At 63.6% G+C, this 226,975-nt stretch carries 216 protein-coding genes and 1 tRNA gene (2 of these 217 cut by a window edge); 131 read left to right on the top strand and 86 right to left on the bottom strand.

Going from position 1 to position 226,975, the window contains the following annotated elements:
• Positions 1-40: the beginning of a glycosyltransferase family 4 protein gene (locus tag AC1RRT_RS05755; protein ID WP_493012826.1), read on the bottom strand. 1,604 nt of this gene lie to the left of the window's left edge; the window shows 40 of its 1,644 coding nt (coding positions 1-40); the start codon lies at positions 38-40; its stop codon lies beyond the left edge, outside the window.
• A gap of 188 nt (positions 41-228) precedes the next feature.
• Between AC1RRT_RS05755 and AC1RRT_RS05750 the strand changes: the two genes are divergently transcribed.
• The gene (locus AC1RRT_RS05750) at positions 229-1,206 is read left to right on the top strand and encodes a glycosyltransferase family 2 protein (protein ID WP_493012825.1); all 978 of its coding nucleotides are present in this window, start codon (positions 229-231) and stop codon (positions 1,204-1,206) included.
• Here the strand turns inward: AC1RRT_RS05750 and AC1RRT_RS05745 are convergent, their stop codons facing one another.
• The 3 genes from AC1RRT_RS05745 to AC1RRT_RS05735 all read right to left on the bottom strand — a co-directional run bounded on the left by AC1RRT_RS05745 (position 1,207) and on the right by AC1RRT_RS05735 (position 3,800).
• A complete protein-coding gene (locus tag AC1RRT_RS05745) occupies positions 1,207-2,205 on the bottom strand; it encodes an NAD-dependent epimerase/dehydratase family protein (RefSeq protein WP_493012824.1) in 999 nt (332 codons plus the stop codon).
• 71 nt (positions 2,206-2,276) lie between these two features.
• Positions 2,277-3,020 carry an ATP-binding cassette domain-containing protein gene (locus AC1RRT_RS05740; protein ID WP_493012823.1) on the bottom strand — a complete coding sequence of 248 codons (744 nt, stop codon included), beginning with the start codon at positions 3,018-3,020 and terminating at the stop codon, positions 2,277-2,279.
• Positions 3,021-3,023: 3 nt separating this feature from the next.
• Entirely contained in the window at positions 3,024-3,800 is a 777-nt protein-coding gene (locus tag AC1RRT_RS05735) for an ABC transporter permease (protein WP_493012822.1), read from the bottom strand.
• Positions 3,801-4,142: 342 nt separating this feature from the next.
• Between AC1RRT_RS05735 and AC1RRT_RS05730 the strand changes: the two genes are divergently transcribed.
• The 4 genes from AC1RRT_RS05730 to AC1RRT_RS05715 all read left to right on the top strand — a co-directional run bounded on the left by AC1RRT_RS05730 (position 4,143) and on the right by AC1RRT_RS05715 (position 9,022).
• On the top strand, positions 4,143-5,186 hold the full coding sequence (locus tag AC1RRT_RS05730; protein ID WP_493012821.1) for an autotransporter outer membrane beta-barrel domain-containing protein: 1,044 nt from the start codon (positions 4,143-4,145) through the stop codon (positions 5,184-5,186).
• A gap of 61 nt (positions 5,187-5,247) precedes the next feature.
• Complete coding sequence (locus AC1RRT_RS05725; protein ID WP_493012820.1) at positions 5,248-6,078, top strand: alpha/beta fold hydrolase; 831 nt, start codon at positions 5,248-5,250, stop codon at positions 6,076-6,078.
• A gap of 2 nt (positions 6,079-6,080) precedes the next feature.
• Positions 6,081-8,033: a hypothetical protein gene (locus AC1RRT_RS05720; protein WP_493012819.1), complete on the top strand. Its 1,953-nt coding sequence runs from the start codon at positions 6,081-6,083 to the stop codon at positions 8,031-8,033.
• Between the two features lie 71 nt (positions 8,034-8,104).
• Positions 8,105-9,022 carry a glycosyltransferase family 2 protein gene (locus AC1RRT_RS05715; RefSeq protein WP_493012818.1) on the top strand — a complete coding sequence of 306 codons (918 nt, stop codon included), beginning with the start codon at positions 8,105-8,107 and terminating at the stop codon, positions 9,020-9,022.
• Here the strand turns inward: AC1RRT_RS05715 and AC1RRT_RS05710 are convergent.
• The 3 genes from AC1RRT_RS05710 to rhaM are packed head-to-tail and all read right to left on the bottom strand — an operon-like array spanning position 9,019 to position 11,520.
• Complete coding sequence (locus AC1RRT_RS05710) at positions 9,019-9,804, bottom strand: MraY family glycosyltransferase (protein ID WP_493012817.1); 786 nt, start codon at positions 9,802-9,804, stop codon at positions 9,019-9,021. The two genes, AC1RRT_RS05715 and AC1RRT_RS05710, sit on opposite strands and share 4 nt — an antisense overlap.
• 4 nt (positions 9,805-9,808) lie before the next feature.
• Positions 9,809-11,200, bottom strand: coding sequence for an FGGY-family carbohydrate kinase (locus tag AC1RRT_RS05705; protein WP_493012816.1), 1,392 nt, complete (start codon positions 11,198-11,200; stop codon positions 9,809-9,811).
• An 8-nt stretch (positions 11,201-11,208) separates the two neighbouring features.
• Positions 11,209-11,520: an L-rhamnose mutarotase gene (gene rhaM / locus AC1RRT_RS05700; protein WP_493012815.1), complete on the bottom strand. Its 312-nt coding sequence runs from the start codon at positions 11,518-11,520 to the stop codon at positions 11,209-11,211.
• A gap of 110 nt (positions 11,521-11,630) precedes the next feature.
• Here rhaM and AC1RRT_RS05695 point away from each other — a divergent pair, with 110 nt between their 5' ends.
• Both AC1RRT_RS05695 and AC1RRT_RS05690 read left to right on the top strand, forming a co-directional pair.
• Positions 11,631-13,277 (top strand): hypothetical protein, encoded by a 1,647-nt coding sequence (locus tag AC1RRT_RS05695; RefSeq protein ID WP_493012814.1) that lies wholly within the window; start codon positions 11,631-11,633, stop codon positions 13,275-13,277.
• 4 nt (positions 13,278-13,281) lie between these two features.
• Positions 13,282-13,803 (top strand): hypothetical protein, encoded by a 522-nt coding sequence (locus AC1RRT_RS05690; RefSeq protein ID WP_493012813.1) that lies wholly within the window; start codon positions 13,282-13,284, stop codon positions 13,801-13,803.
• Positions 13,804-13,824: 21 nt separating this feature from the next.
• On the opposite strand, the gene AC1RRT_RS05685 is transcribed toward AC1RRT_RS05690, so the two are convergent.
• From AC1RRT_RS05685 to AC1RRT_RS05665, 5 genes are read right to left on the bottom strand one after another with little or no spacing between them, the layout of a single operon-like run.
• Entirely contained in the window at positions 13,825-14,412 is a 588-nt protein-coding gene (locus tag AC1RRT_RS05685; protein ID WP_493012812.1) for a PI-PLC domain-containing protein, read from the bottom strand.
• A 4-nt stretch (positions 14,413-14,416) separates the two neighbouring features.
• Entirely contained in the window at positions 14,417-15,130 is a 714-nt protein-coding gene (locus tag AC1RRT_RS05680; RefSeq protein WP_493012811.1) for a glycosyltransferase family 2 protein, read from the bottom strand.
• On the bottom strand, positions 15,127-15,534 hold the full coding sequence (locus tag AC1RRT_RS05675) for a GtrA family protein (RefSeq protein WP_493012810.1): 408 nt from the start codon (positions 15,532-15,534) through the stop codon (positions 15,127-15,129). Before AC1RRT_RS05675 ends, AC1RRT_RS05680 begins: the two co-directional genes overlap by 4 nt.
• An 11-nt stretch (positions 15,535-15,545) precedes the next feature.
• The gene (locus AC1RRT_RS05670) at positions 15,546-17,195 is read right to left on the bottom strand and encodes an NTP transferase domain-containing protein (protein ID WP_493012809.1); all 1,650 of its coding nucleotides are present in this window, start codon (positions 17,193-17,195) and stop codon (positions 15,546-15,548) included.
• A 54-nt stretch (positions 17,196-17,249) separates the two neighbouring features.
• Positions 17,250-18,062, bottom strand: coding sequence for a glycosyltransferase family protein (locus AC1RRT_RS05665; RefSeq protein WP_493012808.1), 813 nt, complete (start codon positions 18,060-18,062; stop codon positions 17,250-17,252).
• A gap of 207 nt (positions 18,063-18,269) precedes the next feature.
• On the opposite strand from AC1RRT_RS05665, the gene rhaI reads away from it, so the two are divergent.
• From rhaI to AC1RRT_RS05510, 31 genes are all read left to right on the top strand, one after another.
• On the top strand, positions 18,270-19,565 hold the full coding sequence (gene rhaI / locus AC1RRT_RS05660; protein ID WP_493012807.1) for an L-rhamnose catabolism isomerase: 1,296 nt from the start codon (positions 18,270-18,272) through the stop codon (positions 19,563-19,565).
• Positions 19,566-19,804: 239 nt separating this feature from the next.
• Positions 19,805-20,827, top strand: a complete 1,023-nt coding sequence (gene galE, locus AC1RRT_RS05655; protein ID WP_493012806.1) for a UDP-glucose 4-epimerase GalE — start codon at positions 19,805-19,807, stop codon at positions 20,825-20,827.
• Positions 20,824-21,942, top strand: coding sequence for a glycosyltransferase family 2 protein (locus tag AC1RRT_RS05650; RefSeq protein WP_493012805.1), 1,119 nt, complete (start codon positions 20,824-20,826; stop codon positions 21,940-21,942). The genes galE and AC1RRT_RS05650 overlap by 4 nt, the downstream gene beginning before the upstream one ends.
• A gap of 1 nt (position 21,943) precedes the next feature.
• Positions 21,944-22,675 carry a class I SAM-dependent methyltransferase gene (locus AC1RRT_RS05645; RefSeq protein ID WP_493012804.1) on the top strand — a complete coding sequence of 244 codons (732 nt, stop codon included), beginning with the start codon at positions 21,944-21,946 and terminating at the stop codon, positions 22,673-22,675.
• On the top strand, positions 22,659-23,738 hold the full coding sequence (locus tag AC1RRT_RS05640; protein ID WP_493012803.1) for a glycosyltransferase family 4 protein: 1,080 nt from the start codon (positions 22,659-22,661) through the stop codon (positions 23,736-23,738). Before AC1RRT_RS05645 ends, AC1RRT_RS05640 begins: the two co-directional genes overlap by 17 nt.
• 5 nt (positions 23,739-23,743) lie before the next feature.
• Entirely contained in the window at positions 23,744-24,418 is a 675-nt protein-coding gene (locus AC1RRT_RS05635) for a cytidylyltransferase domain-containing protein (RefSeq protein ID WP_493012802.1), read from the top strand.
• Complete coding sequence (locus tag AC1RRT_RS05630; protein ID WP_493012801.1) at positions 24,415-25,437, top strand: Gfo/Idh/MocA family protein; 1,023 nt, start codon at positions 24,415-24,417, stop codon at positions 25,435-25,437. The genes AC1RRT_RS05635 and AC1RRT_RS05630 overlap by 4 nt, the downstream gene beginning before the upstream one ends.
• The gene (locus AC1RRT_RS05625; RefSeq protein WP_493012800.1) at positions 25,434-26,594 is read left to right on the top strand and encodes a DegT/DnrJ/EryC1/StrS family aminotransferase; all 1,161 of its coding nucleotides are present in this window, start codon (positions 25,434-25,436) and stop codon (positions 26,592-26,594) included. Before AC1RRT_RS05630 ends, AC1RRT_RS05625 begins: the two co-directional genes overlap by 4 nt.
• A complete protein-coding gene (locus AC1RRT_RS05620) occupies positions 26,591-27,631 on the top strand; it encodes an NAD-dependent epimerase/dehydratase family protein (protein ID WP_493012799.1) in 1,041 nt (346 codons plus the stop codon). Before AC1RRT_RS05625 ends, AC1RRT_RS05620 begins: the two co-directional genes overlap by 4 nt.
• A gap of 16 nt (positions 27,632-27,647) precedes the next feature.
• Complete coding sequence (locus AC1RRT_RS05615; RefSeq protein ID WP_493012798.1) at positions 27,648-28,394, top strand: GNAT family N-acetyltransferase; 747 nt, start codon at positions 27,648-27,650, stop codon at positions 28,392-28,394.
• 83 nt (positions 28,395-28,477) lie between these two features.
• Positions 28,478-29,401, top strand: coding sequence for an N-acetylneuraminate synthase family protein (locus AC1RRT_RS05610; RefSeq protein ID WP_493012797.1), 924 nt, complete (start codon positions 28,478-28,480; stop codon positions 29,399-29,401).
• On the top strand, positions 29,401-31,233 hold the full coding sequence (gene asnB / locus AC1RRT_RS05605) for an asparagine synthase (glutamine-hydrolyzing) (RefSeq protein WP_493012796.1): 1,833 nt from the start codon (positions 29,401-29,403) through the stop codon (positions 31,231-31,233). The genes AC1RRT_RS05610 and asnB overlap by 1 nt, the downstream gene beginning before the upstream one ends.
• Positions 31,234-31,243: 10 nt before the next feature.
• Complete coding sequence (locus AC1RRT_RS05600) at positions 31,244-32,362, top strand: N-acetyl sugar amidotransferase (protein WP_493012795.1); 1,119 nt, start codon at positions 31,244-31,246, stop codon at positions 32,360-32,362.
• A 16-nt stretch (positions 32,363-32,378) separates the two neighbouring features.
• Positions 32,379-32,762: a hypothetical protein gene (locus AC1RRT_RS05595; protein WP_493012794.1), complete on the top strand. Its 384-nt coding sequence runs from the start codon at positions 32,379-32,381 to the stop codon at positions 32,760-32,762.
• Positions 32,755-33,612 (top strand): class I SAM-dependent methyltransferase, encoded by an 858-nt coding sequence (locus AC1RRT_RS05590; RefSeq protein ID WP_493012793.1) that lies wholly within the window; start codon positions 32,755-32,757, stop codon positions 33,610-33,612. The genes AC1RRT_RS05595 and AC1RRT_RS05590 overlap by 8 nt, the downstream gene beginning before the upstream one ends.
• Positions 33,609-34,529, top strand: a complete 921-nt coding sequence (locus AC1RRT_RS05585) for a class I SAM-dependent methyltransferase (protein WP_493012792.1) — start codon at positions 33,609-33,611, stop codon at positions 34,527-34,529. The genes AC1RRT_RS05590 and AC1RRT_RS05585 overlap by 4 nt, the downstream gene beginning before the upstream one ends.
• Positions 34,526-35,206, top strand: coding sequence for a class I SAM-dependent methyltransferase (locus AC1RRT_RS05580; protein WP_493012791.1), 681 nt, complete (start codon positions 34,526-34,528; stop codon positions 35,204-35,206). Before AC1RRT_RS05585 ends, AC1RRT_RS05580 begins: the two co-directional genes overlap by 4 nt.
• A gap of 12 nt (positions 35,207-35,218) precedes the next feature.
• Entirely contained in the window at positions 35,219-37,057 is a 1,839-nt protein-coding gene (locus tag AC1RRT_RS05575; RefSeq protein WP_493012790.1) for an asparagine synthetase B family protein, read from the top strand.
• Between the two features lie 55 nt (positions 37,058-37,112).
• Entirely contained in the window at positions 37,113-38,174 is a 1,062-nt protein-coding gene (dmpG, locus tag AC1RRT_RS05570; protein WP_493012789.1) for a 4-hydroxy-2-oxovalerate aldolase, read from the top strand.
• Positions 38,175-38,181: 7 nt separating this feature from the next.
• Entirely contained in the window at positions 38,182-39,741 is a 1,560-nt protein-coding gene (locus tag AC1RRT_RS05565) for a class I adenylate-forming enzyme family protein (RefSeq protein WP_493012788.1), read from the top strand.
• A complete protein-coding gene (locus tag AC1RRT_RS05560) occupies positions 39,741-40,559 on the top strand; it encodes a hypothetical protein (protein WP_493012787.1) in 819 nt (272 codons plus the stop codon). The genes AC1RRT_RS05565 and AC1RRT_RS05560 overlap by 1 nt, the downstream gene beginning before the upstream one ends.
• Before the next feature lie 41 nt (positions 40,560-40,600).
• Positions 40,601-41,269, top strand: a complete 669-nt coding sequence (locus tag AC1RRT_RS05555; protein ID WP_493012786.1) for a cyclase family protein — start codon at positions 40,601-40,603, stop codon at positions 41,267-41,269.
• Positions 41,270-41,284: 15 nt separating this feature from the next.
• Positions 41,285-41,545: an acyl carrier protein gene (locus AC1RRT_RS05550; protein ID WP_493012785.1), complete on the top strand. Its 261-nt coding sequence runs from the start codon at positions 41,285-41,287 to the stop codon at positions 41,543-41,545.
• The gene (locus AC1RRT_RS05545) at positions 41,542-42,708 is read left to right on the top strand and encodes a class I SAM-dependent methyltransferase (RefSeq protein WP_493012784.1); all 1,167 of its coding nucleotides are present in this window, start codon (positions 41,542-41,544) and stop codon (positions 42,706-42,708) included. The genes AC1RRT_RS05550 and AC1RRT_RS05545 overlap by 4 nt, the downstream gene beginning before the upstream one ends.
• A complete protein-coding gene (locus AC1RRT_RS05540) occupies positions 42,705-44,852 on the top strand; it encodes a DUF4910 domain-containing protein (protein WP_493012783.1) in 2,148 nt (715 codons plus the stop codon). Before AC1RRT_RS05545 ends, AC1RRT_RS05540 begins: the two co-directional genes overlap by 4 nt.
• An 88-nt stretch (positions 44,853-44,940) precedes the next feature.
• Complete coding sequence (locus AC1RRT_RS05535) at positions 44,941-46,797, top strand: ABC transporter ATP-binding protein (RefSeq protein ID WP_493012782.1); 1,857 nt, start codon at positions 44,941-44,943, stop codon at positions 46,795-46,797.
• Between the two features lie 19 nt (positions 46,798-46,816).
• Entirely contained in the window at positions 46,817-47,503 is a 687-nt protein-coding gene (locus tag AC1RRT_RS05530) for a class I SAM-dependent methyltransferase (protein ID WP_493012781.1), read from the top strand.
• A 34-nt stretch (positions 47,504-47,537) separates the two neighbouring features.
• Positions 47,538-48,185, top strand: a complete 648-nt coding sequence (locus AC1RRT_RS05525; RefSeq protein ID WP_493012780.1) for a class I SAM-dependent methyltransferase — start codon at positions 47,538-47,540, stop codon at positions 48,183-48,185.
• 7 nt (positions 48,186-48,192) lie between these two features.
• Complete coding sequence (locus AC1RRT_RS05520) at positions 48,193-49,002, top strand: class I SAM-dependent methyltransferase (protein WP_493012779.1); 810 nt, start codon at positions 48,193-48,195, stop codon at positions 49,000-49,002.
• 26 nt (positions 49,003-49,028) lie between these two features.
• Positions 49,029-51,065 (top strand): glycosyltransferase, encoded by a 2,037-nt coding sequence (locus AC1RRT_RS05515; protein ID WP_493012778.1) that lies wholly within the window; start codon positions 49,029-49,031, stop codon positions 51,063-51,065.
• Complete coding sequence (locus AC1RRT_RS05510) at positions 51,065-52,240, top strand: glycosyltransferase (RefSeq protein WP_493012777.1); 1,176 nt, start codon at positions 51,065-51,067, stop codon at positions 52,238-52,240. Before AC1RRT_RS05515 ends, AC1RRT_RS05510 begins: the two co-directional genes overlap by 1 nt.
• On the opposite strand, the gene rimO is transcribed toward AC1RRT_RS05510, so the two are convergent.
• The 4 genes from rimO to AC1RRT_RS05490 form a co-directional block, all read right to left on the bottom strand.
• On the bottom strand, positions 52,237-53,580 hold the full coding sequence (gene rimO / locus AC1RRT_RS05505; RefSeq protein ID WP_493012776.1) for a 30S ribosomal protein S12 methylthiotransferase RimO: 1,344 nt from the start codon (positions 53,578-53,580) through the stop codon (positions 52,237-52,239). The two genes, AC1RRT_RS05510 and rimO, sit on opposite strands and share 4 nt — an antisense overlap.
• Positions 53,581-53,645: 65 nt before the next feature.
• Positions 53,646-54,146 carry a transcription termination/antitermination protein NusG gene (nusG, locus tag AC1RRT_RS05500; protein WP_493012775.1) on the bottom strand — a complete coding sequence of 167 codons (501 nt, stop codon included), beginning with the start codon at positions 54,144-54,146 and terminating at the stop codon, positions 53,646-53,648.
• Positions 54,143-54,802 carry a winged helix-turn-helix transcriptional regulator gene (locus AC1RRT_RS05495; protein WP_493012774.1) on the bottom strand — a complete coding sequence of 220 codons (660 nt, stop codon included), beginning with the start codon at positions 54,800-54,802 and terminating at the stop codon, positions 54,143-54,145. Before AC1RRT_RS05495 ends, nusG begins: the two co-directional genes overlap by 4 nt.
• A 55-nt stretch (positions 54,803-54,857) precedes the next feature.
• On the bottom strand, positions 54,858-56,177 hold the full coding sequence (locus AC1RRT_RS05490) for an amidase (protein ID WP_493012773.1): 1,320 nt from the start codon (positions 56,175-56,177) through the stop codon (positions 54,858-54,860).
• A gap of 91 nt (positions 56,178-56,268) precedes the next feature.
• On the opposite strand from AC1RRT_RS05490, the gene AC1RRT_RS05485 reads away from it, so the two are divergent.
• The gene (locus AC1RRT_RS05485) at positions 56,269-58,023 is read left to right on the top strand and encodes a glucan ABC transporter ATP-binding protein/ permease (protein WP_493012772.1); all 1,755 of its coding nucleotides are present in this window, start codon (positions 56,269-56,271) and stop codon (positions 58,021-58,023) included.
• A gap of 7 nt (positions 58,024-58,030) precedes the next feature.
• Here the strand turns inward: AC1RRT_RS05485 and AC1RRT_RS05480 are convergent, their stop codons facing one another.
• The 4 genes from AC1RRT_RS05480 to hutC form a co-directional block, all read right to left on the bottom strand.
• The gene (locus AC1RRT_RS05480) at positions 58,031-59,545 is read right to left on the bottom strand and encodes an HAL/PAL/TAL family ammonia-lyase (protein WP_493012771.1); all 1,515 of its coding nucleotides are present in this window, start codon (positions 59,543-59,545) and stop codon (positions 58,031-58,033) included.
• A gap of 26 nt (positions 59,546-59,571) precedes the next feature.
• Positions 59,572-59,895 (bottom strand): hypothetical protein, encoded by a 324-nt coding sequence (locus AC1RRT_RS05475; RefSeq protein ID WP_493012770.1) that lies wholly within the window; start codon positions 59,893-59,895, stop codon positions 59,572-59,574.
• Positions 59,896-60,020: 125 nt separating this feature from the next.
• Complete coding sequence (gene hutU, locus AC1RRT_RS05470) at positions 60,021-61,694, bottom strand: urocanate hydratase (protein WP_493012769.1); 1,674 nt, start codon at positions 61,692-61,694, stop codon at positions 60,021-60,023.
• A 12-nt stretch (positions 61,695-61,706) separates the two neighbouring features.
• A complete protein-coding gene (gene hutC / locus AC1RRT_RS05465) occupies positions 61,707-62,471 on the bottom strand; it encodes a histidine utilization transcriptional repressor HutC (RefSeq protein WP_493012768.1) in 765 nt (254 codons plus the stop codon).
• A gap of 142 nt (positions 62,472-62,613) precedes the next feature.
• On the opposite strand from hutC, the gene AC1RRT_RS05460 reads away from it, so the two are divergent.
• The gene (locus tag AC1RRT_RS05460; protein ID WP_493012767.1) at positions 62,614-63,501 is read left to right on the top strand and encodes a glycosyltransferase family 2 protein; all 888 of its coding nucleotides are present in this window, start codon (positions 62,614-62,616) and stop codon (positions 63,499-63,501) included.
• Between the two features lie 3 nt (positions 63,502-63,504).
• On the opposite strand, the gene AC1RRT_RS05455 is transcribed toward AC1RRT_RS05460, so the two are convergent.
• Genes AC1RRT_RS05455 through AC1RRT_RS05430 form a run of 6 tightly spaced genes read right to left on the bottom strand, consistent with a single transcriptional unit; the run spans position 63,505 to position 71,367 of the window.
• A complete protein-coding gene (locus AC1RRT_RS05455; protein ID WP_493012766.1) occupies positions 63,505-64,893 on the bottom strand; it encodes an amidase in 1,389 nt (462 codons plus the stop codon).
• Positions 64,894-64,928: 35 nt separating this feature from the next.
• A complete protein-coding gene (locus AC1RRT_RS05450; protein WP_493012765.1) occupies positions 64,929-66,218 on the bottom strand; it encodes a M20 family metallopeptidase in 1,290 nt (429 codons plus the stop codon).
• Positions 66,219-66,266: 48 nt separating this feature from the next.
• A complete protein-coding gene (locus AC1RRT_RS05445; protein WP_493012764.1) occupies positions 66,267-67,892 on the bottom strand; it encodes an ABC transporter ATP-binding protein in 1,626 nt (541 codons plus the stop codon).
• Between the two features lie 4 nt (positions 67,893-67,896).
• Complete coding sequence (locus AC1RRT_RS05440) at positions 67,897-68,739, bottom strand: ABC transporter permease (protein WP_493012763.1); 843 nt, start codon at positions 68,737-68,739, stop codon at positions 67,897-67,899.
• The gene (locus AC1RRT_RS05435) at positions 68,739-69,680 is read right to left on the bottom strand and encodes an ABC transporter permease (protein ID WP_493012762.1); all 942 of its coding nucleotides are present in this window, start codon (positions 69,678-69,680) and stop codon (positions 68,739-68,741) included. The genes AC1RRT_RS05440 and AC1RRT_RS05435 overlap by 1 nt, the downstream gene beginning before the upstream one ends.
• Positions 69,681-69,714: 34 nt before the next feature.
• On the bottom strand, positions 69,715-71,367 hold the full coding sequence (locus tag AC1RRT_RS05430) for an ABC transporter substrate-binding protein (protein WP_493012761.1): 1,653 nt from the start codon (positions 71,365-71,367) through the stop codon (positions 69,715-69,717).
• A 142-nt stretch (positions 71,368-71,509) separates the two neighbouring features.
• On the opposite strand from AC1RRT_RS05430, the gene AC1RRT_RS05425 reads away from it, so the two are divergent.
• The 3 genes from AC1RRT_RS05425 to AC1RRT_RS05415 all read left to right on the top strand — a co-directional run bounded on the left by AC1RRT_RS05425 (position 71,510) and on the right by AC1RRT_RS05415 (position 75,213).
• Complete coding sequence (locus AC1RRT_RS05425; RefSeq protein ID WP_493012760.1) at positions 71,510-72,976, top strand: M81 family metallopeptidase; 1,467 nt, start codon at positions 71,510-71,512, stop codon at positions 72,974-72,976.
• 32 nt (positions 72,977-73,008) lie between these two features.
• Positions 73,009-74,556, top strand: a complete 1,548-nt coding sequence (locus AC1RRT_RS05420; RefSeq protein ID WP_493012759.1) for a gamma-glutamyltransferase family protein — start codon at positions 73,009-73,011, stop codon at positions 74,554-74,556.
• A gap of 99 nt (positions 74,557-74,655) precedes the next feature.
• Positions 74,656-75,213 (top strand): VUT family protein, encoded by a 558-nt coding sequence (locus AC1RRT_RS05415; RefSeq protein WP_493012758.1) that lies wholly within the window; start codon positions 74,656-74,658, stop codon positions 75,211-75,213.
• 39 nt (positions 75,214-75,252) lie between these two features.
• Here AC1RRT_RS05415 and queC read toward each other — a convergent pair whose 3' ends face one another.
• The 4 genes from queC to AC1RRT_RS05395 form a co-directional block, all read right to left on the bottom strand.
• Positions 75,253-75,963, bottom strand: coding sequence for a 7-cyano-7-deazaguanine synthase QueC (queC, locus tag AC1RRT_RS05410; RefSeq protein WP_493012757.1), 711 nt, complete (start codon positions 75,961-75,963; stop codon positions 75,253-75,255).
• A 20-nt stretch (positions 75,964-75,983) separates the two neighbouring features.
• A complete protein-coding gene (locus AC1RRT_RS05405) occupies positions 75,984-78,590 on the bottom strand; it encodes a TRAP transporter permease (RefSeq protein WP_493012756.1) in 2,607 nt (868 codons plus the stop codon).
• Positions 78,591-78,707: 117 nt separating this feature from the next.
• Positions 78,708-79,682: a TAXI family TRAP transporter solute-binding subunit gene (locus AC1RRT_RS05400; protein ID WP_493012755.1), complete on the bottom strand. Its 975-nt coding sequence runs from the start codon at positions 79,680-79,682 to the stop codon at positions 78,708-78,710.
• A gap of 253 nt (positions 79,683-79,935) precedes the next feature.
• On the bottom strand, positions 79,936-80,859 hold the full coding sequence (locus tag AC1RRT_RS05395; RefSeq protein ID WP_493012754.1) for a LysR family transcriptional regulator: 924 nt from the start codon (positions 80,857-80,859) through the stop codon (positions 79,936-79,938).
• Between the two features lie 190 nt (positions 80,860-81,049).
• Between AC1RRT_RS05395 and AC1RRT_RS05390 the strand changes: the two genes are divergently transcribed.
• A complete protein-coding gene (locus AC1RRT_RS05390) occupies positions 81,050-82,309 on the top strand; it encodes a D-amino acid dehydrogenase (protein WP_493012753.1) in 1,260 nt (419 codons plus the stop codon).
• A 15-nt stretch (positions 82,310-82,324) separates the two neighbouring features.
• Here AC1RRT_RS05390 and AC1RRT_RS05385 read toward each other — a convergent pair whose 3' ends face one another.
• Genes AC1RRT_RS05385 through AC1RRT_RS05375 form a run of 3 tightly spaced genes read right to left on the bottom strand, consistent with a single transcriptional unit; the run spans position 82,325 to position 85,388 of the window.
• Positions 82,325-83,146: a beta-keto acid cleavage family enzyme gene (locus tag AC1RRT_RS05385; protein WP_493012752.1), complete on the bottom strand. Its 822-nt coding sequence runs from the start codon at positions 83,144-83,146 to the stop codon at positions 82,325-82,327.
• On the bottom strand, positions 83,146-84,480 hold the full coding sequence (locus AC1RRT_RS05380) for an aspartate aminotransferase family protein (RefSeq protein WP_493012751.1): 1,335 nt from the start codon (positions 84,478-84,480) through the stop codon (positions 83,146-83,148). Before AC1RRT_RS05380 ends, AC1RRT_RS05385 begins: the two co-directional genes overlap by 1 nt.
• Complete coding sequence (locus AC1RRT_RS05375) at positions 84,477-85,388, bottom strand: MurR/RpiR family transcriptional regulator (protein ID WP_493012750.1); 912 nt, start codon at positions 85,386-85,388, stop codon at positions 84,477-84,479. The genes AC1RRT_RS05380 and AC1RRT_RS05375 overlap by 4 nt, the downstream gene beginning before the upstream one ends.
• Positions 85,389-85,522: 134 nt before the next feature.
• On the opposite strand from AC1RRT_RS05375, the gene AC1RRT_RS05370 reads away from it, so the two are divergent.
• The 37 genes from AC1RRT_RS05370 (at position 85,523) to AC1RRT_RS05190 (ending at position 120,448) form a co-directional block, all read left to right on the top strand.
• Positions 85,523-86,431 carry a LysR family transcriptional regulator gene (locus AC1RRT_RS05370; protein WP_493012749.1) on the top strand — a complete coding sequence of 303 codons (909 nt, stop codon included), beginning with the start codon at positions 85,523-85,525 and terminating at the stop codon, positions 86,429-86,431.
• Between the two features lie 118 nt (positions 86,432-86,549).
• Positions 86,550-87,353: a putative hydro-lyase gene (locus AC1RRT_RS05365; protein WP_493012748.1), complete on the top strand. Its 804-nt coding sequence runs from the start codon at positions 86,550-86,552 to the stop codon at positions 87,351-87,353.
• A 24-nt stretch (positions 87,354-87,377) separates the two neighbouring features.
• Positions 87,378-88,451, top strand: coding sequence for a TRAP transporter substrate-binding protein (locus AC1RRT_RS05360; RefSeq protein ID WP_493012747.1), 1,074 nt, complete (start codon positions 87,378-87,380; stop codon positions 88,449-88,451).
• Positions 88,452-88,458: 7 nt separating this feature from the next.
• On the top strand, positions 88,459-89,100 hold the full coding sequence (locus tag AC1RRT_RS05355; protein WP_493012746.1) for a TRAP transporter small permease subunit: 642 nt from the start codon (positions 88,459-88,461) through the stop codon (positions 89,098-89,100).
• Complete coding sequence (locus AC1RRT_RS05350) at positions 89,097-90,464, top strand: TRAP transporter large permease (RefSeq protein WP_493012745.1); 1,368 nt, start codon at positions 89,097-89,099, stop codon at positions 90,462-90,464. The genes AC1RRT_RS05355 and AC1RRT_RS05350 overlap by 4 nt, the downstream gene beginning before the upstream one ends.
• Positions 90,465-90,475: 11 nt before the next feature.
• Positions 90,476-91,156 carry a DUF2848 domain-containing protein gene (locus AC1RRT_RS05345; RefSeq protein WP_493012744.1) on the top strand — a complete coding sequence of 227 codons (681 nt, stop codon included), beginning with the start codon at positions 90,476-90,478 and terminating at the stop codon, positions 91,154-91,156.
• A 25-nt stretch (positions 91,157-91,181) separates the two neighbouring features.
• Positions 91,182-91,910: a 5-oxoprolinase subunit PxpB gene (pxpB, locus tag AC1RRT_RS05340; protein WP_493012743.1), complete on the top strand. Its 729-nt coding sequence runs from the start codon at positions 91,182-91,184 to the stop codon at positions 91,908-91,910.
• Positions 91,907-92,971 (top strand): 5-oxoprolinase subunit C family protein, encoded by a 1,065-nt coding sequence (locus tag AC1RRT_RS05335; protein WP_493012742.1) that lies wholly within the window; start codon positions 91,907-91,909, stop codon positions 92,969-92,971. Before pxpB ends, AC1RRT_RS05335 begins: the two co-directional genes overlap by 4 nt.
• Before the next feature lie 15 nt (positions 92,972-92,986).
• The gene (locus AC1RRT_RS05330) at positions 92,987-93,760 is read left to right on the top strand and encodes a LamB/YcsF family protein (protein ID WP_493012741.1); all 774 of its coding nucleotides are present in this window, start codon (positions 92,987-92,989) and stop codon (positions 93,758-93,760) included.
• A gap of 76 nt (positions 93,761-93,836) precedes the next feature.
• The gene (locus AC1RRT_RS05325; protein ID WP_493012740.1) at positions 93,837-94,502 is read left to right on the top strand and encodes a TetR/AcrR family transcriptional regulator; all 666 of its coding nucleotides are present in this window, start codon (positions 93,837-93,839) and stop codon (positions 94,500-94,502) included.
• 120 nt (positions 94,503-94,622) lie between these two features.
• Positions 94,623-95,642 carry a Bug family tripartite tricarboxylate transporter substrate binding protein gene (locus AC1RRT_RS05320; protein ID WP_493012739.1) on the top strand — a complete coding sequence of 340 codons (1,020 nt, stop codon included), beginning with the start codon at positions 94,623-94,625 and terminating at the stop codon, positions 95,640-95,642.
• 74 nt (positions 95,643-95,716) lie between these two features.
• Positions 95,717-96,253 (top strand): tripartite tricarboxylate transporter TctB family protein, encoded by a 537-nt coding sequence (locus AC1RRT_RS05315; protein ID WP_493012738.1) that lies wholly within the window; start codon positions 95,717-95,719, stop codon positions 96,251-96,253.
• 13 nt (positions 96,254-96,266) lie between these two features.
• The gene (locus AC1RRT_RS05310) at positions 96,267-97,793 is read left to right on the top strand and encodes a tripartite tricarboxylate transporter permease (RefSeq protein ID WP_493012737.1); all 1,527 of its coding nucleotides are present in this window, start codon (positions 96,267-96,269) and stop codon (positions 97,791-97,793) included.
• Positions 97,794-97,874: 81 nt separating this feature from the next.
• Positions 97,875-98,699: a sugar phosphate isomerase/epimerase family protein gene (locus AC1RRT_RS05305; RefSeq protein WP_493012736.1), complete on the top strand. Its 825-nt coding sequence runs from the start codon at positions 97,875-97,877 to the stop codon at positions 98,697-98,699.
• Complete coding sequence (locus AC1RRT_RS05300; protein ID WP_493012735.1) at positions 98,696-100,132, top strand: enolase C-terminal domain-like protein; 1,437 nt, start codon at positions 98,696-98,698, stop codon at positions 100,130-100,132. Before AC1RRT_RS05305 ends, AC1RRT_RS05300 begins: the two co-directional genes overlap by 4 nt.
• A gap of 17 nt (positions 100,133-100,149) precedes the next feature.
• A complete protein-coding gene (locus tag AC1RRT_RS05295) occupies positions 100,150-101,304 on the top strand; it encodes a Gfo/Idh/MocA family protein (RefSeq protein ID WP_493012734.1) in 1,155 nt (384 codons plus the stop codon).
• A gap of 30 nt (positions 101,305-101,334) precedes the next feature.
• Positions 101,335-102,516: a dihydrodipicolinate synthase family protein gene (locus tag AC1RRT_RS05290; RefSeq protein ID WP_493012733.1), complete on the top strand. Its 1,182-nt coding sequence runs from the start codon at positions 101,335-101,337 to the stop codon at positions 102,514-102,516.
• Positions 102,513-103,355 (top strand): sugar phosphate isomerase/epimerase family protein, encoded by an 843-nt coding sequence (locus tag AC1RRT_RS05285; RefSeq protein WP_493012732.1) that lies wholly within the window; start codon positions 102,513-102,515, stop codon positions 103,353-103,355. The genes AC1RRT_RS05290 and AC1RRT_RS05285 overlap by 4 nt, the downstream gene beginning before the upstream one ends.
• A 101-nt stretch (positions 103,356-103,456) precedes the next feature.
• Positions 103,457-104,011, top strand: a complete 555-nt coding sequence (locus AC1RRT_RS05280) for a dTDP-4-dehydrorhamnose 3,5-epimerase family protein (RefSeq protein ID WP_493012731.1) — start codon at positions 103,457-103,459, stop codon at positions 104,009-104,011.
• Positions 104,011-104,880 carry an urease accessory protein UreD gene (locus tag AC1RRT_RS05275; RefSeq protein WP_493012730.1) on the top strand — a complete coding sequence of 290 codons (870 nt, stop codon included), beginning with the start codon at positions 104,011-104,013 and terminating at the stop codon, positions 104,878-104,880. The genes AC1RRT_RS05280 and AC1RRT_RS05275 overlap by 1 nt, the downstream gene beginning before the upstream one ends.
• A gap of 312 nt (positions 104,881-105,192) precedes the next feature.
• Positions 105,193-106,464, top strand: a complete 1,272-nt coding sequence (gene urtA, locus AC1RRT_RS05270; RefSeq protein ID WP_493015142.1) for an urea ABC transporter substrate-binding protein — start codon at positions 105,193-105,195, stop codon at positions 106,462-106,464.
• A gap of 112 nt (positions 106,465-106,576) precedes the next feature.
• A complete protein-coding gene (gene urtB / locus AC1RRT_RS05265; protein ID WP_493012729.1) occupies positions 106,577-108,505 on the top strand; it encodes an urea ABC transporter permease subunit UrtB in 1,929 nt (642 codons plus the stop codon).
• Positions 108,498-109,667, top strand: a complete 1,170-nt coding sequence (gene urtC / locus AC1RRT_RS05260) for an urea ABC transporter permease subunit UrtC (RefSeq protein ID WP_493012728.1) — start codon at positions 108,498-108,500, stop codon at positions 109,665-109,667. The genes urtB and urtC overlap by 8 nt, the downstream gene beginning before the upstream one ends.
• A gap of 59 nt (positions 109,668-109,726) precedes the next feature.
• Positions 109,727-110,497: an urea ABC transporter ATP-binding protein UrtD gene (gene urtD / locus AC1RRT_RS05255; protein ID WP_493015140.1), complete on the top strand. Its 771-nt coding sequence runs from the start codon at positions 109,727-109,729 to the stop codon at positions 110,495-110,497.
• A 3-nt stretch (positions 110,498-110,500) separates the two neighbouring features.
• Entirely contained in the window at positions 110,501-111,196 is a 696-nt protein-coding gene (gene urtE / locus AC1RRT_RS05250; protein ID WP_493012727.1) for an urea ABC transporter ATP-binding subunit UrtE, read from the top strand.
• Positions 111,197-111,230: 34 nt separating this feature from the next.
• Entirely contained in the window at positions 111,231-111,533 is a 303-nt protein-coding gene (locus tag AC1RRT_RS05245) for an urease subunit gamma (protein WP_493012726.1), read from the top strand.
• A gap of 132 nt (positions 111,534-111,665) precedes the next feature.
• A complete protein-coding gene (locus AC1RRT_RS05240; protein ID WP_493015138.1) occupies positions 111,666-111,971 on the top strand; it encodes an urease subunit beta in 306 nt (101 codons plus the stop codon).
• A gap of 12 nt (positions 111,972-111,983) precedes the next feature.
• A complete protein-coding gene (ureC, locus tag AC1RRT_RS05235) occupies positions 111,984-113,747 on the top strand; it encodes an urease subunit alpha (protein ID WP_493012725.1) in 1,764 nt (587 codons plus the stop codon).
• 131 nt (positions 113,748-113,878) lie between these two features.
• The gene (locus AC1RRT_RS05230) at positions 113,879-114,451 is read left to right on the top strand and encodes an urease accessory protein UreE (protein WP_493012724.1); all 573 of its coding nucleotides are present in this window, start codon (positions 113,879-113,881) and stop codon (positions 114,449-114,451) included.
• Positions 114,429-115,115, top strand: a complete 687-nt coding sequence (locus tag AC1RRT_RS05225; protein WP_493012723.1) for an urease accessory protein UreF — start codon at positions 114,429-114,431, stop codon at positions 115,113-115,115. Before AC1RRT_RS05230 ends, AC1RRT_RS05225 begins: the two co-directional genes overlap by 23 nt.
• Complete coding sequence (gene ureG / locus AC1RRT_RS05220; protein WP_493012722.1) at positions 115,112-115,726, top strand: urease accessory protein UreG; 615 nt, start codon at positions 115,112-115,114, stop codon at positions 115,724-115,726. Before AC1RRT_RS05225 ends, ureG begins: the two co-directional genes overlap by 4 nt.
• 69 nt (positions 115,727-115,795) lie before the next feature.
• Positions 115,796-115,933, top strand: a complete 138-nt coding sequence (locus AC1RRT_RS05215; RefSeq protein ID WP_493015136.1) for a hypothetical protein — start codon at positions 115,796-115,798, stop codon at positions 115,931-115,933.
• An 84-nt stretch (positions 115,934-116,017) separates the two neighbouring features.
• Positions 116,018-116,674, top strand: a complete 657-nt coding sequence (locus tag AC1RRT_RS05210) for a bifunctional 4-hydroxy-2-oxoglutarate aldolase/2-dehydro-3-deoxy-phosphogluconate aldolase (RefSeq protein WP_493012721.1) — start codon at positions 116,018-116,020, stop codon at positions 116,672-116,674.
• A 2-nt stretch (positions 116,675-116,676) separates the two neighbouring features.
• A complete protein-coding gene (locus AC1RRT_RS05205) occupies positions 116,677-116,931 on the top strand; it encodes a DUF1272 domain-containing protein (RefSeq protein WP_493012720.1) in 255 nt (84 codons plus the stop codon).
• Positions 116,932-116,933: 2 nt separating this feature from the next.
• The gene (gene glpK, locus AC1RRT_RS05200; protein ID WP_493012719.1) at positions 116,934-118,418 is read left to right on the top strand and encodes a glycerol kinase GlpK; all 1,485 of its coding nucleotides are present in this window, start codon (positions 116,934-116,936) and stop codon (positions 118,416-118,418) included.
• Positions 118,415-119,386 (top strand): dienelactone hydrolase family protein, encoded by a 972-nt coding sequence (locus tag AC1RRT_RS05195; RefSeq protein ID WP_493012718.1) that lies wholly within the window; start codon positions 118,415-118,417, stop codon positions 119,384-119,386. Before glpK ends, AC1RRT_RS05195 begins: the two co-directional genes overlap by 4 nt.
• A gap of 198 nt (positions 119,387-119,584) precedes the next feature.
• Positions 119,585-120,448 carry a flagellin gene (locus AC1RRT_RS05190; RefSeq protein WP_493012717.1) on the top strand — a complete coding sequence of 288 codons (864 nt, stop codon included), beginning with the start codon at positions 119,585-119,587 and terminating at the stop codon, positions 120,446-120,448.
• Positions 120,449-120,459: 11 nt separating this feature from the next.
• Here AC1RRT_RS05190 and AC1RRT_RS05185 read toward each other — a convergent pair whose 3' ends face one another.
• Positions 120,460-120,885 (bottom strand): hypothetical protein, encoded by a 426-nt coding sequence (locus tag AC1RRT_RS05185; protein ID WP_493012716.1) that lies wholly within the window; start codon positions 120,883-120,885, stop codon positions 120,460-120,462.
• A gap of 154 nt (positions 120,886-121,039) precedes the next feature.
• Between AC1RRT_RS05185 and AC1RRT_RS05180 the strand changes: the two genes are divergently transcribed.
• The 6 genes from AC1RRT_RS05180 (at position 121,040) to AC1RRT_RS05155 (ending at position 126,855) form a co-directional block, all read left to right on the top strand.
• On the top strand, positions 121,040-121,546 hold the full coding sequence (locus AC1RRT_RS05180) for a hypothetical protein (protein ID WP_493012715.1): 507 nt from the start codon (positions 121,040-121,042) through the stop codon (positions 121,544-121,546).
• 410 nt (positions 121,547-121,956) lie between these two features.
• Entirely contained in the window at positions 121,957-122,514 is a 558-nt protein-coding gene (locus AC1RRT_RS05175) for a F0F1 ATP synthase subunit delta (RefSeq protein WP_493012714.1), read from the top strand.
• Entirely contained in the window at positions 122,514-124,040 is a 1,527-nt protein-coding gene (atpA, locus tag AC1RRT_RS05170) for a F0F1 ATP synthase subunit alpha (protein WP_493012713.1), read from the top strand. Before AC1RRT_RS05175 ends, atpA begins: the two co-directional genes overlap by 1 nt.
• A 25-nt stretch (positions 124,041-124,065) precedes the next feature.
• Positions 124,066-124,959, top strand: coding sequence for a F0F1 ATP synthase subunit gamma (locus tag AC1RRT_RS05165; RefSeq protein ID WP_493012712.1), 894 nt, complete (start codon positions 124,066-124,068; stop codon positions 124,957-124,959).
• 45 nt (positions 124,960-125,004) lie between these two features.
• Positions 125,005-126,429: a F0F1 ATP synthase subunit beta gene (gene atpD / locus AC1RRT_RS05160; protein ID WP_493012711.1), complete on the top strand. Its 1,425-nt coding sequence runs from the start codon at positions 125,005-125,007 to the stop codon at positions 126,427-126,429.
• A 24-nt stretch (positions 126,430-126,453) separates the two neighbouring features.
• Positions 126,454-126,855, top strand: a complete 402-nt coding sequence (locus AC1RRT_RS05155; RefSeq protein WP_493012710.1) for a F0F1 ATP synthase subunit epsilon — start codon at positions 126,454-126,456, stop codon at positions 126,853-126,855.
• Between the two features lie 52 nt (positions 126,856-126,907).
• On the opposite strand, the gene bluB is transcribed toward AC1RRT_RS05155, so the two are convergent.
• The 3 genes from bluB to thiC all read right to left on the bottom strand — a co-directional run bounded on the left by bluB (position 126,908) and on the right by thiC (position 130,492).
• Positions 126,908-127,606 (bottom strand): 5,6-dimethylbenzimidazole synthase, encoded by a 699-nt coding sequence (bluB, locus tag AC1RRT_RS05150; RefSeq protein ID WP_493012709.1) that lies wholly within the window; start codon positions 127,604-127,606, stop codon positions 126,908-126,910.
• Positions 127,567-128,580: a TIM44-like domain-containing protein gene (locus tag AC1RRT_RS05145; protein ID WP_493012708.1), complete on the bottom strand. Its 1,014-nt coding sequence runs from the start codon at positions 128,578-128,580 to the stop codon at positions 127,567-127,569. Before AC1RRT_RS05145 ends, bluB begins: the two co-directional genes overlap by 40 nt.
• A gap of 103 nt (positions 128,581-128,683) precedes the next feature.
• The gene (gene thiC, locus AC1RRT_RS05140; protein ID WP_493012707.1) at positions 128,684-130,492 is read right to left on the bottom strand and encodes a phosphomethylpyrimidine synthase ThiC; all 1,809 of its coding nucleotides are present in this window, start codon (positions 130,490-130,492) and stop codon (positions 128,684-128,686) included.
• 385 nt (positions 130,493-130,877) lie between these two features.
• Between thiC and AC1RRT_RS05135 the strand changes: the two genes are divergently transcribed.
• The 6 genes from AC1RRT_RS05135 to AC1RRT_RS05110 all read left to right on the top strand — a co-directional run bounded on the left by AC1RRT_RS05135 (position 130,878) and on the right by AC1RRT_RS05110 (position 135,066).
• Positions 130,878-132,554 carry a sensor histidine kinase gene (locus tag AC1RRT_RS05135; RefSeq protein WP_493012706.1) on the top strand — a complete coding sequence of 559 codons (1,677 nt, stop codon included), beginning with the start codon at positions 130,878-130,880 and terminating at the stop codon, positions 132,552-132,554.
• Positions 132,555-132,632: 78 nt separating this feature from the next.
• Positions 132,633-133,076: an ArsR/SmtB family transcription factor gene (locus tag AC1RRT_RS05130; protein WP_493012705.1), complete on the top strand. Its 444-nt coding sequence runs from the start codon at positions 132,633-132,635 to the stop codon at positions 133,074-133,076.
• On the top strand, positions 132,962-133,426 hold the full coding sequence (locus AC1RRT_RS05125) for an SRPBCC family protein (protein WP_493012704.1): 465 nt from the start codon (positions 132,962-132,964) through the stop codon (positions 133,424-133,426). The genes AC1RRT_RS05130 and AC1RRT_RS05125 overlap by 115 nt, the downstream gene beginning before the upstream one ends.
• 10 nt (positions 133,427-133,436) lie before the next feature.
• Positions 133,437-133,838, top strand: coding sequence for a GFA family protein (locus AC1RRT_RS05120; RefSeq protein ID WP_493012703.1), 402 nt, complete (start codon positions 133,437-133,439; stop codon positions 133,836-133,838).
• Positions 133,839-133,852: 14 nt separating this feature from the next.
• The gene (locus AC1RRT_RS05115; protein ID WP_493012702.1) at positions 133,853-134,584 is read left to right on the top strand and encodes a DUF899 domain-containing protein; all 732 of its coding nucleotides are present in this window, start codon (positions 133,853-133,855) and stop codon (positions 134,582-134,584) included.
• A gap of 122 nt (positions 134,585-134,706) precedes the next feature.
• Positions 134,707-135,066 (top strand): YciI family protein, encoded by a 360-nt coding sequence (locus AC1RRT_RS05110; protein WP_493012701.1) that lies wholly within the window; start codon positions 134,707-134,709, stop codon positions 135,064-135,066.
• Positions 135,067-135,068: 2 nt separating this feature from the next.
• On the opposite strand, the gene radC is transcribed toward AC1RRT_RS05110, so the two are convergent.
• The 3 genes from radC to sfsA form a co-directional block, all read right to left on the bottom strand.
• Positions 135,069-135,713 (bottom strand): RadC family protein, encoded by a 645-nt coding sequence (gene radC, locus AC1RRT_RS05105; protein ID WP_493012700.1) that lies wholly within the window; start codon positions 135,711-135,713, stop codon positions 135,069-135,071.
• 66 nt (positions 135,714-135,779) lie between these two features.
• Complete coding sequence (gene map / locus AC1RRT_RS05100) at positions 135,780-136,586, bottom strand: type I methionyl aminopeptidase (RefSeq protein ID WP_493015135.1); 807 nt, start codon at positions 136,584-136,586, stop codon at positions 135,780-135,782.
• A gap of 68 nt (positions 136,587-136,654) precedes the next feature.
• Entirely contained in the window at positions 136,655-137,350 is a 696-nt protein-coding gene (gene sfsA, locus AC1RRT_RS05095) for a DNA/RNA nuclease SfsA (protein WP_493012699.1), read from the bottom strand.
• 56 nt (positions 137,351-137,406) lie between these two features.
• Between sfsA and AC1RRT_RS05090 the strand changes: the two genes are divergently transcribed.
• The 5 genes from AC1RRT_RS05090 to AC1RRT_RS05070 all read left to right on the top strand — a co-directional run bounded on the left by AC1RRT_RS05090 (position 137,407) and on the right by AC1RRT_RS05070 (position 139,749).
• Positions 137,407-138,186 (top strand): competence/damage-inducible protein A, encoded by a 780-nt coding sequence (locus AC1RRT_RS05090; protein ID WP_493012698.1) that lies wholly within the window; start codon positions 137,407-137,409, stop codon positions 138,184-138,186.
• Positions 138,186-138,566 carry a Rap1a/Tai family immunity protein gene (locus tag AC1RRT_RS05085; RefSeq protein ID WP_493012697.1) on the top strand — a complete coding sequence of 127 codons (381 nt, stop codon included), beginning with the start codon at positions 138,186-138,188 and terminating at the stop codon, positions 138,564-138,566. Before AC1RRT_RS05090 ends, AC1RRT_RS05085 begins: the two co-directional genes overlap by 1 nt.
• A 61-nt stretch (positions 138,567-138,627) precedes the next feature.
• The gene (locus AC1RRT_RS05080; protein ID WP_493012696.1) at positions 138,628-139,062 is read left to right on the top strand and encodes a hypothetical protein; all 435 of its coding nucleotides are present in this window, start codon (positions 138,628-138,630) and stop codon (positions 139,060-139,062) included.
• Positions 139,063-139,072: 10 nt separating this feature from the next.
• A complete protein-coding gene (locus AC1RRT_RS05075; protein WP_493012695.1) occupies positions 139,073-139,408 on the top strand; it encodes a hypothetical protein in 336 nt (111 codons plus the stop codon).
• Positions 139,405-139,749 (top strand): hypothetical protein, encoded by a 345-nt coding sequence (locus AC1RRT_RS05070; protein ID WP_493012694.1) that lies wholly within the window; start codon positions 139,405-139,407, stop codon positions 139,747-139,749. The genes AC1RRT_RS05075 and AC1RRT_RS05070 overlap by 4 nt, the downstream gene beginning before the upstream one ends.
• Here the strand turns inward: AC1RRT_RS05070 and AC1RRT_RS05065 are convergent, their stop codons facing one another.
• Genes AC1RRT_RS05065 through AC1RRT_RS05045 form a run of 5 tightly spaced genes read right to left on the bottom strand, consistent with a single transcriptional unit; the run spans position 139,750 to position 143,775 of the window.
• Positions 139,750-140,742 (bottom strand): ABC transporter ATP-binding protein, encoded by a 993-nt coding sequence (locus tag AC1RRT_RS05065; RefSeq protein ID WP_493012693.1) that lies wholly within the window; start codon positions 140,740-140,742, stop codon positions 139,750-139,752.
• Positions 140,739-141,731, bottom strand: coding sequence for an ABC transporter ATP-binding protein (locus AC1RRT_RS05060; RefSeq protein WP_493012692.1), 993 nt, complete (start codon positions 141,729-141,731; stop codon positions 140,739-140,741). The genes AC1RRT_RS05065 and AC1RRT_RS05060 overlap by 4 nt, the downstream gene beginning before the upstream one ends.
• 1 nt (position 141,732) lies before the next feature.
• The gene (locus tag AC1RRT_RS05055) at positions 141,733-142,572 is read right to left on the bottom strand and encodes an ABC transporter permease (protein WP_493012691.1); all 840 of its coding nucleotides are present in this window, start codon (positions 142,570-142,572) and stop codon (positions 141,733-141,735) included.
• Complete coding sequence (locus AC1RRT_RS05050) at positions 142,565-143,512, bottom strand: ABC transporter permease (protein WP_493012690.1); 948 nt, start codon at positions 143,510-143,512, stop codon at positions 142,565-142,567. Before AC1RRT_RS05050 ends, AC1RRT_RS05055 begins: the two co-directional genes overlap by 8 nt.
• A gap of 53 nt (positions 143,513-143,565) precedes the next feature.
• Positions 143,566-143,775: a DUF1289 domain-containing protein gene (locus AC1RRT_RS05045; RefSeq protein WP_493012689.1), complete on the bottom strand. Its 210-nt coding sequence runs from the start codon at positions 143,773-143,775 to the stop codon at positions 143,566-143,568.
• Positions 143,776-143,894: 119 nt separating this feature from the next.
• Between AC1RRT_RS05045 and AC1RRT_RS05040 the strand changes: the two genes are divergently transcribed.
• Genes AC1RRT_RS05040 through AC1RRT_RS05025 form a run of 4 tightly spaced genes read left to right on the top strand, consistent with a single transcriptional unit; the run spans position 143,895 to position 148,474 of the window.
• A complete protein-coding gene (locus AC1RRT_RS05040) occupies positions 143,895-144,635 on the top strand; it encodes an ABC transporter ATP-binding protein (protein WP_493012688.1) in 741 nt (246 codons plus the stop codon).
• An 11-nt stretch (positions 144,636-144,646) separates the two neighbouring features.
• Entirely contained in the window at positions 144,647-145,381 is a 735-nt protein-coding gene (locus tag AC1RRT_RS05035) for an ABC transporter permease subunit (RefSeq protein ID WP_493012687.1), read from the top strand.
• Between the two features lie 3 nt (positions 145,382-145,384).
• The gene (locus tag AC1RRT_RS05030; protein WP_493012686.1) at positions 145,385-147,310 is read left to right on the top strand and encodes a GldG family protein; all 1,926 of its coding nucleotides are present in this window, start codon (positions 145,385-145,387) and stop codon (positions 147,308-147,310) included.
• 15 nt (positions 147,311-147,325) lie between these two features.
• On the top strand, positions 147,326-148,474 hold the full coding sequence (locus AC1RRT_RS05025; protein ID WP_493012685.1) for a DUF4340 domain-containing protein: 1,149 nt from the start codon (positions 147,326-147,328) through the stop codon (positions 148,472-148,474).
• Positions 148,475-148,496: 22 nt separating this feature from the next.
• On the opposite strand, the gene AC1RRT_RS05020 is transcribed toward AC1RRT_RS05025, so the two are convergent.
• The 16 genes from AC1RRT_RS05020 to AC1RRT_RS04945 form a co-directional block, all read right to left on the bottom strand.
• Complete coding sequence (locus AC1RRT_RS05020) at positions 148,497-149,294, bottom strand: NUDIX hydrolase (RefSeq protein ID WP_493012684.1); 798 nt, start codon at positions 149,292-149,294, stop codon at positions 148,497-148,499.
• Between the two features lie 23 nt (positions 149,295-149,317).
• On the bottom strand, positions 149,318-149,761 hold the full coding sequence (locus tag AC1RRT_RS05015; protein ID WP_493012683.1) for a GNAT family N-acetyltransferase: 444 nt from the start codon (positions 149,759-149,761) through the stop codon (positions 149,318-149,320).
• A 110-nt stretch (positions 149,762-149,871) separates the two neighbouring features.
• Complete coding sequence (locus AC1RRT_RS05010) at positions 149,872-150,651, bottom strand: DUF1223 domain-containing protein (RefSeq protein WP_493012682.1); 780 nt, start codon at positions 150,649-150,651, stop codon at positions 149,872-149,874.
• Positions 150,652-150,706: 55 nt separating this feature from the next.
• The gene (addA, locus tag AC1RRT_RS05005; protein ID WP_493012681.1) at positions 150,707-154,198 is read right to left on the bottom strand and encodes a double-strand break repair helicase AddA; all 3,492 of its coding nucleotides are present in this window, start codon (positions 154,196-154,198) and stop codon (positions 150,707-150,709) included.
• Positions 154,195-157,173: a double-strand break repair protein AddB gene (addB, locus tag AC1RRT_RS05000; protein ID WP_493012680.1), complete on the bottom strand. Its 2,979-nt coding sequence runs from the start codon at positions 157,171-157,173 to the stop codon at positions 154,195-154,197. The genes addA and addB overlap by 4 nt, the downstream gene beginning before the upstream one ends.
• Positions 157,170-157,880, bottom strand: a complete 711-nt coding sequence (locus AC1RRT_RS04995; protein WP_493012679.1) for a nucleotidyltransferase family protein — start codon at positions 157,878-157,880, stop codon at positions 157,170-157,172. Before AC1RRT_RS04995 ends, addB begins: the two co-directional genes overlap by 4 nt.
• The gene (locus AC1RRT_RS04990) at positions 157,880-158,872 is read right to left on the bottom strand and encodes an aminoglycoside phosphotransferase family protein (protein ID WP_493012678.1); all 993 of its coding nucleotides are present in this window, start codon (positions 158,870-158,872) and stop codon (positions 157,880-157,882) included. The genes AC1RRT_RS04995 and AC1RRT_RS04990 overlap by 1 nt, the downstream gene beginning before the upstream one ends.
• On the bottom strand, positions 158,865-159,347 hold the full coding sequence (tsaE, locus tag AC1RRT_RS04985) for a tRNA (adenosine(37)-N6)-threonylcarbamoyltransferase complex ATPase subunit type 1 TsaE (RefSeq protein ID WP_493012677.1): 483 nt from the start codon (positions 159,345-159,347) through the stop codon (positions 158,865-158,867). Before tsaE ends, AC1RRT_RS04990 begins: the two co-directional genes overlap by 8 nt.
• 10 nt (positions 159,348-159,357) lie before the next feature.
• Positions 159,358-161,448 (bottom strand): PAS domain-containing sensor histidine kinase, encoded by a 2,091-nt coding sequence (locus tag AC1RRT_RS04980; RefSeq protein WP_493012676.1) that lies wholly within the window; start codon positions 161,446-161,448, stop codon positions 159,358-159,360.
• Positions 161,449-161,578: 130 nt separating this feature from the next.
• Positions 161,579-162,973, bottom strand: coding sequence for an adenosylhomocysteinase (gene ahcY / locus AC1RRT_RS04975; RefSeq protein WP_493012675.1), 1,395 nt, complete (start codon positions 162,971-162,973; stop codon positions 161,579-161,581).
• Between the two features lie 120 nt (positions 162,974-163,093).
• Complete coding sequence (locus tag AC1RRT_RS04970; RefSeq protein WP_493012674.1) at positions 163,094-163,390, bottom strand: HPr family phosphocarrier protein; 297 nt, start codon at positions 163,388-163,390, stop codon at positions 163,094-163,096.
• Positions 163,390-163,797, bottom strand: coding sequence for a PTS sugar transporter subunit IIA (locus AC1RRT_RS04965; RefSeq protein ID WP_493012673.1), 408 nt, complete (start codon positions 163,795-163,797; stop codon positions 163,390-163,392). Before AC1RRT_RS04965 ends, AC1RRT_RS04970 begins: the two co-directional genes overlap by 1 nt.
• A gap of 56 nt (positions 163,798-163,853) precedes the next feature.
• Positions 163,854-164,753 (bottom strand): RNase adapter RapZ, encoded by a 900-nt coding sequence (rapZ, locus tag AC1RRT_RS04960; protein WP_493012672.1) that lies wholly within the window; start codon positions 164,751-164,753, stop codon positions 163,854-163,856.
• 4 nt (positions 164,754-164,757) lie between these two features.
• Positions 164,758-165,246, bottom strand: a complete 489-nt coding sequence (locus AC1RRT_RS04955; protein WP_493012671.1) for an HPr kinase/phosphorylase — start codon at positions 165,244-165,246, stop codon at positions 164,758-164,760.
• Between the two features lie 92 nt (positions 165,247-165,338).
• Positions 165,339-166,934: a sensor histidine kinase gene (locus AC1RRT_RS04950; RefSeq protein ID WP_493012670.1), complete on the bottom strand. Its 1,596-nt coding sequence runs from the start codon at positions 166,932-166,934 to the stop codon at positions 165,339-165,341.
• Between the two features lie 41 nt (positions 166,935-166,975).
• Entirely contained in the window at positions 166,976-167,683 is a 708-nt protein-coding gene (locus AC1RRT_RS04945; RefSeq protein ID WP_492982369.1) for a response regulator transcription factor, read from the bottom strand.
• Positions 167,684-167,795: 112 nt separating this feature from the next.
• Here AC1RRT_RS04945 and AC1RRT_RS04940 point away from each other — a divergent pair, with 112 nt between their 5' ends.
• Positions 167,796-168,212: a DUF2306 domain-containing protein gene (locus AC1RRT_RS04940; RefSeq protein WP_493012669.1), complete on the top strand. Its 417-nt coding sequence runs from the start codon at positions 167,796-167,798 to the stop codon at positions 168,210-168,212.
• Here the strand turns inward: AC1RRT_RS04940 and AC1RRT_RS04935 are convergent.
• The 3 genes from AC1RRT_RS04935 to AC1RRT_RS04925 form a co-directional block, all read right to left on the bottom strand.
• On the bottom strand, positions 168,192-169,010 hold the full coding sequence (locus tag AC1RRT_RS04935; protein ID WP_493012668.1) for an ABC transporter permease: 819 nt from the start codon (positions 169,008-169,010) through the stop codon (positions 168,192-168,194). The genes AC1RRT_RS04940 and AC1RRT_RS04935 overlap by 21 nt on opposite strands.
• Entirely contained in the window at positions 169,007-169,777 is a 771-nt protein-coding gene (locus AC1RRT_RS04930) for an ABC transporter ATP-binding protein (protein WP_493012667.1), read from the bottom strand. Before AC1RRT_RS04930 ends, AC1RRT_RS04935 begins: the two co-directional genes overlap by 4 nt.
• Before the next feature lie 103 nt (positions 169,778-169,880).
• Positions 169,881-171,644: an adenylate/guanylate cyclase domain-containing protein gene (locus AC1RRT_RS04925; protein WP_493012666.1), complete on the bottom strand. Its 1,764-nt coding sequence runs from the start codon at positions 171,642-171,644 to the stop codon at positions 169,881-169,883.
• A gap of 138 nt (positions 171,645-171,782) precedes the next feature.
• Here AC1RRT_RS04925 and AC1RRT_RS04920 point away from each other — a divergent pair, with 138 nt between their 5' ends.
• The 8 genes from AC1RRT_RS04920 (at position 171,783) to AC1RRT_RS04885 (ending at position 182,712) form a co-directional block, all read left to right on the top strand.
• Entirely contained in the window at positions 171,783-172,715 is a 933-nt protein-coding gene (locus AC1RRT_RS04920) for a mechanosensitive ion channel family protein (RefSeq protein ID WP_493012665.1), read from the top strand.
• 35 nt (positions 172,716-172,750) lie between these two features.
• The gene (locus tag AC1RRT_RS04915; protein ID WP_493012664.1) at positions 172,751-173,767 is read left to right on the top strand and encodes a patatin-like phospholipase family protein; all 1,017 of its coding nucleotides are present in this window, start codon (positions 172,751-172,753) and stop codon (positions 173,765-173,767) included.
• Between the two features lie 104 nt (positions 173,768-173,871).
• Positions 173,872-173,947: transfer RNA gene (locus AC1RRT_RS04910), tRNA-Phe, on the top strand.
• A 76-nt stretch (positions 173,948-174,023) separates the two neighbouring features.
• Positions 174,024-176,408 (top strand): mechanosensitive ion channel domain-containing protein, encoded by a 2,385-nt coding sequence (locus tag AC1RRT_RS04905; RefSeq protein WP_493012663.1) that lies wholly within the window; start codon positions 174,024-174,026, stop codon positions 176,406-176,408.
• A 120-nt stretch (positions 176,409-176,528) separates the two neighbouring features.
• A complete protein-coding gene (locus tag AC1RRT_RS04900) occupies positions 176,529-177,905 on the top strand; it encodes an esterase-like activity of phytase family protein (protein ID WP_493012662.1) in 1,377 nt (458 codons plus the stop codon).
• A gap of 179 nt (positions 177,906-178,084) precedes the next feature.
• The gene (locus AC1RRT_RS04895; RefSeq protein ID WP_493012661.1) at positions 178,085-179,305 is read left to right on the top strand and encodes an aminotransferase class I/II-fold pyridoxal phosphate-dependent enzyme; all 1,221 of its coding nucleotides are present in this window, start codon (positions 178,085-178,087) and stop codon (positions 179,303-179,305) included.
• A 75-nt stretch (positions 179,306-179,380) separates the two neighbouring features.
• A complete protein-coding gene (locus tag AC1RRT_RS04890; RefSeq protein ID WP_493012660.1) occupies positions 179,381-181,885 on the top strand; it encodes a DNA translocase FtsK in 2,505 nt (834 codons plus the stop codon).
• A gap of 125 nt (positions 181,886-182,010) precedes the next feature.
• Complete coding sequence (locus tag AC1RRT_RS04885) at positions 182,011-182,712, top strand: hypothetical protein (protein ID WP_493012659.1); 702 nt, start codon at positions 182,011-182,013, stop codon at positions 182,710-182,712.
• Here the strand turns inward: AC1RRT_RS04885 and AC1RRT_RS04880 are convergent.
• Positions 182,709-183,293 carry a TetR/AcrR family transcriptional regulator gene (locus AC1RRT_RS04880; protein ID WP_493012658.1) on the bottom strand — a complete coding sequence of 195 codons (585 nt, stop codon included), beginning with the start codon at positions 183,291-183,293 and terminating at the stop codon, positions 182,709-182,711. The genes AC1RRT_RS04885 and AC1RRT_RS04880 overlap by 4 nt on opposite strands.
• Before the next feature lie 91 nt (positions 183,294-183,384).
• On the opposite strand from AC1RRT_RS04880, the gene AC1RRT_RS04875 reads away from it, so the two are divergent.
• From AC1RRT_RS04875 to fghA, 4 genes are all read left to right on the top strand, one after another.
• Positions 183,385-184,578 carry an acetyl-CoA C-acyltransferase gene (locus AC1RRT_RS04875; protein WP_493012657.1) on the top strand — a complete coding sequence of 398 codons (1,194 nt, stop codon included), beginning with the start codon at positions 183,385-183,387 and terminating at the stop codon, positions 184,576-184,578.
• Between the two features lie 11 nt (positions 184,579-184,589).
• Positions 184,590-185,768 (top strand): multidrug effflux MFS transporter, encoded by a 1,179-nt coding sequence (locus tag AC1RRT_RS04870; protein WP_493012656.1) that lies wholly within the window; start codon positions 184,590-184,592, stop codon positions 185,766-185,768.
• A gap of 82 nt (positions 185,769-185,850) precedes the next feature.
• Complete coding sequence (locus AC1RRT_RS04865; RefSeq protein ID WP_493012655.1) at positions 185,851-186,963, top strand: S-(hydroxymethyl)glutathione dehydrogenase/class III alcohol dehydrogenase; 1,113 nt, start codon at positions 185,851-185,853, stop codon at positions 186,961-186,963.
• On the top strand, positions 186,963-187,805 hold the full coding sequence (fghA, locus tag AC1RRT_RS04860; RefSeq protein ID WP_493012654.1) for an S-formylglutathione hydrolase: 843 nt from the start codon (positions 186,963-186,965) through the stop codon (positions 187,803-187,805). The genes AC1RRT_RS04865 and fghA overlap by 1 nt, the downstream gene beginning before the upstream one ends.
• Here the strand turns inward: fghA and AC1RRT_RS04855 are convergent.
• The 3 genes from AC1RRT_RS04855 to AC1RRT_RS04845 all read right to left on the bottom strand — a co-directional run bounded on the left by AC1RRT_RS04855 (position 187,802) and on the right by AC1RRT_RS04845 (position 189,714).
• Positions 187,802-188,533, bottom strand: a complete 732-nt coding sequence (locus tag AC1RRT_RS04855) for an alpha/beta hydrolase (protein WP_493012653.1) — start codon at positions 188,531-188,533, stop codon at positions 187,802-187,804. The two genes, fghA and AC1RRT_RS04855, sit on opposite strands and share 4 nt — an antisense overlap.
• 269 nt (positions 188,534-188,802) lie before the next feature.
• Positions 188,803-189,354, bottom strand: a complete 552-nt coding sequence (locus AC1RRT_RS04850; RefSeq protein ID WP_493012652.1) for a chlorite dismutase family protein — start codon at positions 189,352-189,354, stop codon at positions 188,803-188,805.
• A gap of 36 nt (positions 189,355-189,390) precedes the next feature.
• Entirely contained in the window at positions 189,391-189,714 is a 324-nt protein-coding gene (locus AC1RRT_RS04845) for a heavy metal-binding domain-containing protein (RefSeq protein WP_493012651.1), read from the bottom strand.
• Between the two features lie 89 nt (positions 189,715-189,803).
• Between AC1RRT_RS04845 and AC1RRT_RS04840 the strand changes: the two genes are divergently transcribed.
• The 8 genes from AC1RRT_RS04840 (at position 189,804) to AC1RRT_RS04805 (ending at position 199,715) form a co-directional block, all read left to right on the top strand.
• A complete protein-coding gene (locus AC1RRT_RS04840; protein ID WP_493012650.1) occupies positions 189,804-190,472 on the top strand; it encodes a LolA family protein in 669 nt (222 codons plus the stop codon).
• A gap of 295 nt (positions 190,473-190,767) precedes the next feature.
• Positions 190,768-191,937: an ADP-forming succinate--CoA ligase subunit beta gene (gene sucC, locus AC1RRT_RS04835; protein WP_493012649.1), complete on the top strand. Its 1,170-nt coding sequence runs from the start codon at positions 190,768-190,770 to the stop codon at positions 191,935-191,937.
• Between the two features lies 1 nt (position 191,938).
• Positions 191,939-192,817, top strand: a complete 879-nt coding sequence (sucD, locus tag AC1RRT_RS04830; protein WP_493012648.1) for a succinate--CoA ligase subunit alpha — start codon at positions 191,939-191,941, stop codon at positions 192,815-192,817.
• Positions 192,818-192,866: 49 nt separating this feature from the next.
• Positions 192,867-195,749 carry a 2-oxoglutarate dehydrogenase E1 component gene (locus AC1RRT_RS04825; RefSeq protein ID WP_493012647.1) on the top strand — a complete coding sequence of 961 codons (2,883 nt, stop codon included), beginning with the start codon at positions 192,867-192,869 and terminating at the stop codon, positions 195,747-195,749.
• A gap of 27 nt (positions 195,750-195,776) precedes the next feature.
• The gene (gene odhB / locus AC1RRT_RS04820; RefSeq protein ID WP_493012646.1) at positions 195,777-197,000 is read left to right on the top strand and encodes a 2-oxoglutarate dehydrogenase complex dihydrolipoyllysine-residue succinyltransferase; all 1,224 of its coding nucleotides are present in this window, start codon (positions 195,777-195,779) and stop codon (positions 196,998-197,000) included.
• Between the two features lie 17 nt (positions 197,001-197,017).
• A complete protein-coding gene (locus AC1RRT_RS04815; RefSeq protein WP_493012645.1) occupies positions 197,018-197,332 on the top strand; it encodes an antibiotic biosynthesis monooxygenase in 315 nt (104 codons plus the stop codon).
• Between the two features lie 18 nt (positions 197,333-197,350).
• Positions 197,351-198,754, top strand: coding sequence for a dihydrolipoyl dehydrogenase (gene lpdA, locus AC1RRT_RS04810; protein ID WP_493012644.1), 1,404 nt, complete (start codon positions 197,351-197,353; stop codon positions 198,752-198,754).
• A 76-nt stretch (positions 198,755-198,830) separates the two neighbouring features.
• Complete coding sequence (locus AC1RRT_RS04805) at positions 198,831-199,715, top strand: DMT family transporter (protein ID WP_493012643.1); 885 nt, start codon at positions 198,831-198,833, stop codon at positions 199,713-199,715.
• Here the strand turns inward: AC1RRT_RS04805 and AC1RRT_RS04800 are convergent.
• Positions 199,712-201,106, bottom strand: a complete 1,395-nt coding sequence (locus AC1RRT_RS04800; protein ID WP_493012642.1) for a hypothetical protein — start codon at positions 201,104-201,106, stop codon at positions 199,712-199,714. The two genes, AC1RRT_RS04805 and AC1RRT_RS04800, sit on opposite strands and share 4 nt — an antisense overlap.
• A 167-nt stretch (positions 201,107-201,273) precedes the next feature.
• Here AC1RRT_RS04800 and AC1RRT_RS04795 point away from each other — a divergent pair, with 167 nt between their 5' ends.
• The 3 genes from AC1RRT_RS04795 to AC1RRT_RS04785 all read left to right on the top strand — a co-directional run bounded on the left by AC1RRT_RS04795 (position 201,274) and on the right by AC1RRT_RS04785 (position 204,158).
• On the top strand, positions 201,274-202,509 hold the full coding sequence (locus AC1RRT_RS04795) for an MFS transporter (RefSeq protein WP_493012641.1): 1,236 nt from the start codon (positions 201,274-201,276) through the stop codon (positions 202,507-202,509).
• Between the two features lie 67 nt (positions 202,510-202,576).
• Entirely contained in the window at positions 202,577-202,861 is a 285-nt protein-coding gene (locus AC1RRT_RS04790; protein ID WP_492982315.1) for a hypothetical protein, read from the top strand.
• Positions 202,862-202,880: 19 nt separating this feature from the next.
• On the top strand, positions 202,881-204,158 hold the full coding sequence (locus AC1RRT_RS04785) for a M20 family metallopeptidase (protein ID WP_493012640.1): 1,278 nt from the start codon (positions 202,881-202,883) through the stop codon (positions 204,156-204,158).
• Here the strand turns inward: AC1RRT_RS04785 and AC1RRT_RS04780 are convergent.
• The 8 genes from AC1RRT_RS04780 to fsa all read right to left on the bottom strand — a co-directional run bounded on the left by AC1RRT_RS04780 (position 204,155) and on the right by fsa (position 210,838).
• Complete coding sequence (locus AC1RRT_RS04780; protein ID WP_493012639.1) at positions 204,155-204,943, bottom strand: HvfC/BufC N-terminal domain-containing protein; 789 nt, start codon at positions 204,941-204,943, stop codon at positions 204,155-204,157. The genes AC1RRT_RS04785 and AC1RRT_RS04780 overlap by 4 nt on opposite strands.
• Positions 204,927-205,871: an MbnB/TglH/ChrH family RiPP precursor modification enzyme gene (locus AC1RRT_RS04775; RefSeq protein ID WP_493012638.1), complete on the bottom strand. Its 945-nt coding sequence runs from the start codon at positions 205,869-205,871 to the stop codon at positions 204,927-204,929. Before AC1RRT_RS04775 ends, AC1RRT_RS04780 begins: the two co-directional genes overlap by 17 nt.
• A 124-nt stretch (positions 205,872-205,995) precedes the next feature.
• On the bottom strand, positions 205,996-206,772 hold the full coding sequence (locus AC1RRT_RS04770; RefSeq protein ID WP_493012637.1) for a DUF3750 domain-containing protein: 777 nt from the start codon (positions 206,770-206,772) through the stop codon (positions 205,996-205,998).
• 91 nt (positions 206,773-206,863) lie between these two features.
• The gene (locus AC1RRT_RS04765) at positions 206,864-207,769 is read right to left on the bottom strand and encodes a polysaccharide deacetylase family protein (protein WP_493012636.1); all 906 of its coding nucleotides are present in this window, start codon (positions 207,767-207,769) and stop codon (positions 206,864-206,866) included.
• Positions 207,769-208,476: a formyltransferase family protein gene (locus tag AC1RRT_RS04760; protein ID WP_493012635.1), complete on the bottom strand. Its 708-nt coding sequence runs from the start codon at positions 208,474-208,476 to the stop codon at positions 207,769-207,771. Before AC1RRT_RS04760 ends, AC1RRT_RS04765 begins: the two co-directional genes overlap by 1 nt.
• Positions 208,477-208,495: 19 nt before the next feature.
• Positions 208,496-209,470, bottom strand: a complete 975-nt coding sequence (locus AC1RRT_RS04755) for a tyrosine recombinase XerC (protein ID WP_493012634.1) — start codon at positions 209,468-209,470, stop codon at positions 208,496-208,498.
• Positions 209,446-210,162: a DUF484 family protein gene (locus tag AC1RRT_RS04750; protein WP_493012633.1), complete on the bottom strand. Its 717-nt coding sequence runs from the start codon at positions 210,160-210,162 to the stop codon at positions 209,446-209,448. Before AC1RRT_RS04750 ends, AC1RRT_RS04755 begins: the two co-directional genes overlap by 25 nt.
• Before the next feature lie 10 nt (positions 210,163-210,172).
• Positions 210,173-210,838, bottom strand: coding sequence for a fructose-6-phosphate aldolase (fsa, locus tag AC1RRT_RS04745; RefSeq protein ID WP_493012632.1), 666 nt, complete (start codon positions 210,836-210,838; stop codon positions 210,173-210,175).
• Positions 210,839-210,946: 108 nt separating this feature from the next.
• Here fsa and AC1RRT_RS04740 point away from each other — a divergent pair, with 108 nt between their 5' ends.
• Both AC1RRT_RS04740 and AC1RRT_RS04735 read left to right on the top strand, forming a co-directional pair.
• Complete coding sequence (locus AC1RRT_RS04740; protein ID WP_493012631.1) at positions 210,947-213,124, top strand: primosomal protein N'; 2,178 nt, start codon at positions 210,947-210,949, stop codon at positions 213,122-213,124.
• Positions 213,125-213,197: 73 nt separating this feature from the next.
• Entirely contained in the window at positions 213,198-213,599 is a 402-nt protein-coding gene (locus AC1RRT_RS04735) for a hypothetical protein (protein ID WP_493012630.1), read from the top strand.
• A gap of 7 nt (positions 213,600-213,606) precedes the next feature.
• Here AC1RRT_RS04735 and AC1RRT_RS04730 read toward each other — a convergent pair whose 3' ends face one another.
• The 4 genes from AC1RRT_RS04730 to AC1RRT_RS04715 are packed head-to-tail and all read right to left on the bottom strand — an operon-like array spanning position 213,607 to position 218,321.
• Positions 213,607-214,536, bottom strand: coding sequence for a 2-hydroxyacid dehydrogenase (locus tag AC1RRT_RS04730; protein WP_493012629.1), 930 nt, complete (start codon positions 214,534-214,536; stop codon positions 213,607-213,609).
• Positions 214,537-214,567: 31 nt separating this feature from the next.
• Positions 214,568-216,187, bottom strand: coding sequence for an ABC transporter ATP-binding protein (locus AC1RRT_RS04725; protein WP_493012628.1), 1,620 nt, complete (start codon positions 216,185-216,187; stop codon positions 214,568-214,570).
• Positions 216,184-217,212 carry an ABC transporter permease gene (locus tag AC1RRT_RS04720; protein WP_493012627.1) on the bottom strand — a complete coding sequence of 343 codons (1,029 nt, stop codon included), beginning with the start codon at positions 217,210-217,212 and terminating at the stop codon, positions 216,184-216,186. The genes AC1RRT_RS04725 and AC1RRT_RS04720 overlap by 4 nt, the downstream gene beginning before the upstream one ends.
• Complete coding sequence (locus AC1RRT_RS04715) at positions 217,209-218,321, bottom strand: microcin C ABC transporter permease YejB (RefSeq protein WP_493012626.1); 1,113 nt, start codon at positions 218,319-218,321, stop codon at positions 217,209-217,211. Before AC1RRT_RS04715 ends, AC1RRT_RS04720 begins: the two co-directional genes overlap by 4 nt.
• A 360-nt stretch (positions 218,322-218,681) precedes the next feature.
• Here AC1RRT_RS04715 and AC1RRT_RS04710 point away from each other — a divergent pair, with 360 nt between their 5' ends.
• Complete coding sequence (locus AC1RRT_RS04710; protein ID WP_493012625.1) at positions 218,682-220,109, top strand: class I SAM-dependent methyltransferase; 1,428 nt, start codon at positions 218,682-218,684, stop codon at positions 220,107-220,109.
• A 36-nt stretch (positions 220,110-220,145) separates the two neighbouring features.
• On the top strand, positions 220,146-220,946 hold the full coding sequence (locus AC1RRT_RS04705) for a phytanoyl-CoA dioxygenase family protein (RefSeq protein WP_493012624.1): 801 nt from the start codon (positions 220,146-220,148) through the stop codon (positions 220,944-220,946).
• 9 nt (positions 220,947-220,955) lie between these two features.
• Here AC1RRT_RS04705 and AC1RRT_RS04700 read toward each other — a convergent pair whose 3' ends face one another.
• From AC1RRT_RS04700 to AC1RRT_RS04680, 5 genes are read right to left on the bottom strand one after another with little or no spacing between them, the layout of a single operon-like run.
• A complete protein-coding gene (locus AC1RRT_RS04700) occupies positions 220,956-222,785 on the bottom strand; it encodes an extracellular solute-binding protein (RefSeq protein ID WP_493012623.1) in 1,830 nt (609 codons plus the stop codon).
• The gene (locus AC1RRT_RS04695; RefSeq protein ID WP_493012622.1) at positions 222,782-223,387 is read right to left on the bottom strand and encodes a GNAT family N-acetyltransferase; all 606 of its coding nucleotides are present in this window, start codon (positions 223,385-223,387) and stop codon (positions 222,782-222,784) included. Before AC1RRT_RS04695 ends, AC1RRT_RS04700 begins: the two co-directional genes overlap by 4 nt.
• 15 nt (positions 223,388-223,402) lie before the next feature.
• The gene (locus tag AC1RRT_RS04690; RefSeq protein ID WP_493012621.1) at positions 223,403-225,235 is read right to left on the bottom strand and encodes an extracellular solute-binding protein; all 1,833 of its coding nucleotides are present in this window, start codon (positions 225,233-225,235) and stop codon (positions 223,403-223,405) included.
• A 19-nt stretch (positions 225,236-225,254) separates the two neighbouring features.
• Positions 225,255-226,055, bottom strand: coding sequence for a histidinol-phosphatase (gene hisN / locus AC1RRT_RS04685; protein ID WP_493012620.1), 801 nt, complete (start codon positions 226,053-226,055; stop codon positions 225,255-225,257).
• Positions 226,056-226,099: 44 nt separating this feature from the next.
• Positions 226,100-226,642 carry a c-type cytochrome gene (locus AC1RRT_RS04680; protein WP_493012619.1) on the bottom strand — a complete coding sequence of 181 codons (543 nt, stop codon included), beginning with the start codon at positions 226,640-226,642 and terminating at the stop codon, positions 226,100-226,102.
• Positions 226,643-226,844: 202 nt separating this feature from the next.
• On the opposite strand from AC1RRT_RS04680, the gene AC1RRT_RS04675 reads away from it, so the two are divergent.
• On the top strand, positions 226,845-226,975 hold the beginning of the coding sequence (locus tag AC1RRT_RS04675; RefSeq protein WP_493012617.1) for a 3-deoxy-manno-octulosonate cytidylyltransferase. It continues 640 nt past the right edge of the window; the window shows 131 of its 771 coding nt (coding positions 1-131); its start codon is at positions 226,845-226,847; its stop codon lies beyond the right edge, outside the window.

Genomic DNA, 226,975 nt, shown 5'->3' with positions numbered 1-226,975 from the left:
GTCCTGCTGCGGAGATAAGAAACCATTTGGGCGCAGTCATTTCCGGCCATTGAAAATTGACGGCGGTGTCGAACGTCGTTCACTCGACCTTCAGGATCTGCCGGCGGGCGTTATTTTCAGAGCGGCAGAATACCGGAAAATCTGATATAGACGCCAATGAATTATGGAGCGTCATCAGTGGTCAGAAACAGCATAGCAGGGTCCGCTTCCGCGCCCTGTCCGGTGACGGTGCTGATCGTCAATTTCAATGCCGGCGCGCATCTTGCCGAAGTGCTGCGTGGCCTGGCCCGGCAGACCTGGGGGCATTTCCGGGCGGTCGTGATTGACAACGCTTCGTCAGACCATTCATTTGCGACGGCCTGGGACGCCGTCCGCGACGATCCGCGCTACAGTTTTATCTGCAGCCCCGTCAATCTCGGATTCGCCGCCGCCAACAATCTTGCCGCCGCGACGGTGGAGACGCCCTGGATCGCGCTGCTGAATCCGGATGCCGTGCCGGAGGATGACTGGCTGGAGCAGATGCTGGCGGCAGCCGGGCGTCATGCCGATGCCGCGATGTTCGGGTCCACCCAGCTTGTGTATTCGGATCCCCTGATTCTGGATGGAGCAGGCGACCGCTATTTCGCGCCTGGCCTGGCCTGGCGCGGCGGGTATGGCTGGCCGCGCTCCGATCTGCCGGTTGAAGGCGAGGTTTTCTCGCCCTGCGCCGCCGCCGCCATGTATCGCACGGCGCTCTACCGCGAAGCCGGCGGCCTGGCGGAAAGCTTCTTCTGTTATGTCGAAGATGTGGACCTTGCCTTCCGCCTGCGGTTGCGGGGGCATCGCGGCATCCAGGTGCGCGACGCCGTCGTGCGGCATGTCGGCAGTGTCACCAGCGGCGGAGCGAATTCAGCCTTCGCGCGCTATCACGGGACGCGCAACATGGTGTGGTGCTTCCTGCGCAATATGCCGGGGCTGCTGTTCTGGCCGCTGCTGCCGCTTCATATCCTCGCCATGCTGGGGCTGTGGCTGCGGGCCACGCGAACCGGGATGTGGCGCGCCGTGGGGCGCGGCATCCGCGATGCCGTCCGTGACCTGCCGGCTGTGTGGCGACAGCGCAGTCTCATTCAGGCCGGCCGCACCGCCACGGTCTGGCAGGTGGCGCGCTGGCTGGTATGGAATCCTGCGGTCTATCTACGGCGGCAGCCCGGCTTGATCGGCCGCTGATCAAGCGGCGGCGAGGTGCTCGTAGCAGTCGCGGATGATGTCATCCAGCGAGCGCTCAATCTTCCAGTCGCCAACCTGGCACAGGCGGCTGATATCCGGCACGCGCGTGCCGGCAGCGGCGAAATCGCTGCCGAAGACATCGGTGTAGGGCTGGAATTCCAGACCGGCCTTGTGGCCGAGCAGGGCGATCATGCGTTCGGCAAGTTCGCGGATCGATACGGCCTGATCGTTGCCCATGTTGACCGGCTGCCCAATCAGCGCCGAGGCCTCCGGCAGCAGCAGCAAGGCATTCACCGCATCGGCGACATGCAGGAAGGCGCGGCGCTGCAGGCCATCACCATGGACGATGAGTGGCTTGCCGGCGCGAATATGCGCGGCGAAGGCGGCGATGCACAGGCCGGTTTCCGGACGCTGTCGCGCGCCGCCGATATTGAACGGCCGCACGATCCAGCCGGGAATGCCGTGTTCGGCGACCAGGCCGGCGACGAGCTGCTCAAGAGCGAACTTTCCCGTCGCATATCCCCAGCGCGATGCCAGGCCGAAACCGCAGGGATCGTCCTCATGCAGCGGCCGGTCGGTGCCGGGGCCATAAATCTCGGAACTTGAAATGGCCACCACCGGTTTGCGCAGACGCAGGCAGTGCTCGCTGACAGCCAGGCTGGCGGCAAGCATTTCCTGCACCATGCTGTGGCGCTCGGCATGGGCCTGCCGCACGCCGATGGGGCTGGCCAGGTGATAAAGCAGATCTGCATCCGCCAGCGCCGTGCCAAAAGCAGCATTGCCATCGGGCGTGCCGATCCGCGCCTGGACAAAGCGCAAGCGCGGATGTGTCGGCGGCAGGTTGACGAGCCGGCCGCTGGAGAGATCGTCGACGACAATCACGCGGTTGCCGCGCGTCAGCAGGGCATCAGCGAGATGTGAGCCGATGAAGCCGGCGCCGCCGGTGATCATGACCGTCGCGCCGGACTTCAGGGAAAATGCAGGTAGGGGGTTGGGCACGCCGACGCTTCCGGTTGAAAAATGCCGGGGAAACCTAACAACAAAGCCTGGTTCCAGCAACAAGCCGGCCCTCAGGCGGTGAGCTGATGTCCGTGCAGCTTGAGCATGTCCTGAAGGCTGCCCTGATCCACAAGGCGGCCGCCATCCAGCGCGATGGCCTGGGTGCAGATGCGCTCGACCAGGGACCGCGAGCGTTCGGCGATTACAACGATGGCGTCTTTGGGCATGCCGGTTTCGATGAAACGGCAGAGCCGGTCAATGAAGGGCGGCGACAGGTGTTCCAGCATCTCGTCGATCAGCAGGATATCGGCGGCATAGGCTGCGGCCACACTGAGTGCGACGCGAATCTGCTGGCCCTGTCCCAGCATGGTCATCTGCATATCGAGGATGTCGCCCAGATCGCCAAATGCAACGGCTTGGTCCAGCCGCTCGCGGCATTGTGCCGCCGTGAAGCCGAGCAGCAAGCCATGGCCCATCAGGGTCTGGCGCGTGGTGAAGGCGGGGTCGACCCCGATGCCGGTGCCGAGCAGGCTGACGCTGCGGCCCTGGATCGCGATGTGGCCGCTGGTGGGCGCCAGGGCGCCATCCAGCACGCGCAGCAAGGTGGTCTTGCCGGCGGCATTGCCGCCCAGCAGCGCCAATCTTGCGCCGGGTGCGATGGTCAGGCTGATGGAGTCGAGGGCGCGGATGGTCGTGCGCGCCGCTGCACCGGTGCGCGAACCGACCGTATCAAGCAGGTTCCATTTGACCGAGCGCTCTCCGGCGAAGAACAGCGGGAAGTCGACCCGGATATGCTTCAGCTCAATCGCAGACATCGTTCACAGCCAGTATGGCAGGCGTCTGGTGAAATGCCGGCCGAGCGCCCAGCAGAGCGCGCAGCCGCTGCAGGCCATCAGGCCGGCGATCAACCAGGTTTCCGGTGCAACCGGCTGGCCCAGCAACGGCTGGCGCAGGATGGCAACAAGATGCGTGAAGGGATTGAGGCGTGCCAGATACTCGAAGCGGCCGAGATTGTATTCGACCCACAGGATCGGGGTCAGGAAGAAGGCGAGGTGGCTGCCCCAGGCGACGAGCTGCGGCATGTCGCGGAAGCGGGCGCAGAACAGCGCCGAGGCGTAGCTCATCCAGAAAACATTGGCCACGGACAGCGTCAGTCCAGCGGCCAGCGCCCAGGGAGAGACATGGATGGCGCCGAAATACAGCCGGGCGGCAACCAGGGCTACGGCAAGGTTCAGGAGCAGGACCGTGCCGCTGTAAATCATCACGCGAATCACCGGCACGACCAAGGTCATGCGGGTGTGCCGCAGGGTGTTCAGGAAGGTCCAGATGTGGCTGTTGGCCTGATGGACGCTCGTGGCCAGGAAGGTCCAGGCGATCAGGCCGGCCGCCAAGAAAGGGATGTAGGCGTCGTAATCAGGTAGCTGCTGCCTGAGGACGGTGCCGAAGAACAGCCCCAGGATGGCGATCACCAGGGCAAGGCCGATCGTCGACCATAGGGGGCCCAGGCCGGTGCGCCGGATGCCGGTCCGCAGGTCGGTCAGGCCGGCATAAACGGCAAACCGCAGTAACCCGGGAAAAACGGCAGATTTTGACATCAAGAGGAGGCCCCACGGGTAGGTCTTGGCCGGTAGTAAGCATCCCGACAGGCAGGGTCAACGGTCTCCATCGACGGTAGGCTGCCCCGGTCTTGCCTGCAAAGATGCAGGCAGTGGCGTACGCGGCGTTTAAAGGCCATCCACGAATTCAGCCAAGCCGTGTATACGGAAATTGAACGAAGTGTTGCGCGGATGTCACACCTGTCGGCATCACGTCAGCAGTGCAGGAGAACCGGGCAAAACGCATTGACAAAAGTCGCCTAAACCCAGAGTAATGAACGAGATAGACCCAGGGCGCTCCTGGGGGGAAGATATTCAATATACTACATGTAGGAGCTCCGCATGCTGCGTAAAGTTGCACTCAGCCTCGTTGGTCTGGGTATGGTGGTTTCGGGTGCCGCGATGGCCTCGAGCACGCAAAGCACGCCGAATCAGGCCACGACTTCGGCGACGGCCCCGATCGCGGCCGGCCAGACCGCCGGCATCATCAGCAGCGGCATCAGCAACGCCATTGGCGGCGGCGGCTTCGCCAGCGCCAACAACGCTTCCGGCAGCGTTGCCAGCAGCTATCTGAATTCGCGCGACACCGGCCGCAATGCCGGCGCTGCTGACAAGCCCTTCGGTGTCTGGGTCCAGGGTGCTTACACCAGCATCGACAATGGCCAGACCGGCGCGTCCTTCGATGGCGAAGTGATCAACTTCGTCGGTGGCTTCGACTACAAGATGAGCGACCGCCTGGTCCTCGGCGTTGCCGCCACCTATGAAACCCTCGACCTCGACACCAACATGCGCACCACGGGTCGTGGCAGCCTCGAGAACGACGGTTTCGGCCTCGCGCCGTATGTCGGCTTCAAGCTGACCGACCAGTGGACTGCCAGCCTGACCGCCGGCTACAGCTGGCTCAGCTATGATGCCAAGCGCAGCGGCAATGCGGTTTCGGGCAGCTTCGATGCCACCCGCTGGTTCCTGAATGGCGCTCTGAATGGCGCGTACAACGCGGGTGCGATCCGCGTGATGCCGCAGATCGGCGTGCTGTACATGGAAGAAGACCAGGACGGTTACCGTGAGTCGAACGGCACGGCGGTGGCTGGCAACACCATCACCCTGGGCCGGGCCTATGCCGGTGGCCGCGTCGGTTATCCGATCGGTAACGTCATGCCCTACGTGAAGCTGATCGGTGAGTGGGACTTCGAACATCCCGATGCGCTCGCTATCGGCAATGGTACCTTCACCAATAACGAAGACTTCGGTGGCCAGGCTGGTCTCGGTCTCGACTTCAAGTCGGCCGGCCCGCTCAGCGGCAACATCGAGACGAGCTACAACTCGCTCGGCCGTTCGGACCTCGATGTCTGGTCGATCATGGGTCGCGTGCGCCTGCAGTTCTGATCGGCGCTTGCACCTAAAGTATCCGCGTACCGAGAGGGCCAAACCGCAAGGTTTGGCCCTCTTGCTTTGTCTGCTGTCGATCGTGGCGCTGCCGGCCTGCACGCCTGATCTCAATCCCTTTGTCAGCCGCAGCGCCTATGCCGACAAGATTGCCGCCGGCTGGCAGAAGCAGGTCTTTCGCACCGACCGCTTCGACCTGACCGGCTATGCCCGCGTCGGCAATCCGGCCGATCCGGCGCTGGCCGTGTTCATCGAAGGCGACGGATTGGCCTATGTCAGCCGCAGCCAGGTCTCTCCCGATCCGACGCCCGAACATCCGACCGCGCTGGAAATGGCAGTGCGTCATCCGGCGGCCAATGTCCTGTATCTGGCCCGGCCCTGCCAGTATGCGGAAGGGACGCGTCAGCGCGGCTGCGAGCCGGCCTACTGGACCAGCGCCCGATTCGCGCCGGAAGCGGTGGCTGCGATGGACCAGGCCATCGACCAGTTCGTATCGCCGCGGGGATTGCGCAGCCTGACACTCTACGGCTATTCCGGCGGCGGCACGATCGCGGCGCTGCTGGCTGTGCGCCGCAAGGACGTGACGGGACTGGTGACGGTTGCCGGCGTGCTCGACCATCAGGCCTGGACCAGCCATTTCGGGGATTCCCCCTTGCGTTATTCGCTCAATCCCGCCGATGCCGCCGGCCAGCTGCGCATGGTCCCGCAGCGGCATTTTGTCGGTCAGCGCGATACCACCGTCCCGTTGCTGGTGGCGGAGTCCTATCTGCGGCGTGCGCGCCTTGATAGCTCCGCGGTGAGCATCGTGCCGCGCGCTGACCATACCTGCTGCTGGCCCGAGCTGTGGCCCGATCTGGCACGCCAGCCGCTCGCGGGGCCGCCGGGCTCCTGATCATGACGCTGCAAAACACTCCCTTGCTGCGGACTCTGTCGGCTGTGGCCTTCGTGCCGGCGCTGCTGCTGCCTTTCGCCTCGCTGGGAATCTTTGAATCCGGCCCATGGGAGCGGGCCGAACCCGTTGTCATCGCCGCGCATTCCGCCGCCGCGCTCGGTGCTGGTGTAATGGCCTTGAGCCTGCTGTGCGGCGGTTCGGTCCCCCTTGCGCATCTACGCTCTGCCTGGCCCGCAGCAGCGCTGGCACTGTGGTCATTCAGCGTTGCCTGGGTCCGCGGCGTGCCCATGACCGGCCTCTTCGGCGTGCCGCAATCGGGCTTGAGTGTATTGTGGTATCTCGATCTGGCGATCTGGCTGGTCCTGGCTGGCCAGGCGGTCGGAACGGCATCTCATTGGCGACGCGTTACCGATCTCAGTGCAGCGATTGGCTGGATCATCGCTGTGAGCACCCTCTGGGGCAGACTGACCGACGCCCCGCCCCTGATTCACGTCACTGCCTATTATGCCTGGCCCGCACTGGCGTTGCCCGCGATGCTGCTGGCGCATCCTGGCGGCGGCTACTGGCGCGTGCGGGTATGTATCGTTTCGGGGGCGGCGCTGGCGCTTCTCATCGCGGCGGACAGCATGACCTTCGCGCTGGCTGCGGCTTTGGCGGCAGGTATGAGTGGCCTCGCCTGGTATGCCGGCGATCGTCTGCCCTGGTTGCGGTCGCGCGGCTTCGGCCTGATTGCCGTCACCATTGCGGTCCTGCTGCCATTTGGCCTTGTCGTCTCCGGACTGGCCACCGGTCTTGGTCTATCGATGCGGGCTCGTGTGCTGGTCGCGCAGGTCGTGTTGGCTCGCTTGCAGGAGCAGTGGGACATTTGGCTGTTCGGCCTGGGCTGGGGGCGCACCACCGAGGCCTTTACTATGCATCTGGATAACGCCAAGGCTTCATTATGGGATCTGAGAGGTTGGGATTTTCTAAGCCGCGACTACTTCCATAGTCATAACTTTCTTATTGAAACCGCACTGGCGTCCGGCTTGGCGGGTGTGGCCCTGATGGTGGCCATCTTCGTGCTTCCCGTTTGGTGTGCGCCTTCCGAGAAAAGACCTTATGTCGTGGCGTTTGCCGTAGCATGGCTGCTCGGTCTAGGCGTGTGGTTCGAGCTCATTTTTGCCTTACCCATGTTTGCCTTGGCGATGGCTGCGCTCGGCCACAAAAGCAATGTGCCATATGCGGAGCCTGCCAAGCACCCGCGCTACATCCTTGGCGGGCTTTCTCTCGTCGCTGCCTGTGGCCTTTGTATTGCAGCGGGTGCGCTGGTTTATCAGAGCGTGAAGGCGGATCGCCTGACGGCTTGGCTCGATGCGCCGCAAGGCCTGCCGCCGCAAATTGTGGACGTTCGCGGCGATGATCGCGTCTTGTCGATGATCGTGTCCGGAGCATTACTCGATATGCAAAAGCGAGGAGCGGTCGCTTCTCTGGCGCCAGATCTCGATATCCGCCGCCTGACCTGGATGATTGCGGCACTTGAAGCCGCGATTCCACAAACCCGCAATCCGGCCTTGACGGTGATCGGAAACAATCTGCTGACCGAGCTGGCCATCAATCCGCATTTTGCGCCCGCGCATGACGCGCTGGCGCGCCATCTCGATCTCTGGGCCTCATGGGTGGATCGCGGCCTGACACTGGCGCCGGATCGTCGCGATCTGCCGGTTGCCTATCTCTCCTGGCGTTTCACCAAAGGCGATCACGGCGAAGTCCTGATCTGGGCGCGGCGGTTGCGGCTGCGCAATCCGGACGACCCGGTCGGCCTGTATTTCGAAGGCGGGGTCTATGCGCTGGGTACGGACTCACAGCAGCGGCAGCAGGGGATTGCCTTGTTGCGGCGGGCCCTGGAGCACGGCATCGAACGCTACATCCCGCTGGACGCTGCCTTCAAGGCGGCGATCGGCGTGCCGGCCGGCTGAGCGCAAATCGACTTTTCCGTGCCGATCGGTTATTCAGCCTTATGCCGCCCATCCCTTTGCAGACAGAGACTGTGCCCCCGGGTCGTCGGGTCTCCGCCGTCACCGTGATCTATTATACGGGGCCGGTGCTCTGGCAGTGCATCGACAGCCAGTTGGCGCAGCCAGAGCTGGCCGAACTGATCCTGGTGGTGAATGGCGCCGAGAGCGAGACGCAGGCCCGCTTGCGCGATCAGGCAGCCAGAGAGACGCGCATCCGCCTGATCGAAACCGGTCGCAATATCGGCTTCGCAGCCGGTTGCAATCGCGGCGCGGCAGTGGCGACCGCCGACCGGCTGGCCTTTGTCAATCCGGACTGCGTGCTGGCGCCGGGCACCTTTGGCGCGATCCTCGACGTGTTTGCCGCGCACCCCCAGGCATGGCTGGTGGGTGGGCACCTGCAGCATCCCGATGGCCGCGAGCAACGCGGCGGCCGACGCGAAATCCTGTCACCCTGGCGTGCCTTCATCGAGTTGACGCGACTGGATCGGGTGTTTCCCAATCATCCCTATTTCGCACGTCTGCATGGCCATGAGGACGAGGCGATTCATGTCGCCGTCGAAGTGCCGACCGTCAGTGGCGCCTTCATGATGATTGCGCGCGGCCATTATGAACGGCTGGGCGGCATGGATGACAACATGTTCCTGCACTTCGATGACGCGGATATCTGTATCCGGGTCAGGCAGCAGGGCGGGCAGGTCTGGTATGCCGGCCATGTACCGATCACGCACCACCTGAGCACCAGCGATGCGTCGCGGACGTTCATCGAGTGGCACAAGACTCGCAGCACCAGCTATTACTTCGTGAAGCATTTCCAGCGGCTGTATCCACGCTGGGCGCTGTCGGGGGTTTCCGTGCTGCTGTGGATCCGTTTCGGACTGATCGCGTTGCGGCAGTTGCCGATCGATTTGCCTCAGGCCGTCCGGCGCTGGCTGCGTCGTCGTCGGGCCTAGAGTGTTCGGGTCGCAAGCGCGACCGCCGCGGCGGCCACCGCAAAATACAGCCAGGGCAGCAGATGCGGTGACACACCGGCCCGCAGCAGGCGATGGCCGCTGTGATCGGTGCCGCCGATCCACGGCTTGCGGCCCGCCCGCAGCCGGCTGACCACCACCAGCGCGGAATCGGCCAGCGGCACCGTCAGCCAGCCAATGCTGGCGATCGGACCCTGATGGGCCGAGAGCAAGACCAGGCAGGTCCCGAGCATCAGGCTGCCGCCATCGCCCATGAAGCTGCGCGCCGGCGTCAGGTTGAACACCAGGAAGCCGGCGATGACCGCCGCGACCGCCAGGCCATCGGGATTGCCGCCGAAGAGGCAGACAGCGATGGCGGTTGCCGCAGCAATGCCATCGGTGTGATCCAGCAGGTTGAAGGCATTGGCGGCGATCCAGATGGCCGGGCCGATCCACCAGGGGCCGATGAACAGAACCGCTGCGCCGGCGGGAACCAGCAGCAGCAGCGCCTTAATGGCAGGGCTGAGGCGATGGTGGTCGTCATAGATGCCAATGGCGCCAGCGGCTACTGCGATCAGCCAGTGTTCAAGGGGCAGCGCCAGCAGCAGGCCGGCGGCAAGACCTGGCCCGGCCAGCTTCGGGATCATGCCGGCCGTATGCCAGCGGTCCGGGCGAACCTGCGCGACAGCACCGGTGCGCGGTGCGATGCGGATTCCCGCATAAACGCCAGCGGCGCTGACGGCAAAGGCGATGGGCAGGGTGACGAGAAGATCGTGGGTTGGCATCGACTCAGGGGGCCTGTCTGTCGGTTTCGGCCACGCCGGCCTTCCAGGCGTCGCGGTAGGCATGAAGGCCGTTCAGTTGCCAGGGCATAACGGGTTGCGGCGCCGGCAGGTCGGCCGTCAGATCTGACTGCCCCAGCAGCCAGGCGCCGGTGGTGGTGCCATGGCTGTCGTCGGCGATCAGCAGCCGTCGCGGCGCCAGCAGCGCTGCCAGACTGCCGGCATAGGCAGGATTGCCGGCAAAGGGGCCGTCGAGCACGACATCGCCGCGGCTGCCGAGTCGGCGGATCAGGTCTTCAGTCATCAGGGCGAGGTAGAGCGACGCCAGCGCGGCCCTGTCAGCGCCGATGGCGCCGGTGGCGCCGGTGATCCGGCCGGCATGGCGGCGATAGGGGCCGCCCTGCGGTGCGAAGGATGGCCAGCAGAAAACGCTGCGGTCGATCAGACCCTGAACATCGGCGGCAGTGATTGTTTCGGCAGCGGCAGCACCGGCAATGGCCTGGTATTCACGACCGCCCATGAAGCGGGCGCAGGGCACCGGTTTGCCGAAGCAGTCGCTATTGGCCAGCATATCCCTGGCGGGATCGAGGTTGCCGGCATCCGCGCCGCCGGCAAAGACCACGACCCAGGTGCCGGTCGATATCGTGGTCACGCCCTGCGCCCCGTTCGTCGCCCGATGTCGCAGATAGGCGGCGTTGCTGTCGTGAATGCCGTTGAGCACGCGGCAATGCGCCGGCAGGCCGGTGCGCGCCGCGATTTCCGGCAGAATCGGGCCGAGACTGTCCCAGGCCGGCCGGATTGCGGGGAACAGGCGCGCCAGATCCATCGATTCGACCCAGGGTGCGAAGCGGTTCCGCGCGATGTCCCATAGATCGGTGTGGCAGCCGAGCGACGTCACCTCGTTCGAGAGTATGCCCGACAGGCGCCAGGCCCAGTATTGCGGATAGGGCAGGATCGCGGTGACCCGCTCGAACTGCTCGGGATGGGTTTTGCGCAGCCAGTGGATTTGCCGCCCGAGATTCAGCCCGGCAGGCAATGCCGGTGAGCCAGTGGCGGGGAAATCCCGCGCCATGGCTTCATATTCCTCATCCACATCGCCGGGGATATTCCATTCGTAATCCATCACCGGGAAGGCGAGTTGATCGCCGGCCAGCAGCGCGGCGGTGGCGCCATGCGTCACCGGGATGATGCGACTTATGTTCGGGTGCTGGCGTGCAAAGCCACTGATCGTCCCCAGCAGCCATGCCCAGACGTCATCGGCGGGGATATGCGGATAGGGTCCGGCCGCGGATTGCGGCGTCTCAGTCTGCTGCTGGGCCAGAATCTGGCCGTCCGCTCCAAGCAGGGATGCCTTGAGTCGGGTCTTGCCGCAGTCGAAGACGATGGAGCAGTCTGACATCGAAGCGTTCAGTCCAGCCTGAAGACTTCCTGCAGCGGCAGCGCCACGGGTGAGCCGTCCGGATTTGTCGCCATGATGTCTTTCATGTAATCCCACCAGCGCCGCATGACCGGATGGTTCGGCAGGTCGTCCAGGCTGTTGGGCTCTGCCACCTCGTGAATGGCAAAGAGCTGGCGGGTGCGCGGGTCGAGAAAAATCGAGTAGCCCGAGATGCCGGATTTGCGCAGGAGGTCGCTCAGTTCGGGCCATATTTCGTCATGCCGGCGGCGGTATTCCTGTTCGGCCCCTGCATTCAGCTGCATAACGAATGCCCGTCGCATCCTGTCCCCCCGGTTGGTCTGGTCCTTAAATCGGGCCGGCTGGCAGTGCATAGGCCCGACGGATTTGTTATATACGGCAGGCTAGGCCGTTCATACTTCCGGACCCCTCTATGCTTATAGAATACCTGATTTTTACCGGCATGTTGCTGCTGTATGCCGGTACCGGATATGCCCTGGGCGCACAGACCCTGCTGACGGCCGTCCTGCTGGGCCTGGGCAATGCCGGTATCCTCACCAATATCCTTGCCGTGTTCGCGCCGGCGCTGGTCAAGCCGGTTCTGCTCGGTCTGGCGCTGCTGGGCGCCGCGGGCCTGTACCTCGCCCGGCAGCGGATCGCGGCGGCGGCAAGGGACGCCAGCACGCTGACGGTCGAGCGCTTGTGGGACGGGCTGTTGCTGGTCGTCGTGATCTGGATGATGCGCTTCTTCGCGCCTGTCTATTACGTCTTCGAACCGCATGACATTCTGTATTTCAGCCCGGCTCTCGAGATGCTGCGGGCCGATTATTCCGGTTCGCTGCGCTTGTTCACCTATTACCCGGAGACGATGGCCAGCTTCCATCATTTCTCCAGCGGTATCCTGGCGGCGCTGGCAGCGCCGCTGAAAACCCCGACACTGGTCGATATGGCGGCAGTACGCCATTTCCTGCTGACGGTCTGCGTCTTCCTGTTCCTGCGACCGCTGGTCCGCCGCCGCTTCCTGCCTGTCCTGCTTGTCTGTCTGGCGGTCTTCACGATCTACGGCGAAGAGATCAACTACAGCATGACGATCTCGTCGTATTTCTACGTCTTGCTGCTGTTTGGCATCGTGTCGACGCTGATGCGCCGGCAGGAGACGCCGCAGGTTTTCGTGCTGCTGCTGTTCATGCTGTGCTGCGCCAAGGGGCCGATCTTTTATTCCGCGTTTCTGGCTGCGTTGTTTGCCGCGGCGGTATTCTGGCGGCAGGTCAGCAAGCCCCTGGTCATCCTGTATCTCTGCTTTGCTGTCGCGGTGGTCTTTTCATGGACGGTGCCGCCGCCGCCCTATCAGGGACAGGATCTCGGCCTGACCATCTATCGCGGCCTGCCCGGTGCGGCAGCGCAGGAAGCCATGAATGGCGTGACCGGCTGGACCCTTTCCGATCCAGTGGTGCGGCAGATCATGGCGTGGTTCGGCGAGACGTCACTGCTGACCGCCCTGCTGCTGCTCATGCTCAACACCACCAAATACTATCTCGTCAGCTTTATCGGCCTACATCAGCTCGGCCGGCGCTTCTTCTCGGCCGACAGTGCCCGTCCGGCCATGGACCAGGCCAAGATGGGCATGGTGCTCGCGGCCTATGCGGTCGTTTCCCTTGCCGGTTTTCTGTGGGTCCGTAACGGCATCACTGCGATGCACCAGGCGCATGGTCCGCTGCTGGCCGCAGCGCTGAGCGCCGCCGTGTTGTCGGTCTGGGCCGCCGAGCGCCGCTCGCTGGTTGCGCCGCTGCTGGTCTGTGCCGGCCTCCTGGTGCTGTTCATACCGCGCAGTCTCGACCTGTCACTGCCGAACTATCATGTGCGGCAGGGCCGCCAGGGCCTGCTCGAACAGGATATCTTCACATGGAAGATCGGTGATCCTTTGCCGGCACGCGCTGCCGACGGCTGGTACAGGCCGGCGCCGGGAGAGGCCATGGTGAAAAGCGAACTGCTGGCCGGATTGACCGGACAGCGCCTGCGGAAAACAGATGCCCTTTCCGTGCCGGAAGGGGTGATACGACATTGGCGGACGGGAGACTGAGATCATGAAGACCACCAACGCTCTGACCGGCGTCAGCGATCTGCTGGGCGGCGGCTCCGTGCCGCCCTCTGCCATGCGCGTCAGCATCGATACCGACGGCAAGGTCTTTCTCTGCCGCATTCCGGAACTGTCGCTGTCGGCGAGCGGCGGCACGGCAGCAGAGGCCTATGCCAAGCTGGAGGCCCAGATCGCCGAGATCGACGGGCTGCTGGGCGAGGGTCGTGACCCGGTCGCCAAGGTGGCCAAGCTGCAGCGGGTGGAGGGCCTGAACCGGCGTTTGCGCAAGACCTCGATCGTGATGCTGGCCCTGTCGTTGCTGTTTTTCGCGCTTACCATCACGGTCGTGCCGCTGCTCGACATCCGCTATGCGATGACCACGGCGGCGTCGAACACCCTGTACAGTGGCATCGGCAAGCTGGCTGAAGCCGTGACCCGCATGGATCCGGAGCGGAAGAAGAAGTTGGCCGAGGATATCAGTGCGATCCGGCAGTTCGTCAACGACGTGACGGCCGAGCCGAAGCCGTAATCGACCAGACCTGAATTCCGGTCAGCTCCAGAGCGCGGGCATCTTCGTGCAGACGGCATCGGGGGTGACGCCCTCGGCCGCCAGCATCTTGCGCATCACCGGAATTTCCACCTGGCCATCGCGCCCGTGCAGTTCGGGCGAGACGATGCAGGTCTTGATGCGGGCGTCGCGGAATTTCGCGGCGGCAGCGGCATCGAGCGGCAGGTGCGTGAAACAATCGACCCAGACCCAGTCGATTTTGCCGGCCAGGCTCATGGCGGTATCGATCGATTCATATTCCGAATAGCGGATAGCAACACGCGACTCTTTCTGCCGCACCGTGCGGATCAGGAAGGGGAAGGACTGGTCGAGGAAGAAGAAGTCCTCGATCCCGCGCTGTTTCATGCAGGCGAGCACGGCATCCTCCAGGCCTTCTTCCTTGACGTTCAGGATGATCAGGCGGTGGCGGTAATGCTCGAGCCAGTCGGTAAACGACAGGCCGTCAACGAAGGCGTCGTGGTGGATGATCAGCCTGGAGCCCTGGCTGCGAATATCGACCTCGACGCCGAACTCGGCCGGCGTTTCACGCAGCTGCTCGATAGTGTTGCGGCGATGGGAAACCAGGATCATCGCGTTACCTCTTGTTCCTGAACAGACGCCAGCTATAGGCCATGGTGCGGCGGATCAGGCGGAATTTCGAGGTCCAGTCGACATTCCAGCTCGACACGCCGGACAGGCGCACACCGAAATCGACGGGGAACCGAACCACCGACAGATTGTCGCGACGGGCAGTGTAATAGGCGAAGAGGTCGAAGGAGAAGTCGGACGGCGGCGATTTCCAACTCTGCACGAAGCTACGCGGCATCACAGTTGGTTGGGCATTGATGTCACGCAGCGGCAGGCGCAGCAGGCAGGTCTCGAACACCGCCATCGCCCAGGTGAAGAACAGGTCGCCGGCCGGCCGATGGCGCCGCAGGCCTTTCACGAAACCGCGTTCGGGCTGCTCCATGCCGCGGAACAGATTCAGGGCTGTCACGGCATCCATGGGATCGGTCTGCATGTCGGCATGGGTCCAGCCGAGGATGTCGCCATCGGCGGCCTGCAGGCCGCTCCAGATGCCGAAGCCGTAGCCCTGGTTGCGGTCGACCGGCACCATCCGCAGGCCCGCGCGACCCGCGAGTTTTTCGGTCAGCAGCGCGCGCGTGCCGTCGGTGGAGCCGTTGTCGACCAGCAGCACTTCCATGGTCGACGGCCCGCCGGCGGCCGCGATGGCATCCTCGCAGCGGGCGATCAGTGCCGGCAGGTTGCCGGCTTCGTTGTAGCAGGGGATGACCAACGACAGTTTCATGCGCGCTTTGCCGGCTTGTCGGCATCGGCAAAGACCCAGTGGCGCATACCGATGAAATTCATGGTCGCCGATACGCCGGTGGCAATGACAAAGGCAAATACGATGGCCACGGGACCACGCTCAGTGGGCAGCAGGATCGCATAGTTGATGGCGGAGTTGACGCCAAGGCTGACCAGGAAGACCGCGTAGGAGCGCAGCAGCCGGCTGCCGCCGTGGGTGATGCGGAAGGTGAAGCGCTTGTTGGCGGCATAGCTGAACAGGCCGCCGAGCAGGAAGCTGGCGATCTTGGAGGGCACGACGGCGTCGGTCAGGTTAAGCAGCAGCAGGTAGCAGACGAAATCCAGCCCCACGGTGAGCAGGCCCACCACGATGAAGCGTCCGATCTCGCCCTGCAGATTCTTCACGTCTTGCCTGCCTACCAGTTCGGAAAGCCGGCCAGCACATCGGCGCGGGCCTTGGCCGGAATCATGGGGTCGCGGGCGACATCATAGGGGTGTCCGGCCCAGCGATGGAAGCAGGCCTGCCAGTACAGGAAGGTATCGAGATCCTCGGGTGTGCCCCAGTTGAGGAAGGCATCGACATCCAGGATGCGCACCGACAGGCCGTTTTCAATGGCGGTGTTGATGCAGGCATCGACATAGAATTCACCGCCAACCCGCTGATCGAGCGCGAACATGCGGTTGGCGGCGTCGAGGAAATCGGCGGTACGGCGGAAGGTGAAGGCACCCAGCACGACCGGATCCTTGGTCGGGTCGCCCAGTGCCTGCTTGACCGATACGCGACGGCAGATATCGCCGTCGGCCTCGACCCAGCTATAGGACTTCGCGCTGAGATCGACATAGGGCAGCGCCCGGCCGGTCCAAACGATCGCATCGACGCTGGCATCCGCCATCAACGCCTGGAAGCGGTCGGCATCGAACAGTACAGCTGAATCGCAAGCCGCGATGGTCAGCGGCGTTTCCGGGGCGCTGTTGCCCAGGGCCGCGACGCAGGTGCGGGCCTGGCCATCGGTCACCGCGTCGAGGGTATGGATGCGCGCCTGTGGGAAGCGCGCCTTCAGGCTGGCCTCCAGTGCATCACGCCCCGACATATCGGCGCGCAGGACGAAGATTTCATGCTCCGCTGTCGGCATAGCCTGCGTGGCCTGCACGGCCATCGGCACACCCGAGACCGGGATCAGTGGCTTGATGGTTGTGTAGCCGCGGTCCGCGAAGCGCTGGCCTAGGCCGGCCATCGGCATCAACAGCGTGCCGGTCTGCCGGGTGTCCTGCCGCGGTTCGACCATGCGGGCGAAGGCGCGATGCCAGGAGCGATAGTCGGCGAAATCCTCGGGCGTTCCCCAGTTCAGGAAATGCGGAATCTCGAAGATACGGATGTCGCGGCCTTCTTCGAGCAGCGGCTTGTAGGCCATGCTGATGAAGTATTCGCCGAGGACGATGGCATTGCGGTCGACGAGGGTCTGACAGGCGCGCTTGAGCAGCGCGCCAGAAGCGAAGTAGTAGATGCCGCTGGATGCATATTCGTGCATCGGGTCGTCGGTGAAGGGCTTCTTTTCCTGGATGTCAGTGACATGCCCGCCATCCTCGCGAATATAGGCGTGAAACATCGAGCGGCGCAGGTGCGGGTGGAAGTCACGATAGGCGGGAATGACGCCGTCCGGGCCATCCGCGATCATGGCCAGCAAGCGTTGCCAGTCGAAGATGGACACGCAGTCACAGTAGGTGACGATGACCGGGCGGTCGTCGTCGATATGATCGGCGGCAGCCAGCACGGACTGCACCGGCCCCAGTTTGTGCGACGGAATGCCAACGATATCGGCCTGCGGCCGGCAGCGGGTCAATCGCGCGGCCATGTCATAGGCGGGATCGGCGAGATGATCGGCATTGCAGATCAGCAGCGGGGATTCGATGCCGATGAACTGGTCCAGGACATGGGCGATCATCGGCCGCCCGTCGACATCGATCAGCGGCTTGGGTACATCGTAGCCGGCCCGGCGGAACCGTTCGCCGAAGCCGGCCATCGGCACCACAAGCTGAATACGATCGATAGGAGAGGTGGCCGTCATTCCGCTCTCCGGGAGATCGAACGCAGAAGCCTGCAATCGATCCTGCCGCAAAGCCTAGGCACTGATCAGGCCCGACAGATAATCTTTCTGAAGCTTCGAGCGGAACAGGTTGAAGCCGTTCCTGGCCACAGTCTTCAGCTTGTCAGGATTGTCGAGGTAATGCTCGCAGGTCTCGATCACGGTCTTGTACGGCGCGAAGACAATGCCGTCGCGATAGGGGTCTTCCAGCTGGTGGTCGGCACCAGGCTCGGAAATGACGAACTTCTCGTTCGACAGCAGATACGAGACGCGCACGATCTCGAATATGCGCGCAGCATAATGATGGATGTTCAGCACGATCTTCGAGCGGGCGATGTAGGCATCGCGGTCGGCACCATAGACGCCGTTGAGGAACACCACCTTGCGGCCGCGCTTTTCCAGCCCATCCATGATGGCGACGCGACGCTCGCTGCGCAGGCCATACATCAGGACGTCGATATCCTGTTCGGTCTTCTCGATGCGGGTCAGTTGCGGCACATAGCCGATGCCGCAGAAATGGATGTTCTTGACGCCCATGCCGTTCAGGCGGGCGATGTTCAGCCGGCTGTAGTCCCAGACTTCGTGGTTCCGCAGCTGGGTAAGATAGGTTTCCGTCAGCCAAGGGCTTTCGTCGTAGATCTGCTCGAAGTTGAACAGCACGGCATCGGAGGGAATGATCGAGGCGGCATCGCCGGTCAGCAGATTGCAGCCCAGCACGACGGGGCGGCCGATCACATCCTCGCGCCGGCGGACGATGGGGAAGTCATGGCCCAGCGCCTGAAAACCGTAGCTCAGGGATTCTGCAACCTCATCAAGGCCATGAGCACGCGAATCTCCATCCGGTGTCACGATCCAAATGCAATGTGTGGACATGTATTCCGAGCCGTCGCTTTCGTTCTTAACGCTCGCTGCCGGGCTGCCCCGGTTACGCGTCTTCCCCTCGCGGCCGCTGCGCGCCAGTGCAGGGCGTTTAACATTCCGGCCCCCCCTATACAAGATGGCGAAAAGCAAATCTAATACTGAATTACTTACTTATTCTGCAGGTTTACCGGCCCGATGAACTACGTGCCCGCCTTCGAAACGCAGCTGGACGCCTATAACCGCAGACTGCTGCCTGATTTGCAGGATTCGTACCACGCACTTGGCGCCCAGTTGGCCAAGTCGGGTATCGATGTTGAAAAGATTCTCGTTGAATTACAGTCTCTTAAGCTGGCAATCCCGTCCTGGGGTGTCGGCGTGGGGGGCACCCGGTTTGCGCGTTTCCCGATTGCCGGCGAACCACGCAATGTTGAAGAGAAGCTGCAGGACTGCGCGGTCATCCAGCAGCTTGGCCGGTCGACGCCGCTGGTGTCGCTGCATTTCCCTTGGGACCGAACCGCGGATTTCAAAGGCCTGAAAGAGCAGGCCGATGCACTGGGACTCGGCTTCGACGCGGTCAATTCCAACACCTTCCAGGACCAGCCGGGCCAGACGCTGTCCTACAAGTTCGGCAGCCTCAGCCACAGCGATTCGGCGGTGCGGGACCTGGCGATCCAGCACAATATTGATTGCATCCGCCATGGCGAGGTTCTGGGCTCGAAGGCGCTGACGGTCTGGATCGCGGACGGTTCGAATTTCCCCGGTCAGCAGCATTTTCGCAAATCACTGGAGCGGTACCTCGACAGCATGGCGAAAGTCTACGCCGCCCTGCCGGCCGACTGGACCATCCTGCTGGAACACAAGCTCTACGAGCCGGCCTTCTATTCGACAGTTATCGGCGACTGGGGCACCAGCTTTGCCTGCGCACAGATTCTGGGCGAAAAAGCCCGCTGTCTGGTGGATCTCGGCCATCACGCGCCGACCACCAATATCGAGATGATCGTGGCGCGCCTGATCCAGTTTTCCAAGCTGGGGGGCTTCCATTTCAACGACAGCAAGTATGGCGACGACGATCTCGACAGCGGCTCGATCGATCCATTCCGCCTGTTCCTGGTATTCAACGAACTTGTCGATGCCGAAAAGGCGGGCGCCCTGAAGCCGCCGCCGGCCTACATGATGGACCAGTCCCACAACGTGACTGATCCGGTCGAGAGCCTGATCGTCAGCAGCCGCGAAATCCTGCGCGCCTATGCCCAGGCGCTGCTGGTCGACCGGACGGCGCTGCATGGCCATCAGGACGCCAATGATGCGGTGATGGCGCTGGAGACCCTGCGGCGCGGCTATCAGACCGATGTCGGGCCGCTTCTGGCCATGGCGCGGTACCGGGCCGGCGGCGCGATCGACCCGATCGGAGCCTTCCGGGAGAGCGGCTACCGGGCTGCGATGGCAGCACGCCGCCCCAAGGCGGCCGGCACCAGCGCCGGCATCGTCTAGGCCCTCCCGTCCAGCCTGCCCTGCCCGGGGTGTGAGGGCAGAAAATAGCGGAAATACGCTAATCATTGACGTTCACCCTGTGAACGTGGTACCAAATTCACGGGGACGGCAACACCGAATCGCATCCATATGCGGGCTGCACCCCAAGACTGTCGAAAGGCAGAGGACAGGGGCCCGGGCACCTGTCCTGCGGTAGCAATAGAAAACCGCACGATCCCGGATTAATCAGTCCACTGATCATGTCCAGCAGCACCCATCCCGCCATGCCGACCACCGTCGGAGGGCGCCTTCTCGTCACGGGGGGCGCCGGCTATATCGGCAGCCATGTCGTGTATGCGGCGCTGGCTGCCGGTTACGAGGTCGTGGTCCTGGACGATCTGTCCGCCGGCGTGGCGGCCAACCTGCCCGCCAATGCCCGGCTGGTGGTCGGTGATGTCGGCGATGCCAGGCTGGTCTCCGGCCTGCTGCGCGATTTCCAGCCCGATGGCGTGGTCCATCTGGCCGGGCTGGTCAGTGTTGCCGAATCGATGGAGCAGCCGGCGCGCTACTACCGCGTCAACGCGGCCGCCAGTCTCGTGCTGTTTGAAGCTTGCGCGACGCAGGGCGTCGGGCATGTCGTCTTCTCGTCTTCGGCTGCGGTCTACGGTCTGCCCGGGGTCTCACGCATTCCGGAAACGGCGGCCCTCAATCCAATCAGTCCCTATGGCCGTTCGAAACTGATGGCAGAGCAGATGCTGGCGGATATCGCGCGGGTGTCTGGCATGCACTATGCCCTGCTGCGCTATTTCAATGTTGCCGGCGCCGATGCTGCCGGACGGACAGGGCAGAGCAGCCCGCAGGTGACGCATCTGATCCGCATTGCCTGCCAGGTGGCGGTGGGCAAGCGCGATCGCATGGCGGTCTTTGGCAATGATTATGCAACGCCTGACGGCAGCTGCATCCGCGACTATCTGCATGTCAGCGATCTGGCTGCCGCACATATCGGCGTGTTCGAGCATATCCGCGGCGCCGGCCGGAACGTCTGCTACAACTGCGGCAATGGCCAGGGTTTCTCGGTGCTGGAAGTGATCGCCGCGGTCGAGGCGGTCAGCGGTCGTCGCATTCCTGTCGACATCATGGGGCGCCGCGCCGGCGATCCCGCGATCCTAGTCGCTGATCCGACCCTGATCGCCGACGAGATCGGCTGGTCGGCCTCGCATGTCGGCCTTAACGATATGATTGCCAGCGCGCTCGCCTGGGAAAGCCGGATGGTGCGGGCATGACGCCGCGCGTCACCGTCTTGATGCCGGCCTACAATGCCGAGCGCCATATTGCAGCGGCCATCGACAGTATTCTGGCGCAGAGCTTTGTCGATTTCGAGCTGCTGATCGTCGATGACGGCTCGACCGATGGCACTGAAAAGATCATCGCCGGCTATAGTGATCCGCGTATCCGTTATCTGCGCAACCCGCAGAACATGCGGCTGGCAGCCACGCTGAATCGCGGCCTGGATGAGGCGCGCGGTGAGCTGGTGGCGCGTATGGATGCCGATGACATCGCGCTGCCCGACCGGCTGGCTGTTCAGGTGGCTTATCTCGATGCGCATCCCGATGTGATTCTGGCCGGCAGCGGCATGATCCGTTTCGACGATGGAAATGGCCGTGGTGCGGTTGCCCACGCGGTGACCAAACCGCATCTGCTGCGCTGGCGGCAGCATTTCGCCAACCAGGTCAATCATCCCACCATCATGGTCCGTCGCGCCATGTTGGCCGGCATGGGCCTGCGATATGGCGTGGTGCCGGATTGGGCGCGGCCGTCGGATCGTCTGCCACCGGTGGTCAGTCATTATTCCGAAGACTATCTGCTGTTCGGCCTGCTGGCGCTGCATGCGACGGTGGTGAACCTGCCTGAGGCATTGCTGCGTTACCGTGTTCATGCGGCGAGCGTTTCCGGCAGCCAGGCCGAGGTGCAGCTCGGCATGGCGCGCCAGGTTTCCCGCATCCTGTTCGAATACGTGCTGGGCGAAGAGGTTTCGGCCGAGGCCGCGGCGCTGGTGTATTTCACACGGCCGCAGCCGGCTGCCGTGTCTGCGGTCGAGGCGGCCTGTGATCTGATCGACCGCGCGCTCGCCGCGCATGTTGTCCGCTATGGTCTCTCCGCTGCCGCTGCCGCGGACCTGCGCCGCGATGCCGACCTGCGCAAGCGGGTTCTGCGTCGTCCGAATCTTTCATTGCGCGCCATCCTGCTGCAGATGCTGGCGCATCCCATCCTGCCGCGTGATGCGGAAGAGTGGCGCCTTGCGGTGCGCGCCTGCCTGGGCGAGCGCGGCATGGACGGTCTGAAGGCGGTGCGCGCGCGCCTGCTGGCCCGCTTCGGGTCGCCGCTGAAGGTGATATGACGTGCCGCTGCCTGTCGTGAAGCCGATGCCCCTGCCGCTGCGCCTGCTGCATGCGGGACTGCTGCGTCTGAGCCCGTCAGTGCTGATTCCGCTGTATATCCATCTGGCCGATATGTTCCTGTCGCTCGCCAACCTTCTGGTGACGCGCCAGCATGGCGGCGTGCACCCCAAGCACCGGATCATGCAGTACGAGCAGTTCTTCCTGCGCCATATCGGGCCTGAGATGACAGTGCTGGATGTGGGATCTGGTCCGGGCGTGGTGGCCAAGAAGCTGGCGGCAAAGGCCCGCCATGTCACCGGGCTGGAAATCGACGCCAGGGTCTGCGCTTTTGCGCGCCAGCATCATGCTGCCGGCAACATCGATTTCGTGCAAGGCGACGCGACCAGCTATGCCCCGTCGAACAGTTACGATGCCGCCGTGCTCTCGAATGTGTTGGAGCATGTGGATGACCGTGTGGGGTTGCTGAAGGCGCTCCACCGCTACAGCCGCGTGCTGCTGGTCCGTGTGCCGGCGATCGACCGGGACTGGTGGCCGACCTATCGCCGCGAGCTAGGGTTGGAATGGCGCAGCGATGCCACTCATTACATCGAGCACAGCGAAACGGAGCTGCGGTCCGAACTGCAGGCGGCGGGCTGGTCTATTGATGTGCTGGAGCGGCGCTGGGGCGAATTCTACGTGAAATGCTCTCCGGCAACGGATGGCACGGGGGCTGCGCATGCGCCGGCTGCGTAACGCGCTGCGCCCTTTGATGTTCACGCCGGGCCTCGGTCTGTCGCGACTCATGCCGCGCTCGCGTCGTCCTCGGCCGTTCTGGGGTTTTGTGCGTGGTGCTGTCGGCGGTCCGAATGTGCGCACCCGGCGCATGATCGAGGCGTTTGGCAATCATCCTTTCGCACCGAACCTGATTTATGCGCAGTCGGGCTGGAATGCGCCTTCGCTGGCCGCTGCGGCCCGTTTCCGCAAGCAGAGCGGGATTCCGCTCGTCTTCAACCAGAACGGCTGGTTCTATCCCGGCTGGTTCCGCGGCGACTGGGAAGCGGCGAACCGCCAGCTGGTGGCGACGCAGCAGGTTGCCGATTATGTGCTGTTCCAATCGCGTTTCTGCCTCGAGGCCGGCAAGGCGCTGACCGGGTATGTACCGGCCAATTATGAAGTGCTGCACAACGCCGTGCCTATGCTGCCGCAGCATGCAGGCGGAAATGCCGGTGATGGCCGCAGCTGCTGGCTGTCGGCGGTCTTCACCCCCGATGCAGAGCACATTCTCCGCCCGGCGCTACAGGCCTTCCGCTTGCTACACCAGCGGTCTGGCCGCGTGGCGCCGCGCCTGCTGCTGGCCGGCCGCATCGATGCCGAAACGCGTGAGGCTGCGTGGTTCCAGGAATGTCGCCGCGATTTGGCCGAACTCGAGGCTGCCGGTGCCTGCGAATGGCATGGCGAATACCGCATGCAGGATTTGCCGGCGCTGCTGGCCCGGGCCGATATCGCGCTGCATCTGAAATACAAGGATCCTTGCCCGAATGCGGTGATCGAGCGCCTGCATTTCGGCCTGCCGCATGTCTATTCGAATTCCGGCGGCACGCCCGAGCTTGTCGGCGAGGCAGGCATCGCGCTGGACGTCGAAGATCGCTGGGACCGTCAGGTGCCGGTCGAGCCCGCGATGCTGGCGGATGCGATCGTCGACGCCCTGTCGCGCCGACGTCAGCTTTCGGATGCGGCGCGAGAGCGCAGCACGATGTTTTCCTGGGACCACTATGTCGCCCGGCATGCCGAGATTCTCGAGCGGCTGGCAGCGTGACGGCGATGACGGATTTTAAAATCTTCATCCAGGCGCGCATGAGTTCGCAGCGCTTTCCGGGCAAGATGCTGGCACCTTTTGTCGGCCTGCCGCTGGTGGCGAATGTCGTCAATCGCCTGGCTGCGGCCGGCCTGCGCGACAAGGTGGTCCTTCTGACCAGTATAGACGCGACCGACGATCCGCTGGCGCTTTATGGCGCAACCAAGCTCGGCCTGCCGGTTTTTCGCGGCGATCTCGACAATGTACTGCGACGCTTCCAGGATTGTGCCCGCCAGCATCCCAGCGCATGGATTATCCGCATCTCCGGGGACAGCCCGGTCATCGACGGGTCGCTCATCGCCCGCATAACAGAGTTTGCCTCCGATGATTGTGATCTGGTTTCCAATGTGGTCCGCCGTACCTTTCCGCCGGGCCAGAGCGTCGAATGCATCCGCACCGCCAGCCTGCTGGCCCTGGATGCCGAGGCGCTGGCGCCGGACGAGCAGGAGCATGTCACCGTGCACTTCTATCGGAATGCAGGACGTTACCGTCTGCGCAGCGTGATCTGCAGCGACGCGACCCAGGCGGACCGCCGCCTGGTTGTGGATACGCTGGATGATTTGCGCGCGGTGCAGGATCTGGTGCGTACGGCGCCTGACTCGCTTTCGGGTTTCGGCGCGCTGGCGGTGGTCGAGCCATGAGCGGCGCGGCTCCCCCGCTTGGCGTGGCCGTTATCGGCCTGGGCATCGGCGAGCAGCATGCGCGCGCCTATGCCGCGCTCGGCGATTGCCGGGTCCGGGTGCTGTGCGACCTTGATCAAGAAAAGGCGCGCCGGCTGGCCGGCCTCTTCGAGGGTAGTGAGGCCGTTGCCGATTTCCAGGCCATCCTGGACCGGCCCGATGTCGATATCCTGTCGATCTGCTCGTTCGACGAGGCCCATTACGACCAGGTCATGCGGGCCCTGGCTGCGGGCAAACACGTTTTCGTCGAGAAGCCGCTCTGCCGCACCGAAGCCGAGCTTGGCCAGATTCGGCGCCGGCTCAATGAGGCTGGCAATCGCCTGCATCTGGGCAGCAATCTGGTTCTGCGCGGCGCCGAGATCTATCGCTGGCTGCGGCAGGAGATTGCGGCTGGGGCATTTGGTGAGATCTACGCCTTCGATGGCGATTATCTGTATGGCCGGCTGCACAAAATCACCGAGGGCTGGCGCAAGGATTCCGACGATTACTCCGTCATGCTGGGCGGGGGCATCCACCTGATCGACCTGATGCTGTGGCTCACCGGCCAGCGCCCCCGGCAGATCGCATCCGTGGGCAACGCCATCAGTACGCGGGGCACAGGTTTTCCCAATAACGATTTTTCAGCCGCGACGATGCTGTTCGACAGCGGTATGATTGGGCGAATCACTGCGAATTTCGGATGCGTCCACCGCCATCAGCATGCCATGCGCATCTTCGGAACCCGGAAGACCTTCATTCTTGACGATGCCGGCCCGCGGTTGTGCGAGACGCGCGACCCGGCTGTGACGGCCACGCGCCTGCCCCAGGCCACACTGCCGGTCGCCAAGGGTGTTCTGATACCTGATTTCGTCGCCGGCATCCGTCGCGGTCCCCAATTGGACAGCGGCGACCTCATGGCCACACTGGATAGCATCAGTGTTGCCATTACCTGCGACAAGGCCATGAAGAACGGGACCACGGAAACGGTGACTTACGCATGACAACGACAACGCGCAAAATCCCCTTCGGCAAGCCCTGGATCACCGACGCTGAGCGGAAGGCGGTACTGGACGTGCTGGCCGGCGACGTGCTGACGCATGGTCCGCAGGCCCATGCCTTCGAGAGCGAATTCGCCGCTTTCATGGGCGACGGCGCCCATTGCCTGACTGTCAGCTCCGGCATGGCCGCGCTGCATCTGGCCTACTGGCAGCTCGGCATCGGGCCGGGCGACGAGGTCATTGTACCGGCGCAGACCCATGTCGCAACTGTGCATGCCGTCGAAGTCATGGGCGGTCGGCCGGTCTTTGCCGATTGCGACAAGGCGACGGGCAATATCGATGTCGACATGGTCGCCTCGCTGGTGACGCCGCGCACCAAGGCCATCGGCATCGTCCATTTCCTGGGAATTCCCTGCGACATGCCGGGTATCATGGCCATCGCCAACAAGCATGGCCTGAAGGTGATCGAGGATTGCGCGTTGGCCATTGGCACGAAGATCAAGGGCAAGCATGCCGGCCTGTTCGGCGATGCCGCGATCTTCTCCTTCTATCCGGTCAAGCACATCACGACTGGCGATGGTGGCATGTTCGCCTCGCGGCATGCCGATCTGACGCAGAAGGTGGCCAAGGCCCGCGCCTTCGGTGTGGATCGTAGCTTCTCCGAGCGTTCGGTCGCCGGCGTGTATGACGTGCCGACACTCGGTATCAACTACCGCCTCAGCGACATCAATTCGGCCATCGGCCGCGAGCAGCTCAAGCGGATCGACATCATCCTGCAGAAGCGCCAGGAAAACTTCGCCGCGCTGAAGGCCGGCCTGACGGGAATCGCAGATGTCAGCATCCTGGACGTGACCGGCCCGGATCAGGTCAACAGTCATTACTGCCTGACCATCGTTCTTGACGGCCGCCTGGCTGGCAAGCGGACCGAAGTGGCGACGCAGCTGAATGCCGCCGGCATCGGCACCAGCGTCTATTACCCCCATCCGATCCCCCGACTGATTTATTATCGGGAGAAATATAACGAGGACCTGGGGCGGTATCCGAATGCGGCCCGGATCAGCGATCAGTCGATCGCTTTGCCGGTCGGCCCGCATCTCGACGTTGAAGACATGGATTACATCGCAAAAGCCGTCAAAACGATTACGGAGCGGGTGGTATGAACTACGAAAAACTGCGTGGTAAGCGCGTTGCCCTGATCGGTGGCGCGGGCTTCATCGGCCATAACATTGCGCTCGAACTGCGCAAGCATGGCGCTGACCCCCATGTGATCGACTGCCTGCAGGTGAACAACCTGGGCGCTTTCACCAATGCCTCGAACGATCCGAACAAGGAGCTGTATGTCGAGCTGATCTACGAACGCCTGGCGGCGATGCGGGAAGCGAATATCCCGCTGCATATCGTGGATGCGCGCGACTATCACATCCTGTCGCGCGCCCTGACCGACATCGACGCCGATGTCATCGTGCAGCTGGCGGCCATTGCCCATGCCAACCGGTCGAACAAAGATCCCTACACCACCTTCGATCACAGCTTCCGCACGCTGGAGAACGCTCTCGATATCGCGCGCGACAAGAACCGTCACTTCATCTATTTCTCGTCCTCGATGGTTTATGGCAACTTCGAAGGCGAGGCTGTCACCGAAGAACGGCATTGCGAACCGATGGGCATCTATGGTGCCCTGAAGTACGGTGGCGAAAAGCTGGTCATCGCGCATAATCAGGTTTTCGGCACACCCTATACCATCGTGCGGCCTTCGGCCCTTTACGGTGAGCGCTGCGTCAGTCGGCGTGTTGGCCAGGCCTTCATCGAAAACGCCCTGCGCGGCCTGCCGCTCAGCATTAATGGGGATGGCACCGACGGCCTCGATTTCACCTATATCGGCGACCTGGTACAGGGCATCCTGCGCTGTATCATCACGCCTGAGGCGCGCAACGAAACCTTCAACCTGACCTTCGGCGGCGCCCGCAGCCTGAACGAGATGGCTGACATTGTGCGCGAGCATTTCCCCGGCATCGATGTGAAGTATCAGCCGCGCGATGCCCTGATGCCCGAGCGCGGCACGCTGTCGATCGAGAAGGCCAAGCGCATCCTGGGCTACAAGCCGGAAAATCCTTTGGATGTGGGTTTTGTGAAATACATCAATTGGTATAAGGAAATGGCCAAACGGCATCCGCGTTACTTCCAGACTAACCGCTGACGGACATCGCGTCGGGATGGCTGCGGCACGCGATATGGTTCGAGATGAATGGTTGTCCGCTGTTTGCGGGCGGCCGTGTTTTCGCGTGCCTGACAGCCTGGCAACCCAAGCGGAGGGCGTCCCCGACCTGCTTCTGGATGCGGCGGATGGGGAGCAGGCGTTCTTTTATCTTCGTCTCCCGACCGAGCAGATCGACATGGCCACGCAAATGGTCCGGCAGGGGTTCCGCATCGTCGATACAGCCTTGACGCTGGAATACCGGAGTGCCGCTCCTATCCCGGCGTCGGACATCCAGGTGTCCGTTGCCGCGCCAGAGCAGGCTGCGGCAGCCGTGGCGCTCGCGGGCCGTAGCTTCCGGTATTCCCGGTTCCATCTCGACCCATTATTCCCGGACGTGCTGGCCAATCGCATCAAGCAGGCCTGGATCGAGAGCTATGCCCGCGGCACGCGCGGTGCGGCGCTCTATACTGCCGGGCGCAATGGCGTGACCGAGGGCTTCCTTGCGGCTCTGGTGACGGATGGCGGCAAAACCGCCGTCATCGACCTGATCGGCGTTGATCCGCAATCCGCGCGTCATGGTATCGGCCAGGCCCTGGTGCAGCATTTCATTGCCGCGTGGAAAGATGTCACCACCTGCCTGCGGGTCGGAACGCAGGTTGTCAATATTCCCTCGCTCCGCCTGTATGAGACCTGCGGGTTCAGAATCGCGGCGGCGGCCCATGTCCTACATGCCCACGTGCATCACGGAAAGATCGCATCATGAAATTCGGCCCGCTCGACCTTGCTCGCCAGCGCATCCTGATTGCCGAGATCGGCCATAACCATGAAGGTGACCCGGGTCTGGCCATGGAGCTGGCCGAGGCAGCCATCGAGGCCGGCGCCGACATCATCAAGTTGCAATTGATGGACCCGCCCCGGGTTGCCAACATTGCGCAGACTGAGCGCATTGCTCAGCTGGGCCGGTTCCGCCTGAAGCGTGAGGATTTTGCCGCTGTTGGCGAGCGGGTCCGGTCGCGGGGGCGGGTGTTCATGGCTTCGATTTTCGACTGCGACACGCTGGTCGCATTCGAAGGATTGCTCGATGTGATCAAAATCGCATCCGGCGACCTGAACTTCGATCAGATGCTGACCACGGCGGCTAAATTCGGAAAACCGATTGTCTTGTCTACCGGTATGTCGACGCTGGCGGAAATCCGCCGTGCAACCGAGGTGGTGGCGCAGGCGCTGCCGGCATCGGTAAAGCTGGCGGACCAATTGGCACTTCTTCATTGTGTCAGTCTGTATCCCACCACTGAAGAACAGGCCAACCTTCTGGCCATACCGCATATGGCCAAGATGCTGAATCTCAGTGTTGGTTATTCAGACCATACGATGGGGCTGACCGCATCCACGGCAGCGCTGGCACTGGGCGCCCGCATCATCGAAAAGCATTTCACCCTGAACAAGCAGCATTCGGCCTTCCGGGATCATGCCCTGTCGGCCGAGCCGGCGGAACTGAAGCGGTTGGCGGAGATCGTACACGGCATGGATGCCATGCTCGGTACTGGCGAGCGGGATACCCTGCCGGATGGCGCCACGCGTGATCTGGTCCGTCGCAGCATTGTGGCCATGGCGCCGATAAAGGCCGGCACCGTGCTGCAGGCCAGCGACCTTGATTTCATCCGTCCCGCCAATGGCCTTTCACCGGATCAGGCTGGAAAGCTGATCGGCCGCCGTCTGCGCGTCGATGTCGACCGCCATCATATCTTCCAGGCAGGAGATATAGACTGATGTGTGGCATTGCCGGGTATTTCGGGCGTGAGACTCTCCCGCAGGGGCGCGTGGAGGCCTGCCTCAAGCTGATGCAGCGCCGTGGTCCGGACCACCAGGAGGCGCGGAACTGGACCACGCCGGATGGTGCCAAGGCCTATCTGCTCCACAGCCGCCTCTCCATCATTGATCTGGAAGAGCGCTCGATTCAGCCCATGCAGGTCGATGACGGCTGGATCGCTTTCAACGGCGAGATATACAATTATATCGAGCGGCGCGAAGAGCTGCTGCGTCATGGCCGCACGCTGCGCACCCAGTCCGATACGGAAGTCCTGCTGGCGGGTATCGAGGATTTCGGTTGGGATGTCCTGGACCGCTGCGAGGGCATGTGGGCCTTTGCCCATTACAGCGAAAAGACCGGCCGTCTGACGCTCAGCCGCGACCGCTTCGGCGAAAAGCCGCTCTATCTGCTGAAAGATGAAACCGGCGTCTATTTCGGCTCGGAAATCAAGTTCCTGGCGGCCCTGTCAGGCCGCAAACTCACAATCAACTACGACCATCTCTGGCGTTATCTCGTCAACGGATACAAGGCTCTCTACAAGTCTGGTGCGGGCTTCTTTGCCGGAGTGGAGGAGCTGCCGCCTGGTGTGCTGGCGACGTTCAGTGGCGATGGCAAGGAAACCCGGACGGCATACTGGAGCCGGGCCGGCCGTGAAGAGCAGGAGATGAGCTTCGAAGAGGCGGTTGCCGGCACTCGCGAACGCCTGATCCGTTCGATGGAGCTGCGGTTGCGCGCCGATGTGCCGCTGGCCTTCTGCATGAGCGGCGGCGTCGACTCCGTGGCGCTGATCAGCATCGCCAAGCGTATTTTGAATTACGATGTGCATGGCTTTACGATCGTGAACACGGATGCGCGCTACGAAGAATCCGACATGATCGATATAGCCGTGCGTGAGTTGGGCGTGCGGCATACACCAGTGCCGCTGGATCCGAGTAATTTCCTGGAGCGCCTGCGCACCCAGATCCGCTATCACGATGCGCCGATCTATACTGTCACCTATTACGCCCAATGGCTGTTGACCCAGCAGATCGGCGCGGCCGGCTATCGCATCTCGATCAGCGGCACGGCTGCGGATGAGCTGTTCAGTGGTTACTACGACCACCATAATGCCTATTTGGCCGCCGTGCATGGCGACAAGGCTTTGCATGCCCAGTCCCTGAAGAACTGGCAGGAGCATATCAAGCCCATTGTGCGCAACCCGTATCTGGGCGATCCGGAGCTGTTTGTGCGCGACCCGGCTTTCCGCGACCACATTTTCCTGGATGCCGACGAATTCGCCCGATACCTGCATAAGCCTTGGCATGAGTCGTTTGCAGAGAAGGTTTACGCTCAGACCCTGTTGCGCAGCCGCATGATGAACGAGCTGTTCCACGAGTCGGTCCCGGTCATCCTGCACGAAGACGACCTGAACGCGATGTATTACTCGATCGAGAACCGTTCGCCGTTCCTCGACCGGCCTCTGTTTGAATTCAGCACCAGCATTCCGACCAAGCACCTGATCCGTGACGGCAAGGCCAAGGCCGTGTTGCGCGAGGCCATCCGCGGCATTGCGCCCGACGCCATTGTCGACAATCGCCGCAAGGTCGGGTTCAACGCACCCATTCTCGACCTGCTAGATGTCGCTTCGGCCGATACGCGGGCGTATCTGCTCGACGACAGCCCGATCTACGATCATGTGGATCGGAAAAAGATCGCGGCGTTGCTGGAAAAAACAAACCTGCCGAACAGCGAAAGCAAATTCCTGTTCTACTTCGTGAACTGCAAGATGTTCCTGGAAGAGTTCGCGGGTTAGACGGTGTGACATGAGATACTGCCAGCGCTGCATTCTGCCCGATACGCGACCCAACCTGACGCTCAATGCCGAGGGCATCTGCAATGCGTGTGAATCGCATGCGACCAAGAAGGTCATAGACTGGGGAAGCCGAGAGAAAGCGTTCCGCGCCGTGGTCGAGAATGCCAAGGCGCGCAGCAAGGGCTATGACTGTCTGATCCCAGTCAGCGGCGGCAAGGACAGCACCTGGCAGGTGGTGAAATGCCTGGAATATGGCCTCAAGCCCCTTACTGTCACCTGGCGCCCGCCGGGTCGCACCGGGATCGGCACCCGCAATCTGGACAATCTGATCAACCTGGGCGTCGACCATATTGATTACAGCATTTCGCCGGTCGTTGAGCGGAACTTCACGCTGACGTCGTTCAAGCGCTATGGCACCACGGCCATTCCGATGCACACGGCGATCTTCGCCATTCCCGCGCGCATTGCGACGCGACTGAATATCCCGTTGATCATCTGGGGCGAGAATTCGGCCTTTGAATATGGCGGGACCGAGGCCGAACGCACCGGCTTCCGCCTGGATGCCGCCTGGCTGAAAAAGCATGGCGTCACGCATGGCACCACGGCACGAGATTGGGTGTCGCCGGAGTTGACCGAAAAGGACCTGACGCCCTATTTCGGCCCCAGCGAACAGGAATTGGAAGAGGCGGGTCTGCTGGCCGTGTTCCTCGGCTACTATTTCGAATGGGATCCGGACATGACGCGGGCGGTGGCGGCGGCCCATGGCTTTAAGGTCGACCCCCAGGGTGCCCGCACCGGTCTGTACGATTACGCCGATATCGACGACGACTTCATTTCCGTCCATCACTGGCTGAAATGGTACAAGTTCGGTTTCACACGGCTCTACGACAACCTGTCACTGGAAATCCGCAATGGCCGCATGACGCGCGCCGAGGCCGTCGATATCGTGCGTGGGCGCGGCGACGAGACCCCGCAGGGCGATATCGAGAAGCTTTGCCATTTTCTGCAGATTTCCGTGAGCACCTTCAACGCAATCTGCGAGGATTTCCGCAACCACGATATCTGGTATCGCGATGGCGGCGTCTGGAAAATCCGGGATTTCCTGATCCCCGACTGGCGCTGGGCATGAGCAACGGAGTCGCATCATGAAATTCGACCAGAAAAACCCGCCGCGCCAGTTCGAAGTCGGTTACGACAAGAAGGGCATCATCAGCGATTGCGGCAGCATTCACCTCGCGGCGGATGAGCAGGTGACCTTCGTCACCGACAGCGGCAAGGAATACGATGTCACGCGGAAATCATGGGGCTTTTACGCCACACCGTCGCTGAACGGGCGACTGGCCAGCTTTGATCTGCGGGCTGTGCTGGTGAAGAACAGGCATGAGCGGTATTTCGTTATGCTGGTCGAGCGCGGCCATGAGGCCGGCTTCCAGGAATATGTCGATGGAGAGCCGCTGCAGATCGTGAGCTGGCTGGACAGCCAGGAAGCGCTGCAGAACCTGGATAGCCGGATGCGCCGCGATGACTGATCTGCGTCCCGACCGCTGCCCGATTTCTGGAGAGACCGCGGCGGCTTTGGTGTTCCACTATGATGCGCCTCCACCGGGTGAAGTCGGTTTCAAGCGCGTTGCCGGAGAGGCGTATCGGCGCGAGGTCTGGCAGTTCGAGCGGTCGCGCCATTACGTGTCCCGCCATGCCATGACCGTAGCCACCGATTATACAGGTGACTATGCCAACGCCACCTATGGCAATGCGGCAGGCATGGAGGCGACCTTCCGCCGCATCATCGCCCTGCCGCCCGAGCGCTCGGACAATGCTCATCGCATCCGCCGCCTTCAGGATTTTGCCGCCGCTTACTTCCCGGCCGGAACCGTGCCCCGCCTGCTCGACATCGGGTCCGGTCTTGGCGTCTTCCCCTATGCGGTGAAGAAGGCCGGCTGGGCCTGCACGGCGCTGGACCCGGACGCACGCGCAGCCCAGCATATCCGCGATGTGGTCGGCGTGACGGTGCTCTGTGGCGACTTCAATACCCAGGCGGATATCGGCCACTACGATGTCGTGACCCTGAACAAGGTGCTGGAGCATGTGCCGGATCCGGTTGCGATGCTGCGGCGCGTCCATACGGTGCTGGCACCCGGCGGGGTCGTCTATATCGAGCTTCCCGATGGCGAGGTGGCCGCCCGATCTGGCGCCGCGCGGGAGGAGTTCTTCATCGAGCATTTGCATGTGTTCAGCATGACGTCGCTGTCCATGTTGTTGGACCGTGCCGGCTTCACGCCGCTGCTGCTCGAGCGTCTGCAGGAGCCGAGCACAAAATACACCCTGCGTGCCTTCTGCATTCCGACACCGGGCGCGGTGCCCAGACAGGACAGATCATGAGTGACCAAGACAATCAGCGTCAGCGCATCGAAGAGGCAATCCAGCGCTGCTACTCCACCTGGGGCACCAGTTATTACAGCGATTACTACGGCCCGGATGCACCTTATCCGCCGATTCACATCGACCTGCTGCGCCGCCTGATCCTGGAAAGCAAGCCATCGCGCGTGCTGGATGCCGGCTGTGGTCCGGCCTCCTTCCTGCGCCACATGACCGACGACAACTGCGAGCTTTACGGCTTCGATCTCACCAGTGAAATGATCGCAGAGGCCAAGCGGGTTTTTGCCGAAAAGAAGCTCGATCCGGCACGCATCTGGCAGGGCAGCGTCCTCGACAAGGCGGCCTACCATCAGGGTGGCGACAGCAAGCCCTATGATTGCGCCGTTTGCGTTGGCGTCATGCCGCATATCGCCGCGGCGGACGACCAGACCCTGTATGCGAACATGCATGCTGCCGTACGGCCGGGTGGCCGGGTTCTGATCGAGGCGCGCAACCAGCTGTTCAGTCTGTTTACCATGAACCGGCCGTCCTATCAGTTCGTGACCGAAGAGCTGGTCCGCAGCAACGATCTGCTGGCGCGCGCCGGCGACCAGCGCCCGCAGATTGAAACCGCCCTGGAAGCGCTGAAGACCCAGTTCCGCATGGACCTGCCGCCGATCCGTCGCGGCAAGGCTGACGAGCCGGGCTATGATGAGGTGTTGTCGCGCACCCATAATCCGCTGGTGGAGCGCGATCGTTTCCAGGCTGCCGGTTTCAAGGATGTGCGGGTGCTGTTCTATCACTTCCACGCCCTACCACCGATGCTGGCCTCACATGCCAAGGAGTTCTTCCTGCGCGAAAGCGTCGCTATGGAAGAGGCGGAAGACTGGCGCGGCTATTTCATGGCTTCCGCTTTCATTCTCTGCGGTACTCGCGCATGATTCGTGCCGATGGCTGGCACCGCTTCAGTATCTGGGAGCACAGTGCGATTGTGCGCGAGCATTACGCGCGCCGTTGCCGCCTGGAAAGCGAAGAGATGACGGCGCATCGGCAAGCCGTCGACCTGCTGGAGCCGCATCTGGCTGCGGGTGACACCCTGCTGGATGTCGGTTGCGGCAGTGGATACTTCTACCATTCCCTGCGCAAGCGCGGCCTACTGGTTGAGTATTACGGCATCGACGCCGCCGCGCCGTTGCTCGATATTGGCCGCGGCATCCTGCCGCAATACGGTCTGGCGCCGGAGCGGTTGATCAATATGCGAATTGAGGACCTCTCAGCCGAGGTCGATCACGTCGTCTGTATCAATGTGCTATCGAATATTGACAATTATCATAAACCGCTCGAGCGCTTGCTGCTCGCGGCCCGCAAAACGGTTGTGCTGCGGGAGTCGATCGCCGATTTCAGCCGCTATACTTACGTCAAAGATGCCACGCTCGACCCTGATGTCAGTCTGAACGTGCATGTCAACACCTATGACAAGGCTGAGCTCGCGGCGTTCATCGAAGGTTATGGCTATGCCGTTCGCTTCCATACCGACGAATACACAGGTGGCGCGCCGCAGGATGTCGTTGGCTATCCGCACTGGTGGCAGTTTGCCGAAGCCGTGCGTCGTAACTGATCCGAGACCAATATGACCCGTATCCTAGGACTGAGCCGTCGCGACCCCGATCTCGTCAACCGTATGGCTGTCGCTGCGCGCAGCGGGTTTGCCGCCGGCGTCATGCCCGACCATGTGGTTGCGGATTTCCCGGCGATGACATTGGCTGCCGTGACGGCCGTGCCCGGCCGGTGTCACTACAGTGATGAGCGCATCGCCGTGGTCTGTGACGGCGCCGTCTTCAATGCGGCCGAGACCGGCCAGGCCGGGGGCGACGCCGCCGTGATTGCCGCGCTGTATCGTCGGCATGGCTTCGAAAAGATGCTGGAGGCCATCAACGGCGATTTCGCGATTGCGCTCTATGACCGGGACGAAGATACGCTTTGGCTCGGCCGCGACCGCCTGGCCATCAAGCCGCTGTATTACGTCGATCAGCCGGGCTTGTTCGCCTTTGCCTCGCGGCCGCGCAGCCTGCTGGCCATTCCGGGCGTCGATCCGTCCGTCAATCGCCGCTTTGCTGCGGTTTTCGCAGCTTCGCATTACCGCTATATCGATAACCGTCCGACGGAATCGCCCTATCAGGCCATCGCCCAGCTGCCTGGCGGGCACTGGTTGCGTCTGCGGAATGGCAAGGCGCAGATCGGCCAGTATTGGCGGTTGCAGGATGCGCCCGACTGGACTGACAGCGAAGAGATGCTGGCCGAGCGCTACCGCGACCTGCTACGCGATGCAGTCGCCATGCGGCTCGACAAGACCCGCAATGCGGCCTTCACGCTGTCAGGTGGCATGGATTCCTCTTCGGTGATGGCCTGCGCCGCCAAGTCCCGGGGCGAAAAGCAGGTGGCCTACTCCACCGTCTATTCCGATAAGACCTATGACGAGACCGACGAAATCCGCAGCATGCTGGATAGCACGGTGTCGAAGTGGAATCCGGTCCTGGTCGATAATCCGGATGTTTTCGGCACCATCCGGCGCATGGTCGATGCCAGTGACGAACCTGTTGCCACGGCGACCTGGCTGTCGCACTTCTTGCTATGCGAACAAGTGGCCAAGGCCGGTCATGATGCCCTGTTCGGTGGCCTTGGCGGCGACGAGCTCAATGCCGGCGAATACGAATATTTCTTCTTCCATTTTGCCGATCTGAAGCAGGCAAAACGCGACGTCGAGCTGCAACGCGAGATCGATGCCTGGGCGCATCATCACGATCATCCAATCTTTAAGAAGAACACCGCGGTCGCGATGGAAACCCTCGCGCGTTGCACCGATCAGTCTGCGCCAGGGCGCTGCTTGCCTGACGAGCGGCGCATGCGGCGCTATTACGGTGCCCTGAGCAAGGATTTTTTCCCGATCGACAGCTTTGTGCCACTGATGGAGGCCCCCTTCGCCAGTTATCTGAAGTCGCGCTCCTACCAAGACCTGACCAGCGAAACGGCGCCTTGCTGCCTGCGGGCCCAGGATCGGCAGAGTGCGGCCTTCGGCTTGGAGAACTACGCACCATTCTTCGATCACCGTCTAGTGGAGTTCATGTTCCGCGTGCCGGGATCGCTGAAAATCCGCGATGGTGTCACCAAGATTTTGCTGCGCAAGGCAATGCAGGGCATCCTGCCTGAAGAAACCCGCACTCGCATTAAGAAGACCGGCTGGAATGCCCCGGCGCATGTGTGGTTTTCGGGTGCCGGCCGTGACCAGTTGATGGACCTGTTGCATTCGCAACGCTTCCGCGAGCGCGGCGTTTATAATGTTCCGGAAGTCATTCGTCTGGCCGAAGAACACCAAGCCATCATGGCGTCGGATGAGCCGCGCGAAAACCACATGATGTTCTTCTGGCAGTTGGCCAACGTCGACGCCTGGCATGATCTTCTGGCCGCCTGATTTCCTGCTGCTGCCGCACCGCATCCTTCTGAATACATAAGATAAGGTCCGTGACATGAAAGCACCGCGCATCCTCGACACCACCCTCCGTGATGGCAGCTATGTCATCAACTTCCAGTTCACCGCGCGCGATACGGCGATCATCGCCGGCAAACTCGAGGCGGCCGGTTTCGAACTGATCGAGGTCGGTCACGGCGTCGGTCTCGGCGCTTCGGAAGCCGGTCACGGTACTGCGGCGGAGACCGACGAAGCCTATCTGAAGGCGACAGCGGAGTCGGTGAAGCATGCCATGTGGGGTGCTTTCTGCATCCCCGGAATCGCCAAGCTCGAACATATCGACATGGCGGCCGAATACGGCATGAAGTTCCTCCGCGTCGGCACCAATGTCTCTGACGTGCCGGATTCTCAGCCCTTCATTGAGCGGGCCAAGAAGCATGGCATGTATGTATGCTCGAACTACATGAAGTCCTATGCGGTGGATCCGCGTGACTTCGCCCGCAGCGCGCTGCTGTCGCAACAGTATGGCGCCGATGTCGTCTATATCGTCGACTCGGCCGGCGGCATGATGACGCGGGACATGGAGGCCTATTTCAAGGCGGTCCGTGATGTCAGCAGCGTCGAGATCGGCTTCCATGGCCATGACAATCTCGGCCTCGGTGTGGCCAATGCGGTGCGGGCTTACGAGCTCGGCGCCACCATTATCGACTCATCGCTGCAGGGTATGGGGCGCAGCGCCGGCAACACCAAGACGGAATTGTTCATTGCCGTCATGGAGCGCTTGGGCGTGAAGATGGGTTTTGACCCCCTGAAGGTCATGGACATCAGCGAGAAGTATATCAAGCCGTTTCTGCAGCCAGACGGCCTGAACTCCCTCGATATTGTCTGCGGCTATGCTCAGTTCCATTCCAGCTATATGGGTGTGATCCGTGAATTCTCGAGTAAGTTCGGCGTCGATCCGCGCAAGCTAATCATTGCCCTTTGCGAGCGCGATCGCCTGAGTGCGCCGCGGGAACTGATCGAGGAACTTGCCCGCTCGCTGAGCAGCGAGACTGACGAGGCCTTCTCGGCGCGCTTCCATCTCGACCGCTATTACGGCGCCGAGCAGTCGAACCACTAAGTTTTCCATGGTTGACATCTGGGCCCAGGCGATCGTCCGCCGCTTTCGCGAGAATGGTGAACGTGTGTTCATCATCGACGCGATCGGTGGCGGCGAACTGACTTATGCCGCATTGCTTGGTCGTGCGGCTGGCGCGGTCCTGGACCTGCGTCGGCGCGGATTGAAGTCGGGCGACCGCATCGGCATCAACATGCCGAATGGCGTGGATTTCGTCATTCTGTACTTTGCCTGCCTGCTGGGCGGCTTTACGGCCGTTCCCATCAACAACGCGCTTTCAGTTAAGGATCGGGCTTTCATCCTCTCCAGTTCGCGCCTTGCGGTTCTGGTGGTGGCCGATGCGAGCGAGGCTGCCCTGCGAGGGCTGTTCGGCGTGGAGGACCTGTCTTTCCTGCCGTCGGTGCTGACCTTGGCTGCCGCGGATAAAGACAAGCTGCTGTCGCTTGCCCAGGCCAATGCGGTAGCGGTCGACAGCCTGCTGGTTGACATCGATACCAACCGGCTGTTTTCGATTCACTTCACCTCCGGCACGACGAGTCTGCCGAAGGGTGTGCCGCATCGCGTCGCCGGCCTGCTAGCGAATGCCGACGCGTTCAACCGCATGTTCGGGATCGGGCCCGATAATCGGTTTGTGCACGTCATGCCGATGCCATACATGGCCGGTTTTCTCAATACCGTTCTCGAGCCTTTCATGGCCGGCGGCAGTCTGGTTCTGGCGCCGCAGTTCACCGCGCAAAGCGTGCTGCGCTTCTGGGATCCGATCATCGCTCACAAGGTCAACACGATCTGGGTTTCGCCGACCATGCTGGTCACGCTTACCAGGATCGACCGGAATCCGCAGGCCCCGGCCTATTGCCGCGACAGCGACCTGCTGGTCCTGAGCGCTACCGCGCCACTGCCGCTGAAGACGCGGCAAGACTTCGAGGCCAAGTACGGCGTTACGGTGGTGGAAAGCTACGGGCTTTCAGAGCTGCTGCTGATCACCGCGAATCTGGGCCCTGCGGGCTCGAAAGCCAACGCTGTCGGGCGCTGGATCCCGGAGGCCGCGGTCGAGGTGCGGGATGCCGATGGACATGCCTTGCCGCTCGGGCAGGATGGGGAAATCTATGTCAGCACGCCGCATGCCACGGTGGGGTATCTGGACTATGAGAGCGGAGAACCGGGTCGGCTTGAGCAGGCCTGGTTCCCGACCGGTGATGTCGGTCATGTTGATGCAGATGGCTACCTCTTCGTGACGGGGCGCAAGAAGGACCTGATCATCCGGGGCGGTTTCAATGTCAGTCCGCGCGCCATCGAGGAGTTACTGTTGGCGCATCCGGGCGTCGAGGATATTGCCGTCGTCGGGGCGCCACATGCCTTCTATGGCGAGGAAGTGGTTGCAGTCGTGATTGTGAAGAAGGGCGTTGGCCTGCCGGCTATCGAAGCCGAACTTGGCGCTCTGTGCCGACGCGATCTGGGCCCGACCTATGTGCCGGACCGCTTTGTCGCCGTTCCGGCATTCCCGGTCAGCACGACGGGCAAGGTGCAGAAGAATTTGCTGCGTGACCAGCTTGCAGCGTTGCCGGCCTGATGATCGTCGGCGTCAGTCACATGACCCTGGCCTGTGCGGACCTGGATACAGGAATCGCGGAGGTCGAGGCCCTGGGCTACCGGCTTGAATTCACGGACCGGGCTCTGCCCAACCATCCGGCCAAGACGCCGTTCCTGGCGCAGTCCCAGTCCGAGCATGCGATCGGTTTTGCCCGCTCCACTGGTGCCCTGCCGATCGAGCTGGTCAGCTACGGCCGCCCGCCGCCGGCCCCGGAGGGGCGCTTTCTGGGCATCTTCCTGCAGGCCCCGCCGGAACCGGCAGAGCAGGTGCCGCGCTTCAGGGACCGCGAGGCGGTCGTCCGCCAGGCTGGCGCTGGCGCCGAACCGGCGGCCCGGGCAATGCCAATGCTGGGCATGACCGCTTGTTTCGACATGACGACGACCGATGCCGGCGGCCTGACGGCGGCTATACTTGAGGTGCGGGATATGGCGCGTGCCCGCCATTTCTGGCAGGCCGGCCTGGGGTATAAATGCGCCGCCGAAGGGGTGTCGGATGCAGGAAAACCGTGGGCCAAGCTGCGCTTTCCCACGCCCGTCTCTACCTGGCGCTTCGATATTCTGCTAACGGAATGCGCCGATGCTGGACTGGAGCGCCCGCCGGGGCTGGATGGACGGGGCATGACCTGCCTGTCGCATGTCTGCACGGGCATCACCGCGGATCGCCAGCGTCTGCTGGATGCTGGCGCAACCGGAGCGACCGGGGCTTTCGCCGCCCAGGTCAACGGCAAAGCCCTGATGGTGGAAATTCTGCAGGGGCCCGATGGCGAGTTCATCGAGCTCATGCAGGTGATGGTCTAGTGTCGGTCGCCACAGGCGCCGGATCGGTTTGAGAGGGATATATGGCAAGGCGGATTGTCGATCTTTCATTTCCCATTCACGAAGGGATGACTACGTTTCCGGTGTCGTGGCATCCGATCGTCGAGATTTCGCAGCTCGGTCGCCTTGGCATCGAGGGGCGGGAGTCACGCAAGATCATTCTGGGCACCCATACTGGCACGCATGTCGATGCGCCCCGGCATTTCATTCCCGGGGCGGCGACCATCGATCAGGTTCCGCTTGAGCTGTTCATGGGGCCAGCCACGCTAGTCGATTTCTCTTACGCCAAGCCGCTGCAGGAAATGCAGGTCGAAGATTTCAAGCGTCAGCTCGCCGATCACAAGCCGGAACGCCTGCTGATCCGGTATGACTGGTCCGATCAGTGGGAGAATATTCGGTACTACCGGGAGCACCCCTATATTTCGGAAGACGCCGCCACATGGCTGGTCGGGCAGGGCGTGCGCCTGCTGGGCCTGGATGCGCCGCAGGCCGACAGCCCGCAGAACGGGCGTGGCGCCGAGCGCGACTCGCCTGTGCACAAGATTCTTCTAGGAGCGGGTGTCATCAAGCTGGAATACCTCAACAACATGAGGCAGCTCCGCCAGCGTGATTTCGACCTGCATGCGCTTCCCCTCAACATCCTGGGAGCAGACGGCTCTCCGGTGCGTTGCGTTGCCATTGAGCACAGCTGAGACAAGGTACGTAAGATGACCCCCAAGGAACTGGTCCTCAAGTTTTTTGCAGAAAAAGCGAAGGGAAAGCTGCCCGCCGCTGGCGAGCAGGCGATTCTGGACTGCCGGTATCTCGATGAGGGGTTGATCGATTCTCTCGGCATCGTGATGATGATCTCGCAGTTCGAGGAAGATCTGGGTATCGCGTTTTCGCCTGAGGACATGCAGTCCTACGAATTCCAGACCATCGGCGGCGTCGTCGGTATCATCGAGCGTCTGGTGTCCGAGAAAAAATGAGCTTCGTTCCCAAAGACGTCGTCCTGTTGCCGGAATCGACCCCGGCGCATCCGGATCGCTGGGTAGCGATGAACGTTTTTGCACGAACAGCGCTGGGCCTGAGTGGAGAAGTCGTTGCGCTGTTGGGCGCACTGTCGCGTGGCGACGCTGATCCAGCACCGGAGAAGACCTTCCGGTGCTGGGATATTGAATGCTTCTCGAATGCAGACGGCCTGCTTGCCGATCCCAGCCGGTATCAGCGTGATCCAGCCAAGTGGCGTGCGCTTGATCTTGAACATGCCGCCCTGATCGCCAAGCTGAAGGTGCATTGCATCCTGATCGACGACGAAGTGGCCTACCGGGCGCGTTTCCAGCCCAAGAAGAATCTGCTCGATCGCCAGAATTTCGGCGACTTCCACCAGCAGCACGGCCAGCACCTGATGCTGGTCAAGCGCGCCAATCCGGCGGAATGGTGGATGCAGCAGAAGTTCTCCGCCGATTATCTTTCCGTCCGGCCTGACACGCTGTACGGCGCCGTGCAGTGGTGTTTCCTGAAGGACTTCTTCGCTGCCAGGATCAAGCCAGGTATGACCGTGATCGACCTTGGTTGCGGCACTGGGATCTATGCCAATGCCATGGCTGCCCATGGGGCCACCGTCATTGGCATTGATCCGAGCGAGGAATATCTCGCCGTGGCGCGTGCCAATGCGGTTGAGGGTACGCGCTTCGAGGCGATGAATATCGGTGAGGCCGGCGGGCTGGATGCCATTCCCGACGCCTCCGCTGATATGGTCTTCATGAGCGATGCGCTGCTGTTCTATTATCGCCCGTTCTATCCAGGCCAGAAAGCCGATATCCAGGTCGTCCTCCGCGATATCCGCCGCATCCTCAAGCCGGGTGGCGTTTTCGTCAGCCTGGAGCCGCATGCGGCTTTCTATCTCACACCCTGGTTGGGTGCCGCCGATCGGCCCTTTACCGTGGTCAGCGAATATCTGCACAAGTGGTATGGCATCGTGCCGCCGTTATCCTGGATGATCCGGGCTTTCAATGAGGCCGGATTGGCTGTTGCAGATATGCAGGAGATCGGCCCTGCCGACTATTTCGCCGATATCGATCCCCGTGGCTTTGGCTTCGCCACCGAATTCCCTCTCTGGCAGCTCCTTGAGCTGAAAGTGCTGACGTGACCCAGACCAAGCGCCATTACACCCGTTCCGATCTTCTTGCGGCCATCCGGGCAACCGGGATCATAGCTGGCGATACCGTATCGCTGCAGGTCAGCCTTGGGCGCCTTGGGTTCCCTGACGGTGTCGAAGAGAATTACGAAGCCATTTCCGAGTTCGTGATCGATGCGTTCCTAGAGGTTATCGGCGCGGCGGGAACGCTGATCGTCCCGACCTACACCTATTCGATTGGTCGTGGTGAGGTCTTCGATGTCGAGAAGACGCCGGCGTCGATTGGCGAATTCCCGGAAATCTTCCGTAGGCGTCCTGGCGTCATCCGTTCGCGCGATCCGATGCTGTCGGCGGCGGGCATCGGCCCTAATGCCAGGACCGTGCTGCGTGAGATTTCGCACAGCTGTTATGGCGAAGGCAGCAGCTTCCACCGTCTGCGCGATGTCGGCGCCAAGATCTGCACGCTGGGTATCAGCCTCTACTGGGCGACCTTCCGCCACCATATCGAGGAAATGGCGGAAGTGCCGTTCCGGTATCGCAAGCTTTTCCAAGGCGTCATCCGGGAAAACGGCCGTGATGCGAAGGAGAGCTGGGTCTATTTCGCCGCCCCGTATCTCGAATGCTGCGAGCCGGTTGGCCTGCCTTTGGAAATCAAGGCTCGTGAAGCGGGGTTGGTCAAGGTGGCTCCGATCGGGCGCGGTGAGATTATGACCATTGACGCGCGCGACTATTTTGATTTTGGCCGTGCGGCACTGAAGCAAGACCCCTGGCTTACCGCCAAGGGTCCTGCTTGTACGCCGGAAGAGTTGATCCGCCTGGAAGATCAGCGCGTCGGCGCGCGGAAATTCGAAGTGTCGTTGGCGCCGGGTGCCACGGCCATGCAGATGATCGAGGCCGTCTGGGAGTTGCCGCGCGACCTCGTATCCGATGGTTACGACGCAGCACTATCGGCGCTGTCGCGGCAAGTCCCCATGACCATTCATGAATATCCGACCGGCACTGAATGCTGGACATGGATCGTGCCGGAAAAATGGATGTGCCGATCCGCCAGCCTGGAAACCATGGATGGCAAGGTGCTGTTTTCGCTGGACGACCATGTGTTGCATGTCCCGTCCTACTCGCATCCGTTCAATGGTGTGGTCAGCCGCGAAGAGCTTCTGAAACATATCTACGTGCATCCGGTCATGCCGGACCTGCTTCCATATCACTATCTGACCTATCGCCGTGAATGGGGGCTGTGCTGCAGCCAAACCATGAGGGACAGCCTTACTGACGATCAGTATCGCGTGAAGATCGATTCGGTCTTCAGCTATGGCACTCTGAAGGTGGGGCATGTGACGGTTCCCGGTAAAAGCCCCAAGTCCATCGTCCTGTGCGGCCATATCGATCATCCGGCGCAAGTGAATGACGGGTTGTCGGGTGTTGCGGTCGGCCTGGAGGTCATGCGGGAACTCGCAAAGCGTGACTCGCTGCGGCACAGTTATCATATGATCATCGTACCAGAGACGATCGGATCTTTATCGTTCCTCAGCCACCACGAACATCTGATCCCGGATATGGAGGGTGGCATCTTCCTGGAGATGATCGGTCTCGACCATCCGATCACAATGCAGCACTCCTTTGACCAGGATAGTCTCTGGGACCGCTGCTGCCAGGCGGTGCTTCAGTCGCGGGATCCCAAGGGGTTCCGCACCGGCGCCTTCCTGGAGGTGGTGACCAACGACGATCGGCAGTTCAATGCCCCGGGCGTTCGAGTCCCCATGGTGTCTCTGTCCCGCGTCGAGAAGCCGTGCGGTCGCGACGGTACGTGGATGTTTGATCAGTATCACAGTAAGGATGACGCGCCCGCACTGGTGAATGTCGACCGTCTGATCGATACGCGCGATGCGGTTCTGCAGATTATCGAGGCATGGGAAAGGAACTACGTGCCTGTGCCTAAATTTCGTGGCGAGGTCTTTCTGTCGCGCTACAGCATCTATTATGATTTTGCTGTGGACCCCGAATACGGGCAGGCCTTATTCGAAGTCATGCATGCCTTCGACGGGAAGCTTTCGATCGTCGATATAACATTGAAAATTCGGCGCCCCTTCGAGACCGTCTATCATGTTACGGAGCAGTTCCGTAAGGCCGGCCTCGTGACGGTCTTGCTAGATTGATCGCATTGGTGGACGACATCATCTTTGCGCCTGTTCGAGCAGGGGTGAGTATGTATATTCCGCTGCATGCGGCGGATAGCTGATCGCCATGCTCTATTCATACAATGACTGGGCCAATCTCCGGACTCTGACCGGACGCTTCCTGATTCCGCACTGGAAGTTGACCGTGCTTCTGGTGCTGCTCAGTTTTCTCGCGGGCGCGCTGACCAGCGCCTATCCATTGCTGCTGGCGCCAGTACTGAATATCGGGCAGCCGGGCGCGATGGAGCCGGCAGCCTCGCTGGCGGACCTGAGTCTGAACAACCTGGGAAGCAGCCTGTTGGCCCTGTTGCTACAAACGCCCGGCGCCATTGAGCCGTGGCAGCTGGTGACTGCTTCCGTGGCCCTGTTTCTGCTCGTTGGCAGCCTGGCGGCGGGAATTGGTTTCCTCGCCCATATGATTTCCAGTGTGATCACTGCCCGAACCTACAGTGACCTGCAGATCGAACTGCACGAGCATCTGCTGAGCCAGGAGATCGGGTTCTTCATGCACAGCCGCACCGGCGAGTTGACCAGCCGCCTTGTCACCGACGCGGGCGAAACCATGAGCAGCATGGATCTGGCCATACGTCAGGGCCTGCAGTCCCTGCTGCAGGTGGTCATCTATGGCTGGCTGCTGCTCAAGACTTCCCCGTTTCTGGCGGCCGCGACGCTGGTGATCAGTCTGCTGCATCTGGCCGTGAACCGCTTTGTCGGCACGCGCCTGCGTAAAAGCACGGCCGAAAAGCTGGATACCCTGGGCAGCATCAGCGGCGCGCTTCAGGAAGGTTTCACCAGCATCCGCGTGATCAAGTCTTTCGGCGCCGAACGCCATGAGCATGACCGGTTCGCGGCACTGGCCAAGCTGGTGGAGCGCGTGTCAATTGAGTATTCCCGCCAGAAGCATGGCGAGACGCCGTTGCGGCAGATTGCCGATGGCGTCACGCTCGGCCTTATCCTTCTCCTGGCTTTTGGCACGCTTCAGGCTGGCGAGATGACTTTCCAGGGCTTTGTGCTGTTTATGGTCGTGGTGCGTCTCACCATAGCGCCGATCTCGGCTTTCGCCCAGTCGATGACGCGTCTGCAGGCCGGCCTTGGTTCAGCCCGACGCGTCCTTGAGCTGCTGGAGCGCACGCCAGTGCTGCGTGACGGTTCTCAATCGGTCGGCGGATTCGAACGTGATCTGCGGATCGATAATGTCGACTTTTCCTACACTCCGGGCCAGCCTGTGCTGAATGGCATCGCGCTGGAGCTGCGTAAGGGCGAACTGCTGGCCGTCGTTGGATCGAGCGGTGCCGGCAAGTCCACACTGATCGACATTATCCTGCGACTTTATGATCCCGATGCGGGCAAGGTTCTGCTCGACGGGACTGACATCCGGGAGTTTCGCCAGTCCGAATACCGGCGACTATTCGGGGTGGTGTCACAGGAGAGCCTGCTATTCAACGACACTGTCGGCAATAACATCACCTTCGGCCGCGACACCGGCAATGAGGCAGATTTACGGCGCGCTGCCGATATCGCCAATGCTACCGAATTCGTCGCGCAGATGCCGAACGGCTTTGATACCATGGTGGGCGACCGCGGCGTTCGACTTTCCGGCGGGCAGCGGCAGCGGATCGCCATCGCCCGCGCTATCTATGCCCGCCCGCCGATCCTTGTTCTCGACGAGGCGACCAGTGCTCTCGATTCGGAATCCGAGCGCTTGGTACAACAGGCAATCGATCGCGTCCTGTCGGATGCGACAGCCATTGTGATTGCGCATCGTCTTTCGACCATTCTGCATGCGGATCGCATTGTCGTGCTGGACGGCGGGAAAATCAGCGCTATCGGTCGGCATCAGGATCTTCTGCAGGAAAGCCCGATTTATCGACGCTTCTGCGAAATGCAATTCCGCACCCCCGGTGTGGAGCAGGGTAAAACATGATCGAGGCGGGGATGCTCCAATGATCAAGAGGCTGTTGCGGCGGATTCTGCTAAGGCTGTGTGTATCAGCCGAGTTCGGTGCCCGGGCTTGGTCGAACCGTGAACTGGAGAAATTTGGCGGCCTGTTCAAGGGGCGTGTTCTGAATGTCAGTGGCGGCGCCGATTTGGACAAGGGGGGGCGCAGGTACAGGGATTACTTCACGGCTGCGACTGATTACGCCGTTTCGAATTTCGGCGGTCTTTCTGGCCTGGAACAGGAGTTTCCCTTTGACCTGGAGACGTCCGACCTGCCGGGCGATCTTGCGGGCAAGTATGATGTGGTTTTCAGTCATACTGTTCTGGAGCATGTTTATGACCTGCCGACGGCAATTCGCAACATATGTTCCATCAGCAGCGACATAGTCATCACCGTCGTTCCATTCCTGCAAAGCTATCATCATGGGCAGTGGTACGATGATTATTGGCGCTTCACGCCGCGCGGTATCATCAAACTCCTCACCGACCAAGGTCTGACGTCACTTTACGTCAGCTGGAATGATGATCCTTTGGGTAATCTTTACATCTTTCATATCGCGTCAAAGCATCCGGAGCGTTGGGTTTCTATCGCGCAGCGCCAGACCCGTCGTGATCTGGGGCCGGGAGTAACGCGGGATGAACTTGTATTCGGCAGTGTTAGTCGTGAAAACGCGGCGATTAATATAAAGTAGAAGGCCTGACGGCAGATGCGGATTCGAGCTTACTATGTCTAGCTGCCATCGTTTTTATCTGGACCGGTTTCTGAACCGTTCGATACCCATGATGCGCGGACATGTACTCGACATCGGAGGCACACGTATCAATCAGAAGGGTGAGTTCCGACCGCCATTACAGGATGTTGCTTCCTGGCGCTATCTCAATATTGCGGCTGAAACGAAACCGGATTTCCTGTGCGATGCAGCCAGCATCCCCCTGCCGGATGGCGGCATCGACTGCTTCATTCTTAGTGACGTCCTAGAGCACTTGCCGCATCCGGAAGCGGTACTTTGCGAGGCGGCTCGTGTGCTTTGCGCCGGCGGGCATGGCGTGGTGACAATCCCGTTCCTTTATCCCCTGCATGCTGATCCGTATGATTTTCAACGCTGGACAGCGGCAAAGCTGTCGCGGGAGCTGGAGCAAGCGGGATTATCTGTAGTCTCGCTCGAACCCCTCGGCGGGCCATTTTCGGTCATTCACACAGTATTGCTGAATCTAACTTGGCGCAGCCCCCGTAGTCTTGCCATGCGACTACTTGGCTTTCTGCTGGCCAGAACGGTTGGATTGGCGATCCGTATGGACCGGTGTGTTCCAAAATCCTGGGAGCATATTACGACAGGCTGGGGTGCGGTCGTATCCAGGACTACGCATTCGTAGGCGCATCATGCAGGAGATTTGTGGCGACATACCGCTCTCGATCGCGCAAAGGTTGCAGTACTTATGGGGAAACCTGAAGCGCAATTTGTCAGGTAGCCGGCATGGTTTGCATGCGCAGCGCTTTTTCCCGCGTCGAGCCGCGGAAACACACCCCATGGCATCGCCCAGCAGGGCGCTGACGGAAGCCTTTTTGCGGCATGAGTTGCCGAAACTGTTGCCGCCCGGCTCCGACAAACGGATTCTGGAAATTGGATGCGGCAGCGGACGGCTTTCACGCCAGCTCGCGGACGTTGGCTATGGCGGATCCTATCTCGGCGTGGATATCGGGAATCGCTTTGATCATGCTGACGTGCCAGGTATGACGCGCCAGTTCCGGCAGATTGATGCTCATGAGTTCAACGCCGACGAGCCCTACGATCTGATCGTATCCGTCTCCGCTCTTGAACATATACCGGATGACGGCCGGTTGATTGCACGCCTTCCCGGTATGCAAAAGCCTGGCGGACTGCAGGTGCATGTCGTTCCCGGTGGCTGGGGACTGTTTCTCTATCTATGGCACGGTTACCGGCAATACACGCTACCGGCCATTGGCCAGCGTTTCGTGCCGGAACACACGGAAGTCTATGCCTTGGGCGGAATGTTCAGCTTCGTGCTGCATATGGTCACTATTACTTTTAGTGAAATGATCTTGCGGATCCCGTTCCGCCAGCGCTGTTCCGGCGTGTATGAGAAATTGCTCGATGCCGCTTTGCGGCTGGATAGATATCTACCGTTCTGCCCGGCAATGTTTGCCATCGTTCAGAAAAGCGGCCGGTGATTGGCTGAGAAAAGATTCAGGGACTTATGACCAGGATTAAACTGCACCTCACGGGTGGGGACGGCTTTGGCTGGGCGTTGGATGAAGATCTGCGCATGTTCCGTGCAGGATTGCCGGCATCGGTTGAGGAAGTGTCTCTCCGGAACGCAGACGTAGTCTACTCTCCATGGTGGGAGGGCCTCGCGTATCTGGGAACGGAAGCGCTCGCAGGCAAGAAGATTCTCTGCGGTTTTGACAATCCGCTGTTCTACTGGATCACCCGCCCCCGGTTTCGTGCCGTAAAAGATGTGGTTGGCCTCTGGGTGGCTCACAATCAGCAGGCCATGGCCCAGGCTGCCAGCATCGGGCTGGCTTGTGATTTTGTCCCGCATGCCTTGCGCAGCGAAGCATTCCGGCCGCTGTCGGATCTCGCAACTCCCAGGCAGACCTTGCGTGACCGCTGGGGCATTCCGCAGGATCGATACATCATCGGTAACTTCCAGCGCGATACCGAGGGCGCCGATCTGCGATTGCCCAAAAAGCAGAAAGCGCCGGATGTGTTCGCTGAGATCGTCCGGGAGTTGCATGGTCGCGGGCTGCCGATCCATGTGGTTCTGGCCGGGCCGCGCCGGCACTGGCTGCGCAACAAGCTCACGGAATATGCGGTGCCCTTCACCTGCATCGGCAAGGTGATTGCAGGTGATGACCTGAAGGCCAATCTCCTGCAGCGCGAAGAGTTGAACGAGCTTTATCAGGCGCTTGACCTGTACCTGCTCACCAGTCGTTGGGAGGGCGGGCCTTATGCTGTACTCGAAGCAGCAGGAACCCGGTGCAAGATCCTGAGCACACGGGTTGGCCTTGCCGAGGATGTATTGGAACCGGCATCGCTGTTTGACGGAATTCCAACGGCCGTGGCGGCTATTTCGGCGGATATTGCCAATGGCAACCTGTCGGATTCTATCGAGCCACAGTATCGCCGTGTTGCCGAGAACCACACGGAAGCGGCTATTCGGCCGCATGTTGCCCGCATTTTCGAGCGGATCGAGTCCGTGCCGGTTTTCCAGCCGTTGCCGGCTGCGAAGGCTGCCGCTATCCCTGTAAGCCAGCCGAACACGGTCCTGGCGCGCTTGAACCGCGTGATGCGGCGGATCATTCCGGCACGGCCGGCGGGTGCGGGTCGCACCGTCTCGATCTTCCGGGAATATGTCAAACCACCCTATGGTGGCGGCAACCAGTTCATGCTGGCGCTGCGTGCGGAACTGCAGTCGCGCGGCGTGCGGGTGTTGAACAACCAGGTTGGCGACAGCATCGATGGTTATATCTTTGACTCCCTTTGGTTCGACCAGAAGCTCCTGAATAAGCTGGCCCGCCTGCAGAATCCCAAGGTGGTTCATCGAATCGATGGTCCGATCTATCTGTACCGCGGCCAGGATCGCGAGCTGGATGATCGTATTTTTGAGATCAATAACGAATTCGCGACCACCACAGTCATCCAGTCTCTGTTCACGCTGCAGCAGATCTACGGCTCTGGCTACAGGCCGGTGAATCCGGTGGTGATCCGCAATGCATCGGATCCGGCTATCTTCAATCGGACGGGGAAGGCCCCATTTCAGGATGGGCAAAAGCTACGCCTGATTTCCTCCAGCTGGTCGAATAACCCCCGTAAGGGCGGCGACATATACAAATGGCTGGACGAGAATCTAGACTGGAACCGGTATGACTATTCTTTCCTGGGACGCGCGTCGGCGGGGTTCCGCAATATTCGCCAATTTGATGCTGTGCCGTCCAAAGAGCTGGCAGCACATTTGAAGCAGTGCGATGTCTACATCACGGCGAGCCAGAACGATCCATGCTCAAATGCCCTGATCGAAGCCCTGAGCTGCGGCCTGCCGGCCATCTATCTACGTTCCGGCGGGCATCCCGAACTGGTCGGTACCGGTGGCATCGGCTTCGATACGCCGGAGGAAATCCCGGCCGCACTGGAGCAGCTAGCGGCGCATTACCGCAGCTTCCAGTCCTGCATTCAGGTCCATTCAATTACAGAAATTGCCGACAACTACCTTGCCTGCCTGGATGACCGCTAATGGTGTCGACGGATGTCATCGATCGCCGCCTGTCAGTCATCATCCAGGATCTGGAACGAGGTGGCACTGAACTTCAGCTGCTGGAGCTGCTGCCCCGCCTGATGAAGCTCGGCTGGCACTTGAAGCTGTATACCCTGGTCCCTGTGAGAGGCTTGTCGGACAGCTTCCGGGCCGCCGGCGTTGAGATTGTCGAGCCTAGCCGTCTGAGCTGGGCGCCGGCGCGGATAAGGCGGTTGGCGCAGATTGTCATGACCTGCGTTACGCTCTCGGTGCGGTTTCGTTTCGAGCCGCCGGGCCTTATTGTGGGTGTTCTGCCCGCCGGAAGTATTGCGGCCGGGCTGCTCGGCTATTTCTGCCGTTTCCAGTACATGGTGCTCCGTCGCAGCCGAAACTTCTATCAGGAGAAGCGGCCCTATGTGACATGCCTGGAGCGGGCGCTTTGCCGCCGGGCGGTGGTAGCCGGAAATTCACCGGCGGTGGCGGCGGATCTGCTGGCGGAGGGCGTGCCGGCTGATTCCGTCGTCTGCATTCCGAATGGTGTCGATGCTGCGCGGTTCAGTGAAAATCGTAACGCGGCCCGCACTGCTCTCGGCCTTCGCGACAATGCCCTTGTTCTGCTGTGCCTGGCCAACTTGATTAAATACAAAGGCCACGCCGATCTTCTGGCGGCACTGGCCTCGATCAAGGATCAGATGCCGGCACACTGGACGCTGCTGCTGGCTGGCCGCGATAACGGTATCGGCGAGTCCCTGAAATACCAAGCCATCCAGTCCGGCATCTCCGACAATATCCAGTTCCTCGGCGTTCGGTCGGATGTGCCGACGCTGCTCGCCGCTGCGGATATCGGCATCCTTGCCTCTCACGAGGAAGGCTTCTCGAACAGCGTGCTGGAAGGCATGGCCGCGGGCTTGCCGATGATCGTTACGGATGTGGGAGGCAATGCCGAGGCCGTCGATCAGGGGCGGGCCGGCATTGTAGTGCCGTCGCACAACCCCCAGGCCCTGGGAAGCGCGATTGCCGAACTGACCCATGATGCGGCGCGACGCAGCGCACTGGGCGAGGCGGCGCGGATGCGTGCCATCAAGCATTACAGTCTCGAGGCATCGGCGGAGGCGCATAGCGCCCTGTTCGAGGCTGTGCTTCTGAAGCGCCCAATACCGGCAGATTTGCGTTAGATCGCGGGGTTGCCGCTCAGATCGTAGGCATTCGCCTTTTCGATCTTCACCTTGATCATGTCGCCCACCTTCAGGTTGGCGGCATTTTTTATTTTCACGATGCCATCGATTTCAGGCGCATCGGCAAAGCTGCGGCCGCTGGCGGTGGTGCGCTTGGTTTCATCGATCAGGACGTCGAGCGTGCGACCGACCAGGCGCTTCAGACGGCGGGCACTGATCTTTTGCTGCACGGTCATGAAGCGCTCCCAGCGCTCCTGCTTCACATCGTCGGCCACATGGTTGGGCAGGTCGTTGGCTCGGGCGCCTTCGACATTCTCGTATTTGAAGCAGCCGACACGATCGAGCTCGGCCTCTTCCAGCCATTGCAGCAGGAATTCGAAATCGGCTTCGGTCTCACCGGGGAAGCCGACGATGAAGGTCGAGCGGATCGCAAGGTCTGGGCAGATCTCCCGCCAGCTCTTGATCCGCTGCAGCACCTTTTCCTGGTTGCCCGGGCGGCGCATGCTTTTCAGTACGCGTGGCTCGGCATGCTGGAAAGGAATGTCGAGGTAGGGGAGAATCTTGCCCTCCGCCATCAGCGGGATGATCTCGTCCACATGCGGATAGGGATAGACGTAATGCAGGCGCACCCAGGCGCCCAGGCTGCCCATGGCATCGCAAAGCTCGGTCAAGCGGGCCTTCACCTTGCGGTCGCGCCACTGGCTCTCGGCATGCTTGATGTCGACGCCATAAGCTGATGTGTCCTGCGAGATGACCAGCAGCTCCTTCACGCCAGCCTTCACCAGGCGTTCAGCTTCATAGAGCACGTCATTCGACTGCCGGCTCGCCAGCTTGCCGCGCATGGATGGAATGATGCAGAAGCTGCAGCTGTGATTGCAGCCCTCGGAAATTTTCAGATAAGCATAGTGGCGCGGCGTCAGCCGGATGCCCTGCGGCGGTACCAGATCGACGAAGGGATCATGCAGGGGTGGCGCTGCCTCATGTACCGCGCCGACGACTGCCTCATACTGCTGCGGGCCGGTGACGGCTAGAACATCGGGGAAGATGTCGCGGATCTTGTCGGCCTCGGCGCCCATGCAGCCAGTGACGATGACACGGCCGTTTTCGCGCATGGCCTCGCCGATGGCCTCCAGCGATTCCTGCTTGGCGCTGTCGAGGAAGCCACAGGTGTTCACCAGGACCACATCGGCGGCATCATAGGAACCGGAGATGGTGTAGCCCTCGGACCGCAGCTTGGTGATGATCCGCTCGGAATCCACCAGAGCCTTGGGGCAGCCAAGGCTGACGATCCCGACCTTGGGGGCGGGGGTGGAAGGGGGAGAGGGGGCGGGCTTGGTCATTGCGGCGGCTTATAAGCCCGAAACGTATGGCTGGCTAGCCCGTCGGCTCCGGAGATGGGTGCGAGTCAGGCCGCTTCGACCTGGCGGAGCGGCATTTTAGTGCGAACTAGGCGACCCATCAGCGAAATCAACAGGATAGCCCGGTTGCCATCCACGACTTCCTCGAACAGCGCCTGGGTGTCGGCCATCGGGCCTTCCACGATGCGCAGCGACTGGCCGCGCTGGAAGGTGGGGCCGTTGAGCTGGATGTAGCCGGTTTCGTCTTCCCGGCTCCGGATCTCGTCGATCACTGGCTCAGGGATTGCTGTCGGCGCATCGCCGAACATGACGAGGCCGATCACGCCGCGGGTGCCATTCACGGCGCGCCAGCGCTGCTGCGTCAGATCGATGCCGGCGAACAGGTAGCGTGGGAACAGCGGCGCGGCGACGATGTCGGTGCGGCCGGCATGACGCCGCATCTTCTGATACTGCGGCAGATAGACGGCGAAGCCCTGATGCGCGAGATGCTGCGCCGCCAGCGGCTCCTTGCCGGGCTGGGTGTGAACGGCATACCAGGATAGGGTCATGCCGCTTTCCCCTTGCGGGCGACCGGTATCGGCGTGACATGCAGGAAAGCCGGGGCCAGCAGGCGGTCGGCCGACAGGTCGGCGGCCATATGGTCGTAGACGGCCTGGGGCGCGACATTATCGGCAATGATCACGTATTCCGCACCTGCGGCGAGGGCGGCGGACAGTCCGCCGACGACCGGGCGGCCGTGGAACAGGCTGTCATTGCGGCCCGGCGCGATCACGGCGCTGACTGTCATGCCGGTGGCCGATGCGGACAGCAGCGCGATTTCCGCCAGTTCGCCGCTGCCGGCAATCGCCACCTTGGTGACGCCGCGGCTGATCAGTGTGGCGAACAGCTCTTCATACTGGCTGCGGGCGCGACGGAAGAAGTCGAGCGAGGATTCCAGATATTCGGCCACCAGGCGGCTTTTCTCGGCAAAGCCCTTGGGGGTCAGGTAATAGGCATACCGCCGCGCCGGCGCATTCTGGATCTTGATCAGGCCCTTGGCCACGCAGCGGCGAAGCAGCGCATTGGCAAGGCCCAGGGCCACATCCATGCGGCTGGCCAGGGTGCGCTGGGTATGCTCTTCGGTGCTGTCGACGGCGGACAGCAGGGCGACCATGGTGGCGGCGTCCTGACCCGATTCGAGCTTATCGTCCGATTTTGTGTTCATCACATGAACGATAAGCTGCGGCCCTGCGCCGGTCAATCGGAATATTTCTATGATTCTACTGGGTTTTTCCCTGAATCAGAGCCTCGATGGCCGCTGCTATCCGCAACAGGCGACGATCCTGGCCGTTGCGCGCGACCAGCATCAGGCCGACCGGCAAGTCGCCGGACCGCAGCCCGGCCGGCAGGGGCAGGGAAATGGCGCAGAGGTCGAAGAAATTGGCCATGCTGGGGTTGCGCAGCAGCAGCAGGTTGGCTGTTGTGAAGGCGGCCTCGTCATTGGCCAGATCGGCGATCCTGGGCGCGGTGATGGCCGTGGTGGGCAGCACCAGCGCATCCAGGTCGGCCAGGCGGGCATCCATGGTGCGGATCAGGGCGAAGCGGCGCTGCTGGGCGAAGACATAATCCATGGCCGGGATGCTGCGCCCGCGTTCGATGCGGCCACGCACGATCGGGTCGAAATCGGCACCCTTACTCTCGAACCAGTCGCGATGGATATGGGCGGCCTCGATGGCCGCGAAGGGCCCTTTGCCCGTCGCCTCCAGCATAGACGACAGGAGTTCGGTCAGCGGCAGTTCGCTCAGCACGATCCCGGCCTTGCCCAGCATTGCCAACGCCGTGTCATAGGAGGCGCTGACGGCGGCATCCAGATTGTCCAGCAGCAGGCCGCGCGGAATCCCGAGCCGCAGGCCCGCCAGTGGTGCGGCTTCAAGCGGCCGCGGCGCTTCATTGGCCATCACGGCGTCGGCAGCAGCGCAATCGGCAACACTGCGTCCCATCGGACCGATACTGTCCAGCGAGAAGGACAGCGGGAATGCACCGTCGGTCGGCACGCGATACTGGCTCGGCTTCAGGCCGACGATGCCGCACAGTGATGCCGGGATGCGGGTCGAGCCGCCGGTGTCGGAGCCGATGGTCAGTTCGGCCATGCCATCGGCAACCGAGACGGCGCCGCCCGAACTGGAGCCGCCGGGAATGCGGCTGCGGTCGGCCGGATTGCCAGGGGTGCCATAATGCGGATTGATGCCGACCCCGGAGAAGGCGAACTCGGTCATGTTGGTCTTGCCGATGATCACTGCGCCGGCCTGGCGCAGGCGGGTGACGGCGGGCGCTTCATGTGTGGCGGGCTTGGCATCGCGCAGCAGCTTCGAGCCGGCGGTGGTCGCCTCACCGGGGATATCGAACAGGTCCTTGATTGAGACAATGCGGCCATCCAGCGGGCCGAGGCTCTGGCCCAGCTTGGCGCGTGCATCGGCTGCTGTCGCGGCTGCCCGGGCCTGCTCCGCATAGAGCCTGGTAAAGGTTCGCCCCCCTTCGCCGGCCGGGTCCGCGATACGGGCGAGACAGGCATCGAGACGGGCGGAAGCGGGGGCGGACATCGGGATTCTCCAGGGTAAAGCGGCACTATCGCGGATTTGAGACGTTCGGCAAGACCTAGCGATCCTGTTCCGGTCGGCGCATATTCCAGTCATGAGCTTCGTTCAGATCTATGCCCGCGTGCTCGGGCTGCTCAAGCCCGAGCGCAACCTCGCCATCATGCTGGCTGTGGCCAATATCGCCTTGGCCGGCGTGGGCTTCATTGAACCAATTCTGTTTGGTCGCATCATCGACGTGCTGTCCAACACTGCTGGCCTCACGCCGGACGAAAGTTGGGCGCAGACCATTCAACTGCTGATCATCTGGTGCGCCGCGGGCCTGGGTGGCATCTTTGCCGGCATCCTGGTGGCCCTGCATGCGGATCGCCTGGCTCATCGCCGCCGGCTCGCCACCATGGCGTTGTATTTCGAACATGTGCTGAGCCTGCCGGTTGCCTTCCACAGCGCGACCCATTCCGGTACGCTGCTCAAAATCATGCTGAACGGAGCCGACAACCTGTTTGGCCTGTGGCTGGCTTTCTTCCGTGAGCATCTGTCCACTTTCGTCGCCGTGCTGGCGCTGCTGCCGCTGTCGCTGTACCTGAATTGGCGGCTGGGTCTGCTGCTGATCGGGCTAATCGTGATCTTCGCGCTGGTCAGCGCCTTCGTGGTGGCCAGAACGGAGAAAGCCCAAGCCGAGGTCGAAGGCTATCATTCCGAGCTGGCAGCACGGGCCGGCGATGCACTAGGCAATGTGGTGCTGGTGCAGAGCTTCGTGCGTCTGGCGCTTGAAGCGCGCGAACTCGCCAATGTGATGGAACGCCTGCTCAAGGCCCAGTTCCCGGTACTCAATCTCTGGGCCCTGATGACGGTGTTGAGTCGCATGGCTTCCACCATAACCATCATCAGCATCTTCGTGCTGGGCAGCTGGCTGCATCTGCACGGGCAGACCAGCGTGGGCGAGATCGTCAGCTTCATGGGTTTTGCCACCATGCTGATCGGCCGCCTGGAAGCGGCCATGGGTTTTGTCAGCCGCATGTTCTTCCAGATGCACAGCTTGGGTGAGTTCTTCCAGGTCCTCGACACGGAATCCGCCGTGCGTGACAAGCCCGGCGCCCGCACCGCCGGTGCACTGACCGGCAGTGTGACATTTGAGAATGTGACGCTGTCCTATGACGACAAGCGGCCCGCCGTGGTCGATGTGAGCTTCGAGGTTGCGGCAGGCAAGACTGTGGCGCTGGTCGGCCCGACGGGATCTGGCAAGACTTCCACGATGGCGCTGCTCAGCCGCCTCTGGGATCCGCAGTCAGGCAGCATCCGCATCGACGGCACTGATATCCGTGACATCACGCTGGAAAGTCTGCGCCGTAATATTGGCGTGGTGTTCCAGGACAGTGCGGTTTTCCATCGCTCGATCGCGGACAATATCCGGGTCGGCCGGCCGGAAGCTTCCGATGCAGAGGTCGAACAGGCAGCCAGGTTGGCCGAGGCGCACGACTTCATCATGCGGCAGACCAATGGCTACAGCACCATGGTGGGTGAGCGTGGCGTGAACCTGAGTGGCGGCGAACGCCAGCGGCTGGCGATTGCGCGTGCCCTGCTGAAGAACCCACCAGTACTGATCCTGGACGAGGCGACCTCGGCGCTGGATGCCGCCACCGAGGCGCGTATCCAGAAGGCGCTGGACGCCCTGATGCAGGGGCGCACGACTTTCATCATCGCGCATCGTCTTGCCACGGTGCGACAGGCCGACCTGATCCTGGTGCTGAAGGATGGTCATGTCGTCGAACGCGGAACCTTCGACGAGCTTGCAGGGCAGGGTGGCCTGTTCGCCGATCTGGTGCGCACCCAGTTCCAGGGCGCGCACTAGGCGTACTTCACACCGCGATGCCGGCCAGCGCCGTGCGCACTGCCAAAATATCCTCGCTCATTTCGCGATCCTCGATCATCGCCGGGACGTGGGCGCGAATCGCCTCGTAGAAGGGCCGTAGCGCCGGCGCCGGCGTCAGGCCGCGCAGATCATAGGCTTGGGCCGCGAGCAGCGCCTCGATCGCCACGATGGTTTCGGCCGTGTCGACGGCGAAGGCGGCGCGTTCGGCGGCCAGTGGCGACATTGGCACATGATCCTCGGTGTTGGCGCAGGTCGGCACCGACTGCAGCGAGGCCGGTACCGAGCGCATGCGCAGCTCGGCCACCAGTGATGCAGCCGTGTATTGCGCGATCATGAAGCCGGAATTTTCGCCCTGCCGCGCCTGTGGGTGGATCAGGAAAGCAGGCAGGCCGCCGGAATTCTTCTCGTCCACCAACCGTGCCGCGCGGCGCTCGCTGATCACTGCCATCGAAGAGACCGAGGTGGCCAGCATGTCCAGAACTTCGCCGGCGCGCTGGCCGTGGAAATTGCCGGAGTTGGAGGTGACGAAACCGTCGGCCAGGCCGAAAATCGGGTTGTCGTTGGTGGCGTTGATCTCGATCTCCAGCGTCTTTGCCGTATGCTCCACAGCGTCACGCGTGGCGCCCAGCACCTGCGGAATGCAACGCAGGCTGAGCCCGTCGCGCAAGCGACTCGGCCGCGGCGGCAGCACAGCGGTGCTGCCGGCCGTGTACTGACGTAAGGCTTCCGATGTGGCGATCTGGCCGGGATGCGGTTTAGCCAGTGCAACGCGTTCATCGAAGGCATCCGATACGCCACCGAGTGCTTCCAGGCTCATTGCCGCGATGGCTTCCGCCAGTCGCACCAGCCGGCGGGCGTCATAGGCGGCGAGGACACCGATGCCGGTGGTCTGTTCAGTACCGTTGATCAGTGCGATGCCGTCGCGGCCATCCACCGCGGGCTGTGGCAGACCAAGGGTGGCAAAGGCGGCGGCACCCTTTGTCCAGGCGCCACCCTTCACCTTGGCGCGGCCGAAGCCGATCATCGGCAATACCATATGGGCGAGCGGCGCTAGATCACCGCAGGCGCCGACTGAACCGCGGCGCGGCACATGCGGAATGATGCCGCCATTCAGCATGGCGAGCAGGGCATCCAGCGAGGCCGCACTGACGCCGGTGAGGCCTGTGGCCAACACATTGGCGCGGATCAGCATCATCGCGCGCACGGTATCGTCGGGCATCGGGTCACCGACACCGGCGGCATGGCTTTTCAGCAGGTTGTGCTGTTGCGCCCGGTTGGCTTCCGGCGGCACCGGGCGGCCATCCAGCGCGCCAAAGCCGGTGGTGACACCATAGATCGGCGTGCCATCCTTGATCATCCGGCGCAGCATCGCGTGGCAGTCTACCACCTTCTGCCGGCCATGATCCGAGAGACCGGCTGCTCGATTCTGCCGAGCAACAGACGCCACATCGGCGAGAGTCAGCGATTCTCCATCCAGCAGCAGGGGTGCGGCGGCATTCATGTCGTATCCTTTTCGGCGATGGGTAATCAGCGCCAGACGCGGCGCAGGCGGTCGCTTTCGGCGGGTTGGGGCTGCGGTTCGGCGGTGGCTGGTTTGACGGTCGCATCACGGGCGGCCTTGCGTTCTTCCCATTCGCGCCGCAACTTTTCATGCCCTTCGATGCTCTGCACCGTCAGCTCGCATTCGGTGGCGATGTTCTGCAGTACGGATTTGTCGAGCTTGGCGTAGGTCTTCATTCTGTTCATCACGCAATCCTCACGGGATGGCGTCATGCCGGGCGTGTAGTAGGCTGAATCCTTTGGGCCAGGGCGCACCACCAGGCCGACAATGCCCAGCAGGGCGGCGATCAACAGGCCGCTGCCACCATAGATGACGAGGCGGCGGTCGAGGCGTTTGGGTGAGCTGAACGGGCCGATGGGGCGTCTCCGGGGTTGAGCGGAAGTTTACCCCGGATTTCGTCGGCGCGAAGTCTGAATCAGGCCTTCAGGAAAGGAAGATTCAAGCCCTGATCTTCCGCGCATTTCACGGCGATGTCGTAGCCGGCATCAGCGTGACGCATCACTCCGGTGGCGGGGTCGTTCCATAGTACCCGCTCCAGTCTACGCGCCGCCGCCTCGGTGCCGTCGGCAACGATGACCACGCCGGCATGTTGCGAGAATCCCATGCCGACGCCGCCGCCATGATGCAGCGACACCCAGGTGGCGCCCGAGGCGGTGTTCAGCAATGCATTCAACAGTGGCCAGTCGGAAACGGCATCCGAGCCGTCCTTCATCGCTTCGGTCTCGCGGTTCGGGCTGGCGACTGAGCCCGAATCCAGATGATCGCGGCCGATCACGATCGGGCCTTTCAACTCGCCGTTCCTGACCATTTCGTTGAAGGCGAGGCCGAGGCGATGGCGCTGGCCCAGGCCGACCCAGCAGATGCGGGCTGGCAGGCCTTGGAACTTGATGCGCTGCCGGGCCATGTCGAGCCAGGTATGGAGGTGCGGATCGTCGGGGATCAGCTCCTTCACCTTGGCATCGGTCTTGTAGATGTCTTCCGGATCGCCCGAGAGCGCTACCCAGCGGAAGGGGCCGACGCCGCGGCAGAACAGCGGGCGGATATAGGCCGGCACGAAGCCGGGGAAGTTGAAGGCTTCGGTGACGCCGACTTCCTTGGCCATCTGGCGGATGTTGTTGCCGTAGTCGAAGGTCGGGATGCCCAGCTTCTGGAAATCCAGCATGGCGCGCACATGATGGGCCATCGAGGCTTTCGCCGCTTTCACCACGCCCTGTGGATCGGCCTCGCGTGCCTTTTCCCACTGTTCCAGCGTCCAGCCGGCCGGCAGGTAGCCATTCAGCGGGTCATGGGCACTGGTCTGGTCGGTCACCGCATCGGGACGGATGCCGCGCTTCACCATTTCAGGCAACAGCTCGGCGGCATTGCCCAGTAGGCCGACGGAGATCGCCTTACCGGCCTTCTTCGCCTCGTCCAGCATGCCGAGCGCCTGGTCCAGCGTTTCGGCCTTTGCGTCCAGATAGCCGGTGCGCAGGCGCATCTCGATACGCGAGGGCTGACACTCGATGGCCAGCATGGAAGCGCCGGCCATGGTGGCGGCCAGCGCCTGCGCGCCACCCATGCCGCCCAGACCGGCTGTGAGAATCCAGCGGCCCTTCAGGTTGCCGCCGTAATGCTGGCGACCCATCTCGACGAAGGTTTCATACGTGCCCTGCACGATGCCCTGGCTGCCGATATAGATCCAGGAGCCGGCCGTCATCTGGCCGTACATCATCAGGCCCTTGCGGTCGAGCTCGTGGAAATGCTCCCAGGTCGCCCATTCAGGCACCAGATTGGAATTGGCGATCAGCACGCGCGGGGCATCTTCATGCGTACGGAACACGCCGACCGGCTTGCCCGATTGCACCAGCAGCGTCTCGTCGGGCTTCAGCACGGTCAGTGCTTTCTGGATCTGGTCGAAACTCTGCCAGTTGCGCGCCGCCCGGCCGATGCCGCCATAAACCACCAGCTCTTCCGGCTTCTCGGCCACATCGGGATCGAGGTTGTTGCGCAGCATCCGGTAGGCCGCTTCGATCTGCCAGTTGCTCGTGTGCATCTCACTGCCATGAGGGCTGCGGATGACGCGGGTGTTGTCGCGGCGATTATCGGACATACGAAGGCCTCGTTACAGATGTGTGCGCTTCGACGTGCCGTCGGCGCGATAGGAGAAACGGGTGGCGAAACGGTGCGCATGGCCCGGATAGTAAAGCGTGGCGGCCGAGACGATCTGCGCGCCGGCCCAGGTGCGGCGACGTAGGCGCAGGCAGGGTTCGCCGGCGGCCATCTTCAGCAGCTTGCGGATGCGCGGATCGGGCATGGCGGCCTCGACGATATGCTCAACCTCGGTTGCCGGTGCCGAGCGCATCAGGAATTCATTGGGCGTGACCGTGGTGAAGTCGGTGTCCAGATAGCCCTGCGCGGTGGCAGGATTGACGAAGCGGTCTTCCACCTGCAGGGGCACGCCGTCGGCCAGATGCACCAGCACCGAATGATAGACAGCGGCATTCGGGTTCAGGCCCAGTTCGCGGGCGATCTCGGGGCTGGCCTTTTCCGTCTTCAGTAGCTCGACGCGGGCGGCATGGCGCTGGCCGCGTTCGGCGATCTCTTCGGCGATATTGCGCAGCTCGACCAGGTTGAAGATCGGGCGTTTCTCGGCCACGAAAGTCCCGGTGCCCTGCACGCGCACCAGCAGGCCTTCATGGGTCAGCTCACGCAGGGCGCGGTTGACCGTCATGCGGCTGACTTTGAGCTGCTTGACCAGGGCGCTTTCGGAGGGGACCTGGTCGCCGGCGCGCCAGTCGCCAGCCTCAAGATGGCGGACAATGAATTCCTTGACCCGGCGGTAACGCGGGGTCGGTCCGTTCTGCGCGGCGGAGGCTGACGCGGACATGTTTTTCCTGCCCTGACTGGTCCGGCCGATAGTATAGGTTTAATTGTATATACAAGTCCATAGGGGTGTGGCCCGGCCGTCTGGCGCCTGCAGTTGAATCCTTGTAAAAAACACCCCTCCGAAGCAATGCCGCGCTCCCGTGATGTCCTCTGCAGATTCAGCGCTCTCCCCCAGCGTCACCGTGGTGACAGTCACCTGCTTCAGTGAAGGGGTGATCGGGGAATGGCTGGCCAATCTGCCGCCCGGCCGGCCGGCGATCGTCACGGACAACCTGAGTGGCGATGCAACGCGTGACATCGTGCGGGCGGCGCAGCGCGCCACCCTGATCGTCAATGATGTGAATGTCGGTTTCGGCGCAGCGACCAATCAGGGCATCGATAAGGCCGACAGCGATTTCATCCTGCTGCTCAATCCCGATGCGAAGCTGCGGCCAGATTGTCTGGACCGGTTGCTGGACGCGGCCCGTCGCTATCCTGAGGCCGGCATCCTGGCGCCGGGGCTGCGCACTCCGGCCAATGGCTGGGAGGTGTCGCATGATGTCGACATGTTTACCCGGGCGACAATGCCCTCGCGCCGCCATGACCCGGAGCCCGAGGGTGACATCTGCGCCGGCTATGTTTCGGGAGCTGCGATGCTGGTGCGGCGCCAGGCCGTCGAGCAGATCGGCGGCTTCGACACGGCGATTTTTCTCTATTACGAGGATGATGATTTCTGCATCCGCCTGCAGCGAGCAGGCTGGTCGCTGGTCCGCGTCGCCGATGCGGTCGCCGATCATGTCGGCGGGGGATCGGTCAGGCGCAGCTGGGACAAGCACTGGGTGAAATACTGGCACTTTGCCTGGTCGCGGCTTTATATCGAGAAGAAATACAACGGTACGGCGGCAATGCTGCGCATCGCATTACCCAACCTGCTGCGCTATGGCCTGAAGGCGCCGCTGTACCTGCTGACCGATTTCAGGAACAAGGGCCTGCGCGACGCCGGCCGGTTCTGCGGCTCGGCCGCGTTTCTGCTTGGCATGAAATCCAGATAAGACTCAGGGCTCCGGCCAGGGGCGCAGGGCTGGCCGCATCTGCTCGTACAGATGCGCCATACGCAGCACACCGACATCGTCGAAGCGGCGGCCAATGATCTGCAGGCCGATGGGCAGGCCGTCGCCGTCATAGCCGGCGCAAATCGAGGCTGCCGGCTGCTCGGACATGTTGAAGGGTGCGGTGAAACGGATGTGCTCGGACTTGTATTGCGGATCATTGCCCGGCGCGGCTTCCTCGGCATCGTAGGCTGTGATCGGCGAGGTCGGCGACAGCACATAGTCAAAGGCTATCGTCGCGGCCACGGTGGCCTCGCGCAGGGCGAAGACCTGGCCCAGGCCGCGCAGGGCGTCCACGGCCGTGTATCCGGCGGCCATGCCGCACCATCTGGCAATATAGGGCAGCACCTTGGCCTGGCGTTCCGGCGACATGGCGGAGAAATCGGCATAGGCACGCGACTGGAAAAAGGTGTTCAGGCCGTCGGCCATCGCCTGGGTCATGAAAGGCTTCACCGGTTCGATCGCGGCGCCGGCCGCCTCGAACAGTTTGGCTGCGCGCTCCACGGCATCTTTCACGGCTGGCTGCACCGGCGTGCCAAGGCCGGCATCCAGCAGCAGGCCGATCTTCAGTCCCCTGGCTTCGCCGTCCAGCAGCTTCGGATAGTCATGCTCGACATAGGGCAGCGACATGTAGTCGCGCGCATCTGGCAGGGTCAGGTGGTTCATCAGCATGGCGCTGTCCATCACCGTGCGGGTCATCGGTCCGGTGACGCGGCCGAGCGCCGGCGGGTTGATCGGAATGCGGCCGAGGCTGGGCTTCAAGGCGAAGATGCCGTTATAGGCCGCCGGCAGACGCACCGAACCGCCGATATCGGTGCCCAGCGCCAGCGGGCCATAGCCCGCTGCGATGGCGGCGCCGGCACCTGAAGATGAGCCCGCTGTGTTGCGCTTGAGGTTCCAGGGGTTGTGGGTCGTGCCATGCAGGCTGGAGACACCAGATGCCAGCATGCCGAAATCGGGCATGGTGGTCTTGCCCAGGATGACGCAGCCGGCCTCCTTCACACGCGCCGCCGGCGGCGCATCCACGGCGCTGGGTGTGAGGATCGCGGCCGCCGTGCCGATCGGCGTCGGCGCGCCTTTTGTGGCAATATTTTCCTTCAGCGTGATCGGCACGCCGTCCAGTGGACTCAGTTGCTCGCCCTTGCGCCAGCGCTGTTCCGATGCCTTGGCCTGCGCCAGCGCGCCATCGGCGTCAGTGATATACATGGCGTTGATCTTGGGTTCCCAGGCCTCAATGCGCTTGAGCGCTGCCTTAGTCGCCTCCAGCGGCGAGATGCGGCCAGTGCGGTATCCCATCCAGAGATCATGAGCGGTGAGCGTGTGCAGATCGGTCATGGCAGTCTGCCTTCTTTGTATATGGCGAAACAGAACTACAGCCGGTTGAGGCCGCACCAGCGCGCAGTGAATGTAGCCAGCACGCTGGCCACCTCCATCATGCTGTCGATCGACACCCACTCATCGATGCCGTGGATATTCTCGGCTTTCGGCCCATAGCAGGTCGCCGGGATGTTGCCGTAGAGATTGAAAAAGCGGGCATCGGTGGTGCCGGTGAAGGCATTGAACGCGACCTCGCTGCCGGCGACGCTGCGATGGCAGTCAGCCAGCGTGGTGACCATCGGCGTATTGATGTCGAGCACGAAGCCTTCGGCCTGGAAGCCCTCGTAGATCACCTTGTAGTCAATACTGTTGTTCTGCGGATGCTTGCGATGGGCTTCGGCGAACAGCTTTTCGACTGTCTCCCGTACCTCCGCCGGTGTGATGCCAGGATAGAAGCCAAGCCGGATATCGGCACGGCAGGCAGTCGGGACCGAGGACGCCCATTCGCCGCCTTGGATCTTGCCCAGGTTGAAGTTCACCGGATGCTCATGCGCATGGTATTCCGCATGGCGGCCGGCCGGCGCATTCCACTGATGTTCCAGCTTTTTCAGTTCGCTGAACATGTAGAGGGCGAAATCGATGGCGGCAACGCCGGTATGGGCGACCGAGGCATGCACCGGCTTGCCGGCCACTTCCAGCGCCAGCCACATCACGCCCATCTGGGCATGCATAATGCCCTGGAAGGGTTCGGGGATGAGCGCCGCATCGGCGCGATAGCCTTGCATCAGGCAGGCCAGTGCGCCATTGCCGGTGCATTCTTCTTCCACCACCGACTGCAGGATTACCTCGGCGGCGGGTTCAAGGCCGAGTTTCTTTAGCGCTTTCATGGCGATGATATAGGCGACGATGCCGGATTTCATATCGCCACCACCGCGGCCATAGAGCCTGTCGCCATCGACCCAGGGTTCGAAGGGTGGCTTGGTCCAGAGAGTCTCTGAGCCGACCGGCACAACATCGATATGACCGTTGAAGATCAGCGACTTGCCTTTTGTGCCATGGCGCGGCTTGTGGATGCCGACGATATTGTGGCGCCCGTCATAAGAGACGATGGAGGGGGAGTAGCCGGGATGGGCTTTCAATCTGGCTTCGTCGATGGCGAATTCATCGACCTGCAGGTCCATGCCCTCGAACACGCCGCGCACCAGATCCTGGGCGCTTTTCTCGTCGCCCAGGAGGGAGGGGCAGCGCACCATGTTGGCGAGCAGGTCGATCGCCTCATTGCGCAGGCTGTCGACGGCATGCTTGATGCCGGTCACATCGACCTGATCCAGAAGTGCTGACATCGCATCCTCCCCAGACCCGGTCGCTGCATCGCTGGCGACAGTAGGGTCTCAGCTTGCCTGTTTGTCTTCCAGCCAGTCGCGACCGGGCAGGGCGGCGAAAAGCTGCTGGGTATACTCATGCTGGGGCGCGGCGAAGAGCCGTGCCGTTTCGGCAAATTCGACAATCTTGCCGCGCTGCATCACCGCGATGCGGTCGCAGAGCCGGGCTGCCACGCGCAGGTCATGGGTGATGAACAGGATGCTGATGCCGAACTGGTCACGGATGTTCTCGAGCAGATCGAGGACCTGCGCCTGCACCGAAACGTCCAGCGCCGACACGGCTTCGTCAGCGACCAGGATTTCCGGCTCCATGGCGAGCGCGCGGGCAATTGCCAGGCGCTGGCGCTGGCCGCCGGAGAATTGATGTGGATAGCGCTCCAGCGCATTAGCGTCGATGCCCACCGTTTTGAGCAGGCTGCGCGCGCGTTCGAGCGCTTCCTTGCGCGAGATGCCGTAATTCAACGGGCCTTCGATGATTGACTGCCCGATGGTGCGGCGCGGATTGAGCGAGCGATACGGATCCTGGAATACAACCTGGATGCGGCGGCGATGCGGATGCAGCTGGCGCTCGTTCATATGGGCGATATCGGCGCCATCCAGAAGAATCTGTCCGCCGGTCGGATCGATCAGACGGGCGACGCAGCGCGCTGCTGTCGACTTGCCCGAGCCAGATTCACCCACGATGCCCAGCGTCTGACCTTTGTAGAGTTGCAGCTGAATGCCATCGACGGCATGGACGGTGCGCGTCCCCTTGAACATGCTGGTGGAGACGTAGGTCTTGGTCAGATTCTCCGCCTTCAGCACCGGCTCGGCGGTGATCGGAGTGGCCTGCCGGGGTTTCAGCCGGGGCACGGCGTTGATCAGCATTTTGGTGTAGTCATGCTGCGGCCGGTAGAGCACGTCTTCGGTCTTGCCGGTCTCGACCACTTCGCCATAGCGCATGACGACCACGCGGTCGGCGATATCGGCCACCACACCGAAGTCATGGGTGATGAACAGCACGCCGGTGCCGCGCTTCTGCTGAAGTTCGCGCAGCAGGCTCAGAATCTGCGCCTGGGTGGTGACATCCAGCGCTGTGGTCGGCTCATCTGCAATCAGCAATGCGGGCTCAAGCGCCAGTGCCATGGCGATCATGACGCGCTGACGCTGGCCGCCGGACAGCTGATGCGGATAGGCATTCATCAGGCGCTCTGGATCAGGCAGATGCACGTCGGCGAACAGCTGCTGCACGCGCTCTTCCCGGCTGACGCCGCGGCCGGTCCAGCTGTGGGCGGCCAGCAACTCCACCACCTGTGCGCCGACGCGGTGCACAGGGTTGAGCGCCGTCATCGGTTCCTGGAAGATCATTGACATGCGGCTGCCGCGCAGATCGCGCAAGCGCGCTTTCGAGGCCTGGCGCAGGTCTTCGCCTTCCAGCCTGATTTCGCCGCTGACGATCGGCAGACTGCCCAGCCCCATCACGGTGCTGGCGGTGACCGATTTGCCCGAGCCGCTTTCGCCGACCAGGCAGACGATCTCGCCGGGCATCACCTCGAAACTGATATTCTGGACAGCCAGGTTGCGGTCGCCACCCTTGGGCAGCGCGACAGCCAGATTCTTGACGCTGAGAACCGGTGCGGTTTTGGCTTCTGACATCGGATCAGGCCCCCAGCCGCTTTTTCATGCGCGGATCGAGCGTATCGCGCAGGCCGTCACCCATGATGTTGACAGCCAGGATGGTGCAGGCGAGGAAACCGCCGGGGAACAGGATGATCCAGGGCGCGCGCTGGAACACGGCGCGCCCCTCGGCAATGATGTTGCCCCAGGTCGGGATGTCGGTGGGCAGGCCGGCGCCCAGGAAGCTGAGGATCGATTCCGTCAGGATGGCGGAGGCGCAGATATATGTGCCCTGCACGATCAGTGGCGCGACAGTGTTGGGCAGGATGTGATTCAGCAGGATCTTGATGGTGGGGGTGCCCAGGCCGACGGCGGCCTCGACATAGGGTTCTTCGCGGATCGAGAGTACCACGCTGCGCACCAGGCGGGCGACACGCGGGATTTCCGGGATGACGATGGCGACGATCACGGTCAGCAATGAGGCGCCGCTCAGGCTGACTAGCGCGATGGCCAGCAAGATGCCCGGGATGGCCATCAGGCCATCCATGGCGCGCATCACGATGCCGTCCAGCCAGCGGATATAGCCGGCGACCAGGCCGATGGTCAGGCCAATGCTGATGGCGATGGTGGCGACGCAGGCGCTGACCAGCAGCGAGACGCGGCCGCCATGCACAACGCGGGTCCAGACGTCTCGACCCAGCATGTCGGTGCCCATCGGGAATTCATCCGATGGCGGCTTGAGCCGGAAGCGCGGCGCGATCTGCAGCGGGTCATACTGCGTCAGGAAGGGCGCAAGCAGAGCGATGAGCAGCAGCAGCAGCAGGATGCCGCCGCCGATCACGACCGAGGGATTGCGAAATGCTTGGTGCTGGAGAAAAGCGCGCATCAGTACCGGATTCTGGGGTCGAGCAGTACATAGGCGATGTCGATCGCCAGGTTGATCAGGACATAGATGCCTGAGAACAGCAGGATAATGCCCTGGATGATCGGGTAGTCGCGAGCCAGAACGGCATCCACCACCAGGCGGCCAACACCGGGGATATTGAACACAGTTTCGGTGATCACCACGCCGCCGATCAGGAGTGCGAAGCCGATGCCGATCACCGAGACGATCGGGATGGCGGCGTTGCGCAGCGCGTGCTTGACCAGCACAACGCGTTCCTTCAGGCCCTTGGCATGGGCGGTGCGGATGTAGTCCTCGCCCAGCACATCCAGCATGGCGGCGCGGGTGATGCGGGCGAACAGCGCGATATAGATGAAGCTGAGTGCAAAGGTGGGCAGCGCGATGCGGGCCAGGAAGGCCGGCAGGCCCTCGCGGATCGAGGCGAAGCCCTGGACCGGGAAGATGTCGAGCTTCATCGAGAAGACGAAGATCAGAATGTAGCCCAGCACAAAGACCGGAATCGAAAAGCCGGCGACTGATAGGGCCATGATGCCGCGGTCGATCCAGCTGCCCTGCTTCCAGGCGGCCAGGATGCCCATTGGCACGGCGACGAGAATGGCGAACAGCAGCGTGCAGAGCGCCAGTGAAATCGTGGGTTCGACGCGCTGACCGATCAGCATGGTGACCGGCTGCTTGGAGAAGACGGAATGGCCAAGGTTGCCCTGTGCCAGCTGGCCGATCCAGGTGATGAACTGCTCGGGGATCGGGCGGTCGAGGCCGAGATCGCTGCGGATCGCGGCGATCACCTCGGGTGTGGCGACATCACCGGCCAGGATAGCGGCCGGATCGCCAGGGCTGAGGCGCAGCATGAGGAAGACGAAGATGGCTACCACCCCCATGACGGGGATGGCAGCCACCAGACGCGACAGGATCAAACGCAACATGGGTAAAACTTAACCGGACGATGATGCGCTGATCTTACTTTTTCTCGACATTCCAAAGGATGTAAGCCGGGCTCGGCAGCATGCCTTCGACATTCTTGCGGATGGCCGAGGGCTGGAAATATTCGCCCAGCGGGATGTAGGTGACCATCTCATAGGCGCGCTTCTGCACCGCGATGGCCAACTCCTTCTGCTTCGCCGGATCGGTCTCCCGCGCATAAGCGTCGCGCAGCTTCTCGAGTTCGGCATCCTCGGTCCAGCCGAAGAAGCCGCCGGTCTTGCCCAGGCCGCGCACGCCGGCATTGCCGATCGGGTTCATCATGTCGGCGGTGCCCCAGGCGGTGTGGAAGATATGCCAGCCGCCCTGATCGATGCCGTCCATCTTGGCGCGGCGGCCGACGAGTGTCTGCCAGTCCATCGACTGCATGTCGATATTCAAGCCGATCGCCTTCAGGGCCGGCGTGGTCACCAGCGGGAGCTGGCTGATGCTGTTCAGGTCGGTCGGGGCCATGATGACGATCTTCTCGCCCTTGTAGCCGCTTTCCGCCAGCATCTTCTTGGCCTTGGCCAGGTCGGGCTTCTTTGTGTTGGTGGCGCCTTCCTCGCTCTTCAGCGGGGTGCTGCAACCGAACATGGCGCCGCAGACCTTGTAGTATTCCGGATCGCCGACCTGGGCGGCCAGATAGTCTTCCTGGAAGGTCGCGGCCATGATCGCCTGGCGGATCTTCACGTTATCCAGCGGCGGCTGCAGCCAGTTCATGCGCATCATGTAGTTCATGCCGAGCGGACCGAAATCCTTGACCAGGACGTCCTTGGACTTCTTCAGCTCCGGCAGAAGGTCGTAGGAGGCCTGCTCCCAGATATCGATTTCGCCCTTGGTGATGGCGTTCATCGCCGTCTGCGGATCGGTCATGGTGATCCACTCGACGCGGTCGACCTTCACCACCTTGCCGCCGCTCATGAAGGAGGGGGCTTCCGTGCGCGGTTTGTAGTCGGGGTTCTTCTCGTAAACCACCTTCACGCCAGGCTGGAACTCAGCCTTGATCATGCGATACGGGCCGGAACCGATTTCGTCGGGCACGTTCTGGGTGTGCGGCGTATCGGCCATTGCCTTCGGCATGATGAAGGGCACGTTCGAACTGGGCTTGCCCAGCGAGTCGAGCACCAGGCCATAGGGTTCCTTCAGCACCAGCTGGAAGGTCTTGTCGTTCACTGCGGTGAGGTCCTTGGTGAAGGACATCAGTTTCTGGCCCATGCCGTCAGCCTTGCCCCAGCGCTGCAGCGAGGCAACGACATCGGTGGAGGTGACTGGCGCGCCATTGTGGAATTTCAGTCCGTCACGCAGCGTGAAGGTGTAGGTCAGCTTGTCGCCGCTGACCTCGTACTTCTCGACCATCTGCGGCTTGACCTGCATCTTGTCGTCAACACCGAAGAGGGTGTCGTAGATCATGTAGCCGTGGTTGCGCGAGATGAAGGCGGTGGTGATGATCGGGTCGGTAGTACGCAGGCCCGAATGCGGAATGAAGCGCAGAACCTTCTTGTTGTCTTGCGCTGCTGCATCGTTCATCGTGATGCCGCCAAATGCAGCAGCAAAGGCCACAAATGAGGCAGCGTAGCCGAGGCGGCGCAGATTGGTCCGCAATGCGGGCGAACCAGTCAAAACGCGGGTGGAGGACGTGTTCTTCTTCATTGATACCCCCTGTCAGAAGATTTGCGACATCCGGAAAGCGTGGTCCAATGAACCGCCCTTCGTCAAGCGGATTCGATCTTGCACGAACGATCTTCCCGGTATCTGTTTCATACCGGCCTGCTGACTGAGGAGAATCTGTTCGATGAATGTGTTCATCGCCTGCCTGGGAACCGAGACCAATACCTTTTCGCCGTTGCCCACCGGGGAGGACGGATTTCGGGAATGGATGCTGTTCCACGGTGATGCAACCCGGCGGCCGGAGAACCTGTTCTCGGCGCCGTTGCATCTGTGGCGTCAGGCCGCCGAGGCCCAGCAGGCCAAGGTGACTGAAAGCCTGTCGGCCTTCGCCCAGCCGGCCGGCGTGACGGTGCGCAAGGTTTACGAGGGATTCCGCGAGGAAATCCTGCGTGATCTGCAGGCCGCCATGCCGATCGATATCGTGCTGCTCAGCATGCACGGCGCCATGGTGGCCGATGGCTATGACGATTGCGAGGGCGACCTGCTCGAGCGCGTGCGGCAGATCGTCGGGCCGAAGGCCGCCGTCGGCGCCGAGCTCGATCTGCATTGCTCGATCACCGCAAAAATGCTGGCGAACGCCGATGCGCTGATAACCTTCAAAGAGTACCCGCACACCGACAGCAAGGAGCGGGCGCAGGAACTGTATGACATCCTGCTGGCCAAGCATCAGGGCGGCGTGAAGCCGGTGATGGCGGTATTCGATACGCGCATGATCAATCTGTGGCGCACCCCGCTGGAACCAATGAAATCCTTCGTTGCCGAAATGCAGGCGCAGGAAGGCAAGGATGGGATCCTCTCGGTTTCCTTCGCGCATGGCTTTCCCATGCAGGATGTGCCCGATGCCACGGCCAAGATGATCGTGATCGCCGATGGTGACGGCGCCAAGGCTGCCGCGGTGGCCGAGCGCTTCGGCAAGAAGATATGGAGCCTGCGTGAGCAGACGGCGGCGCGGAATCTGAGCATCGATGCGGCGCTGGATCGCACCATTGCCGCCGACGCCAAGCGTCCCGTGGTGCTGGCCGATGTCACCGATAATCCCGGCGGCGGTGCACCGGGTGATGCCACCTTCATCTTGCGCCGCATGATCGAACGCGGCATCGGCAATGTTGTGAGCGGCGTCTACTGGGATCCGATGGCGGTGCGGTTCTGCCGCGACGCCGGCGAAGGTGCGGTCCTGGAGTTGCGCGTCGGCGGCAAATGCGGTCCGGTTTCGGGCGATCCGCTCGACCTGACGGTGACGGTGAAGCACGTGATCGAGGATGCGGCGCAGTCGGCGCTCGCCGGCCGCCTGTCGATGGGGCCGGCGGTCTGGGTGCAGGCCGGGAATGGCATCGACCTGGTGTTGAATTCCAATCGCACGCAGACCTTCCATCCCGATGCCTTCAGCCAGTTCGGCATCGATGTGGCGTCCAAGGCGATCATCGTGGTGAAGTCGACGCAGCATTTTCACGCCGGCTTCGCGCCGATTGCCGGCGAGATCCTGCATGTCGAGGCGGCGGGCGCCATGCGGTCGGATTTCGCCGATATTCCCTTCCAGAAAGTGCGCGGGCCCTACTGGCCGCGCGTGGCCGATCCTTTCGCCGCCGAGTAAGATTTCAAAAATAAAGTAGAGAGAGTCTCGTCATGTCATCCAACCTGAATCGTACCCTGCAGTTCCGTAAATCGGCGGCCAGCAGTCGTCGCGGCGTGGTGGTGTCGCAGAACCAGGCCGCCGCCGATGTCGGCGCGGCGGTGCTGCGCGCTGGCGGCAATGCCATTGACGCCGCCGTCGCCACCTCCTTTGCCGTCAGCGTGTTGGAGCCGTGGATGAGTGGCATCGGCGGCGGCGGTTACATGCAGGTTTATTGCGCCCGTACCAAGCAGGCGCATGTGATCGACTTCGGCATGATCAGCGCGGCTGGGCTTGATCCAGCCGATTACCCCCTGGTGGAAGGCAAGGGCGGCGACATGTTCGGCTGGCCAGCCGTCCTGGAAGACCGCAACATTATCGGCTATCCGGCTATGGCCGTGCCGGGTCAGGTCGATGGCATGCGACTGGCACTGGAAAGCTTCGGCACCCGCAGCTGGAGCGAGATGCTGGCGCCGGCGATCGAACTGGCGAAACGCGGCATGGAGACCGACTGGTTCCTCAGCCTGCAGGTGACCAATGCGGCGCGCAGCCTGGCGAAATCGCCGGCGGCGAAAGCACTGTTCCTGGCCGACGGGTTTCCGCCGGGCGCGGAGGCCGGCGGTTATCTGAAGAACGTGGCGCTGTTGGCCAGCCTGCAGCGGCTATCCCAGGCCGGCCCGCGCGACTATTACGAAGGCGAGCTGGCCAAGAAGATCGTCGCCGATCTGGCGAAGGGCGGTTCGAAGATTTCGGCCGCCGATCTCAGCGGCTATCGCGCCCGTCTGCTCGAACCGCTGCGCTATGATTACGGCGGCAAGACGCTGCTGCTGACGCCGAACCTCACGGCTGGGCCAAGCCTACGTGACGCCTTCGAGGTCGCCGGCCCGAAGCTGGATCGCAAGGGCCTCTCGGGGCAGAGCTATGTCGCCTATATCGAAGGTCTGACCGAAGCCTACGAGAAGCGCCTAATCGGCATGGGGGATACCGACAACGGCAAGAGCTGCACCAGCCATCTTTGCGTGGTGGACGGTGACGGCAATATGGTGGCGCTGACCCAGACGCTGCTCTCGGCCTTCGGCAGCTGTGTCATGCTGCCCGAAAGTGGCATCATCATGAATAACGGCATCATGTGGTTCGACACCCGCCCTGGCCGTCCGAATTCCATCGGCGCCGGCAAGCGCCCCTTGAGCAACATGCTGCCCACACTCGTGCTGGATGGCGACCGGCCCTGGCTGGCGGCTGGCGCGTCTGGCGGTCGTCGTATCATGCCGGCAGTGATGCAAATCCTATCTTTCCTGATCGACTACAAGATGCCGTTGGAAGCCGCCTTCCATCAGCCGCGCATCGATGCCAGCGTGATGGGGCAGCCTTGGTACGATCCGCAGCATGACCAGGGTGTGCAGGATGCAGTCAGAGGCCGCTTCCCCGGTGCCTTGCCCAAGCGCCGCGATCCCCTGCCGCTCAACTATGCCTGCCCCAGTGCGGTGATGTTCGGGCCGGATGGCGTCTGCAGCGGCATGGCCGAGATCGCCCAGCCCTGGGCCAGCGCTTCTGCTGTCTAAGAATTTACCAAGGAAATACAGTCACTAATCCGGCCGGACTTGCCTCCGGCCGGCCTGGGCCGTATATCCCGCCGGCATTTTCGCTACAGGAACAGGGTCATGGATCGCCAGCGTTTCGAAGGCTTTGCCTATCTCGCCGCCTTTATCGCCTGCGTGCCGGTCGCTAATTGGCTGATCGGCAATGTTGGGACTGTCTGTATCCCGAAGGGGCCCTGTCTCATTCCGGTTGCCCCGTTTGGCATTACCGCGCCCAGCGGCGTGCTGATGATCGGTCTGGCGCTGGTGCTGCGTGATCTGGTGCAGCGTCGCCTGGGCAAGGGCTGGACGCTTGGCGCCATCTTCGCCGGTGCGGCGCTGTCGGGCCTGGTGGCGCCGCCCGCGCTGGTGGCGGCCTCAATGGCCGCCTTCCTGCTATCCGAGCTGGCCGATTTCGCCGTTTACACGCCGCTGCAGAAGCGCGGCCTGATCCGTGCCGTGCTGCTGTCCAGCCTGGCCGGCCTCTGCGTCGACTCCGTCGTGTTCCTCTATCTTGCCTTCGGCAGCCTCGACTATCTGGGCGGGCAGATCATCGGTAAGGCTTGGATGGTGTTGCTTAGCCTGCCGGTCATCCGGCTCTTGCGCGATCGCGACCAGCGGCTTGGCATTGCCGCAGCCTGATTAAAAAAGGCGGCTTACGAGCCGCCTTTTTCTTTCCAGCTATTTCTTTTTGGCTTTCATCTCGGCGATGGCCTGCAGCCAGTAATCCGGATCCTCGTACTGCGTGGGATCGGGCACATCGGCCAGATGGAAGGCTTCGCGCCGCTCCACGCAGGTGCCGCACCGCCCGCAATGCTGCGCGCCGCCCTTGTAGCAGCTCCAGGTCAGGTGATAGGGCACGCCCAGCCTGGCGCCCTCGGCGACGATGCCGGCCTTGTCGGTGCCGGTGAAGGGCGCATAGAGCTCGACCTCCCACATGTCCTCCAGCGCGCAGTCCTGCATGGCGCGGAAAGCCTCGACGAAGGCTGGGCGGCAGTCGGGATAGATGAAATGGTCGCCACTATGCACGGCGATGCCCACCGCATCGGCCTGGGCGCCAGCGGCGATGCCGAAGGCGATGCTCAGCATGATGGCATTGCGGTTGGGCACCACGGTGGACTTCATGTTGTCCTGCGCGTAATGCCCGTCCGGGATCGCATTGCCGCCGCTGATCAGCGAGGACGAGGTGAGAAAGCGTCCGAGGCTGGTGATGTCCACCACATCGTGGCGTGCGCCCAGTTCCTTGGCGATGCGCGCGGCATGCTCGATCTCTCGACGATGGCGCTGGCCATAGTCGAAAGAAATAAGGCGGTCGAGCTTGCGCTCGACCGCCGTCTTGTAGGCCAGGGTGACGCTGTCGATGCCACCCGAACAGAGAACGACGGTCTTCATGGGACCATCATTTACGACGATCAGGCGGGCTGCGCTACCCCCCGCTCGATCCGGCGGCGCCGGATCTGCCACAGGATGATCAGAGCGTAGAGCACAATGGCCGGGGCCGCGACCCAGTAGGGATTGGGGCGCGGGTTCGGCTGCTTGACGCCGATCACCTCATTCCCGGTACGGACCTGTAGCTTGGCGGCTTCCGAGCTCGGCCGCACCGTGCCAACGACCAGCCGGTTGCCCTGCTGGATCACGGTGATACCCGCGGCCTGCAGCTTCTCGGCCACCGTGTTGCCGCTCGCCAGGTTCAGGCGGATGGCCTTTTCGACATCGTCGCCATCGCGGTCCTGTGCCAGCAGGCGGAAGCGCACGGCGTCACCGGGCTTGGTCTGGTCCACGATCTGGGTGAACTGGCTGGACGGCAGGTCCTGGTACGGCGGGATGATCTGGTCCATCCAGTAGTTCGGGCGCAGCAGCGTGAAGCACACCAGCAGCAGCAGAACCACTTCCACCCAGCTGCATTTGGTCAGCAGCCAGCGCTGGGTCGCGGCGACAAAGGCACCCATGGCCAGCGTGGCGCAGAGCACCACGACCAGGAACTCTACCACGCCACCAATATCGATCATCAGCAACTGGGTGTTGAAGATGAACATGAAGGGCAGTACGGCCGTGCGCGATTCATAAATCGTTGCCTGCCAGCCCACCTTCATCGGATCGGCGCCGGCGATCGCGCCGGCGGCATAGGCGGCAAGACCCACCGGCGGCGAGACGTCAGCCATCAGGCCGAAGTAGAAGACGAACATATGCACGGCGATCAGTGGAACGATCAGGTCGTTGAGCTGCGCGATCTCCACCACCACCGGCGCCATCAGCGTGGCGACGACGACATAGCTCGCCGTGGTCGGCAGGCCGGTGCCCAGCACGATGTTGATGACGGCAACCAGCATCAGCATGATCACGAAGTTGCCGGCCGACAGGAATTCGACCACCTCGACCAGCACCAGGCCGATGCCGGTCAGCGTCACGGTGCCGACGATGATGCCGGCCGCAGCCGTGGCGATGCCGACGGCGGCCATGTTGCGGCCACCGGTTTCCAGACCGCTGACGAAGTCGGTCCAGCCCTGCTTCCAGCGTGCATGCATGTCGCCTTCCTTGCGGAAATAGGCGGTCAGCGGATGCTGGGTCAGCACCACGGATGCCATGGCGACGCAGCCCCAGAAGGCCGAGAGACCGGGCGACAGCTCTTCGATCATCAGGCACCAGATCAGCACGCCGACCGGCAGCAGGTAGTGCAGCCCTGTGCGCGCCGTCTCGAAGAAATCGGGCACGGTGACTAGCGGCTTGGTCGGGTCGTCGATCGGCAGGTCGGGGTTCTTGGCGCGCAGGCGCACCAGGCCGGCATAGGCGAGAACCAGCAGCACCATGGCGATCCAGGTGGCGGCGCCGCCGAAGACGTCCGTCATCCAGCCCAGGCCATATTTGACGATGCCACAGAGGATGATGAAGCCGCAGATGGTCATCAGGCCGCGCAGGGCCGAGGCGGCGATGCTGCGCGTGCGAGTCAGCGGAATGCCTTTCATGCCAGCCTTCATCGCCTCGATATCGACGATGTAGAACAGCGCGCCATAGGTCATGATCGCCGGCAGGAAGGCGTGCTTCACCACCTGCGAATAAGGAATGCCGACATATTCGGCCATGATGAAGGCAGCGGCGCCCATCACGGGGGGCATCAGCTGGCCGTTGACGCCGGCCGCGGATTCGATGGCGGCGGCCTGGGTCGGCTTGTAGCCGACGCGCTTCATCAGCGGGATGGTGAAGGTGCCGGTGGTCACCACATTGGCGACCGAGGAGCCGGAGATCATGCCGGTCAGGCCCGACGAGACGACGCCTGCCTTGGCCGGGCCGCCGCGGAATTGGCCGAGCAGCGAGAAGGCAACCTGGATGAAGTAATTGCCGGCGCCGGCTTTCTCCAGCAGCGCGCCAAACAGTACGAAGAGGAAGATGAAGGCGGTCGAGACACCCAAAGCGACGCCGAACACGCCTTCAGTGGTGAGCCAGAACTGCGAGGCGGCGCGGCTGAGCGAGGCGCCCTTGTGTGAGATCATCTCCGGCAGCCAGGGACCGGTGAAGACGTAGATGAGCAGGATCACGCAGGTGATCGGCATCCAGATGCCGTCAGCGCGGCGCGAGGCTTCCAGCAGCACCAGCACGCCAACCACTGATACGGTTATGTCGGCGGGTGTCGGCAGGCCGGGGCGGGTCGAGAGCGCACGGTAGAAAACGACCAGGTACAGCACGGCGGCAATCGACAGGACGATGAAGATCCAGTCATAGGCCGGGATGCGATCGCGCGGCGCTTTCACGCTGGCCGGATAGGCGGCGAAGGCGAGGAACAGCGCGAAGGCAAGGTGAATGCAGCGCGCCTCGGTGTCGTTGAAGATACCGACATGGAAGATGAAGGGCAGCGGTGAGGCATACCAGAGCTGGAACAGCGACCAGGCGATGGCTGCGAATGCGATTGCCTTGGTGACGATCGGGCCGGGATGGCGGCCGCCGCGATCTGCCATCTCGACGAGAGCATCGAGATCGACATTCTGCGGGATGTTTTCACCCGCACCTTGGGATTTGCTGGTCATGGTAACTCACCGATTGTGGATTTTTATCGCCGCTCGCAGGCGGATGGCGGACGCGGAAGCGTCGCCGCAATACTGAATGGGCGGCCCTTGCGGGGCCGCCCATCTTCGCTGCTGGACTTACATCCAGCCCTTTTCCTTGTAGTACTTGACCGCGCCGTCATGCAGCGGGGCCGAGTTGCCGTCCTTGACCATCGCCTTCGGGTCGAGATTCGCGAAAGCGGGGTGCAGCTTTTTGAATTCCTCGAAGTTCTCGAAGGTGGCCTTGACCAGCTGATAGACGGTCTCGGTATCTACCTTCGACGAGGAGACCAGCGTGGCCAGCACGCCGTAGGTCTGCGTCGCCTGCGGGTTGTTGCTGTACAGGCCGGCCGGGATGGTGGCTTTGGCGTAGTAGGAGTTGGTGGCAACCAGCTTGTCGACGGCCGGACCGGTCAGCGAGACCAGCTTGGCGCCGCAACTCGTCGTCGGGTCCTGGATGTTGGCCGAGGGATGGCCGACGCCGTAGAAGAAGCCGTCGATCTTGTTGTCGCACAGCGCCGGGCCGTGCTCGTCAGCCTTCAACTCGGAGGCGAGTGCGAAGTCGCTCAACTTCCAGCCAAGCGCGCTGATGAACTCTTCCAGCGAGTTGCGGGTGCCGGAGCCGGGGTTGCCGACGTTGAAGCGCTTGCCCTTGAAGTCTTCGAACTTGGTGATGTTGGCTTCCTTGCGGGCCAGAACCGTGAAGGGCTCCGGATGCAGCGAGAAGACCGAACGCAGTTCCTTGAACTCGCCGGCGTCCTTGAACGGACCGAGGCCCTTGAGCGCCTGGTAGTGCACGTCGGACTGGGTGGTGCCGAAGTCCAGTTCGCCGCCCTTGATGGTGTTGACGTTGTAGGCCGAGCCACCGGTCGATTCAACCGAGCAGCGGATGCCATGGGCCTTGCGGTCCTTGTTCAGCAGGCGGCAGATCGCGCCACCGGCCGCGTAATACACGCCGGTCACGCCGCCGGTGCCGATGGTGACGAACTTCTGCTGCGCCATGCTGGCGCCTGGCAGGGCGGCCAGAAGGGCCGCGCCGAGCGCGCCCGCCGCAAGCTTGTTAGCAAACTGCATGATAACTTCTCCTCCGTTTTTGGCCGCCGCCGAGATTGACGATGGCCGCGAATACTGTTGATGACCGTCAAGCATGGAAACGCGCGAGACGGAATCGGACAGAGGCTGGGATTCTATAAGCCCAATGCACCCCGTTGCATGACGAGCCCCCTCCGTGCACCGCTTTGTGATAGCGGAAACCCTGTCTGTTCCGCCATGCGTATCGGTACCTCTTCCATAACTCTATGGTATGGACACCGTCCAGACCATATCGTCAAGCCCGTAAAGGTCGTTTTGCCGCGACCAGCGCGGCGGAAACGGCCTTCTCGGTCTGAGCCAGCAGCGCGCTGAATTTCCGCGCCAGCACCGAGGCCGGCTGGTGCTTGGCGCGGATCGCCTGCACCGAAAAACCGATAGTGGGCTGCAGCGGGCGGGCGACCACCAGGCTGGGGTCATGGGCAGCGGCAGTATACTGGTCGACGATCGCGGCACCGGCGCCGCGGGAAACCAAGGAAAGTGCGATCTGGTTGGTCTTGACCTCGACGATCGGCCGCAGCTCGACGTCGGAGAGCTTCACGGCCGCGCCAAAGGCAGCCCCCAGCGGATCGTCGCTGCGCAGGCCGATGAAGGGATGCTTGCGGAACCAGTCCAGCTTCACGGTCGGCGGCAGTTGGCTTTCCATTGCCTTGGGAAAAATCCCGTAGAACTGCGCATCCGCCAAGATCTGGATTTCCAGCCCGGGATGCGGCTGCACGTCGAATCCGATGCCCAGTTCCACTTCGTGGTTCAGCACCACGCGCACCAGGTCGGCATACTGGCGGGTCTCGACCTCAAAGCTGACATCGGCATGCTTCTGGCGGAAGCGCGTGATCGCCAGCGGAATCAGGTCGATGCACAGCGCGGGCGCTGCGGCGATGCGCAGATGGCCGGTCGTCGCGGCACCCAGGTTGCGCGAGAGTTTGCGCAGGTTGTCCAGGCCGCTGATGATGCGCTCGCTCTCGGCATGCAGCACCTGACCCTCGCGGGTCGGCAGCAGGCGGCCCTTCACGCGGTCGAACAGGCGATAGCCGAGCTGGTCTTCGGCGCGCAGCAGCAGGCGGGTGGCGGCCGGCTGCGAGATGTTGAGGAGTTTTGCGGCCGCCGTGATCGTGCCGGTCAGCATGATGGCGTGGAAGACTTCCAGATGACGGAGCTGCATTTTGGGGCCGGGCTTGGGCGGGAAATGGATCGCTGCACTGTAGCGTCGGGGCGGATTTTGCCAAGGGCCGGCATAACTCAATGTTATGGACGATACCTGCATCGGCAGTGGCCGGTGCCCGACCTTCACGCCTAGCCTGAAAGCCTTACGCTGCCGGCCGGTCGTTGCTGCGCGGCGACATGGAGCTATCATGAATATCGTGGTGATCGGATCTGGCGTGGTGGGAATGACGACGGCCTGGCGGCTGACGCAGGATGGCCATCGCGTCACCGTGGTCGATCGCGCACCGACGACGGCGCAGGGCGCCAGCCATGCCAATGGCGCGCAGCTGAGCTATTCCTATGTTGCGCCGCTGGCGGCGCCATCGGTATGGTTCGACCTGCCGAAATACCTGTTCAGCCGCAATTCGCCGGTGCGCTTCCGCCCCACCTTCGATCCATTCCAGTATCGCTGGCTGCTGAAATTCCTCGCTGCCTGCACGCAGGCCGAAGCGCTGGCCACCACCGACAAGCTGTTGCGTTTGGCTTATCTGAGTCGCGACGTGCTGCATGCCGCCAACGACATCCATGGCTTGGATTTCGTCTGGAGCCGCGCGGGCAAGCTGGTGTTGCAGGGCGACGCCGCGGGCCTCGATGGCGCCCGCGCCCAGGTCGAGTATCAAAGCAAACTCGGCAGCGTGCAGCAGGTGCTGGATCGCGACGGCTGCCTGAAGATTGAGCCGGCGCTGAAAACCATCGCGCATCGTATCCATGGCGGTGTCTATACCGCTGACGAGGAGGCCGGCGATCCCTACCGCCTGTGCATGGGCATCGAAAGCCTGCTGACCGGCGACAACAGCGGCGTGCAGTTCGTCTATGGCGCGCGCGTGCGCCGGCTGCTGCGGGCCGGCAACCGCCTGCTCGGCGTCGAGACTACCGGCGGCGATGTGCTGGAGGCCGATGCCTATGTGCTGGCGGCCGGCGTGGCCAGCCGTCGCCTTGGGCTGACGGCCGGCCTCGATTTGCCGATCTATCCGATCAAGGGTTACAGCCTGTCGCTGCCGATTGTGAAGGACGAGGCGACGCCGCGCGTCTCGGTCACCGATACCGCCTACAAGGTGGTCTATGCGCGCCTGGGCGAGAAGCTGAGGGTGGCCGGTATGGCCGACATCGTCGGCTTGGATGACAGCATCGATCCAGCGCGTCTCGGCCTGCTGGTCGAGCAGGCGCGCGAGACTTTCCCGGCGGCGTCCACCTGGCAGCAGATGGAACCCTGGACCGGCCTGCGCCCGGCGACGCCGAAAGGCCTGCCGATCCTGAATGGCAGCGGTGTCGACAACCTGCTGCTCAATGTCGGCCATGGCGCGCTCGGTTTCACGCTGGCCTTCGGCTCGGCTGAAGTGATTGCGGCTTCGATCAGCGGCCGGCCGTCGCCGGTGCCGCTGAACGATTTCGCCCTAAATGCCGCGTAAAAACCAGGCACCGCCCTAGCGCAGCTTTTCCAGATAGGCGCGCGCCGCTGCTGCATCGGCGATGGTGCGGCCCATCACGGCGGCGTGCTGGATGGTCTGGCGCACCAGCGCCGCATTGTCCGGCGCCGGGCTGCCATCGCTGAGCAGCGTGTTGTTCTCGAAGCCTATGCGGGCGTGGCCGTTCAAGCCCAGAGCGGTTAGCGCGCAGGCCGATTCCTTGGGGCCGAAGGCGCAGACGGCGAAATCGCCGTCGCTCGCCGTCCAGTCCTGCAGGAAAGGCAGCAGGTCGGCCGGCTCCGAACGCTGGCCGGCGGTATAGCGCCCCAGTACGAACAGCACGAAATGTCGGTCTCCCGGGATGATGCCGCGCGCCTTCAGCTCGTGGAAACGCTGCACATCCTCAGCGGCATAGAGGATATACTGCATCATCACGCCGGCCTTGTAGAGTTCAGTCAGGAAGGCGCCGCCCTCCGTTTCAGCTTCCGCATCGGGCAGGATCTCGCGGACCGCCAGGCTGCAGGCTTCCGGCATCAGGGCGCGCATCGCCGCCATCTGTTCGTGGCGGTTATAGACGCCGGCGGCTTCCGAGGTCGCCTGGATGATCAGCGCATCGCCGGCCTCGCGCCGCACCGCCTTGATGGCGGCGCGATAGAGATCGGCATCCAGCGAATGCTTGCCGCTGCCCGGCTCGCGCACATGCAGGTGGATCATGGCGGCCCCGGCATCGCGGCATTGCGCGGCGCAGAGGCCGAGTTCGTCGGCGGTCAGTGGCACGGCCGGATGATCGGCCTTCAGCTTGCGTGCTCCGTTGGGTGCAACAGCGATGATGGCAGACATCAGGCCACCGCCTTCAGCGAGACATCGACGGCCTCGCCCAGCTTGTCGACGATGGTGTTGATGTCCTCCGCGGTGCAGATGAAGGGCGGCGCGAGCAGGACATGGTCGCCATGCAGGCCGTCGATGGTGCCACCCATCGGATAGACCATCAGGCCGAGATTCATTGCTTCCTGCTTGATGCGGGCATGCAGCTTCTTGGCCGGATCGAAGGTGGCCTTGCTGGCGCGATCCTGCACCAGCTCGATGGCCTGAAACAGGCCGCGGCCGCGGATGTCTCCGACATGGCGATGGTTGCCGAAGCGGTCCTGCAGGCGGTCCATCAGATGTGCACCCATCGCTTGCACATTGTGCAGCAGGTGGTCGCGTTCGATTACCTGCTGCACCGCCATGGCGGCGGCGCAGGCCATCGGGTGGCCCAGATAGGTATGGCCGTGCTGGAAGAAGCCCGAGCCGTTTTTGAAGGCGTCGAAAATCTTCTGCGACAGCAGCGTGGCGCCGATCGGCTGGTAGCCGCCGCCCAGGCCCTTGGCGATGGTCATGATGTCGGGCGAAATGCCCTCCTGCTCGCAGGCATGCAGCGTGCCGGTGCGACCCATGCCACACATCACCTCGTCCAGGATCAGCAATACGCCATACTGGTCGCAGATCTCGCGAATGCGCTTGAAATAGCCCGGTGCGGCAGTCACGGCACCCAGCGTCGCGCCCACGACGGGCTCGGCGACGAAAGCGATCACGCTGTCCTTGCCAAGCTCCAGGATTTTGGCCTCCAGTTCGTCGGCGGCGCGCCGGCCATAGGCTTCCGGCGACTCGTCATCGTGGCGGTCGCGATACTCAAAGCAGGGTGCGATGTGATGTGCCTCGATCAGCATCGGAGCGAATTGCTGGCGTCGCCAAGCATTGCCGCCGACCGACAAAGCACCAACCGTGTTGCCGTGATAGCTCTGCCGGCGGGCGATGAAATGCTTGCGCTGTGGCTCGCCGCGTTCGACGTGATACTGGCGCGCCATCTTGAGCGCAGCCTCGATTGCCTCCGAACCGCCGGAGACGTAATAGACATGGCTGATGCCCTTGGGCGCGGTGGCGATCAGGCGGTCGGCCAGCGTCTCGGCCGGTTCGGTGGTGAAGAAGCTGGTATGGGCAAAGGCCAGCTTGTCGGCCTGCTCATGCATGGCGCGCGTGATGTCGGGATGACCGTGGCCCAGGCAGCTCACCGCCGCGCCGCCCGAGGCATCGATATAGCGCTTGCCGGTGGCATCGATGATGCGGATGCCTTCGCCGCCGACGGCGACCGGATAGGTATGAGTGATGCTGCGGTGAAGAATACGGCTCGTCATGACTTGGGCTTTCTGCGGGAGGGTTTGCGAGACCAGTAGGTGGAAAAGGCGCCGAGCTGGCTCTCGGCGTTGGCGATGGCGCTGAGCGCCTTGTCGCCGGCCCGCGCCGCCACCAGCGCGATCAGGGTTTCGGCTGCGGCGAAGGCGGGCGTGACGGCGTGGAAGAAGGAGGGTGTCTCGGTCGAGACCAGCAGGCTGCGCTGGGCCAGGCCGGCAATCGGCGAAACGCGGCTGTCGGTGATGGCGATGACGCTGCAGCCGCGTTCGCGGGCATAATGCAGGCGTTCGATGGTGGCGCTGGCATAGGGCGCGACGCTGATCGCCAGCAGAACGTCATCTGCGCCGGCATGGCGCAGCGGGTCGATCCCGGTATCGCCGGCGCCGTCCAGCAGCACGCCGTTGTCGCGGAAGAGGCCGTGCACGTACTGCGCCTGGAAGGCAACGGCGTAGCAGGACCGCAAGCCCAGGAAATACACACGGCGTGCTTTTTCCAGCAGGCCGGCGGCGGCGATCAGATTGCTGATCCCGGCTTCGTCATGGCTGTTGGCGATATGCTCCGCCATGGCCCAGCCGATCTGCGCGGCCAACGCGGCATCGCCGCCCTTCTGCTGGCGGCGCTGCAATTGACCGGCGCGGGCGCTGAAGCCGGCGCCGGCCGGCATCTGGCTGCGGCGTAGCGCTGCAGCCTGCAGGTCGCGGAAAGCGGCGTAATCTGCAAAGCCCAGCTCGCGGGCCAGCCGTGTCATGGTGACGGGTGGTACCCCGGCGCGGCGGGCCTGCTCGCGCATGGAGAGCAGCGCCACGTCGTCGGGGTTTTCCAGCACGAAGCGCGCCGCCGTCTGCAACTGCGGCGGCAGACCGGAAAAGGCGGCGGCAATGCGGTCGGCGAGCGATTGCTGCTGGATCATGGTCGGGATTGAACCGCAGCAGGCAAGGGTTTGCAACAATTGATTCAAGTTAATCAACAATGGAACACTTGTTTCATTGCGGATAGGTGATAAGCCGGGCTTATAGTCTCCCGGCTTTTCCATCGGGGCAGGCCATGGCCGATCTACGTAATCTCGAAACCTTTGTCTGGGTCGCCCATCTTGGCGGCTTCCGTTCGGCGGCCGAAAAGCTCAACACCACACAGCCAGCGGTGTCGCAGCGCATCGCGCAGCTGGAGACCGAACTGGGCGTGCGGCTCTTCGATCGCGAGCCGCGCGGCGTGGCGCTGACCGCCAAGGGCAACGAGCTGCTACCCTATGCCGAACGCATGCTGCAGCTCCACGCCGACCTGGTGCATGCGGCGCATGAGAAGAAGGCGATGCGCGGCATCGTGCGGCTCGGCGTTGCTGAAACCATCGTGCATACTTGGCTGTCGAAACTGATTGAACGCATGCATACGGTCTATCCTGCGCTGACGCTGGAGATCGAGGTCGATACATCGCCGCTGCTGCGCGAACGCCTGCTGGCGCACCAGCTCGACATCGCCTTCGTGCTGGGGCCGATCAGCGAACCTCGTATGAAAAACGTGGCTTTATCGAGCTACCCGCTGGCCTGGATCGCCAGCCCTGCGCTCGATCTTGGTGCCGACCCGGTGCCGCTCTCGGTGCTGGCGCGCTGGCCCATTATCACCTATCCGCGTAATACCCGGCCCTATATCACCATCCGCGAGATGATGACGCGTTCCGACATGCCGTCGCTTCGCATGTATGGCAATGCCTCTCTTTCAACCATTGTGCGCATGACGCTGGACGGCATCGGCATTTCGGCGATTCCGCCGCTGATCATCCGCCGCGAGCTTTCGGAAAAACGCCTACGTATCGTCAAGGCGGAACAGAATCTGCCTGATCTGAATTTTCATGCCTGCTACCCGGTCAAACCCGACAGCTATCTGGCCGAAGCGGTGACCGAGATCGCGCGCGAGATGGCGGCATCCGAGGCGAAGCGCCGGCAGAAGCGCCACTAAAATCATCGCATCGCCCGATTTTTGACCGATAAGAAATTCTTATAGGCTGCCATCGGAACTACCGATTGGACAGTCATGCGCCTGTCATGATGCGATGTGCGCGGGACAGGAGGAGTGAATGAACGCCATCGCATCAGGAACCATCTATGCCAGCGGCCGCGAGGCCCGGCAGGCGATCCGTCGCGGCGATCATCGCGGCCCCACCGCCGGCATTGCGCCGGGTTTCGTGCAGGGCAATCTGGCGATCCTGCCCAAGGCGCTCGCCGATGATTTCTTCCGCTTCTGCCAGTTCAATCCCAAGCCCTGCCCGCTGATCGGCGCCTCCGAGCCCGGCGATCCGCGCATTCCGGCACTGGGCGAAGACCTCGACATCCGCACCGACATCCCGCTCTACCGCATCTGGCGCGACGGCAAGCTGGTTGAGGAGGTGCGCGACCTGAAATCCGTGTGGCGCGATGATCTCGTCGCTTTCCTGATCGGCTGCTCGTTTTCGTTTGAGGAAGCGCTGATCGAGGATGGCATCCCGCTTCGCCATATCGCAGCCGGCACCAACGTGCCGATGTACCGGACCAACATTGAGACGACGGCAGCCGGCCCATTCCGTGGTCCGCTGGTGGTGTCGATGCGACCGCTGAAGCCGGCGGATGCGATCCGCGCCGTGCAGATCACCTCGCGTTTCCCCGCCGTGCATGGCGCGCCCGTCCATCTGGGCAAGCCCGAGCTGCTCGGCATCAAGGACATCATGGCGCCCGATTACGGCGACCCGGTCGAGGTGAAGGCCGACGAACTGCCGGTCTTCTGGGCCTGTGGCGTCACGCCCCAGTCGGTGATCGCCACCGTTAAGCCTGAATTCTGCATCACGCACGCACCTGGCCACATGCTGGTGACCGATCTGAAGAATAGTCGATTAGCCGTCCTATAAGTCTTTCCATTCCAACAGGGGGTAATGATGACGATGAAGACGCTTCTCACGGCGGTCAGTCTGATGGCTGCCACTGCCATGCCCGTTCTGGCCCAAGGCCTGCCGGCCGGCCCGAAGGTTTCGATCACCATGGCGACGCAGCCGGGTCCGGCTCTGCCGCAATACAGCAAGGTCGACGTGCCGATGCTGAAGGAAGGCGTGCCGGTCAAGAGCGGTGGCCGCATCGACATCAAATTGGCCAGCTGGCCGGAAATGAACCTGAACGGGCCTGAGATCATCCGTCTCGTGCGCGCCGGTCAGGTCGATATTGGCGCGGCGCCGCTCGCCACCGTTTCGGGCGACGTGCCCTTCCTGGATGGCGCCGATCTCGCCGGCCTCAACCCCACCATCGAGCAGGCCCGCAAAGTGGTCGATGCGCTGGTGCCGCTGGCCAATCGCGAGCTCGAGCGTTTCAACACGCGTATCGTGGCGGTCTATCCCTTCCCGGCGCAGGTGCTGTTCTGCCGCACGCCGGTGGCGGCGCTGGCCGATCTGAAGGGCAAGAAGGTCCGCACCAACGGCGGTTCGATGAACGACTTCATGAACTATATCGGCGCGCAGCCGATCGCCATCGGTTTCCCGGAAGTCTACGGCGCGCTGGAGCGCGGCGTGGCCGATTGTGCCATCACTGGCACTTCGTCGGGCAATGGCGCGAAGTGGTATGAAGTGGCCAAGCACATGTACACGCTGCCGCTCAGCTGGTCGACCTCGGCCTACATGGTGAACGTGCAGTGGTGGAACAAGCTGGACCCCGCCGTGCGTGACTTCATGACCAAGACTATGAAGGAAGTCGAGGATGCCCAGTGGAAGCTTGGCGCCGAAGCCACCGAAGACGGCATTGCCTGCAACAGCGGCAAGGCCGAAGGCTGCAAGATCGGTACCGTGGTGACCAACGCCCCGATGACCATCGTGCGCGAGAAGCCGGCCGATGTTGCGCTGCTGCGCCAGGCCGTGGGTGACGCCGTGCTGCCCGCCTGGGTCAAGCGCTGCGGCGAGCGTTGCGGCAAGGTCTACGAGCAGGTGATCGCCCCGATCACCGGCGTGCCGCTGAAGAACTGATCCGCTCATGACCGCCACTCCTCCGGCGGCTGGCGCCGCTGCGGCTTCTGCCGCAGCGGCCGCCAAACTCCGCCATGTCATTGAGGCCGTCAGCCGTTGGATGAATTACACGGCGGGCTGGGTCTTCGTGTTTTGCGCGCTGTTCGTCACCTTCGACGTGCTGGCGCGCGCCTTCCTCGGATTTTCTTCGCAGTCGACCACCGAGATGACCGGCTACATGCTGGCCTTCGGCATCGCCTGGGGTCTGCCGCATGCGCTGGCCACCCGCAACCATGTCCGCATTGACATGGTGTTGAACAAGGTGCCGCTGCGCGGCCGCCAGTATCTACATCTCTTCGCGCTCGCCCTGCTCGGCATGCTGGCGGGTTTCTTGAGCTTCGGCGCCATCGAACTGGTGCAGGAAAGCCAGGATTTCGGCGCTACCGACAACAGCCTGCTGCATACCCCGCTGGTGATCCCGCAGGGACTGTGGGCCATCGGTATCGTGGTCTTTTTCGTGCTGATCGTGGCCATGGTCATCGAGACGCTGCTGCTGATTCTCGCCGGGCGCCCCGATGCGGTCGATGCATTGCTCGGCCCCCGTACTTATACCGAAGAGGCGGCCGAGGCGCTCGAAGCTGTCGCCGTCAGCCGACAGGATACGAAATGATTGCCGTTGTCTTTCTGCTGATCCTGCTCGGCATCACCGTCGCCAGCGCGCTCACTGGCGGCGGCAACGCGCCAGTCGCCGAAATCATCCTGCTGGTCGGCGTGATGTGCACCTTCTTCGGCTCCGGCGTCTATATCGGCGCCGCGCTCGGCGCGCTCGGCCTGCTGGCCGGCTTCGCCTTCTCGGATCGGCCTTTCTGGAACTTCATCGGCCAGATGATCTGGGGGCCAAGCTCCAGCTTCGTGCTGGTCGCCGTGCCGCTGTTTCTGCTGATGGGCGAGATTCTCTTGCGCGCCGGGCTGTCCGACAAGCTCTATCGCGCGCTGAATGTCTGGCTCAACCGTCTACCCGGTGGCCTGCTGCACACCAATATCGCCGCCAGCGCCATCTTCTCGGCGATCTCCGGCTCCAGCGTGGCGACCGCCGCCACCATGGGCTCGGTGGCTCTGCCTTTCTTCAAGAACACCAAATACAGCCCGAAGATGGTGCTGGGTTCGCTGGCCGCCGGCGGCGCACTGGGCAACCTGATTCCGCCGGGCATCACCTTCATCATCTATGGTCTGATCACCGAGACCTCGGTAGGCGCGCTCTATATCGCGGCCCTGGGCCCCAGCCTGCTGGTGGTGGTGCTGTTCGTTGGGCTGATCGTGCTGCATGGCCTGCGCAATCCCATCGCCGCCGAAGGCCCGGCGATTCCGCTCAGCGAGAAGATCGCCAGCCTGAAGGACCTGATCCCGACTGCGCTGCTGATTCTGCTGGTGCTCGGCACCATCTATGCCGGCATCGCCACGCCGACCGAGGCGGCGGCGCTCGGTGTCACCGGCGCCATCGTCTTCGCGCTGGTCGGGCGCAAGCTGACCTGGAAGATGCTGCATGACTCGGCTGAGGCGACCGCGCGCACCACGGCGATGATCGGCCTGATCTTGTTCGGCGCCTATCTCCTCAACTTCATTCTCACCAGCCTGCGCGTGCCGCAGATGATGGCGGACACGGTGGCGGGCCTGCCGCTGCCGGGCTGGGCCATCGTTGCGCTGATCATCGGCTTCTATCTGGCGCTTGGCACCTTCATGGAAGGCTTTTCCATGATCCTGACCACCATCCCGATCGTTTTCCCGATCGTGAAGGCGCTGGGCTACGATCCGATCTGGTTTGGCGTCATTGTCACCATGCTGGTCGAGATCGCCATGATCAGTCCGCCCGACGGCACCGTGCTCTACGTGTTGCAGGGCATGAGGCCGGATCGCGGCCCGATCAGCGACGTCTTCTCTGGTGTCATGCCCTTCATGCTGGTCTATATCTTCGCCATCGTGCTGATGATGATTTGGCCGGGCATCGCGCTCTGGCTGCCGACTCAGTTTAATTGAGGATTACCGTTATGCTGACCTTCGACCGTTTCTGGCAGGATCGCCGCGACCGCATTGCCGTGCAGATCGACACGCTGATCGTCGCCGGCTGGGCCGGGCGCGATGCCCATGCCATCGAACATCATATCGAGGAACTGGCGGCCATTGGTGTGCCGCGCCCCAGCAGCGTGCCGCTGTTCTATCGCATCGGCACAGGCCAGCTCAGCCAGACCACGCATCTGCAGGTGCTCGGTCCGGATACGTCGGGTGAAGTGGAGCCTGTCATCGTTGCTCTGGCGGACGGCCTCTGGGTCACGCTCGGTTCCGATCATACCGACCGCAAGGCGGAGGCCGCCGGCGTGGCGCTGTCCAAGCAGCTCTGCTCGAAGGTGGTCGGCACCGGCCTGTGGCGTTACGACGACGTGGTGAAGCACTGGGACCAGCTGATCCTGCGTGCCTGGGCCACCATTGACGGCAAGCGCGTGCTCTATCAGGAAGGCGCCGTCTCGGGCCTGCGCAGCCCCGACGACCTGATGACCCGCTATCGCAACGAGACCTCGCTGCCGCCCGGCACCCTGATGTTCGGCGGCACGCTTGGCGCCATCGGCGGCATCCGGCCTTCCACGCGGTTCGAATTCGAATTGGAAGACCCGGTGCTCAAGCGCAAGCTCGGCCATGCCTATGACGTCGAGGCGCTGCCTGTTGTAGCCTGAGCAGCGAAGCCGTAAGAACTGGATCATGACCGCCTATCCCCAGATCAGGTCCTTTGGCGACACCGCCTTCAGCGTCGAATTCGGCGAAGGCATCGACCGCGGCGTCAACGCCATGGTGATGGCGCTGCATGCCGCGTTGCGTGATGCGAAGCCGGAGGGTCTGGTCGAGACCTTGCCGTCCTTCCGCGCGTTGCTGGTGCAGTACGACCCGCTGGTCACCAGCCGGGCCGATCTGGAAGCGCAGGTGCGCGGGCTGTTCAGTGGCCTGAAGCCCGAGCAGCGCGGCGGCCGGCTCTGGCGCCTGCCGGTTTGCTATGCTGTGGATTGTGCGCCGGATCTCAACGAGGTGGCAGAACGCTGCAAGGTCACGCCCGAGCAGGTGGTGAAAATCCATACGGATGGGCGGTATTTTGTCTACATGCTCGGCTTCATGCCGGGCCTGGCCTATATGGGCGGCCTCGATGCGACGCTGCATCTGCCTCGCCGCAAGGAGCCGCGCATCAAGGTGCCGCAGAGTTCGGTGGCGATCGCGGAATCGATGACCACGATCTACCCCTGGGAAAGTCCGGGCGGTTGGCATTTGATCGGTCGTACGCCGCTGCGCCCCTTCGATGCTCGTCGGGCAGAGCCGATTCTGCTCGCTCCAGGCGATGAGGTGACCTATGCGGCGGTTTCGGCGAATGACTATGACGCGATTCTGCGGCAGGTGGAGCAGGGCGCGTTCGACTATGCCGCGCTGCAGGTGAAGTCATGACGGCCGATATTGCGAATGGCGGTACGCTGGATATCGCTGCGCCAGGCCTGATGACTTCGGTGCAGGACTTCGGCTGGCGCGGGCATCAGGCGCTCGGCATGCCGGTGGCCGGCGCCACCGATCCGCTGGCCTTGCGGCTGGTCAACAGACTGGTCGGCAACGCGGAAAATACCGGCGCACTGGAGATCGGGTTCCTCGGGCCCACTTTCACGGTGAATGCCGAGGCGGTGCGGATAGCTTTCGGCGGCGCGGCGAAACTGACCCTGCAGCCGGCTGGCAATGGCGATGCGCGGGCGCTGAAGCCCTGGCGCTCGGCGCTGCTTAAGCGTGGCGACAAGCTGACCATCGGTGCGGTGGAGGAGGGCAGCGTGGCCTATCTCGCCGTCGAAGGCGGCTTCGCTATTCCAGCCTTCATGGGCAGCCAGTCCACCTATATGCGCTCCGGTCTTGGCGGCTTCGAGGGCCGCGCACTGAGGGCTGGCGACAGGCTGCCGATCGCCAAAATTGCTGAAGAAAGCGATGAGCGTGAGCTGGCTGATGTCCCTGACTACGGCGGCGGGCCCATCCGTGTAGTGCTGGGTCCTCAGGATGATCGCTTCACTGAAACCGGCATCAGAACCTTCCTCTCGGCCACCTATACCGTCACCAAGGAAGCTGATCGCATGGGTATCCGGCTGGATGGCGAAGCAATCGAGCATCTGCGTGGCGCAGATATCGCGTCCGAGGGTGTGACCGGTGGCTCGATCCAGGTGCCGGGCAACGGCAAGCCGATCATCCTGATGGTCGACCGTCAGACCATCGGCGGCTACACCAAGATCGCCACCGTGATCTCGGCTGATCTGCCGCGCGTCGGCCGCATGAAACCGGGCGACACGCTCACCTTCGCGGCTGTCAGTGTGGCTGAGGCCGAGACGGCCCGGCGCAACCAGGAGCAGGCGTTGAAGCGGCTGATCGAGGGTATCCGCACGGCGTTGCCCGATGTCTATCTCGACCTGAATGCGCTATATACACAGAACCTGATCAGCGGCGCCGTGGATGCCCCCAGCGGGCACTGGCGCTAGACCCGCGAGGCCTCCATGACGCTCAAGACCAACCTCAACAGTGATCTCGGCGAAAGCTACGGCGCCTGGACCATGGGCGACGATGCGGCGATGCTGGCCGTGGTGGGTACCGCCAATGTCGCCTGCGGTTTCCATGCCGGCGACTGGAGTGTGATGCAGGCGACCGTCGCCGAAGCCGTGAAGAACGGCGTCTCCATTGGCGCGCATCCGTCCTATCCCGACCTGCAGGGCTTCGGTCGCCGCCCGATGACCATGAGCAACAAGGAAGTCGAGGCGCTGATGGCTTATCAGATCGGCGCGCTGATGGGCGTGGCGGCCACCAAGGGCGGCAAGGTCACCCATGTGAAGCCGCATGGCGCCATCAACAACAAGGCCGCCGTCGACATGGACCTTGCCATGGCACTGGCGCGCGGCATCGCCGGCGTGTCGAAAGACCTGATCTTCCTGGCGCCGGCCGGTTCGGCCATGGCCGCCGCCGCCGCCAAGCTCAACCTGCCGGTGGCGCAGGAGGTCTTCGCCGATCGCAATTACGACGACGACGGCAATCTGGTGCCGCGTGGTCAGGCCAATGCGATGGTGCATGACAATGACGAGGCGCTGCAGAACGTGCTGCGCATGGTGCAGGAACGCGCCATCGTCTCGGTCTCAGGCAAGCGCATCCCCTGCAACGTCGATTCCATCTGCGTGCATGGCGACAGCGCCGGCGCCGTCTCGATGGCCCGCCATATCCGCGCCGGGTTGGAACGGGCTGGGGTGAAGCTGGTCACTTTGCCCCAGATGCTGGGCTGATCCTGCGCCGTCTCCGGACGGCCGCCGCTTGACGGCTCCCCCTCCCGCCCGGCAAGACTGGGTGAGGGGAGACCGCATGCCGAAGTCAAAAACCGCCCAAGTTAAAACTGCCCGGCCCGATACCAAGCGCACCCGCCAGCCGGACGTGACGCGGCGCAACATCCTGGATGCGGCGCTGGTCGAGTTCGCCGCCAAGGGCCTGGCCGGTGCCCGCGTCGACGAGATCGCCGCGCGTTCGGGTTCCAACAAACGTATGATCTATGAGTATTTCGGCAACAAGGATGGCCTGTGGCTGACCGTGCTGGAGCGCGCCTATGAGCGCATGCGCGAGGAGGAGCACGCCATCGATGTCGCCCGCATGTCGCCCACCGACGGCATGCGCTACCTGATGGAATTCAATTTCAAATTCTGCTCGCGCAATCCGGAATTCATTGCGCTGCTGAATGCGGAAAACCTGCATAAAGCCAGCTTCCTCAAGGATTCCAAGAAAATCCGTGAACTGTATACGCCGCTGCTGGTGGTGATCACCGATCTGCTGCAGCGCGGTCAGCGCGAGGGCGTGTTCCGCAAGAATGTCGATCCGGTCGAGTTGTATACCACCATCGCCGCGCTCGGGTTTTTCTACTTCTCCAATATACACACGCTGTCGACCATTTTCGGCCGCAACCTGCTCAGCGCCAAGGAGCAGAAAATCCGTCTCGATCACTCGATTGCGGTCGTGCTGGGCTATCTGCGGCCCTGATCCATCAAAGGTCGAATTTCGTAACTGACCGGTTACTTCCCCGTTGACAAGTCTGCCCGGCATCGGAAATGCTGGGCGGATAACAAGGATCGACACGATCCATAAACGGAGGAGACCGCCATGCAAGGCAAGCTTGCTATTCGTACAGCCGTGGCCGCTTTTGTTGCCGGTGCCTTGGGCTTCGTCGCCCAGCCGGCCGCCGCGCAGACCTGGAAACCGACCCGCCCGATCACCGTGATCGTGCCCTGGGCCGCCGGCGGCTCCACCGACCAGGTGATCCGTATTACCGCAGCCGAACTGGAAAAGGAGCTCGGGCAGAAGATCGTCGTGGTCAATCAGCCTGGCGCGTCGGGCTCGATCGGCACCAAGAGTGTGCTGGAAGGCCAGAAGGACGGCTACACCTGGGCTTCGGGCGCCGCCAAGGATATCGGCTCCTATGCCGTGTCGGGCCTGCTCGACACCACCGCCAAGGACTGGGACTTCTATCTCACCGTGGCGAACCAGTCGGTGATCAGCGTCAATCCGAATACCCCGTACAAGAGCGTCGCCGATCTGCTGGCCGCCATGAAGGCCAAGCCGGGTGCGGTGTCGTTCGCCACGGCCGGCGTGAATTCCTCGGGCCATTACGGCTCGGAAGCGCTGTCGCGTGCGGCTGGCGCCACCTACAAGCATGTCTCCTATGATGGCGGCAATCCGGCGGTGATCTCCACCGTGGCCGGCGAGACCGAGGTGACCAGCCAACTCGGCGTCGAGCAGATCGAAATGATCCGTGGCAAGCGCCTGCGTGCACTGGCGGTGCTGTCCGACAAGCCGCTGGTCGTCGACGGCGTGCCGCCGATCGAGCCGATCACCAAGACGTTGCCGAACTTCCGCACCGAAACCAACTATTTCGGCATCTTCGTGCCGAAGGGCGCGCCGGCCGAAGTGACCGCCACGCTGAACAAGATCTGGGAAGAGAAGATCTCGAAGTCGGAAGCGCTGAAGAAGTATGCTGCCGACAAGGGTGCGATCTTCGATCCGCGCCATGGCGAAGATGCCAAGAAGGCCTCTTTCCCGGCGATCCAGGGCGCCGCCTGGATTTTGCAGGAAGGCGGCAAGGCCAAGATCAATCCGGAAACCATCGGCATTCCGAAGCCGTAAGGCAGGGTGAACGAAACGGCCGCCTGGCGTGATCCAAGCCGGGCGGCCGATTTGCTTTTGTGGGGAGTGCGATCATGAGTGCAGGTGGAGACGAGGTGAAAGCCGCAGCCGCGCGGGCCGATGTCTGGTGGGGCGTTGGCTGGGTGGTGCTCGGCATCGCCATCACCTGGGGTGCGGTGAAGATGGACCGCCTCGAGAATCTGCACATCAATCCCTATACGATCCCGGGCCTGTTGCCCGGCATCCTCGGCATCTTCATTGCTTTCTTCGGCGTGATCCTCGCCATTCGCGCGATCCGTGCCGGCGCTTTCTCCGTGCCCCGGGTGCAGGATGCCGAAGCGCAGGCGGAAGCGCGCATAGCCTGGCGGCGCGTCGGCGTTACGGCGGCAGTCTGCGTGGCCTTTGCGCTTGGGCTGATTGGCCGCGGGCTGCCCTTCTGGGCGACGGCAGCCGCCTTCATCTTCACCTTCGTGACGATCTTCCAGTGGAAGGAACGCGGCGCGGCGAACCAGCGCCTGCGCGGCCTGCTGGCCGCAGCCGGCGTTGCCATCGGCGGTGCCGCCGTCATCACCTTTATCTTCCAGGAACTCTTCCTGGTCCGGCTGCCGTAAGCGGGGAATCAGTATGTTCGAAGGTCTCATCCTGCTCGGCTCCTCGCTCGCCAGCTTTCTCGGTCCCTGGCAACTCTTCTATGCCTTCGGCGCCACGCTGGCCGGCATCCTGATCGGCTGCATGCCGGGCCTCAGCGCCACGCTGGGTATTGCGCTGTTCACCACGCTCACCATCCGGATGCCGCCCAATGACGCCATCCTGATCCTGATCTGCGCCTATTCGGGCGCGATCTATGGCGGCAGCCGCACCGCCATCCTGCTCAACATCCCGGGCACCGCCGCCAATGCCGCCGCCTGCCTCGATGGCTACCAGCTTGCGCGCCAGGGCCAGGCCGGGCGCGCCATGGGCATCGCCACCACCGGCTCGGTGGTCGGTTCGATCTTCGGCATCATCTGCCTGGCGCTGTTCACGCCGCTGCTGGGCGAAGTGGCGCTCACCTTCGGCGCCTTCGAATTCTTCTGGCTCACCATGTTCGGCGTGATGATGTCGGGCAGCATCACCGGCGAGGATGCGCTCAAGGGCTGGATCATGGGCTTCCTCGGCCTGTTCATCGCCCTGATCGGCCAGGACGGCATCCATGCCTATGACCGCTACAGCTTCGGCATCAGTGATCTGACCGGCGGCTTCTCGCTGATCCCGTCGCTGGTCGGCGCCTTCGGCTTCGCCGAAGTGCTGACCGTGATGAAGGAGCGGCAGGCGCGTCCGGCCATCCATACGGTGGACTCGGTGCTGCCGCGCTTTGGCGACGTGATCAAATACTGGCGCACCATTCTCCGGTCGGGTGTGATCGGCGTCTATGTCGGCATCCTGCCTGGGGTGGGCGAGGATATGGCAGCCTGGAGTTCCTATGCCGCCGCCCGTCGCGCCAGCAAGGAAAAGGAAAAATACGGTAAGGGTTCCATCGAGGGACTGATTGCGGCCGAGACCGGCGACAATGCCTCGATCCCCGGCGCCATCATCCCCTCGCTGGCGCTGGCCATTCCCGGCTCGGCGCCGGCCGCCGTGCTGCTGGCCGCCATGATGATCCACGGCGTGCGGCCGGGCCCGATGCTGATGATCGAAAGTCCGCAGTTCGTCTACGACGTGGTGGCGATGAACCTGATGGCCACCGTGGCCATGCTGTTCTTCGGCCTCTTCCTGGTGCGGCCGCTGCTGCTGGTGCTGCAGATTCCGCGCACCTACATCATGGCGATCATCTTCGTGCTCTGCACCGTAGGATCCTACTCGCTGGCCGGTCGCCTGTTCGATGTCTGGACCATGCTGGGCTTCGGCATCGCCGGCTACATCCTGCGGCAGAATGGCTATTCCATGGCGCCGCTGGTGTTGGGCTTGGTGCTGGGCGACCTGATGGACAAGAGCCTGCGGCGCGGCTTGGTGCTGTCGGATGGTGACCTGACGCCCTTCTTCACCCGGCCGATCTGCATCGTGCTCTGGGTGGTCGTCGCCATCATGCTGCTGATGAGCATCCCGACCACCAGCCGGATCATCCGTGGCCAGATTCAGGCCGTGAAAACGCGCCTCGGCTTCAACGGCGCCTGAAAAACAGGATGGATCGCGAATTGACCATACTGTCCGTTTTCCGTTATAAGTAACTGAATGGTTACTTTAAGAAGAAAAGCCATGCGCGTCTCGCTCTGCAACGAAGTCCTCAGCCCGATGCCCTTTGCCGCGCAATGCGCGCTGGCGGCGGAACTCGGCTATGACGGGCTCGAGATCGCGCCCTTCACACTTAGCGACGATCCGCTGTCGCTGACGTCGGCTGAGCGCAAGGTCATCCGCCGCGCCGTCGAAGAGACTGGCCTCGTGGTCACCGGCCTGCACTGGCTGCTGGTGACGCCCAAGGGACTGTCCATCACCGATACCGATCCGGCGGTGCGCCGTCGCACCCGCGAGGTGATGCAGGGTCTGTGCGATCTCTGCGCCGATCTTGGCGGCCGCTATCTCGTGCATGGCTCGCCGGCGCAGCGTCAGTTGCCCGACCGCGACATCCATGCGGCGAAAGGCTATGCGCTGGAAGCCTTCCGCCATGCCGCGCGCGCCGCCGAGAAGGCCGGAGTCACCTATTGCCTGGAGCCGCTGTCACGCCGCGAAACCAACTTCGTCAACACGGTGGGCGAGGCGATCGGCATCGTCGAGGGCATCGCCAGCCGCGGCTTCCGCACCATGATCGACTGCAGCGCCGCCGGTCTGGCCGAGCAGGAAGGCGTGCCCGAGCTGATCGACCGCTGGATGCCGACCGGCCTGATCGCCCATGTGCAGGTGAATGACCCGAACCGGAAAGGTCCCGGCCAGGGCGAGATGACCTTCGCGCCGATCCTCGCCGCGCTGAAGCGCCATGGCTATGCCGGCGATATCGGCGTCGAGCCCTTCATCTACGAACCCGATGGCCCGGGTGTTGCCGCTCATTCCATCCGCTATCTGCGCGACCTGCTGGAGCCGGTATGACCGCCCCCGTCTTCCGCATTTCCGATATCCAGCTCTTCGAGCGTCCGGTCACGCTACGGCTGCCCTTCCGCTTCGGCGTGGTGACGCTGACGGCGGCGCCGCAGGCCTATGCGCGGCTGCGTATCACGCTGCCTGATGGCCGCAGCGGCTGGGGCGCGGCGGCTGAGCTGATGGCGCCGAAATGGTTCGACAAGGATCCGGCGCTGTCGAACGAACAGAATTTCGCCCAGTTGCGACAGAGTCTGCTGCATGCGGTCAATGCCTATGCCGCCGATCCGACGCCGCGCAGCGCCTTCGGTCATTCCGCGGCCCATCATGCGGCTCTTGTGAAAGAGGGTGCGAAAGCCGGCCTCAACGCATTGGTCGCCTCCTATGGCCCGGCGCTGCTAGACCGCGCCATCATCGACGCATTCTGCCGGCTGCGCCGCATTCCCTTCGCCGCCGCGCTGGGCCGCAACCTGTTCGGCATCCAGGGCGAAACCCTGACGCCTGATCTTACCGGCTTCGACCTCGATGGCTGGCTTGCCGGGCTTGTGTCGGTGCGCCGCATCGCCGCCCGCCATACGGTCGGCATGGTCGATCCGCTGCGCGAAAGCGACGTTGCCGCGCCGCGTCTCGACGATGGCCTGCCGGAAAGCCTGGAGGGAGCGGTCACGCAATACGGTCACCGCTGGTTCAAGCTGAAAGTGGGCGGCAATGCCGAGGCCGATCTGGCCCGCCTGCAGGGCATCGCGGCCGTGCTTGACCAGTCGACCGAGCCTTACTATGCCAGCCTCGACGGCAACGAGCAGTATGACGACGTCACCGGTATTGCCGCCTTGTGGCAATCCATGCGCGCTGACAGCCGTCTGCGCCGGCTCTGCTCCTCGATCATCTATATCGAACAGCCGATCAAGCGCGCCGCCGCGCTCGGTGCATCGGTGGCGCCGCTGGCCGCCGAGATTCCCCTGATCGTCGATGAATCGGATGCCGATTACGATGTTTTCCCGCGCGCCCGCGATCTGGGCTATCGCGGCATCTCGTCCAAGACCTGCAAGGGGGTCTATCGCGCCGTGCTGAATGCCGCCCGCGCGCAGCATTGGGGCCAGGAAAGCAATAACCACGGTTACTTCATAACCGGCGAGGATCTCACCTGTCAGGCCGGGCTGGCGCTGCAGCAGGACCTTGCGCTGGTGGCGGCGCTGGGCCTCACCCATGTCGAGCGCAACGGCCATCATTATGTGGACGGTTTCGGTTCTGCGTCGATGCCGGAGCAGAACGCATTCCTGGCCGCCCATCCCGATCTCTATCACCGCGACGAGGCCACCGGCCGCGTGCGGCTCGCCATCCGCCGCGGCGGCCTCGATCTCAACAGCCTGCTGGGCGCTGCCGGTTTCGGCGCCGCGGCCGAACCCGCTTGGGGCGATCTCGCCCCCATGACCTTGAATCCGTGAAAGAAGGACAAAAGACTATGAGCAAGGATATCCGTCTCGGCATCATCATGAACGGCGTCACCGGACGCATGGGCATGAACCAGCATCTGATCCGTTCCATCTGCGCCATTCGCAAGGATGGCGGCGTGGTGCTGAAGAATGGCCGCCGCGTGATGCCCGATCCGATCCTGGTCGGCCGCAATCTCGACAAGGTGGCGCGTCTGGCCAAGCAGCATGGCATCGAGCGTTATACCGACGATCTCGACGCCGCGCTGAAGAACAAGGACGACACCCTGTTCTTCGATGCCGCCACCACGCAGGCCCGCGCCGGGCTGCTGAAGAAGGCCATGGCGGCGGGCAAGGACGTCTATTGCGAAAAGCCGACGGCGGAAAAGCTCAGTGTCGCCCTCGACCTGGTCAAGGCGGCGAAGAAATACAAGATCAAGCACGGGGTGGTGCAGGACAAACTGTTCCTGCCCGGCCTGCAGAAGATCAAGATGCTGATCGACAGCGGCTTCTTCGGCGAGATCCTCTCCGTGCGCGGCGAGTTCGGCTACTGGGTCTTCGAGGGCGACTGGCAGCAGGCCCAGCGCCCGTCGTGGAACTACCGCTACAAGGACGGCGGCGGCATCATCCTCGACATGCTCTGCCACTGGCGCTACGTGCTTGACAACCTGTTCGGTGAGGTCGAGAGCGTGTCCTGCCTCGGCGCCACCCATATCAAGAAGCGCTGGGACGAGCAGGGCAAGCCCTACAAGGCCGATGCCGATGACGCGGCCTATGCCACCTTCCAGCTCAAGAGCGGCGTGATCGCGCAGATCAACTCCTCCTGGACCACCCGCGTGCGCCGTGACGATCTGGTCACCTTCCATGTCGACGGCACGCTAGGGTCGGCGGTCGCCGGCCTCACCAGCTGCCGCACCCAGGCTCGCGTCAACACGCCCAAGCCGGTGTGGAACCCCGATGTGCCGCAGACCATCGACTTCTTCGACACCTGGCAGGAAGTCCCCGACAACCAGGTCTACATGAACGGCTTCCGTGCTCAGTGGGAAATGTTCATCCGCCATCTGGTCGACAACGAGCCGTTCAAGTGGACCTTGCTCGAAGGCGCCAAGGGCGTGCAGCTGGCCGAAGCCGGCCTGAAGAGCTGGAAGGAACGCCGCTGGATTGATCTGCCGGAACTGAAGGCCTGATCAGAGCAGAGAGAGTAGGGAGTCCAAGCCATGGCGATCACGCTCACCCTGCCGGATGCGCCCGGTCATCTCAGCCCTTACAGGCTGAAGCAGCCCAAGGCCTTTCCTTCGGCCCAGAATCTGATTGATGGGGCGCCCTTCAGCCGCATCGCTTATGCAGCGGCCCATGTCGTTGCCGATCCGCTGGCCGAGCATGATCCCTGGCTGACGCCCGCCATCGACTGGGACAAGACCATCGCCTTCCGCCGGCATCTCTGGTCGCTCGGTTTCGGCGTGGCCGAGGCCATGGACACCGCCCAGCGTGGCATGGGGCTCGACTGGAACGACGCGCAGGAACTGGTGCGCCGCTCCCTCGATGCGGCGAAGGATGTGCCTGGCGCGGTCGTGGCGTCTGGTGCCGGCACCGACCACCTGATGCCGGGTCCCGATGTCACCATCGACACGGTCATTCGCGCCTATGAGGAACAGTGCGCAGCTATTGAGAAGCTCGGCGGCCGCATCATCCTGATGGCGTCGCGAGCGCTCACCGCAGCGGCGAAGTCGCCTGACGATTACATCAAGGTCTATGGCCGCATTCTGTCCCAGGTGAAGCAGCCCGTCGTCATGCACTGGCTGGGTGAGATGTTCGATCCTGCGCTCACCGGCTACTGGGGCAATGGCGATCACATGAAGGCGATGGACACCTGCCTGGATGTGATCAACGCCAATGCGGCCAAGGTCGACGGCATCAAGATTTCGCTCCTGGATAAGGACAAGGAGATCGTCATGCGCCGCAAGCTGCCGAAAGGCGTGCGCATGTATACTGGCGACGACTTCAACTATGCCGAACTGATCGTCGGCGATGCGCTGGGCCATTCCGACGCCCTGCTGGGCATCTTCGACGCCATCGCGCCGGCTGCGTCCGCCGCGCTGGGCGCGCTGACCCGCAACGACGAGAAGACCTTCCACGAGATCCTGGCGCCGACGGTGCCGTTGTCGCGGCATATCTTCAAGGCGCCGACGCGGTTCTATAAGACCGGCGTGGTCTTCATGGCCTATCTGAATGGCCACCAGGATCACTTCCTGATGGTCGGCGGCCAGCAGAGCACGCGCTCGGCGCTGCATCTGGCTGAACTCTTCCGTCTGGCCGATGCGGCCGGCCTGCTTGCCAATCCAGACCAGGCGGCAGCCCGCATGAAGGCGGTGATGGCGGTGCACGGGATCGACGCATGAGCCAGAAGAAACCCGGCCCGCTTTCTCTCAATACCGCAACGGTCAAGGAGCAGTGGTCGCTGCAGCAATGCATCGAGGGCTGCGCCCGTCATGGCATCACCGGCATCTCGCCCTGGCGCGACAAGCTGGCGGACTACACCACGGCCAAGGCGGCGAAACATATCCGCGATGTCGGACTCACCGTCACTGGCCTGTGCCGTGGCGGCATGTTTCCGGCTGCTGATGCCGCCGGCCGTCAGGCGGCGATCGACGACAACAAGCGCGCCATCGACGACGCGGCCACGCTGAATGCGCAATGCCTGGTGCTGGTGGTGGGCGGCATGCCGGCCGGCTCGAAGGATATCGCCGGTGCGCGCCAGCAGGTGCAGGATGGCATCGCCGCCGTGCTGGAGCATGCCAGGGCGGCGAAAGTCCCGCTCGCCATCGAACCGCTGCATCCGATGTATGCCGCCGACCGCGCCTGCGTGAACACGCTGGCCCAGGCGCTCGATCTCTGCGATGCGCTGGGCGCCGGTGCGCACGACCGGCATCTCGGCGTCGCCGTGGATGTCTATCATGTCTGGTGGGACCCGAACCTCGCAGCCCAAATCAAGCGGGCGAACAAGCGCGTGCTGGCTTTCCATGTCTGCGACTGGCTGGTGCCGACCACCGACCTGCTGCTGGATCGCGGCATGATGGGCGATGGGGTCATCGACATCCCCTCGATCCGCGCCATGGTCGAGGGCGTGGGTTACGATGGCTTCTGCGAGGTCGAGATCATGTCGACCAACAATTGGTGGAAAAAGGATGCCGATGCGGTGCTGAAAACCTGCATCGAGCGCCATGCGACCGCAGTCTGAGACGTAGTCTGACGGTCTTTGCACCTGTCCTCCCGGCCATCCCTTGATCGGCCGGGAGGGTTTCCCCATGATGGCGGCCCGTCCTTTTTGCCCGGTCCGCCATGTTCACCGCCAAACCGCTCTCCATTCCCGGCCTGCTGCTGATCCAGCCCACTACCCTGATGGACCGGCGCGGCTGGGTCAGCGCCGTCTATAACGAGGCGGCCCTGGGTGCGCTCGGCATCCACGACCGCTTCGTCGACGACCGCATCTCCTATTTCGACAAGCCGGGCAGCGTGCGTGGCCTGCGCTACCAGATCGCACCGGGCCAGCAGGCGTTGCTGCTGCGCATGCTGCGCGGCGACATGTTCGTGGCCGCGGTCGATCTGCGCCGGGATTCTCCGACCTTCGGCCGCTCGGCTCATAGCAACATCACCTATATGGGTGGTGAGCAGCTTTACATCATGCCGGGCTTCGCGGTCGGCTGGTGCAGCAAGTCGGCGGCGACCGAAGTGCTGATCAAGGCCAGCGCCGATTACAATGCCGAACTCGTGCGCGGCCTCGACTGGCGCGACCCCGCGCTAAAGATCGACTGGCCGGTCCGCGCGGCGGATGCGCTGGTCGAACCCGAGGATGTCGATCAGCCGCAGCTGGCCGAGCAGACCGACCTGCCGTAATGACAGCCCCGGCCGGCGGGCAACGGGAAAGTGCCGAGCGGCTCCAGCGTGCCGATGGCGCGCTACGCCTGCGCTTTGATTGCCAGGATCGTGATGGCGCGACCCGGCTGGCCGACCTGTACCAGCGCGATCCCTGCCGCGCCCTGCTGCCCGAACCCGATCCGGGCGATCCGCGCACCGCCGTCCTGATCACCACGGCCGGCGGCCTGACCGGCGGCGACCGGCTTGCTGTCGATGTTACGCTGGATGCGCAGGCGGTGGCGTTGTGCACGCCGCAGGCGGCCGAGAAGATCTATCGTTCGCCCGGCGATGCCGCCATGATCGACATCCGCATGACGGTGGCGGCGCAGGCCATGCTGGAATGGCTGCCGCAGGAAATGATCCTGTTCGATGGCGCACGGTTGCGCCGGCAGGTGCGGATCGACCTGCAGCAGGATGCGCGACTGCTGGCGGGCGACATCACCGTCTTCGGCCGTGTCGCGCGCGGCGAGACCTTCGACCACGGCGAGCTCTTCGACCGCTGGCAGGTCCGGCGCGATGGCCGTCTGGTCTGGACCGATGCTGCGCGCCTGACCGGCGACCTGCCAGCCCAGTTGCAGCATCCCGCCGGTTTCGACGGTGCGACCGCCCAGGCGCTGATCCTCTGTCGCGGACCGGAGCCAGCGGCGACGCGCGATCGTCTGCGTGCTCTGCTGGAGCAGCAGGACAATGGAACTCTGGCTGGGGCTACCGTCATCGACGACCTGCTGCTGCTGCGTCTCCTGGATCGCGATCCGGCGCGCCTGCGCCGGGTTTTCGCCCTGCTCTGGGCCGAGCTGCGGAGCGGGTTGGGCCTGCCCGGACGGATGCCGAGGCTCTGGCGCTTCTGATCCGGTTGACTCAAAGAGAGTCATGCAGCCTTCTTTTTGAGCAGTCGCGAATAGCCTCTCCGGAGGCATGCCTATAAAATATGCATCTTTATAAGGCAGCCGTCTCCGACCAAAGTCTGGGGATTGGTTCGCCTCGTGGTCCGGAGATTGTCATATTGCGGCGCGGAATCAGCACATTACCCGCGTCATAGGGCCATGCCGCTTGGACATGTCCGGCTTGGCACGCCCCTTGCGATTTCCCCCGCGTCTGGTCGCGCCTTGGGGGGCCGGCCCAAGCAGGAGAGGAATACAATGAGCAAGTTCATGCGGACGATGGCCGCGGCAGGCGCCATGCTGGGCGCCGTCACCGCCGGTGGCGCGGCCCAGGCCCAGGACACGATCAAGGTCGGTGTCCTGCATTCGCTGTCGGGCACGATGGCAATTTCCGAGACGACCCTGAAGGACACGGTCCTGATGATGGTCGACGATCTGAACAAGAAGGGCGGTCTGCTCGGCAAGAAGGTCGAGGCCGTGGTGGTCGATCCGGCCTCCAACTGGCCGCTGTTCGCCGAAAAGGCCCGCGAGCTGATCTCGAAGGAAAAGGTTTCGGTGGTCTTCGGCTGCTGGACCTCGGTGAGCCGCAAGTCGGTTTTGCCGGTCTTCGAGGAGCTGAACAGCATGCTGTTCTATCCCGTCCAGTATGAGGGCGAGGAAAGCTCGAAGAATGTGTTCTACACCGGCGCTGCTCCGAACCAGCAGGCCATTCCCGCTGTCGAATATCTGATGAGCAAGGAAGGTGGTGAAGTTAAGCGCTGGGTGCTCGCTGGCACGGATTATGTGTATCCGCGTACCACCAACAAGATCCTCGAAGCCTTCCTGAAGTCCAAGGGCGTCAAGCAGGAAGACATCATGATCAACTACACGCCGTTCGGTCATTCCGACTGGCAGACGATCGTGGCCGACATCAAGAAGTTCGGCTCGGCCGGCAAGAAGACCGCCGTGGTGTCGACCATCAATGGCGACGCCAACGTGCCGTTCTACAAGGAACTGGCCAACGCTGGCATCAAGGCCTCCGATATCCCGGTGGTCGCCTTCTCGGTCGGTGAGGAAGAGCTCGCCGGTATCGATACCAAGAACCTGGTCGGCCATCTCGCGGCCTGGAACTACTTCCAGAACGTCAAGGCCAATCCGACCAACGATGCGTTCGTGAAGCAGTGGAAGACCTTCATCAAGGATCCGAAGCGCGTCACCAACGATCCGATGGAAGCCACCTATATCGGCTTCAAGATGTGGGCCCAGGCTGTCGCCCAGGCCGGCACGACCCAGGTCGATGCCGTCCGTCAGGCGATGTATGGCCAGAAGGTCAAGGCGCCGTCGGGCTTCACCGCCGTGATGAACACCAACCACCACCTGTCCAAGCCGGTGATGATCGGTGAAATCCGTCCCGATGGTCAGTTCAACATCGTCTGGCAGACCAAGGGCCCGGTGAAGGCCGACGCCTGGTCGAAGTATATCCCGGAAAGCGCCAAGCTGACCGCCGACTGGACCTTCCCGTGGGTCTGCGGCAACTGCGAGAAGCCGAAATACGCGGCGCTCGCCAACTAAGTCAGGTTGCGTAATGGCATCCGGCCCCTCCCTTCACGGCGACGTGCGGGGAGGGGCTTGGAGCGCCCAAAAATCAGAAATTCACCCCGTCATCGCCACGGCCATAACAACAATGACCCGTTTCCTGCCCATTCTGCTGGTCGCGCTGATGCTGACGCTGGTCGCCTTCCGGCCGGTCAATGCGCAGGATCTGGCCACAAGTCTGACCGGTCTCACCGAGTCCGATCCCAAGCCCGCCATCGCCGCGCTCAGCGCGCTGGATGACGACAAGGCCAAGGCGGCGCTGGCCGCGCTTTCCCAGGGCAATCTCTATATCCGCCTGTCTGACAACGCAGTGGTGATCGGCGAGAAGGACGGCGACATGATCGTCGTCACCAACGCCACCACCGGCGATGTCGAGGACATGGCCAAGCCGGAAGACCTGCAGGCAATCGCGCTGCCCGACGACGCCAAGTCGCTGCTGGGCGCGGTTGCGGCCGACACGCAGGCCGGCCCCACCGATTTCGCAACGGCTGTGAACGGCCTCAAGGCCGACGGCTTCACCGACAAGGCCAAGGCGATCGCCGCACTCACCGCCATGGGCGATGCCCGCGCGGTGCCCGTCTTTCAGGCGCTGGCTGACGGCCGGCTCTTTACCCGCAAGTCAGATGGTGCGCTGGTGATCGGCAATGCCAGCGGCAACGACGTGGCGATCACCAGCGCGATCACCGGCGAAGCCTCGGGCATTGTCGCGCCGGGCGAGCTGAACGCGCTGTTCGTCAACAACAATCTGCGCAACGTGCTGCGCGAGGCGGTCGGCCGTCTCGGCCTCTCCAGTTCCGATGCCGCCGTGCGCCGCTCGGCCGCCGCGGCCTTGCTGGAAAGCCCGACGCCGGAAACGGTCGGCCTGCTGCGTGCGGCCTACGACAAGGAACAGAATAGCGGCGTGAAAGCCGTGATGGCGATGTCGCTCGCCGCCACCGATATCGCCGATCCCGACAAGTCCAAGCGCATCCTGGCGATCCAGACGCTGAGCAGCACGTCGGAGCTGCGCGTGCGCTCGCTGCTGCAGGCGCGGCTCTCCCAGGAAACCGACGCGGAGGTCAAGGCGGCCCTGACCAAGGCTTTCGACAGTCTGCAGACCAGGATCACGCTCTATTCCTATGCCGAAAACCTGATCCAGGGCATCTCGCTCGGTTCGGTGCTGTTGCTGGCCGCCGTCGGCCTGGCCATCACCTTCGGCGTCATGGGCGTCATCAACATGGCGCATGGCGAGATGATCATGCTGGGCGCTTATTCCGCCTATGTGACCCAGGAGTTTTTCCGCGCCGTGCTGCCGCCATCCTGGATCGGCGCCTACCTGCTGGTGGCGCTGCCGGTCGCCTTCCTGGTGGCCGCCGCCGTCGGCGTCGCCATTGAGCGCGGCATCATCCGCTGGCTCTACGGCCGGCCGCTGGAAACCATGCTGGCCACCTGGGGCATCAGCCTCTGCCTGCAGCAGGCGGTGCGCATGATCTTCGGCGCGCCCAACAAGGAAGTCGCCAATCCGGGCTGGATGACCGGCGCCATCGACGTGGCGGGCGGTTTGGCGATTACATGGAATCGCGTCTATATCATCATCTTCTGCTTCGCCGTGCTCGGCCTGATCGCGCTGATCCTCAAGCGCACCAGCTTCGGCCTGCATATGCGCGCCGTGACGCAGAACCGCCAGATGGCCGCCGTGATGGGCATTCCCACCGCGCGCGTCGACGCCATGACCTTCGCGCTCGGTTCCGGGATCGCCGGCATGGCCGGCGTGGCGCTCAGCCAGATCGGCAATGTCTCGCCCAATCTCGGCACCATCTACATCGTCGATAGTTTTCTCGTCGTCGTCTTCGGCGGCGTCGGCAGCCTGATGGGCACGCTCACCGGCGCGCTCACGCTCGGCATCGTCAACAAGATCCTCGAACCCGTCGCCGGTGCGGTGTTGGGCAAGGTGGTGGTGCTGGTCTGCATCATCCTGTTCATCCAGAAACGCCCGCGCGGGCTGTTCGCGGCGAAGGGGCGTTCGGCAGATGCTTAATCAGACTAACCTTGAGCAAAACCTGAAGACTCTCTCGCAGCCCCGGCCGCTGCTCGACCGGCGCGGCTGGATCGCCTTCCTCGCCATCGGCTTCGTGCTGCTGGTGATCGTGCCGCTGCTCAACCTGCTTCCCAGCCGTGGCGGCCTGGTGCATCTGCCCGACTATCTGATTCCGCTGCTCGGCAAATACGCCTGCTACGCGATCCTGGCGCTCAGCCTCGATCTGGTCTGGGGCTATGCCGGCATCCTCAGCCTCGGCCATGGCGCTTTCTTCGCGCTCGGCGGCTACGCCATGGGCATGTACCTGATGCGCCAGATCGGCACGCGCGGCGTCTACGGCCATCCCACGCTGCCCGATTTCATGGTGTTCCTGAACTGGAAGGAACTGCCCTGGTACTGGTCGGGTTTCGACAGCTTCCCGTTTGCCATGTTGATGGTGCTGCTGGCGCCGGGCATTCTCGCCCTGGTGCTGGGTTGGTTCGCCTTCCGCAGCCGCGTCACCGGCGTCTACATCTCGATTGTCACACAGGCGATGACCTTTGCGCTGCTGCTCGCCTTCTTCCGCAACGACATGGGCTTCGGCGGCAATAACGGCCTGACCGATTTCAAGGATATCCTCGGCTTCCCGATCCAGGCGGCGAGCACCCGCATCGGCCTCTATGCCGTCTCGGTCATCGTGCTGGGCTTGTGCTTCCTGCTCTGCCGCTTCGTCACCCTGTCCAAGCTCGGTCGTGTGCTGCTGGCGGTGCGCGACGCCGAAAGCCGGGTGCGCTTCCTCGGCTATTCGCCGACAGCGGCCAAGCTGTTCGCTTTCGTGCTCTCGGCGCTGCTGGCCGGCGTCGCCGGCGCGCTCTATGTGCCGCAGGTCGGCATCATCAATCCGAGCGAATTCTCGCCCGCCAACTCGATCGAGATCGCCATCTGGGTCGCGGTCGGCGGCCGCGGCACGCTCTATGGCGCAGTGCTGGGCGGCGTGGTGGTCAACCTGGTCAAGACCTGGCTGACAGGTGCGGCGCCCGAACTCTGGCTGTTTGTGCTCGGCGGGCTGTTCATCGCATCAACGCTGCTCTTCCCCAAGGGCATCGTCGGGCTGCTTGGCCAGTGGCGCGCCTGGCGCGACCAGAAACGCGCCTATGCGTTGAATGAAAAGGCGGGAGAATAACCATGCGCCGTCCCGCCATGCCTTTGCCGTCGCCGTTGATCCAGCCTGCCACTGCCGGCATGGCGCCGGATGTGGTCGACCGCCCGCGCGTCTCCGACACGCAGCTCTATCTCGATGGCGTCAGCGTCTCCTTCGACGGCTTCCGCGCCATCAACAACCTCGCCCTGATGGTTGCTCCTGGAGAGCTCCGTACAATTATCGGACCCAACGGTGCCGGCAAGACCACGATGATGGATATCATCACCGGCAAGACCAAGCCTGACTCGGGCGAGGTGATGTTCGCCGGCCGCGTCGACCTGACCAAGCTGGACGAGGTCGAGATCGCCAATCTGGGCATCGGCCGCAAGTTCCAGAAGCCCACCGTGTTCGAGAACCTCACCGTGTTCGAGAATTTCGAGCTGGCCATGAAATCGGCGCGCGGCGCCTGGAAGACGCTGCTGGGTCGCCTCAATTCCGAGGCGCTCGACCGCATTGCCTGGGCACTGCACACCGTGGGCCTGGAGGCCAAGCTGCGCGACCAGGCCGGTGCGCTCAGCCACGGCCAGAAGCAGTGGCTGGAGATCGGCATGCTGCTGGTGCAGGACACCCAGCTCATTCTGCTGGATGAGCCGGTCGCCGGCATGACCGATGCCGAAACCAAGCAGACCGCCGAACTGATCCTGACACTGAAGGGCGAGCGTACGCTGGTCGTGGTCGAACACGACATGGAATTTGTGCGTGACCTGGGCGCGCGCGTCACCGTGCTGCATGAAGGCAGCGTGCTGTCGGAAGGCAGCGTCGACCACGTGCAGAACGATCCGCGCGTCATTGAAGTCTATCTGGGGCGCTAGAGCATGCTGCAGGCCGAAGGTCTCAATCTCTATTACGGCGCCAGCCATGCGCTGCGCGATGTCGGCGTCACCGCCGAGCCGGGCAAGATCACCTGTGTGCTGGGCCGCAATGGCGTGGGCAAGACCTCTCTGATGCGGGCACTGGTCGGCCTGCAGTCGGTGCGGTCAGGCAAGATCATGTGGGAAGGCCATGATATCTCCGGGCTGAAGCCGCATGAGCGCGCCCGGCGCGGCATCGCCATGGTTCCACAGGGCCGTGAGATTTTCCCGCGCCTCACGGTCTATGAGAATCTGGAAACCGGCCTGGCGCCGCTGCCGCGCGCCGAGCGTCGGATCGAGGACGAAATCTTCGCGCTGTTCCCGGTGCTGCACGAGATGCGCAACCGGCGCGGCGGCGATCTTTCGGGGGGACAGCAGCAGCAACTGGCGATTGCGCGGGCCTTGGTCACGCGTCCCCGGTTGCTGCTGCTGGACGAACCGACCGAGGGCATCCAGCCCTCGATCATCAAGGATATCGGCCGGGTCATCCGCGAGCTGGCGGATCGCGGCACCATGGCCATTGTGCTGGTCGAGCAGTATTTCGACTTCGCCAGGGCGCTTACCGACCGCTTCATCCTGCTGCAGCGCGGCGAGGTTGTCGTGGCGGGCGATGCCGCAAGGCTGGATGCCGACGACGTCCGCCGCTATCTTACCGTCTGATCGTTTTCTGCTGTAGCTGGGGAGGGGGAGCGGCATGAATCTGACGCCCCGCGAAAAGGACAAACTGCTGGTCGCCATGGCGGCCACCGTGGCGCGCCGCCGGCTGGAACGCGGCGTGAAGCTCAATCACCCCGAAGCCGTGGCCCTGATCACCGATTTCGTGGTCGAAGGCGCCCGCGACGGTCGCAGCGTCGCCGACCTGATGCAGGCCGGCGCCACCGTCATCACCCGCGCGCAGGTGATGGATGGCATCCCGGAGATGATCCACGAGATCCAGGTCGAAGCCACCTTCCCCGACGGCACCAAGCTGGTGACCGTGCATAACCCGATCCGGTGATGGCTGCTTTTTCACACACCTCCCATTTGTCATGCTCGGGCTTGGCCCGAGCATCCACGCGTTCCTTTTTTAATGACTCGTGGATGCCACGGCCAAGCCGTGGCATGACGGGTTTGGGAAACGGAGATGCCCATGATCCCCGGTGAAATCATCACGGCTGATGGCGAGATCGAACTGAATGCCGGCCGGCCCACCGTGACCCTGGAGATCGCCAATACCGGCGACCGGCCGATCCAGGTCGGCAGCCATTACCATTTCTTCGAGACCAATCCGGCGCTGAAATTCGATCGCGACAAGGCGCGTGGCATGCGGCTCAACATCGCCGCCGGCACCGCCGTACGCTTCGAGCCGGGTCAGACCCGCAGCGTCGAACTGGTGAGCTTTGCCGGCAAGCGCGAGGTCTATGGATTCCGCGCGACCGTCATGGGCAAGCTGTAAGGGGATCAAGCAATGGCAAACCGCATTCCCCGCAAGGCCTATGCCGGCATGTACGGCCCCACCGTGGGCGACAAGGTGCGGCTGGCCGATACCGATATCATCATCGAGGTGGAGAAGGACTTCACCTCGATGCCGCCGACCGCCAAGGCCGGGCAGGGCGGATACAGCGCCAACACCCCGCTCTATGGCGAGGAAGTGAAGTTCGGCGGCGGCAAGGTGATCCGCGACGGCATGGGCCAGAGCCAGATCACCAACGCGGCCGGCGCGGTCGACACCGTGATCACCAATGCGCTGATCCTCGATCACTGGGGCATCGTGAAGGCCGATATCGGCCTCAAGAACGGCCGTATCGCCGCCATCGGCAAGGCTGGTAACCCCGATATCCAGTCTGGCATCGACATCATCATCGGCCCGGGCACCGAGGCGATTGCGGGCGAAGGCAAGATCATCACCGCCGGCGGCTTTGATGCCCATATCCATTTCATCTGCCCGCAGCAGATCGAGGAGGCGCTCTATTCCGGCGTCACCACCATGATGGGCGGCGGCACCGGGCCGGCGGCGGGCACCTCGGCCACCACCTGCACGCCGGGTCCGTTCCACATCATGCGCATGCTGCAGGCGGCCGAAGCCTTTCCCATGAATATCGGCCTGCTCGGCAAGGGCAATGCCTCGCAGCCGGATGGCCTGGTCGAGCAGATCGCTGCCGGTGTCTGTGGCCTGAAGCTGCATGAAGACTGGGGCACGACGCCGGCTGCCATCGACAACTGCCTCACCGTCGCCGAGCAGTATGACATCCAGGTGGCGATCCATACCGATACGCTGAACGAAAGTGGCTTCGTCGAGGACACGATTGCCGCCTTCAAGCATCGCACTATTCATGCCTTCCATACCGAAGGCGCGGGCGGCGGCCATGCGCCAGATATCATCAAGGTCGCCGGCCTGGCCAATGTGCTGCCCAGCTCGACCAACCCGACCATGCCCTACACGGTGAATACCGTGGACGAGCATCTCGACATGCTGATGGTCTGCCATCATCTCGATCCGCGCATCCCCGAAGACGTAGCCTTCGCCGATAGCCGCATCCGGCGCGAGACCATTGCCGCCGAAGACATCCTGCATGACTTGGGCGCGTTTTCGATGATGTCGTCCGACAGCCAGGCCATGGGCCGGGTGGGCGAGGTGATCATCCGCACCTGGCAGACCGCCGACAAGATGAAGAAGCAGCGCGGCCGTCTGCCCGAGGAGAAGGGCGACAATGACAATGTGCGCGCTAAGCGCTACATCGCCAAATACACCATCAATCCGGCGCTCAGCCACGGCGTGGCGCATGAGATCGGTTCGGTGGAAGTCGGCAAGTTCGCCGATCTGGTGATCTGGTCGCCGGCCTTCTTCGGCGTGAAGCCCGACATGATCCTGAAGGGCGGCAGCATTGCCGCCGCGCCGATGGGCGATCCCAATGCCTCGATCCCGACGCCGCAGCCGGTGCATTACCGTCCGATGTTTGCCAGCTTCGGCCGCAACATGACGCAGTCGAGCCTGCTGTTCGTCAGCGAGGCCGGCCTGCAGAACGACATCGCCACCAAATTCGGCCTGCAGCGGCCGATGGTCGCCGTCAAGGGCACGCGCACGGTGACCAAGAAGGACATGGTGCATAACGCCTACATGCCGGTGATCGAGGTCGACACGGAAACTTACGTGGTGCGCGCCGACGGCAAGCTGCTGACCTGCGAGCCGGCCAAGGAACTGGCCATGGCGCAGCGCTATTTCCTGTTCTGATGCCTATCGGACGCACCCGTTCACAAAACCCGTCATGCCACGGCTTGGCCGTGGCATCCACGAGTGACATTTTAAAACAACACGTGGATGCCACGTCTAAAGCGTGGCATGACGCATAAATGTTAAAGGCAATGTCCGTCATATCATCTAGTCGCTGGCCGGCAAACGAGCGCAAGGCCACCGTCACGCTCGCGCATCATGACCGCCATCGCCGCCGCATTCGTTTGACGGCCGATGACGGCACGGCGTTTCTGCTTGATCTGGCCGAAGCCACGGTGCTGCGACATGGCGACGGGCTGAAGCTGGAGAGTGGCGGCTATATCGAGGTGCAGGCGGCGCCCGAGCCATTGATCGAGGTGCGTGCGCCCTCGGCGCAACTGCTGGCGCGGCTGGCCTGGCATCTGGGCAACCGGCATCTGCCGGCTGAAATTCGCGCCGATTGCATCCTGATCCGCGACGATCATGTCATCGTCGACATGCTGAAAGGTCTCGGCGCGCAGGTGCAGGCGGTGAATGCACCCTTCGATCCCGAAGGCGGCGCCTACGGCCAGCATAACCACGATCCCTCGCATCCCTTCGGTCTCGGGTCGCGCTATGGCCAGCACGGGCATGGCCACGGTCATGCGCATTCGCATGCCGACGATCCCGGCCACGAGCATGACCCCAATCACGCTCATAGCCATGACCACGACCACAAGCACTGATCTTTATCGCCTGATGGCCTGGTTCTCGCCGAGCTATCCGATCGGCGCGTTCTCCTACAGCCATGGCATCGAATACGCCGTCGAAACCGGCCGCGTGAAAACCGCCGCGGATCTGTCGCAATGGATCGGCCATATCCTGCGCCATGGTGCTGGCTGGGTCGATGCAGTGCTGCTGAAGGACGCGCATGCTGCGATCCATGACATGGATCGGCTGGATGAGCTCTGCGATCTGGCCGCCGCCTGGCGCGGCACGGCCGAGATGGCGCTGGAAAGCGGCCAGCAGGGCGGCTCTTTCGTCACTGTCACCCGTGCCGCCTGGGGGCATGAAACGCTCGACGCTTTCGCCGCCCGTCGTGCCGGCAAGCCGATCCCGTTGAGCATCGCCATCGGCGTCGCATCGGCCGCGCATAATCTCGATGTCGCCAGCGTGCTGGCGGCCTATCTGCATGCCTTCGCCGCCAACCTGGTCTCGGCCGCCGTGCGCCTCATTCCCTTGGGCCAGACCGATGGCCAGCGCACGCTGCATGCCCTGATGCCGGTGGTCGATGAGATTGTGCCTTGCGCGCTAGCCTGTGCGCTGGAAGACTGTGGCACTGCGGCCCCGATGATCGACTTAACATCAATGCTGCATGAAACCCAGTATACGAGGCTGTTCCGCTCATGAGTTCATCGAACCCCCTCCGCGTCGGCATCGGTGGCCCTGTCGGGTCGGGCAAGACCGCGCTGGTCGAGCGGCTCTGCCGTCATTTGCGCGATGACTGGAACATCGCCGTCGTCACCAACGACATCTACACCAAGGAAGACGCCGAATTCCTCACCCGCGCTGGCGCGCTCGATCCGGCGCGCATCGCCGGTGTCGAGACCGGCGGCTGCCCGCATACGGCCATCCGCGAGGATGCGTCGATCAACCTGGCCGCCGTGGCCGACATGCAGCAGCGCTTCCCCGGTCTCGACGTGATCTTCGTTGAAAGCGGCGGCGACAACCTAGCGGCCACCTTCTCGCCGGAGCTGGCCGACATCACCATCTACGTGATCGACGTTTCAGCCGGCGACAAGATTCCGCGCAAGGGCGGCCCCGGCATCACGCGCTCGGACCTGCTGGTGATCAACAAGATCGACCTCGCGCCGCTGGTCGGCGCCTCGCTGGACGTGATGGATCGCGACTCGAAAAAGATGCGTGGGCAGCGCCCCTTCATCTTTGCCAATCTCAAGGCGGAAAAAGGCGTGGCCGAGATCGCTGACTTCATCCTGAAAAGCGGCGGCCTGAAGGAATAGGCGATGTCGAAGCCGGTATTCTCGGGCTTGTTCAGTGCCAGCGGGCGTCGAAACTGAAAGTCATATTTCCTGCTGATTATCCCTTTCGTTGGCCATATCCTGTGGGTTGCCCTGTTCCTCATTCCCGGCACGCGCGGCCCCAACCGTTACGGGCCCGATCCGCTAGCGCCGCTGGCGCCGCCGGAGTCGGCGCCTCTGCCAGTTTAAGGCAGTAGCTTTCCCCCGTTCGCCCCGGCTATCCTTCCAAAAAACAACGGCCAAAAAGAGTGGCCAAAAAGAGTGGGAGGAATCATGCCGGATAAGAGTGCAGAGCGCAGCGTGGCCCTGGATGCGATCCTGGGGCAGGTTCCCGTCATTCCGGTGCTGGTGATCGAGGATGTCGCCGCCGCCGTGCCGCTGGCGAAAGCGCTGGTGGCGGGCGGCGTCACCGTGCTCGAGATCACCCTGCGCTCGGCCGCGGCGCTGGATGCCATCAAGCGCATCGCCGCCGAGGTGCCCGAGGCCAGGGTCGGCGCCGGCACGGTGCTCAATCCCGCGCAGTTCGCCGCCGTGCAGCTTGCCGGCGCGCAGTTCGTCATCAGCCCTGGCGCGACCGAGGCGCTGTACTTCACGGCCAAGGATACCGGCCTGCCATTCCTGCCCGGCGTGGCCACCGCCAGCGACGTGATGCGGGCGATGGAGCATGGCTTCAATCGCGCCAAGTTCTTCCCCGCCGAAAGCAGCGGCGGCATCCCAGCACTCAAGAGCCTGCACGGGCCTTTCCCGGAGATGCGCTTCTGCCCGACCGGCGGCATCACCGAGGCCAACCTGCGCAGCTATACGTCCTTGCCCAATGTCTTCGCCGCCGGCGGCAGCTGGCTGGCACCGAAGGACAAGGTGGCGGCCAAGGACTGGGCCGCGATCACCGGCATCGCCAAAAAGGCCATCGCCACCGCAAAAGGTCTCTGATCATGCTCGAGCTGCGCCCGAACTGCGAATGCTGCAACACCGATCTCGCGCCCGACGCGGCCAATGCCGTGATCTGCACCTTCGAATGCACCTTCTGCCGTGACTGCGCCGATAACACGCTGAAGGGCATCTGCCCCAATTGCGGCGGCAACCTGGTCGCACGCCCGATCCGCCCGGCGGGCAAGCTGGCGAAATTCCCGGCCAGCACCAAACGCGTGTTCAAGGCTGAGGGCTGCGCTTCCGCCGCTGCAGAGTAATCATGACCAAATACGTTCTCGCCATCGACCAGGGCACGACCTCCAGCCGCGCCATCGTCTTCGACACCTCGGGCCTGCCGGTCGCCACCGCGCAGAAGGAACTGACCCAGCATTATCCGGCCGATGGCTGGGTCGAGCATGACGCCGAGGAGATCTGGCGCGACGTGCAGAGCGTGATGCGCGAGGCCGTCGCCAAGGCCAATCTGCGCGGCACCGACATCGCCGCCATCGGCATTACGAATCAGCGCGAAACCACGGTGATCTGGGAACGCAGCAGCGGCCGGCCGATCCACCATGCCATCGTCTGGCAGGATCGCCGTACGGCCGAGATCTGCCGCCGCAAGCGCGAGGATGGCGCCGGCAGCCTGGTGCAGAAAAAGACCGGCCTGCTGATCGACAGCTATTTCTCCGCCACCAAGATCGCCTGGCTGCTCGATCATGTGCCGGGTGCGCGGGCGCGGGCGGAGAAGGGCGAGCTCTGCTTCGGCACCATCGATTCATTCCTTCTGTTCCGCCTGACGGCCGGCCAGGTCCATGCCACCGACGCGACCAACGCCTCGCGCACCATGCTGTTCGATATCACCACGCAGGACTGGGACGACACGCTGCTGCAGCTCTTCAATGTGCCACGCGCGCTGCTGCCGGTGGTGCAGGACTGCAGCGGCGAATTCGGCATCGCGACCGCCGACACGCTCGGCCATGCCATTCCGGTCACCGGCATCGCCGGCGACCAGCAGGCCGCCACGTTTGGGCAAGCGTGTTTTCAGCCTGGCATGATCAAATCCACCTACGGCACCGGCTGCTTCGCGCTGGTCAATATCGGCGCCAAGCCCGTGCTGTCGAACAACCGCCTGCTCACCACGGTGGCCTATCGCCTCAACGGCCGGGTCACTTACGCCCTGGAAGGCTCGATCTTCGTCGCCGGCGCCGCCGTGAAATGGTTGCGCGATGGCCTGCAGATCGTCGGCAGCGCCGCCGAGACCGCGACGCTCGCCGCCGCCGCGCCGGAGCATCATGGCGTCTATCTGGTGCCGGCCTTCGTCGGCCTGGGCGCGCCCTATTGGGACCCGGATGCGCGCGCCGCCCTGCTCGGCATGACGCTCGATACCGGCCGCAGTCATGTCGCGCGTGCCACTCTGGAATCGGTCGCCTACCAGACCCGCGACCTGACGGCGGCGATGAAATCCGACGGCGCGCCGGCGCCGGCCGCCATCCGCGTCGATGGCGGCATGGTCGCCAATGACTGGCTCTGCCAGTTCCTCGCCGACATGCTGAATGTCGCGGTCGAACGCCCGCGGGTGATCGAGACCACGGCGCTGGGCGCGGCCTATCTCGCCGGGCTCGCCGTCGGCGTCTATGCCGGGCTTGATGCGGTGGCCTATGGCTGGCATTGTGAACGTCGCTTCGAGCCGCGCATGAATGCGGTCACGCGCGGCCAGCTTTACGAGGGCTGGAAAAAGGCCGTGCAGCGCGTGCTGACCAAATGAAGGCGGTTGCGCTCGGGCTGCTGCTTCTGCTGACGGCCTGCGCGCAGCACAAATCATCCAGCTTCAATGGTGAAAAGGTCACCTGGGAAAGCGTCGCCTGCACCGGCCAGCCGGTGATCTGCAACCGCATGGCGGCCACCGGCTATTTCTTCGCACAAGCCAATGCCAAAGCCGCCGTGCTGGTCACCCATGGCTCGCAGGGGCTGGATGCGCGCCTGTTCGAATATGTCGACAGCCTGCGCGCCGCCGGCTTCGCCGCGCTGGTGATCGACCATTGGACGCCACGCGACGTCACGGTGACGCATCACGACTATGTCGCCGCCTCGCTGAAGGGCGCCAACGAGTTCAACATGGCCTTCGACAGCCTAACGGCGGCGGCCTGGCTGCGGGCGCGCGGTTTCGACAAGGTTGGCAGCATCGGCGAATCCCAGGGCGGCGCCGGCGCCATCATGCTGACCCAGAGATGGGCGCATGAGCAGGTCGACCGCAATATGACGCGGCTCTACGGCCGGCCGTTCACGGCCAAGCCCTTCGATGCGGTGGTCGGCCTCTACGGCTATTGCGGCCTCCGCCATGCGGTGCGCGATGCCTATCTGCCCACGCCCTTCCTGTTCATCACCGGTGCCGGGGATGACGAGACGCCGAGCCGCTACTGCGAGCGCTATGTGCCCTGGATGAATGCGCGCGGTGGCCGGGCCAGCATCCTGGTGCTGCCCGGCGTCGGCCACAGCTTCGATGCGCCTTATACGCGCCGCCTCAACACCACCGGGCCGCATTACGCCAACTGCGACATCCTCATCGAGGCCGACCGCATGACCGAGCTGAACAGTGGCCGGACCATGCCGGGTCAGGATGTGCGGGCGCTGATGGCGACCTGCGTCGGCACCCGCTATCACAGCGGCTATGTCGGCGACCGCTTCGTCGCCGTGCCGCACTGGACCGGCTTCTTCCGCCAGCAGCTTCTGTAAGGCCCGGCGTTTACCATTGCCCTTTACCATCGTGCTTAACCATGGTGCGCCGGAAACATCACGCATCCGTGTTTTTGCGATTGCGCAACGGCGCCCCGGTCAGCTAGAAATTCAAGCAACGGCGCGAGAAACGCGGCGTTGCGGGCCGAAGGCCTGCCCTGAAAACCCGAATGATGGGCCGCAGAACGCGGTGCGATCATGGCGAATACAGTTAATACAAATGGCGGTGCGTTAACCGCCCTGTCGTCGCTGCGCAGCGGCACGATCTCGCTCAACTTCACCGCCAAGCGTGTGCAGACCGGATTCCGCGTGGCCGATGCCAGCGACGATGCCGCGATCTATGCCGCCGCCCAGGGCGTGCGCAGCAACATCAAGGCCTATGCCTCGGTGCAGTCCTCGCTGTCGGGCGGCATCGCGCTGGGCGACGTGACCATGGCGGCGATCCAGAGCATTTATAAGGTGGTGGGCGAGATCCGCGCCAAGATCGCCAACCTGGCCGACGGCTCGCTGGCGGTGGCGCAGCAGGATGTCTATCGCAGCGACATCGGCAAGCTGATCGAGCAGGTCAACAACTACATCGACCAGGCCAAATACAACGGCAAGAACATCCTGGCCGGCGATGCGCGCGCGACGCCGCTGAATTTCGTCGCCGATGTTGGCGGCTCGCTGCTGACTTATTCCACGCCGCACCAGCTCGACTGGGATGCCGACCAGTTCCTCGGGCCCAATATCCTGTTCCCCGATCCCAACGACGTGACCGAGAACGTCAACAAGTCGCCGCCCGACATCGCCACGGCGCTCATCGGCCTGCAATCCTTCGAGGACCGCCTGCTGGAAACGAGTCAGAATGTCTCGGCGCAGAAGCGCGCGATGGAGCAGCAGCGCGACTTCGTCAACAACATGGTCGATTCCATCACGGTGGCGCTCGGCGCGCTGGTGAATGCCGACATGGCCGCCGACAGCGCCGACCTGCAGTCCAAGCAGGTGGCGCAGCAGCTCACCATCCAGTCGCTCGGCCTGGCCAACCAGCAGCCCAGCGTGCTGCTCACCCTGCTGCGCTAACTCGCCCCTCTTCAGCTCGCCACGTAAATCAGCAGCACGCTGCTGCCGAAGCCGAGCAGGATGCAGGCCAGGCCATAGGCGGCGTACCAGCCGCGGCGCTGTGGCATCAGGCGCGTGGTCAGGCTGAACAGCAGCACCGCCGCCACCAGCACGCTGCCGGGCACGGCTTTCGCCGGCCGCACGACATAGGGGCCATAATGCTCCAGCAGGCCGGGCGAGAACTGCTCGCCGATACCCAGGGCAATCGTGATCAGCAAGGGAAGCAGCGCCAGCAGGCCGGCGCTGCGCGCCGCCCAGAATTTCCACGGGTCGCGCGGATCAGCGACGCGATGCCGCCGCGAGACATACAGTCCGATCAGCGCGATCACGATCAGGGTCAGCCCGCCGATCAGGCTGGGCCGGCCGATATAGACCAGGATGGGCCAGAGCTCGCTCATGTCTCTCCATCAGCGTCGCGTCCTTTCTAGATTGGGTCGGCCGCCCGGACTGCCAAGGCGGCCGGGCGTGACCATTTGTTCTTTAAATGTTCCATTTTTCATGATAAGATGGCTGCCGGTCCCATACAATCTGGAAGACGGGAAAGGCATCGGCATGAGCGATGATCCTAATGATATGATTTTAAAGGAAAAAACTGAAAAACGCCGGCAGATCGACTGGCAGGCTGCCGCTGCATTGCTGGCGCGTGGCCTCGCGGTGGAGACGGCGGCCGGACAGCTGGGCTGTCCCCCCTCGGTGCTGCGTCGGAATCTGAAGCGCTCGCCCAGCTTCCGCAGGCGTATCGAACATGCGGCCGAGGAACAGCGGCTGCTGGCCCAGTTGCGTTTCATGGCGCTGGGCGAGCATGCAGTGCTGCATCTGCAGCAGGCGGAAAAGCTGGATGCCCGCACCCTGCAATGGCTGGGCGCGCAGGTCGGACTGGAGCGTCTGGGACCCAGGCTGGAAGGCGACATCGCCGCCCGCTGGGAGGTGGCGCTGGGCCTGAAACCCAAGGCGGCGGTGGCAGTGCCTGCGCCCAAGAAGCCGGGTGAGCTGGATTACTACACGCATGCCGAACTGGACGCGATGCTGGCCGAGGTGCGCGAGGGAAGGGAGGATTGATGGCGCGGGCTGGCGGGGCTTGGTCGAAATTGGCACGAATTGGTCAGGGTTGGCGTGGATTGGCTCGAATTGGCATGGTCGCTGGCGGGCCTTGGCTGATACTGGCTGGTTTTGCGCATTTTCCGTGCGTAAAGCGCACGGCTTATGATCGTGCAGGTAACGCCCCCAGACCAGATTGCGCACTGCGACAAAAGGCTTGCGCCATGCGGCCGGTCGGGCTGTTGCGCCCCCCAGACCCGTATGCTAGTTAAACGCGGCTTTCGCGCCGGGGGGGCCGTTAAAAAGCTATAGCTTCCCCGAAAATTCCTTAAGTCGTGCAAGGTCTTAAGCGGTGCGTCGCAGGGCAGGTCGGAGTTCTCCGGTCGAGTCCCGCCCGACAGCGCCGGTCCTATTGAGAAGAAGGGTCGTTCGTGGCTGAAACTACGCTCGTCTCCGGCATTGCCGGCCGCTATGCGACTGCGCTGTTCGATCTGGCGCGCGATGCGAGCCAGCTTGATGCCGTCGCCAAGGATCTCGATGCTCTCGCCGGCATGCTGGCGGAGTCCAAGGATCTCGTCCGTCTGGTGCGCTCGCCGGCCTTCAGCCGCGAAGACCAGGCCAAGGCCATCGCCGCCGTCGCCGAAAAAGCCGGCCTGGGCGATCTGGTCCGCCGCTTCCTCGGCGTTGTCGCCGGCAACCGCCGCCTGTTCGCGCTCAGCGACATCATCGCGTCCTTCAAGACGCTGCTCAGCCATCATCGCGGCGAGACCGTTGCTGATGTCGTCTCGGCCGTGCCGCTGAACGACGCGCAGCTCGCCCAGATCAAGTCTTCGTTGTCGACGGCTTCCGCCGGCAATGTCGTGATCAACGCCAAGGTCGATCCCTCGCTGATCGGCGGCCTGATCGTCAAATTCGGCTCGCGCATGATCGATGCGTCGATCCAGACCAAACTCAACAGTCTCAAGACCGCCATGAAAGGTGTTGCGTGATGGATATCCGCGCCGCAGAGATTTCTGAAATCCTGAAGAGCCAGATCAAGAATTTCGGCGCCGAAGCCGAGGTTTCGGAAGTCGGTCAGGTTCTCTCCATCGGTGACGGCATCGCCCGCGTCCATGGCCTCGACAAGGTCCAGGCCGGCGAGATGGTCGAATTCCCCGGCGGCGTGAAGGGCATGGCCCTGAACCTGGAAACCGACAACGTCGGCGTCGTGATCTTCGGCGAAGATCGCGGCATCAAGGAAGGCGACACCGTCAAGCGGACCGGCGCCATCGTGGACGTTCCGGTCGGCATGGGTCTGCTGGGCCGCGTCGTCGACGCGCTGGGCAACCCGATCGACGGCAAGGGTCCGCTGAAAGACGTCAAGCGCGCCCGCGTCGAAGTGAAGGCCCCGGGCATCATCCCGCGCAAGTCGGTGCATGAGCCGATGCAGACCGGCCTGAAGGCGCTCGACGCCCTCGTGCCCGTCGGCCGTGGCCAGCGCGAACTGATCATCGGCGATCGCCAGACCGGCAAGACCGCCGTCGCGATCGATGCCATCCTGAACCAGAAGGCCACCAACACCGGCGATCAGAAGAAGAAGCTCTTCTGCATCTATGTCGCGGTCGGCCAGAAGCGCTCGACGGTTGCCCAGGTCGTGAAGACCCTGGAAGAAGCCGGCGCCATGGAATACTCGATCGTCGTGGCCGCCACCGCTTCCGAGCCGGCGCCGCTGCAGTTCCTGGCCCCGTATACCGGTTGCGCCATGGGCGAGTTCTTCCGCGACAACGGCATGCATGCCGTGATCGTGTATGACGACCTGTCCAAGCAGGCCGTTGCCTATCGCCAGATGTCGCTGCTGCTGCGCCGCCCGCCGGGCCGCGAAGCCTATCCGGGCGACGTGTTCTACATCCACTCGCGCCTGCTGGAACGCGCCGCGAAGATGTCGGACAAGAACGGCGCCGGTTCGCTCACCGCCCTGCCGGTCATCGAGACCCAGGCCGGCGACGTGTCGGCCTACATCCCGACCAACGTCATCTCGATCACCGACGGCCAGATCTTCCTGGAAACCGAACTCTTCTATAAGGGTATCCGTCCGGCCATCAACGTCGGCCTCTCGGTGTCCCGCGTCGGTTCGGCCGCGCAGATCAAGGCGATGAAGCAGGTTGCCGGCTCGATCAAGCTGGAACTCGCGCAGTATCGCGAAATGGCCGCTTTCGCCCAGTTCGGTTCGGATCTCGATCCGGCGACCCAGCGCCTGCTGAACCGCGGCGCGCGTCTGACCGAGCTGCTGAAGCAGGCCCAGTACCAGCCGCTGCCGGTCGAAGAGCAGGTCGTCTCGATCTATGCCGGCGTGAAGGGTTATCTCGACAAGCTGCCGGTCAGCAATGTCGGCCGCTTCGAGCAGACCCTGCTGAGCACCATCAAGTCCAAGCATGGCGACATTCTGTCTGGCATCCGTGAGAGCCAGGCGCTGACGCCGGACCTGGAAGGCAAACTCAAGGCCGTGCTCGAAGAGCTCGCCAAGACCTTCGCCTGAGCCGCTGAACCAAGGGTAGAGCTTCATGCCTAGCCTCAAGTCACTGCGCGTTCGGATCAACTCGGTCAAATCGACCCAGAAGATCACGAAGGCGATGAAGATGGTGGCAGCCAGCAAGCTGCGCCGCGCCCAGGAGGCCGCCGAAGCGGCGCGTCCTTATGCTGAGCGCATGGCGCAGATCATGGCGTCGCTGTCGGCTGCCCAGACGGGTTCCGACACCGCACCGAAGCTGATGATCGGCACCGGCAAGGATCAGGTTCATCTCCTGATCGTCGCCACCGCCGAACGCGGCCTCTGCGGTGCGTTCAATTCCTCGATCGTCAAGCTGGCTCGCCGCAAGATCGAAGAACTGACCGCCGCCGGCAAGACGGTGAAGATCCTCTGCGTCGGCAAGAAGGGCCGCGACCAGCTGCGTCGCGACCATGCGAGCAAGATCGCCGATACCGTCGATCTGGCCAAGGTCAAGAAGGTGGGTTTCTCTGAGGCCCAGGAGATCGCCGATCGCGTGCTGGCCATGTATGAGGCCGGCGAGTTCGACGTCGCTCACATCTTCTACAACAACTTCAAGTCGGTGATCAGCCAGATCCCGACCGTGCAGCAGCTCATCCCGGCCATGGTCGCCGGCGATGCGGCCAACGCGGCTGCGGCCCCGGACCTGCACGGCGCGATCTATGAATTCGAGCCGGACGAGGAAACCATTCTCGATCAGCTGCTGCCGCGGAACCTGTCGATGCAGGTCTACCGTGCGCTGCTGGAGAACGCGGCTTCCGAGCAGGGCGCCCGCATGTCCGCGATGGACAACGCGACGCGCAATGCCGGCGAGATGATCAAGAAACTCACGACCGTCTACAACCGGTCGCGTCAGGCCCAGATCACCAAAGAACTTATCGAAATCATCTCCGGCGCCGAGGCGGTCTAAGACCGCGCGCTGGACGAGACGGAAAAGAGAGAGCGGAGCAGCATCATGGCTACGAACAAGACGGGTCGCATTACCCAGGTCATCGGCGCGGTTGTCGACGTACAGTTCGACGGTTACCTGCCGGCGATCCTGAACGCCCTGCATTGCACCAACCAGGGCAACCATCTGGTGCTCGAAGTGGCGCAGCATCTGGGCGAACAGACCGTCCGCACCATCGCGATGGACTCGACCGACGGTCTGGTGCGCGGCATGGAAGTCACCGACACCGGCAGCGCCATCTCGGTGCCGGTTGGTCAGGAGACGCTGGGCCGCATCATCAACGTGATTGGCCAGCCGATTGACGAGCGCGGCCCGATCAACGCCAAGCATGCCGCGCCGATCCACGCGCCGGCCCCGGAATATGTTGATCAGTCGACCGAACAGAAGGTGCTGGTCACCGGCATCAAGGTCGTCGACCTGCTCGCGCCCTACTCGAAGGGCGGCAAGATCGGCCTGTTCGGCGGCGCCGGCGTCGGCAAGACCGTGCTGATCATGGAGCTGATCAACAACATCGCGAAGACGCATGGCGGCTACTCGGTGTTCGCCGGCGTGGGTGAGCGTACCCGCGAAGGCAACGATCTCTACCACGAAATGATGGAATCGGGCGTCATCAAGACCGATGGCCCGGGCTCCAAGGTCGCCCTCGTGTACGGCCAGATGAACGAGCCGCCGGGCGCCCGCGCCCGCGTCGCGCTGACCGGTCTGACCCTCGCGGAATACTTCCGCGACCAGGAAGGCCAGGACGTGCTGTTCTTCGTCGACAACATCTTCCGCTTCACCCAGGCGGGTTCGGAAATGTCGGCGCTGCTCGGCCGTATCCCGTCGGCGGTGGGTTACCAGCCGACGCTGGCCACCGACATGGGCATGCTGCAGGAGCGCATCACCTCGACCCATAAGGGCTCGATCACCTCGGTGCAGGCGATTTACGTGCCCGCCGACGATTTGACCGATCCGGCGCCCGCCACCTCGTTCGCGCACTTGGATGCGACCACCGTGCTGTCGCGCCAGATCGCCGAGCTCGGCATCTATCCGGCCGTCGATCCGCTCGACTCGACCTCGCGCATTCTCGATCCGCGCATCGTCGGCGAAGAGCATTACGACATCGCCCGCCGCGTGCAGTCGATCCTGCAGAGCTACAAGTCGCTGCAGGACATCATCGCCATCCTGGGCATGGACGAACTGTCGGAAGAAGACAAGCTGACGGTTGCCCGCGCCCGCAAGATCCAGCGCTTCCTGTCGCAGCCCTTCGACGTGGCCCAGGTGTTCACCGGCTCGCCGGGCGTGCAGGTGCCGCTGGCCGAGACGATCCGTGGCTTCAAGGAAATCGTCGAAGGCAAGCACGATCATCTGCCGGAGTCGGCCTTCTACATGGTCGGCACCATCGACGAGGCGATTGCCAAGGCGAAGAAGCTCGCGGCCGAAGCGGCCTAAGGCCTTCGCGTAAAGGAGTTGACCATGGCGGAGACCGTCAGGTTCGAACTGGTATCGCCCGAGAAGCTGCTTCTCAGCGTCGATGCCGAAATGGTGGTGGTGCCCGGTGAGGCCGGCGACTTCGGCGTCCTGCCGGGTCACAGCCCGCTGATCTCGACCATCCGCAACGGCATCATCGAAGTGACGGTGAACGGCCAGGTGGCGGAGCGCATCTTCGTCGCTGGCGGCTTTGCCGAAGTGGCGAATGACAAGCTGACCGTGCTGGCCGAAGAGGCCACGCCAGTGTCGAAGCTGGATCGTGCGAAGGTCGAAGCGGCGCTGAAGGATGCCCGCGAGGATTTCGAGGACGCCAAGGACGACCATGCCAAGGCCCGCGCCAACGCGCGCGTCGAGAAATACACCGCCATGCTCGAGGCGGCGGCGTAAGGCTCGGTCTTATAGAATTTGCAGGAACGGCGCGGCGTCAAACCCGCGCCGTTCAGCGTTTCAGGATGTGCTCGGCCACGTCGCGGCGATGTTCCCAGCCGGCGCGTTCCAGCTCGGGCGTGGCGGTCTCTTCCTCGGGCCAGCCGATGCAGAGATAGGCCACCAGCTTCCAGTCTTTATCGACATCGAGATCGCGCGTGAGGCTGTCCGGCTCGAAAATCGAGACCCAGCCAGCCCCCAGTCCCGCCGCGCGCGCCGCCAGCCAGAAGCCGTAGACCGCCATCACGGCCGAGTAGTCCAGCATCTCCGGCATGGTGCGGCGGCCGAGCCCGTGGCCCTGCGCCGTGGCCTCGTCGGCAAAGACCGCCAGATGCACCGGCGCCTCTTTCAAGCCCGCGAGTTTCAGCGAAGCATAGAGCTTCGCTTTCTCCCCACTGTAGTCGCTGAGCGCGTCCTTGTTGGCCCGCTCGAAATTGGCGATCACTTTGGCGCGGCGCTCGGGCTGTTCGACCAGCACGAAGCGCCAGGGTTGGCTGTTACCGACACTGGGCGCCAGCGCCGCTGTTTCCAGCAGCTTGGCGACCAGCTCCATCGGCACGGGCTGGTGCGGCTTGAAGCGGCGCACGTCGCGCCGCCAGGCCATCAGCTCGGCCAGCTTGCCCTGGAAAGCGTCATCGAAGACGGGCGGGGTCAGAATGGGCGCCCCCGGCCTTAGTGCAGGCTTGGCTGCTGGATGGCGCTGAGCAGCCACTTGCCATCCGGCGTGTTGCTGGCGCGCAGGAAGGTCCAGATCTCGGTGCTGCTGCCGCGTTCGGTGCGGCTGCCCTCGGCGACGCTGCCGTCGCTGCGCAGCGTGTAATCCAGGGCGCTCCAGCGCATCGCGACCGTTGCGTAGTCAAAGCCATCCTCGGACCAGGACTCGGCCAGGTCGCCCTGCTCGAGCATCACCGCCTCGACATGGTTGGTCAGGCCCTTGCTCGCCAGCAGCGACAGGTCGCGGCTGAAATAGCCGACCATCTCCGGTGTCGCATGACGACGCAGGGCTTCCAGATCGGCCTTCGACCAGGCGCTCTGAATGTCGCTCAGGGCCTGCTGGAAAGCCTCGAAATCCGTCTCGGTGATCTGCAGGGCGGTCCCGCCCGAAGCCGGCATGTCGGCCATGCGGGCCTGCGGCTGGGACTGCGCCGGCGGAATGTCGGTGACGCGGAAATCGGCCGGCGCGCCGCCTGCGGCCGCCATCTGTGGCTGCTGCGCCCCGCGCATGCTGCGGAAGATGCGCAGGCCGAGCCAGACCAGGCCGCCAATCAGCGCGACCTGCAGCAGCAGGCCAAGCACACCGGCAAAGCCCATGCCGGCGCCGCCGAAGCCGCCGCCGAACAGCATGCCGGCAATGCCGGCGCCGACCAGGCCGCCCATCATGCCAGCCATGAAGGGGTTGCGCTGGAAGAAGCCGGGCGGTTGCGCGGGTGCCGGTGCGGCCGGAGCAGGCGTGGCCTGCTGGGCCGGGCGGGGGGCGGCCTGCGCGGGCGGTGTGGCGCTGCGCTCGACCGGCGCGGCCGCGGGGGCGGTGGGGGTGGCGGGCGCCGACTGCGTGGTGCGGCTGCCGCGGCTGCCAGCACTGCTGCTGCTGCCGCCAGCCTTGGCGGCGGCGAGTGCGGGCGCCAGTGCGATGGCGAGGATAACGGCCAGCGTGGTCGCCGTGGCCATTTTGCGAATATGTGACATATGCCTACCCCTGTTTCACCCGCTCTGCCGACGGGTTCGATCCATGTAAGCAGCGGCAGCCGGCCGCGCAAGGTGCCGGCTGCCGTCTTGATGCGAAAAGCGGCTATTCCGCATGCCGATAGATTTCGCCACCATCCTTGCGGAAGCGCTCCGCCATCTCATTCATCCCAGCCTGCGCCACGTCATTCTGCTGCCGGGCGGCGTCGCGCACCTCCTGGCTGATCTTCATCGAGCAGAATTTCGGCCCGCACATCGAGCAGAAATGCGCCGTCTTGTGCGCTTCCTTCGGCAGGGTCTGGTCATGGAACTGCGCCGCCGTCTCCGGATCGAGGCCGAGATTGAACTGGTCCTCCCAGCGGAACTCGAAGCGGGCGCGAGACAATGCGTCGTCGCGTCTCGCGGCGCCCGGATGGCCCTTGGCCAGATCGGCCGCATGTGCCGCGATCTTGTAGGTCACCACGCCAACCTTCACGTCGTTGCGGTCGGGCAGGCCCAGATGCTCCTTCGGCGTCACATAGCAGAGCATGGCGCAACCATACCAGCCGATCATCGCCGCCCCGATGCCGCTGGTGATGTGGTCGTAGCCCGGCGCGATATCGGTGGTGAGCGGCCCCAGCGTATAGAAGGGTGCCTCGCCGCAGGTCTTGAGCTGCTTGTCCATGTTGGCCTTGATCTTGTGCATGGCGACATGGCCTGGCCCCTCGATCATCACCTGCACGCCCTTGGCCCAGGCGATCTTGGTCAGCTCGCCCAGCGTCTCCAGCTCGGCGAACTGCGCGGCGTCGTTGGCATCGGCAGTCGAGCCGGGCCGCAGGCCGTCGCCCAGCGAGAAGCTGATGTCGTAGGCCCGCATGATGTCGCAGATGTCTTCGAAATGCGTGTAGAGGAAATTCTCCTGGTGATGCGCCAGGCACCATTTCGCCATGATCGAACCGCCGCGCGAGACGATGCCGGTGACGCGGTTGGCGGTGAGCGGGATATAGCTCAGCCGCACACCGGCATGGATGGTGAAGTAATCCACGCCCTGCTCGGCCTGCTCGATCAGCGTGTCGCGATAGACCTCCCAGGTCAGGTCCTCGGCCTTGCCGTTCACCTTCTCCAGCGCCTGGTAGATCGGCACGGTGCCGATGGGAACGGGGGAGTTGCGCAGGATCCAGTCGCGGATGTTGTGGATGTTACGGCCCGTGGACAGGTCCATCACGGTATCGGCGCCCCAGCGGATCGCCCAGACCATCTTGTCGACTTCCTCGGCCACCGACGATGTGACGGCGGAGTTGCCGATATTGGCGTTGATCTTCACCAGGAAATTGCGGCCGATGATCATCGGCTCCAGTTCTGGGTGGTTGATGTTGCAGGGAATGATGGCGCGGCCGCGCGCGATTTCCGCGCGCACGAATTCCGGTGTCACGACATCCGGAATCTCGGCGCCGAAATCCTCGCCGTCGCGCGTCGCCAGTTCCTTGCGGGCTTCGTTCTCCCGGATAGCCACATATTCCATCTCCGGCGTGATGATGCCGCGCCGGGCGTATTCGTATTGCGTGACCGCCGCGTCGCCCTTGGCGCGCAAAGGCCGGGGATGCAGCGGGAAGGCCGGCACCGAACTGGCGCCGCCATTGTCTTCCGGCTTCACCAGGCGGCCGTCGTAGGCTTCCACGTCGCCACGCGCCAGGATCGACGCGCTGCGCCAGCGCGGCAAGCCCTTGTTGATGTCGATCTCGGCATCCGGGTCGGTATAGGGCCCGGAGGTGTCGTAGACCGGCAGCGGTGGCTCGTTGGCGGATGGATGCGTGGCGATCTCGCGATGCGGCACGCGGATGTCGGGGTGCAGGCTGCCCGACTGGTAGACCTTCACCGAGGCCGGCAGCGGACCTGTGGTGATCTTGAAGTTGGGGGCGTCGGCAAGCTTGTCCATGGGGATCTCCGTATCAACAGACGACAGGAGATCCGGGGTGTGGTGGATGTTCGCGGAATGCAGACGGCATGATCCAGCATGCGCCATACGACCGTTCCCTCCGCCGGCATGACCCGGATCAGGTTCACAAGCCCGCGACCACGGCGGAGCCGGGTAGCGGGGCTTCAGGGTCACGGCGTTGCAGGGTTTTGAATCCTGCCGGCCGAATCTCAGCGCCCTAGCGGCGCCCCCCTCGGTAAGGCGGATGGTGGCCTGAAGGACGTCCGGGGTCAACCCGGGGGCCGAGTCGCAACTTAGGACTGTGCACGGATCGTAATACGCGATTTACAGAGGCGATTCCGGCACGGCATGCTCATGACAGAAGTAAGCGGGGAAGGAAGCAAGCATGGGCTGGGTCCTGGATTTCCTGGAAACCGACGGGTTCCTGCCACATGGCATGTGCCTGATCTGGAAGCCCGAGGTGTTCTGGCTGCACTTCGTCGCCGACTCCGTCATCGCGCTGAGCTACTTCGCCATCCCGGCCGCGCTGTTCTATGTGGCGGTGCGGCGCAGCGACCTGGTGCCGCGCTGGCTGCTCGGCCTGTTCATGGCCTTCATCGTGCTCTGCGGCCTGACGCACCTGCTCGGCGTCTGGGTGTTGTGGAATCCCGATTACGGCGTCGAGGGCCTGGTGAAGGCGGCGACCGCCATGGTCTCCGTGGCGACGGCTGTATCGCTGATTCCGGCGGCACGCTGGGTCGGCCGTATGCCGAGCACCGGTCAATGGATCGACACCAACAAGCGCCTGAGCCGCCAGATGGCCGAGCGCCGCGCGGCGGAAGCCCAGGTACGCGCGCTCAATGCCGAACTGGAATCGCGCATCAGCACCCGCACAGCCGAATTGGAGGCGACCAATGACCGCTTGCAGCATGAGGTGGAGGAACGCAGCCTGGCCGAGCAGCGCTTCCGTCATGTGGCCGACCTGAGTGTCGACTGGATCTGGGAGACCGATGCCGAGCTGGTCTACAGTTACATGTCGGACCGGGTGGAGCAGGTAACGGGTCTGCGGGTGACAGATTATGTGGGCAGGTCGCGCGTCGAAATGTTTGGAGATATCTCGACCGATCCGTTCCTGCAGCAGCATGTCGAAGATCTGCGCAGCCATCGGCCGTTTTCCGACCTGGTGCAATGGCTGCACCGTCCACGCGGCTTGGTCTGCATCAGTGTCAGCGGCCGCCCGCGTTTTGACACTGATGGCCGCTTCATCGGTTATATCGGCGTTGGCCGCGATGTCACCCAGGAGCAGATGCAGCGCCGCCGGCTTGAGGACATGAATTTCGCCCTGGCCGAGGCGCGCGACCAGGCGTTGCGCGCCTCGAAAAGCAAATCCTCCTTCCTCGCGCATATGAGCCACGAGCTGCGCACGCCGATGAATGCCATCCTGGGCTTTGCCGAGGTGATGAAGGACCAGGTGATCGGCCCGCTGGAGGAGCGCTACCGCACCTATGCCTCCCATATCCATGACAGCGCCCTGCATTTGCTGAGCCTGATCAATGACGTGCTGGACCTCTCCAAGATCGAGGCTGGCGCTTATGAATTACAGGAGACCAGCGTCGACCTGCCCGCTGTCGGCTCACGGGCCCTGCGGCAGGTGGAAGCGGCGGCGCATGACAGCGGCGTCGTGCTGGCCATGGACATGCCGCGTGACCTGCCGGTGCTCTGGGCCGACCAGCGCGCGGTGTTCCAGATCACGCTGAACCTGCTCACCAACGCGGTGAAGTTCACCCCGCGCGAGGGCCAGGTCACGTTGTTCGCCCGCATGGAGCAGGGTGACGGCATCGCCTTCGGCGTGCGGGACACCGGTATCGGCATGAACGAGGACGAGATCGCCAAGGCACTGCAGCGCTTCGGACAGGTCGACAACGTGATGACGCGCGAGCGTCAGGGCTCCGGCCTCGGCCTGCCGCTGGTGCAGGAGCTGGCGCTGCTGCATGGCGGCGCCGTCAGCGTACAGTCTTCGCCGGGCGAGGGCACCGTGGTGACGGTGCGCTTCGGTGCCGATCGCGTAGGAAACCGCGAATAACCGTGCCGTGCCGCCTGTGTGCCCCGTCACCAAAGCACGGGGTTGACAATCTGCGGTCTTGGCTCAATACTAAACCTTATGGTTAAGTATTCGCAATCCCAGCTGGACCGCACCTTTGCAGCGCTTGCAGACCCGACGCGACGGGCTTTGCTGGCGCAGCTCGAGGCGCAGGACAGCATCACGATCAGCGACCTGGCCCGACCGTTTCCAGTGTCGCTGCCGGCGATCATGAAGCATCTCGACGTGCTGTCGGATGCCGGCCTGATCACCCGGAGCAAAAGCGGTCGCACAGTTACCTGCCGGCTCAATGCCGGTCCTATGGAGCAGGCCATGGACTGGCTGCATCGCTATCAACGGTTCTGGTCCGCGTCGCTTGATCGTCTCGCTGCCTTTGTCGAGGAACAGTCATGTCCGCCCAAGCTCTCTCTGGTGCCCCCGTCCGCCCCAGCCTCACCCTCAAGCGCCGGCTCAAGGCCGCGCCCGCCAAAGTCTACCGCGCCTGGACGGACCCCGCGCAAATAGTTGAATGGTTCGGGCCGGGAAACTGCGACTACCTGGCGTCTGATATCGATCTGCGGGTCGGCGGCCGTTTCCGCGTCGCTTTCCGCACCGATATAGACGGCAAGGCCGATGAGACCCATGAGGTGGGCGGCACCTACACGGAAATCGTGGAGAACCAGCGGCTGGTCTTCAGCTGGAACTGGTCCGCCACGCCCGAACGGGTGTCACAGGTGACGGTCACGCTGAAGCCCGATGGCGATGGCACGATCCTGACTCTGCATCACGAGCAGCTCTTCGATGAAGCTTCCAAGACCCGCCACACGCGCGGCTGGACTGCTTCGCTGGACAAGCTGGAAGCGAAATTCGCCTGAGGACATGGTCATGAAGCGTCGATATGCGGGCAGCTGCCACTGCGGTACCGTGCGGTTCCAATGCGAGCTGGACCTGTCGGCTGAAACCAGCCGGTGCAACTGCTCGGTCTGCCGCAAGGCGCGACTCTGGAAGGCGATTGCGACTGAAGATGCGGTCACGGTTCTGCAGGGCGAGGATCGCCTGACGGAATACCGTTTCGGCAGCCGGACGATCCGACATTTCTTCTGCAGCCTTTGCGGCATCAAGCCGTTCGGTCGCGGCGATATCGAGGGACTGGGGCCATTCTACGCCATCAATCTCGCATGCCTGGACGATGCTGCGGATGCCGAACTGGCAGCGGCGCCTGTCAAGTTTGAGGATGGCCGGAATAATGACTGGGGCCATGCCCCGTCCGAGACACGTCACCTGTAGCGAAGGAGAGGACCATGGAAAACCATAAAGTCGTATCCCGCGAAGACTGGCTGGCCGCGCGCAAGGCGCATCTGGCCCGCGAAAAGGAAATCACCCATGCCATGGATCGGCTGCATGAGGAGCGCCGCGCCCTGCCATGGGTGAAGGTGGACAAGAGCTATGCCTTCGAGACCACGGCAGGCCGCAAGACCCTGCCTGAGCTGTTTGGCGGCAACAGCCAGCTGATCGTCTATCATTTCATGTTCGGTCCCGACTGGGAGGCCGGCTGCCCCGGCTGCTCCTTCCTGGCCGACCATATCGATGGTGCCAACCAACATCTGAAGCATCACGACGTGTCGGTGGTGGTGGTGTCGCGCGCGCCACTGGCCAAGCTGCAGGCCTATCGCAAGCGCATGGGCTGGCAGTTCGAGTGGGTGTCCTCTAATGGCAGCGATTTCAACCACGACTACCATGTTTCCTTCACTGAGGCCGAGCTGGCCCAGGGCGACGTCTTCTACAATTTCGAGGCGATCAGCGAAGGCAATGACGAGCTGCCCGGCATCAGCGTGTTTTACAAGGACACCAAGGGTGACATCTTCCACACCTATTCATCCTACGCCCGGGGCGGCGACATCCTGATCGGCGCGCATAACTACCTCGACCTGACGCCGAAGGGCCGCAACGAATCCTCGACCATGGACTGGATGCGGCGTCATGATGAGTACGATGACGCGCCCATCAAGGCGGCTGATTGCTGCAATGACTGATGTCAAGACCACGCCCGGCAATCTCTATCCGGCATGGTATCCAGAGTCCCGCCCCGTATTGACCGCATGACTTGCCGGCACGCTGCGGGCTGAGTCCTGATTGCAAGAAAGAGGAGTAGGCGATGCGTGTGATGGTGATAGTGAAGGCGACGGCCGACAGCGAGACGGGGAAAATGCCATCGGCTGAACTGCTGGAGGCTATGGGCAAATATAACGAAGAGCTGATCAAGGCCGGTATCATGCTGTCCGGCGATGGACTGCATCCGTCCGCCAAGGGCAAGCGCATTGCCTTCAATGGCGCCGAGCGCAGCGTGATCGAGGGGCCTTTCGCGGCCACGAATGAACTGGTCGCCGGTTTCTGGCTCTGGCAGGTGAAGGATATGGAGGAAGCGGTGGCCTGGGCCAAGCGCTGCCCCAATCCGATGCCTGGTCCGAGCGATCTCGAAATCCGTCCACTCTACGAAGCGTCGGACTTCGAATAGAGCTAGCCCATCAGGCCTCTCTCGCGCAGGGACACATGACCCTTGCGGCCGATAATCAGATGGTCGTACACGGCGATGCCGAGCGCGGCGGCGGCATCGGATACCTGCCTGGTCATCTCGATATCGGCGCGCGACGGCGTCGGATCGCCACTGGGGTGGTTGTGCACCAGGATCAGTGCTGCGGCATTCAGCTCCAGGGCGCGCTTCACGACTTCACGTGGATAGACCGGCGTATGGTCGACGGTGCCGCGCTGCTGCTGCTCGTCGGCGATCACCTGGTTCTTGCGATCGAGGAAGAGGATGCGGAACTGCTCGATGCCCTCGTGCTGCAGCGCCGCACGGCAGTAATCCAGTAATGCCTGCCAGTTCGACACGGCCGGCCGCTTCATCGCTTCGGCCTTCAGCAGGCGCAGCCCGGCCTCGCGGGTGACCTTCAGCGCGGCAATCGCGGCCTCGCCGCAGCCGGGCACCTGCGCCAGCCGTTCCGGCGGTGCGGCGAGCGCGGCGGCCAGCGAGCCGAATTCCTTCACCAGCGCTTTCGCCAATGGCTTCACATCGCCGTTGCGGAAGACGCCGAACAGGATCAGCTCAAGGATTTCATAATCGGGTATGCCCGCACCGCCGCTTTCGAGGAAGCGGGCCCGCAATCTTGCGCGATGGCCGTGGAAGTGGGGTTTTTCTGTTTCGCCCGCTTCTGCCAATCGGTCCGTCTTTTAGAGATACGGCGGCTTGTGCCAGCCCTTGGGCGACTGCGTGAAAATCTCGTAGCCGGTCTCGGTGACACCGATCGAATGTTCGAACTGCGCCGAGAGCGACCGATCCTTGGTCACTGCGGTCCAGCCATCGGACAGCAGCTTCACCTGCCACTTGCCGGCGTTGATCATCGGCTCGATGGTGAAGAACATGCCAGCCTGCAGCGGCACGCCGGTGCTCGGTTCGCCGTAATGCAGGATGTTCGGCGGTTCGTGGAAGATGCGGCCCAGACCATGGCCGCAGAAGTCGCGCACCACCGAGAAGCGCTCTTTCTCGGCGAAGCGCTGGATCGCATAACCGATGTCGCCGGTGGTGGCGCCGGGCTTCACGACCTCGATGCCGCGCATCATGGCTTCATAGGTGATCTCGCAGAGCCGCTTGCCCTTCACGCCGACATCGCCGACCAGGAACATGCGGCTGGTATCGCCATGCCAGCCATCGACGATGACGGTGACGTCGATATTCAGGATGTCGCCGTCTTCCATCACCTTGTCGCCCGGAATGCCGTGGCAAACGACGTGATTGACCGAGGTGCAGATTGATTTCGGGAAGCCGCGATAGCCCAGCGGGGCGGGTACGGCACCATGCTCGGTGATGTAGTTATGGCAAAGCGTGTTGAGTTCGTCGGTGGTGATGCCGGGCACCACATGCGGGGTAATGAAATCCAGCGTCTCGGCAGCCAGGCGACCGGCCTTGCGCATGCCCTCGAAATCCGCCGCGCTGTGCAGACGGATGGCGCCTGGACGGAAATCGTCGTCCTCGTCCATGTCGTCGATGATGCGGGCCTGGTTCTGGTTCACGGCAAACGTCCGATTTCTTGTTTAAATACAGGGCGTTACGAGTCTATCGGCAGCCGGTCGGTAATCACGATCCCGGCTTCGGTAACGCGACAAGCATAACATAGCGCCTCCACCCCGGCTTTCCTAGCCTCGATGAAGGCGCCGGCATAGCCCGGATCGCAGTCGGCGGCGATGCGGAAATGGCTGCAGTCGGCGCGCTGCACGACGAACAGCATCACGGCGCGATGGCCGGCCGCCACCATCCCTGAAAGTTCGCGCAGATGCTTGGCGCCACGCTCCGTTACGCAATCGGGGAATTCGGCCAGCGGCGGCTGGCGGCTCAGATGCACGTTCTTGATCTCGAGATAGCAGTCGCGCTGGCCCGGGGCGGTGAGCAGGAAATCGACGCGGCTGTTGGCGCCGTATTTCACCTCCGGCCGATGCAGGTGATAGCCGGTCAGTTCGGCGATGCGGTCGGCGGCCAGCGCCTCGGCCGCCAGCCGGTTTGGCAGGCCGGTGTCGATGCCGACCAGCGCGCCGGTATCGGCCTCGGCGATCACCCAGCCCCAGTTCAGCTTGCCCTTGCCGGGCTTGAGCCAGACCCGGCTGCCGGGCCGGTCGAGGCCAAGCATGGCGCCGGGATTGGGGCAGTGCACGGTCTCCTCGTGGCCGTCGGCGAACCGCACATCGGCGAGGAAGCGCTTGTAACGGCGCAGCAACACGGCAGGGGTGAGGGGGGCCGGAAAGTCCATGCCCCGGCTATAGCGGCGGCTGGCCGGGCCGTCCAGCGCATGCTATGCCTCTGGCCATGTCCGATGCGCCTGTCCCTTCCTCTGCGCCCAAGATCGTCACCGCCGCCATCCTGGTGATCGGCAATGAGATCCTGTCCGGCCGTACCCGCGACGCCAACATGCACTTCCTTGCCGGCAAGCTGACCGAGATCGGCATCCGTCTGCGTGAGGCGCGCGTCATTCCCGATGTGGAAGAGACCATCGTGCAGACCGTCAACGAGTTGCGCGCGCGCCACGACTATGTCTTCACCTCGGGTGGCATCGGGCCTACGCACGACGACATCACCGCCGACAGCATCGCCAAAGCCTTCGGTGTCGGCATCGACGTGCATCCGGAGGCGCGCCGCCGCCTGGAGGCGCATTACGAGGCCGGCATGCTGAACGCCGCGCGCCTGCGCATGGCGCGTATTCCCGATACCGCGACGCTGATCGACAATCCGGTGTCGGCCGCGCCCGGTTTCCGTATCGACAATGTGATGGTGATGGCCGGCGTGCCGATGATCTTCCAGGCCATGGTCGGCAGCGTGACGCCGACACTGACCGGCGGCGACAAGCTGCTGTCACGCACCGTGCTGGCCTTCGTGCCCGAGGGTGCCGTTGCGGAAGACCTGGGCGCGCTGCAGCAGCAGTATCCCGATGTCGACATGGGGTCTTACCCGGCGTTCCGCGCCGGCCGCGCCTCGACTGCGATCGTGCTGCGTAGCACCGACAAAAACCGTCTGGATCAGGCGGCCGAAGCCATGTATGCCATCTTCCGCCGCATGGGTGGCGAGCCTTTCGAGAACGAGATCGTGTGATGCGCGTCCTGACTGCCGTGCTGTTTCTGCTGACTGCTATTCCCGCCCTGGCCCAGAGCCAGGCGCCGATGTCGCCGGCGCTTGCGCCGCCGCCGCGGTTTTTGGGCAAGGATCTGGCGGCCCTGTGCGAGGGCGCCGAGGGCAGCGCGCGGCTGGCCGGCTGCCTGCGCTACCTGCAGGGCGCCGTGGCAATGTATGAGCTCAGTGTCGGCGAAGCCAAGGACCTGAGCCTGTTCTGCGCGCCGCGCGAAGCGCCGCCGGCCCTGCTGCGCCAGCAGTATGTGGAGTGGGTCAAGGAAAACGCCGACCAGATGGGGCTGGAGGCGATCCAGACCGTGCGTCTGGCGCTCACCGATGCCTTCCCCTGCCAGGGTGATTGATTCTGGGTGATTGAAGGCTTCCTGAGGTCGCGGCGGCCCGCCAATTCTACACGGGAAGGTGATGGCCGGCCCTGATTCCGCCGCATTCGCGGGACAGCCTTCAGGCTATAATTTCCTGCCCCTTCAGAACCGGACGGGAAACGTCATGGGCAAAAAAACGCTCTCGTTTGCTGCGCTGTCTTTCATCGCTTTGCTGCTGGCCGCCTGTGGCCCGCCCGTGGCCTGGCAGAAACCCGGCGTCAGCATGCAGGAGGCCCAGGCCGACAGCCGCGAATGCAATCTCCTGGCGCGCAATCAGGCTTTCCGGGAAAGTTTCTTCAGCGGTTCTGCCTTCGGCTATCCAGGCTATGGCTATCCGTATTATCCCTACGGGCCATACGGCTACCGACGCTCCTATTACAACGACCCGTTCATGTATCGCGGACAGCGCGAGAGCGACCTGCAGGATTTCTGCCTGCGCGCCCGGGGTTACAGCCTGCAACCGATACCGCAATGAGGATGTCGTCATGATCCGTCCATCCGCCGCCTGCCTGTTTCTGCTTGCCGTTGCCGCCTGCGCCCCCAGCACCGAATGGACCCGGGCGGGGACACCGGTGGCGCAACGCAATGCCGATGAGAAAGCCTGCCTCGATATCGCCAACTACCAGGCCTTCGACGAAAGCGACAAGAGCAAGGCGATCTATCCGCCCTACAAGGACACCCAGTTCCAGGAAAGCGGTGGTGGTGGCGATGGCAATGGTGGTCGCGGCAGCAGCTTCAGTCTGCGCGGCGCGCGGGTCTACGAGCTGAGCGAATACTGCATGCAGCAGCGCGGCTACGCGCTGGCACCGATTCAGAAATGATGATCCGTGCTGCAGCTCTGATCGGTCTGGCGTTGCTCGCGGGGTGTGCGACGACGCCGACCGAATGGGTGCGCACCGATACCTCGCCGGCGCAGCGCCAGCGCGATACAGCCGATTGCCAGCAGATCGCCTCGGGTCAGGCCTTCGATGAGAGCATGTCATCGCGCCCGCTCTATCCGCCCTGGACCGGCACCGGTTTCAATCGCGGCTTCGGCATGCCCTGGGAGCGCGGCCATAACTCGCCGTCCTATTTTGACCGTGGGCCGCGTACGGCCGAGCTGGCGGATTACTGCATGCGCAGCCGTGGCTACCAGTTGCAAGTGCTCAGTCAGCCCCGGTAATCAGGCCGGCCTAATAACCTCTTCCACTTTGTGGCAGGCAGCACTGCGGCTGTCATTCAGCAGCCGCAACGGCGGTGTGACGGCGCGGCAATGATCGTCGGCATGAGCGCAGCGCGGCGCCAGCGCACAGCCGGCGGGCAACTGTGTCTGGTTGGGCGGGGCGCCCTGCAGCAGGCTGCGGCGGCGTTTCTGCCCGGGCGGCGGCGGCACCGGGCGCGGCAGAGCCGCCAACAACGCCTGGGTATAGGGATGCGCCGGCCGGGCGAACACGGTGTCGGTGCGGCCTTGTTCAACGATGCGGCCCAGATACATCACCGCCACATGCGTGCAGAGATGGTCGATCACCGCCAGGTTATGGCTGATGAACAGGTAGGTGATGCCGTGGTGGCGCTGCAGTTCGGCCATCAGGTTCAGCACCTGGGCCTGCACCGAGACATCCAGCGCCGAGACGGCCTCGTCGGCGACGATCAGGCGCGGCCGCGTGATCAGGGCGCGGGCAATGGCAATACGCTGGCGCTGGCCGCCCGAGAATTCATGCGGATATTTCTCCATGTCGCCAGCGCGCAGGCCCACGGTGGCGAGCGTTTCGGCGATGCGTCGGCGGCGATCCGCACGGCCGGATTTCTCCAGCATATCCAGCGGCTCGGCGACGATCCGTTCGACCGAGAGGCGCGGATCGAGCGAGCCGTAAGGGTCCTGAAACACCATCTGGAAATCGCGCCGTGCCGCGCGCAGATCGCTTTTCGACAGAGCATGCAGATCGTGGCCGTCAAATTGCACCTGACCCCGGTCGGGTTTCTCCAGCGCCATCACCAGACGGGCCAGCGTGGACTTGCCACAGCCGCTTTCGCCCACCACGCCCAGGCTTTCGCCCGGCGCGATGCGCAGCGACACGCCATTAACCGCATGCACCTGCCGCGCGGCCGTGAACGGCAGGCTGCGGCCGATGGCATAGGCCTTGTGAAGATCGTCGATCTCGACCAGTGGCGTCATGGCAAGGCCGCCGTGGCGTCGGTGCGCCAGCATTCGGCGCGGTGTTGAGGCCCGACGGTGACATCGGGCGGGAAGTCGGCACGGCAGCGCGGCTCGACCAGCGCGCAGCGGTCGGCAAAGGCGCAGGCCGGCGGCAGGTCGGCCAGATCCGGCACCATGCCGGGGATGGTCGGCAAGGCTGGGCGCGGATGTGGCATATTGCCGCCGATCTGCGGCATCGCCTGGAACAGCCCGCGCGCGTAGGGATGCGACAGCCGGTCGAACAGCGCATGCACCGGGCCGCTTTCCACGGCGCGGCCGGCATACATCACCATGACACGGTCGGCAGTCTCGGCGATCACGCCGAGGTCGTGGCTGATCAGGATGAGCCCCATGCCGGTTTCGTTCACAAGACCATGCAGCAGGTCGAGAATCTGGCCCTGGATGGTGACGTCAAGCGCCGTGGTCGGCTCATCGGCAATCAGGATGTCAGGTTCGCAGGCCAGCGCCATGGCGATCATCGCGCGTTGCCGCTGGCCACCGGATAGTTCGTGCGGATAGGCATTCAGCCGCTCGCGCGGGTTGGCGATGCCGACGCGGTCGAGCAGCTCGATGGCACGCTCGCGGGCCTGCTGCCGGCTGACGTTCCGATGCAAGAGTAGCGGCTCGGCGATCTGGTCGCCGATGCGATGCAGCGGGTTGAGCGAGGTCATCGGCTCCTGGAAGATCATGGCAAGCCGGTTCCCGCGCAGATCGCAGAGCGTGGCCTCGTCGGCTTGCAGCAGGTCGCGGTCGCGGTACAGCACCTGGCCGCCGGCCATGGCGCCTTCGGGCAGCAGGCCCATCAGCGCCAGCGCCGCCATCGATTTGCCGCAGCCGCTTTCCCCCACGATGCCCAGAGTCTCACCGGGCCGCAGGTCGAAGCTGATGCCGCGGACGGCGGCGACATTGCCGGCCTGCGCCGGCAGGGTCACGCGCAGGTCGCGCACGGAGAGCAGCGGAACATCCATCTCAGCGCCTCTGCCGCGACAGGCGCGGATCGGTCAGGTCGCGCAGGCCGTCGCCCAGCAGGTTGAGGCCCAGCACCGCCATGGCGATGGCGCAGCCAGGGAAGACGGCGAGGAACGGAGCCCGGAACACCATACCCTGGGCGTCATTCAGCATGCGGCCCCAGCTCGGTGTCGGCGGCTGCGTGCCCAGACCGAGATAGGACAGTGCCGCCTCGGCCAGGATGGCGAGCGCGAACTGGATGGTCGCCTGGACCACGATGACGCTGAGAATGTTGGGCAGAACATGTTCGATGGTGATGCGCAGGTCGCCCTTGCCGGCGCCGCGGGCGGCCAGGATAAAGTCGCGGGCCCAGATCGCATTGGCCGACCCGCGCACCACGCGGGCGAAGACCGGGATGTTGAAGATCGCGATGGCGATCACCGAATTCATGGTGCTGGCGCCGGCGATGGCGGCCAGCATGATGGCCGAGAGAATGGCGGGGAAGGCGAAGGTGAAGTCGGCGAAGCGCATCACCAGCTCTTCCAGCCAGCCGCGGCGCGCGGCGGCCAGCAGGCCCAGCGCGCTGCCCAGCAGCAGGCCGATGCCGACCGCGATAACGCCTACCAGCAGCGAATTTTGCGCACCCGCCAGGATCAACGACAGCACGTCGCGCCCGAAGGGATCGGTGCCGAGCCAGTATTCGGCCGAGGGCGGCGCCATGCGTTTGCGGATGTTGATGGCGGTCGGCGCATAAGGCATCCAGACCAGCGACAGCAGCGCCATGCCCAGTACCAGCGCGGTCAGCAGGCCGCCGACCATGAAGCTGCGATGGCGGATGGCGCGTTTCCAGAAGTCAGACATCCCGGGCCTTCAGGCGTGGATCGATCACGGCATAGAGGATGTCGACGATGAAATTCACCACCACCACGGTGAAGGCCAGCAGGATAACAGCGGCCTTCACCACTTCGATGTCACGATTGCTGATCGCCTGGAAGATCAGGCGGCCGAGGCCGGGCAGGGAGAAGACCTGCTCCACGATGATGGTGCCGGTCAGCAGATTGCCGAATTGAAGCCCGATCACGGTCACCACCGGGATCAGCGCATTACGCAGCACATGGCGCCATAGCACGGCCTGGCGGCTCAGGCCCTTGGCGCGCGCCGTGCGCACAAAATCCTCACGCAGCACATCCAGCACCGAGGAGCGCGTGATGCGGGCGAGGATCGCGGTCTGCACCACGGCCAGCGCGATGCTGGGCAGGATCAGGCTCTGGATGGCGCTGGCGGCATTGCCCCAGCCGGGAAAGCCGCCAGCCGAGACCCAGCCGAGGTTGACGGCAAACAGCAAGATCAGCAGTAGGCCGAACCAGAAATTCGGGATCGAGATGCCCAGCTGACTGAGGCTCATGATGATCAGATCGCCGGCGCGATTATGGCGCGCGGCGGCGAAGACGCCCAGGACAAGCGCCAGCGCGATGGTCAGCAGCATGGCGCTGACCGCCAGCGGATAGGTCAGCACCAGCCGCTCGGCGATCAGCGGCCAGACCGGCGTCTTGTAGGCATAGGAGATGCCGAAATCGCCATGCGCCAGGTTCACGATCCAAGCAAGATAGCGCGCCAGAATCGGACGGTTGAGGCCGTACTGCTCGCGGAAGGCGATGAGCTGCTCGTCGGTGGCGTCAATGCCCAGCACCAGCAGTGCCGGATCGCCAGGCAGGATTTCCAGTACCAGAAAAACGATCACCGAGGTCGCCGCCAGGGTGGCGAGCAGGGTGAGGAAGCGTTTCAGCAGGAAGGCCGACATGGGGCGGGCGGCCGTTCAGCGAGGACGTGGGCAGCAAAAGGGTGGAGGACGGTTCACCGGGCCGCCTCCCGGACCTTGGCGGCCAGATAGCTGTCCTTGCGGGCCGGCAGTTCGGCCAGCAGGGCCCGGCGTCCCGGACTATCCAGGGTCGGCCAGGACCCGATCTCGGCCCCGGTGCGCCAGCAGCCGATGCACCAGCCTGTCCGCCGGTCGATCTGGCAGACGTTAATGCAGGGCGAGGGCACGTCCGGCTGGTCATTCATGACGTGGCAAACCGGCGCATATTTCCGTGGAGGGCTTGAACCATGGCCGAGGAAACTCTTATCTAGCGGGCGCCGTGCGGCGGGAGGCTGCGCGGGCAGGCAAGGGGTGCCCTAAAACGATGATCGACATAAAGAATCTGGTCAAGCAATTCGGCCCGTTCACCGCCGTCGACAATGTCAGTTTCACGGTCTCCAAAGGGGAAGTGCTTGGCTTCCTCGGCCCTAACGGGGCCGGCAAGTCCACCACCATGAAAATGCTCTGCGGATTCCTGAGCGCCACCTCGGGCAGCATCTCGGTCTGCGGCCATGACGTGGAGGCCGAACCGCTGGCCGCCAAGCGCGCCATCGGTTACTTGCCGGAAGGCGCGCCGACCTATGCCGACATGACGGCGCGTGGTTTCCTGGATTTCATCGCCGATGTGCGCGAGATGAGCGGTGCGGACCGTCAGTGGCGGCTGGACAAGGTGATCGACCAGGTCAACATCAAGGATGTGCTGGACCAGCCGATCGACACGCTGTCCAAGGGCTACAAGCGCCGCGTCGGTCTGGCGCAGGCCATCCTGCATGATCCGCCGGTGCTGGTGCTCGACGAGCCGACCGACGGTCTCGACCCGAACCAGAAGCATGAAGTGCGCGGCCTGATCCAGGCCATGGCGCGCGACAAGGCGATCATCATCTCAACCCATATCCTGGAAGAGGTGGAGGCGGTGTGCAGCCGCGCCATCATCATCGCCCGCGGCCGCATCGTGGCCGAGGGTCGTCCGGAAGGTGCTGCAGGCTGGCGCATCGGCGACATCATCGCCGCGCCGGGCAAACTCGATGCGGCCTTCCGCCAGATCACCCAAGCGCGCGCCGCCTGAGGAAGTAGACCATGAAACCGATGCTTGCCGTTCTGCGCCGCGAACTCAGCGGCTATTTCTCGACGCCGGTCGCCTATGTCTTCATCGTGGTGTTCCTGTTCACCGCCGGCATCTTCACTTTCTATCTCGGCCAGTTCTTCGAGCGCGGCCAGGCCGACCTGAAGGCCTTCTTCCTGTTTCATCCCTGGCTCTACCTGTTTTTCCTGCCTGCCATTGCCATGCGGCTGTGGGCGGAGGAGCGCAAGGCCGGCACCATCGAACTGCTGCTGACCCTGCCGATCCCGCTCTGGGCCGCCGTGCTGGGCAAATTCCTTGCCGCCTGGGCCTTCGCCGGTATCGCGCTGCTGCTGACCTTCCCGCTGTGGCTGACCGTGAACTGGCTCGGCTCGCCCGATAACGGCGTCATTTTCGCCGGCTATATCGGCAGCCTGCTGATGGCCGGCGCCTATCTGGCGATCGGTAGCTGCATGTCGGCGGTGACCAAGAACCAGGTGATCGCCTTCGTGGTCAGCGTGCTGGTCTGCTTCATCTTCACCGTGTCGGGCGCACCGATGGTGCTGAGTTTCTTCCAGGGCTGGGCGCCGACGCTGATCGTCGACACCATTGCCTCCTTCAGCTTCCTGTCGCATTTCAACGCCATCACCGAAGGCGTGATCGACCTGCGCGACCTGGTGTTCTTCCTCTCGCTCATCGCAGTCTGGCTTTACGCCAATGCGGTGGTCGTCGACCTCAAGAAGGCGGGCTGAATCATGCAGACCGGCAAAAAAGCGCTTCTCACCGGCACCGGGCTCGTCGCCGCCTTCGCGGTCTTCCTCGGCTTCAACATCCTGGTCAACCAGGGCCTACGCGATACCCGCATCGACCTGACCGAGGCGCGACTCTATACGCTGTCCGACGGCACCAGGAACGTGCTGAAGAGCATCCCCGAGCCCGTCACGCTGCGGTACTTCTTTTCCGACAAGCTGGCCGGCAGCGCGCCGCAGCTGAAGCAGTACGGCACTCGTGTGCGCGAGCTGCTCGAGCGTTATGCGGCGCTGTCGGGCGGCAAGATCCGCCTCGAGGTGATCGATCCCGAGCCGTTCTCGGAAGCCGAGGACCGCGCGGTGCAGGCTGGCCTGCAGGGTGCGCAGACGCAGACCGGCTCGCTCTATTTCGGCCTGGTTGGCTCCAACACGCTCGACCAGCAGCAGGTGATCCCCTTCTTCCAGGCGGAGAAGGAGCAGTTCCTCGAATATGACCTGACCAAGCTGGTCTACGCGCTCAGCAACCCGACCAAGCCGGCAATCGGCATCCTCGGCGCGCTGCCGCTGGAATACGGGCCCGGCGGTGTGATGGCGGCGATGCGCGGCCAGTCGCAGCCCTATCTGATTCTGGAGCAGATCAGGCAGTTCTTCGACGTGAAGATGCTGGATGGCTCCAAGCCCGAAGACATCAATGAGAAACTCGGCGCGCTGGTGCTGGCGCATCCCAAGGATCTGAGCCCGCAGGCCCAGTATGCCATCGACCAGTATGTGCTGAAGGGCGGCCGTCTGATTGTCTTCGCCGATCCGTACTCCGAAACGATGGCGGCGCTGCCCGATCCGATGTCGGGCCGGCCGATGCCGCCGGGCGACCAGTCCTCGCTGCTGCCCGAGCTGTTCAAGGCCTGGGGTGTTGAGGTGCAGGCCGGCAAGTTCGTCGCCGATCTGGGCTTGGCCCAGCGCGTGCAGACCGGCCGCCAGGGCGCGGCGGCTGTCGTCGACTATGTGCCGTGGCTGGCGATCCAGCCGGATAACCTGAGTCATGGCGATGTGGTGACGGCCGACCTGACGCAGCTCAATGCCGCCTCGATGGGTTCGATCCGCAAGCTGGATGGCGCGTCCACCACGCTGACGCCGCTGATCACCTCGTCGAACCAGGCGATGCTGATGGATGTGGCCGACCTGCAGGGCGACCCCAATCCGCAGTTGCTGGCCGAGAAGTTCAAGCCCACCGGCGAGACCTACACGCTGGCGGCGCGCATCAGCGGCCCGGCCAAGACGGCTTTCCCCAATGGTGCGCCGGCGGTGGAGAAGAAGGACGACAAGGCGCCGGCCGTTCCGGTCGTGGCTCCGGTGACCGAGAGCGCCAAACCGATCAACGTGCTGCTGGTGGCTGATGCCGACATGCTGGACGATCGCTTCTGGGTCCGTACCCAGCAGATGATGGGGCAGAGCATGTATGTGCCGATCGCAGCCAATGCCGACTTCCTGGTCAATGCCATCGACAACATGTCGGGTTCGGGCGACATGATCGGCCTGCGCAGCCGTGGCAAGTCGCAGCGTCCGTTCGAGCTGATCGACGGCATGCGCCGGCAGGCCGACCAGCAGTTCCTGGCCCGCCAGCGTGCGCTGGAGCAGAAGCTGGAGACGACGCAGAAGCAGCTCGCCGATCTGCAGTCCAAGGCGCAGGAGCAGTCCAACGCGCTGCTCAGCGCCGAGCAGGAAGCAGCCATCGGCACTTTCCGCGACCAGCTGCTGGAAACCCGGCGCGAGTTGCGCGGCGTGCAGCGCGAGCTGAACCGCGACATCGAGGCGCTGCAGTTGCTGGTCAAGTTCATCAACATCGGCCTGATGCCGCTGCTGGCCGCCCTGGTGGCGGTCGGCCTCGCCATTGTCTGGCGTCAGCGCCGCATCCGGCGCGCGCTGGAAGGTTAAGACGGGAGTCACGTCATGCAGATGCGCAACAAGACCTGGGCGATCCTGCTGGGTGCTGCCGTCATCGTCGGCGGCGCCGGCTGGTGGGTGGCGACCTCGCGCGACCGTGCAGCGCAGGCCGATTTCACGCCGCAGCCGCTGTTTCCCGGCCTGACCGCCAAGGTCAACGAGGTGGCCTCGCTGGAGATTGCGACATCGAAGGCGCTGTTCCGCATCGAGCGTGGCGCCAGCGCCGAGCAGTGGAGCATGCCGAGCCGGCATGACTATCCGGTGCGCGCCGACCTGGTGCGCAAGAACGTGATCGGCATCGCTGGCCTGGAAACCATCGAGCCGCGCACCGACAAGCCGGACTACTACGACCGCCTGCAGGTCTCCGAGCCTGATCGCTACAAGCCGGTCGACGAGGCCGCCAAGGCCGATCCGGGTCCGATCCTGGTGCGCCTGGTCGATGCCGATTCAAAATCCATCGCCGCCGTGATCATGGGCAAGATGCGCAGCTTCCCAGTGGGCAGCAAGCCGGGTCAGATTCATGTGCGTAAGCCGGAGGAGGCCCGCGCCTGGCTGGCCCAGGGCATTGTCGAGCTGCCGGCCGACCCGGTGCAATGGCTGGTCAAGGACCTGATCAAGATCGAGCGTAGCCGGGTGGCCTATGCCACTGTGACGCATGCGGATGGCGAGAAGCTGCGCGTGCAGCGCGGCCCTGAAAAGACCGACGGCTCGGGCATCGATTTCGTGCTGCAGGATGTCCCCAAGGGCATGAAGCCCGGCTCGGCCTTCGACATCAACGCCGTGGCCGGCGCACTGGCCTATCCGACCTTCGAGGATGTCACCAAGGCCACCGAGCATGATTTTTCCAAGGCGACCGTGACCGAGATCGTGACGCTGGATGGTATCAGGGCCACCGTGCGCACCATCCCGGCCGAGCAGGAGAAGAAATTCTGGATCACCATCACGGTGGCCTATGATGCGGCGCTGGCCAAGCCGAACCCGACCAACAAGGACTTGCTGCCGCCGGACGAGGCCGAGAAGCAGGCCAATGCGGCGATCCGCCGCCTGGATGGCTGGGCCTATCTGGTACCGGACTATTCCGCCCGCGACCTGACCCGCCGCATCAAGGATGTGGTGGAAAAAGACGAGCCGAAGAAGGATGAAAAGAAGGGCTGATCAGCCCTTCTTTTTTATTCGCTTACATCCCGACGCGGCTGAGCGCCACTTCAGTGACGCCATAGCCGGCCTCGGCCGGGATGCGCAGATGCGGTTCGCTGAAGCTCACCTTGTCCAGCACGGGCATCACGTCGACGATCTGATCCTCGGCCGCAGCCTGTAATGCAGAGGCGACATCCTTCGATCGCGCCAGCTTGACCAGCTGCATGCGGGTGGCGAAGACGATGGTGCGCGTCTTGGCCTCCCAGGCATTGAGGGCGGCCTGCGCGCCGAGCCATTCTGATTCCACCGATTCACCGCCATCATGGGCGCCGATCTGGCCTTCGGGCGCCAGCGCCAGGAAGAACCAGGTGTCGAAGCGCTTGGGCATCACCTCGGGCGTGATCCAATGCGCAAACGGCACCAGGCGGTCGAGTGCATAATCGAGATTCTCGGCTTCGGCCATGTCGCGCAGTGTCTTGTCACCGCGGTTGAGCGGCTCGCGCCAATGCCCCAGCGCTTCCACCTCTGTGGCAGACAGCAGGCTGCCCTGGCCCTTCTTGCGCGCCAGCAGCAGGCCGGATTCCTCGAACGCCTCGCGGATCGCACCGAAAGCAAACGGCGTCAGCGCCGGGTCGAAACTGCCCGGCCGCGCATGGCGGCCCATCAGCACCGGATCGCTGTCGCCGTCGGCCAGCTTGCCGCCGGGAAACACCATGGCGCCGGAGGCGAAGTCGATGGCGTGGTTGCGCTTCACCATGAAGACTTCCAGGCCGGCATCGCCATCGCGGATCATCAGAACGGTGCTGGATGGCTTCAAGGCGGATTTCTGCTCACTCATCGGTTTCCTCGGGTCTTTTCTGATTATGCGGGGCGGCGCAGATAGATCCTGTTGCCGCCATGCGGGTCGGGTGTAAAGCCGCGCCGGCGCAGCCAGTCGATGCCGGTGCGGTCCTGCACGGGTCGCTGGATCTCAATGGTGGCGAGATCGAGGCTGCGTGCATGCCCCGCAGCGCAGTCGAGCAGCCAGCCGCCCACGCCGCGGCCGCGCGCATCCTCGGCGACCACGAGGCGGTGGATCAGCAGGCTGCGCTGCAGCGGCAGCAGCACAATGAAGCCATCGATGGCGGTTCGCCATTCGGCCAGAAACAGCGTGCTGCCATCGTGCTGCAGCTCGGCCAGATCCAGATCGGCAACGATCTCGGCCGGCAGGCTGCGGATGATGTCATTCAGGCGTGGCAGATCGTTGCGGTCAGCCGGCCGCAGGCGGTGCTCGATCCGGACGGGGGGCTGCGGCTGGTCACTCACGGGGCGGCACGGAACGATGGATCATGGCCGAAAGCTTCGGCCTGCCCGGCAGCGCTGTCAACGATTGAGGTTGTGACCGGCCAATCTGGCGGAAACCCGGCCCGGCCGGATTACTGCGCGGTCTTCAGGTCGACGGCACCAATAATCGGGCCGACGCCTTGGCTGTTCACCGCCTGCAGCAGCACGACGGCGCCCTGTCGGCTCCAATCGATATCCGCAAGGTTTGGCACCTCGTAGGTGGCATCCTTGCCCTGCCAGCGGCCAAGTTCGGCCCAGGAACGGGCGACATTGAGGTAGTTGAGCGTGCGGCCCTGATTTTCGCCGCGTTCGATCGCGACATCATGCTGCAGGTCGAAGCGGCAGAGTAGAAGCTTGGCTTCTCCTGCCCAGCCTTTTTCCACAACGGCCTTGTCGATATTGGGCACTTGCACCTGGAACTGTCCGGTTTTGGTCCGCTCGGCCTTCATGGACACATGCTGCTGCTTGCGTGCCTTCTCGATGGCGAAGGCGACGGCTTCGCGGTCGGACCCGACCACAGCAAACTGTCCGTCCACCACCACCTGCGGCGTATAGACTTCACGCTTGCCGGTGTTGCGCGCGTAATCCTGTTGGCGCACGCCATGACCCTTGCGGCTCAGCGTGTCCTTCCAGCCGAGATAATCCCAGTAGTCGACATGCAGCGACAGCGGCAGAACGCCGGGCTGCTGTTGCCAGTCTTTCATAAGGCCATCGGCCGGCGGGCAGGAGTTGCAGCCTTGGCTGGTGAAGAGTTCCAGAACCACAAGCTGCGAGGGATTCCTAGGTTGCGCCTGTGCAGCAATCGTTGTCGTGAGGGCGGCGAGGCCCAGCACGGCAAACAACCCAAAGCGGCGTACGGCGTTCAGCGTCATGTCGTCAACCTAGGCACCGGCCCAGCCTACGGCTACTCACGTTGCAGTGAAACAGTCACGTTGCGGTGAAAGTTGCAAGTCGTTGATCGAGCAGTGTTGCGGGCAATGGCATCAATCGCGGGGCATGGGTCCATAACAGGGCGGCCTCAACACTCCGCCCAGGGAATATCTGTTGCAGCAGAGCGCGATATAAAGCCATCTGATCCAGATATGCCGCATCCACTTCAGCAGCCTGCGCGGGTGGCGGCCTGTTGGTTTTGTAATCAACAACCAGCACTGCACTGTCAGTAATCAGCAAACGATCAACCTGGCCGGCAACCATCCGGTTGCCGACGCGACCAGCCAGAGGTGCCTCGACACGGGCCTGCGGCGCAAAGACTGGCGCGAAGGCCGGATCATCCAGAACCCTCAGGACTTCCTGCAGAATTTCATGCTGTTGCGCCGGAAGGAGGCCATGCGCGGGATGAGTCAGGAAGCGCGCTGCGGCGCTGCGGCGCGCATCTTCGCCGTCCAGGTCGGGCAAGGTTTGCAGCAGACGGTGGATCAGGCGGCCACGGGCCAAACCGACTAGTCGGTCGGTAGCGGTGGGACTGAGCGGCGGCGGATCGACCTTGCTCGGGCGTGAGGGGCTCAGCGGCCTGGGGGGCAGCGGATCGGGCGGCGGCGCATGGTGCAGCCAGGCGGGGAGGGCGGCCATGACGGGCGCGGCGGTTTGCGGTTTGGCTGTGCCGCGTGTCAACGGGAAGCTTTCAAACCGCAGGCCTTCGTCGCCCCAGGGAAGGGCAACGCTTTTTTCCTGCGTCTGCAATGTGGCGAAGCCAGCCGAGACAAGGTCATACCAGCAGCCCTGCGGCGGGCCTTTTTCTGCCGTGCGGCTGTTGAGATAGCCGCAAACATACAGGCGATCCTGCGCGCGCGTCAGCGCCACATAGAGCAGGCGGCGATATTCGGCCATCTGCTCGGCCTGACGCGCCGCGCGCAGGCCTGATGTTACGCTGACATCATTGTCTTTGCGCAGCGGCCAGTACAGTTGCGGTATGGCGCGCGCCAGCGCGGGACCAGCGGCATAGGTCGGCCGGCGCGGCGGCTGCGGTGCTTCGCCCCAGAGTAGACCCTCGCTGCCCTGCTCCTGCGGCAGGTCGCAGGTGTCAGGCAGGATCACCACCGGTGCCTCCAGGCCCTTCGCGCCATGCACGGTCAGCACGCGCACTTCATCGCGACCCTGATCCAGATCGCGTTTCACCTCGCCGGCATGGCGTGGGAACCAGCTGATGAAGCCCTGCAGGCTGGGCGCATTCTCGCGCTCATAGGCCAGCGTGGCCGCCAGGAATTCATCGATCGGTTCATTGGCCTGCGGTCCCAGTCGCGCGATCAGGCGGCGCCGTCCGCCGCCCGCGCCGAGCAGTTCGGCATAGAGTGTGAAGGGCGGGATCAGGTCGGCCCGGCCCAGCAGGACATGCAGTTCGTCGCTGGCAGTTTTCCAGTGCGGATGCTCGTTGGCGCGGGCCTGCAGCTCATGCCAGACATAGTGCTGCTTGCGATTCCAGCATAGCGCGAAGAGATCGTCTTCGCTGAAATTGAACAGTGGTCCTTTCAGCACAGCAGCCAGCGTCAGGTCGTCCTCCGGCAACAGGCAGAAGCGACCCAGCGCCAACAGGTCGAGTACGGCAACCTGCTCGGCCAGCCTCATGCGGTCAGCACCCGCCACCGGCACGTTGGCGGCCTTCAGCGCCTGGACCATCGCCTCGAAGAACACATTGCGGCGGCGGACCAGGATCATCACGTCGCCAGCGCGCAGGCGGCGGCCCTGGTTGGGCAGATCCTCGTGATCCATCCAGTGGCGAATCTGGGCGGCGATCTGTTCGGCCAGCCGCACGCGCGGGTCTTTCTGGCCGACATAATCCAGCGGCGCGTCCCAAGGTTCGCTCTGCGCTTTGGGGTCGGGCTTGAATGGCGGCCAGATTTCGATGCGGCCGGCGGCCTCGCGTCGGCTGGCCTTGTGGCTCAGCAGCTTGTCGTCCTGCACCACGCCTGTTTGCGCAGCTTCCTGGGCGAAGACGGCGTCGACCAGCTGCAGGATCGCCGGCGCGGAGCGGAAGGACATTTCCAGCGGCACGGGATGCAGCTGTTCGCCCACCGCTTCGGCGCGGCGGCGGAAATTCTCGCGCATGTCGAGGAAGGCCTGCGGCCGTGCGCCCTGGAAACTGTAGATCGACTGCTTGATGTCGCCCACGGCGAAGACCGTGCGGCGCAGCATGTCGCGTGCGCCGGTACCGCTGAAGAATTCTTCCGACAGGGCCGCGATCACTGACCATTGATCCGGGCTGGTATCCTGCGCTTCATCAACCAGGATATGGTCGATGCCCTGATCCAGCTTGAACATCACCCAGGGCACCTGGCTGGGTTCGACCAGCAGGTCGCGGCTCTTCAGGATCAGGTCGTCGTAATCCAGCAGACCGCGCGCGGCCTTCAGGTCCGTATAGGCAGCCAGCACGCGCTCGCTCAGCCGCAGCAGCATGGCGGTGGCTTCCGCGATGGTCAGGGCATTCAGGGTCTGCTGCAGGGCGATCAGGCGCGCCTGCTCCTCAGCCAGCGTATCCGCGGCAACCGGCCCGGCCGCCTTGCTAGCCATGCTGGCACGCGGTTTGCCTTCGGCGGTGAAGAAACCGGCCAGCCAGTCGGCTTCAAACCTGTCTGCGGGGCCGTTGGCGGCCAGCCAGTCGGCCAGCGGTCTGCCGATCTTCTGGTCGGTCTTGCCGCCACCGCAGAGCATTGCAGTGGCGTCGCGCAAGGCGGCCAGCGGCATGCGGTCGATATAGGCCTGCAGGCAGCCATCGCGTGTTGCATCCGGCGGCAGGTCGAGCAGTGCATGCAACGCGCCGATGGCGGCTGCGGCGCTGCCATGGGCCTCCAGCAGCAGGGCGAGATCGCGGCGCCTGCCCAGCAGGGCCTTCAGGATGGCGGCAAAGCGCGCATCATCCACGCGGGCGGCGAAGAAATGGATCACCGGCTGGAAGCTGGCATCCATCAGGCCGTCGCCCAGCACCTGCGCCTGGGCGACGGCGAACAGTTCGGCGGTGACGGCCTCGTCGGCGACGGCGAAGCCGGGCGGGACATTGGCCTCGACGGGGAAGCGTTTCAGCAAAGCTTCGCAGAAGGCATGGACGGTCTGGAGCCTCAGGCCGGCTGGTGCTTCCAGCGTGCGGGCGAACAGCCGTCGCGCCGCATCCATATCACCCGCCGTCACCTGCTGGCCGAGCAGATCGCGCAGTTCCTTGTCGAGTGCGCCGTCGTCCAGCGTGGTCCATTTGCCTAACCGGTCGGTCAGGCGCAGCTGCATTTCGGCAGCCGCGGCCTTGGTGAAGGTGAGGCAGAGAATGCCGCTCGGCCGCGTGCCCATCAAAAGCAGGCGGGTGACGCGGTCGACCAGCACACGGGTCTTGCCCGAGCCGGCATTGGCCGCCACCCAGGCTGACAGTGCCGGATCGGCGGCGACGCGCTGGTTGGTGGTGTGGGCGCGGAGTTCGTCGTCCGGAGTCTGGCTCATGACTCCTCTCCCGTGCCTTCGGCGCGCTCGGCCACGCGGGCGAGATGGTCGTAATCACCGGCATAGTCAACGAATTGCGGGCGTGGTCGCGAGAGATAGGGCATGGCAGCGTCGTCGAAGCGTGCAACCCAGGCGGCAAGCCGCGCCAATGCTTCCTTCGCCAGCTCATCGGCGGATGGGATGGGTGTACGGCTGGTGCCTTCTATCTTCCGCGCTTCGCCTGGTTCCGGCCCGCCACCGCTGAGCCGGATATAGACCAGTTCGGCAATCTCGGCCGGCGACAGGCCGTCGAAACCGCCGGCACGTGCGATGGCGGCTTCTAGCGCCAGCTGCGGCGACAGGCCGGTATGCACCTGCTTGGCCGAGGGCGGCCGGCCGGTCTTGTAATCCAGCACTGCCAGCGACTGGTCGCGCTCGTTGCGATCGATGCGATCCGCCTTGGCCTTCAGGACGAAGGGCCCGGCCGGCGCTGTGATCTCGAGTTTACCTTCCTGCTCCAGCAAGGCCGGACGGAAGCCGTCGCCACGGCGAGCCCGCTCATAGGCGACGAACCAGCGCATGGCGCGTTCGAAACGCGGCCACCACAGAGCGGCGATCTCGGATCGCTGCAGCCAGGCGCCGAATTCGGCGCGACCGAGATCGAAGAGTTCAGCCAGTGCGGGCTCATCCGCCGGCAGATCGGCCGGATGCTTTTTCAGGAAGGTTTCCAGCACGCTGTGGATCACGTTGCCGCGCAGGCGGGCATCGGGCGCCTGGTCGGGATCGTCGAGATGCCGCAGGTTCAGCACGCGCTTGGCATACAGCGCATAAGGGTCACGGATCCAGGTTTCGATATCGGTGACGTAAAGCGCGCGCGGACGCGCCTCGACCGGCGGCGTGGGCCGCGGGAGGGCGCCGCGCGCCACGTCCTTGGGTGCATCCATGCCATCGGCCCAGTGCAGATACTGCGGCGCCTGTGTGGCCGGCCAGCGCGGATCACCCTCCAGCAGCGCATCCAGCCGCAGCAGCCAGCGCGCCGGCACAGTGGGTGTGCCATCCACCTTGGCGGCACGGGTCAGGATCACGTCCGTGCCGCAGGCCGCCTGCATGAAATCATGCGCGGTCTGGCCCAGACGGAATTCCGGCGGCGTCAGGCCCAGCGTGTCACGCATCGGCCGGCTCAGCCACGGGTCTTCCTTGGCCTGCGGCGGCCAGGTGCCTTCGTTGAGGCCACCGAGGATGATGCGGTCGGCATGCTGCAGGCGGGCTTCCAGCAGGCCCCAGATGAACAGGCGCGGATGCGCATGGCGGCGTGGCCGCACCACCTGACCTTCCAGCAGGGCGTCTAGCAGGCGCGGCCAGGCGGCCGGCGCCAGTGCGCCGAATTGATGGGCTGCCTGCAGCAGCTCCACGGTCAGCGCGTGCAGGTTTTCACCGCTGTCATGCTGCCAAAGCGACGGGCCGTCAGCTTCGTCGGTCGAGGTCAGGTGTTCAGCCGCCACGATCTGCGCGCGCAGCATGTCATCCAGTGAAACCTCGGCCTGCTGCTGCAGGGCCAGCAAGGGCTGCAGGATAGTTTTCAGCCGTGTCAGTGGCGGCAACAGCTCGGCATGCCTGCGCTGCAGATCGGCGGCGAGGGCTGCGAGGCTGGACAGCGCGCGGGGCTTGCGCAGCACGGCGCGTTCAACCTGCCGGGTCCAGCGCAGCAGATCGAGGCGCTTCATGCCGATCCGGCAGAAGGGATGCTTCAGCAGCGCCAGCAGGGCGACCGGCGCGCAATCCTCGGCCACCACTTGCGCCAGCAGTCGCAAGAACACGGCCGGTGGCGTCTGGTCCAGCGGCGTGCCGGCGGAATCGTCGATATTGATGCCGTAGCGCGCAAGCTCGGCTGCGACGCGGCGTGCCAGCATGCGGTCGGGTGTGATCAGCGCCGCCGTGCGGCCGGGCTGTTCCAGCGTCTGGCGCATCATCAGCGCGATGGCCAGGGCTTCTTCGCGCGGACCCGGCGCATAGACGCGCTGCAGGCCGGACAATGCCGCATCGGTAGCGGCCGTCGCCATGCCGCGCCAGCGATGGGTCTCGCCCGGCGGCAGCAGTGCGGCCGAGAAGAGGGCTGCGCGCGCCGTGGCAATGTCATCGCTGCCGGCAGTATCGGGCCAGTCCTGCACATCCTGACGCAGCGCGCCGATGGTCTGTAGCAGGCGTGCCAGTGCATGCTGCGGGTGGGTGGGTTCGGTCTTTGCCGCGGTCCAGGCAGCTTCGTCGAGATGACGGTCGAGGCCGGGCAGCACCACCATACCCTGCGGCAGGCGCGCAATCAGCTTCAGCAGCCGCGCGGTGGCGGGAATGGTGCCGGTGGAGCCGGCGGCGATCACCGGGCCGGCGGGCGGATGCGCCTGCCAGTGATCGACCCAGCGCTGGGTCAGGGCTTGGCGATGTTCGGCGGCATCGGCACGGTTCTGCTCGGTCTTGATTGCCGGCCAGGCGGTGCGGATGACATCGAGGAACTGCAGCGTCTGCTGCCAATGTCCGGCCAGGCTGGCGGGAACGAGATCGGGAAGTCGGTCGAGCCCGACTTCCTCGGTGGATGCAGCATCGAGCAGATGACCCAGGTCGCGCGCCAGCCGCACGGCGGTGGCCGGATCGTTGCCGGCCAGCGGTGCGGCGCGCACCAGGCGCGCCAGCAGCAGCGTGCGGTCCAGCGCCGAGAAGGGCAGCGCTTCAGGATCGGTGGCCTCGCCGCGCAGATCGAGTTCGTCTTCATCGATGTCACCCAGCGGGCGGATCACCGGCAGCAGCAGAGCCGCGCCATCGCTCTGGCGCAGAAAGGCCTCGGTCAGCGCGCGGCAGGCGCGCCGTGTGGGCAGCAGGACAGTGACCTGCGACAGTTGCAGCGGATCGCAGCCGAAGCGCTGCAGGATGCCGTTGGCCAGCACATCGAGAAAGGCGCGGCCGGGCGCAATCGTGAAGACGGCGGGATCGGCCGCGCGCGTCATGTCAGCCGCGTTTCGGCCTGGGCGAGGCCGTCATGTGTGCCGACATCCATCCAGTCGCCGTGATGCACCAGGCCATGCAGGCGGCTTGCTGCAATGGCGCGGTCATAAAGGATATTCAGCGAGAAGGCGCCGGGTGGGGCATCGCGGAACAGGGCCGGCTGCAGGATCTGCACGCCGGTATAGACGTATGGCGCCGTCGGCTGCGTGCCGCGCCGGATCAGGCGGCCATCAGCGCTCAGTGAAAAATCGCCGGGACCGTTATGGCCGGTGGCGGCCTCGCGCGGCTGCAGCAGCAGAAGGCCATCCATGCTGGCCGGATCGAAGGCATCAGCCAGACGTTGCAGCGAAGACGGACCGTCATCGCGCCAGATCAGGTCGGCATTCACAGCGAAGAAAGGCGTGTCGCCGAGCAGTGGCAGGGCTTTCGCTATGCCGCCACCGGTTTCCAGCAGCAGGTCGCTTTCATCCGAAATGACAATCGCGATATCGCGGCGCATGATGAGGTGATCGCGGATCTTCCGGCCGAGCCAGTGGATGTTGACGACAGCACGGCTGACGCCGGCCTCCACCAGACGGTCGAGGCAGCGGTCGAGCAGCGTGCGGCCGGCGACGCTGACCAGTGGTTTGGGCGTGTGATCGGTGATGGGCTTGAGCCGCGTGCCAAGGCCGGCGGCCAGGACCATCGCGGTGTGCGGAACGCTGTCCATCACAGGCCCGGCAGCGGCTTGCGCCGCAGATCCTGCGGCACGGTCGCATCGAACCAGCCGCGCAAGTCGGCAAGCGCGGGATGGGCAAGGTCGCGCTCGACCAGACCCCACATGCGCGGCATGAAGGCTTGGTAGTGTGGCTTGCCGTCGCGCTTCCACAGGCGGGTGAAGATGCCGAGGATGCGGATGTTGCGCTGAGCGCCGAGAATGGCATAGGCGCGGCGGAAGGCGGCGTCATCGACGCCGCTGCGGGCGATGTAACGCTGCAGCATCGCTTCGGCCAGTTCCGGATCGACATCGCGGCGCGCATCTTCCAGCAACGAGACAAGATCGTAGGCACGGTGGCCGGCGACCGCGTCCTGGAAATCCAGCAGGCCGATCTTCGCCGCGCCCTGGCGCCTGGGCAGCCAGAGCAGGTTCTCGGCATGAAAATCACGCAGCACCAGCACGCGTGGCTCCACAACCACTTCCGGGGCTAGAATGCTCCACAGGAAGCGGAAGGCGTTGCGTTGCGCCGGCGGCGTTTCGCGGCCGGTCAACGTGGGCAGATACCAGTCGATGAACAGCTCGACCTCATCGATCAGGCGCTGCTCGTCATAGGAGGCAATGCCGGCGGGGGCGGGATGGCGATGCAGGTCGAGCAGGAAGTCGATGGTGGTTTCATAGAGCGGCGTTTCCGCCGTGCCCTCATGGATCAAGCGGGCGAAGAGATCGTCGCCCAGGTCTTCCAGCAGCAGGAAGCCATGCTCGGCATCCTCGGCCAGGATGCGCGGTGCGCTGTAGTCTAGTTTTTCCAGATGACGCGCGATGCGCACGAAGGGCCGGACGTCTTCCTGCGGCGGCGGCGCATCCATCAGCACGGCCGAGGCCGCACCGCGCCGCAGGCGATCGTATTTGCGGAAGGAGGCATCGCCCGCCAGTTTGGCGCGCACGGCATCGCCCCAGCCGGCCTTCGCCAGGAAGGCAGTCGAGAGAGCCAGGCGGTCAGTCATGCACGGATACCGGAAAATCGTTGAGGCGGTCGGCCCAGGTCTCGTCGCCCAGCAGGTCGGCCCAGCGCGGGCTATCGGCGCCTGCGGTGGGCGCAAGATGGATGGTCAGCGCCGTGGCCGGCATCTGGCTACCCATGCGGTCGGGCCATTCGATCAGCGTGATGCCGTCGCGTAGCGCATCATCGAGGCCGAGCTCGTCGAGTTCGCGCACGTCGGCCACGCGGTAGAGATCGAAATGCCACAGCGTGGCGATATCCGTCTCATAGGTCAGGACGAGGTTGAAGCTCGGGCTGGGCACTTCGGTCGCCGGGCCAGTCAGATGCCGGATCAGGGCACGGGCGAAGCTGGTTTTGCCGGCGCCCAGCGGGCCATCCAGCAGCAGCGCGTCGCCAGGCTTGAGCCGTGGCGCCAGCGCCCGCGCCAGCGCGGCGGTGGCTGCCTCGTCGGGCAGCGTAAGACGGCGAATCAACGGCATGAAATTGAGTCTACTGACGGCCTGTCAGGGCCGCAATCGCATCTGCCGGCGGAGTGTCGTTGGATTGGCAGGGCAGCAGGATTTCCACGGCCTGGAGGCCGTCCTGGTCGCCGGCCAGCCGCAGGCGGGCGCCATGTAGGTCGAACAGGCCCCGGGCCACGATTAGCGACAGGTCGGCATTGGCCCGGCGGTGTTCCGGCGGGTCGACCAGATCGGCGAAAAGCTGGCGCGGCTGTACCGGGCTCAGGCCCCCACTGTGGCATTCGATCCGCAGGCAGATGTCGTCCCGGCCATGGCTGGCCAGGCTGAAGGCAACCTGGCCGCCCTGTGGGGTGCCATCCAGGGCGGCGACCATTACACTATCGAGCGCCTGGCGCAGGCGCTGGCCGTCGCCACTGATGATGGTGCCTGCGCGGCTTTCATCGGGCATGGTCAGCTGGATGGTGCGGCGGTCGGCCAGGTCCCGCCAGATCGCGGCTTCATCCTGCCATAGTGCGTCCATCGCAATCGGTTCGGGTTCCAGCGCCATCTGGCCGACCTCGATGGTGGCGATAGCAATAATGTCATCAAGCAGGCGCAGCAGGTCGCGCGATGTCTTCATGATGTCGGCGCAGTATTCCTCCTGCCGCGCGTTCATCGGCCCCAGAATGCCTTGTGACAGCACCTCGGTCATGCTGATCAGCGTGCCAAGCGGCGAGCGCAAGTCATGCGTGATGTTGCTGATGAAGGCGGCATTCATGCGATCGGTGCGTTCCAACGCCTCGTTGCGCTCGCGCAGCGCGCGTTCGATGCGGATGCTGGCGCTGACATCGAGATAAGTATAAAGCACCGCGCCATCGGGCAGCGGCACCGAAGCGTAATCGATCACGGTGCCGTCGCCGCGTTCCAGCCGGCCGCGCGTGGCCTTGCGGCTGGCGAAGCTGTCGATCAGGCGCTCGCGGAGCTGCGCCCAGTCGGGGCCGCGCTGCATCAGCGGGCGTGCCGCCTCCATCACCTCGGTAATATGCGGCTGGCGGTTCAGGATATCGGGGTCGATCTGCCAGAGCTGGGCGAAGGCGCGGTTGTACAGCGAGATGCGGCCGTCCGAGCCATACACCACCACCGCTTCATAGAGGTGATCCAGCGTTGCGCGCTGGACGGCGATCATGGTGTTGGTAGCCCGTTCCAGTGTCAGTTGCCGCGTCACGTCGTCATAGGCGAAGAGCAGGCCGCCGGAGGGATAGGCGCTGATCACCAGCCGCAGCGTCGAGCCGTCGGGCAGGTGAATCAGCTCTTCCTGCCGCTCGATCACCGAGGTGAACAGGTTGAGCTGGCTACGCTTATAGGCTTGCCAGTCGATCTGCTCAGGCAGGCGGCGGTCGGCGCGCAAGTGTTCCAGAATCTCGCCGAAGCCGGGGCGGGATTCGAGCCAGGCCTCGTCCAGTTGCCACAGGCGCGCATAGGCGCGGTTCCAGATCAGCAGCTTCTTGTCGGGGCCGTAGATGGCGGTGGCGGTCGAGATGGTGCGCAACACCTCCATATGGGCTTCCATATGGCGGCGCAGCTGGCCGCGCGCATCGGCCTCGGGCGTGATGTCCTGCGCAAAACCGAGCGTGCCGTCGCCGGCCGGCTGTTCGAAGATGCGGTAGTTTCGGCGGTCGCCCTCGGCGACGAAGCGGCGCTCCTCCGATTTCAGTGTGGCGGCTTCGCGGGCGGCCAGCGCCAGGTCGCGCGGCTGGTCCAGATCATGCGCCGAGGCCAGTTCCAGGCCGCGGTCGATCACATCCTCGGCGGTCGTCTCGGCCAGCACGGCATAGCGGGCGTTCACCCAGATCAGGCGGCCCTGCGCATCGCGGCGCCAGATCGGGAAGGGGGCTGCATCCAGCAGGCCTTTGGCCTGGGCTTCGGCTTCCTGCAGGTGATCGTTATCCGCCAGCAGGGCATCGAGCCGCTGCTGCAGGGCCAAGGCGGCCTTGCGCTCGCCTTCGCGGGCGATCTGGGTGGCCGCGGTTTCGGCTTCAGCGATACGCAGCTTCTCGGCGAGACCGCGTGCGCGCCAGCCCTGCCAGCCGGCCACGCCGGCGGCAGCGGCAACAGCCGCCAGCCACAGGGTATCGTTCACGCCAGTGTCTCCGCAGCCCCAGACATGCCGGCCACTATCGACACCTCAGGCTGCCAAGACAAGGCGTTAAAACGACAAAGGCCGGGACAAGCCCGGCCTTTGCGCATGACGAACGATTCGTCGTTATCAATTAGTAGCGATAGTGGTCCGGCTTGAACGGGCCCTTCTCGGCAATGCCGAGATACTTCGACTGCACCGGAGTGAGCTTGGTCAGCTTGGCGCCGACCTTCTCCAGATGCAGGCTGGCGACCTTTTCGTCCAGATGCTTGGGTAGGGTGTAGACCTGCTTTTCGTACTTGCCCGGGTTGGTCCAGAGTTCGATCTGCGCCAGCACCTGGTTGGTGAAGGAGGCGCTCATCACGAAGCTGGGGTGACCGGTGGCGTTGCCCAGGTTCACGAGACGGCCTTCCGACAGCACAATGATGCGCTTCTTGTCGGGGAACTCGACCTCGTCCACCTGCGGCTTCACATTGTGCCACTTCATGTTCTTCAGCGCGCCGATCTGGATCTCAGAGTCGAAGTGACCGATGTTGCAGACGATGGCGCGATGCTTCATGGCGCGCATGTGCTCGATGGTGATGACATCGAGGTTGCCGGTGGCGGTGACGAAGATGTCGCCCTTCGGGGCGGCCTCTTCCATGGTCACGACCTCATAGCCTTCCATAGCGGCCTGCAGGGCGCAGATCGGATCGATTTCAGTGACCATGACGCGGCAGCCGGCGTTGCGCAGCGAGGCAGCCGAACCCTTGCCCACGTCGCCGTAACCGGCGATGACGGCGATCTTGCCGGCCATCATGACGTCGGTGCCGCGGCGGATACCGTCGACCAGGCTTTCGCGGCAGCCATAGAGGTTGTCGAACTTCGACTTGGTTACGCTGTCGTTGACGTTGATCGCCGGGAACAGCAGGCGGCCTTCCTTGGCCATCACATACAGGCGATGCACGCCAGTGGTGGTTTCCTCGGTCACGCCCTTGATGGCATTGCCCATCTTGGAATACCAGCCCGGCGAGGACTTCAGCTTCTTGGCGATCGCGGCGTAGAGGACGGTTTCTTCCTCATTGGTCGGCTTGGAGATCACCGAGGCGTCCTTCTCGGCCTGCATGCCCAGATGGATCAGCAGGGTGGCGTCGCCGCCGTCGTCGAGGATCATATTCGGGGTGCCGCCGTCGGCCCATTCGAAGATCTTGTGGGTGTAGTCCCAGTATTCTTCCAGGGTCTCGCCCTTCACAGCGAAGACCGGGATGCCGGCCTTGGCGATGGCAGCGGCGGCATGGTCCTGGGTCGAATAGATGTTGCACGAGGCCCAGCGGATGTCGGCGCCCAGCGCCTTCAGGGTCTCGATCAGCACACCGGTCTGGATCGTCATGTGCAGCGAGCCGGCGATGCGGGCGCCTTTCAGCGGCTGGGCCTTGCCGAATTCGGCGCGGGTGGCCATCAGACCGGGCATTTCGGTCTCGGCCATATCCAGTTCCTTGCGGCCCCAATCGGCCAGACCGATGTCCTTAACGATATAATCCGCGCTCATTTTCCGCAGCTCCAGTTGGCGAGATTTCACACTGGGCGCGGATATAGCAGCGGCCGGAGGGGCTTGTCCAGCCTTATATAAAGAAATCTTTATATAGGTATATAGATTTTTAGGTCCGGGCTATTCCGGTTCCCCGAACTTGCCCTCGACCAGGGCGACCAAGGCGTCCAGGGCCGCCTCCGCCTCGATACCGGTGGCGGCGATATCAATGCTGCTGCCCTGGGTGCCGGCCAGCATCATCAGGCCCATGATCGATTCCCCGTTGACGGTCTGACCGTCTTTGGAGACCTGGATGCGGGCCTGGGGGAACTTGGCGACCACTTGGACAAATTTAGCCGCAGCACGGGCATGCAGGCCGCGCTGGTTCGGGATCGTCACGCTGCGGGTGAGCGCGTCGCCGCTTGTAGGGGCAGTCATCAGGCCGACTCTCCCGCCAGCAGCTTGGAGGCGACGTTGATGTATTTGCGGCCGGCTTCCTGACCAGCCGTCACGGCGGCCTGCAATTCGGCCTTGCCTCGCACGCTCGCCAGCTTGATCAGCATCGGCAGGTTCACACCGGCGATCACTTCCACTTTGGCTTGGTCCATGATCGAGATGGCCAGGTTGGACGGCGTGCCGCCGAACATATCGGTCAGGACGATCACGCCCTTGCCGGTATCGACGGCAGCCACTGCCGCCAGAATGTCGGAGCGGCGCTGCTCCATGTCATCCTCCGGCCCGATGCAGACGGCGCGCAGGTTCTTCTGCGGTCCGACCACATGTTCGGTGGCGTGGATGAATTCCTCGGCGAGGCGGCCGTGGGTAACGACGACAATACCGATCATGGGACGCTATCGATCTTGTGGCTGAATCATAAGGCTGGGGGTCCTATGCAACCGGGTCAGGCGCTAGCCAGTTCCCGGTCGCGATGGCGGATATCGACACGTTGGCCGGCTTCGCGCAAGTGTTTGCCCAGGGCCTCGGCAACCACAACGGAGCGGTGCCGGCCGCCTGTGCAACCAACGGCGATGGCCAGGTAACGTTTACCTTCTGCTGCATACCGGGGGAGGAGGCTCTCAACCATGCCGGTGAGCTGTTTGAAAAACCCATCATAGCCGGGGTCGGCCGTGACGTAGCTGGCGACCGCCGGCTCAATGCCGGTCTGCGGGCGCAGGGCGTCATCGTAATGGGGATTGCGCAGGAAGCGCACGTCGAACACCAGGTCAGCCTCGCGCGGCAGCCCCAGTTTATAAGAAAACGAGATCACCATGAGGCTGAGGGTAGGCCGGGCATCGAGTTCGAACTGCGCTGCCATCACCTGACGGAATTCGGGCAGCGCCAGTGCCGAGGTATCCAGCACCAGATCAGCCTCGCCCTGCAGTGGTTGCATCAGCCGGCGTTCTGCGGTGATGCCATCTGCCACCGGGCGATCGGCAGCCAGTGGATGACGGCGGCGGGTGGCGGTGAAACGTTTGAGCAGCACGTCGTCGTCGCAGTCAAAATACAGCAGTTGCACGGCGAGATCGGGGCGTTGCTTCAATTCAGCGATCAGGCCGATCACAGCATCGGGCTGAAAGCCGCGGGTTCGGCTATCGATGCCGATGGCGATGCCGCGACGCGGCGCCGTTGCGGCTTCATCCTCGGGCGCAGCCAGGCCGCGTAACAACGACACTGGCAGGTTATCGACCGCCTCGTAGCCCATGTCTTCCAGCACTTTCAGCGCCGTGGTCTTGCCAGCCCCCGACAGGCCGCTGACAAGAACGACGCGGATCGGCGTTGTGGCTGGTGGCATGGTGGTCATGGCGTCAGGCCTGATGCCGGAAGCGGATGACAGTGCCGGCGTCTCCGGCTTCATCCGGTTCGAACAGGCGGCCGGTCGCGGCGCGTGCCAGCGCCCATTTCACCTTGGCCGGCGCACCGGCTTCGAATGCATGCAGCGACAGCCTGGGCAGGGTGATGTCGCAAAGCGACTCAAAAGCGGGATCGGGCAGACGCGGCACATCGGCCATGGGCACCAGCTCAACGATCAGCGCCACCGGTGTCGGCGCAGCGGCGGTCACGCGGATCGGACCCAGGCCACGGATTTCCAGCAGGCCATGGATGGTGTCCGGCACGGATGCAATCAGGCGGTGGCCATCACGCACAAGGATGGTGCGGTCGTCGGCCACCAGGCCGGCACCGGCGATGCCATCGATCAGGCGAAGCGCGAGGTCGGATTTTCCGGCGGCCGAGGGACCGCGCAGCAGCACCGCCTCGCCGGCAATCGCCACACAGGTAGCGTGGACAGTCAGCATGGGCGCGCAGCCTGCCGCCCGCTCCGTGCACTGTCAATACACCCTATCGTGGATAACCACCTGTACCCGGTGGGGTTGGTTAATACCGGCGTTTAAAGCGGCAATCGCACCACGAAGCGGGCACCGGTGGGGCCGTCGTCGCGGTTCTCGGCATGAATCTGGCCGCCTAGCGACTGGACGATCTGGCGCGCAATCGACAGGCCGAGGCCGGAATGCAGGCCGAAAGCTTCGGCCGATGGGCGTTCGCTGTAGAACCGCTCGAAGATTGACTCCCGGTTCTCCTCGGGGATGCCAGGACCTTCATCGGTGATGCTGAAGACGATATGGCGGGGTTCGCGTTTCACCGTGATGGTGATCGTGCCCTGCGGCGGACTGAAGGAAATAGCGTTGTCGATCAGGTTGCGCGCCACCTGTCCGAGCCGGTCTTCGAAGCCCGGCGCAAGATAGGGCCCGGGCTCGACCAGCTTCAGCTCGATGTGCGGCCCGGCATCGGCCAATCGCGTGACATAAGGCTCGATGACGGACTGCAGCATGCCGGCAATATCGATCGGCTCGGCCGCGGCGCGCGCCAGTTCGGCATCCAGGCGAGAGGCGCCGGAAATATCGGTGATCAGACGATCCATGCGGCGGACGTCATCCTGCATCACGGCCAGTAGCCGATCGCGCAGCTCCGGCTTGTCGGTGCGCATGAAGGTTTCCATGGCGCTGCGCAGCGAGGTCAGCGGGTTCTTGATTTCATGCGAGACGTCGGCGGCGAATTTCTCGATGGCGTCCAGGCGCTGCGACAGGGCGGCAGTCATCGCGCGCAGCACACTGGAGAGGTCGCCGATCTCGTCTTCGCGGCGCGAGAAATCCGGCAGCGACAGATGCGCGATGCGGCCCTTGGCGGCGCGGATGCGCTCGGCGGCCTCGGCCAGGCGATGGATCGGCCGCACGATGGCGCCGGCCAGATACAGCGAGGCCAGCACGGTGAAGCCCAGGACGGCCACGAAGATCTTCAGCACACCCAGCCGTTCCTCGCGGACGCGGGCGTCAAGTTCGGCGGAATCGATGTTCAGCAGCAGGGCGCCGACCACCTTGCGCAGGCCCTGCACCGGCACGGCGACCGACAGCATGATGCGGCCGTCGGGCAGGTCGCGCAGCTGCTCGCTGCTTTCGCCATACAGCGCACGACGCGCCTCCGAATAATCGTTGGCATGGGTGAAGGGCAGCTCGACATAGGCCGGCAGCTGCAGCGTCGTCATGAACAGGGCGTTGATATTGTCGTAGAGGCTGACCAGGGCCTGTTCCCAGGGTGTGTCGATATTGGGCGGGGCCAGCTGGCGTAGGACCACGCCGCGGCCGGCGGCCAGCAGCAGGCGGCTGTCGGCGATCAGCTCGCCATCGGCGTCAAACAGCCTGGCCCGGGCGCTGGACTGCGTGGCCAGGCGGCGCATCAGCTGGCGCGCCAGTTCCGGTTCCAGCGTCGGCGCATATTCTGTAGGCGAGATGGCGGATTCACCCAGCGCACCCGCGATCAGATTGGCCTCATAGCGCAGGGCATTGATGCGGGTGTCGATCAGGCTGAGGCGGAACTGGTCGAGATAGAAGAAGGCCAGCACCAGCGCCAGTGGCGCCGCCAGATTGATCAGCAGAATGCGGCGGGTCAGCGGCGACATCAGTCGCCGCCGCTGGCGCTGTTCGCTCACCGCCACATCTCCGTGATCATGCGTCCCTCAGCACCGGCTGATCAGGCGGCCTGTTCCTTGAAGCGATAGCCAACGCCATACAGCGTCTCGATCGAATCAAAGTCGTCGTCGATCGACTTGAACTTCTTGCGCAGCCGCTTGATGTGGCTGTCGATGGTGCGGTCGTCGACATAGACGTTATCGTCATAGGCCGCATCCATCAGTTGGTCGCGGTTCTTCACGTGACCGGGGCGCTGGGCCAGTGCCTCGAGCAGCAGGAATTCCGTCACCGTCAGGGTGACGTCCTCGCCCTTCCAGGTGCAGCGATGGCGCGCCGGATCGAGCGCCAGCGGACCGCGGATGATCATCTTGTCGGCCGATGTTTCCTCGGCGCCCGGGCGGTTCGCCTCGGCGCGGCGCAGCACGGCCTTGATGCGCTCGATCAAAAGGCGCTGGCTGAAGGGCTTGGTGATGTAGTCGTCGGCGCCCATCTTCAGGCCCAGCACCTCGTCGATCTCCTCGTCCTTGGAGGTGAGGAAGATTACGGGCACCTGGCTGACGCGGCGCAGACGGCCGAGCGTCTCCATGCCGTCGAGGCGCGGCATCTTGATGTCGAGGATCACCAGATCCGGCGTCTGCTGGGTCAGGTGGCGCAGGGCTTCGGCGCCGTCATTGTAGGTGCGGACCTTGTAGCCTTCCGCTTCCAGCGCAATGGAAACCGAGGTGAGGATATTGCGGTCGTCATCGACCAGGGCAATGGTGGCGCTCACGGCAATTCCTTAAATTATGAAGACTGTCTAATCCCCGGAAAACCGGTGATCACAGTCACAGGACTATAGCAACCTGCTGGCCCTTTTGCAGGGGCCGGCGCAGGCTGCGGGCATGAATTTAATGCCCTTCATAACGGCTGGATCCGCAGTTCATATCCATCTTGCCGCCACAATTCTGGCGCTGGGACTGGGAACCGCGATGCTGATTCGCCGCAAGGGCAGCGGATCGCACCGCCTGCTGAGCTGGATCTGGGTCGGCCTCATGCTGACGGCTGCCGCCAGCTCCTTCTGGATCACCGGCATCCGCGGCGGCTACAGCCCGATCCATGGCCTGAGCATCCTGGTATTGATCCTGGTGCCGATGGCCATTCTGGCAATCCGGCGCGGCAAGGTCGGCCGACACCGTATGGCGATGATCGGCCTGTTTTTTGGCGCGCTGGTGATCCCCGGGCTGTTCACCCTGCTACCGATGCGGCTGCTCGGCCGCCTGATGACCGAAGGCGTGACCCTACTCACCCTGGCCCAGTAGCAGCCCGCGCTGGCGCGCCGCCTCGAACAGGGCCAGGAAGGCGGCAAAGCCCAGCGTCAGATACAGCGCGTTCAGCGCAAAGGCCGCTGCCAGCAGGTCATGCCGCAGCACGCCATCCACCAGCAGGGCGCGCATCCCCTCGAAGACATAGGCCGGCGGCATGGCCCAGGCGACCGGCTGCAACCAGGCCGGCAGCACGCTGACCGGGTAATAGACCGCCGCCACCGGCAGGATCAGGAACATGGCGCCCCAGGCCGCGCTCTCGGCGCCGAGGCCATGGCGCATGATCAGGCCGCAGACCGCTATGCCGATGGCCCAGCCGAACATGGTGAGGCTGAAGAAGAAGCCAGCCAGGCCGATGCCCATGCCGTAGACCGAGAAGTCGAAGAACAGCCAGGCCATCACGCTGACCGGGATCATGCCGACCAGGGTGCGCAGCAGGCCCATCAGCAGGACGGAGGCCGCGAACTCGCTTGGCCGCAGCGGGCTGACAAACAGGTTACCCAGATTGCGCGACCACATTTCCTCCAGGAAGGAGATGGCGACGCCCAGTTGCACGCGGAACATCGAATCCCACAGCATCATGCCGGCGAGGAAGACGCCGAAGGCCTGCGCGACATAGGAGGTCTTGCCGGCCAGGAACTGGGTGAGGAAGCCCCACATGATCATCTGCACGGCGGGCCAGTAGATCAGCTCGGTAATGCGCGTCCATGAGCCCGACAACAGATACCAATGTCGGCGCAACATGGCGCCGACGCGTTGCAGGCTGCAGCTGATTTCACCTGCCTGTGCGCTCATGCCGGCACCTTCTGTTCAGCGGCTTTGCCTTGGCCGCGCGCGATGTCGAGGAAAACTTCTTCGAGGTTGCGCCGACCATAGCGGTCGATCAGTTCCGGCGCCGTCCCGCGGTCGACGATCCGGCCCTGCTTCATCATCAACACTTGGTCGCACAGCCGTTCGACCTCGGCCATGTTGTGCGAAGCGAGCAGGATGGTGGTCCCGCGCTCGGCGCGATAGCGTTCCAGAAGGCTGCGTACCCAGTCGGCGGTATCGGGGTCGAGCGACGCCGTCGGCTCGTCCAGCAGCAGAGCATCGGGCAGGTTGATCAGTGCCTTGGCCAGCGCCACGCGGGTCTTTTGGCCGGCCGAGAGCGCGCCGGCCGGGCGATCCAGCAGGGCGGCGAAATCGAGTTCCTTGGCCAGTTCCTCGATGCGGCGGCCTGCCTGCGGCACGGCATAGAGGCCGGCAAAGACATGCAGGTTCTGCCGCACGGTCAGGCGATGCGGCAGGTCGACATAGGGCGAGGAGAAATTCAGGCGCGGCAGGATGCGGTGCCGCTCGCGCAGCATGTCAGTGCCCAGGATGGTGATGCTGCCGGCAGAGGGCTTCAGCAGGCCGAGCAGCATGGCGATGGTGGTGGTCTTGCCGGCGCCGTTGCCGCCGAGCAGGGCAGTGACGCTACCGGGCTTGACGGCGAAGTCGATGCCGTCCACGGCGCGCACCAGCGTCTCGCCCTGACCGTAGGTCTTGGCAAGGCCTGTAACGGCAATAGCAGACTCGGTCATGCGCAGGCCCTGGTGGCTGACGGGTGGTTCAGGCGAACTGATATGGCAGGCATACAGGGGTTGTCCAGCCCGACAGGCTGATGAGGCTGAGGGGCCGGACAGCCTACTTCTGGGTCATGGTCCAGATGCCATCCCAGGCTTCTGGCGTGTCCTTTTCCAGGATCGCGATGCGCGTCAGGAAGGTCTCGGCCAGAGGATCGCCACCGGTCTTCTGCACGACCTGCTCCAGATGCCGGCGCGCGACCGCCCAGTCACCCTGGCGATAGGCCGCCAGTGCTTCGGCGAAGATCGTGTCACGGTCGCCCTGCAGGGCAGCGGCTGTGCCATACAGTTCGTACACACGCTCGGGTTCGGTCTTGCCCACCACGCGCATCATGTCGATCTCGCGCAGGGCAAACTGGTCGCCCAGCATGTTGCGGGTCTGCGTGTTGATCATGATGCGGGTGCCGTAGCTCTTGTTGGCGGCTTCCAGGCGCGAGGCCAGATTGACGCTGTCGCCCAGGACGGAATAGCTCTGCGAGAATTCCGAACCGATCGAGCCGACCAGCATTTCGCCGGTGGCGATGCCGATCCGGATGTTGATCGTAGGCAGATTGCCACGCATGCCGATCAGGTCAGGCAGCTCGGCATTGAAGCGTTCGAGCTGCCTCACCATGTCCAAGGCCGCTTCGCAGGCCATGATGGCCTGGCGGTCGCTTGGCACGAAGGGAGGGCCCCAGTAGGCCATGATGGCATCGCCGATATACTTGTCGATCACGCCGTTATGCTCGCGCACAGGTTCCGACATCAGGGTCAGGTAACGGTTCACCACGGCCAACAGCGCGGCAGGCGACAGGCGCTCGCTCAGCGCCGTGAAACCCTGCATGTCGCAGAACAGCACGGTCATGACGCGGCGTTCGCCCTCGCTGTGGGCCAGGTCAGGGCGGTCCAGCAGGCCCTCGACGATGCGCGGATCCATATAACGGCCGAAGGTGTCGCGGATGCGCTCCTTCTTGCGCAGTTCCTCCACCATCACATTGAAACTGGCGGTGAGCTGGCCTATCTCGTCGCGCGAGGATACCGGCAGGTCGACATCCAGCGAGCCGCCCTCGATCCGTTGGGCGCCCAGCAGCAGCGCCTTCACCGGGCGGACCAGGCTGCGGGTGATGAAGCCGGCCGCGACCAGGCCTAGCGCACAGGCCAGGATGGTGACGAGCATGTTGGCGAGCATGAGGTTTTCCTGGAACTCGCGCACATTCTTGGCGGCGCCTTCAAGGATGAGCCGCATGTCGTTGCGATAACGCTCCAGTCGGTCGTTCACCTCCGTGCTGTGTTCTTCGATGGCATCCAGTGCGCCATAGACCCGCTTCCAGTCTTCGACGGCCAGACCGTCCAGCACTGGGGCCATTACGCGTTCTTCCTTGCTGAAAAGCTCCAGCATCATTTCAATCTGGGCATCAACGCGCGCGATAGCCTGATCGTTGTGGAAATAGGAATCCCAGTCCAGCAAGGCGTGTAGATGCTGCCGCGTGGTTGTCAACTCGGCCCTGACCTCCTCGATCGACCTGAAGACGGTGGCGCGATAAACTTGGTTATTCTCATTGGTGGTCATATCGCCCGAGCGGACATGCACGATCAGGCGCCGCAGGGCGAGATCCTCTTCCACCGAGCGGATATGGGCGCGTGCCAGCGCGGCATAGGCTGGCATGTAATGCCGCTCGATCAGGGTCAGTTCATCGCTGACGATTCGCGCCATCTGGCTGGCAACGACAGCGACCAGCACCATGATCGCAAGCAGGCCGGCGGCCACCGCAAAAATCTTGGCGCCGACCGAGCGAAGCAGGGTGACCTTGAAGGGCAGGGAGGCGAGCGTGGAAAAGAATGTCATGAGGGGTCCGGCAGGATCGCGAGCCGCCAGCATGACATAGTGAAGACGGGCCGGGAAGGGGACGTGATAGCCGGATGTCAATCAACAAAGGCGTGAAAGCGCTGGCCCCTGATGCGGCAAACCGGTAACGTCCGGCCCATGTCGCGCGAAACTCGGCGCTTCCTCTGGGCGCTCTTCATCTCAATCGGACTGGTCTACGCGGTGCTTGAGCCGCGTCATGTCCCGTTCATGTGGACCTGGCTGATCTCGCCTTACCTGCCGCTGTGGCTCGACAAGCCGCTGGCGGTGCTGGCCTGGTTCAGCCTGGCCTGGACGGTCGCCACCGGCTTCGAGCTGTTCCTGTGGCGCCGGATGTACGGCCAGAGCCTGTCGGGCGTACCGCGGCAGCGAAAATTACTGACCGACCTGTTCAACGTGATGCTGTATGTCCTCGCCGCCGGCTTCGTTGCGGTCGAGGTCTTCGACCAGGCGCCGACCGGCGTCTTCGCCACCTCCGGCGTGGTCGCCATCGTGCTGGGCTTTGCCCTGCAGCAGTTGCTGACTGACATCTTTGCCGGCGTCGCCCTCAATCTGGAGCGGCCGTTCAAGGCCGGCGACTGGGTCACCGTGGATGGCACCCAGGGTGTGGTGCTGATGACCAATTGGCGCGCCACCCATCTGCGCACCCGCACCATGGATCTGGTCGTGATCCCAAATGCCGTGATCGGCCGCGCCAAGCTGACCAATCATGGCCGCCCGCAGGCGCGCCATCTGGATTCCGTGGAGGTGCCGCTGCAATACGGGTTCGATGAGGTCGAGCTGCAGCGCCTGCTGCGCGAGGCGGCGCTTGGCGTCGAGGGTGTGCTGGCCGACCCGGCACCGATCATTCTGCTGCACGAAATGCGGCCGGTCACCATGGTCTGGCGCATCTATTTCTTCACCGACAATTTCGGCGCGCTGGTGATCATGAAGGCGGCGATCCTGCAGGCCGCCTATGCCGCACTGCGCGGCGGCGAGCTGTCGGTCTATCTGCCGCGCAACGAGACGATCCTGCATCTGGATACGCCGGGGGCGGCCATCCAGGGCAACTGATGCGGTTGTAATTTTGGGTTTGGGGGACTGGGACGATGAAAAAGAAGAGTCTGAAGCTGGCCCTGCAGGGCGGCGGTGCGCATGGCGCCTTCACCTGGGGCGTGCTGGATCGTCTGCTGGAAGACGACCGCATCGAGATCGAAGCGCTGGTTGGCACTTCCGCAGGCGCGATGAACGCTGCCGTGGCGGCCTATGGTCTGGGCGCCGGCGGTCCGGCGAAAGCCAAGGAGCTGCTTGAGCTGTTCTGGCGCAAGTCGTCTGAAGCCGGCAAGAAGGGTCCGCTGCAGCCCAGCCCGATCGACAAGATGTTCAGCATCGGCAACATGGATTTCTCGCCGATGTATCATTTCTTCAATTCGCTGTCGCAGATGATGTCGCCCTACCAGCTCAACCCGGCGAATATCAATCCGCTGCGCGACATCATCGCCGAGGTGGTGGATTTCGATGCGCTGCGCGCCAACAAGACGGCGGCCAAGCTGTTCATCTGCGCCACCAATGTAAAGAACGGCCGCATCCGCGTGTTCAACCGCGATGAAGTGACGCCCGATGCGGTGATGGCCTCGGCTTGCCTGCCGTTTCTGTTCCAGGCGGTGGAAGTGGACGGCAACTTCTACTGGGATGGTGGCTATTGCGGCAATCCGCCGATCTTCCCGCTGATCTATGAAAAGGGCACCAACGACATCCTGATTGTGCAGATCAATCCGGTGAATATTCCTGAAGTGCCCAACACCGCAGCGGCGATCCTGGACCGCATCAACACGCTGAGTTGGAATTCCAGCCTGATGCGCGAGATGCGCGCCATCCAGTTCGTCACCAACCTGCTGGATACCAATGAGCTGAATCGCGACAAGTACCCGCGCGTGTTCATGCACAGCATCGATGCCGAAGACCTGCTGGCAAAGTTCAGCGTCTCGTCCAAACTCAATCCGGACTGGGATTTCCTGTGCTACCTGCGCGGCATCGGCCGGGAAAAGGCCGAGGCCTTCCTGGCCACCCATTTCGACGATATCGGCAAGAGTTCCACCACCGATATCGTGGCCAAATTCATGTAAATCGGGCCCCATCCGGCCTCCTGGGTCCGGGGCTGGACAGGGGTGGGGATTTTGTCTATAACCGCGCGCCGTTACGGACCTTTAGCCCGTATCGACGCATGTGTGCCCAGGTAGCTCAGCTGGTAGAGCAGAGGACTGAAAATCCTCGTGTCGGCGGTTCAACTCCGTCCCTGGGCACCATTTTCCCTTCAAAAAGTTATATCTTCATCAGCGCCATGCCCCATGGCGATGCCATATCTGCGACCCGATTGATCCCATGATCCTGCATGTCTTCGCCGCGCTGCGCCGCGTCCCTCTGCTTCTCCTGATGTTCGGCCTGCTGCTGGCTGCCTTGCCGGCCTCGGCCCAGCAGCCGGCTGCCCCAGCCATGGGCCTGAGCCCGGCCGAGCTGAACACGCTGGCCGATCAATTGGAAAACGAGACCGAACGGCGCAAGCTGATCGAGACCTTGCGCGCCCTGTCGGCAGCACAGAAAAGCGGCGGCGCTCAGCCAGCGCAGGCGGCTTCCCCAGCTGCAGCGCCGGCACCTGCACCTGCTCCGACTCCGGCCGCGCCGGCCAAACCGGCGGCCGCGACCGAGCCGGAAGATCCTGGCGCCGTCATTGTTGATTCCGTGGTCGACCAGATGCGGCGCGCGGGCAGCAGTTTTGCGGCATTGGGCGCCCTATTCTCCGATATCCCCGCGTTGAAGACTTGGCTCACCCTGCAGGTCGAGAATCCGAAGCGCCGCGCATTATGGAACGACGTGCTGCTGAAGCTGGGCGCCGTGCTGGTGGCCGCGCTCGCCATGCAGGCGCTGGCCTATATGGCGATCCGCCGGCCGCTGGCCACGCTGGAATTGCGACGGCCCGGCCCGGTCTGGCTCGGACTGACCTTCGTGCTGGTGCGCGCGCTGGTGGCTTTGGTGCCGACCGCCGTTTTCGCGGCGACCGCCTACGGCACGCTGATCCTGCTTGCGCCCAATAACCTGACGCGCGACATCGCGCAGATCATTGTGCTGGCCTTTGTCGCCTGGCGTGCCATCGAGATTGCCGGCCAGATGCTGCTGGCCCCCGACACCGCCATGACGCGCTTGCTGCGCCTGGATGGCGAGAGTGGCGCCTATATCCAGGTCTGGCTGCGGCGCCTGAGCGCGGTTGGCCTGTTTGGCTATGCCGCCGTACGCATCGCCCGCCGCGTGCGTATCCCCGAAGACGGCATCGACGCCATTGCGACCGTGGTCGGTTTTGTCTTCGCGCTGTTGCTCTCCATCCTGGTGCTGCAGAACCGCATGGCGGTGGCGCAGCGTATCCGCGGCGTGGAATCCGGCGACCACGACAGCCCGCGCAGCAATGCCCTGCGGCTGCTGCGGGCGCGCGCGGCCGATATCTGGCATGTGCTGGCGCTGCTTTATATTGGCGCGACCTTCGCCGTATGGGCCTTCGATGTCAGCGGCGGTTTCGAGATCATCCTGCGCGGCACGCTGTTCACCGTGGCGATCCTGATCGTGGTGCGGGCGCTGCTGTTCGGCGCCGAGCATGGCTTTGGCCGGCTGTTCGCCGTGCGCGAGGATGTGCGTTCCCGCTTCCCCGGCCTGGAGGCACGCGCCAACCGCTACTTGCCGGTACTGCTCGGCGGCCTGCGCCTGCTGCTCTATATCGTGGCGGTCTTCGCCATCATGCAGGCCTGGGGCATCGATACGCTCGACTGGCTGAACAGCGCGACCGGCCGCAACATCGTGGCCCGGGTGACAACCATTGTGCTGGTCGTTGTGATCACCTTGGTCCTGTGGGAGGCGACCGCCGCCGGCATTGAATATTACCTGACGCGACCTGGCATCGATGGCCAGCCGGGCATGCGCTCAAGCCGGGTGCGCACGCTGCTGCCGCTGCTGCGGCGCTTCGTCTCCATCGTGCTGGGCCTGATCGCCTGTCTGATCGTGCTGTCGGAACTGGGTATCAACATTGCGCCGCTGCTGGCTGGCGCCGGCGTGATCGGCCTTGCCATCGGCTTTGGTGCGCAGACCCTGGTGAAGGATGTCATTACCGGCATCTTCATCCTGGCCGAGGAAACCATCTCGGTCGGCGATGTGGTCGACCTGGGCGGCAACTCCGGCGTGGTGGAGGATATCTCGATCCGCACTATCCGTCTGCGTGACATGGACGGCACTGTGCATGTGATCCCGTTCAGCGAGGTCAGCAAGGTCAAGAACATGACGCGCGGCTTTGCTCATGCGGTGATCGATGCCAATGTGGCCTATCAGGAAGATGTCGACACTGTCATCGGTGCATTGCAGGAGCTGGCCGAGGGCATGCGGGCCGAGCCGGAATGGCAGGCCAAGATCATGGAGCCGCTGGAGATCATCGGCGTCGAGCAGATCGCTGCCGCTGGCGTGATCATCCGCGTGCGCTTCAAGACGCTGGCCGGTGCGCAGTGGAGCGTGAAGCGCGAATTCTTCCGTCGCATGAAAGTGCGCTTCGACGAGCGCGGCATCGTTATTCCCTTCGCCCAGACCGTCTTCATCGAGCGTGACCGTGACGAAGACGAGGAGGACGGCAAGCCCAAGGCGAAGAAGCGTCTGCCGCCGAACCAGGATCCGCCGCAAGGCAGCACCGAGGCTGACGCACCGCCAGATGTGCCGCCATCCAAGGCCAGTCCGTAAGAATCCTGCCGCCGCGCGAGTCGCCCACGTATCGTCATCGCGCTGTCATGCGTCCTGCATCCCAGTGTCATGCAGGCGCATTACGGAGTCCCCCTGTCATTGAAAACAGGGGGATCCGATATGAAACCGACTGCTCTCGCCTTGCTCTCCGCTGCCGTGCTGGCCACGACCGGCGCCATGGCTCAGGACAAGCCGTTCCGCGCCACGCTCACTGGTCATGTTTTCCTGCCGGCCCAGAGTTTCGTCGATGCCCCGGGTGATGCACCGGCCTCGCTGAAGACCTCGGGGAAATTCACCGGCGCGCAGCGCAACGACACGCTCAATAGCGTGGAAGGCATTTCGGCGCTGTCCGACAGGAATGCGCCGCGCAAGATCGGCATCAGCCTGCCCTTCAAGGGCCAGCCGGTGCAGGGCTTCTCTGGCGTCCGTTCGCTGGGCAACGGCGAATTCCTGGTCGTCACCGATAACGGCTTCGGCAATCGCGCCAATTCACCCGATGCCATGCTGATGTTCCATCGCCTGAAGCTGGATTTCGCTAGCGGCACGGCGCAGCGGCTCGAGACGATGTTCCTGCACGATCCGGACAAGAAAGTACCCTTCCTGATCGTCAACGAGGGCACGACCAAGCGTTATCTCACGGGTGCTGATTTCGATCTGGAATCGATGCAGATCGCTGGCGACACCCTGTGGTTTGGCGATGAATTCGGCCCCTATCTGATCGCCACTGATCGCAAGGGCAAGGTGAAGCAGGTGGTCGAAACCAAGGTGAACGGCAAGCTGGTGCGCTCGCCTGATCATTACATGGTGCGCATGCCGGGCGCGCCGGGCGCGGTCGCCTTCGAGGTGCGTCGCAGCAAGGGCTTCGAGGGCATGGCCGCCAGCAAGGATGGCAAGTTCCTCTATCCGTTGCTGGAGGGTGCGCTGTGGGATGCGGCCGCCAACGGCACGGAAAAGGGCGCGGATGGCAAGGAATACCTGCGCATTCTGGAATTCGACTTGGCTAAGAACGACTGGAGTGGTCGCAGCTGGAAATACCGCCTCGAAGTCAATGGCAACAGTATCGGCGACTTCAACATGATCGACGCCCGCACCGGCATGATCATCGAACGCGACGATACCGAGGGCAATGCGGCGCTGGCCTGCAAGGGCGAGATGAAGTCCGACTGCTTCAACGTGCCGGCCAGGTTCAAGCGCGTCTACAAGATCGACTTCAGCCAGGCCGATGCCGACGGCTATGTGAAGAAGGTCGGCTATATCGACCTGATGGACATGGCCGATCCGAACAAAAAGGCGAAGCAGGGCGGCGAAACGGGCGAGGGCGGCCCGCGCCTGACCTTCCCCTTCTTCACGATCGAGAATGTCGATGTGGTGGACGGCAGCCATATCATTGTCGGCAACGACAACAACCTGCCGTATTCCTCGGGCCGCCAGCTGGGCAAAAGCGATGACAACGAATTTGTACTGCTGGAAGTGAAGGACTTCCTGGCGGCGAAGTAACCGCTATCCGCCAGGATGGGCCCGGCCGGGTGTTATCCGGCCGGGCTTTTTCCTGTCTGGCCGGGCCTTTATGCCGGCTTGCCCGGGGAGTCGCCGTTCCGTAGATTGCAGCATCCTGTTTTACCGGCCCGATTCGCCGACTTATGGTCGCCTGTCCGGCCCAGCTTTTGAATGCTGCCATGCTGAACCCCGGCCTCGACCTTCTCACCGATTATCCCTTCACTCGCCTGCGCGCGCTGCTCGATGCCGAGCCGCTGCCGCCGGGCATCACGCCGATCAACCTCTCCATTGGCGAGCCGCAGCATGCCATGCCGGGCTTCGTCGCCGAGGCGCTGACCCGTGACCTGGGCAGCCTGAGCCGCTATCCCACCGCCAACGGCTCGCCTGAATTGCGCAATGCCTGTGCCGGCTGGCTGCAGCGCCGCTACAACCTGCCCGACGGTCTGCTGGATGCGGAAAAGCAGATCGTGGCGCTGAACGGCACCCGCGAGGGCCTGTTCATGGTGGCGCAGGTCGTCATTCCCCAGAAGAAGGGTCCGAAGGGCGAGAAGCCCATCGTGCTGATGCCCAACCCCTTCTATCAGGCCTATGTCGGTGCTGCAGCGGCCTGCGGCGCCGAACCGTATTTCGTTCCAGCCCTGCCGGAAAACGGCTTCATGCCCGATTTCGCCAGCCTGCCCCGCGACATCCTGCAGCGCACGGCGCTGCTCTATCTCTGCACGCCGGCCAATCCGCAGGGCACGGTGGCGAGCCTGGATTACATGGCGCGCTTGATCGAACTGGCGCGCGAGCATGACTTCGTCATCGCCTTCGATGAATGCTATGCCGAGATCTATGTCGACACGCCGCCGCCGGGCGGGCTGGAGGCGGCGATGAAGCTGACCGGCAACAAGGCGACGAAAGATGCCCTGAAGAATGTGCTGGTCTTCCATTCGCTGTCCAAGCGCTCCAGCGCCCCGGGGCTCCGGTCCGGCTTCTGCGCCGGCGACCCCGAGATCACCCAGGCCTTCATCAAGCTGCGCAACTATGGCTGCGCCGGCCTGATGATGCCGGTGGTCGAGGCCTCCACCGCCCTGTGGAATGATGAGGCCCATGTCGAGGCCAACCGGGCGCTGTACCGCCAGAAGTTCGACATGGCGCAGAACGTGCTGGGCAACCGCTTCGGTTTCTATCGCCCGCCGGGCGGCTTCTATCTCTGGCTCGACGTGGGCGACCCGGAAGCGGCGGCGCTCAAGCTGTGGCGTGAGGCCGGCATCCGCACCCTGCCGGGCAATTATCTGACCCGACCGGAAAACGATGGCGAAAAGGCCGGAAAACCCTATCTTCGCATCGCGTTGGTGGCCGATTTGGAGACCACCCGGGTCGCGCTTCAACGAATCAGTAACGTTCTGGGGGCTTAACTACACAGGCTAGGGCGAATCGGCTCGGCCTGGCTCCGTTTGTGTTGCCGATTATAGTGAATCGTGAGGATGGACATGGCCGCCCGGTCCAAGAAGAAGCGTTCGTTCTTCCCCGAAGGTTTTGACGAGTTCCTGCGCCTGCGCGCCCGCGAGGGTGGCGGCATCCTGATCCTTGGCATCGGCTTTTTGGTGGCACTGGCACTGGCCACCTTCGATCCGGCCGACCCCAACTTCAATCATGCGACCCCGCTGGCGCCGAAGAACTGGCTTGGCCTGCCGGGCGCTTATATGTCCGATGTGCTGCTGCAGACGCTCGGCCTCTCGGCCTGGCTGTTCGTGCTGCTGCTGGCGAGCTGGGGCTTCCGCATCGTATCGCATCGCGGTCTGCCGCGTTGGTGGCTGAATGTGGCGCTTGTGCCGCTCACCCTGATCCTGTTCGCCTGCTTTGCCGCTGCCCTACCGGTGCCCACCATGTGGGCCATGCGCGCCGGTCTCGGCGGCGTGGTCGGCGATTACATCCTCTATCACCAGCTGGTGCCGGTCTGTGTCGCTATTGGCCTGCCGATGTCGGCGGTGTTGCCGGCCGTGCTCTGCTTCGGCTTTGCCGCGCTGTGCTTCTATTTCGCTTCCGGGCTATCGACCAACGAGTGGCGCAGCATGGGTGCTGGCCTCGGCTTCGGCGCCGCCGCCACTACCGGTCTGGCCGCACAGGGCATCTATCATGGCGGCAAGGCCGCGATGCGCGGCGGTCAGGCGGCGCATGGCTTCTTCGGCCGCCTGAAGGAATTCTTCGCCCGCGACAAGGATGACGACGACAAACCGGTGCTGCGTAAATCTGAACCGAGTTTCGGCAAGGCCAAGAGGGCTGCTGCAGCCGCAGAGGATGATTACGTCAATCCAGATAATCTGGACGAGGATATCGACGACGAGGATGACGAGGGCGACCTGCCGCGCCTGCCCACGGCCAAGCGTGCCGATGAGAATCGCGTCACCCGTCGCATCGAAAAGCCCAAGGCCGGCGCCCGCGCCGCCCGCGAGGCCCAGACCACGATGAAGCTGGGCGAGGCCGGCGATTTCGAGCTGCCGGAGCTATCGCTGCTCAAGCCGGCCCCGGCCGACAATGGTCGCGAAAAGATCAACGAAGACGCGCTGGAGCAGAATGCGCGCATGCTGGAATCCGTGCTGAACGAATTCGGCGTGCAGGGTGAGATCACCAAGGTGCGCCCGGGTCCGGTCGTCACGTTGTATGAACTCGAACCTGCTCCGGGTACCAAGTCCAGCCGCGTGATCGGCCTGTCGGACGACATCGCCCGCTCGATGAGCGCGCTCTCGGCCCGCGTCGCCGTCATTCCGGGCCGCAACGCCATCGGCATCGAGCTGCCGAACGCCAAGCGCGAGACCGTTTACCTGCGCGAGCTGCTGGGTTCGGCCGAATTCGAGGCGCCGTCGACCAAGCTGGGCTTGGCGCTGGGCAAGGATATCGGCGGTTCGGCCATTATCGCCGACCTGACCAAGATGCCGCATCTGCTCGTCGCCGGCACCACCGGTTCGGGCAAGTCGGTGGCCATCAACACCATGATCCTGTCGCTGCTGTACAAGCTGACGCCGGATCAGTGCCGCTTCATCATGGTCGATCCCAAGATGCTCGAACTGTCCGTCTATGACGGCATCCCGCATCTGCTGGCCCCGGTGGTGACCGAGCCGGGTAAGGCCGTGGTCGCGCTGAAGTGGACCGTGCGCGAGATGGAAGACCGTTATCGCAAGATGTCCGAACTCGGCGTGCGCAACATCGCCAGTTATAACGAGCGTCTGGCCCAGGCCCGGGCCAAGGACGAGAAACTCGGCCGCACCGTGCAGACCGGCTTCGACGAGGCCGGCAAGCCGATGTACGAAGAACGCCCGGTCGATCTTAACCCGCTGCCCTTCATCGTCGTCATCGTCGACGAGCTGGCGGATCTCATGCTGGTTGCCGGCAAGGATATCGAAGCCGCGATCCAGCGTCTGGCGCAGATGGCGCGCGCCGCCGGTATTCACCTGATCATGGCGACGCAGCGCCCCTCGGTTGACGTCATCACCGGCACGATCAAGGCCAACTTCCCGACCCGCATCTCCTTCCAGGTGACGTCGAAGATCGACAGCCGCACCATCCTGGGCGAGCAGGGTGCCGAGCAGCTGCTGGGTATGGGCGACATGTTGTTCATGCCGGGCGCCGGCCGCATCAGCCGCGTGCATGGCCCCTTCGTCTCGGACGAAGAGGTCGAACGCGTGGTGAAGATGCTGAAGGACCAGGCCGAGCCGGTCTATGTCGAAGCCGTCACCGCCGATCTCGAGGGTGGCAAATACGGTGCGCCGGGTTCCGGCGGCGAAGGCGGTGAGGAAGACACGCTATACGACCAGGCGGTCGCCCTGGTCTGCCGCGAGCGCAAGGCCAGCACCTCCTTCATCCAGCGCCATCTGCAGATCGGCTACAACCGTGCCGCCCGCATCATGGAACGCATGGAAAAGGAAGGCGTGGTCGGCACCGCCAACCATGTGGGCAAGCGCGAAGTGCTCGCCCGCAACATCGAGGCGGCGGAGTAGCCCTTCCGTTCCCGTTAAATTTTGCTAACGCCCGGCAGCAATGCCGGGCTTTTTTCTGCCGCCAGATTGGCGGCGGGTGTTTCGGTGCTATCGTGGCGGTGCTTCTGCCGTTCCGGATGGCCATCATGACCGACACGTTGCGTCGCCAATGGATGTTCTGGCAGGCCGCCCTCGCGGTCTTCATGCTCTATCTCGGCGCAGCCAATGTGGCGAGCATCCAGCGCGTCACTGTCCTGACCCTGCAACCCCATGTCGCGACGCAGCTGAATGTCTTCAGCATGCTGGGGCATGACGTTTATCTCGATCTGGAGTTCGGTCGTTTTGCCGCCAAGGGTGAGGATGACGGCCGGCGCACCCATGAACTGGGTGGCGTGCGGGGCCGGCCCGGTCCAGGTGGCAACGTCATTTTTGTCGGCCAGCCTGTGGTGCTTGATGTTTCCATTAATGGTGGCGCGTACAAACGCCTGAGCGCCGCGCCGGCAAGTCGTGTCGGACCCTATACGATCACCCGCAACTTGCGCACCGAGGCGATGGTGGCGCAGGTGCGCCTGCCCGGTGCTGGCCGTGACGAGACAGAGAAGCTGGTCGCGCATCCCGGTCTCAACCGGCTGTCCGTCCGTGTGGTCGACGTGGGGTCAACGCTGCAGGGTGAGGATGTTGAACTGGTGGCGCTGGCGCCGATGCAGGCGAGCGGTCTGCAGCCGGGCTATGGCATCTTCCTGATGGCATTCCTGCTCATACCGCTTGCCATGGCTGGCTTCATCGGCTGGGCCGTATTTCTGATTATGCTCGGCAACCGCCAGCCACCAGGTCCGGGTCTGGCCTAGGCCGCTGCTGCGGCCAGTGCAGCCTTCCTCGCATTCTTCAGGGCGCGCTGCGACTGTGCCGGGTCATGCCGCAGAGCGCGCGCCAGCAACAGGCCGCCGACCATCACCGACAGCACAGCCTGGGCGCGGTCTTCTGTCTGCTGCTTTGTGGGGGCCTTGATGACACTGGCGAACAGTGCCAGCAGCTTGGCGATGCCGTCTTCATAGGCCGCCTGCACGGCGCCGCCGGCGCGCTGCGCCTCCATGCCGATGGCGGCCATGACGCAGCCGCGGTCCGGGCGGTCGCGATGGACTTCGGTCAGGTAGGTGTCGAGCACGGCTTCGAGTGCTTTCCCTGCTGGTGCCTTCTCAGCGATTGTCACAAGTCGCATCCGCATGGAGGCGAGGGATTCGGCCACGGCCTCTGCGGCCAACTCATCCTTGGAGGCGAAATGCCGGTAAAAGCCGCCATGGGTCAGCCCGGCTTCGGTCATGACATCTGCCACGCCGGTTTCGGCCAGACCACGGCCGCGGATCATGTGGCCGGCTGTCCTGACAATCTGGCGGCGGGTTTCCGCCTTTTCCTCGGCCGAGCGACGCATGGAAGCCTTTCCGCGCTGCAAAAAGCGCTTGACGAATAGATGATAGCAATCATCTAAATAGGACGGCAAGAGAAAATACGGAGAGCCGCCTATGTCTGTCGTCGCCCATGACCCCATTGTCATCGCATCCGCCATTCGCACACCGCTCGGCCGCTTCGGCGGCGCGCTGGCCTCGGTGGCTGCCAACGAGCTTGGCGCGGTCGCCATCAAGGCGGCACTGGAGCGCGCCGGGGTGAAGGGTGCAGACATCGACGAAGTCCTGATGGGCTGCGTGCTGCCGGCTGGCCAGGGTCAGGCCCCGGCGCGGCAGGCCTCGCGTAAGGCCGGGTTGCCCGACCATGTCGGTGCGGTCACCATCAACAAGGTTTGCGGTTCGGGGATGCGCGCCGCCATGCTGGCGCATGACATGCTGCGCGCCGGTTCGGCCGATATCATGGTGGCCGGCGGTATGGAGAGCATGTCGGGCGCGCCCTATCTGTTGCCGCAGATGCGTTTCGGCCACAAGGCCGGCCATACCAGGGTGCTCGACCACATGGCGCTGGATGGCCTGGAAGACGCCTATGAACGCGACCGCGCCATGGGCACCTTCGGCGAGGACTGTGCCGCAAAATACGGATTCACTCGCGCCGAGCAGGATGCCTATGCCATTGAGACGCTGACCCGCGCGCGCAAGGCTGTCGAGAACGGCTGGTTCGATGCCGAGATCGTCAGCGTTACGCCCACGGTGAAAGGCGCCGAGACCGTCAGCCGCGACGAGAACCCGCTCAAAGTCAGCCCGGAGAAAATCCCGACCCTGAAGGCCGCTTTCAAGGCCAACGGCACGATCACGCCGGCCAGCTCCAGCGCCAATGCCGACGGCGCGGCGGCGATGGTGCTGACCCGTGCTTCGGTCGCGAAAGAACGCGGCCTGCCGGTGATCGCGCGGATCGTGGGCCATGCCGTGCATGCGCAGGATCCCGCCTGGTTCACCACGGCGCCCATCCCGGCGATCCGCAAGCTGCTGGGCAAGATCGACTGGAGCGTCGATGACGTCGACCTGTTCGAGATCAACGAAGCTTTCGCGGCGGTGCCGATGGCGGCAATGCGCGACCTCAATATCGGCCATGACCGGCTGAATGTGCTGGGCGGCGCCTGTGCGCTGGGTCACCCCATCGGCGCGACTGGCGCCCGTATCATGGTCACGCTGCTGAATGCCCTGGAACGCTCGGGCGGCAAGCGCGGCATCGCCTCGCTGTGCATCGGTGGTGGCGAGGCCACTGCCATCGCCGTGGAGCGCGCCGCGTGAGGAAGGCTCCCATGGCGTATGCGCCGCTGATCGTGTTGCTGACGGCGCTGGCTGCCATCGGCATGCTGTCGACCAATATCTACCTGCCGGCGCTGCCGGTGATTGGCGAGGCGCTCAAGGCCGATGCCGACACGGTGCGTCTGACGCTGACGGTCTATCTGGCGGTCTTTGCCGTCTGCCAACTCATCGTCGGGCCGCTCAGCGACCGTTATGGCCGGCGGCCGGTGGTGGTGATCGGCCTGGCGCTGTTCTTTGCCGCCACGCTGCTCTGCGCCACGGCGCAGACGGTGGAAATGCTGATCCTCGGTCGTGCGCTGCAGGCCGTCGGCGCCTGCGCCGCTTCGGTGATCGGCCGGGCCATGGCGCGTGATCTCTTTGAGGGCGCGGGCTTGAGCAAGGCGCTAGGCCTGATCATGACCGGCGTCGCGGTGGCGCCCGGCTTCAGCCCGCTGCTCGGCGGCCTGCTGCAGGAAGGCCTGAGCTGGCGCGCGCCCTTCTATGCAGTAGCCATCTTCGGCATTGTCATTTTGGTCATCGTGCTGGTACGCCTGGGTGAGACACGACCGGCCGATGCGCCGCGTCCCGATATCGGGGGCGCCTTCGCGGCCTATGGCAGCCTGCTATCCAGCAGCCTGTTCCTGCTGCCGGCTCTGGCCACCACCGCTGCGCTGGGCGCGCTGTTTGCCTTCTTCGCCGGCGCGCCCGGACTTTTCATCGCTGAGTACGGCCTCAGTCCGACGCAGTTCGGCCTCGTCTCCAGCGTCACGGTCTTTGCCGTCTTCGCCGGTGGCTACAGCGCGCCGAAACTGATGCGGCGCGTGGGCCCGGTGCTGGCGATGCGCTTCGGCTTCCTGGTACTCAGCCTGGGCGGCGCAGTGATGCTGCTGCAGGTCGATGCCGTGCCGGGCGTGCTGCCAGCCATCGGCGCGACGCTGGTGTTCCTCTATGGCATCGGCATCGTCAATCCACTCACCGTGGCGGCCGCGCTGCAGCCGTTTCCGCTGCGCGCCGGTGCCGCGGCCGCCCTGATCGGCGCCATGCAGATGGCTGGCGCCACGCTGGGGGCCGCGCTGGTCAACCTGCTGCCGCTGTCCGGCAGTCGGCCGATGCCGGGCGCCATGCTGGTGATGGCGTTGCTCGGCCTGGTTACGGTCCTGTGTCAGCCGCAACCGGCGGCACAGCCGGCTTAAACGCAACTGTGACGGCAAAAGGGTTTCGCCCCCGCGCCCCGCTGCTTATGCTCCTCCGGCCCTAACACCGGAGGAGACCGTCATGGATGTGCGCGCTGCTGTCGCCTTTGAAGCCAAGAAGCCGCTGAGCATCGAGACGGTCAAGCTGGAAGGGCCGAAGGCCGGCGAGGTGCTGGTCGAGATCAAGGCCACCGGCGTTTGCCATACCGATGCCTATACGCTGTCGGGCCTCGACTCCGAGGGCAAGTTTCCCTGCATTCTCGGCCACGAAGGTGCCGGCGTGGTGGTCGATATCGGCCCGGGCGTCACCAGCGTGAAGAAGGGTGACCATGTCATTCCGCTCTACACACCGGAATGCCGCCAGTGCGACTACTGCCTCAGCCGCAAGACCAATCTTTGCCAGTCGATCCGCATCACGCAAGGGCAGGGCCTGATGCCGGATGGTACCAGCCGCTTCAAATGCCGCGGTGAGACGGTTTGGCATTACATGGGCACATCCACCTTTGCCAATTACACCGTGCTGCCAGAGATCGCGGTAGCCAAGATCCGGCCCGACGCACCGTTCGAGAAGGTCTGTTATATCGGCTGCGGCGTCACCACCGGCATCGGCGCGGTGGTCTATACGGCAAAAGTTCAGGCTGGCGCCAATGTGGTGGTATTCGGTCTGGGCGGCATCGGGCTCAACGTGATCCAGGGCGCGCGCATGGTGGGCGCCGACCGCATCATCGGCGTCGACATCAATCCCTCGCGCAAGGCGATGGCCGAAAAGTTCGGCATGACGCATTTCGTCAATCCCAAGGACATGAAGGATGACGAGCTGGTGCCGCATCTGGTCGACCTGACCAAGGGCGGCGCCGATTACAGCTTCGAATGCATCGGCAATACCAAGACCATGCGGCAGGCGCTGGAATGCTGCCACAAGGGCTGGGGCGAGTCGGTCATCATTGGCGTCGCCCCTTCGGGTGCGGAAATCTCGACCCGGCCATTCCAGCTCGTCACCGGCCGCGTCTGGAAGGGTTCGGCTTTCGGCGGCGCGCGCGGGCGTTCGGACGTGCCGCAGATCGTCGACTGGTATATGGACGGCAAGATCAATATCGACGACCTGATCACCCATGTGATGCCACTGGAGAAAATCAACGACGCCTTCGACCTGATGCATGAAGGCACGTCGATCCGTTCCGTGGTCACCTTCTGATGGAGCGCATCAAGAACTGGGCCTGCTTCGGCGGCCAGCAGCAGGTCTGGCGGCATGCCTCCTCGGTGCTCGGCTGCAGCATGGAGGTCGCGGTCTATCTGCCGGCCCAGGCGGCCGACAAGCATGCGCGCCTGCCGGTGCTGTATTATCTCTCGGGCCTCACCTGCACCTGGGAAAACATGGTCGCCAAGGCCGGGGCGCAGCGCTATGCCGCCGAACATGGCTTGATCCTGGTGGCACCCGATACCAGTCCGCGCGGCGTGAATCTACCGGGCGAGGATGAGGCATACGACTTCGGTTCCGGCGCCGGCTTTTATGTCGACGCCACGCAGGCGCCGTGGTCGCGCCATTACCGCATGTATTCGTATGTGACCGAAGAGCTGCCGCTGCTGATGGCCGAGTATTTTCCGGTCGAGCCGACGCGCAGCGGCATTTTCGGGCATTCCATGGGCGGTCATGGCGCACTGATTTGCGCCTTCCGCAATCCGCAGCGCTACAGGTCGGTATCGGCCTTCGCGCCGATCGTCGCGCCGGCGCAGGTGCCTTGGGGCGAGAAGGCTTTCACCGGCTATCTCGGCCCGAACCGCGCGCTCTGGCAGGACTGGGATGCCAGCATGCTGGCGGCCAGCACCGACTGGCACAAACCGGTGCTGATCGATCAGGGCACGGCTGATGAATTCCTGGAGGCGCAGCTGAAGCCGCAGCTACTGGCCAATGCCTGCGCCGCGGTCGGCATTCCGCTCACCCTGCGCCTGCAGGCGGGCTACGACCACAGCTACTATTTCATCTCCAGCTTCATCGGCGACCATATCGCCCATCACGCCGCCCAGTTGCGGCGCTAGTCGGCGGCATCCATCGTTCTTGTGCTGTCGCCCACGAATTGCAGCAGCATGCGATGCACCTCCGGGTCGGTCATCAGCCGGCGATGGCCCAGTCCGTCCAGGCGGTGGAACTGCGCTCCCACCCAGGCGGCGGCATTCTCTTCACCATGTTGCAGCGGCACCAGACGGTCGTCGCGGCTGTGCAGCAGAAGGCCAGGCACGGCAAGGGTGCGCAGCTTCGGCGGCAGATAGAGTGAATCCATGCTGCGCCCGATCAGTTGCTCGATGGCGGTGAAGACCATACTGATCTGCACCTGATCCAGTCCCAGCATGGTCATCATCGCGCCGGCGAAAAGGCGCGGATGGTTGGGCGGTGCGAGCAGGGCGAGGCGTCCCGGCCGCAGGCCCAGTTCGGCCGCGGCCAACACAGTGGCGGTGCCGCCGAGCGAATGCGCGATGGTGGCGTGGATCGGCGTGGCGCCGATGTTTTCCGCCTCACGGCCCACAGCGGCAACACCGGCCGCCATGATCGGCAGACTGATCAGATGCTGCGACAGCGCCGTGGTGGGTGTGCGCCCGTGACCGGGCAGGTCGGGCGCGAGCACGCGGAAACCACGCCCGACCAGATTGTCGATCAACGGGGCCCAACTCAGGTGATCGTCTTCCCAGCCATGCACCAGCAGTACGACCGGATCGCCCGGCCGTCCGAAGCTCCAGGCGGCAATCGGTCCGTGGGGACCGTCAGCCACGAAGGGTGTTGCGTGGGAAAGATAAGCCGGGCGGCCGGGTGACGGCCTGCGCCATGTTCGCAGGAACAGGCGCGCGGCACGGCCCGTTGCCCAATGCGGGGCGATGGCGAACCCTGCCTGAAGCAGGACTTTTCGAACAAAAAAATCGATTAATGCACGAACATTCGTGCTTTTATTGGCAAATGAGGTTTTCTTCTTGTCCATGATCGCATCCGGCTAAGAGGGGTTCAGTCAGAATATAGAACGATCGTACTTTTTTTCAAGCCAAATCACCGGAGCGCTCGTTCCAGCCTGATCTCGATTTCGCGATCGACGTATTCCCATTCCAGGCTGGCGCGGAGGGCCAACAGCAGGGCGTCGAAAGCGGCCGCATCGGCGGGCGCAAACTCAAACCAGGTCAGGAAGTCGAAGGGTTCACCCAGATCGCGGGCGTGATACAGCTTGCGCGCCACCGCAGGCAGATAGGCCATGCCGATGGCTATATGGCGCGAGTGTTCCTCGATGATGGCGCGGCGCTCATCCTGCGCCAGCAGCCACCAGGCTGCCGTCTTGCGGATCGGGATCAGTGCGGCGCAGCTGGCCTCTGGCCGGTTCAGGGACGGCTGAACGGCCGCCAGGGCCTGACGTTCGGTTTCATGGGTGTAGCGTAGGTTGCTCGCCACGCCGCGCAGTTGCCACGGTGCATCCTCGACCTCCATCAGGTCGCTGCGCAGGCTCAGATGCGTGGCCATAGGGAGGCTGTCGCCGGTTACGGCCCTGATCGATACGATTTTCCATTGCCCCATCGGCCCGCCGATGAAGCTGGTGAAGCGCGATTCCATTGTCTTGTATCCCCCGGTGCGCCGGGGCGCCCGGCGTCAGCCCAGTTTTACCGCAGTTCCGCTGGCGGCGACCATCAACATTTGACGGTCCGACCCGCCGATCTGCTGGTAATCCAGATCCATGCCGACGATGGCATCGGCACCCAGGGCCGCGGCCTCCTCCGTCAGGCTCTCCAGCGCCAGCGCCTTGGCCTTGCGGAGTTCCTTTTCGTAGGAGCCCGAGCGCCCACCCAGGATGTCGGTGATGCCGGCGAAGAAGTCGCGGAATACATTGGTGCCCATCACGGCCTCGCCAGCCACGATGCCGAGATAGGCGGTGATCTTGCGTCCCTCGACGCCGTCTGTGGTGGTCAGGATCATCGCTGTCTCCGGGGTTGCTTCGGGTCACGTCTTGGCCAGCCTAGCCGCGCCGCCTTGATTTCGCCATCTGCGAAGGCTACGCCTCTATCATGACTGATCGTCGCCGTTTCCTGCTTGCCATGGCCATTGCCGCGACCGCGGCAAAGATGCCGTTCGCCACAGCCTATGCCGCCACGCCGGCGGGCTCGGCCAAACTCACGGATACGGATAAGGCTGATCTCAAGCGCATTGCCGATTATTTCAATACCGTGCGCACCATGCAGGGCCGGTTCCTGCAGGTGGCGCCCGATGGCAGCGCGGCCGAGGGCAAGATTTACATGAGCCGGCCCGGCCGGTTCCGTTTCGAATTCGATCCGCCGGTGCCGATGCTGATCGTGTCGGATGGCGCCTATATCATCATGGAAGATCGCGAGCTGAAGTCAGTCGAGCGCATCCCGCTGGGTGCCACGCCGCTGGATCTGCTGCTGCGCGAAAAAGTCAGTTTTGACGACCAGGACGTCGGAATCGCCAAAGTTGAGCGCGGCGCGGCGATTCTGCGCGTCACGCTGTTCTCGCCCGAGCGGCCCAAGGAAGGCTCGCTTACCGTCGTATTCGGGGACAAGCCGCTGGAATTCGCCGGCTGGACCGTGACCGACGCCCAGGGCAAGGTCACGGCGATCACGCTGAACAAGATCGACTTCAACCCCCAGGTCAACGCCCGCCTGTTCACCTATGGCGATCGCCCCGCCGTCGAGCGGGACCTGATGCGCCGGCGCTGAGTCCGGCGCCAAGCCCAACCGCAAGCATCGTATACGTCGCACTCGTCCTCAGGGCGGTGACATCCCCCTCCCAGGCCGGCACCGACCGGTAACCGGCCCGCCTAGGTATGCCGTCATGTTATGGGCCAGGGTCACGGTGTCATAACTTGCTGCAATCCCGTGAACTTTCGTCGAAAACCCTGCGAATTGACCGGCGCGGCGGTTGCGGCTTTTCGATAGGTTGCTATAACCTCGTTCCCTGAAGGGCACTCACTGAGACCCGGTCTATCCGGGTTCGAAAAACCCGTAGGGCAGCATGAACATCCATGAATATCAGGCGAAAAGCCTGCTCGCGAAATACGGCGTCGCCGTCCCGCGTGGCGGAGTTGCGTTCTCCGCCGACGAAGCCATCACCGTAGCCAAGCAGCTTGGCGGCCCGGTCTGGGTCGTGAAAGCCCAGATCCATGCCGGCGGTCGCGGCAAGGGCGGTGGCGTGAAGGTGGTGAAGTCGATCGACGACGTTGCTGCCCAGTCCAAGGCCATTCTCGGCATGACCCTGGTCACGCACCAGACCGGTCCCGAGGGCAAGCTGGTCAAGCGGCTCTACATCGAGGAAGGCTGCGACATCAAACGCGAGCTGTATCTCAGCTTCCTGGTTGACCGCGCCACCTCGCGCATCACCGTGATGGCCTCCACCGAGGGCGGCATGGAGATCGAGGAAGTCGCCGCGGCGCATCCGGAAAAGATCCTCAAGGTCGCCATCGATCCCGCCAGCGGCATGCAGCCGCATCATGCGCGCCAGATCGCCTTCGGCCTCGGCCTGGAAGGCAAGCAGGTGCAGTCAGCGGTCAAGTTCATGACCGCGATGTACGAGGCCTTCGTGGCCCTCGACGCCTCCATTGTCGAAATCAACCCGCTGGTCGTCACTGGCGCCGGCGAGATGATCGCGCTGGATGCCAAGATGAACTTCGATGACAACGCGCTGTACCGCCACAAGGACGTGGAGGACATGCGCGATCCAGACGAGGAAGACGCGTCCGAGCTCGAAGCCGCCAAGTGGTCGCTGAACTACGTCAAGCTCGACGGCGAGATCGGCTGCATGGTCAACGGCGCCGGCCTGGCCATGGCCACCATGGACATCATCAAGCTGTACGGCTCCGAGCCGGCCAACTTCCTCGATGTCGGCGGCGGTGCCACCAAGGAGCGCGTCACGGCGGCCTTCAAGATCATTCTTGGCGACAAGAACGTGAAGGGCATCCTGGTCAACATCTTTGGCGGCATCATGCGTTGCGACATCATCGCCGAAGGCGTGGTCGCTGCGGCCCGTGAGGTGAAGCTGGCCGTGCCGCTGGTGGTGCGTCTGGAAGGCACCAATGTCGATCTGGGCAAGAAGATCATGGCCGAGAGCGGCCTGCCGATCATCTCTGCCGACAATCTCGCCGACGCCGCCGAAAAGGTGGTTAAGGCCGTGAAGGGAGCCAAGTAACATGGCTGTTCTCGTCAACAAGGACACCAAGGTCATCTGCCAGGGCATCACCGGCAGCCAGGGCACCTTCCACAGCGAACAGGCGATTGCCTACGGCACCAAGATGGTTGGCGGCGTGACCCCCGGTAAGGGCGGCACGCAGCATATCGGCCTGCCGGTGTTCAACACCGTGGCCGATGCCGTCGAAAAGACCGGCGCCAACGCGAGTGTCATCTACGTCCCGCCGCCGTTCGCGGCCGACTCGATCCTGGAAGCCATCGCTGCGGAAATCCCGCTGGTGGTCTGCATCACCGAGGGTATCCCGGTGCTGGACATGGTGAAGGTCAAGCGCGCGCTCACCGGCTCGTCTACCCGTCTGATCGGCCCGAACTGCCCGGGCGTCATCACGCCGGGTGAATGCAAGATCGGCATCATGCCGGGTCACATCCATCGTCGCGGCAAGGTCGGCATCGTGTCTCGTTCGGGCACGCTGACGTATGAAGCCGTCGCGCAGACCACGGCGGCTGGCCTCGGCCAGACCACCTGCATCGGTATCGGCGGCGACCCCGTCAACGGCACCAACTTCATCGACGCTCTCGATCTGTTCCTTGGCGACAAGGAGACCGAGTGCATCATCATGATCGGCGAAATCGGCGGCAGCGCCGAGGAAGAAGCCGCCGAGTTCCTCAAGAAGTCCAAGGTGAAGAAGCCGACAGTCGGCTTCATTGCCGGTCGTACCGCGCCTCCGGGCCGCCGCATGGGTCATGCCGGCGCCATCATCTCGGGCGGCAAGGGCGATGCGAACACCAAGCTGGAGGCCATGCGATCGGCCGGCATCCGCGTTTCGGAGAGCCCGGCAGCGCTCGGCACCACCCTGGTTGAACTGTTGAACGGGAAGTAACAGGAAACATAGAGGGCGGCGCCGGCCAACAAGCGGCGCCACGACATCGATGACGGCGCAGCTTGAACGCACGCAATTCCTCTACGGTGGCAACAGCACCTTCGTTGAGGAGCTGTATGCCAAGTACGTAGCCAACCCCGACAGCGTCGATGCTTCCTGGAAGCAGTTCTTCGAGGCGCTGGGCGACGACTTCAGCCAGCCCAAGCAGGCGCTGAGTCGCCCGTCCTGGGCTCCGGCCACTGTGCTGGTGCCGATGGAAGACGAGGGCCTGCTCGGTCCGCAGGGCAAGGCTGCCAAGTCGGCCGACCGTGCGGTCAAGGGCGGTGCCTCGCCTGCCGATGCCCGTAACGCGGCGTTGGACACCATCCGCGCGGCGATGCTGATCCGCAACTACCGCATCCGCGGCCATCTGATGGCCAACCTGGACCCGCTGGGCATCCAGGCGCCGGGCGCCCATCCCGAACTGGAACCGGAATCCTACGGCTTCACCGATGCCGACATGGATCGTCCGATCTTCATCGACAACATGCTGGGTCTGGAAACCTCGACGCTGCGCGAGATTCTGGTGATCCTGCGGCGCACCTACTGCGCCAGCATCGGCGTCGAGTTCATGCACATCTACCATCCGGAGCAGAAGGCCTGGATCCAGGAGCGCATCGAGGGTCGCGACAAGGAAGTGCAGTTCACGCCCGAGGGCAAGAAGGCGATCCTGAACAAGCTGGTGGAAGGCGAGATCTTCGAGCGCTTCTGCCACATGAAGTTCACCGGCACCAAGCGCTTCGGCCTGGAAGGCGGTGAAGCCCTGATCCCGGCGATGGAAGCCATCATCAAGCGCGGCGGCCAGCTCGGCCTGCGCGACATCGAGCTGGGCATGCCGCATCGCGGCCGCCTCAATCTGCTTGCCAACGTGATGGCCAAGCCCTATCGCGCCATCTTCACCGAATTCAAGGGCATGGCCTATCACCCGGATGATTTCCAGGGTTCAGGCGATGTGAAGTACCACCTTGGCGTCTCGTCGGATCGCGAGTTCGACGGCAACAAGGTGCATCTCTCGATGGCGGCCAATCCGTCGCACCTGGAAATCGTCAATCCGGTCTGCCTGGGCAAGTCGCGCGCCAAGCAGACGCAGATGGGCGATACCGAACGCGGCCAGGTGATGACCGTGCTGCTGCACGGCGATGCGGCCTTCGCCGGTCAGGGCGTGGTGGCGGAATGCTTCGCGCTCTCCGAGCTGCGCGGCTATCGCACCGGCGGCACCATCCACATCATCGTGAACAACCAGATCGGCTTCACCACCAATCCGTCCTACTCGCGCTCCTCGCCCTATCCGTCGGATGGCGCGAAGGTGGTGCAGGCGCCGATCTTCCACGTCAACGGCGACGATCCGGAAGCCGTGACGCATGTGGCCAAGATCGCGGTCGAGTTCCGCCAGAAGTTCAAGAAGGACGTGGTTATCGACCTGTTCTGTTATCGCCGTCACGGCCATAACGAAACGGACGATCCCTCCTTCACCCAGCCGATCATGTACCGCACGATCGCGACGCATCCGACCACGCGTCAGATCTATGCCAAGCGCCTGGTCGACGAAGGCACGATGACCGAGGCCGAGGCCGAGGCGATGGTGACCGAGTTCCAGAACAAGCTGGAAGGCGAGCTGGAAGCGTCGAAGTCGTTCAAGCCGAACAAGGCCGACTGGCTGGAAGGCAAGTGGGCTGGCCTGGAGCAGGCCTCGGGCGATGAGCGTCGCGGCACCACGGCGGTCGAAATCGAAACCCTGAAGAAGATCGGCCTGGCCATCACGTCGGTGCCGGACGGCTTCAACATCCACAAGACGCTGGCGCGCAATACCCAGAACCGCCGCAACGCCATCGAGGCGGGCGAGGGTATCGACTGGGCGACCGGCGAAGCGCTGGCCTTCGGTTCGCTGCAGACGGAAGGCTATGGCGTGCGTCTCTCGGGCCAGGATTGCGGTCGCGGCACCTTCAGCCAGCGTCACAGCGTCTGGCACGACCAGCAGACCGAAGAGCGCTATGTGCCGCTCAATCACATCGCGGATGGCCAGGCCAATTACGAGGTGATCGACAGCCTGCTCTCCGAAGTGGCTGTCCTCGGCTATGAATACGGTTACAGCCTGGCCGAGCCGAACGCGCTCGTCATGTGGGAAGGTCAGTTCGGCGATTTCGCCAACGGCGCCCAGGTGGTGTTCGACCAGTTCATCTCGTCGGGCGAAGCCAAGTGGATGCGCATGTCAGGTCTCGCCGTGCTGCTGCCGCATGGCTATGAAGGGCAGGGCCCTGAGCACAGCTCGGCCCGTCTGGAGCGCTATCTCCAGCTCTGCGCCGAAGACAACATGCAGGTTGCGAACTGCACGACGCCGGCCAACTACTTCCACATCCTGCGCCGGCAGGTGCATCGCAAGTTCCGCAAGCCGCTGATCCTGATGACGCCGAAGTCGCTGCTGCGTCACAAGCTGGCGGTGTCCAAGCTCACCGATATGGGGCCTGGCTCTTCGTTCCATCGCGTGCTCTGGGATGATGCCCACCCGGCCGATGATGCGAAGGTCAAGCGCGTGATCCTGTGCTCGGGCAAGGTTTATTACGACATCTTCGAAGAGCGCCAGAAGCGCGAGATGAAGGATACCGTCATCCTGCGCCTCGAACAGCTCTACCCCTTCCCGCACAAGGCGCTGATCAAGGAGCTTAGCCGCTACAAGAATGCCAAGACCGTGGTCTGGTGCCAGGAAGAACCGAAGAACATGGGTGCCTGGACCTTTGTCGAACCCTTCATTGAAGCCGTGCTGACCGAGCTGGGCCTGAAGGCTAAGCGCGCCGTCTATACCGGCCGCGTCGAGGCGGCATCGCCTGCCACGGGCCTGATGAGCAAGCATAACCAGCAGCAGGCCAAGCTCGTCGACGACGCGCTCACGGCATAAGCATTTTTAGGACAAGGACGTAAGAACATGGCAGTTGAAATCCGCGTTCCGCAGCTGGCGGAATCGATCTCCGAAGCCACCGTCGGCAAGTGGTCGGCCAAGGCCGGCGATGCCGTCGCGCGCGACCAGCTTCTGGTCGAGCTCGAGACCGACAAGGTCACGGTCGAGGTCAATGCGCCGGAAGCCGGCACGCTGGGCGAAGTGCTCGCCGCTGAGGGCGCCACCGTGCAGGTCGGCGACCTGCTGGCGACCCTGACCGCGGGTGCCGGCGCTGCCGCGAAGCCGGCTGCCAAGCCCGCAGCCGCTCCGGCTGCTGCCCCGGCGCCGGCCGCCAAGCCTGCCGCCGCTCCGGCTGCCGCTGCTCCCGCAGCCGGTCAGGCCCTGCCGGCCGCCGCCAAGCTGGCCGCCGAGAAGAACGTCAATGTCTCGGGCGTCGCCGGCTCGGGCCGGGACGGCCGCGTCACCAAGGGCGACGTCATGGATATTATCGCCGGTGGCGGCGCCGCGCCTGCGGCCCGCCCGTCGGTGCCGGCCGGTCCGCGTGCCAATGGCGACCGCGAGGAACGCCAGCGCATGTCCAAGCTGCGCCAGGTGATCGCCCGCCGCCTGAAGGAAGCGCAGAACACCGCAGCGCTCCTCACCACCTTCAACGAGGTGGACATGTCGGCGCTGATGGCTGCCCGCAAGCAGTATGTCGACCAGTTCGAGAAGAAGCACGGCGTGCGCCTGGGCTTCATGTCCTTCTTCGTGAAGGCCTGCGTGCAGGCCCTGCGCGAATTCCCGGCCGTCAATGCCGAGATCGAGGGCGACGAGATCGTCTTCAAGAACTACTTCAACATCGGCTGCGCCGTCTCCACCCCGACCGGCCTGGTCGTGCCGGTGATCCGCGACGCCGACCATCTGTCGTTCGCAGGCATCGAGAAGACCATCGCCGACATGGGCAAGCGCGCTCGTGACGGCAAGCTCGGTATCGACGAGCTGCAGGGTGGCAGCTTCAGCATCACCAATGGCGGCGTGTTCGGCTCGCTGATGTCGACCCCGATCATCAATCCGCCGCAGTCGGCCATCCTTGGCATGCACAAGATCCAGGAGCGTCCGATGGCCGTGAATGGCCAGGTCGTGATCCGCCCGATGATGTATGTGGCGCTGACCTACGATCATCGCATCGTTGATGGCCGCGAGGCCGTCAGCTTCCTCGTGCGCGTCAAGGAGTGCCTCGAGGATCCGCAGCGTCTGCTCTTCGAAATGTAAGGAGACGGGGCGAAGCGATGATCGTCCGCGTCTGGAGCACGGCCTATATGCCGGGACGGATCGAGGATTTCATCGCCTTCGGCCGCGACAGGCTGGAGCCGCTGTTCAAGAACCTGGACGGCTGCCTCGCCTGCTTTTTCACCTACGACGATCAGGAATGGCGGACCATCACCTTCTGGCGTGACCAGGCATCAGTGAATGCGGTGAAGGATTCGGCTGTTTACACGGCCATGCTGGCTGATCTGGTCAGCAGCGGCCTGCTGGTCGGTACGCAGAAGGTCAAGATCATGACTTCTGCCGGCGGCGGCCTCTACGGCGAGCTGCCTTTCTGAGATTCTGGAGGACGATCCATGAGTGAACAGGCTTTTGACGTTATCATCATCGGTGCTGGCCCTGGCGGCTACACCATGGCGATCCGCTGCGCCCAGCTCGGCATGAGTGTGGCCGTGGTGGAGAAAGATGCCGGCCTCGGCGGCACCTGCACCAATGTCGGCTGCATTCCGTCCAAGGCGCTGCTGCATTCGTCTGAGCTGTATCATGAGGCGACCCACGGCTTCACCCAGCACGGCATCAAGGTCGGCAAGATCGATATCGACCTGCCGGCGATGATGGCGCAGAAGCAGAGTGTGGTCACCGCGTCGAACAAGGGTATCGAATTCCTGTTCAAGAAGAACAAGATCACCTGGCTGAAGGGCACCGGCAAGCTGCTGGGCGGCGGCAAGGTGGAGGTGGCTGGCGAGAGCAAGGGCGCCTATTCGGCCAAGAATATCGTCATCGCCACCGGCTCCGAAGTGACGCCTCTCAAGGGCATCGAGATCGACGAAAAGCAGGTGGTGTCGTCCACTGGCGCGCTGAAGCTGCCGGCCGTGCCGAAGAGCATGGTGGTGATCGGTGGCGGCGTGATCGGCCTGGAGCTCGGTTCGGTCTGGATGCGCCTGGGTGCCGACGTCACCGTGGTGGAATTCCTCGATCGTATCCTGCCGACCAATGATGGCGAGGTGTCGAAGCAGATGCAGCGCATCCTGGCCAAGCAGGGCATGAAATTTAAGCTCGGCACCAAGGTGACCGCCGCCAAGGCCGCCAAGGGCGGCGTAGCGCTGACCATGGAGCCGGCTGCGGGCGGCGACAAGGAAGAGGTCACCGCCGATGTGGTGCTGGTCTCGATCGGCCGTCGTCCCTATACCACGGGCCTGGGCTTGGATGCTGCCGGCGTGCAGCTGGATGAACGCGGCCGCGTGAAGACTGACGGTCATTTCCAGACCACCGCCAAGGGCGTCTACGCTATTGGCGATGCCATCATCGGACCGATGCTCGCGCATAAGGCGGATGAAGAGGGTATGGTGCTGGCCGAGATCCTGGCTGGCCAGAAGCCGCATATCAATTACGACGCCATTCCGGGCGTGGTTTACACCTATCCGGAAGTGGCGTCTGTCGGCAAAACCGAGGAAGAGCTGAAGGCTGGGGGCATCGCCTACAAGACCGGCAAGTTCCCCTTCACGGCCAATGCGCGCGCTCGCGCCATGACCATGACCGACGGCTTCGTGAAGATCCTGGAAGATGAGAAGACCAAGAAGGTGGTTGGTGCGCATATCATCGGCGCCGATGCCGGCCATCTGATCCAGGAGCTGGTGATGGCGATCGAGTTCGGCGCCTCGGCCGAGGACATCTATCGCACCGTCCATGCCCATCCGGCGCTGACCGAGGCGGTGAAGGAAGCCGCGCTGGCCGTCGACGGCCATACGATCACGATCTGATCGGGCGGGAATTCACGAAAGGGCGGCCCGGGAGATATCTCCGGCCGCCCTTTTTTCGTTGCAATGGTGCTGCACCGTGACCCCTTTCCGTCTTGAAGCCAAAGCGCAGGCCGCCCTATGGGTACTGGGCGCGGCGCTGGCTTTCTCACTGCTTTATGCTTCGGGCAAGCTGACGGGCGGGCTGGTGCCGGCGATCCAGATCGTTTTTATCCGTTATTTAAGCGGCTTTGCGACGGTCAACGGCGTCGCCGTCCTGCAACGTGTGCCGCCCCGGCAGATCCTGAACACTACGCGCCGGCCGCTGCATCTGCTGCGCGCCTGCTTCGGTGTCGGCGGCGGCGCCTTCAGCATTTATGGCGCCACGCATATGCCGCTGGCCGATGCCTCGGCGCTAGCGTTGCTTCAGGGCGTGTTCACGATGATCCTGGCAGTGCTGTTGTTACGCGAGCGGATCAGCCCGGCGCAGGCACTGGCCGCCGTGCTCTGTGTGGCTGGCGCCTTCGTCATCGTGCGCGGCAGCAGCGGCGGCTTTTCACTCGACAGCCTGATGGCGCATGGCATCGCGCCGCTCTGCATGGTCGCCGGGGCCTTCCTCACCGCCTGCGAGGTGATCATGATCAAGGTGCTGTCGCGCCATGAAAGCATGCTGTCGATGCTGTTTCATGTGAACGGTTTCGCCGCCCTGCTGCTCGGCGCGGCCATGCTGGTGCTCTGGGTGCCGGCAGAGCCGCTGACGCTGGCAGCCCTTTGCCTGATCGGCCCGATGGCGATCTTCGGGCAGATGTGCAATGTGCAGGCCTACCGGCTGGCCGATGCCGCCTGGCTGGCGCCGTTCGGTTACAGTTCGGTCGCCTTCGCCGCCCTGATCGGCTGGACGGTGTTCGGCGATCTTCCGGGCCTGGCAACCCTGCTGGGCACCGGGCTGATCGTGGCTGGCGGCCTGCTGCTGATCAGGCGCTAGTAGTGCAGCTCGGCGATCACCGCGCGATCGTCGATGGCGTTCCAGGACTGGACGACAATCGTTTCATTATTGAAGCGGCAGACCACGCTGCGCTGGGCCTCGCCACGCGGCAGGGTCAGCGTCGAGGTCGAGTTCACTGGGATACCGGCCGGAATGCCGGTGCCCGGCTTGCCATCCAGCGTGACGATGTCGCCGCGCGCCTGGCCGAAATAACCGCGTGGACGGCTGAGGGTGATGATCGAACCGGCCTGGCGGTCGCGGTCGGCCACCACGGCGGTGCGCAGGTGAACCTGCGCCGACGAGCGCGGGAAGGGTGAGCGGTAGATATGCGTGGTGGTCTGGCCGGTCACACTCAGGACGAATTCGTAGGTTGCAGTCGGGCTGGCCGTGAACGGGCCCCAGTAGCCGTCCGGGCCGGTCACCTTGGCATGCACCTGGCGGCGGCGCGCGCCAGTCTGCGGATCGGTCTCGTGGATTTCGACGCGTGCGCCTTCGACCGGCAGGTTGGTCGGCGAACCGCGCACCATGCCGTTCACCTTGCCGTTCAGCACGGGTGCGGATTCCGGGATGATGGCCGTGGTGGCGGGCGCGCTGCCCATGATGAATTCCCAGGTCGCGGCGAAAGCCTTCTCGTGGAAGGCGACCTCGCGATGGTCCAGGCCGGGCAGCACGATGTTCTTCGCCCCGGCCAGCGCCGGGCCGTCGGCGGTGACGCCCGTCGCGGTCCCGGCGAAACCGAGCGCTGCGCCGTCGGGCTGTGCGAACTTGTCGGCATTGTCGCTGCGCGTGGTCATCCAGGCAACGCCGGGCACGACCTCAGAGCCGCTGTTGAGCTGGCGCAGGAAATTGCTGGTGCCGTTGAATTCGCTGCCCACCAGTTTGTCGTTCGAGACGATGACACCATGGTTGGGCGTGCCGCAGAGCACGGCATGGCTGACATAGGCGGCGCCAGGGCTGTTCTTCAGGTAGTTGCGGATGGCGTAGCCGCCGCGCGAGGACCCGACCAGCGCGACGCGCCCGGCCTTGGTTTCACGCAGCGCCAGTTCGATGGCGGCGGACAGCTGCTCCAGCTGTTCCTTAGTGGAAGACCGGCCGGCCTGGAATTCGTCGTCATTGCTGCGCGCCAGCGGATAGGGGAAATCGAGGGTCAGCAGGCGGTCGGCCGGGAAGCCGTTGCTCTCCCAGCGCCAGCAGGTGGTGTTCCACAAGGCCGCGGTGTCGCCGTTGCCATGGACGAAGATGATCGGCGTCGCGGTATCGTATTTCATGTTGACGGAGCCCTGGCGCGGTGCGCAGGCAAGCAGTGGTGTAAGGCCCAGCGCGGCGCTGCCAGTGAGGAACAGGCGGCGCGAGACGGGAGCGGTGAAGCGGACGGATGAGTTGCGGGACATGGGCGTTCCTGATTTCTGGAGACTGGTTCTGGTGGCCAGTTTCGGGATGAATAAATCTTTATTGCCTGGAAATGTGACGATACTCTGGCAGTCCGGCCCGGATCGTTGAATACTGCGTGACCGAAGGCAAGCCCTGTCTTTTCCTGTCCCGCACCCGCCCCGGTTTTATGTCCCCCCGCATCCTGATTGTCCTGATCTCCGCGCTGGAAGTACTGGCGATTCTGCCCTTGGCCAGTTTCCCGGCCCTGATGCCGGATTTCATCGCCGTCTGGGGCCTCACCAACACGGAAGCCGGGTGGATCGCCGGCGTCTATTACCTGGGTTACATGCTGTTCGTGACCTGGGCTGTGATGCTGACCGACCGGATCGACGCCCGGCTGGTCTTTGCCGCCGGTGCGGCGGTCACCGGGATCAGTACCGTGGCTTTTGCGGTGCTGGCCGACGGCTTCTGGTCAGGCTTCATCCTGAGGGCCATCGGCGGTGCCGGGCAGGCGGCGATTTATATGCCGGGGTTACGCGCGCTGACCGACCGGCTGCGCGGCGGCGAACAGAGCCGCGCCGTAACTTTCTATACTGCGAGCTACTCGATCGCCGTCGCCCTCAGCTTCACCGTCACCGGTCTGCTGGCCGAATGGTTCGGGTGGCGCTGGAGTTTCGGTGTGATTGGCCTGTTCTGCCTGGCCTCGGGTGCCCTGGCTTGGCTGCTGCTGGCCCCGGAAGCGCCGGCTGGTGCCAAGGCGGCGGCCGGTTTCCAGCTCAAGCCTGTGCTGCGCAACCGTGACGCCATGGGCTACATCATCGGCTATGCGGCCCATGGCTTCGAACTGACCGCCATGCGTGCCTGGTTGACCGCCTTCCTGGTCTTCGTGCTGGCGCGTGAGCCGGCGGTGGCGGCTGTGCTGCCCAGTGCCACGGTGCTGGCGGCGATCGTCACGTTGATCGGCCTGCCGGCCAGCCTGCTGGGTAACGAAATGGCATTGAAATTCGGTCGTCGCCGCGCCCTGGTGGCGATCATGACCCTGTCCGGTGTCATGGGCATTGTCTTCGGCTTCACGGCGGCATTGCCGGTCTGGCTGGTGTTGGCTTATTGCGCGATTTATTTCGTGTTCATCTGTGGCGATTCCGGTGCGCTCACGTCGGGGATGATGGCGGCCGCCGAGCCGCAGCATCGCGCCTCGACCATGGCGCTGCATTCTGCGCTGGGCTTTGGCGTCTCGGTGCTGGGTCCGCTCTTTGTAGGTTTCGCGCTGGATGCCGCGCAGTATTTTACCGGCAGCCAGACGGTGCTCAGCTGGGGTCTGGGCTTGGCAGTCATGGGGCTGGGCGCCCTGATCGGGCCGCTGGCGCTGCTGCGCACCGGCCGGTTCCTGAAAGCGGGTGCGGGAACGGGCCAATCTTCCTGATTGGTTCATGTGCCGCCTGCACAGGCTTCCGTTGACCCTCACTGGGTGATCCGGTCTAATTCTGCCCATGTGCGAACGTTGCGAGATGCTGCCGCCCGGCGTCGAACTGCTGCATGACCTCGAAGAGGATCAGGCAGCGGCCAAGCAGCGCTACAAGCGCCAGCAGCGCATTCTCGACCTGCTCTCGATCATGGAAAACCCCGATGCCCTGCCGCCGCAGGACGCCATGCGCGTGGGCCAGGAAATCCTCGCCCTGCTGTCCGAAGTCGATGACGATCCGCATATGACCGCCTCTACCGGCCTGCCGCGCCTGCGTCGTGGCGCCCGTCCGAATTTCCGTTCCTTCTCCTGATCTGAAGAAAGACCGACCCATGCATGCTTCCGTGCCGCGCGTTCTCGCCGCCAACAAAAAGGCTGTCTTCGACAAGATCGCCGGCCTGCTGCCCGAGATGGAGAAAATCTATCTCGACCTGCACCGTCATCCCGAACTCTCCATGCAGGAAGTGCGCACGGCGGGCGTCGCCGCCAACTGGATGAAGAAATATGGCTTCGAGGTTCATGAGGGCATCGGCAAGACCGGCGTTGTCGCGCTGCTGAAGAATGGCGAGGGTCCGGTGATCCTGCTGCGCGCCGATATGGATGGCCTTCCCGTCAAGGAGAAGACTGGCCTCGATTATGCCAGCACACAGACCGGCACCGACCGTTTCGGCCAGTCGGTGTCGATCATGCATGCCTGCGGTCATGACCTGCATGTCACCTGGCTGATGGCCGTCGGTCGCCTGCTGTCAGAGCATCGCGATACCTGGAAGGGCACGGTGATGGCTGTGTTCCAGCCCGCCGAAGAGATTGGCGCTGGCGCGCGCGCCATGCTGAATGACGGCATGGTGAAGAAATTCCCTAAGCCGACCGTGTCGTTGGGCCAGCATGTCATCCCGATGCCGGCCGGCACCATCGGCTACAAGCCGGGCGTCGCCATGTCGGCCGCCGACAGCTGGGAAGTGAAGATCTTCGGCCGTGGCGCCCATGGCTCCAAGCCGCAGAACAGTATTGATCCCGTCGTGATGGCTGCAGCCACGGTCATGCGCTTGCAGACCGTGGTGTCGCGCGAGGTGGCGATGGCCGACAGCGCCGTGGTCACCGTCGGCACGTTACAGTCCGGCCTGAATGAGAACGTGATTCCCGACGAGGCGTTACTGCGCCTGAATATCCGCACTTTCAAGGAAAGCGTGCGCACCCGCGTGCTGGCCTCGGTCAAGCGCATCATCGAGGCCGAGGCCGCAGCCTCGGGCGCGCCAAAGCCGCCGGCGATTTCCGAAATCAGCCAGTTCCCGCTCACCATCAATGACGAAGCGGCGACCATGCGCACGGTCGAGGGCATGCAGGCTTATTTCGGCGCCGACCGTGTTGTGCAGGTCGAGCCGGCCTCGGGCAGTGAGGATTTCGGCCTGTTCGGCACGGCATGGAATGTGCCGTCCGTTTTCTGGGTAATCGGCGGCACCGACCCCGAGCTGTTCGCCAAGGCGCAAAAGAGCGAAGACCCCAGCATCCTGCCGGTCAACCATTCGCCGTTCTATGCACCGGTGCTGAATCCCACGCTGCGCACCGGCATCGAGGCGATGCTGGCGACAGCCTATACCTGGTTGGATTAAGTCGGGCTGGACGGATCCGGGTCGGGCAGGTCCTGCGGCTTCGCGAAGACACCGCCGTCCAGCATCCAGCTGAAGCTGGCGGGGAAATCGAAATCGGGTTCCTGCGAGGCGGCCATGGTGGCGGCGCCCAGCGTCGCGCCGTTGGCCAGCTCGGCCAGTAGACGATCCTCGCCGTGATCCAGTTTGTGCCAGCAGACCTCGATGCCGCGCCGCCACACCAGCAGGCGTTCGCTGCTGCCGGCCATGCGGATGCGATCCACCACAGGTGAATCCGGTTGGTGCACCTGCCAGATCTGGCTGACCGGGAAGGGCGTCGACAGGCGTTGCACCGAGGGATGCAGCGGCAACGGCATCTGAGCGGTGGTGTCTGAATCCGGCAGGTCTTCCGGCCGCAGGATGTCGGTATCGTCAGCCTGTGCCGCGATATTAAGCGCCCATTCGAAAGCGGCGATGTCGGGCAGATAATGGTGGCCGCCCAGGTCGGGCAGGGCGGCGAGGAAGGTCGGGAAGCCGTCGCCATACAGGCTCAGGATCGGCGAGCGCGGCGGATCGAAGATCAAAAAGTCGCGTGCCGTCTGGGCGAAGAAGGCTTCGCCGACCAGGGCGCGGGTGACGGGAAAAACCGTGGCCAGGCTTTCCAGCAGGCTGGCGCGGAAACGGTCGGCATAAATCTGCAGACGGCCTTCGGCCGGAATCGCGTCACCAATCACCTTCTCGGCCACCGCATGCAGCGAACCGGTCAGGGCGTCGGCGAATTCGCGCTGGCGTTCAAGCAGCGCGCTCATCGCCGCCTTCCGTTGTCGTGAGAGTGTCGCCCGGCAGGTCGCTGGGCCTGAGCGCCGCCGCGCGCTGCCGCGCCGCATGATCGGCTTCCGACAGCAAATGCCCCAGCGGCGGCAGGTTGCTGTCCCATTCCAGCAGCGTCGCCGCATGAGGGAAGCGCTGCACCGCGTTGGCATAGAGGCGCCAGACTGGTTCTGCGACCAGGGCTGCATGATCGTCGATCAGCATCAGGCGGCCGTCGGCCATTTTCTCGCTGTGGCCGCCGATGCGGATTTCATGTACCGCCGGCGCCGGCAGGCTGTCGAGATAGGCCTCCGCCACCGCCAGTGCTGACTCGCGGCCGACATGGTTGACGCTGGAGACATAGAGATTATTGACGTCGCAGAGGATGCCGCAGCCGGTTTCATTGCTCAGGCGGCTCAGGAATTCGGCTTCGGCGATCTGGCTTTCGCGGAAGCGCAGGTAAGTGGCCGGATTGGCCATCAGCAGCGGGCGCTTCAGCCGGGTCTGCACGATGTCGACGTTGCGGCAACAGTTTTCCAGCGTCTCGGCCGTATAGGGCAGCGGCAGCAGGTCATTGTAATAGCGCCCTTCGACGCCGACCCAGGCCAGATGCTCCGACAGCAGCACCGGATCGAGCCAGTCGACCAGGCGGGCCAGCCGTTCCAGATGCTCGGCATCGGGCAGTTCGCCGCCGCCCAGTCCCAGGCCGGTGCCCTGCACGGCCACCGGCCAGCGGGCACGGACCTGTTCCAGATACCAGCGGGCGGCGCCGCCACCCATATAGGTCTCGGCGTGAATCTCGACCCAGCCGACATCGGGCCGGCTGCGCAGCAGGTCGACATGATGCGGCGGCCGCAGGCTGATGCCGATCTGCTCCGGCGACAGCCGGGTCGGACCCGGAAAGGCGATGGGCTTCTGATCCGTCATGCTGCGGATGGTTGTTCCCTGTTAGGCACCCATGGCCTGCCGCCATGTGTACAGGGGTCGGAGTGTAGCATCCTGTGGACAGAATTACTCCCCGCGAACGGCGAGGAAAACTCTCAACTGCAGGTTATTTGTGGATATCCGCAGTCTGCTCGGCAGGCATGCCAAGCCGCCCCAGACCGGGCAGTTTGATGGCCGGGCGCAGCACATCCAGGCCGATGGTGAAGCCCAGCAGGTTGAGTTCCAGGCCCTCGCGCGCAGCGGCGGTGGCGCCGACCAGGCCAAACAGCGAGACCTGCCAGCCGGTGCCACTGGGAGCCGGGGCGACCAGCCGGGTGGCGCCGATCCAGTCCTTGCCCACGGCGGTGGGGGGTAGTTGCAGGCCCAGCTCCGGTACCTCGCGGGCCAGCCAGGCGACAAAGCTGTTGGAGTTCGGGCCCGGCCACATCACGTATTCGTCGCGCCAGGGATAGCGCTCGGCGGCTGAAATCAGCAGAGGGATGGCTGCGGCGGCTTCCGGGCCACGCAGGTCGTGCAGCAGCTCCGGCGCATTGCCGGCCCAGTAGCCATCGGGAACGCGCTGGCTGATCCGCACCGGCGCGCCACCCCAGCCCACCACCTCGTAACGGGTGTAGCTGGGTGCGCCGGCCGGCTTGACCACCACCCAGGTGTGGACGGCCAGCGCTCCACGCCAGCCCCAGACGCGGGCCGCGTAAACCTGCACCACGGCATCCTTGTAGGAGACGGGGTCAGGCGCGAGGCCGACGGAGTCCCAGCGGGCCTGCGACCAGTGCTTGCGCTCGGCTGTTGCAATCGACGCCCCACTGGCCAGCAAGGGCACGGCGATCAGGCCGGCGAGGCCGAGGAGGGCATAGCGGATGAGGGGGCGAAATCTGATGGTCATGTCTGCCTGCACGGAGAAGCATAGAATTTCCTCCGATTAAGGCAAAGCTGGGGCGTGTGCCGCCGGTGGTCTGTGACGCCGATCACCCGGCTCAGACAGCCATGACCCGGCGCAGGTGGAACAGGTCGGTGGACAGGTCATTGTCGCCGTCGATGGCCGACGGGCAGACCACCACGCCACGCTGTTTCAGAGCGGCGATCACTGCATCGGAATAGCAATGCGCCAGACCCTCCGGATAGGAGTAGTGACGCGGCCCGATGCCGGCTTTCTCGCGCAGGAGGTCCAGCGAGGTGTCGAGCTCCTGTTCCAGCGCCGTGGGGGTCAGGAAGGAGAGGATAGCATGGGTGTGTGAATGGCCGCCGACAACGAACAGCGGGTCGCTGTCGAGCCTGCGCACCTCATCCCAGGTCATCTTGCGATCCAGGGGATCGTCGGTCGACCAGGTTTCCGGCAGGCCAAGCTGCAGCTGGATATCGGTGGCGAGGCCGTCCATCGAAATGCTGCGATCGCTTTTGACCTGGCGCCGCACTTCACTCAGCAGCGCACGTTTCTCATCGTCGGTGGAAAAGCGCGCCTCATCGGTCCAGGGCAGTCGCAGCTTGCCGGCGGGAATCTGTTCGACAGCCCATTCAATGCGATCGACCCAGGACATGCGGTTCGACTGAATAAAATCGCTGGTGACATAGAAGGTGGCCGGAATGCCCAGATCGGCGAGAATGGGCGCGGCAACAGTCAGATTGTTGAGAAATCCGTCGTCAAACGTGATGCTGAAGCTTTTCGGCGGCAGCGGCTTGCCATCCGCCTGATGGGCGGCGACATCGTCCAGCGAAACAGGGTGGCCGCCGGCATCCAGTAGTGAACGCAGGCTGGCGGCGAAATAGTCGGCCTCAAGGTGCTTGCGCGTGTAATTGCGCACCGGATGCGTCTGTGTCTCGATCACGCCGTGGAATAGAAAAACCGCGAACCGATCATCCCGCAGTCGGGCTGCGTAATCCATCATAACGTCTCCGTGTAACGGGCGAAGCGTTTCACGCAGATCGCCTTCAATGGAGTGGGCATGAAGGAATAATATCGGCCTTTCTGGCGCTGCGCACGGGTTTCCAATCGGCCAGCCAGCATTTGTGTGACGGCCGTATCGGTCAGGCGCAGGCAGGTTTCCGTATTCGCCTGCCGCAACTGATGCAGGCTGCTGCCGCGCGCGATCTTCACCGGCTGGCAGTCCAGAATATCGCCCGTATCCAGATCCGCGGCGACGCGATGCAGGCAGGTGGCGATCCCGGCAAAATCGCCATGCCAGATCGACCACAGATGGGTGTCGAGGCCGCGATAGTGTTCAGGGTCTCCGCCATGCAGGTTGAGCAGCCGGCCGCCGGCCGCCGCAATCAGGTCGGCGCGCAGGATTCGGGTGCCGAAGGTGATGATCAGCTCGGCTTCGCTGGCAGTCAGCGCGGTGATGCAGTCGGCCTGGTTGATGTCATCGAAAACCTGCGTCCTGCAGAAGTCGGCGATACGGGCGGTCTTGCCACCGAACCAGTATTCGCGTTCGTAGGTTTCACGTTCGGCCTCAAAAGGGTGTGCGGTCTCATAAGGCGGCTTGAGCGAACCGCTTTCAACCAGCGCAAGGACGTCATGCCCGCGGTCGGCCAGTGCCCGCACGTAATGGGCGTGATGCAGCGTTTCAGTGGTGAGGATGCACAGGCGCATGATGGTTTGAATCCGAAGATCAGAGTCTGGCGCGCGGATGAGCGCCGTCATAGACCCGCAGCAGGGCCTCGGCATCCACCTCGGTATAGCGCTGCGTAGTGGTCAGTGAGGCATGGCCCAGCAGTTCCTGGATGGTGCGCAGGTCGCCGCCAGCCGCCAGCAGATGCGTCGCGAAACTGTGGCGCAGGGCATGTGGCGTGGCGGTCTCGGGCAGATTCAGCATGCGCCGTGCGTTGCGCATCGTCTTCTGGACGATGGCCGGGTCGACGCGCTTGCCGCGCGCGCCATAGAACAGCGGCGTGCCCTGGCTGATCGGATAGGGGCAGAGCCTTGCATAGACGGCGATGGCCTCGCGTACCACCGGTAGGATGGGCGCCAGGCGCTGCTTGTTGCCCTTGCCGGTCACTGTCAACGTGTCGCCCTTCGGCAGGTCTTCGCCATTGAGCCCCAGCGCCTCGCCCAGACGCAGTCCGGCGCCCCAGAGCAGCGTCAGGATTGCAGCGTCGCGTGCCTGCAGCCAAGGGGCGGTATCGGCCTCGTCGGCGGCGTCGATCACCTGCTGCGCGGCGGGTACGCTCAAGGGTTTGGGCACGCTATGCGGCCGCTTTGGCGTGCGGATCAGGTTGGCGGCAGCATTCTCCACCACGCCATCCTTCTGCAGGCGACGGAAGAAGCTGCGCACGGCACTTAAACTGCGCGCCAGCGAGGTGGCTTCGATGCCATCGTTGCGGCGGCGGCTCAAGTACGCGCGGAAATCGGCCTGACGCAAGGAGCGCAGGTCATCCAGCGTCGCAGCTTCGCCCAGATGATCGCTCAGGAAAGCCAGGAAACCCGACAGGTCTTGTCCGTAGGCGCGCAACGTATGTTTTGAAAAACGTTTTTCCTTGGCCAGCCAGCGATACCAGCCTTCTGCTTTGCCCTTCACGTCATCGGCGGCGAGGAAGAACGGCAGGTGCTCTTCGCTTGTGGTTATGGCTGCGGCAGATCGAGCCATGACCGCACCGACCGGCCGAGCACGCCGGCGAGGAATTGCAGCAGTTCGGTGCCCTGGTTGGGCTGGAACTTGTCGGCCTCGCGCGAGCCGAGCGCGAGCAGGGCTTGCGGCGCGGTCGGACCGAAATCCAGGCGCGCCAGCGCATCGGATTTCACCAGCGTCGCCGCCGGGCCGTAGATCCAGTCGGCGGCCTCGCAATGGTCGCGCGCCACGGCGGGCAGCGCACCGAGCAGCGTCTCGATGGCACCGCTGGGCAGCACGACCACGCCGCCAGTGGCAATGTCCTTCATTTTTTCCGGATCGCCTTCGACGCAGAGGCTGATGGCGTCGACCTCCAACAGGTCGGTCCAGTCCTGCGTCGCCATATGGATCATGTGCTCGAAGCTGCCGGCTTCCAGCAGCATCAGCACGGCGGCATGCACGCGCTGGGTGGCAGAGAGATTCTGGCGGCTGGCATCCAGCAGTTCGGTGCCGACATGCGACACGCGATGCAGTTCGCCTTGCAGGCGCTGCACCATGAAGCGCTGCAGGTCGACGACATTGTCGCCGCTCTGCTGGCGCGCCGGCGGCAGCAGGATGTCGCACAGGTCGGGATGGCGGGTCAGCAGATCAGGATGCTGCTGCAGCCAGGCAATGACCTCGGCCTCGCTGAGTGCGGGGGTGGAGAGCGGTGCTGTGGTGCGGTCGGCCATGACGGTGATCTTACTTGCTGTCCAGGATCGACTGGCCGGTCTTCTTCCAGTCGGCCAGGAAGGCGTCCAGCCCCTTGTCGGTGAGCGGATGCTTCACCAGGCTTTTCAGCACATTGGGCGGCAGCGTGGCGACATCGGCGCCCAGCTTGGCGGATTCGATCAGATGGATCGGATGGCGGATCGAGGCGACCAGCACCTCGGTCTTGAAATCGGGGTAGTTGTTGTAGATCTGCACGATGTCGGCGATCAGCTGCATGCCGTCCTGGCCGATATCGTCCAGCCGGCCCACGAAAGGCGAAATGAAGGTGGCGCCGGCCTTGGCGGCGAGGATCGCCTGGGCGGGCGAGAAGCACAGCGTCACGTTGACCATGATGCCGTCATCCGACAGCACCTTGCAGGTCTTAAGGCCGTCCATGGTCAGCGGCACCTTCACGGCCACGTTGGTGGCCAGGGCGGCCAGCTTACGGCCCTCGGCCAGCATGGTGGCATGGTCGGTGGCGGTCACCTCGGCCGAAACCGGACCCTTCACGATCTTGCAGATTTCCTTGATCGTGGTGACGAAATCCTTGCCGGTCTTGGCCACCAGGGAGGGATTGGTGGTCACGCCATCGAGCAGGCCGGTATCGTTGAGCTCTGCAATCTCGGCGATGTCGGCGGTATCGACGAAAAACTTCATGTCCTAAACTCCGTGGGCGGCTGCCGCGACGCGAATCGGCCGCGATGCTACAGTCGATTTGGTTAACAATACCCGACCCCGTAAGGTCATTCCACCGGAACCGCCCTTTTGCCCGCTGCCGACCAGATCCGCGTCCTGCTGCCGTTGCCGCTGGCCGAGCCGTTCACCTATCGGGTGGGCGAGGCGGGGCCATTGCAACCGGGCGACATCGTGGAAGTTCCCATCGGGACCCGGGTTTCGCTCGGCGTGGTCTGGGATGGCGTACCCGAGGCATTACCGCCTACCGCGAAGCTCAAATCCGTGCTGCGGCGCTGTGATGCGCCCCCGATCGCGCCCGCGCTGCGCAAGCTGGTGGACTGGGTCGCGGCCTATACGCTCAACCCCACCGGCGCGGTGCTGAAGATGTGCCTGCCGGAGCCGCGTGCCCTGATCGAAGCGCCGCCGCTGCGGCAGGTGCTGCGTGCCGGCCCGGTGCCGGCCGATCTGCGTGCCAGTGCACAGAGAGATCGCGTCATGCAGATGGCAGCCGAGCGGCCGGGACTTGGCGTCACCGAACTGGCCGAGGCCGCCGCCGTCTCGCAGGCCGTGGTGCGCAAGCTGGTCGAGCTGGGTGCGCTGCAGTCCGAGAGCGTGCCGGCCTTCCGCGCGCCGCCATTGCCCGACTGGCAGCAGAGGGGGCGTCCGCTCAATCCGCTGCAGGCCGAAGCCGCCGCCGCCTTGCGCGCCGCCGTGGCCGCGAAAGATTTCTCCGTCACGTTGCTGGAAGGCGTAACAGGCGCGGGCAAGACGGAGGTCTATTACGAGGCGATCGCCGAGGCGCTGAAGGATGGTCGCCAGGTTCTGGTGCTGCTGCCCGAAATCGCGCTGACCCAGCAGTCGCTGGATCGCTTTGAGCAGCGCTTCAATGCGCCGGCCTGGGCCTGGCATTCGGAAATGGCCGAAGGCCGCCGCGCCGCCACCTTGCGGGCCATCAGCCGCGGCGAGGCGCGGGTGGTGATCGGGGCGCGCTCGGCCCTGTTTCTGCCCTATGCCGACCTGGCCTTGGTGGTGGTCGATGAAGAGCACGATGCCTCCTACAAGCAGGAAGAGGGCGTGATCTACAATGCCCGCGACATGGCGGTGGTGCGGGCCAAGCTGGAGGGCGCTGCCTGCGTGCTGGCCTCTGCCACACCCTCGCTGGAAAGTCTGCATAACGTGGCGCGCCGCCGCTATGCCCATGCCGTGCTGCCCGAACGCCATGGCACGGCGGTTCTGCCGAAGATCGATGTGGTCGATCTGCGGAAAGAGCGGTTGCCGGCGCAACGCTTCATCAGCGCGCCCTTGCGGCATGCGATTGAGGAAACCATCGGCAGTGGCGAGCAGGCCATGCTGTTCCTCAACCGCCGCGGCTATGCGCCGTTGACGCTGTGCGGCGCCTGCGGCCATCGGATGAGCTGCCCGAACTGCTCGGCCTGGCTGGTTGAGCACAAGCGCCATGGCCGCCTGCAATGCCACCACTGCGGCCATCAGGAGCGCCTGCCGCAGCATTGCCCGCAATGCAACGCCGAAGACAAGTTCAAGGCCTGTGGCCCTGGCGTTGAGCGGCTGGTGGAGGAAGCCTCCAGCCTGTTCCCCGATGCGCGCATCGCCATGATGGCCTCGGATACCACCAATACGCCCGCGCAGATTTCCGAAGTGCTGACGCGCATGGAGAAGGGTGAGGTCGATATCCTGATCGGTACGCAGATCGTGGCCAAGGGGCATCACTTCCCGCTACTCACGCTGGTTGGGGTCATCGATGCCGACCTGGGCCTGGCCGGCGGCGATCCGCGCGCCGCCGAGCGCACGCACCAGCTGCTCACCCAGGTGGCCGGCCGTGCCGGCCGCGCCGCGCATCCTGGTCGTGTGCTGCTGCAGAGTTTCCTGCCCGAGCATCCGGTGATCATGGCGCTCAGCAAGCATGATGGAGTCGGTTTCCTGGCGGCTGAAATGGCCGAGCGGCAGCGCGCCGGCATGCCGCCCTTTGGCCGCCTGGCATCCCTGATCATCAGTGGCCCCGATCAGGCCCAGGTCGAGCAGGCTTCGCGTGCGCTGGCCCGCGTCGCCCCCAGGGGCGATGGCCTGGTTGTACTCGGCCCGGCGCCGGCGCCGCTGCATTACCTGCGTGGCCGCTTCCGCGAACGGCTGCTGCTCAAGGCCAGTCGCGAGATCGACGTGCCCGCCGTGTTGCGGGAATGGATCGCAAAAGTAAAACTACCCTCGGCTGTAAAGCGGGCCGTCGACGTCGATCCGTATAGCTTTCTGTAAGACTTGGGCTTTTAAAGTGGGCCGCAACGGCCGCGCCCGGCGACGGCTGAGTCTATTCGAGGGGAAGACTTTCATGCGGATTCATTGCGGTTCAGCGCTCGGCGTCCTGGCCATTGCGGCGCTGCTGCTGTCAGGCTGCTTCGAGGCCAAGGAAACCGCGCCCGAGAAGCGCCATATGGCGCTTAGCAACTTCGTGCAGTTCATCCAGAAGACCGGCGGCCTGAAAAGCCTCAACACTTTCTACAAGCGCCGCCCCGAGATCAATTCCGAGGAAAGCCTTGGCGTGATCTATGACGGTGCGCGCACCCAGGGCGAGGTGATGCGCTTCAATGACAAGCAGCTGGCCAAGGAAATGCTGCCGGCGCTGCAGGCTGTGCGCAAGCGACTGGGCGAATCCGAGAATTGCGCGCTGCGCGGCTATTTCATTGCCTGTGGCGAAGACAAGTTCGTCGAAATCTTCAAGAAGTGGGAATGAGGCGGCCTCAGTAGCCGCGCTTGTAATCCACCACGCGCAGCAGCGGCTGGCCGCTCTGCATGCGTTTTATGTTGTCGACGATCTGTGGCGCCACCTGCGCCGGGATGCTGTCGGCCGCGTTATGCGGCGTCACTGTCACCTTGGGATGAGTCCAGAAGGGATGGTCGTCGCGCAGGGGTTCTTCGTCGAAGACATCCAATGTCGCGCCTGACAGCCATTCGCTGTCCAGCGCATGCAGCAGGTCGGCTTCCGCCACATGGCCGCCGCGGGCAGCGTTGATGATATAGGCGCCGCGCGGCAGCAGGGAGAGCGAGCGGCGGTTGATGATGCCACGGGTTTCCTTGGTCAGCGGCAACAGGCAGATGAGCACGTTGCACAGCCGCAGGAAGCTATCGAGATGATCGTCGCCATGGAAGCTGGTGACGCCATCGACCGCCTTCAGGCCGCGGCTCCAGCTCACCAGTTGGAAGCCGAAGGGCTTCAGCTTCTCGGCCGCCGCCGTGCCCAGCGCGCCCATGCCCATAATGCCGACAACGCGCTCGCTGGCATCCACCGGCGCCAGCCACTTCCAGGTCTTGTTGCGCTGGTTCAGCGCCATGGCATCGACCTGACGGTGAAAGCGCAACACATGCAGCAGGATATATTCCGTCATCGCCACGGTCAGGCGTTCATCCACCACGCGGGTCAACGGCACATGACGCGGCAGCTCGGGGTCGGCCAGGATGGCGTCGACGCCGGCGCCGAAAGCGTGGATCAGCTTCAGATTGGGAAAGCTTTTCAGCAGGCCATGCGGCGGCTTGGCCACCACGGCGGCCTCAATCTCGGCCGGATTGCCAGTCTGCGGATGCAGGCGGATATCCAGTGTGGGGTCGATGGCGCGCATGGCGGCGGCCCATTCGGCCGGGTCATGCGCCTTGGTATAGATCAGAACAGCCATAGAGCTTTCTTTGAAGTATTGGGCTTGGGGATTATGTACGGGTGGCGGTTTCGTGACGCACCGCAATCTCGAAGGCGGCGGCGATCAGCGCGCGGGTATAGTCATTCTGCGGGGCGTCGAAAATCTGCTTCGCCGTGTTTTCTTCCACCACCTTGCCGTCTTTCATCACCATGACGCGGTCGGCTAGCGCCCGCACCACGCGCAAATCGTGGCTGATGAACAGATAGGCCAGGCCGTGTTTCTCCTGAAGGTCGCGCAGCAGGTCGACGATCTGGGCTTGCACGCTCATGTCCAGCGCCGAGGTAGGCTCGTCCAGCACCAGGAATTTCGGCTTCAGCACCATGGCGCGTGCAATCGCGATGCGCTGGCGTTGGCCGCCGGAGAATTCATGCGGATAGCGATCCATGGTAGCGGGATCTAGGCCCACTTCGGTGAGTGCAGCCGCCACCATGCTGCGGCGCTCGCTCTCGGACCCGCCGATGCCATGCACCTTCAGGCCCTCAGACACGATATGGAAGACTGACATGCGCGGCGAGAGTGAGTCGAACGGATCCTGGAACACGATCTGCATCTGGCGGCGCAGGGCGCGGATCTCGGCCCAGCTTTTGCCCTGCAGATCCTGGCCCTGGAAACGGATCAGGCCGGTGCTTTTCTGCAGGCGCAGCAGCGCATAGGCCAGCGTCGACTTGCCCGAGCCGCTTTCACCGACAACGCCCAACGTTTCGCCGGCGCGGATCTGGAAACTGACGCCATCGACGGCCTTGATATGGCCGATGGTGCGCTTGAACAGGCCGGCCGTGATCGGGAACCAGACCTTCAGGTCCTTTGCCTCGGCCACCATCGACGCATCGACAGGGGCGACGGCGGCGACGCCCTTGGGCTCGGCGGCGAGCAGCTTTTTCGTATAGGCATGGCTCGGTTGGCCGAAAACCTGCGCCACCGGGCCGCTCTCGACGATCTTCCCCTCGGTCATGACACAGACGCGGTCGGCCACGTTGCGCACGATGTTCAGGTCATGTGTGATCAGCAGCAGCGCCATGCCCATCTTCTGCTGCAGGTCTTTCAGCAGCTTCAGGATCTGCGCCTGGATGGTGACGTCGAGCGCGGTGGTCGGCTCATCGGCGATCAGGATGTCGGGTTCGTTGGCGAGCGCCATGGCGATCATCACGCGTTGGCGCTGACCACCTGACAGCTGGTGCGGATAGGCGCCGAGCCGCTGCTCGGCCTGAGGCAGGCCGACCAGCTTCAGGAGCTCCAGCGTACGGGCGCGTGCCTGCGCCCGGTTCATGCCCTTGTGCAGGGTCAGCACCTCGTTCACCTGCTGCTCGATGGTGTGCAGCGGGTTGAGCGAGGTCATCGGCTCCTGGAAGACCATGGCGATGCGGTTGCCGCGAATACGGCGCAGCACCTCTGGCGATGCGGCCACCAGGTTCTCGCCCCGGTATGTGATGCTGCCGGCGGGATGGCTGGCCAGCGGATAGGGCAGCAGCTGCAGCACCGACAGCGCCGTCACTGATTTGCCCGAGCCGCTTTCGCCGACCAGGGCCAGGGTCTCGCCGGACGCGATGTCGAAGCTGACGCCGCGCACCGCCTCGGGGTTGTCGCCGAAACGCACATGCAGGTCTTTCACCGACAGAAGCGCATCGGTCATTTGAAGATCTTCCGGGGGTCGAAGGCGTCGCGCACGGCCTCGCCGATGAACAGCAGCAGGCTGAGCATCACGGCGAGGATCATGAAGGCAGTGATGCCGAGCCAGGGTGCCTGGATGTTGTTCTTGCCCTGGCTGAGCAGCTCGCCCAGCGAGGGCGAACCCGGTGGCAGGCCGAAGCCGAGGAAGTCGAGTGCCGTGAGCGTGGTGATCGAGCCGTTCAGGATGAAAGGCAGCATGGTCAGCGTCGCCACCATGGCATTGGGCAGCAGATGGCGGACCATGATGCCGCTGTCGGACACGCCGAGCGCACGGGCGGCGCGCACATAGCCGAAGTTGCGGGCGCGCAGGAATTCCGCGCGCACCACACCGACCAGTGCCATCCATGAGAACAGCAGCATGATGCCGAGCAGCCACCAGAAATTCGGCTGCACGATGCTCGCCAGGATGATGAGCAGGTAGAGGGTCGGCAGACCGGACCAGATTTCGATGAAGCGCTGGAACAGCAGGTCGGTCTTGCCGCCGAAATAACCCTGCACCGCGCCGGCAGTCACGCCGATGATCGAACTGAAGATGGTGAGGATCAAGCCGAACAGCACGCTGATGCGGAAGCCGTAGATCAGGCGCGCCAGCACGTCACGGCCCTGGTCGTCGGTGCCGAGCCAGTTTTCCCTGCTAGGTGGGGCAGGGGCTGGACGGCCGAGCTCGTAATTGATGGTGCGGTAGCTGTAGCGGATCGGCGGCCAGATCATCCAGCCGTCCTTTTCCTTGATCAGGTCGGCGACGAACTGGTCGCGGTATTTCGCCTCGGTTTCGAAGTCGCCGCCGAAAGTGGTCTCCGGATAGGCCTTGAAGGCCGGATAGTAGAACTGCCCGTCGTAGCGCAGCAGGACGGGAGAATCGTTGGCGATCAGCTCAGCACTCAGGCTGAGCGCGAAGAGTGCCAGGAAAATCCACAGCGACCAGAAGCCGCGCTTGTTGGCGCGGAAGTTGTGCCAGCGGCGGGCATTGATGGGCGACAGGGTCATGCCTGCCTGCTCTCGAAGTCGATGCGCGGATCGATCACCATATACATCAGGTCGGAGACCAGGCCGACCACCAAACCCAGCAGGGTGAAGATGAACAGCGAGCCGAACATGATCGGATAGTCGCGCTTCAGCGCTGCCTCGAAACCAAGCAGGCCTAGCCCGTCGAGCGAGAAGATCACCTCGATCAGCAGCGAGGAGGTGAAGAGGATGCCGATGAAGGCGCCGGGAAAGCCTGCAATCACGATCAGCATGGCATTGCGGAAGACGTGGCCGTACAGCACGCGGCCCTCGCTCAGGCCTTTGGCCCGGGCGGTCAGCACATAGAGCTTGTTGATTTCTTCCATGAAGGAATTCTTGGTCAGCATGGTCAGGCCGGCGAAGCCACCGATCACCATGGCCATGACCGGCAGCACGAGATGCCAGAAGTAGTCCAGAATCCGGCCCCCCAAACTGAGCTGCGCCCAGTTGTCCGAGGTAAGCCCGCGCAAGGGGAACCACTGCACGAAGCTGCCGCCGGCAAACAGAACGACCAGCAGCACGGCGAACAGGAAGCCCGGGATGGCCTCGCCGATCACGATGGCGGCCGAGGACCAGATGTCGAAGCGGCTGCCATCGCGTACCGCCTTGCCGATGCCGAGCGGGATCGAGATCAGGTAGACGAGCAGCGTGGTCCACAGGCCGAGCGAGATCGAGACCGGCAGTTTTTCCAGGATCAGGTCCACCACCGGGCGGTCCTTGAAATAGCTGACGCCGAAATCCAGCCGGGCATATTGGCCCAGCATGAGCAGGAAACGCTCATGTGCCGGCTTGTCGAAGCCGAACTGCTTTTCGATCTTCTTGATGAATTCCGGGTCCAGGCCCTGCGCGCCGCGATAGCGGCTGCTGGCACCTTCGGCCGCCTGGGCGAAGGCGCCGCCGGCCGGGCCGGTTTCGCTGCCCGAGGCGCCGCCGATCCGCGCCGTGCTGTCGGCGGCCGTGCCCGTCACCTGGGCGATGACCTGCTCGACGGGGCCGCCGGGCGCGAACTGCACCACGACGAAATTGATCAGAATGATGCCGAACAGGGTCGGCAGGATCAGGGCCAGGCGGCGGAGGATATAGGCGAGCATGCTTGGCGGCCGCATCCGTCTTGCGAAATCAATGACTTCAATTGACCACAGCGCACTGACAGACGCAAACCGGCGGCATGGTTTGTTTGTTCAATCTATTTTTAGCAAGGGGCGATGTCATTGCGATTGAACAAAATAGAAACAAATACCGCCGTGGGTTGCCAGGCCCCATATGGAAATCAGGCCATTCGCCAGGCTGCGCGCTGGAGTCCCATGCGGCCATCCAAGATCGCTGGCGCGAGTCGCGGTCAGGTCAAAAAATGGCGATCTTCTAGGAGAATTATGGCGCCAGACGTTTCAAAATGGGGCGTTTGGAAATATAAGTGATGCGCGCGCGAATCGACGAATGGTGCATGTTTAATGGCAAAGCAGTTGCCGGTTTCTTCCGTCGTCCACGGAATCGAAAGACTCACGTTCAAAGGGCTGGACGACATCGTCAGGTCTTTCATCACCAAGCGTCATGCATATTTTGGCGTACAGCGGGTCGATTTCGGCCAGCCGGCGTCAAATGACGGGCCTGTGCTGCATATCTCGGCAGAGAATGTGCTGACGGATTTCGATTACGTAGAGCAGGCGCTGGCCAAGCTGCAGGCTGGCGCCGGCGTGGTGACCCTGACCGGCGCGGTGCCCGGCACGCAGTTCGATCGCCTTACGAGGCCTGGCGCTGCAGGCGGTCCGGCCTATGTGCTGCAGGCGGATACGCAGCTTCGCTTCAACAACCAGTTCAATCTGCGCAAGGTGAAGCGGCATAAGATGTTCCGGCTGCTGCTCGAGCGCGAGCCGGAGCTGTGGAAGCTCGACATCGATGGCATCAACGCTGCGGTGAAACGGCATCATCTCGACTTGGCGCTCTATGGGGTGTCCGCGGGTGCGGTGTACCAGAAAACCTGCCCCCATTGTGGCGGCGCAGATCTGGTGCCGCTACATGGTCGTGCATCGCAGCCGGTGATTGGTTATGTCTCGCCTGAGATCGCTTTGTATGTTCAGTGCGTGTCCTGCGGTCTTGGCTTTATGACGCCGCATGTTGCGCCTGAGCGCACGGGCGAGCTGTACGATGACTACGATGCCGCCGATGGAGGCGCGCCTCTGGATGTGATCTTCGCGGCACCGATGGCGCCCAAGGTCAGGATCGCGCTCGACATGGCGGTCCAACATGTCCCGGACAACGCCCGGATTCTCGACCTCGGTGGCGGCAGTGGCCGCTTCTCGATGCATGCCAAGCAGCGACAGCCCAACTGGACGGTCGTTCATTCGGATTTTGACGCGAGACAGCATCATGAGCTCACGCAGCGTGGGATTGAAACCAAGGCGATCAATATAATCGCGGACGATCTAGGGCAGAATGAATACGACTTGATCACCGCATTCGAGGTGATCGAGCATCTGGATTTCAAAAGTTTCGTCAATCTGATGATGAAGGTCAAAGCGGCCCTGCGCCCCGGCGGTTGTTTCCTGCTGACCACACCGGACATGGATTCTCCGGCCATCCATGCTTTTGATTTCTTCAACGCATATGCACCGTATCACCTGCTGCTATTCGGAAAGTCATGGCTCACGACATATTTCGAGCGTTCGGGATCGGGCTTTGAAATTGTGGGGACCACGTCTGGCGCCGATCTTTTCGACGATGGTGCTGCTTACTTCGACTACTACGCTCAAACCTCTCCTACGCCGCAGCTGAAGGCAGCTGCCCGCGTCATGAAGACGCTGTTGGCGGACGAGAGGAATTGTTCCGACCTATTGTCCCGTGGATATGGATCGGAAGTCATCATGCTTCTACGGGCATAAACTGAGGGTCGGCAGGTGCTGTTTAAGGATATAACGGTGGATCGCCAGATGTTGGGCGATTTTGATCGCAATGGTTATGTGGTGCTTCGCAAGGCTTTTTCCGAGCAGTTGCAGCATAATCTCCTATTGGCGTTACGTGGCACGATCATTGGCCAGGTGAGATATGCCGGCAAATCCCATCTGCTGCCTGAGCCGCCGACTGACCTGCGCGATTTCTTTGAGAACTATGTTCTAGCCGTGGAAAAGCTGGAGCACCGCATTCTGTATCGGGTCTATGAGACCTTTTATGATACGGCGGCCGCTACGGCGATTTTCATGAGTCAGCCGCTGCTTGGCATCTCGGCTTCGATACTGGGTGCGCCCGAAGGTCAGCTGTTCATTGCCAGCAACCGTGTTCGCATCGATCCTCCCGGCCCGGCGCCGTATCGCCTGGATTGGCACCAGGAAAGTGGATACACGCGCAGCAAGGCTCGGGAAATTCAATACTGGGCGCCCCTTGTTTTCCCTTCGTCATGGGAGAACGGCAGCATTGAAGTTGGTGTTGGTTCCCATGTCGGGGGGCGCGTTACCGAAAGCATCGCCGAGGCCGTCGCGCGTGAAGCGGGTGGCGTGAAGTCGGGCGCAACGCAGAACAAGGTGCCAGAAGACTATGTCGCCAAATTCCCGGTGGAGCTGGTCGAGATCGAGCCGGGCGATGTCCTGCTGTTCTCCTGCGATCTGCTGCATCGCTCTTCGGATCCGACCCGGCAGACCCGGATGAAATACTCGGTTGTCGGGCGCTTTACCGATGCCGGGTCGCATGAATTCTCGCCGTATGAGGGCTTGCCGAACTGGTAATCGGCGCGCTTAGCGCTGCCGCGCCAAGTTCAATGTCTTGTCTTTGGCTTGATCGATCCACCAGGTCTCGATCAGGCCGACATCATAGGCCGGTTTGACTGCCGGGCGGGCGAAGCGGTCCCAATAACCCAGCTTCACCGTGCCGCTGTACCAGTGCGGGATGACATACCAGTTCCACATCAGCACGCGGTCGAGCGCCCGGGTGGCGGCACGCATCTCGTCACGATTGCGGGCGGCAACGATATGCTCGACCAGATCGTCGACCACCGGGTCCTGGACCCCGGAGAAGTTGAAGCTGCCGATCGTGGTGGCGGCGCGGCGGGCCCAGTAGTTCCGCTGCTCGACGCCGGGGGTGAGCGGCTGGGCGAAGCGGCGCGACATGATGTCGTAATCGAAGGCGCGCATGCGGTTCTCGAAGGTGGAATTATCCACCATGCGCAGGCTGACGCTAATGCCAATGAGCTCGAGGTTGCGCGCAAAAGGATTGATGAAGCGCTGGAAGCTCGGCTCATACATCAGGAATTCCAGCTCGAAGGGCTTGCCCTTGGCATCCACCAGCTTGCCATCCACCACCCGCCAGCCGGCCTCTTTCAGCAGCTCCTGTGCCCGCTTCAGGTTGGCGCGGTTACGGCCCGAACCGTCGCTGACCGGCGGTTGGTATTCGGTCGTGAAGACTTCTGCCGGCACGCGGCCGCGGAAAGGCTCCAGCAGCTTGAGCTCGGCCTCCGACGGCAGGCCGGTGGCGGCCAGATCCGAATTCTCGAACATCGAGCGGGTGCGTTTGTACAGGCCGTAGAACAGTGTCTTGTTCGCCCATTCATAATCATAGGCGAGGTTGATCGCCTGCCGCACGCGCGGATCGGCCAGATGCGGCTTGCGGGTGTTGAGGAACCAGGCCTGTACACCGGACGGCGTTTCATCCTTCAGCACCTCGCGCTTGATGCGGCCCTGGTCGAAGGCCGGCTTACCCTGATAGCCGGTGGCCCACACCCGCGCGATCACCTCTTCGCGGAAGTCGTACTCGCCCGCGAAAAAGGCCTCCACCGCAATGTCGCGGTCGCGGTAATAGTCCTCGCGGATCCAGTCGAAATTGTAGCGGCCGCGATGCACCCCCAGGTCTTTCGCCCACCAGTCCTTGACGCGTTCAAACACCAGGGTGCGGCCGGCATCCACGCGGCTGATGCGATAGGGGCCGGATCCGGTGATCGGTTCCATGGTCGGCGCGGCGAAGGCACGATCCTTGAACCAGGCCTTGGGCAGGATTGGCAGTTGCGCCACGATCAGCGGCAGGTCGCGGCGGCTTTCAGTTTCCTTGAAACGGAAGATCACGCGGCGTGGCCCTTCGGCCGTCACGCTCTCCACATCGCGAAGCGTCAGCTGATACAGCGGATGGCCTTCATCCCGGGTGGTTTCCACCGTGAAGACGACATCCTCGGCAGTCACCGCCTTGCCGTCATGCCAACGCGCCTGCGGATGGATATTGAACGCGGCCCAGCTGCGGTTGGGCGCCAGCTCGGCGCTTTCGGCCAGGTCGCCATAGACCGCATCCGGCTCATCGACGGCGCGGGTCATCAGGCTCTGGAAGGTCAGGCCCAGATTCTGCGCCATTACGCCTTTGAGGACGAGGGGGTGCAGGCTGTCGAAGCCATTGAGCTGCCAGCTGCGCAATTCGCCGCCCTTGGGCGCATTGGGATTGACGTAGTCGTAGTGCTTGAAGCCGGCAGGGTATTTGAGGTCGCCGAAGGCGGACAGGCCGTGGCGCGGCGTGGCTTTCTCCTGGGCAGCGACGGCACCACTGAGCAGCAGCGCCAGCAGGAAAAAGGGCGCCGCCGCCTTCACGCCGCCTGGCCCTCGGCCAGGTTGAGGCGGTTCCGCAGATGGGTTTTCACCACCGGCCACTCGGCCGGCAGGATGCTGAACACGACGGTGTCGCGCAGGGTGCCGTTCACGCCGATCTGGTGGCTGCGCAGGATGCCGTCCTGTTTGGCCCCCAGCCGGGCAATCGCCTCGCGGCTCTGATGATTGAAGAAATGCGTGCGGAATTCGACGGCAATGCAGTCCAGTGGCTCAAAGGCATACTGCAGCAGCATCAGCTTGCAGCGCGTGTTGAGTGCGGTGCGCTGCACGGCCTTGCGATACCAGGTGGAGCCGATCTCGACGCGACGGTTGGCGGCGTCGACATTCATGTAGGTGGTCATGCCGACAGCCTTGCGGCTTGCCTTGTCGATCACGGTGAAGGGCAGCATCGAGCCCTTCTCCTGCAGTCCCAGCCGGCGGTCGATCTCGGCCGTCATCTTGTCCGGCGTCGGGATCAGCGTGTACCACAGCGTCCATAGTTCGCCGTCCTTCACGGCCTCCACCAGGTCGTCATGATGGTCGTGGCTCAGCGGCACCAGGGAAACGGCGCTGTCTTGAAGAGTAACGGGTTTAAGCCAGGTCATGATGGGGCGCTTTGCTTACTGGGGCTTGCTGGTGTTGAGCTTGGCCGCCTTGGCGGGATCGATCCACCAAGCCATGAAGTCGACGCCGTTCTTGGGGTAGGTCGCGGTCTTTCCGAACTTGTCCCAATAGGCGATGCGGCTGGAGCTGTAGCCCAGCGTCGGCACAATGTAGTTGTTCCAGGTCAGCGCGCGATCCAGCGCACGCGTCGTCGGGATCAGGGCAGCGCGCGATGGTGCGGCGATCACGGCCTCGATCAGCGCGTCGATGGCCGGATTCTTGATGCCGGCGATGTTGCGCCCGCCCGGATTGTCGGCAGCAGCAGAGGAATAGAAGCTGCGCTGCTCGTTGCCCGGCGAATTCGACTGACCCCAGCCGGAATAGACGACGTCATAGTCGAAGCTGCGGATGCGGTTGACATACTGCGCGCTGTCGACGGTGCGCATGTTTAGCGTGATGCCCAGTCGCTGCAGGCTCTGCGCCCAGGGTGCGCCCATGCGTTCATAGGTGGCGTCCTGCAACAGCAGCTCGACAACCAGTGGCTCGCCCTTCTGGTTGACCAGCTTGCCATTCTTGATTTCCCAGCCGGCGGCTTTCAGCAGTTGCGTCGCCTCGCGCAGGTTCTTGCGATCCTGGCCGCTGCCATCCGAGACCGGCGCTTTCCAGGCCGGGCCGAAGACTTCCTTGGGCAGCTTGTCGCGCAGCGGCTCCAGCAGCTTCAGCTCTTCCGCCGAGGGCTCGCCGCGGGCGGCGAAGTCTGAGTTTTCGAAATAGCTGTTCGGGCGATAATAGGCGCCATAGGCCATGTTCTTGTTGTACCACTCGAAGTCCCAGGCCAGTCCCAGCGCCTGGCGCACGCGGATATCCTGGAATTTTTCGCGACGGACGTTGAAGACGAAGCCGCCGATACCGCCCGGGCGTTCGTGTTTCACCTCTTCCTTTTTCACCAGCCCCTGCGTGACGGCCGGGAAGTCGTAGAAGATCGCCCACTCGCGGGCGCTGTTCTCGCTGCGGAAATCATACTGGCCCGACTTGAAGGCTTCGCGCGCCACGGTCTGGTCGCGATAGACGTCGTAGCGGATGCGATCGAAATTATAGCGCCCCTTGTTGATCGGCAGGTCCTTGCCCCACCAATCGTTGCGGCGTGCATACACGATGGTGCGGTTCGCCTCGAAGCTTTCGATGCGATAGGGGCCCGAGCCTTCCCACTTCTCCAGTGTCACCTTGTCGAAGCCGCGCTTTTCCCAATCGGCCTTCTGCAGCACGGGCAGCTGGCCCATGATCTGCGGCAGTTCGCGATTCTTGGGTCCGGTGAAGTGGAACTTCACCTTGCGCGGCGCCAGCGCCTCGGCCTTCTGCACATTGCCGTAGTAATACTGGTACATCGGCTCGCCGTTGGCCTTGATCTGCTCGAAGCTCCAGACCACATCCTCGGCGGTGATCGGTTTGCCGTTGGCCCACTTGGCCTCGGCGCGCAGGTTGAAGACGATCCAGCTCAGGTCGTCCGGCACCTCGACATTTTCGGCGATCAGGCCGTATTCCGACAGGTCGTCGTCCGGCGTTTGCGACATCAGGGTTTCGTAGATCACGCCAAGGCCGGGCGCTTCGTCACCTTTCGGGATGAAGGGATTGAAGCTGTCGAAGCCACCGGGCGTGGACAGCTTCAGCTCACCGCCCTTGGGTGCGTTCGGATTGACGTAATCCAGCTGCTTGAAACCGGCGGGGTATTTGGGCGCATCCCCCAGGGTCAGCGCATGGCTGACCGTGCCGGTGGCGGTCTGGGCGTGGAGAAGGACGGGTGTGCTGAGCGTAAGACCGAGAACCAAGGTGGGCAGCAGCAGGCGTCGCATCAGGTCACTCCCAATAAGGTCAGACTCCAGACAGGTACTGCATGGCAGTGTCATGCAGGGCCGGATTGGCCGAGGCCAGGACGCGCGACTTGCCGCGCATCTCCAGCGGCTTGCCTTCCCAGTCAGTGATGACGCCGCCGGCGCCGGCGACCACCGGGCCCAGTGCCGCGTAATCATAGGGCTGCATCCGGCCATCCAGTGCCAGATCGGCAAATCCGGACGCCAGCATAGCATAGGCAATGCAGTCGCCGGACATGCGATTGATGCGGCAGGCCTTTCGCAATGTCGTGAACGCTGCCAGCTCGGCGTCGCTGAAGCTGTCGACATAGGTGGTCATCACCACGGCGTCCTTGAGGGCGCGGTCGGCATTGGTGCGGGCCGGCTGGCCGTTATAGACAGTGGGACGGCCAGCGGCGCCGAGCCAGCGGTCGGCCATGATCGGCTGGTCGATCACGCCCAGCACCGGGCGGTTCTCGTAGGTGAGGGCAATCAGCGTGCCGAAGATCGGCAAGCCGCTGACGAAGCTTTTGGTGCCGTCGATGGGATCGAGAATCCACTGCCAGGCGGCATCCGTGCGCACCGGGCCGAATTCCTCGCCGAAGATGCCGTGATCGGGATAGCGCGCCTCGATGGCCTTGCGCATCGCGGCCTCGGCATTGCGGTCGGCAATGGTCACCGGCGAGGCATCGGCCTTGCTGACGACGTCAATCGGTTTGCGGAAATGCGGCCGGATCTCGGCGCGGGCCAGGTCGCCCAGATGGTGGGCGAAGGCGACGAGGTCGTCGGCCTGGGAAACAAAAAGGGCCGGGATGTCTGTCATGGCGACCGCCCGGCCCTTTGTATGTTCGATACGATATGAAACGCTTACGGCAGCGGCTTCGGGCTGTCGGACAGCGAGCGCAGATAGGCGATCAGGTCGGCGCGCTCCTTCGAGCTCTTGGCGCCGGCGAAGGCCATCTTGGTGCCCGGGGCATAGGCCTTCGGGTTCTTCAGGAAGGCGTAGAGGCTGTCATAGGTCCATTCGCCGCCGGTCTTCTTCAGGCCGTCGGAATAGGCGAAGCCGGCCATATGGCCCTTGGGCGACTGCACGATGTCGAACAGGTTCGGGCCGACCTTGGCCGGGCCGCCCTTTTCCACGCTGTGGCAGGCGGCGCACTTGCCGAAGGCCTTCTTGCCGTTGTCGGCGCTGGCGGCAGCCAGCAGGCCGGCGACCGGCGGATCGGCTTCCTCGGCGGCAGCCGGACCGGCGCCACCGGCGGCCGGAGCATCCGGCACGTCGATCTTGTAGGCAGCTTCGGCGAGCTTCTTGGGATGGACCAGCATGTTGCCGACCTGGTTCACGCCCATGATGATCAGCAGGGCGAACAGCGCGGCGCCGGCAATTTTATTAAGCTCAAAACTATCCATCGGGGAAGCTCCTGGAGGCGACGGAGGACGGTTCCGGCCAAGTATCCGAAACCGCCTGAAAATCGCCGGGAGATTAGCGGCTTCCCCGACCCGTCCGCAACCCGTATATATCCGCAGGTTCAGGGCCTTGGCCCACTCCGGCTGCGGCGAAGTGCCGCACCGGACCTGTGTCCGATCTCGCTGCTTTTTCAAGGCTTAAGAAATGACCGCGGCCCAAGAAAGTCACCTGCCGAAAAACCCGATCGTCCTGATCCCGTCGCGACTCGCCTCGACCCGGCTGCCCGACAAGCCTCTGGCCGATATCCACGGCTTGCCGATGATCGTCCATTGCCT

The sequence above is a fragment of the Ferrovibrio sp. GW821-FHT12B10 genome, assembly GCF_058807515.1.
This window is presented reverse-complemented; position numbering and strand designations above follow the sequence as displayed.

Bases quoted from the DNA above. Each gene is read 5' to 3' on its own strand.
- AC1RRT_RS05740 (WP_493012823.1), bottom strand. From the start codon at position 3,020: ATGTCTGCGATTGAGCTGAAGCATATCCGGGTCGACTTCCCGCTGTTC.
- AC1RRT_RS05735 (WP_493012822.1), bottom strand. From the start codon at position 3,800: ATGTCAAAATCTGCCGTTTTTCCCGGGTTACTGCGGTTTGCCGTTTAT.
- AC1RRT_RS05730 (WP_493012821.1), top strand. From the start codon at position 4,143: ATGCTGCGTAAAGTTGCACTCAGCCTCGTTGGTCTGGGTATGGTGGTT.
- AC1RRT_RS05720 (WP_493012819.1), top strand. From the start codon at position 6,081: ATGACGCTGCAAAACACTCCCTTGCTGCGGACTCTGTCGGCTGTGGCC.
- AC1RRT_RS05710 (WP_493012817.1), bottom strand. From the start codon at position 9,804: ATGCCAACCCACGATCTTCTCGTCACCCTGCCCATCGCCTTTGCCGTC.
- AC1RRT_RS05705 (WP_493012816.1), bottom strand. From the start codon at position 11,200: ATGTCAGACTGCTCCATCGTCTTCGACTGCGGCAAGACCCGACTCAAG.
- rhaM (WP_493012815.1), bottom strand. From the start codon at position 11,520: ATGCGACGGGCATTCGTTATGCAGCTGAATGCAGGGGCCGAACAGGAA.
- AC1RRT_RS05695 (WP_493012814.1), top strand. From the start codon at position 11,631: ATGCTTATAGAATACCTGATTTTTACCGGCATGTTGCTGCTGTATGCC.
- AC1RRT_RS05690 (WP_493012813.1), top strand. From the start codon at position 13,282: ATGAAGACCACCAACGCTCTGACCGGCGTCAGCGATCTGCTGGGCGGC.
- AC1RRT_RS05685 (WP_493012812.1), bottom strand. From the start codon at position 14,412: ATGATCCTGGTTTCCCATCGCCGCAACACTATCGAGCAGCTGCGTGAA.
- AC1RRT_RS05680 (WP_493012811.1), bottom strand. From the start codon at position 15,130: ATGAAACTGTCGTTGGTCATCCCCTGCTACAACGAAGCCGGCAACCTG.
- AC1RRT_RS05670 (WP_493012809.1), bottom strand. From the start codon at position 17,195: ATGACGGCCACCTCTCCTATCGATCGTATTCAGCTTGTGGTGCCGATG.
- rhaI (WP_493012807.1), top strand. From the start codon at position 18,270: ATGAACTACGTGCCCGCCTTCGAAACGCAGCTGGACGCCTATAACCGC.
- galE (WP_493012806.1), top strand. From the start codon at position 19,805: ATGTCCAGCAGCACCCATCCCGCCATGCCGACCACCGTCGGAGGGCGC.
- AC1RRT_RS05650 (WP_493012805.1), top strand. From the start codon at position 20,824: ATGACGCCGCGCGTCACCGTCTTGATGCCGGCCTACAATGCCGAGCGC.
- AC1RRT_RS05640 (WP_493012803.1), top strand. From the start codon at position 22,659: ATGCGCCGGCTGCGTAACGCGCTGCGCCCTTTGATGTTCACGCCGGGC.
- AC1RRT_RS05635 (WP_493012802.1), top strand. From the start codon at position 23,744: ATGACGGATTTTAAAATCTTCATCCAGGCGCGCATGAGTTCGCAGCGC.
- AC1RRT_RS05630 (WP_493012801.1), top strand. From the start codon at position 24,415: ATGAGCGGCGCGGCTCCCCCGCTTGGCGTGGCCGTTATCGGCCTGGGC.
- AC1RRT_RS05625 (WP_493012800.1), top strand. From the start codon at position 25,434: ATGACAACGACAACGCGCAAAATCCCCTTCGGCAAGCCCTGGATCACC.
- AC1RRT_RS05620 (WP_493012799.1), top strand. From the start codon at position 26,591: ATGAACTACGAAAAACTGCGTGGTAAGCGCGTTGCCCTGATCGGTGGC.
- AC1RRT_RS05615 (WP_493012798.1), top strand. From the start codon at position 27,648: ATGGCTGCGGCACGCGATATGGTTCGAGATGAATGGTTGTCCGCTGTT.
- AC1RRT_RS05610 (WP_493012797.1), top strand. From the start codon at position 28,478: ATGGAGCTGGCCGAGGCAGCCATCGAGGCCGGCGCCGACATCATCAAG.
- asnB (WP_493012796.1), top strand. From the start codon at position 29,401: ATGTGTGGCATTGCCGGGTATTTCGGGCGTGAGACTCTCCCGCAGGGG.
- AC1RRT_RS05600 (WP_493012795.1), top strand. From the start codon at position 31,244: ATGAGATACTGCCAGCGCTGCATTCTGCCCGATACGCGACCCAACCTG.
- AC1RRT_RS05595 (WP_493012794.1), top strand. From the start codon at position 32,379: ATGAAATTCGACCAGAAAAACCCGCCGCGCCAGTTCGAAGTCGGTTAC.
- AC1RRT_RS05590 (WP_493012793.1), top strand. From the start codon at position 32,755: ATGACTGATCTGCGTCCCGACCGCTGCCCGATTTCTGGAGAGACCGCG.
- AC1RRT_RS05585 (WP_493012792.1), top strand. From the start codon at position 33,609: ATGAGTGACCAAGACAATCAGCGTCAGCGCATCGAAGAGGCAATCCAG.
- AC1RRT_RS05580 (WP_493012791.1), top strand. From the start codon at position 34,526: ATGATTCGTGCCGATGGCTGGCACCGCTTCAGTATCTGGGAGCACAGT.
- AC1RRT_RS05575 (WP_493012790.1), top strand. From the start codon at position 35,219: ATGACCCGTATCCTAGGACTGAGCCGTCGCGACCCCGATCTCGTCAAC.
- dmpG (WP_493012789.1), top strand. From the start codon at position 37,113: ATGAAAGCACCGCGCATCCTCGACACCACCCTCCGTGATGGCAGCTAT.
- AC1RRT_RS05565 (WP_493012788.1), top strand. From the start codon at position 38,182: ATGGTTGACATCTGGGCCCAGGCGATCGTCCGCCGCTTTCGCGAGAAT.
- AC1RRT_RS05560 (WP_493012787.1), top strand. From the start codon at position 39,741: ATGATCGTCGGCGTCAGTCACATGACCCTGGCCTGTGCGGACCTGGAT.
- AC1RRT_RS05555 (WP_493012786.1), top strand. From the start codon at position 40,601: ATGGCAAGGCGGATTGTCGATCTTTCATTTCCCATTCACGAAGGGATG.
- AC1RRT_RS05550 (WP_493012785.1), top strand. From the start codon at position 41,285: ATGACCCCCAAGGAACTGGTCCTCAAGTTTTTTGCAGAAAAAGCGAAG.
- AC1RRT_RS05545 (WP_493012784.1), top strand. From the start codon at position 41,542: ATGAGCTTCGTTCCCAAAGACGTCGTCCTGTTGCCGGAATCGACCCCG.
- AC1RRT_RS05535 (WP_493012782.1), top strand. From the start codon at position 44,941: ATGCTCTATTCATACAATGACTGGGCCAATCTCCGGACTCTGACCGGA.
- AC1RRT_RS05530 (WP_493012781.1), top strand. From the start codon at position 46,817: ATGATCAAGAGGCTGTTGCGGCGGATTCTGCTAAGGCTGTGTGTATCA.
- AC1RRT_RS05525 (WP_493012780.1), top strand. From the start codon at position 47,538: ATGTCTAGCTGCCATCGTTTTTATCTGGACCGGTTTCTGAACCGTTCG.
- AC1RRT_RS05520 (WP_493012779.1), top strand. From the start codon at position 48,193: ATGCAGGAGATTTGTGGCGACATACCGCTCTCGATCGCGCAAAGGTTG.
- AC1RRT_RS05515 (WP_493012778.1), top strand. From the start codon at position 49,029: ATGACCAGGATTAAACTGCACCTCACGGGTGGGGACGGCTTTGGCTGG.
- AC1RRT_RS05510 (WP_493012777.1), top strand. From the start codon at position 51,065: ATGGTGTCGACGGATGTCATCGATCGCCGCCTGTCAGTCATCATCCAG.
- rimO (WP_493012776.1), bottom strand. From the start codon at position 53,580: ATGACCAAGCCCGCCCCCTCTCCCCCTTCCACCCCCGCCCCCAAGGTC.
- nusG (WP_493012775.1), bottom strand. From the start codon at position 54,146: ATGACCCTATCCTGGTATGCCGTTCACACCCAGCCCGGCAAGGAGCCG.
- AC1RRT_RS05495 (WP_493012774.1), bottom strand. From the start codon at position 54,802: ATGAACACAAAATCGGACGATAAGCTCGAATCGGGTCAGGACGCCGCC.
- AC1RRT_RS05490 (WP_493012773.1), bottom strand. From the start codon at position 56,177: ATGTCCGCCCCCGCTTCCGCCCGTCTCGATGCCTGTCTCGCCCGTATC.
- AC1RRT_RS05485 (WP_493012772.1), top strand. From the start codon at position 56,269: ATGAGCTTCGTTCAGATCTATGCCCGCGTGCTCGGGCTGCTCAAGCCC.
- AC1RRT_RS05480 (WP_493012771.1), bottom strand. From the start codon at position 59,545: ATGAATGCCGCCGCACCCCTGCTGCTGGATGGAGAATCGCTGACTCTC.
- hutU (WP_493012769.1), bottom strand. From the start codon at position 61,694: ATGTCCGATAATCGCCGCGACAACACCCGCGTCATCCGCAGCCCTCAT.
- hutC (WP_493012768.1), bottom strand. From the start codon at position 62,471: ATGTCCGCGTCAGCCTCCGCCGCGCAGAACGGACCGACCCCGCGTTAC.
- AC1RRT_RS05460 (WP_493012767.1), top strand. From the start codon at position 62,614: ATGTCCTCTGCAGATTCAGCGCTCTCCCCCAGCGTCACCGTGGTGACA.
- AC1RRT_RS05455 (WP_493012766.1), bottom strand. From the start codon at position 64,893: ATGACCGATCTGCACACGCTCACCGCTCATGATCTCTGGATGGGATAC.
- AC1RRT_RS05450 (WP_493012765.1), bottom strand. From the start codon at position 66,218: ATGTCAGCACTTCTGGATCAGGTCGATGTGACCGGCATCAAGCATGCC.
- AC1RRT_RS05445 (WP_493012764.1), bottom strand. From the start codon at position 67,892: ATGTCAGAAGCCAAAACCGCACCGGTTCTCAGCGTCAAGAATCTGGCT.
- AC1RRT_RS05440 (WP_493012763.1), bottom strand. From the start codon at position 68,739: ATGCGCGCTTTTCTCCAGCACCAAGCATTTCGCAATCCCTCGGTCGTG.
- AC1RRT_RS05435 (WP_493012762.1), bottom strand. From the start codon at position 69,680: ATGTTGCGTTTGATCCTGTCGCGTCTGGTGGCTGCCATCCCCGTCATG.
- AC1RRT_RS05430 (WP_493012761.1), bottom strand. From the start codon at position 71,367: ATGAAGAAGAACACGTCCTCCACCCGCGTTTTGACTGGTTCGCCCGCA.
- AC1RRT_RS05425 (WP_493012760.1), top strand. From the start codon at position 71,510: ATGAATGTGTTCATCGCCTGCCTGGGAACCGAGACCAATACCTTTTCG.
- AC1RRT_RS05420 (WP_493012759.1), top strand. From the start codon at position 73,009: ATGTCATCCAACCTGAATCGTACCCTGCAGTTCCGTAAATCGGCGGCC.
- AC1RRT_RS05415 (WP_493012758.1), top strand. From the start codon at position 74,656: ATGGATCGCCAGCGTTTCGAAGGCTTTGCCTATCTCGCCGCCTTTATC.
- queC (WP_493012757.1), bottom strand. From the start codon at position 75,963: ATGAAGACCGTCGTTCTCTGTTCGGGTGGCATCGACAGCGTCACCCTG.
- AC1RRT_RS05405 (WP_493012756.1), bottom strand. From the start codon at position 78,590: ATGACCAGCAAATCCCAAGGTGCGGGTGAAAACATCCCGCAGAATGTC.
- AC1RRT_RS05400 (WP_493012755.1), bottom strand. From the start codon at position 79,682: ATGCAGTTTGCTAACAAGCTTGCGGCGGGCGCGCTCGGCGCGGCCCTT.
- AC1RRT_RS05395 (WP_493012754.1), bottom strand. From the start codon at position 80,859: ATGCAGCTCCGTCATCTGGAAGTCTTCCACGCCATCATGCTGACCGGC.
- AC1RRT_RS05390 (WP_493012753.1), top strand. From the start codon at position 81,050: ATGAATATCGTGGTGATCGGATCTGGCGTGGTGGGAATGACGACGGCC.
- AC1RRT_RS05385 (WP_493012752.1), bottom strand. From the start codon at position 83,146: ATGTCTGCCATCATCGCTGTTGCACCCAACGGAGCACGCAAGCTGAAG.
- AC1RRT_RS05380 (WP_493012751.1), bottom strand. From the start codon at position 84,480: ATGACGAGCCGTATTCTTCACCGCAGCATCACTCATACCTATCCGGTC.
- AC1RRT_RS05375 (WP_493012750.1), bottom strand. From the start codon at position 85,388: ATGATCCAGCAGCAATCGCTCGCCGACCGCATTGCCGCCGCCTTTTCC.
- AC1RRT_RS05370 (WP_493012749.1), top strand. From the start codon at position 85,523: ATGGCCGATCTACGTAATCTCGAAACCTTTGTCTGGGTCGCCCATCTT.
- AC1RRT_RS05365 (WP_493012748.1), top strand. From the start codon at position 86,550: ATGAACGCCATCGCATCAGGAACCATCTATGCCAGCGGCCGCGAGGCC.
- AC1RRT_RS05360 (WP_493012747.1), top strand. From the start codon at position 87,378: ATGATGACGATGAAGACGCTTCTCACGGCGGTCAGTCTGATGGCTGCC.
- AC1RRT_RS05355 (WP_493012746.1), top strand. From the start codon at position 88,459: ATGACCGCCACTCCTCCGGCGGCTGGCGCCGCTGCGGCTTCTGCCGCA.
- AC1RRT_RS05350 (WP_493012745.1), top strand. From the start codon at position 89,097: ATGATTGCCGTTGTCTTTCTGCTGATCCTGCTCGGCATCACCGTCGCC.
- AC1RRT_RS05345 (WP_493012744.1), top strand. From the start codon at position 90,476: ATGCTGACCTTCGACCGTTTCTGGCAGGATCGCCGCGACCGCATTGCC.
- pxpB (WP_493012743.1), top strand. From the start codon at position 91,182: ATGACCGCCTATCCCCAGATCAGGTCCTTTGGCGACACCGCCTTCAGC.
- AC1RRT_RS05335 (WP_493012742.1), top strand. From the start codon at position 91,907: ATGACGGCCGATATTGCGAATGGCGGTACGCTGGATATCGCTGCGCCA.
- AC1RRT_RS05330 (WP_493012741.1), top strand. From the start codon at position 92,987: ATGACGCTCAAGACCAACCTCAACAGTGATCTCGGCGAAAGCTACGGC.
- AC1RRT_RS05325 (WP_493012740.1), top strand. From the start codon at position 93,837: ATGCCGAAGTCAAAAACCGCCCAAGTTAAAACTGCCCGGCCCGATACC.
- AC1RRT_RS05320 (WP_493012739.1), top strand. From the start codon at position 94,623: ATGCAAGGCAAGCTTGCTATTCGTACAGCCGTGGCCGCTTTTGTTGCC.
- AC1RRT_RS05315 (WP_493012738.1), top strand. From the start codon at position 95,717: ATGAGTGCAGGTGGAGACGAGGTGAAAGCCGCAGCCGCGCGGGCCGAT.
- AC1RRT_RS05310 (WP_493012737.1), top strand. From the start codon at position 96,267: ATGTTCGAAGGTCTCATCCTGCTCGGCTCCTCGCTCGCCAGCTTTCTC.
- AC1RRT_RS05305 (WP_493012736.1), top strand. From the start codon at position 97,875: ATGCGCGTCTCGCTCTGCAACGAAGTCCTCAGCCCGATGCCCTTTGCC.
- AC1RRT_RS05300 (WP_493012735.1), top strand. From the start codon at position 98,696: ATGACCGCCCCCGTCTTCCGCATTTCCGATATCCAGCTCTTCGAGCGT.
- AC1RRT_RS05295 (WP_493012734.1), top strand. From the start codon at position 100,150: ATGAGCAAGGATATCCGTCTCGGCATCATCATGAACGGCGTCACCGGA.
- AC1RRT_RS05290 (WP_493012733.1), top strand. From the start codon at position 101,335: ATGGCGATCACGCTCACCCTGCCGGATGCGCCCGGTCATCTCAGCCCT.
- AC1RRT_RS05285 (WP_493012732.1), top strand. From the start codon at position 102,513: ATGAGCCAGAAGAAACCCGGCCCGCTTTCTCTCAATACCGCAACGGTC.
- AC1RRT_RS05280 (WP_493012731.1), top strand. From the start codon at position 103,457: ATGTTCACCGCCAAACCGCTCTCCATTCCCGGCCTGCTGCTGATCCAG.
- AC1RRT_RS05275 (WP_493012730.1), top strand. From the start codon at position 104,011: ATGACAGCCCCGGCCGGCGGGCAACGGGAAAGTGCCGAGCGGCTCCAG.
- urtA (WP_493015142.1), top strand. From the start codon at position 105,193: ATGGCCGCGGCAGGCGCCATGCTGGGCGCCGTCACCGCCGGTGGCGCG.
- urtB (WP_493012729.1), top strand. From the start codon at position 106,577: ATGACCCGTTTCCTGCCCATTCTGCTGGTCGCGCTGATGCTGACGCTG.
- urtC (WP_493012728.1), top strand. From the start codon at position 108,498: ATGCTTAATCAGACTAACCTTGAGCAAAACCTGAAGACTCTCTCGCAG.
- urtD (WP_493015140.1), top strand. From the start codon at position 109,727: ATGGCGCCGGATGTGGTCGACCGCCCGCGCGTCTCCGACACGCAGCTC.
- urtE (WP_493012727.1), top strand. From the start codon at position 110,501: ATGCTGCAGGCCGAAGGTCTCAATCTCTATTACGGCGCCAGCCATGCG.
- AC1RRT_RS05245 (WP_493012726.1), top strand. From the start codon at position 111,231: ATGAATCTGACGCCCCGCGAAAAGGACAAACTGCTGGTCGCCATGGCG.
- AC1RRT_RS05240 (WP_493015138.1), top strand. From the start codon at position 111,666: ATGATCCCCGGTGAAATCATCACGGCTGATGGCGAGATCGAACTGAAT.
- ureC (WP_493012725.1), top strand. From the start codon at position 111,984: ATGGCAAACCGCATTCCCCGCAAGGCCTATGCCGGCATGTACGGCCCC.
- AC1RRT_RS05230 (WP_493012724.1), top strand. From the start codon at position 113,879: ATGTCCGTCATATCATCTAGTCGCTGGCCGGCAAACGAGCGCAAGGCC.
- AC1RRT_RS05225 (WP_493012723.1), top strand. From the start codon at position 114,429: ATGACCACGACCACAAGCACTGATCTTTATCGCCTGATGGCCTGGTTC.
- ureG (WP_493012722.1), top strand. From the start codon at position 115,112: ATGAGTTCATCGAACCCCCTCCGCGTCGGCATCGGTGGCCCTGTCGGG.
- AC1RRT_RS05210 (WP_493012721.1), top strand. From the start codon at position 116,018: ATGCCGGATAAGAGTGCAGAGCGCAGCGTGGCCCTGGATGCGATCCTG.
- AC1RRT_RS05205 (WP_493012720.1), top strand. From the start codon at position 116,677: ATGCTCGAGCTGCGCCCGAACTGCGAATGCTGCAACACCGATCTCGCG.
- glpK (WP_493012719.1), top strand. From the start codon at position 116,934: ATGACCAAATACGTTCTCGCCATCGACCAGGGCACGACCTCCAGCCGC.
- AC1RRT_RS05195 (WP_493012718.1), top strand. From the start codon at position 118,415: ATGAAGGCGGTTGCGCTCGGGCTGCTGCTTCTGCTGACGGCCTGCGCG.
- AC1RRT_RS05190 (WP_493012717.1), top strand. From the start codon at position 119,585: ATGGCGAATACAGTTAATACAAATGGCGGTGCGTTAACCGCCCTGTCG.
- AC1RRT_RS05185 (WP_493012716.1), bottom strand. From the start codon at position 120,885: ATGAGCGAGCTCTGGCCCATCCTGGTCTATATCGGCCGGCCCAGCCTG.
- AC1RRT_RS05180 (WP_493012715.1), top strand. From the start codon at position 121,040: ATGAGCGATGATCCTAATGATATGATTTTAAAGGAAAAAACTGAAAAA.
- atpA (WP_493012713.1), top strand. From the start codon at position 122,514: ATGGATATCCGCGCCGCAGAGATTTCTGAAATCCTGAAGAGCCAGATC.
- AC1RRT_RS05165 (WP_493012712.1), top strand. From the start codon at position 124,066: ATGCCTAGCCTCAAGTCACTGCGCGTTCGGATCAACTCGGTCAAATCG.
- atpD (WP_493012711.1), top strand. From the start codon at position 125,005: ATGGCTACGAACAAGACGGGTCGCATTACCCAGGTCATCGGCGCGGTT.
- AC1RRT_RS05155 (WP_493012710.1), top strand. From the start codon at position 126,454: ATGGCGGAGACCGTCAGGTTCGAACTGGTATCGCCCGAGAAGCTGCTT.
- AC1RRT_RS05145 (WP_493012708.1), bottom strand. From the start codon at position 128,580: ATGTCACATATTCGCAAAATGGCCACGGCGACCACGCTGGCCGTTATC.
- thiC (WP_493012707.1), bottom strand. From the start codon at position 130,492: ATGGACAAGCTTGCCGACGCCCCCAACTTCAAGATCACCACAGGTCCG.
- AC1RRT_RS05135 (WP_493012706.1), top strand. From the start codon at position 130,878: ATGGGCTGGGTCCTGGATTTCCTGGAAACCGACGGGTTCCTGCCACAT.
- AC1RRT_RS05130 (WP_493012705.1), top strand. From the start codon at position 132,633: ATGGTTAAGTATTCGCAATCCCAGCTGGACCGCACCTTTGCAGCGCTT.
- AC1RRT_RS05125 (WP_493012704.1), top strand. From the start codon at position 132,962: ATGTCCGCCCAAGCTCTCTCTGGTGCCCCCGTCCGCCCCAGCCTCACC.
- AC1RRT_RS05120 (WP_493012703.1), top strand. From the start codon at position 133,437: ATGAAGCGTCGATATGCGGGCAGCTGCCACTGCGGTACCGTGCGGTTC.
- AC1RRT_RS05115 (WP_493012702.1), top strand. From the start codon at position 133,853: ATGGAAAACCATAAAGTCGTATCCCGCGAAGACTGGCTGGCCGCGCGC.
- AC1RRT_RS05110 (WP_493012701.1), top strand. From the start codon at position 134,707: ATGCGTGTGATGGTGATAGTGAAGGCGACGGCCGACAGCGAGACGGGG.
- map (WP_493015135.1), bottom strand. From the start codon at position 136,586: ATGGACGAGGACGACGATTTCCGTCCAGGCGCCATCCGTCTGCACAGC.
- sfsA (WP_493012699.1), bottom strand. From the start codon at position 137,350: ATGGACTTTCCGGCCCCCCTCACCCCTGCCGTGTTGCTGCGCCGTTAC.
- AC1RRT_RS05090 (WP_493012698.1), top strand. From the start codon at position 137,407: ATGTCCGATGCGCCTGTCCCTTCCTCTGCGCCCAAGATCGTCACCGCC.
- AC1RRT_RS05085 (WP_493012697.1), top strand. From the start codon at position 138,186: ATGCGCGTCCTGACTGCCGTGCTGTTTCTGCTGACTGCTATTCCCGCC.
- AC1RRT_RS05080 (WP_493012696.1), top strand. From the start codon at position 138,628: ATGGCCGGCCCTGATTCCGCCGCATTCGCGGGACAGCCTTCAGGCTAT.
- AC1RRT_RS05075 (WP_493012695.1), top strand. From the start codon at position 139,073: ATGATCCGTCCATCCGCCGCCTGCCTGTTTCTGCTTGCCGTTGCCGCC.
- AC1RRT_RS05070 (WP_493012694.1), top strand. From the start codon at position 139,405: ATGATGATCCGTGCTGCAGCTCTGATCGGTCTGGCGTTGCTCGCGGGG.
- AC1RRT_RS05065 (WP_493012693.1), bottom strand. From the start codon at position 140,742: ATGACGCCACTGGTCGAGATCGACGATCTTCACAAGGCCTATGCCATC.
- AC1RRT_RS05060 (WP_493012692.1), bottom strand. From the start codon at position 141,731: ATGGATGTTCCGCTGCTCTCCGTGCGCGACCTGCGCGTGACCCTGCCG.
- AC1RRT_RS05055 (WP_493012691.1), bottom strand. From the start codon at position 142,572: ATGTCTGACTTCTGGAAACGCGCCATCCGCCATCGCAGCTTCATGGTC.
- AC1RRT_RS05050 (WP_493012690.1), bottom strand. From the start codon at position 143,512: ATGTCGGCCTTCCTGCTGAAACGCTTCCTCACCCTGCTCGCCACCCTG.
- AC1RRT_RS05045 (WP_493012689.1), bottom strand. From the start codon at position 143,775: ATGAATGACCAGCCGGACGTGCCCTCGCCCTGCATTAACGTCTGCCAG.
- AC1RRT_RS05040 (WP_493012688.1), top strand. From the start codon at position 143,895: ATGATCGACATAAAGAATCTGGTCAAGCAATTCGGCCCGTTCACCGCC.
- AC1RRT_RS05035 (WP_493012687.1), top strand. From the start codon at position 144,647: ATGAAACCGATGCTTGCCGTTCTGCGCCGCGAACTCAGCGGCTATTTC.
- AC1RRT_RS05030 (WP_493012686.1), top strand. From the start codon at position 145,385: ATGCAGACCGGCAAAAAAGCGCTTCTCACCGGCACCGGGCTCGTCGCC.
- AC1RRT_RS05025 (WP_493012685.1), top strand. From the start codon at position 147,326: ATGCAGATGCGCAACAAGACCTGGGCGATCCTGCTGGGTGCTGCCGTC.
- AC1RRT_RS05020 (WP_493012684.1), bottom strand. From the start codon at position 149,294: ATGAGTGAGCAGAAATCCGCCTTGAAGCCATCCAGCACCGTTCTGATG.
- AC1RRT_RS05010 (WP_493012682.1), bottom strand. From the start codon at position 150,651: ATGACGCTGAACGCCGTACGCCGCTTTGGGTTGTTTGCCGTGCTGGGC.
- addA (WP_493012681.1), bottom strand. From the start codon at position 154,198: ATGAGCCAGACTCCGGACGACGAACTCCGCGCCCACACCACCAACCAG.
- addB (WP_493012680.1), bottom strand. From the start codon at position 157,173: ATGACGCGCGCGGCCGATCCCGCCGTCTTCACGATTGCGCCCGGCCGC.
- AC1RRT_RS04995 (WP_493012679.1), bottom strand. From the start codon at position 157,880: ATGGACAGCGTTCCGCACACCGCGATGGTCCTGGCCGCCGGCCTTGGC.
- AC1RRT_RS04990 (WP_493012678.1), bottom strand. From the start codon at position 158,872: ATGACTGACCGCCTGGCTCTCTCGACTGCCTTCCTGGCGAAGGCCGGC.
- tsaE (WP_493012677.1), bottom strand. From the start codon at position 159,347: ATGCCGTTGATTCGCCGTCTTACGCTGCCCGACGAGGCAGCCACCGCC.
- ahcY (WP_493012675.1), bottom strand. From the start codon at position 162,973: ATGAGCGCGGATTATATCGTTAAGGACATCGGTCTGGCCGATTGGGGC.
- AC1RRT_RS04970 (WP_493012674.1), bottom strand. From the start codon at position 163,390: ATGACTGCCCCTACAAGCGGCGACGCGCTCACCCGCAGCGTGACGATC.
- AC1RRT_RS04965 (WP_493012673.1), bottom strand. From the start codon at position 163,797: ATGATCGGTATTGTCGTCGTTACCCACGGCCGCCTCGCCGAGGAATTC.
- rapZ (WP_493012672.1), bottom strand. From the start codon at position 164,753: ATGACCACCATGCCACCAGCCACAACGCCGATCCGCGTCGTTCTTGTC.
- AC1RRT_RS04955 (WP_493012671.1), bottom strand. From the start codon at position 165,246: ATGCTGACTGTCCACGCTACCTGTGTGGCGATTGCCGGCGAGGCGGTG.
- AC1RRT_RS04940 (WP_493012669.1), top strand. From the start codon at position 167,796: ATGAATTTAATGCCCTTCATAACGGCTGGATCCGCAGTTCATATCCAT.
- AC1RRT_RS04935 (WP_493012668.1), bottom strand. From the start codon at position 169,010: ATGAGCGCACAGGCAGGTGAAATCAGCTGCAGCCTGCAACGCGTCGGC.
- AC1RRT_RS04930 (WP_493012667.1), bottom strand. From the start codon at position 169,777: ATGACCGAGTCTGCTATTGCCGTTACAGGCCTTGCCAAGACCTACGGT.
- AC1RRT_RS04925 (WP_493012666.1), bottom strand. From the start codon at position 171,644: ATGACATTCTTTTCCACGCTCGCCTCCCTGCCCTTCAAGGTCACCCTG.
- AC1RRT_RS04920 (WP_493012665.1), top strand. From the start codon at position 171,783: ATGTCGCGCGAAACTCGGCGCTTCCTCTGGGCGCTCTTCATCTCAATC.
- AC1RRT_RS04915 (WP_493012664.1), top strand. From the start codon at position 172,751: ATGAAAAAGAAGAGTCTGAAGCTGGCCCTGCAGGGCGGCGGTGCGCAT.
- AC1RRT_RS04905 (WP_493012663.1), top strand. From the start codon at position 174,024: ATGATCCTGCATGTCTTCGCCGCGCTGCGCCGCGTCCCTCTGCTTCTC.
- AC1RRT_RS04900 (WP_493012662.1), top strand. From the start codon at position 176,529: ATGAAACCGACTGCTCTCGCCTTGCTCTCCGCTGCCGTGCTGGCCACG.
- AC1RRT_RS04895 (WP_493012661.1), top strand. From the start codon at position 178,085: ATGCTGAACCCCGGCCTCGACCTTCTCACCGATTATCCCTTCACTCGC.
- AC1RRT_RS04890 (WP_493012660.1), top strand. From the start codon at position 179,381: ATGGCCGCCCGGTCCAAGAAGAAGCGTTCGTTCTTCCCCGAAGGTTTT.
- AC1RRT_RS04885 (WP_493012659.1), top strand. From the start codon at position 182,011: ATGACCGACACGTTGCGTCGCCAATGGATGTTCTGGCAGGCCGCCCTC.
- AC1RRT_RS04880 (WP_493012658.1), bottom strand. From the start codon at position 183,293: ATGCGTCGCTCGGCCGAGGAAAAGGCGGAAACCCGCCGCCAGATTGTC.
- AC1RRT_RS04875 (WP_493012657.1), top strand. From the start codon at position 183,385: ATGTCTGTCGTCGCCCATGACCCCATTGTCATCGCATCCGCCATTCGC.
- AC1RRT_RS04870 (WP_493012656.1), top strand. From the start codon at position 184,590: ATGGCGTATGCGCCGCTGATCGTGTTGCTGACGGCGCTGGCTGCCATC.
- AC1RRT_RS04865 (WP_493012655.1), top strand. From the start codon at position 185,851: ATGGATGTGCGCGCTGCTGTCGCCTTTGAAGCCAAGAAGCCGCTGAGC.
- fghA (WP_493012654.1), top strand. From the start codon at position 186,963: ATGGAGCGCATCAAGAACTGGGCCTGCTTCGGCGGCCAGCAGCAGGTC.
- AC1RRT_RS04850 (WP_493012652.1), bottom strand. From the start codon at position 189,354: ATGGAATCGCGCTTCACCAGCTTCATCGGCGGGCCGATGGGGCAATGG.
- AC1RRT_RS04845 (WP_493012651.1), bottom strand. From the start codon at position 189,714: ATGATCCTGACCACCACAGACGGCGTCGAGGGACGCAAGATCACCGCC.
- AC1RRT_RS04840 (WP_493012650.1), top strand. From the start codon at position 189,804: ATGACTGATCGTCGCCGTTTCCTGCTTGCCATGGCCATTGCCGCGACC.
- sucC (WP_493012649.1), top strand. From the start codon at position 190,768: ATGAACATCCATGAATATCAGGCGAAAAGCCTGCTCGCGAAATACGGC.
- sucD (WP_493012648.1), top strand. From the start codon at position 191,939: ATGGCTGTTCTCGTCAACAAGGACACCAAGGTCATCTGCCAGGGCATC.
- AC1RRT_RS04825 (WP_493012647.1), top strand. From the start codon at position 192,867: ATGACGGCGCAGCTTGAACGCACGCAATTCCTCTACGGTGGCAACAGC.
- odhB (WP_493012646.1), top strand. From the start codon at position 195,777: ATGGCAGTTGAAATCCGCGTTCCGCAGCTGGCGGAATCGATCTCCGAA.
- AC1RRT_RS04815 (WP_493012645.1), top strand. From the start codon at position 197,018: ATGATCGTCCGCGTCTGGAGCACGGCCTATATGCCGGGACGGATCGAG.
- lpdA (WP_493012644.1), top strand. From the start codon at position 197,351: ATGAGTGAACAGGCTTTTGACGTTATCATCATCGGTGCTGGCCCTGGC.
- AC1RRT_RS04800 (WP_493012642.1), bottom strand. From the start codon at position 201,106: ATGTCCCGCAACTCATCCGTCCGCTTCACCGCTCCCGTCTCGCGCCGC.
- AC1RRT_RS04795 (WP_493012641.1), top strand. From the start codon at position 201,274: ATGTCCCCCCGCATCCTGATTGTCCTGATCTCCGCGCTGGAAGTACTG.
- AC1RRT_RS04790 (WP_492982315.1), top strand. From the start codon at position 202,577: ATGTGCGAACGTTGCGAGATGCTGCCGCCCGGCGTCGAACTGCTGCAT.
- AC1RRT_RS04785 (WP_493012640.1), top strand. From the start codon at position 202,881: ATGCATGCTTCCGTGCCGCGCGTTCTCGCCGCCAACAAAAAGGCTGTC.
- AC1RRT_RS04780 (WP_493012639.1), bottom strand. From the start codon at position 204,943: ATGAGCGCGCTGCTTGAACGCCAGCGCGAATTCGCCGACGCCCTGACC.
- AC1RRT_RS04775 (WP_493012638.1), bottom strand. From the start codon at position 205,871: ATGACGGATCAGAAGCCCATCGCCTTTCCGGGTCCGACCCGGCTGTCG.
- AC1RRT_RS04770 (WP_493012637.1), bottom strand. From the start codon at position 206,772: ATGACCATCAGATTTCGCCCCCTCATCCGCTATGCCCTCCTCGGCCTC.
- AC1RRT_RS04765 (WP_493012636.1), bottom strand. From the start codon at position 207,769: ATGGATTACGCAGCCCGACTGCGGGATGATCGGTTCGCGGTTTTTCTA.
- AC1RRT_RS04760 (WP_493012635.1), bottom strand. From the start codon at position 208,476: ATGCGCCTGTGCATCCTCACCACTGAAACGCTGCATCACGCCCATTAC.
- AC1RRT_RS04755 (WP_493012634.1), bottom strand. From the start codon at position 209,470: ATGGCTCGATCTGCCGCAGCCATAACCACAAGCGAAGAGCACCTGCCG.
- AC1RRT_RS04750 (WP_493012633.1), bottom strand. From the start codon at position 210,162: ATGGCCGACCGCACCACAGCACCGCTCTCCACCCCCGCACTCAGCGAG.
- fsa (WP_493012632.1), bottom strand. From the start codon at position 210,838: ATGAAGTTTTTCGTCGATACCGCCGACATCGCCGAGATTGCAGAGCTC.
- AC1RRT_RS04735 (WP_493012630.1), top strand. From the start codon at position 213,198: ATGCGGATTCATTGCGGTTCAGCGCTCGGCGTCCTGGCCATTGCGGCG.
- AC1RRT_RS04730 (WP_493012629.1), bottom strand. From the start codon at position 214,536: ATGGCTGTTCTGATCTATACCAAGGCGCATGACCCGGCCGAATGGGCC.
- AC1RRT_RS04725 (WP_493012628.1), bottom strand. From the start codon at position 216,187: ATGACCGATGCGCTTCTGTCGGTGAAAGACCTGCATGTGCGTTTCGGC.
- AC1RRT_RS04720 (WP_493012627.1), bottom strand. From the start codon at position 217,212: ATGACCCTGTCGCCCATCAATGCCCGCCGCTGGCACAACTTCCGCGCC.
- AC1RRT_RS04715 (WP_493012626.1), bottom strand. From the start codon at position 218,321: ATGCTCGCCTATATCCTCCGCCGCCTGGCCCTGATCCTGCCGACCCTG.
- AC1RRT_RS04710 (WP_493012625.1), top strand. From the start codon at position 218,682: ATGGCAAAGCAGTTGCCGGTTTCTTCCGTCGTCCACGGAATCGAAAGA.
- AC1RRT_RS04695 (WP_493012622.1), bottom strand. From the start codon at position 223,387: ATGACCTGGCTTAAACCCGTTACTCTTCAAGACAGCGCCGTTTCCCTG.
- AC1RRT_RS04690 (WP_493012621.1), bottom strand. From the start codon at position 225,235: ATGCGACGCCTGCTGCTGCCCACCTTGGTTCTCGGTCTTACGCTCAGC.
- hisN (WP_493012620.1), bottom strand. From the start codon at position 226,055: ATGACAGACATCCCGGCCCTTTTTGTTTCCCAGGCCGACGACCTCGTC.
- AC1RRT_RS04680 (WP_493012619.1), bottom strand. From the start codon at position 226,642: ATGGATAGTTTTGAGCTTAATAAAATTGCCGGCGCCGCGCTGTTCGCC.